We start from the raw sequence: 230,686 nt of genomic DNA, 5'->3' as shown, positions 1-230,686 counted from the left end.
GCATGATCATGAGCAGCGCGCCGACGGCCGGCAGCAGACCGGCCGCACCGAGGACGCGTCCGTTGACCAGCGGCTGTCCGCCGCGCCGCGCGACCCGCCGCTCGACGACCGCGAACAGGGCGAACATCGCCGCGCTCGCGCCGAGCAGCACCCAGCCCCAGAGCGGCCAGCCGAGTTCGTGACCGAGCACCAGCGGGACCACCAGCAGGCCGAGGGCGGCGCCGAGCACCAGCAGTCCGGGCAGGTCGAAGCCGCGCTCCCGGTCGCCGGGCAGGTCGGGCAGCAGCCTGGCCCCGGCGGCGAGCAGCACCAGGCCGATCGGCAGGTTCACCAGGAACACCGGGCGCCAGCCGGAGCCGAACAGGTCCGCGCTGACCAGCAGACCGCCGAGCACCTGGCCGGCGGCGATACCGCCGGCCAGCACGGCCGAGTAGAGCCCGAGCGCCCGGAGCCGGGCCCTGCCGGTGAAGGTCCGCTGGATGATGCTCATCACCTGGGGGACCATCAGGGCCGCCCCGGCGCCCTGGAGCAGCCGGAAGCCGATCAGCCAGCCGGTGGCGGGGGCGAGCCCGCAGGCCAGCGAGGCAGCGGTGAAGACGGCCAGGCCGGACTGGAAGAGCCGGCTGTAGCCGTACCGGGCACCGAGCCGGGCACCGGTGATGAGCAGCACCGCGTAGGCGATGGTGTAGCCGGCCACCACGAACTGGAGGGCCGCGCCGGAGGCGTGCAGGTCGGTGCGTACGGTCGGCACGGCGACATTGACGATGGCGGTGTCGAGCACGGCCATGAACTGGCCGCCGAGGACGAGCGCGAGCAGCAGTCCGGGCCTGGCGACAGGGATCGGGGCAGGGGCGGGGACGGTCCCGGCACCGGCCGCGCCGGTCGGCGCAGCGGTCCGGACCGGGCCGCGTCGGGTCTGGAGATCGGTCATGGATCGAGCCTCGCCGGATCCTGGTACCAGTGGTTAGAGCCTGCGGATCCTGGTACTGGCAGCACCTGTTGCGCCCCACCGGGCTGCGGCACCATGGCGGGTATGACCGTCGTGGACACAGCCGGCACCGTCCCGTCCGCCCCCGCCACCCCCGCCCGACCCGACGGGCGCGACCAGCGTGACGGGCGCGACCGGCGCCGCACCGAGCTGGCCGAGTACCTGCGCGCCTGCCGCGCCCGGGTCTCCCCCGAGGACGTCGGCCTGCCGCCCGGCCTGCGCCGCCGCACGCCCGGGCTGCGCCGCGAGGAGGTCGCCCAGCTCGCCGGTGTCGGGGTGACCTGGTACACCTGGCTCGAGCAGGGGCGTCCGATCAACGCCAGCGCGCAGGTGCTGACGGCGGTGGCCCGGGTGCTGCTGCTGGACGCGACCGGGCGCGAGCACCTGTTCCGGCTGGCCGGGGTGGCGGTCCGCCCGTCGGCGCACCCGGACCCGCCGGTGCTGGACCCGTCGACCCAGGTGATCCTGGACGCGCTGGCGCCGCTGCCGGCCGCCGTCTCCAACAGCCGGTTCGACGTCCTGGCCTGGAACTCCGCCTACGAGGCGCTGTTCGCCACCAGTCGGCCCCGCACGGGCGACGGCTGGTTCAACAGCCTCTGGTGCACGGTCACCAGCCCGGAGTGCTGCAATCCCTTCCTGAACCGGGCCGAGCAGCTGCCGCAGATGGTCGCGGTGCTGCGCGGCGCGTACGGCAAGCACGTCGGGGAGCCGCTCTGGGAGGAGTACGTGCGGTCACTGCTGCGGGCGAGCGCCGAGTTCCGGGAGCTGTGGGCGAGGCAGGAGGTGTCGACGCGGCGGACGGCCCTGAAGGTGTTCCGGCATCCGCAGGTGGGGGTGATGCGGCTGAACGCGACGTACCTGACGATCCCGGGGGTGCCGGAGGCGTACGTGGCGGTCTACACGCCGGAGGGTCCCCAGGACCGGGACCGGGTCGAGCGGCTGTCGACGCTGCCTCCGGGCGGCTGGACCGCCCCGTGCGGCCACCGGTTCACCGGGCCCGTCGGCTGAACCGGGCGCGGTGACTGGACCGGGCCCGTCGGCTGAACCGCACCTGGACCGCCCCCGGGAACGACCGAAGGCCGCCACCCGGGGGTGACGGCCTTCCGTTCGTCTGTGGAGCTACGGGGAATTGAACCCCGGACCTCTTGCATGCCATGCAAGCGCTCTACCAACTGAGCTACAGCCCCGCGACACACAGTGCTCCGAGAGGAAACGATCTCCTGAGGGGACTCCGGGTGCGGAGTGGAGCTACGGGGAATTGAACCCCGGACCTCTTGCATGCCATGCAAGCGCTCTACCAACTGAGCTACAGCCCCTCGTCGTCCGGATCTCCCGCTTCCCTTCCGGGCCGCGTTCCCTCCGTGCGAACGAGGAAAACTCTAACCGGTCGGACCCGGAACTGCGAAATCCGCCCTTCCCGGCTCCGCCCCGCACCCGCTCCGCACCCTCGTTCGCACCCTCACCGGACACACCGCTGCGGACACCAGTGCGGACATCGCCCGGACACCGTCCCGACCGTGCCCGGGCACCACCCGGACACCGTCCGGACGGTGTCCGGACCGCTCAGGTGTCGTCGCCGATGACCGGCTGCGGCAGCGTGCCGGCATTGTGCTCCAGCAGCCGCCAGCCCCGCGCGCCGAGGCCCAGCACGGACCAGCAGCAGTTCGACAGCCCGCCGAAGCACTCCCACAGCTGCGGCTCCAGGCCGAGCATCCGCCCCAGCACGGTGCGGATGGTCCCGCCGTGGCTGACCACCACCAGGGTGCCGTTCTCGGGCAGCTTGCCGACCGCGTCGAGCACCACCGGCACCGCGCGGTCCGCGACCTCGGTCGCGAGCTCGCCGCCGCCGCGCCGGACGGGTTCGCCCTGCGTCCAGGCCGCGAACTCCTCCGGGAACCGCTCGCGGATCTCCGCGTTGGTCAGCCCCTGCCAGGAACCGGCATAGGTCTCGCGCAGGCCCTCGTGGTGCTGCACGTCCAGGCCGGTCACCTCGGCCAGCTCGTCGGCGGTGCGGCGGGCGCGCGAGAGGTCGGAGGAGACCAGCAGGTCCGGACGCAGGCCGGAGAGCAGCCGGGCGGCCCGCCGCGCCTGCAGCACGCCCTCCTCGGTCAGCTCGATGTCCGTGGTGCCCTGGAAGCGCGATTCGAGGTTCCAGGAGGTCTGGCCGTGCCGCCAGAAGACGATGCGCGGACCTCGCGCCTCCCGGCTCAGCTGTAGTCCTCGGCGCCGAAGTCGTCCGCCGGGGCCTGCTCGGCCGGGGCCAGGGCGTTGCCGGCCGCGTCGGTGTGGGCGTCGGGGCGGTTGCGGGAGGCGATGGCGTCCTCCGGCAGCGGCAGCTCGGGGCAGTCCTTCCAGAGGCGGTCCAGCGAGTAGAAGGAGCGCTCCTCGGAGTGCTGGACGTGCACGACGATGTCGAGGTAGTCGAGCAGGACCCAGCGGCCCTCGCGCTCGCCCTCGCGGCGCACCGGCTTGATGTCCAGCTTCTCGCGCAGCTGGTCCTCGATCTCCTCGGCGATCGAACGGACCTGGCGGTCGTTGCTCGCGGAGGCGATCAGGAAGGCGTCGGTGATCGACAGCACCTCGCTGACGTCGAACGCGACGATGTTGTGGGCCAGCTTGTCGGCCGCCGCCTGGGCGGCGACGTTGATGAGTTCCTGGCTGTGCTCAGTGGCGGTCACGATGTACTTCCGGCTCGGCTGCTTGGGGTCGCCCGGCGCGCGGGGCGCGGGGATCGCCTTCCAGGATCTCACGCCGCCCCGGCGGCCCCGGAACGGTTTTCCGGGACCGCCCGGCCGGGGGCCGACGGGGCGCGGGCCGCACAGCCGTGCGGGCGCCCCGTCCGACGGCCGGGGCTACGGTGCCTTCGGCGGCGCGTAGTCCTTGCCGAGCACCACGACCAGGTCGGCGTTCTGGGCGTCGGCGACCTTCTTCACCGCCGTCTCCGGCAGGTTGAGGCTGGTCGCCAGGGACTTCGCGGCGGCCTGCCGGGCGTCGTCGGTGTAGCGGATCTCACTGGTGGCCTGCGGCGCGCTCTTGGCCCCGCCGGGGACGAAGGTGAGGCCCGCGTTGACCACCTGGACCTGGGCGGCGGGCGCCGCCAGGTCGTTGCCGGAGGCGTCCTGGACCGAGACCCGGGCGGGCGCGTCGGCATTGGTCGCGGACTTCACGGTGCCGCCGAGCACGTCCTTGACCTGCTTGCCGGCGGTGGCCTCGTCCAGCGAGCCGTCCGGCTTGACGGTCAGCGTGGCGGTGCCGAACTGCCCGTCCTTCGACTGCTGGGCGAGCTGGGCGAGCACCCCGGCGAGCGCGTCCTCGGGCAGGGAGGGGTCGAGCACCGCGTTCATCCGGTGCACGTCGTCCTTGGCGTCCTTGAACACGACCGGCATCGTGCGCACCACCGCGTCCATCACCTGGCCGAAGCGGGCGAGCTGGGCGTCGCGGCTCTCGCCGGCGTTCTGGAGGGTGGCGTAGCCGACCGCGGCCTTCCCGCCGAGCAGGGTGTTCTTGCCCGCGGCGGCGAGCACCTTGCCGTCGGGCCGGCCGCCCTCGTGGACCTCGGCGTCGGTGTCCACCCGGACACCGCCGAGCTGGGTGACCAGCAGTTCCAGGTAGGGGGTGTCGAGGCGCCAGGTGCCGGCGACGGGGGCGCCGAGCACGGTGGTCAGGCCGTCCCGGGTGCCGGAGGCGCCGAGGGAGTCCATGGCCTGGCCGACGGTGGTGACCGGCGGATCGCCGGGGCCGGGCAGTCGCAGGGTGTCCGGCAGGAGCAGCACGGTGCCCTTCTTGCCGGCGCTGTCGTTGACCAGCAGCGCGCTGGAGACCTTGCCCTGGAGGTCGCGCAGGTGGACGACGTTGACCTGGCGCGGCCCGGCGGCGGCGGTGGCGGAGCCGCCCTTGTCCCGGGTGAACCAGAGGTAGCCGCCGGCTCCGGCGCCGGCCACCGCGGCCACGGCGACGAGGCCGATCAGCCGGTTGCGGAGCCTGCGGCGGCGCTCGGCGCGCACCTCGCTGCGGGACTCGGCGAACTTGAGCCAGTCGATGACGTCCTCGGACTCCGCCTCCTCCTCGTCGACGAAGGTGAACTCGCCGGTGGCGTAGTCGTCCTCGGAGCCGCCCGAGGTCCTGGACCGGGTCGCGCGGGAGCCGCCGACCTGCTCGGACGGCGGTTCGGGGCGGGCGGGGGCGGCCGGCTCGGCGGCCGCGGCGGGCCGCGGCACCCGGCCGCGCGGGGTCACCGGGGCGGCGGGCGCGGTCGCGGCCGGCTCCGGCGCGGCGACGACCGGCATCGCGGCGGTCGTGTACGCCTGCGCCGGGGACTGCGACCGGTCCGGGCCCTGGACCGGGGACTGCGGCTGCGCGGGCGCCTGCGGCTGCTCGTAGGGCTGGTAGCCCTGCTGCTGGTACTGGTCCTGGTAGCCGTAGCCGCCCTGCTGCTGGTACCCCTGGGCGGGCTGCTGCCCGTACTGGCCGGGCTGCTCCGGCGGCTGCTCGTAGCCCTGGCCGTAACCCTGCTGGTAGCCCTGCTGCTGGTACTGGTCCTGGTAGCCGTAGCCGCCCTGCTGCTGGTACCCCTGGGCGGGCTGCTGCCCGTACTGGTCGTACTGCTGGTGCTGCTCGTACTGCCCCGACGGCTCGTAGATCCCGGGCTGCTGCTCGTACTGGTCGTACTGCTGCTGCTCGTAGCCGCCCTGCTGCTGGTACGGCGGGTACTGCCCGGTCGGCCAGTCGTCCGGCTGCCCGGGCTGCTGCCCCTGCGGTCCCCTGCGCTCGCTCATCCGTCGGCCCCTCCGGGATCAGGTCCGGTGCGGCGCGTAGAGCGCCCGCTTGTCGATGTAGCGGACCACGCCGTCCGGGACGAGGTACCAGACCGGCTCGCCCTTGGCGACCCGGTCGCGGCAGTCCGTGGAGGAGATGGCCAGCGCCGGGACCTCGACCAGGGAGACCCCGCCCACCGGAAGCCCGGCGTCCGTCAGAGTGTGCCCCGGCCGGGTGCAGCCGATGAAGTGGGCGAGCGAGAAGAGTTCCTCGGAGTCGCGCCAGGAGAGGATCTGGGCGAGCGCGTCGGCGCCGGTGATGAAGAAGAGGTCGGCGTCCGGGTGCAGCGCCCGCAGGTCGCGCAGGGTGTCGACGGTGTAGGTCGGTCCCTCGCGGTCGATGTCGATCCGGCTGACCGAGAACTGCGGGTTCTCCGCGGTGGCGATGACCGTCATCAGGTAGCGGTCCTCGGCCGGGGTGACCTCGCGGTCGCTCTTCTGCCAGGGCTGCCCGGTCGGGACGAAGATCACCTCGTCCAGGTGGAACGCGCTGGCGACCTCACTGGCCGCGACCAGGTGCCCGTGGTGGATCGGGTCGAAGGTGCCGCCCATGACGCCGAGACGACGCTTCGCCGGCGCCGGTACACCGGGACTCCCGGTCTGCTCTCCCATGGCGCCACACCTTACGCGACGCCCGTTACGGTGCGGGAACGGCCGGGTGCCGGGCGTCCCGGGGGCAGTCGCGCACCCCGGGCCACCGTCGGCCGGCCACCGTCGTTCGGGTCACCGTCGTGCGGGCCGGCACCGCCCGGGTCGGCGCCTCGGCACCGCTCGGGTCGGCGCCGCCCGGGTCAGCGGTCCCGGTTGAAGCGGGTGGTGATGAAGAGCAGCAGCAGAAGGACGAAGAACGCGGCGCCACCCGTGAGGTACGGGTTGAGGCTGTCGTGGTTGCCCCCCTCGCCCTCGCTGGCGAGAAGGTTCAGGACAGGGAGTGCGGCGGCAGTGCTCATGGTCGGCGGGACCTTCTCGGCTCGGATGACGGACAGGGGTGTCGTGCGGGCCGGTGAGAGCCCACCCGTCATCGTACGGGGGGTTACGAGGCAACCGCTCGGCGGCCCACCACGTCTGAACCGGCGTGAGCCCTCGGTCGGCGACGCCCCGCCGCGGGGTCGGTCAGTTGTTGCGGCCGGCCCGCAGCAGGATCCAGGCGAGCAGGCCGACGCCGACGAAGGAGGCGATCAGGATGATCCGCAGGAAGAGCCCGGGGCCGTCCTCCCCGGAGATCGGGGCGGCCAGGCTGACAAGGGCGGCGGTGGACATCGGCGGGCTCCTCGGACTGCTCGGTGCCGCGGCCGGAGGTGGCCCGGCTTTCCCCGGGCATTCAGGGTAAACCGCCCTCACACCGGGGCCGCCCACCGCCCCCGCGGACACCGTCCGCGCCGCACCGACGGCCACCCGGACAGGCTCCCGGGCGGCTCGACCCACCCACCGGGTCGCCGGGACCGGCCCCCCCGGGGGCACCCGGGGCGGCCCCGGACGGGGCTCCCGGCGACACGTAGGGTGGCCGCGGGGACGAGTACGCAACCACGGACGTTGCACAGACAGTCGTTACAGGCGAAGGACCAGCGGGGGCCGGCCGGGTGCCGGGGCCGCCGTCGACAGGAGGTACTCACACCATGACCGACCCGATCGCGAAGACCCCGAGCCGGCGCCGTCAGCGCTTCCCGGAGATCTCCACCCGGGCCTGGGAGCACCCGGCGGACCGTTCCGCGCTCGTCGCGCTGCGCAAGCTCACCGGCTTCGACGACGTCCTGAAGAAGCTCGCCGGCCTGGTCTCCGAGCGCTCGATCCGGCTGATGTTCCTGGCCACCGCCGTGAAGACCTCCGAGCGGCAGTTCCCCGAGCTGCACGGCATGGTGCGCGACGCGGCTTATGTGCTCGACCTCGACAAGGTGCCGGACCTCTACGTCAGCCAGGACCCGACGGTCAACGCGTTCTGCATCGGCATCGACACGCCGGTGATCGTGGTCACCAGCGGCCTGGTCGAGCTGCTGGACGAGGAGGAGCTCCGCTCGGTGATCGGCCACGAGGTCGGTCACGCGATGTCCGGCCACGCGGTCTACCGGACCATGCTGATGATCCTCACCAACATCGCCGCCCGGATCGCCTGGGTGCCGCTCGGCAACCTGGCGATCATGGCGATCGTCACCGCGCTCAAGGAGTGGTTCCGCAAGGCCGAGCTCTCCAGCGACCGGGCCGGCCTGCTCGCCGGACAGGACCTCCAGGCCTCGATGCGGGCGCTGATGAAGCTGGCCGGCGGTCACAACCTGGCCGAGATGAACGTGGACGCCTTCCTGGAGCAGGCCGAGGAGTACGAGAAGGCCGGCGACCTGCGCGACGGCGTGCTCAAGCTGCTGCAGGTGCTGCCGCAGAGCCACCCGTTCGCGGTGGTCCGGGTCGCCCAGCTGAAGAAGTGGGCCGAGAGCGACGACTACCGCTCCATCCTGGCCGGCGCCTACCCGCGCCGCACCGACGACCCGAACACCTCGGTCGGCGACCAGTGGCGGGCGGCGGCCGACCACTACACGACCTCGGTGAAGGAGAGCAAGGACCCGCTGATGGGCCTGATCCGCGATGTCGCGGGCGGTGCGGCGACGGTCGGCGGCAAGCTCCGCGACACGTTCACCGGCGCCCGCGCCGGCGGCAACGGCTCCAGCAACGGCAGCACCAACGGCAGCGGCACCAACGGCAGCGACGGCGGCACCGACGGCGCGTCCGGGACGAACTGAGCCCCGCCCCGCCCCCGCGTCCCGCCCGCGGCGGCCCCCGGTCACCCCGACCGGGGGCCGCCGCGGGTTCCCGGGGCCCCTGAGCCTCCCCGGCCTCCCCGGGCCTCCCGGAAACCGCGCTCAGCCGCCCGCCAGCACCCCGCACACCTGCCAGGCCGGCCGGGCATGGTTGCCCGGGTCCACCGCCGTCGGCCCACTGGGCGGCGCGACGGGATCCGTCCCGGCCAGCACCGGCTGCACCGCCCCGGCCAGCGAACCGTCGCACGGCGTCGGCCCGGCCTGCAGCACCGAGTCGACCAGCCGCAGCTGCGCCGCCGCCAGGTCGATCCGGTCGAACTCGAAGGTCAGCTGCCGCCGCACGGTCTCCAGGGTGACCGGCGCCCCGGCGGGCGCCCCGGCGGCCTTCAGCGCGTAGACGAAGGTGTGGTCGGTGGTGATCCGCAGGGTGCCGCTGTCCGCCTCGTCGATCCGCATCGCCCCCGCCACCTTCACGGTGTCGGCGGCCAGCGCGACCTGCGCCGGGTCGAAGCGGACCAGCCAGCCGGTCAGCGCGTGGTGCCGGTCGTCGGTCGGCTGGAGCACGCTCGCGTCGAACTGGGCCTGCTCACCGGGCGTGACGAAGGCCCGCACCTCCGCGGTCGCCCCCTGCACCAGCACGGCGGGCGACAGCGAGGAGGCCACCAGGTAGCGCTGCACGGTGTCGAGGGCCTTGGTCACCTCGACCCGGGAGAAGTGGCCGCTGGCCGCCCCGGCGGGCGTCCCCAGCCCGACCGCGCCGTCGCTGTACCCCGGTGGCAGGGCCGTGAACGGGTTCGCCGGGTCGGCCACCGGACGGACCGACGAGGCCGGGCTCAGCGCCACCAGGCTCACGGTCAGCTGGCTGCCCTGGGGCCGGGCGGTGGGCCGGGTCGGCGAGGTGACACCGAAGTACACCGCGGCGCCGAAGGCCAGCAGGATCACCAGCAGCAGGGCCAGCGCCTGCCGGGGCACGCTGCCCAGCGGACCCAGCCGGACCTTGGGCCGGGTGGCGCGGGCGAAGGAGCCGGAGAGCCGCTCGCGCGCGGACAGCTCCTGGATCCGGGCAGCCCGGACGAACGATTCGTCGAACACGACGGACCGGTACTCGTCCTCGTTCCCCGAACCACCGTCGGGCGCACCCTCCGGAGGCTCGCGCGGGTCACCCATGACACCAGGGTAAGGCGCACCCCGGCTCCGCCACGAGGGTGCTGCGGCAGATCACCGGAAGCTCTCCGTGACCACCGGCAGCCGCCCCGGGGCGCGCCGGACCGGCCCGCCCGCCGGGCAGTGGCTCAGCCCGCCGGGCCGGTGACCACCAGCGACGGCTCGGCCGGCGGCGGCGCCGGGTCGACCCCGGCGCTGCTGCTGCCGGACCCGGGCCGCTGCGGGGCACCGCCGGCCCCGCCCACGCCCTGGTAGATCGCCGCGACGGCCACCGCGACCAGGCTCACGCCCATGATCACGGCCAGCACCCAGGCCACCGGCCGGTGCCAGCGCTGCTGGGCGACGTACCGGCCGCGGCCGGCGCCGATCGGGTCGAATCCGCCCGGGCGCCAGCGCCGCGAACGCCGTCCGCCGGCCCGGCCGGGGCCGGACCACGGATCGGGATAGAGGTGGTCGTCGTCGAGCCGGCTCGGGTACGGGCGCAGCTCCAGTGGCAGTCCGTCCGGGGCCGGGGGTTCGAAGCCCCAGCCGGGTCCGGCCGCGTCCGGCTCGAGACGGGCCTCGGCGGCGGCGAGCTGCCGCTCCTTGGCCGTCGGCTCGTGCACGGCGGCGGACCGGACGAACGCCTCGTCGAAGACCACGGTGGCGAACTCGTCGTCCGCACCACCGTGGTCGGCACCGTCGGGGTACGGCAAGCCCCCCACATCGTCAGCCACGGATTCAGCGTATTACCGGGCGGGCGATTTGTCTGGGGCTCGGGCCAGTTGGTCCGTCACCCGTGTGACGGCGGCTTCGCCGGGCCCCGGGCGGGGCCGGTTCAGCCGGCGTCGCCGGCGCCTCCCACGGTCTGCGTCGCCTCGCCCCGGACATGGCCGTCACCAGTGACGATGTACTTGGTGCTGGTCAGCTCGGGCAGGCCCATCGGGCCCCGGGCGTGCAGCTTCTGGGTGGAGATGCCGATCTCGGCGCCGAAGCCGAACTCACCGCCGTCGGTGAAGCGGGTCGAGGCGTTGACGGCGACCGTGGTCGAGTCGACGAGCTTGGTGAAGCGGCGGGCCGCGGTCTGCGAGCCGGTGACGATGGCCTCGGTGTGGCCGGAGGTCCAGCGGCGGATGTGCGCCACGGCGGCGTCCAGCGAGGGGACGACGGCGGCCGCGATGTCGTACGACAGGTACTCGGCCTCCCAGTCCTCGTCGGTGGCGGGCAGCACGGTGGCACCGGTGCCCTCCGCGGCCTTGAGCACCGCCTCGTCGCCGTGCACGGTGACCCCGGCCCCGGCGAGCGCGGCGAGCGCGAGCGGCAGGAAGGCGTCGGCGATGTCCTGGTGGACGAGCAGGGTCTCGGCCGAGTTGCAGACGCTGACCCGCTGGGCCTTGGAGTTGAGCAGGATGCCGACGGCCATCGCGAGGTCGGCCTCGGCGTCCACGTAGACGTGGCAGTTGCCGGTGCCGGTCTCGATGACGGGCACGGTGGAGCCCTCGACGACGGTGCGGATCAGCGAGGCGCCCCCGCGCGGGATGAGCACGTCGACCAGGCCGCGGGCGCGCATCAGCTCCTGCACGGAGTCCCGGCTCTCGCCGGGGACGAGCTGGATCGCGTCGGCCGGCAGCCCGGCCCCGGCGACGGCGTCGCGCAGCACGGCGACCAGGGCGGTGTTGGAGCGGTAGGCGGACGCCGAGCCGCGCAGCAGCACGGCGTTGCCGGACTTCAGGCAGAGCGCGGCCGCGTCGGCGGTGACGTTGGGGCGGGCCTCGTAGATGATGCCGACCACACCGAGCGGCACCCGGACCTGACGGACGTCCAGGCCGTTCGGCAGGGTGTAGCCGCGGACGACCTCGCCGACCGGGTCGGGCAGGCCGGCCACGTCGCGGACGTCGGAGGCGATCGCGGCGATCCGCTCCTCGGTGAGGGTGAGCCGGTCGACCACCGACTCGGGGGTGCCGGCCGCGCGGGCCCGCTCGACGTCCTCGGCGTTGGCCGCGGTGATCTCGGCCGCGCGGGCGACCAGGGCGTCGGCGATCGCCCGCAGCGCGGCGTCCTTCGCGGCGCGCGGCAGCGGGGCAAGCGCGGCGGCGGCCTCCCTGGCTCGGCGCGCTACGGCGAGAACGGGGCTGTCGGCGGAGGCGGGGTCGCTGCTCATGCGCCCAGGGTAGTGGAGGCCGGCGCCGCTCCCCCGCCCCATTTCGCCCGGTGAGACGCCGTTCCGGGCCCCTCGGCGCCGGCCTGCCCCGCCCTCGCCCCGCCCCCGGCCCAGCCTCAGCCCCGGCCCCGGCCGCCCGGCCCTCAGTACGGGTGGACGCCGCCCAGCTGCGGGGGCGGACCGGCGAAGCCCTCGGCGACCCGCTTGTGGTAGGTCGCCCGGTCGACCACCTCCAGGCCGACGATCTCCCACGGCGGCAGCTTGGCCGTCGCCTTGTGCTCGCCCCACAGCCGCAGCGCGATCGCCGCCGCGTCGTGCAGGTCCCGGGCCTGCTCCCAGTAGCGGATCTCGGCGTGGTCGGCCGCGTAGCGGGCGGTCAGGAAGAACGAGTGGTCGTGCGCCAGCCGCTCGAGTCCGGTCCGCAGCTCGGTCAGCGGGGTGACCGGCCCGGCCACGCTGAGCACCACGTGCCAGAGCCGGGCCTGGTCGGGCGCGGCGGGCGGTTCGGTCGCGGTGCGCCGCTCCGTCGGGAGCCGGCTCACCGCGCCGGGGCCCTCCGGCGGACCTGCCGGTCCGGCGGGGCCCGGGGCCCCGCCGCCGTCGATGCTGGTCAGCCGTCGGCCCGCGGTTCCTCCGGTCAGCGCTGCCTCGCGCCTGCGTTCCACCGGCGGCCTCCTGTTCGGCGATGTCGTGTCGTCGTGCCCGCCGGCCCCGGCCGACGCGGATCCGACCGCGCCCCTCCTCGCCCGTGGCCGGGCGTGCTCCCCCGCGCGGAGCCGCCCCCGTCCCCGGCCGTCCGGCGGCGGGTCAGCCGCGCAGGACGACCAGGTCGTCGCGGTGGACGACCTCCCGCTCGTAGGCGGCGCCGAACTCCTGGGCCAGGTCCCGGGTGGACCGGCCGAGCAGGCGGGGCAACTCCCTCGCATCAAAGTTGACCAGTCCGCGCGCCACGATGTTGCCGTTTTCGGCAAGAAGGTCCACCGGATCGCCCGCGGCGAACTCGCCGTCGACCTTGGTGACCCCGGCGGGCAGCAGCGAGGCGCCGCCGGAGACCACGGCCTCGACGGCCCCGGCGTCCAGGTGCAGGGTGCCGCGCGGGCTGCTGGCGTGGGCGAGCCAGAGCATCCGGTCGGAGGACCGGCTGCCGGTGCGCAGGAACAGGGTGCCGGTGGGGCGGCCGGCGAGCGCGTCGGCGGCGTGGCTGGCGGCGGTGAGCACGACCGGGATGCCGGCGCCGGTGGCGATCCGGGCGGCCTCGACCTTGGTGACCATGCCGCCGGTGCCGACGCCCGCCTTCCCGGCGCTGCCGATCTCGACGCCGTCGAGGTCGTGCGGGCCGGTGACCCGGGCGATCCGGCTGCTGCCGGGGCGGCCGGGGTCGCCGTCGTAGAGGCCGTCGACGTCGGAGAGCAGGACGAGCAGGTCGGCGCGGACGAGGTGGGCGACGAGCGCGGCCAGCCGGTCGTTGTCGCCGAACTTGATTTCGGCGGTGGCGACGGTGTCGTTCTCGTTGACGACCGGCATCGCGCCCATCGCCAGCAGCTGGTCCAGGGTGCGGTACGCGTTGCGGTAGTGGGCGCGCCGGCTGGCGTCCTCGGCGGTGAGCAGCACCTGGCCGACGCGCAGCCCGTAGCGGGCGAAGGAGGCGGTGTAGCGGGCGATCAGCAGGCCCTGGCCGACGCTGGCGGCGGCCTGCTGGCGGGCGAGGTCCTTGGGCCGCCGCTCCAGTCCGAGCGGGGAGAGGCCGGCGGCGATGGCGCCGGAGGAGACGAGCACCACCTCGGGGGCGTCGGGGCGGGCGCGGACCTTGGCGAGCGCGTCGACGAGGGCGTCCACCCGGTCGGCGTCGATGCCGCCGGCGGCGGTGGTGAGTGAGGAGGAGCCGACCTTGACGACGATGCGCCGGGCGGTCAGCACCTCCGCCCGCAGTTCGTCCTCGCTCATCTCGGGTCTCGCCCTTCCGGTGTGGTGCGTCGTCGGCGCGGGCGCGGGCCCGGCCGTATCCCCCGCAATCTACGCGATGGGGCCGGCCGGCCCGCACCGTGTTCCAGCCGCCGGACGGCGCGCGGGGCGGCGCACGGGACGGGCCCGCTCCGCCCGGCGCGCCGTCAACGCGCGAGCCCCCGCCGCCCGTTGACGGGGCGGCGGGGGCTCGCGGCAGGTCGCTGCGGGGACTCAGTGGTCCTCGTCGTCGCCCTCGATGGCGGCCTGACGGCCGCTGGAGAGCGCCTCGAAGGCGAGGTACTCGGCCTCGGCGGCGTCCCGGTTCTTCTGCTTCTCGCGCCGGCGGTCGACGGCCGGGCGCTGGGTCTCCATGCGGTGGTCCTCGCCGCGGCGGCCGAGCATCTCGGCGCCGGCGGCCATGGTCGGCTCCCAGTCGAAGACGACGGCGTTCTCCTCCTCGCCGATGATGACGGTGTCGCCCTCGTGCGCGCCGACCTTCCACAGCTTGTCCTCGACGCCGAGGCGGGCCAGCCGGTCGGCGAGGTAGCCGACGGCCTCGTCGTTGGAGAAGTCGGTCTGGCGGACCCAGCGCTCCGGCTTGACGCCGCGGATGCGGTAGGCGCCGTCCTCCTCGGTGATGGTGAAGCCCTCGTCGTCGACGGCCGTGGGCCGCAGCACGATCCGGGTGGACTCCTCCAGCGGCTTGGCCGCGCGGGCCTCGCCGACGATCTGCGCCATGGCGAAGCTGAGTTCGCGCAGGCCCTTGCGGGAGGCGGCCGACACCTCGAACACCCGGTAGCCGCGCTCCTCCAGCGAGGCGCGGGTCAGGTCGGCGATGTCCTGGCCGTCCGGTACGTCGATCTTGTTGAGGGCGACCAGCCGCGGGCGGTCGCCGAGGCCGCCGTACTCGGCGAGCTCGGCCTCGATCGTCTCCAGGTCGGTCAGCGGGTCGCGGCCGGGCTCCAGGGTGGCGCAGTCCAGCACGTGGACGAGCACGGAGCAGCGCTCGACGTGGCGCAGGAACTCCAGGCCGAGGCCGCGGCCCTGGCTGGCGCCGGGGATGAGGCCGGGGACGTCGGCGATGGTGTAGACGGTGTCGCCGGCGGTGACCACGCCGAGGTTGGGGATCAGGGTGGTGAAGGGGTAGTCGGCGATCTTCGGCTTCGCGGCGGAGAGCACGGAGATCAGCGAGGACTTGCCGGCGCTCGGGTAGCCGACCAGGGCGACGTCGGCGACGGACTTGAGCTCCATGACGATGTCACGGGCGTCGCCGGGCTCGCCGAGCAGCGCGAAGCCGGGCGCCTTGCGGCGGGCGGAGGCGAGCGCGGCGTTGCCGAGGCCGCCGCGGCCGCCCTGGGCGGCGACGAAGCTGGTGCCGTGGCCGACCAGGTCGGCGAGCACGTTGCCGGCCCGGTCCAGGACGACGGTGCCGTCCGGCACGAAGAGCACGAGGTCCTGGCCGAGGGCACCGGTGCGGTTGCCGCCGGCGCCGGGCTTGCCGTTGGTGGCCTTGCGCTTGGGCGAGTGGTGGTACTCGAGCAGGGTGGTGACCTGCGCGTCGACGGTGAGGACGACACTGCCGCCGTCCCCGCCGTTACCGCCGTCCGGGCCGCCGAGCGGCTTGAACTTCTCGCGGTGCACGGAGGCGCAGCCGTGGCCCCCGTTGCCCGCGGCGACATGAAGTTCGACGCGGTCCACGAAGGTGGTCATGGGTGTGCCTCCACTACGAAGAAGTCGGTGTTCTACCTGCGTAAAGCATGAAGGGTGGACCGGAACATTCCGGCCCACCCTTCATTGTGAGTCTGGTGTGACTCAGGCCTCGACGGCCACGATGTTGACGACCTTGCGGCCGCGGCGGGTGCCGAACTGCACGGCACCGGCGGTCAGCGCGAACAGGGTGTCGTCGCCACCGCGGCCGACACCGGCACCCGGGTGGAAGTGGGTGCCGCGCTGGCGGACGATGATCTCGCCGGCGGAGACGACCTGGCCGCCGAAGCGCTTCACGCCGAGGCGCTGGGCGTTCGAGTCACGGCCGTTACGAGTAGAGCTTGCGCCCTTCTTGTGTGCCATTTTTCGCTATCCCCTTACTTGCTGACCGAGTCGATGCTGGTGATGCGCACCGCGGTGTGCTGCTGGCGGTGACCCTGACGGCGGCGGTAGCCGGTCTTGTTCTTGTAGCGCAGGATGACGATCTTGTCGCCCTTGGTCTGGTCGACCACCTCGGCGTGAGCCTTCACGCCGGCCAGCACCCACGGGTCGGAGGTGACGGCCTCACCGTCGACGACCAGGATGGTGGAGAGCTCCACCGAGTCACCCGGCTTGGCCTCGATACGGTCGATCTCCAGCACGTCGCCGACGGCGACCTTGTGCTGGCGGCCGCCTGCGCGAACGATCGCGTACATGCGGTACCTACTTTCCCAACTCGGTCGGAACTCTCGATGCCAGCCACCTGGGTACGGACACAGGGGCCTCCCCCGTCCCCCCTCGCGGGGAGTCGTCCTCTTGCGAGGACCGGGAGGTGATGTGCTCGGGAGCAAGGCGTAGACACGCCAGTGGTCAAGAATACGGGCCGGTCGCCGCTGGGGCAAACCGGCCCGTACGGGTCCCGGGCGGAGGGTCTCCGCCCGGGACCGGGCCCTACTCGGCCGCCGTATCACCCTCGGCGGCCGCCGCCTTCTTGGCCGCCGCGCTCGTCCGCTTGGTGGCGGTCTTGCGGGCGGTGGTCTTCTTCGCCGCCGTCGTCGTCTTCTTGGCGGCGGCGGTGGTCTTCTTGGCGGCGGTCTTGCGGGCCGCCCGCTTCTTCGGGGCCGGCGCCTCCTCGGCGGGCTCCTCGGTCGCGTCCGGACCGGCCTCGGTCCCGGCGGCCTCGGCGGCCTCCGGGGCCTCGACGGCGGCCGGCTCGGCCACCGCTTCCGCCGGTGCCTCCTCGACCGCGGCCGGCTCGGCCTGCGGCTCCTCGGCCGGGGTCTGCTCCGCCGGGGCCTGGGCCGCCGGGGAGACGGCCGCCAGGGCCGACTCCAGGGCCGCCTCGGCCTTGGCCTGCAGCACCACGATCTCCGCCCCGCCCGGCGCACCGGCCGGAGCCGTCGCCTTGCGGACCGCCCGACGGCGGGGCCGTCCGGCGGGGGCGGCGGCCGGAGCCTCCACCGGGGCCGCGGCGACCGGCTCGGCGGCGGCCTGCTCGGCCACGACCGGCTCGGCCACTGCCTCGGCCTCGGCCTCGACCTCGACCGGAACGTCGATCGCCAGCTGGCCCTCGATCTCCTCGCGGACCGGCACGGACTCGACGATCTCGACGATCTCGAAGTCCTCGGCGGACTCGGCGGACTCCTCGACCGAAGCGGCCTCGACCGCCTGCGAGTCCTCGCCACCGGCACCGCCCTTGCCCCGGCGCCGGCGCTTGCCGCCGCCCGCACCCGCCTCGACGGCGGCCGCGCCGCCACCGGTGTGGCTGTGGGAGTGGACGCTCGGCTGCTCCATGTGCACGATCACACCGCGGCCGTTGCAGTGCACGCAGGGCTCGGAGAAGGACTCCAGCAGACCCTGGCCGACCCGCTTGCGGGTCATCTGGACCAGGCCCAGCGAGGTGACCTCCGCCACCTGGTGCTTGGTCCGGTCCCGGCCCAGGCACTCCAGCAGACGGCGCAGCACCAGGTCGCGGTTGGACTCCAGGACCATGTCGATGAAGTCGATCACGATGATGCCGCCGAGGTCGCGCAGCCGCAGCTGGCGCACGATCTCCTCGGCCGCCTCGATGTTGTTCCGGGTGACCGTCTCCTCCAGGTTGCCGCCCTGGCCGACGAACTTCCCGGTGTTGACGTCGACGACGATCATCGCCTCGGTCCGGTCGATCACCAGCGAGCCGCCGCTGGGCAGCCAGACCTTGCGGTCCAGCGCCTTCATCAGCTGCTCGTCGATCCGGTAGGTGGCGAAGACGTCCACCTCGGAGGTCCACCGCTGGAGCCGCCCGGCGAGGTCCGGGGCCACGTTGGAGACGTAGTCGTGGATGGTGCTCCACGCCTCGGTGCCGGAGACGATGACCTTGGTGAAGTCCTCGTTGAAGATGTCGCGGACGACCCGGACGGTCATGTCCGGCTCGCCGTACAGCAGCGCCGGGGCGTTGCCGGTCGCGGCCTTCTTCCGGATGTCCTCCCACTGCTGCTGGAGGCGCTGGACGTCGCGGGTCAGCTCCTCCTCGGAGGCGCCCTCGGCGGCGGTGCGCACGATGACGCCCGCGTCGTCCGGGACGATCTTCTTGAGGATCTGCTTCAGACGCGCGCGCTCGTTCTCCGGCAGCTTGCGGGAGATGCCGGTCATCGAGCCCTCGGGCACGTAGACCAGGTAGCGGCCGGGCAGCGAGATCTGGCTGGTCAGACGGGCACCCTTGTGGCCGATCGGGTCCTTGGAGACCTGGACCAGCACGGACTGGCCGGACTTCAGCACCGACTCGATCCGGCGCGGGCCGCCGTGGCCGCCCAGCGCGCCGAAGTTGACCTCACCGGCGTACAGGACCGCGTTGCGGCCCTTGCCGATGTCGACGAACGCGGCCTCCATCGACGGCAGCACGTTCTGGACCTTGCCCAGGTAGACGTTGCCGACGTACGAGGTGGCCTGCTCCTTGTTGACGTAGTGCTCGACGAGCACGCCGTCCTCGAGGACGCCGATCTGGGTGCGCTGGCCGTTCTGGCGCACCACCATGACGCGCTCGACCGACTCGCGGCGGGCCAGGAACTCGGCCTCGGTGATGATCGGCACCCGGCGGCGGCCCAGCTCGCGGCCCTCGCGGCGGCGCTGCTTCTTGGCCTCCAGGCGGGTGGAGCCCTTGATGGACTGCACCTCGTCCGGGTCGAAGGACGGCTCGGTGGAACGGCGGCGCGGCTCGCGCACCTTCACCACCGTGCGGACGCCGTCCTCGGTGGTCTCGGCCACCTCGACGGCACCGGCCTCACCGCTGCGGCGGCGACGGCGACGGCGACGGCGCGAGGAGGACAGGCCGGCGGCCAGGTCGTCGTCGTCCTCGTCGTCCTCGTCGGCGGCCGCGACGGCCGGCTCCTCGACGGCGGGCTGCTCGGTCTCGGGGGCCTCGGCCTCGCCCTCCTCGGCCTCACCGCGACGGCGGCGGCGGCCGCCCCGGCGGCGACGGCGCGACGGACGGCCGTCCTCCCACTCGTCCTCGGCCTCGGGGCCGGTGGCGGGGGCGGCGACGGCGGGGGCCTCCGCGGCGGCGGGCGCCTCGGCCACGACGGGGGCCTTGACGGCGGCCGGAGCCTTGGCGGCGGGGGCCTGGGCCTTGGCGGCGGGGGCCTCGGCCGCCCGCTCCGCGGCGGCGCCGCGCTTGCCCCGGGCCGGGGTCTGCACCCGCACCGAGGTGCGGACGCGACGGCGGCGGCCGACACCGCTGTACTCGAACTCCTCCTCCTCGCGCTGCGGCGCGGCCGGGGCGGACTCCGCCTCGACGGCGGCCGGCTGCGCGGCGGCGGGGGCGGACTGGGCGGCGGCGGGGGCGGACTGGGCCGCGGGTGCCGCCGCGGCCGCCGGAGCGGTCGGGGCGACGAAGGGGGCGGGCTCCTGGAAGACCGGGGCCTGGAAGATCGCGGTGGACGGGCGGACCGCGCGGCGGCGGACCCGCTGCGGCGGCTCGGCGGCCTCGACGACCGGCGCCGGGGCGACCGGCTCCTCGACCGGGGCCTCCTCGACGGCGGGCTCCTCGGCGACCGGCTCCTCGGCCTCCTCGGCCACCGGCTCCTCGACCACCACGGGGGCGGCCTCGACCACCCGGCGGCGGCGCGGACGACGGGCCGGGGCGGCCGGCTCCTCCACGACGGCGGGGGCCTCGGCGACCACCGGCTCGGCCGCGGCGACGGGCGCCTCGACCACGGCGGCGGCCTCGGGCTCGGCCTTCTTGCGGGTCCGGCGGGCGCGCACGGGCTTCTCCGCCGGCTCCGTCTCCGTCTTCTCGGCCTTCTCGGCCTTGGACGCCCTGGGGGCCTTCTCCGCCTTCGCGGCGACGACCGGGGCCGGCTCGGCCTCCGGCGCGGTGACCACGATCGAGGAGGCCTCGGGCGCTCCGGCGGGCGCCTCGGCCCGCTTGCGGGTACGGCGGGCCCGGACCGGCTTCTCCGCCGCCGGCTCGGCGGCGGCGGCCTCGGCGACCGGCGCCTCGACCGGCCGGGTGACCTCGGCCTCGGCCGGGACGACCGTCTCGGCGGTCTCGGCGGCGGCGCCCTGCGGCGCTCCGGCCGGGCGGGACACGGCGCGGCGGCGCCGGCGCGGCGGCGCGGCGGACGCGCTGTCGCCGCCGGTCGCGGCGGTGTCGTTCGGTTCCGTTGCCGCAGGCTGCTGCGGATCGGTGTTATCGAGCATGCGGGTGGATCTCCCGTCAGGCCCCCGGGCTCCGCATCCGGCCACGCCACGGCACCGGTGGCCGGCCGGCATCACGACGATGCTCGGCCCGGACCCTCTCACGGTGCCGCCGCGCGGACGCGAGGCCGCACAGGGGCTCGTAGTCTCGCTCGGCGCCCCGCCCTCGGCGGGGTGTCGAAAGTCTTCTGGTCTGACCAGTCTTCTGAGGTTTTCCCAAGCTGCGCCGTCCCCCAACCCCGGGTGGCTCCCGGACGGGGTCCTCGGGCCCACCGACCATCGGGGTCGGCGGGCCGCAAGAGGCCGGCCTGTGCTTCGACGACGCTCGCTCCCCTGGGGAGCAGCGGGGGCCTGGAGGACCAGCGGGCCCAGTGGGGAACTGGACCCGGCCTCCGCCCGCTAGGCGGACGCGGTTGCGCGCGGCTCGCCGGCCGCCAGAGGGCCGGCCTGGGCCGCGGCGCGGTCGAGCGCCAACGGGTCGGTCACCGTGCCGGTCCCCTCGTCGAGCGGCCCCTGCGCCAGCCTGGTCACCTCTGCGGGGACCGGCGGCGCCAGGTCGGCCGTCGCACGGAGACCGGACAACACGTCGTCGGGTCGTACGGCGGGTGTGGCGTGTCGTACTACCAGGCGCAGTATCGCACAGGGACGCCCGGTCCGAACATCGCGGGTCTCCTCGCCCGCCGTGTCCGCACCGCCGTCGACCTGCGACGGGAGGAGCTCAAGAGCCGCCACCGCCCCGCGCGCGTCGAAGACCCGCAGACCGTTCTTGGTGAGGCGTTCGACCTCGACCCGCTCCTCGGCGACGAAGAGGGCGACCGCGCGGGCCGCCTCCTGCGGCTCGACACCGTCGAGCCGCACCCGCCACTCGGAGGCCTCCAGGCGCTCCACGAAGTTGGGCGTCCGCACCTCGACCGCGTCGATCACGTCCAGTCCCTCGGGCAGCGACTCGTCCAGTTGGACGCGCAGCGCCTCCGGGTCCCGGTGGGCCGCGAGGCCGATCTCCAGGTACTCCGCCTCGCTGGCCACACCGGTCGGCGCGGCATTGGCGTAGGACACCTTGGGGTGCGGGGTGAAGCCGGCCGAGTAGGCCATCGGCACCGCCGACCGGCGCAGGGCGCGCTCGAAGGCGCGCTGGAAGTCGCGGTGGCTGGTGAAGCGGAGCCGGCCGCGCTTGGTGTAGCGGAGACGGATCCGCTGCACCGTCGGCGCGGGCGGCGGACCGTCGGGCGTACGGCGTGCCAGGGTCGCTCAGTCCTTCGTCAGTGGTCCCCGTCCGCGGCGGCGGCGATTTCCCGCCACTGTCCGGACTCTTTCACCTCAAAGGGTACGCGCCCCCACCCACCCCTCGCTCCGCGCCCGCCCTCACCGAACGCCGGAAGCCCCCGCCGGACGGATCCGACGGGGGCGTTCTGGGACATGCCGCTACTTGTTCACCACGGTGAGCGGGAGCATCTTCTTGCCGGTGGGGCCGATCTGGATGCTCGTCTGCATCTGGGGGCACACGCCGCAGTCGAAGCACGGGGTCCAGCGGCAGTCGTCGACCTCGACCTCCTCCAGGGCGTCCTGCCAGTCCTCCCAGAGCCAGTCCTTGTCGAGGCCGCTGTCCAGGTGGTCCCAGGGCAGGACCTCCTCGTAGCCGCGCTCGCGGGTGGTGTACCAGTCGACGTCAACGCCGGTGCCGGCCAGGCCCTTCTCGGCGGAGGCCATCCAGCGGTCGTAGGAGAAGTGCTCGCGCCAGCCGTCGAAGCGGCCGCCGTCCTCGTAGACCGCCCGGATGACCGCGCCGACCCGGCGGTCGCCGCGCGAGAGCAGGCCCTCGACGATGCCGGGCTTGCCGTCGTGGTAGCGGTAGCCGATGTTCTTGCCGTACTTGCGGTCGCCGCGGATCGAGTCGCGCAGCTTGGCCAGGCGGGCGTCGGTGGCCTCGGCGGACAGCTGCGGGGCCCACTGGAACGGGGTGTGCGGCTTGGGCACGAAACCGCCGATGGAGACGGTGCAGCGGATGTCGTTCTGGCCGGTGACCTCGCGGCCCTTCTGGATGACGTTCTTCGCCATCTCGCCGATCTGGAGCACGTCCTCGTCGGTCTCGGTGGGCAGGCCGCACATGAAGTACAGCTTCACCTGGCGCCAGCCGTTGCCGTACGCGGTGGCGACGGTGCGGATGAGGTCCTCCTCCGACACCATCTTGTTGATCACCTTGCGCATCCGCTCGCTGCCGCCCTCGGGGGCGAAGGTGAGGCCGGAGCGGCGGCCGTTGCGGCTGAGCTCGTTGGCGAGGTCGATGTTGAAGGCGTCCACGCGGGTGGACGGCAGGGAGAGGCCGATCTTGTCCTCGGCGTAGCGGTCGGCCAGGCCCTTGGCGACGTCCGCGATCTCGGTGTGGTCGGCGGAGGACAGCGACAGCAGGCCGACCTCCTCGAAGCCGGTGGCCTTGAGCCCGCGCTCCACCATCTCGCCGATGCCGGTGATGCTTCGCTCCCGCACGGGGCGCGTGATCATGCCGGCCTGGCAGAAGCGGCAGCCGCGGGTGCAGCCGCGGAAGATCTCCACGGACATCCGCTCGTGCACGGTCTCCGCGAGCGGGACGAGCGGCTGCTTGGGGTAGGGCCACTCGTCGAGGTCCATCACGGTGTGCTTGGAGACCCGCCACGGCACGCCGGGGGCGTTGGGCACGACCCGGCCGATCCGGCCGTCCGGCAGGTACTCGACGTCGTAGAACCGCGGCACGTACACGCCGCCGGTGCGGGCCAGCCGCAGCAGCAGCTCGTCGCGGCCGCCCGGGCGGCCCCCGGCCTTCCACTCCCGGACGATCCTGGTGATGTCGAGCACGGCCTGCTCGCCGTCACCGATCACCGCGCAGTCGATGAAGTCCGCGATCGGCTCGGGGTTGAACGCGGCGTGACCGCCGGCCAGCACCACCGGGTCGTCCTCGGTGCGGTCGCGGGCCTCCAGCGGGATGCCGGCCAGTTCGAGCGCGGCCATCATGTTGGTGTAGCCGAGCTCGGTGGAGAAGGAGAGCCCGAACACGTCGAACGCCTTGACCGGCCGGTGGGCGTCCACGGTGAACTGGGGCACGCCGTGCTCGCGCATCAGCGCCTCGAGGTCCGGCCACACGCTGTAGGTGCGCTCGGCGAGGACGCCCTCCTGCTCGTTGAGCACCTCGTAGAGGATCATGACGCCCTGGTTGGGCAGGCCCACCTCGTAAGCGTCGGGGTACATGAGCGCCCAGCGGACGTCGCAGGCGTCCCAGTCCTTGACGGTCGAGTTGAGCTCGCCGCCGACGTACTGGATCGGCTTCTGGACGTGCGGGAGGAGAGCCTCCAGGCGTGGGAAGACCGATTCGACAGTCATGAGTACCAGGAACCCTTACGACGTTCGGAACCGCCGCGCTCGGCACGGCGACGGCTGGGAGGGGTGACCCTCAAGGGTAGCCGAACCGCCGTGTTCGCCGGGCCCGGGCGCGGTCGCCCCGGGACCGGCCGCGGGCGGCGCGACCGTCCGTGCCGAGGGGTGTACGGACAGGTCCCGGCACGTGAACGCGGCCCCACCGCGGGGCCCCGGCGACTGTTGACACGCTCCGAGGCCGCGTGCGGTACTGGCAAGGCTCCACCGGAAGGTCCTGTGCGCCCCCGGGACAAGGGAGTTGGCCGCGCGCGCACCGGCCGTGCCGGGCGGCCCGGCGCGACGCCGCGCCGGACTCCCGGCCCAGGCCCCCGACCGCGCCGACCCGCCCGCCCCCGAGGACAGGAGAGCCATGACCGACACGGGCCGGCGGACGCGCCGGATCGACAGCCCGTGCAACGAGACCGAGAGCTACCCGACCGTGGCCCGGGCGATCGCCGCGGCCCGCGGGCTGGCCCGCCGCCACCCCGGCCGCTGCCGGGTGCGCGAGGTGGGCCGTTCCCGCGCCGGACGCCCGCTGGTGCTGCTCTCGGTGGACGACGGCGAGCACACCGTCCTGGTGGTCGGCGGCCCGCACCCGAACGAGCCGGTCGGCCTGGCCGCCGCCCTCCGGCTGGCCGAGGAGGCGCTGGCGCAGCCGCCCCGCCCCGGGGTCGGCTGGCACGTCCTGCTCTGTCTGGACCCGGACGGCGCCGCGCTGAACGAGGGCTGGCTGAACGGGCCGCTCACCGCGGCCCGGCACTACGAGCACTTCTTCCGGCCGGCCTTCCACGAGCAGCCCGAGCTGCTGCCGCACCCGGACGGTCCGCTCACCGCGATGCCGGAGAGCCGGGTGCTGACCGGGCTGATCGACGAGCTGCGGCCGGTGCTCCAGTGCTCGCTGCACGGCGTGGACTTCGGCGGCGCCTTCGTGCAGCTCACCCGGCCGCTGCCGGCCCTGGCCGGGCGCTTCGCCCGTTCGGCGGCCCGCGGCGGCATCCCGCTGGACGTCGACTCCTACGACGCGCTCGGCTGGGCCAGCCCGGCCCCCGGCACCTATCTGATGCCGCCGCCGGGCCGGAGCCGGCAGCCGCTGCCGGACCGCCCCGAGCTGTCCACCTGGGCGTACGCGGGGCGCCACGGCGGGACCACGGCCGTGCTGGAGGTCCCGATGTGGGCGGTCGACGCGGTCGGCGACCACCGTCCGGCCCCGGACGTGGCCGCCACCATGGCGGCCTGCGCGGACCGGCTGCGGTCCAGGGCGGCGGAGCTGACCGCCCTGCTGCCGCAGGTGCCGACGCACGCGGGGGTGGCGTACGGGCCGCTGCTGCGCTCGGTCGAGTTCAATCTGGCGGTCTGCCCGCCGGTGGTGGAGGACTGGCTGGCGAACTGGTCGGCGGCCGCGCTGTCGGTGTCCCGGGTGACCACGGCCCGGATCGTCGCCGAGCGGCTGCCGCTGCGGATCGCCGCGATGCTGCTGCGGCTGCTCGCGGACAGCGGCGGTCCGGCGGCGGACGCGGCCCGGGCACGGGCGCGGGGGGTGGCCGCGGCGAGTCTGGAGGGTCTGCAGCGCCTCGGCACCCGGTGGGTCCCGGTCGGGACCCAGGTGGCCCACCAGTCCCGGGCGGTGCTCGCCGCCGCCGACCTGCTGCTGCCGTAGCCACGGCTCGACACCGCCCGACACCGCTCGACACGGCGGAGGGCCGGTCCGGGGGTCCCCGGACCGGCCCTCCGCCGTGCGCGCGACCGCTCAGGCCGCTATCGGCCGTTGACTCTGCACCGCCTGGAGCAGTCCGATCGCCACCCAGGTGGAGAACATCGACGATCCTCCGTAGGAGACGAACGGCAGCGGGATGCCGGCCACCGGCATGATGCCCAGGCACATCCCTATGTTCTCGAAGCCCTGGAAGGCGAACCAGGCGACCACCCCGGCCGCCACGATGGTGCCGTACAGGTCGGTGGCCTGGCGGGCGATCCGGCAGCCCCGCCAGAGCACCACGCCCAGCAGCACGATGATCGCCATCGCCCCGAGGAAGCCCAGCTCCTCCCCGGCGACCGTGAAGACGAAGTCGGTCTGCTGCTCCGGCACGAACTGGCCGGTGGTCTGGGTGCCGTGGAACAGGCCCTTGCCGGTCAGTCCGCCGGAGCCGATCGCGATCCGGGCCTGGGCGGTGTTGTAGCCGACGCCGGACGGGTCGAGCGCCGGGTTGGCGAAGGCCGCGAAGCGGTCGATCTGGTACTTGCTCAGCACGCCGAGCTTCCAGATCGCGACGCAGCCGCCGACGCCGGCCAGGATCAGTCCGAACACCCAGCGGTTGGCCGCGCCGGAGGCGAGCAGGATGCCCAGCACGATGACGGCCATCACCATCACCGAGCCGGCGTCCGGCATCAGCATCACGATCGCCATCGGCAGGGTGGCCCAGACCAGCGCCCGGAACACCGCCTTGTTCGCCGGGAACTCGCGCTCGCCGGCGTCCACCTGGTCGGACATCACCAGGGCCATGGACAGCACGATCGCGAGCTTGGCGAACTCGGCCGGCTGCACGGAGAAGCCGCCGCCCAGCTGGATCCAGGAGTGCTGGCCGTTGATGGTCGAGCCGAGCGGGCTCAGGGTGGCCACCAGCAGCAGGATCACACCGGCGTACAGGAAGGGCACCACGGTGCGGAACCGCCGGCTCCCTATCGTTATCACCACCGCGCACAGCACCGCCCCGACCATGACGTTGGTCAGGTGCCGGAACAGGAAGTACTGCGGGTCGCCGTGGGTGAGGGAGTCGCGTCCCCGGGTGGCCGACCAGACCAGCAGCGAGCTGCCCAGTGACAGCACGGCCGCGGCCAGCAGCAGTATCCAGTCGATCCGCCACAGCGGGGAGTCCTTGGCCAGCGCCTTGGGCACCCCGCCGCGCTGCGGGGCGAGCCGGAGCTGGCGGTAGGAACCGTAGGAGGTCATGCCCGGCCCCTTCCGGTGCTGGAGCGGGTGGGTTCGACGGCGGCCGCGACCGCGGCGGCCACGGGCACCGGGGTGCCGCCGGAGCGGTCCGGGTCCAGGAAGACCCGCGGCGAGCCGCCGGCCACCCCGGGGTCGCCGGCCCCGGTGGCGAAGGACACCGGCTTGATGATCGCGGTGCCGTCCGGGTTGAACTTCGGCAGCTCGGCCTGCGGCTTGGGCAGCAGCGCCTTGCCCTGGTCGATGTTGCCCTTGTCGTCGACGCCGTACAGGGACTGGTAGATCCGCCGGATCGCGTCGCCGGAGCCGCCGGAGCCGGTGCCGCCCTGGCTTATCGTCATCACGACCGCGTAGTCGCGGCTGTAGGTGGTCAGCCACGAGGTGGTCTGCTTGCCCTCGACCTCGGCGGTGCCGGTCTTGGCGTGCAGCTCGATCTTGCCCTGGGGCCAGCCCGCGCCGGTGAACTTCCAGGCGGCGGTGCCGCTGGTGATGACGCCCGCGGTGGCCTGGTCGATGTAGCCGAGCAGCTTCTGGTCGCCGGGCAGCCGGCCGTCCTCGTGCGGGGCGATCTCGCGGACGAGATCCCCGCCCGGGCTTATCACGGCCTTGGCGACCGTGGGCCGGTAGAAGGTGCCGCCGTTGGCGAGCGCCGAGTAGATCCGGGCCATCTGGACCGGGGTGACCAGGGTGTCGCCCTGGCCGATCGCGAAGTTGACGGCGTCACCGGCGCGCATCTGGTAGCCGTCGACGCAGTTCTCCCGGGCGATCTGGTCGGAGAAGGTGTTGCCGCCCTTCTCCGCCTGCTTGCACCAGGCGTCCTTGTTGTTGTCGTAGAAGGACTGCTTCCACTGCCGGTCGGGGACCCGGCCGGGGACCTCGCTGGGCAGGTCGATGCCGGTCTTGGCGCCGAGGCCGAACTGGTGGGCGGTCTTGAAGAACCAGTCGCCCGGGTCCTTCTTCGGCTTGATGCCGCCGTCCTTCATCCACTGGTCGTACGCCAGGCCGTAGAAGACGGTGTCGCAGGAGACCTCCAGCGCGCGCTCCAGGGAGATCGCCCCGAAGCTCTCGCTCTCGAAGTTCTTGAACTCGCGGCCGCCGATGGTCATGGCCTTCGGGCAGTCGTAGCGGCCGTCGAGCGAGTAGCCGGCCTGGACGGCGGCGGTGGTGGAGATGACCTTGAAGGTCGAGCCGGGGGCGGACTGACCCTGTATGGCCCGGTTGAGCAGCGGGAAGTTGGACTCCTTGCTGGTCAGCGCCTGGTAGTCCTTGCCGCTGATGCCGCCCTGCCACAGGTTGGGGTCGTAGGTGGGGGCGCTGGCCATCGCGACGATCCGCCCGGTGTGCACGTCCATCACGACGGCGGCGCCGGAGTCGGCCTCGTAGTTGCGGTTGGTGACCTTGTCGAAGGTCTTGCGGGCGTCGCCCATGGCCTGCGCCAGGTTGTCCTCGACGACCTTCTGCACCTTGGCGTCGATGCTGGTCACCAGGTTGTTGCCGGTCTGCGGGGCGGCCTGGTCGGCGGTGCCGATGACCCGGCCGAGGTTGTCCACCTCGAGCTTGGTGATGCCGGCGGTGCCGCGCAGGTCGCGGTCGTAGACGGACTCCAGGCCGGCCCGGCCGATCTGGTCGGCCGGCAGGTAGCGGTCGAGGCCGGCCTTGTCGGCGGTCTTGGAGACCTCGTCGTCGGTGACCGGCGAGAGGTAGCCGAGCACCTGGGCGAGGTTGGCGCCCTCGGCGCCGGTGTAGTGGCGCACGGCGGTGGGCTGGGCGGTGATCCCGGGGAAGTCCTCGCGGCGTTCCATTATCTGCATCGCCTGCTGGGTGGTCGCCTCCTTGGTGACCGGGATCGGCTGGTAAGGAGAACCGTTCCAGCAGGGCTGCTGCGTCTTGGCGTCGCAGAGCCGGACCTTCTCCTGGACGTCCTTGGCGGGCATCCCGAGCACCTCGGCGAGCCGGGTCAGCACCGCCTTGCCGGCGTCCTTCTGCTGGAGCAGCGAGGTGCGGCTGACCGAGACGACGAGTTTGGTCTCGTTGCCGGCGAGGATGCGGCCGGAGGCGTCCAGGATCTCTCCGCGGACGGCCGGTTCGACGACCTCGCGGATGTGGTTGCCGGTCGCCTTGGCGGTGTAGACGCTGGCGTTGCGGATCTGCAGGTACCAGAGCCGTCCGCCGAGGGTGGCGAGCAGCGAGACCACCAGGATCTGCAGCACCACCAGACGGATCGTCACCCGCCGGGTTCGGCCGGTCTCGGGGATGTTGCTCACGTCTCGTGCGCTCCAAAACTGAACAGGGCGGGCGGGCTTGGTCGGGGCCGGGCTACGGGCGCTTTCCCGCGCCGAGCAGGCGCTTCTTGCGGTAGGCCGGGCCGGCCGTGGCCTCGCGGGTGGTGCGGTAGCGGCTGAGGCTGCCGAGGCCGGGGCCGCCCTCGTCGTCCTCGGCGACCGACAGCGGGTCCTTGCCGAAGCGGCGGGCGACCAGCATCACGGCGGGCACCACGAAGGGTGCGAGGAGCAGGTCGTAGAGCAGGGCGGTGACGACGAGCTGGCCGAGTCCGACGTGCCGGGCGGCGGTGTCGCCGACGAGGGCGCCGACCATCGCGTACAGCAGGGTGGAGGCGATCGCGGCGCCGGCGACCACGAGCAGCGCGCTGGAGACCGAGCGCTGGCGGCCGTGCTCGGGGCGCAGCAGTCCGGCGGCGTAGCCCATCAGGCAGAGCACCAGGGCGTAGCGGCCGATGGCGTGGTCCGAGGGCGGGGCGAGGTCGGCCAGCAGGCCGGCCGCGAAGCCGACCAGGCAGCCGCCGGTGGGTCCGTAGACGAGGGCGAGGCCGACGACCACGAGCAGCAGTATGTCCGGGGTCGCTCCGGGCAGTTGCAGCCGGCCGAAGACGCTGACCTGGAGCAGCAGCCCGAACAGGATCAGGATCGCGGAGACGGGGATGCGGGCGAGGCGCATGGCTCAGTTCCCCCCAGTGGGCTTGGCGGGCGGGGCGGCGGCGGCCGGCGCGGCGGGCACCGCGGGGGCGGCGGGCGCGGCCGGGGCCGCCTGGCCCTGGGCGGCCGGCGCGGGCGGCAGGACGGCGTCGCGCGGGTCGGTGCGGGGCGGGACGACGACGACGCCGACCAGGTCCAGCCGGGTGAACTGGACGAAGGGCTCGACCAGGACGGTCTTGGTGAGCTGTCCGGGGGTGGCCTCGACCTGGACGACCCGGCCGACCGGGACGCCGGGGACGAACGGGCGGCCGCTCTGCGAGCCGAAGGTGACCAGCCGGTCGCCCTCCTTGACCTGGGCCTTGCCGTTGAGCAGGGAGACCTTCATGGCGCTGGTGCCGCCGCCGGCGGCGAAGCCGATCTCCCCGGTGCCCTCCAACCGGGTGCCGGCGGTGAAGCCGGGGTCGGAGGCGAGCAGCACGGTGGCGGTGGTGGGGGCGACGGTGGTGATCCGGCCGACCAGGCCCTGGCCGTTGACGACGGTCATGTCGCGGGTGAGGCCGTCGTCGCTGCCGGCGTCGATGGTGATGGTCCAGGAGAAGCCCTGGGCCGGGCCGATCGCGATGGTCTGGGCGGCCTTGACGGTGTAGCCGCCGGCGCCGGCGGTGCGCAGCAGGTCGTCGAGCTGCTTGGTGCGTGCGCCCGCCATGTCGGAGGAGGCCAGCTTCTGCCGCAGTTCGGTGTTCTCGCGGGCGAGCTGGTCGGTGCGGCCGCTGTTGGAGGCGGCGTCGCGGAAGGCGCGGACGGTGTCGGCGACCGGGTCGACCGCGCTGGCGGCACCGCGTTCGACCGGGCCGAGGACGGTGGCGGCGGCGCGCCGGGCGCCGCCGAGCGGGGAGCTCTCGCCGCCCTTGATGTCGACGGTGATCAGTGCGAACGCGACGGCCACCAGCAGGATGAGCAGCAGCCGGCTCTCTCGTGTGTCCCTCACGGTGCTGGTACTGCCCCTTCGTGCCCCTGGTCCGCCGGCCCGGGCTGTGGACCCGGGCGGGGACCCGTCGGTTCGGCTGGTGTTCCGGTTCTGCTAACGGCGCGGTGCGGCGTCGAGTACCTGCTGGAGTGCCTCGAACTCCTCGACGCACTTGCCGGAGCCGAGCGCGACGGAGTCGAGCGGGTTCTCGGCGATGTGGATCGGCATGCCGGTCTCCCGGCGCAGCCGCTCGTCCAGGCCGCGGAGCAGGGCGCCGCCGCCGGTGAGGACGATGCCCCGGTCCATGACGTCGCCGGCCAGCTCGGGCGGGCACTGGTCGAGGGTGGTCTTGACCGCGTCGATGATCGAGTTGACCGGCTCGTCGATGGCCTCGCGGACCTCGGCGGCGGAGATGACGACGGTCTTGGGCAGGCCGCTGACGAGGTCACGGCCGCGGATCTCGGCGTGCTCGTCCTTCTCGCCCTCCAGGCCGAAGGCGGAGCCGATGCTCATCTTGATCTGCTCGGCGCTGCGCTCGCCCAGGAGCAGCGAGTACTCCTTCTTGATGTGCTGGACGATGGCGTTGTCGAGTTCGTCGCCGGCGACCCGGATGGACTGGGCGGTGACGATGCCGCCGAGCGAGATGACGGCGACCTCGGTGGTGCCGCCGCCGATGTCGACGACCATGTTGCCGGTGGGCTCGTGGACCGGGAGGCCGGCGCCGATCGCGGCGGCCATCGGCTCCTCGATGATGTGCACCTGGCGGCAGCCGGCCTGGAGGGAGGCCTCGATGACCGCGCGGCGCTCGACGCCGGTGATGCCGGAGGGGACGCAGACGACGACCCGGGGGCGGGCGAGGAAGCGGCGGCGGTGCACCTTGAGGATGAAGTAGCGCAGCATCCGCTCGGTGATCTCGAAGTCGGCGATGACGCCGTCCTTGAGCGGGCGGATGGCCACGATGTTGCCGGGGGTGCGCCCGATCATCTTCTTGGCCTCGGAGCCGACGGCGAGGATGCCGCCGGTGTTGGTGTTGACCGCGACGACGGACGGCTCGTTGAGAACGATGCCCTTGCCCCTGACGTACACCAGCGTGTTGGCAGTTCCGAGGTCGATCGCCAGGTCGCGGCCGATGAACGACAGGTTGCTCGCCATGGGGTGTGGGTGCCTTCCCGGGCTCGGAGTCATGTGGGGTGGACGGTGTGCGCCCGCAGACGGGCGGCGACCAGCTGAGCTGCCTTACCGGGCCCTTGAGTCGCGTCCATCGTAGTCACGCCGTTCGGCACGGACGTCGACCCGGGGCACGCCGTCCATTGTCCGGGGCGTGATCGCTTCTCAGGGCATTGGGACGCCGTGTCGGAGGGCCTGGTTCCCTATTTCCCGATAAGAATGCCCCGGCCGGGCCAATGGTCCCGGCCGGGGCGTCCCGAAGGTCCCGGTGCCCGCGCGGTCAGGCGTGGGCGGGGAAGAAGATCTTGATTTCGCGCTCGGCCGACTCGACCGAGTCGGAGGCGTGGATCAGGTTCTCGCGGGTGATGGTCGCGTAGTCGCCGCGGATGGTGCCGGCCCCGGCCTCCAGCGGGTTGGTGGCGCCGGCCAGCATGCGGATGCCGGCGACGACCTCCTCGCCCTCGACGATCAGGGCGATCGACGGGCCGGAGGTCATGAACTCCAGCAGCGGCTCGTAGAACGGGCGGCCGACGTGCTCCGCGTAGTGCTGCTCCAGCGTCGCCCGCTCGAAGGTGCGCAGCTCGGCGGCGGCGAGCCGCCAGCCGGCCTTGCGCTCGATCCGGCTGATGATCTCGCCGGCCAGGCCGCGCTTGACGGCGTCGGGCTTGAGCAGGACGAGAGTGCGCTGGGACACGGGGCGTCTCCTGGGGAAATCGGGTTTCGGCGCGGACACGGGAATCGGCGCACGCACGGATCGGCACGCACGCGGACCGGCACGCACGTGCTGTTCCGCGTGCGCCGTGCGACTACCGCAGAGGTTACCTTGCGTGAGCGAACGCCCAGGACCCGGTCCGGAGGCGTCTCAGGCGGCCGCGGCGGCGGTGCGGGCGGCCTTGATCTCGTCGATCCGCCGGCCGTAGTGCACCGAGCACCACCAGAGGCCGGCGAAGATCACGCCGAGCACGAACATGGTCGGCACCACGAAGCCGCTGGCGATCAGCCCGAGCTGCAGCGCCCAGCCGACGGCCACCGCGCCGGGGCGGGTGATCATGCCGCAGAGCAGCACGCACAGCACCATGGCGATGCCGCTGACCGTCCACAGGGCGCCGTGGGAGACGTCCGTGAGCTGCATCGCGACCAGGGCCGCGAAGAGCACCACGAGGGCCTCGCCGATCAGCGTCGAGGAGCAGAGCGTCCTCATCGTCACTTCCTCCCGAGCAGCAGGCGGGCCTCGCCCACCGTGATGACCGATCCGGTGACCAGCACCCCGGCGCCGCCGAGGTCGCCCTCCTCCTCGGCCAGGGTGACGGCGGCGGCGATGGCGTCGTCGAGCCTGGGCTCGACCTGGACCCGGTCCTCGCCGAAGACCTCGACCGCCAGGGCTGCGAGCTCGTCGACGTCCATGGCGCGGTGGGTGGAGTTCTGGGTGATCACGACCTCGGCGAGGAGCGGCTCGAAGGCCTCCAGCAGGCCGGCCACGTCCTTGTCGCCGCTGGTGCCGATCACGCCGACCAGCCGGGTGAAGCCGAAGGACTCGCCGATGGCGGTGACGGTGGCGCGGGCGCCGTGCGGGTTGTGGGCGGCGTCCAGCAGGATGGTGGGGCTGCGCCGGACGACCTCCAGCCGGCCCGGGGAGCTGACGCCGGAGAAGCCCTGGCGGACCTTGTCGACGTCGAGCTGTCCGCCGCGGGCGCCGCCGACGCCGAAGAACGCCTCGACGGCGGCCAGCGCCAGGGCCGCGTTCTGGGCCTGGTGCTCGCCGTGCAGCGGCAGGAAGACGTCCTCGTACTCCTCGCCGCCGATCCCGCGCAGCGTCACCAGCTGGCCGCCGATCGCGAGTTCGCGGCGGACGACGCCGAATTCCATGCCCTCGCGGGCGACCGTGGCGTCGACCTCGACCGCGCGCCGGAGGATGGTCCGGGCGGCGTCGAGCTGCTGCTGGGCGACGATCGCGACGGCGTCGGACTTGATGATCCCGGACTTCTCGACCGCGATCTCGCCGGTGGTCCCGCCGAGCTTGTCGGTGTGGTCGAGGCCGATCGGGGTGATCACGGCGACCCCGGCGTCGATGACGTTGGTGGCGTCCCAGGAGCCGCCCATGCCGACCTCGACCACGGCGACGTCCACCGGCGCGTCGGCGAAGGCCGCGTAGGCCATGCCGGTGAGCACCTCGAAGAAGGACATCGCGACCGGCTCGCGCTCGTCGACCATCCGCACGTAGGGCTCGATGTCGCGGTAGACCTCGACGAACCGCTCGGGGGTGATCGGGGCGCCGTCCAGGCTGATCCGCTCGGTGACGCTCTCCACGTGCGGGCTGGTGTAGCGGCCGGTGCGCAGCTCGAAGACGCCGAACAGCTGCTCGATCATCCGGGCGGTGGAGGTCTTGCCGTTGGTGCCGGTGATGTGGATGGAGGGGAAGGACCGCTGGGGCTGGCCCAGGATGTCCATCAGCGCCTCGATCCGGTCGAGCGAGGGCTCCAGCTTGTTCTCCGGCCAGCGCTCGGAGAGTTCCACCTCGACCTCGCGCAGGGCGTCGGCGGGGCTGCCGTCGGCGGGGCGGAGGGTGTACGGGTTCGGGTCGGCCTTGTCGCTCACGTCCACAGTCTACGGAGCGCGCGGCGCCGCTCCCGACGGGGTGAGAACCACCACTTTGCCCGAGTTGGCCGTTTTCTGCGTTTACTATCGTTTTGGCGATATCAGACCGCAATGAAGCATTGATTCGCATCCCAGGGAGACAAATCGCCTTTGATCATGAGGAGCACCGCGCCATGCCCGACGCCCTGCGCCAATTCTTCGAGCTGCGCCGGGACGGCTTCGTCCAGCTCGCCGGGCTGATCTCGCTGGCCCTCGTGCTCTACATGGCCCTGGTGTTCGGCCGCTTCCTGGTCTACTGGGCCGGCTCCCGGCACGCCTTCCGGCGCAACCGCCCGGCCCGCCCCGGCGACCCCGCCGCGTTCCAGTGGCACCTGATGGTCCCCTGCCGGGACGAGGAGGCGGTGATCGCCCAGACCCTGGCCGGACTGCGCGCCGTCGCCCCCGCCGCCCACCTCTGGGTGATCGACGACGACAGCGAGGACGCCACCCGCGACCTGGTGCTCGCCGCCGCCGGGCACGACCCCCGGATCCACCTCGTCCAGCGCCGCCGCCCGCACGCCCGGATCGGCAAGGGCGCCGCCCTGAACGCCGCCTACCGGGAGATCTCCGCCTCGCTGCCGCCCGGCACCGACCGCTCCCGGGTCGTCCTCGGCGTCGTCGACGCCGACGGGCAGCTCGACCCCGGCACCCTCGAACAGGTCGGCAACGAGCACGCGATGGGCCGCCCCGACACCGGCGCCGTGCAGATCGGCGTGCGGATGCGCAACGCCGAGGACCCGCGCCCGCTGGCCGGCCGGGGCCGGCTCGCCAACGCCCTCGCCCGCGCCCTGGTCCGGATGCAGGACGTCGAGTTCCAGGCCAACAACGCCGGCATGCAGCTGCTGCGCCGCCGCACCGGCAGCGTCGGCCTCGGCGGCAACGGCCAGTTCGTCCGGCTCACCGCCCTCGACTCGCTCACCGCCGAGGAGGGCCGCGACGGCCGCCCCTGGCCCGAGCGCGCCCTGCTGGAGGACTACGAGTCCGGGCTCGACCTGCGGCTGGCCGGCTGGCGGCTCACCCACGTCACCGAGACCAACGTCTCCCAGGAGGCCCTGGTCTCCTGGCGCCGCTTCCTCACCCAGCGCACCCGCTGGGCCCAGGGCAACATGCAGTGCCTGCGCTACACCGGCCGGGTGCTGCGCTCGCCGCACTACCGGCCCGCCGGCAAGGCCGAGGTGCTGTACACCTTCCTCCAGCCGGTGGTCTGCGTCCTGCTCGTCGTCCTCACCCCGCTGTCGCTCGCCATCACCGGGGCCGGGCTGGTGCTCTTCCCCGAGGAGACCGCCGAGTTCCAGCTGACCTACGGCCCCTGGATGGCGGTCGCCTTCGTGCTCGCCACCCTGCCGATGGTCTTCTGGGGCCCCACCTACCGCCGGCTCGTCCGCCCCGACCGGAGCCGGCTCACCGGCCTGCTCTGGGGCCTGCTGGTCTGGCTCTACGCCTACCACCTGTTCGTGGTCGCCACCCGGGCCGCCGTCCGGATGCTGCTCGGCCGCAACGGCTGGGCCAAGACCCGGCGCAACGCCGAGAAGGTCGCCGTCGGCGCCCCCACCGCCCTGGAGTCCTGACCGAGGGCGCCGCCGACGCCCTCCCTCCCCCGCCGCCCGGCAGCCAGGCAGCCCGCTGCCCCGCACCCAGCCCCGCACCCGCACCCAGCCCCCCGGAGCCGTACCGCCATGAGCCTGTGCCCCGCCCCCCGGTCCGCCGCCCGCCCGCTCGCCCCCGGCAGCGTCGCCGTCGTCCTCGGCACCCGCCCGGAGCTGGTCAAGCTCGCCCCGCTGATCCACGAACTCGGCCCCGCCACCCGACTGGTCCACACCGGCCAGCACTGGGACGAGGCGATGTCCGGCCGCTTCCTGCGCGACCTCGGCCTGCCCCGCCCCGAACTGCTCACCGGTGTCGGCGGCCGCCCCCGGGCCGGCCAGATCGCGCAGTCCCTCGGCCAGCTCGACGCCGCGTTCGCCGAGGACCGCCCGGCCGCCGTGGTCGTCCAGGGCGACACCAACGCCACCCTGGCCGGCGCCCTCGCCGCCAACGCCCGGGAGATCCCGCTCGTCCACGTCGAGGCCGGACTGCGCAGCTTCGACCGGGCGATGCCCGAGGAGCACAACCGGGTGATGGTCGACCACGTCTCCGACCTGCTGTGCGCGGCCACCCCCGACAACGCCGCCAACCTGCGCGCCGAGGCCCTCGACGAGGAGCGGATCGCGCTCACCGGCAACACCGTCGTCGAGGTGGTCCGCCGCTCGCTGCCCGACGCCGGGGAGCGGGCCGGCCTGCTCGCCCGGCACGGCCTCGCCGAGGACGGCTACGTCCTCGCCACCGTGCACCGGCCGGAGAACACCGACACCGCCGAGGCGCTCGGCGCCGTCCTCGCCGAACTCGACCGGATCGCCCGGGCCGGCACACCGGTGCTGTTCCCGATGCACCCCCGCACCCGGGCCGCCGTCGAGCGCTTCGCCCTGGACGGCCTGCTGGCCCGGCTCACGGTGACCGGACCGGTCGGCTACGCCGACTTCCTGGGCCTCGCCCGGCACGCCGCGCTGCTGGTCTCCGACTCCGGCGGGGTGCAGGAGGAGTGCACCGTGCTCGGCCGCCCGCTGCTGGTCGTGCGCCGCTCCACCGAACGGCCCGAGGCCGTCGAGACCGGCTTCGCCGCGCTGGTGGAGCCCGGGGCCGAACTCGGCGCACTCGCCCGCACCTGGCTCGCCGACGCCCCGGAGCGGCTCGCCCGGCTCGCCGGCACCCCCAGCCCTTACGGGGACGGCCTGGCCTCCGCCCGGATCGCCGACCTGACCGCCCGGCTCGCCCACGGGCCCGCCGCACTGCCGCAGGCCGCCTGACCCGCCGGGGCCGCCCGGCCGGAGGCCCTCTTGACAGCGGAATTGGTCTACTCCACCTTGTGAAGGCAAGTCTCCTCCCCCGACAGGGACTTGTGTTGTCGGTAGCTCCCGCACACAGATCCGTCGACACCCGGACAGCCCTCCCCCACGAGGACCGCCGGCCTCCCCCACCGGAGATGGAGCCATGCCACCTGCCTCACACCGGCGCCCGCGCGCCGTCCACTCGCTGCTCGCCGGCGCCACCGCCGTCGCCCTCGGCCTCGGCGGCCTGGTCCTCGCCGGCGGCGCCGGCGCCCAGGCCGCCCCCAGCGACGTCGAACTCGTCACCAACGGCGGCTTCGAGGACGCCAACCGCCTCAACGGCTGGACCTGCGCGGCCGGCGCGCCGGAGACCACCACCGTCCACTCCGGCACCGGCGCGCTGCGCTCCACCCCGAGCGGCAGCGCCACCGGCGAGTGCACCCAGACCGTCACCGTCAGACCCTCCTCGACGTACACGCTGAGCAGCTGGGTCCAGGGCTCGTACGTCTACCTCGGCGCCCGCGGCACCGGCGGCACCGACCCGAGCACCTGGACCCCCGGCGGCACCGGCTGGTCCAGGCTCAGCACCACGTTCACCACCGGGGCCTCGACCACCAGCGTCACCGTCTACCTGCACGGCTGGTACGGGCAGCCGGCCTTCCTGGCCGACGACGTGTCCCTGCTCGGCCCGGGCGACCCCAAGCCCTCCCCGACCGCGACCAGCCCCACCCCGACCGGCACGGCCAGCCCGACGCCGACCGGCACCACCACCCCCTCCCCCACCGCCACCACGCCCCGGCCGCCGACGAAGCACCTGCTCACCGGCTACTGGCAGAACTTCGACAACGGCGCCACCGTGCAGCGGATCAGCGACGTCCCGGCCGCGTACGACATCATCGCGGTCTCCTTCGCCGAGGCCACCGGCACGCCCGGAGGTCTGGGCTTCGCCCTCGACCCGACGCTCTCCTCCCGGCTCGGCGGCTACACCGAGGCGCAGTTCAAGGCCGACATCGCGGCCAAGAAGGCGGCCGGCAAGAAGGTGATCCTGTCGGTCGGCGGCGAGAAGGGCACGGTGTCCGTCAACAGCTCCGCCTCCGCCACCAACTTCGCCAACAGCGCCTGGTCGCTGATGCAGACCTACGGCTTCGACGGCGTCGACATCGACCTGGAGAACGGCGTCAGCTCCACCTGGATGGGCCAGGCCCTGCACACCCTGGCGGCGAAGGCCGGATCCGGCTTCACGCTCACCATGGCGCCGCAGACCATCGACATGCAGTCGACCGGCGCGGAGTACTTCAAGCTGGCGCTGAACGTGAAGGACATCCTCACCATCGTCAATATGCAGTACTACAACTCCGGCGCGATGCTGGGCTGCGACGGGCAGGTCTACTCCCAGGGCACCGTCAACTTCCTGACCGGCCTGGCCTGCATCCAGCTCAAGGGCGGGCTGCGGCCCGACCAGGTCGGACTCGGCGTGCCGGCCTCCACCAGCGCGGCCGGCGGCGGCTACGTCAGCCCGAGCGTGGTCAACAACGCGCTGGACTGCCTGGCCGCCGGCACCAACTGCGGCAGCTTCAAGCCCGACACCAAGTGGCCCGGCATCGGCGGGGCCATGACCTGGTCGACCAACTGGGACGCCAAGGCCGGCGGCGGCATCGCCTCGACCGTCGGCTCGCACCTGCACGCGATGCCGTAACCCGCGCGCGGACCCGCCCCCGACGGGGCCGGAGGCCCGAGCCGGTCAGACCCCGGCCCGGGCCTCCGGCACGCCCGCGGGCACCCCGCCGTGGCGGCGGCGCAGCTCGGCGGTGATCTCGGCCAGCTCGCCGTCCGGCAGCAGCGGCAGCATCATCGCCACGCCCTGGAGCAGCCCGCCGAGCAGGAAGGTGGTGTCGGGGGTGGCCGCGACCAGGTCCCGGACCTCCGTCACCTCGCCGGCCGCGACCGCCTCGATCAGCCGGGCCGCGTCCACGCCGTCCTCGTCGACGAGGACGGCGCCGGTGTCGCGCGGGGCCCGCCGGGCCATCGACCGCAGCACCCGGTCGCCCACCTCGGGCGCGTAGGCCTTGCGGACCGCCTCGGCGGCGATCCAGGTGAGCAGCGTGGTCACCTCGCGCTCGACGTGCTCGTCCAGCAGCCGGTCCAGCGCGTGGTCGAACGCGAGCTGGTTGCCGTGCCGGAAGGCGAGCAGCAGGGTCGCCGCGCGCGCCTTGGCCTCCTCGACCGCCTCGGCAGGCAGCTCGTCGGCCGACACCTCGGTCACCACCACCACGCCCATGCCCTCCCGTCGTCCCTCACTGTCCGGAACTCGAAGCACACCGTACACATCCGACCTGCGAAATTCCGCGAAACCGCGCGGGCAAGACAGGAATCGATTCGGGCGGAATAGGGCCTCACCCGGTCCAGGATGAATATTCGCCGGAAGGGAGCAACGAATTGGGCTATTGGGACTCCCGATCAGCCGACATCCGGAAAAGCGGAGGAGCCGCACCCCGCGTCGGCGGGGTGCGGCTCCTGGTGGACCGGGCGACGGCTCCGGGGAGCCGTCGGCGCGTCAGCCCTGCGGCAGTGCCGCGAGCTGGGCGGTGATCCGGGCGATGTCGGCCTCGGCGGCCTCCTGGCGGGTCCGGATCTTGGCGACCACGTCGTCCGGCGCCTTGGCGAGGAACGCCTCGTTGCCGAGCTTGCCGGCGGTCTGGGCCTTCTCCTTCTCGGCCGCCGCGAGGTCCTTGGCGAGGCGCTTGCGCTCCGCCGCGACGTCGATGGTGCCGGACAGGTCCAGCGCCACCGTGGCACCGGCGACCGGCAACGAGGCGGTGGCCGCGAAGCCGTCCTCCGGCACGGTCAGGCGCAGCAGCGAGCGGATCGCGTCCTCGTGGACGGCCAGCACGGTGCCGTCCAGGTCCAGCCGGGCCGGGACCCGCTGGCCCGGCTTGAGGCCCTGGTCGGTGCGGAACCGGCGCACCTCGGTGACCACCCGCTGCAGGGTGGCGATCTCCGCCTCGGCGCCGGCGTCGCGGAACCCGCTGTCCTGCGGCCAGTCGGCGACGACCAGCGACTCGGCCCCGGTGAGCGTGGTCCACAGCGTCTCGGTGACGAAGGGCACGATCGGGTGGAGCAGCCGCAGCGTGATGTCGAGGACCTCGCCGAGGACCCGGCGCGCGGCGTCGGCCTGCGGGCCGCCCTTGGCCAGGGTGGTCTTGGAGAGCTCCACGTACCAGTCGAAGACCTCGTCCCAGGCGAAGTGGTACAGCGCCTCGGAGAGCTTCGAGAACTGGTAGTCGTCGTACAGCGCGTCCACCTCGGCGACGGTGCTGTTCAGCCGCGACAGGATCCACCGGTCCGCCGCCGTCAGCTCCTCCGCCGCGGGCAGCGGGCCCTCGACGGTGGCGCCGTTCATCAGCGCGAACCGGGTCGCGTTCCAGATCTTGTTGGCGAAGTTGCGGGCCGCCTGGACCCAGTCCTCGCCGATCGGGACGTCGACACCCGGGTTGGCGCCGCGGGCCAGCGTGAACCGCAGCGCGTCCGAGCCGTACTTGTCCATCCAGTCCAGCGGGTTGACCACGTTGCCGAAGGACTTCGACATCTTCTTGCCGTTCTGGTCACGGACCATGCCGTGCAGCGCGATGGTGTGGAACGGCGGGGTGCCGTCCATCGCGTAGAGCCCGAACATCATCATCCGGGCGACCCAGAAGAACAGGATGTCGTAGCCGGTGACCAGGACGGAGTTCGGGTAGAACTTCGCCAGGCTCTCGGTCCGCTCCGGCCAGCCGAGCGTGGAGAACGGCCACAGGCCCGAGGAGAACCAGGTGTCGAGGACGTCGGTGTCCTGGTGCCAGCCCTCGCCGGTCGGCGGCTGCTCGTCCGGGCCAACGCAGACGATCTCGCCGTTCGGGCCGTACCAGACCGGGATCCGGTGGCCCCACCACAGCTGGCGCGAGATGCACCAGTCGTGCAGGTTGTCCACCCAGTCGAAGTAGCGCTTCTCCATCTCCTGCGGGTGGATCTTGACCCGGCCGTCCCGGACCGCGTCGCCGGCCGCCTGGGCCAGCGGGCCGACCTTGACCCACCACTGCATCGACAGCCGCGGCTCGATGGTGGTCTTGCAGCGCGAGCAGTGGCCCACCGAGTGGACGTACGGACGCTTCTCGGCGACGATCCGGCCCTCGGCCCGCAGCGCGGCGACGATCGCCGAGCGGGCCTCCAGCCGGTCCAGGCCCAGGAACGGGCCGTGCGCGGTGATCACCGCGTGCTCGTCCATCACCGCGATGTTCGGCAGGCCGTGGCGCTGGCCGATCTCGAAGTCGTTCGGGTCGTGGGCCGGGGTCACCTTGACGGCGCCGGTGCCGAACTCCGGGTCGACGTGCTCGTCGGCGACGATCGGGATCCGGCGGCCGGTGAGCGGCAGCTCGATCTCGGTGCCGACCAGGTGCCGGTAGCGCTCGTCCTCCGGGTGGACGGCGACCGCGGTGTCACCGAGCATCGTCTCGGCCCGGGTGGTGGCGACGACGATGGAGTCCTCGCCCTCGCCGTAGCGGATCGAGACCAGCTCGCCGTCGTCGTCCTGGTACTCCACCTCGATGTCCGAGATGGCGGTCAGACAGCGCGGGCACCAGTTGATGATGCGCTCGGCCCGGTAGATCAGCTCGTCGTCGAAGAGCTTCTTGAAGATGGTCTGGACGGCCTGCGACAGGCCCTCGTCCATGGTGAAGCGCTCGCGCGACCAGTCGACGCCGTCGCCGAGCCGGCGCATCTGGCCGGAGATCTGGCCGCCGGACTCCGCCTTCCACTTCCAGACCCGCTCGACGAACTCCTCGCGGCCCAGGTCGTGGCGGGACTTGCCCTCCTTGGCCAGCTCGCGCTCGACCACGTTCTGGGTGGCGATGCCGGCGTGGTCCATACCGGGCTGCCACAGCGCCTCGAACCCCTGCATCCGCTTGCGGCGGACCAGGGCGTCGATCAGCGTGTGCTCGAAGGCGTGGCCCAGGTGCAGCGAGCCGGTGACGTTCGGCGGGGGGATGACGATGGTGAACGGGGGCTTGTCGCTCGTGGCGTCGGCGGTGAAGTAACCGCGCTCTACCCAGCGCTCGTACAGCTCGCCCTCTACGTCCGCCGGAGCGTAGGTCGTCGGGAGGGTGGCTGCGTCGTCCCCTGCGGGCGTGCTCGCGGGGCGCTGGTTCGTGGTGTCGGTCACGACGGACAGTTTACGTAACCCGGGAACCCGGTTACGAACGCCTTTCACTCCCCGGACTCCCGGACCGGCCCGGAAGGGCGCGCACGCCAGGGCCCCGGCGCCGCCGCGGGGCGGCACCGGGGCCCTGGTCCCGGCCCGGGTCCGCAGGACGGACCGGCGGGCCGGAGAGGTCTCAGGCGCTCTTGTCGCGCCGCTCCCGCTTGATCATGTCGCGCGGCACCAGGGTCGGGATGGCGTGCTTGGAGACGACGTCCCCGGTCACCACCACACGGGCGACGTCCTGACGCGAGGGGACCTCGTACATCACGGACATCAGCACCTCCTCCATGATGGCCCGCAGACCGCGCGCGCCGGTGCCGCGCAGGATCGCCTGGTCCGCGATGGCCTCCAGCGCGTCCCGGGAGAACTCCAGCTCCACACCGTCGAGTTCGAAGAGCTTGCGGTACTGCTTGACCAGCGCGTTCTTCGGCTCGGTGAGGATCTGCAGCAGCGCCTCGCGGTCGAGGTTGTGCACGCTGGTGATCACCGGGAGACGGCCGATGAACTCGGGGATCATGCCGAACTTGACCAGGTCCTCCGGCATCACCTGACGGAAGTGGTCGCTGGCGTCCTGCTCCCGCTTCGAGCGGATGTTCGCCCCGAAGCCGATGCCCTTGGCGCCCGCGCGGCCCTCGATGATCCGCTCCAGGCCCGCGAACGCGCCACCCACGATGAACAGCACGTTGGTGGTGTCGATCTGGATGAACTCCTGGTGCGGGTGCTTGCGCCCGCCCTGCGGCGGCACCGAGGCGGTGGTGCCCTCCAGGATCTTCAGCAGCGCCTGCTGCACGCCCTCGCCGGAGACGTCCCGGGTGATCGACGGGTTCTCGCTCTTCCGGGCGACCTTGTCGATCTCGTCGATGTAGATGATCCCGGTCTCGGCCTTCTTGACGTCGTAGTCCGCCGCCTGGATCAGCTTGAGCAGGATGTTCTCGACGTCCTCGCCGACGTAGCCGGCCTCCGTCAGCGCGGTGGCGTCCGCGATCGCGAACGGCACGTTCAGCATCCGGGCCAGGGTCTGCGCCAGCAGCGTCTTGCCGGAACCGGTCGGACCGAGCAGCAGGATGTTGGACTTCGCCAGCTCGATGGCGTCCTCGCGGCCGTTCCCGCCGCTGCGCCCGGCCTCACCGGCCTGGACCCGCTTGTAGTGGTTGTAGACCGCCACCGACAGCGCCTTCTTGGCGAGGTCCTGGCCGACCACGTACTGGTCGAGGAACTCGTAGATCTCGCGGGGCTTCGGCAGCTCCTCGAAGCGCACCTCGGAGGTCTCGGCGAGCTCCTCCTCGATGATCTCGTTGCACAGGTCGATGCACTCGTCGCAGATGTACACGCCTGGGCCGGCGATCAGCTTCTTCACCTGCTTCTGCGACTTGCCGCAGAACGAGCACTTGAGCAGGTCGCCACCGTCTCCGATGCGTGCCACGAGGTGCTTCCCCTTCGCCAGGGGCCCCGCGGGGTTTCCGGGGCCTGGTGCTGTGGACCGACGACGCCGACGGCGATCGGTCTCGCTGTCCGACGGTACTCTGCCGAGCCGTCGATTCCGCCCTCTTCGCCGGGTCTGCCCTACGCCCTGGGCGAATTGATACCGAACAGATGCCGTCGGAGCAGTCACCGGTGTGCCGGGGGCGGGGCACGCGAACCGGTCGCGCGCCCCGCCCCCGGCCCCCGCGGCCCGGGAACGGCGCCGCGGGGGGTGCTGGCCTCAGGAGGTCAGCGAGGCCTTGCGGGTCGAGATGACCAGGTCCACCAGACCGTACTCGACGGCCTCCTCGGCGGTGAGGATCTTGTCGCGCTCGATGTCGTCGCGAACCTCCTCGACCGACTTGTTGGAGTGCTTCGACAGCATCTCCTCCAGCTGCTCGCGCATCCGGAAGATCTCCCGGGCCTGGATCTCCAGGTCCGAGACCTGGCCGCGGCCGGTCTCGGTGTAGGGCTGGTGGATCAGGATGCGGGCGTTCGGCAGCGCCATCCGCTTGCCGGGGGTGCCCGCCGCCAGCAGCACGGCCGCCGCCGAGGCCGCCTGGCCCATGCAGACGGTGGTGATGTCGGGCTTGACGTACTGCATGGTGTCGTAGATGGCCGTCAGGGCCGTGAACGAGCCGCCGGGCGAGTTGATGTACATCTGGATCTCGCGGTCCGGGTCCATCGACTCCAGGCACAGCAGCTGCGCCATGATGTCGTTGGCCGAGACGTCGTCCACCTGGGAGCCGAGGAAGATGATGCGCTCCTCAAACAGCTTGGCGTACGGGTCGTACTCGCGGATGCCCTGGGAGGTGCGCTCGACGAAGCGGGGGACGATGTAGCGGCCCTCCGCTCGCATGTCCTCGACGCGGGCCTTGGCGGCCGACAGGCTGGGGATGTTCATGGGTGTTCTGGTCCTCCGGAGCGTTGTGGCTGTGGTCTCGTGGGCCCGGGGCGGGGCTCAGGCGCCGGTGCCGCCGCCGCCGGGGACGTCCGCGGCACTGTGCATGATCGCGTCGATCAGGCCGTACTCCAGGGCCTCCTCCGGGGTGAACCAGCGGTCACGGTCGGAGTCCTGGGTGATCTGCTCGAAGGACTGGCCGCTGTGGAAGGCGATCAGCTCGGACATCCGCTTCTTGGTGCGCAGCAGCTGCTCGGCCTGGATCCGGATGTCCGTGGCCGAACCGCCGAGACCGGCCGACGGCTGGTGCATCAGGATGTTGGCGTTCGGGAGCGAGAAGCGCTTGCCCTTGGCACCCGCGGTCAGCAGGAACTGACCCATCGAGGCCGCCATGCCCATCGCGATCGTGACGACGTCGTTCTTGATGTACTGCATGGTGTCGTAGATCGCCATGCCGGCCGAGATCGAGCCGCCCGGGGAGTTGATGTAGAGGAAGATGTCCTTGTCCGGGTCCGCGGCCAGCAGCAGCAGCTGAGCGGTGATCTTGTTGGCGATGTCGTCGTCGACCTGCTGACCGAGGAAGATGATCCGCTCGTTGAGCAGCCGGTTGTAGACCTGGTCGCCGAGGCCGCCGAGCACGTCACCAGCGGCGGCGTGCGGCGCCATCGGGCCGGGCATCTGCATCTGCGGGTACGTCACTTAGCCACCTGCTCAGTCGATTTGGACGGTCGCTCCACGGCCGTCACGGTGTCGCACAGCTTCCGGGTATCACGTCGTGATTGTTGCTGTCCATGGACCCTAACGCGCAGGCCGGGCCGCAGAATCCCTCACGCAGAACTGTTCGCTGTGAGCGCAGGGTTCGCGGCCGCAACGCAGCGGGCCCGGACGCCGTGCGGCGTCCGGGCCCGCTGTCGCGGCTCGGGTCGAGCGGGGACTACCGGGGCGATCAGGCCTCGGTCTTCTCCTCGGCCTCGGCCTCGGCGGCCGGGGCCTCGACGGTCTCGGCCGACTCGTCGGCCTCGTCGTCGTCGAAGTTGACCTCGTTGCCCTCGGTGTCGACGACCTTGGCGGCCTCGACCACGGTGGCCAGCGCCTTGCCGCGGGCGACCTCGCCGACCAGCAGCGGAACCTGGCCGCCCTGGACGACCTGCTGCGCGAACTGGTCCGGGGTGAGGCCCGAGCCGGCGGCACGACGGATGAGGTGCTCGGTCAGCTCCTCCTGGGAGACGTTGAGCTCCTCGTCGGCGACGATCTGGTCCAGGACGAACTGGGTCTTGATGCCCTTCTTCGCCTGCTCCTCGGTCTCCGCCAGGAACTCCTCCTCCGACTTGCCCTGGGTCTCCAGGTAGCTCGCCAGGGTGAGGCCCATCGGCTCCAGCTGGTGGTGCTCGAGGTTGTGCTTGCGGGTCTCGATCTCGTCCTTGAGGAGCTTCTCCGGGAACTCGATCTCGACCAGGCCGAGCAGCGCGTCCAGCACCTTCTCCTGGGCCTGGGTGGCCTGGTCGTACTCCTTCATGCGCTCGAGGCGCTTGCGGGAGTCGGCCTTCAGGTCCTCCAGGGTGTCGAACTCGCTCGCCAGCTGGGCGAACTCGTCGTCCAGCTCCGGCAGCTCCTTCTCCTGGACCGCGGTGACCTTGACGGTGACCTCAGAGGTCTGGCCGGCCTGGGTGCCGCCCTTGAGCTCGGTGGTGAAGGTCGCGGTGCCACCGGCCTCCAGGCCGACGACGGCCTCGTCGATGCCGTCGATCAGACGGCCCGAGCCGATCTCGTAGCTGACGCCGGACGCGGTGCCGTCCTCCGGCACCTCGCCGTCGACCTTGGCCTCGAGGTCGAGGACCACGGTGTCACCGGCGGCCGCGGCGCGCTCGACGTCCTTGACCGAGGAGAAGCGCTCGCGCAGCTGCTCCAGGGACTTGTCGATGTCCTCGTCCGAGACCACGATCGGGTCGACGGTGACCTCGATGGCCGAGAAGTCCGGGAGGGTGATCTCCGGACGGATGTCCACCTCGGCGGTGAACTTCAGGTCGCCGCCATCGGCGAGCTTCTCGACACCCTCGATGTTGGTGATGTCGGGCTGTCCGAGGACCTCGATCTTGCCCTCGTCGACGGCCTGCGTGTAGAAGCGCGGCAGGGCGTCGTTGACGGCCTCCTCCAGCACGGCACCACGGCCGAAGCGCTGGTCGATGACCCGGTTCGGGATCTTGCCCTTGCGGAAGCCCGGGACCGAGACCTGCTGGTTGATCTTCTTGTACGCCGCGTCGAGGCTGGGCTTGAGCTCCTCGAAGGGCACCTCGACGGTGAGTCGAACCCGGGTCGGGTTCAGAGTCTCGACGGCGCTCTTCACGGTTGGGTCTCCTATGGGGCTTGCGGTCGGGTTGCCTGCGCCCTCCCCGGACGGCCGGCCGGGGCCGGTTCGGTCGAGTCGGGCGAGACGGGCGATGGGCGGTTGGAGCTGCATCTCCCGTGGGGGGTGGACGGTGAGCGTGACTCCTCGCCCTCGTGCGGTCGGCCTGGGTTGACGCCACAGGGACTACCGCCAGCGCCCCATCCTACCGGTACCACGAAAGGCGGACGCCAGGGCGCCGCCGTCACCGCCCCCTCGGGGCCGTTCCGGGGCCTTTCCGGCCTGTTCGCGGGCGATCGGGGAGGCGGCGGCGCCCGGGAGCGGACGCCCGGAGTGTGGCGTGCGGCACTCTTTCCGGCGAACGCCGCGGAACAGCGCGGAACGCCGCGCCGCGGGAGGAGCGGGAGGACGGGAAGGGGCCGGCCCGGGCGCCAACGACAACAGGGCCCCGCCGTGGGCGAGACCCTGCGCACTCAGTCGGGGTGGCCGGATTCGAACCGACGGCCTTCCGCTCCCAAAGCGGACGCGCTACCAAACTGCGCCACACCCCGTGGTGCCGAGAGGAAGCGTACACGCCGGGCCCTGCCCGGTCGGCGAGATATTCCGGGGCTCTCACAGGAATGGGGTGTGCGCGCAGCCGACCGGACCAGGTACGCTGTTCCCGACCTTCCGTCCGGTGACGGCCGGGGGATCGCGCGGGCGTAGCTCAATGGTAGAGCCCTAGTCTTCCAAACTAGTCACGCGAGTTCGATTCTCGTCGCCCGCTCCACAGAACGGCCCCGAGGGATGCTGAGCATCCGTCGGGGCCGTTCGCGTGTCCGGGACCGTGCGCCGGCGCTCCGGCTCCGTGCGGTGCGGGACCGTGCGGTGCGGGACCGGGCGCGACCTCGCGGTGCGGTGCGGCCCGGTGGGGGACGGCGCGGGACGCTCAGAGGCCGAGCCGGGCGGCGCGGGCGGCGGCCCGCTCCAGCAGCCGGTGCACGTCGGACTGGCGGGTGGAGGGCCGGTCGTTGAACTCGTCCGGGGAGCCGACCCGGCGGCCGGTGGCGTGCAGCACCTCCATCAGCTGGACCCGGGCGGTGCGGACGGTGGCCGGGGTGCCGTAGCCGTGCGCGAGCACCGCGGCCTGGGCGCCGAGCAGGCAGACCCGGCCGGCCCCGTCCCACATCGCGCCCTGCAGCCATCCGTGTGCCGTGATGTAGCGGGAGGCGAGGGCGAGGTGCTCGGCGGCGGTCACCGGTACGGGTCGGGCCGGGCGGCGCAGCACCCGGTCGAGCAGGGTGGCGCGGGGCGGGGCGTGGTCGGCGTACCAGGGCCGGAGCACCGAGCCGAACGGGCAGACGTACGACCCGCCGCGCGGCGGGAGGTAGGGCGCCGGGGTGCGCGCCGGGGCGGGCAGCGAGGCCAGGTACGCCTCGATCTCGGCGACCAGGCCGGAGGCGTCCGGGGTGAGCAGCGGTGCCGGCGGGGGTTTCGGGGCGGTGCGGGGCATGCGGCGTTCTCCAGGCGGTGCCAGTGGTGTCCGCTACCCAAAGTGGGGCATCAGTGACATTCCCGCGACCGGAGCGAGCGGTCCCCCGCCGCGGGCACCGCCGGGCCGGTCCGGCCCCGGCCGCGGCGTGCCCGGGCGGTTTCCCGGGGGGCCTCCGGGCCGATAGCCTCGGCGGCGTTCGAGAGCAGTTCGACGGGCAGACGACAGTTCGAGACGATTCGAAGCCCCGAGCCTAGGAGTCCCCGTGCGCCCGCAGGACCGACTGGCCGTCATACAGCGCTGCGTCGTCCGGGAGATGGCACGGCTCGGGCAGGTGTTCACCGCCGACGGGGAGGTGGTGCGCGGTCCCGGCACCACGGCGGTGGCGGTGCGCGAGCACCAGGACGGCGAGGGCCCCGGTCACGTCGACCTCGGCTGGGTGCTGGAGCTGGGCCGTGCGGACGCGCCGGTGGTGTGGGACTGCACGGCGGGCCTCGGCAAGACCGAGGAGGAGAAGCTCGACAACGCGGTGCGGATGTGGGCGACCACCACGGCGAGCGCGCTGGTCGAGCTGCGGGAGGGCCGCGGCGCGCACGGCGACCACGCGGACCACCCCGAACTGCCGGGCTGGCACGCCGTCCAGGGCCCGGCGGCGGTGTTCGGGTTCGGGAACGAGCGGCTGGCCGCCTGGCTGGCCGGGAACCGGGTGGTGCCGGCGCTGGCGCCCGCGCTGCTGGCGGAGCTGTCCGGGCCGGGCGGGCGGCGGCCGCACGGGGTGAAGCTGTTCCTCGGCGGCCGCGCGGGGGACGACGTGGCCGAGGTCCGGGTCGACGGCGAGGTCAGCGAGGCGGCCTCGGCGGCGCTGCGCGCGCTGGACTGGCCGCGCGGCGAACGGCTCTGCTGGGCGCGGCTGTTCGTGCTGCTGACGGCCCACGCGGAGCCGTCGGCCCCGTCGGCGGCCGCCGGTGGGGCCGACCCGGCCCGGCCGGCGGCCGTGGCGGCGGCACGCCCGCAGGGCCTGTTCGCCCGGTGGCGGCAGGCGAGACGCGCGGACCGGTGAACGGTTCGCCGGCCGCGGAGGGCCGGCGGCCGCGGATCAGCTGGCGATGCCGGAGATGGACTTGGCGACCTGGCTCAGGAAGTCCTGGATCGGCTTGGCGGCCGTGCTCTGGTTGAGCATGAAGCCGAACAGGGCGGCCAGGATGAAGTGCCCGGTCTTGAGCTGCTTCTGGCGGATGAAGATGAAGCAGACGATGCCGAACAGGACCAGCGCGGAGACGGAGAGTGCCACCCGGACTCACTTCCTCGTTTCATAGCGGGGCGCCACCGGCTGACGACCCCTGTGAAGCCGGACCCCGGCCTGTCCGACGGTCCCGAGGCGGAACAGCAGTTCGTCCGGCACGTCGAAGCCGGAGGGAGGGCCGCCCGACACGGCCGCACGGTGTCCGTCGTGCCGCATGTGACGCCCCCCATCCCCCGAATCCTGAACAGTCCCGCCCGGACTCAGTGTGGTCGACCATGCCGATTGCGTAAAGGTCTGACTGTCTGTCGAACGCCGACATCCTGCGATGCGAGACGAGTTTCCGCCGACCGGGACGATAGTCGAGACATCCTGACGATTCGTCGGCGGGGTGCCGCTGAGCGGCCGGGAAACGTTCGGCGGACCTGACCGGAACCGGCAGGTCCGCTCCGCCTCCGGAGCGGAGGAATTGGCCGAAGATCAGCTCCGGGGCTTGACAGCAGCTGCCCTTGGCACGTGCCACCGGCCGGGGGGCCGGGGCCGCCGGTCCGGGCCGGGTCCGGTGCGCCGCTCAGTCGCGCCAGAGCAGCAGCACGGCGCGGTCGTCGTTGATGTCCCGGGCCACCGTCTCGATCAGCCGGGACGCCGAGCCGCCGCCGGCTCCCGGCCCGCCGCCCGGCACCAGCCGGTCCGCCTCGCCCATCAGCCGGTCCATGCCCTCGGAGAGGTCCCGGCCGGGCGCCTCCACCATGCCGTCGGTGCACAGCATCAGGACGTCGCCGCGGTTCAGCCGGCCCCGCACGCCCTCGAACTTGGCGCCGTCGTAGATGCCCAGCGCCGGGCCCTCCAGGGCCTCCTTGGTCTCCCAGCGGCCCGCGCCCGCCAGCCGCTGCATCCCGGGCAGGTGCCCGGCCGAGAGCAGTTCGTACTCGCCGGTGTCCAGGTCCAGCACCAGGTGCACGGCCGTCGCGAAGCCCTCCTCCCAGGACTGCCGCAGCAGATAGCCGTTGGCGGCCGGGAGGAAGTCGTGCGCGGGCAGCGAGCCGAGCAGGCCGCCGAACGCGCCGGAGAGCAGCAGCGCCCGGGAGCCCGCGTCCATGCCCTTGCCGGACACGTCCGCGAGGACCACCTCCAGCACCCGCCGGCCCGGGCCGGTGCGGTCGGCGACCACGAAGTCGCCGGAGAAGGACTGCCCGCCGGCCGGGCGCAGCGCCATGTCGGCGTGCCATCCCTCCGGCAGCCGGGGCACCCGGCTCTGCACCCGCAGCCGCTCGCGCAGGTCGAAGAGCATCGTCGAACCGCCCCACCAGGGCACGCCGACCCGGCTGCGGAACTGGGCCAGCAGCAGGCCGCCGACCCCGGCCGCGCCGACCACCAGGGCGGCGCCGGGGGTGACCCCGTAGGTGTAGGCCTCGGGATGGTCGCTGGCGACCCGCTGGCCGGTGTGGATGACCGACTCGGCGGACAGTCCGAGCGCGGCGAGCGCGTACAGCACCACCAGTGAGCCGGGGCGCAGCAGCAGGGCGGCCGCCAGGATCGGCAGGACCAGCGCGGTGGGCGGGGCCCAGGCGGGCCAGCGGACGTTGAGCACGATCAGCAGCGGCACCAGCAGGGACAGCGCGCAGAGCACCGGCCAGTCGGCGGCGCCGCCGCGGAACCAGTCGACGGCGGCGGTGCGCAGCCTTCGGCGGACCCGGCGGAGCCTCTTGCGCAACCGGGCCGTCACGGGGTCGGACGCCGGTGCGGCGCCGGGCCTCGTCGCAGTCGTCTGGGGCGGTGTGCCCGGCGGTCTGCCAGCCATGGGGACCGACCATATCCAGCGCTCCCGGTCGGCGTCGACGGCCGGGGCGGTGGCGGTGTCCGACCGGCGCGGGCCTGTCAGCGGGTTTCGGCCGATTGCGGCGGGCGCCGTCCGGAGCGTCAGGAGGCGTACGGGCGCAGGGCGTACGAACCGCCCGGGCGGCGCACGCGGCCCGCGCGCGGGCGGTCGGACGGGGCGCGCGCCGCGGTACGCGCTGTGGCCGATCACACAGCGATCACACGGTGATCACACAGCTGCCGTCCAGCCGGCGTCCGGCCGGTTCCGGGCGCTCCGCGGGCCCCGCGAGTCCCTGCGGGCGGCCGGTACCGGGCCCGGGAACGCGACGACCGGCCGCGCCGTCGGGGCGCGGCCGGTCGTGGGAGGCCGGTCGTGGGAGGCCGGTGCGGGCGGGAGGGTCAGCCCTCCTGCTGCGGGTGGTGGGCCGGGATCGGCGGGAGCTCGCCGGTGCTCTCGTACACGCTCAGCATGTCGATCCGGCGGGTGTGCCGCTCGTCGCCGCTGTACGGGGTGTTGAGAAAGATCTCGACGAACTTGGTCGCCTCCTCCTCGGTGTGCATCCGGCCGCCGATGGAGATCACGTTGGCGTTGTTGTGCTCGCGGCCGAGGGCGGCGGTCTGCTCGCTCCAGGCCAGCGCCGCACGAACGCCCTTGACCTTGTTGGCGGCGATCGCCTCGCCGTTGCCCGAGCCGCCGATCACGATGCCCAGCGACTGCGGGTCCGAGGCGGTGCGCTCGGCGGCCCGCAGGCAGAACGGCGGATAGTCGTCGAGGGCGTCGTAGATGTGCGGCCCGCAGTCGACCGGCTCGTGGCCGGCCTCCTTCAGCCACTCCACGAGGTGGTTCTTCAGTTCGTATCCGGCATGGTCGGAGCCCAGGTACACGCGCATGCCCATGAGTGTGGCATGCGCCCGGACCCGGGCTCCGCAGGGGGCCGGTGAGCCCCGGTCACGAGTCCCGGCGGCCGAGCAGCTTCCAGGCGAGCGGCAGGGCGCCGGCCGCGAGCGCGGCCTTCAGGGCGTCGCCGACCAGGTACGGGTAGAGGCCGAGCTCGGCGGCGCGGGACAGCGGCACGTCGAGCGCGAACGCCAGGTAGGGCACCCCCACCGCGTAGATGGCGAGGCTGCCGAGGACCACGGCGGCGGCGGTGCGCAGCGGCGAACGGTCGGCGCCGCGCCGGGCCAGGGCGCCGACCAGGCCGGCCGCCAGCACGAAGCCGATCACATAGCCGAACGAGGCCATCGCCCAGCCGGAGGCGGCCTCGGCGAACCACGGCAGGCCGGCCGCGCCGGCCAGCAGGTAGAGGCCGAGCGAGGCGACGCCGCGCCGGGCACCGAGCGCGGTGCCGACCAGCAGGGCGGCGAAGGTCTGGCCGGTCACCGGCACCGGGGAGCCGGGCACGTTCACCGACAGCTGGGCGGCCAGGCCGGTGAGCGCGGCGCCCCCGGCGACCAGGGCGAGGTCCCGGGCCTGGGCGCCGAGCCGGGTGCCGGCGGCGGGCAGCAGGTCGGCCAGGACGGCGCGGCTGGGGACGGGGGTGCTGGCGATGGCCATCGGGCTGCTCCTCGGCACGGTGCGGATCCGGACGGCCGCGGGGGCCGGCGAACGGAGTGAGTGATCACTCCGAACCTACGCGTCGATCACCCGGGGGACCGCCATGGATCCGGACAAACCCCCGGGGCCCCTCCTTGTCGGGTCCCGCCCCCGCCCGCCGCCCGATCCGGCCCGATCCTGGCGCGCTCCTGCCCGTCCGGGCCCGTTGGAGCCCGTTGGAGCCCGTCCGGGCCCGATTTCCGCCACCGAAAGCGATCGGCCGGGCGAGTAGAGTGACCAGGGGGTCCGCATTCTGGGCCCGACTCGGACATTCTTGGCACTGAAGGCCTCGTCCCCGGATATTGGGCAACTCGCACCGCATGTCGAACAGTCTGGATCCCACCCCCATGGCCCCCACCTCCGCGCCCACGGCGCCCGGGACCACCACGCCCGCTCCCCCGGGCGGCGGCCAGCAGCTCTCCCACGGGCTCAAGCAGCGCCACCTCTCGATGATCGCGCTCGGCGGCGTCATCGGCGCCGGCCTCTTCGTCGGCTCCGGCGCGGGCATCGCGGCGGCCGGACCCGCCATCATCCTGGCCTTCGTGCTCTCCGGCCTGCTGGTCATGCTGATCATGCGGATGCTCGGCGAGATGTCTGCGGCCCGCCCCGCCTCCGGCTCCTTCTCCGTGCACGCCGAGAAGGAGATCGGCCCCTGGGCCGGCATCACCGCCGGCTGGATGTACTGGGTGATGCTCTGCTGCGGCGTCGCCGCCGAGGCCACCGCCGCCGGGAAGATCGTCAACGGCTGGGTCCCCGGGGTCTCCGCCTGGGTCTGGGTCGCCCTGTTCATGGTGTTCTTCTGCGCCAGCAACCTCACCGCGGTGAAGAACTTCGGCGAGTTCGAGTTCTGGTTCGCCACCGTCAAGGTCGCCGCGATCGTCGCCTTCCTGGTGCTCGGCGGACTCGGCCTGGCCGGGGTGCTCGGCCCCGGCGCCCCCGGCACCGCCAACCTCACCGGCCAGGGCGGCTTCCTGCCCAACGGCACCAGCGGACTGATCGTCGGCCTGCTCGCCTCCGTGTTCGCCTACGGCGGCCTGGAGACCGTGACCATCGCCGCCGCCGAGTCCGACGACCCGAAGCGCAACGTCGCCAACGCCGTGCGCACCGCGGTCTGGCGGATCGCGATCTTCTACATCGGCTCGATGGCGCTGGTCGTCACGCTGGTCTCCTGGAAGGACCCGGCGGTCGTCTCCGACGGCCCCTACGTCACCGTGCTGCGCCACCTCGGGGTGCCCGGCTCCGGGACGATCATGCAGGTGGTGGTGCTGATCGCGCTGCTGTCCGCGATGAACGCCAACATCTACGGCGCCTCCCGGATGGCGTACTCGCTGGTCGGCCGGGGCCAGGGCCCGCGCTCGCTCGCCAAGGTGAGCTCCGGCGTCCCCCGGCGGGCCGTGCTGGCCTCCTGCCTGTTCGGCTTCGCCGCCGTGCTGGCCTCCAAGTTCTGGCCCGACACCGTCTTCACCTGGCTGATGAACACCACCGGCGTCGCCATCCTGGTGGTCTGGCTGTTCATCTGCGTCGTCCAGCTGCGGATGCGCCGCCGGCTGGAGCGCGAGGCGCCCGAGCTGCTCACGGTGCGGATGTGGGGCTACCCGTACCTGACCTGGGTCGCGATGGCCGCCGTCGTCGGCATCCTGGCGCTGATGACCACCACCGAGGGCAACCGCGAGCAGCTGTACGCCGCCGGCGTGCTGGTCGCGCTGCTGGTCACCGCCGGGCTGGTGAAGCAGCGCCGCGACGCCGCCGCGGCCACCACCACCGGCTGACGGACCGGACGCCGCACGCGGGAGGGGCCCGGAACCAGCTGGTTCCGGGCCCCTCCCGCGTCTGCGACGGCCGTGCGCGACGGCCGCGGCCGTGTGCTGCGTCCGCGGCCGGCGGCCGTGTGCTGCCGCCCTGTGCGGCGGCCGCCCGGGCGGGTCCTACTCGAAGGACGGGCTCGCGGTGCGGGTCCGCTTGAGCTCGTAGAAGCCCGGGGTGGAGGCCACCAGCAGCGTGCCGTCCCACAGCCGGGCCGCGGCCTCGCCGCGCGGGGTCGGGGTCACCACCGGGCCGAAGAACGCGACCCGGTCGCCGTCCGCGCCCTCGACCGCGATCACCGGGGTGCCGACGTCCTCGCCGACCAGGGTGATGCCCTCCTTGTGCGAGAGCCGCAGGGCCTCGTCGTGGGCGTCGGTACCGGCCGCGTCGGCCAGCTCCGCCGGCAGACCGGCCGCGGCCAGCGCCGCCTCGATCGTCTCCCGGTTCTGCGGCAGACCCTGGTTGTGGAAGCGGGTGCCCAGCTCGGTGTACAGCCGGCCCAGCACCTCGTCGCCGTGCTTCTCCGCCGCGGCGATGCACACCCGCACCGCGCCCCAGGCGTTGTCCAGCAGCTCCCGGTAGTTCGCCGGCAGGTCGCGGTGCTCGTTCAGCACCGACAGGCTCATGACGTGCCAGTTCACGTCCACCGGACGGAGCTGCTGGACCTCGATCAGCCAGCGGGAGCTCATCCACGCCCAGGGACAGGCCGGGTCGAACCAGAAGTCGGCGGTCCTGCGCCCGGTGGCGGTGGAACCGGCAGTGGAATCAGCGGCAGTCGTCACGGCTGTCGTCCTTCGAGAGTCGTCCGGGAGTCGTCCGGGAAAGAGCGGCGGGAAAGCGGGCGGGGCCGGGCCGCGCGGACCCGCGCGACCGCCCCGTCACCCCCCAACACCCGGACCCGGCCGGTGATTCCGGACCGCCCCGACGCGATGTGCAATGGTACCGGCGCGGGGGGCGTGAAAGGATGCTCCCGCAGCGTCACAGAGCGCCGCGCCAGTGCACCAGCGAAGACCGCACCACCGTGCGAGCCGGACAAAGGAGTACAGCCGTGCCGGGCAAGAACCTGAGCCGCGACGAAGCCCAGCAGCGGGCCAGCATCCTCACCGTGGACAGCTACCGGGTCCGGCTCGACCTGACCTCGGCCCCCGATCCGGCGGCCGCGACCTTCCGGTCCACCACCACCGTCGCCTTCCGCTGCGCCGAGCCGGGCGCCTCGACCTTCGTCGACCTGCTCGCCCCCGCGGTCCGCGCCGTCACCCTGAACGGCCGCGCCCTCGACCCGGCCACCGCCTACGACGGAGCCCGGGTGCACCTCGACGGCCTGGCCGGCGAGAACGTGCTCACCGTCGAGGCCGACTGCGCCTACAGCCGCACCGGCGAGGGGCTGCACCGCTTCACCGACCCGGTCGACGGCGAGACCTACCTCTACACCCACTACGAGCCGGCCGACGCCCGCCGGGTCTTCGCCACCTTCGAACAGCCCGACCTGAAGGCGCCCTTCACCTTCACCGTCACCGCGCCGGCCGCCTGGGACGTCCGCTCCAACGCCGCGCACGAGGCCGTCGCCGAGGACGGCGACGCCCGCACCTGGGAGTTCGCGCCGACGAAGCCGATCTCCACCTACCTCACCGCCGTCGTGGCCGGCCCGTACCACGTGGTGCGCGACCACTACAGCCGCACCCTCGCCGACGGCACCGTGCTCGACATCCCGCTCGCCGCGCTCTGCCGCAGGTCGCTCGCCCCGTACTTCGACGCCGACGAGATCCTCGGCGTCACCAAGCTGGGACTCGACTTCTTCCACGAGAAGTTCGACTACCCGTACCCCTTCGGCAAGTACGACCAGGCCTTTGTGCCCGAGTACAACATCGGCGCGATGGAGAACCCCGGCTGCGTCACCTTCCGCGAGGAGTTCGTCTTCCGCTCGAAGGTCACCGACGCCGCCTACGAGGCCCGCGCCAACGTCGTCCTGCACGAGATGGCGCACATGTGGTTCGGCGACCTGGTCACCATGCGCTGGTGGGACGACCTGTGGCTGAAGGAGTCCTTCGCCGACTTCATGGGCTCCTACGGGCTGGTCGGCGCCGGCACCCGCTACCAGGCCGCCTGGGTCACCTTCGCCAACCAGCGCAAGGCCTGGGCCTACCGGCAGGACCAGTTCCCCACCACCCACCCGATCACGGCGGACATCCGGGACCTCGAGGACGCCAAGCTCAACTTCGACGGCATCACCTACGCCAAGGGCGCCTCGGTGCTCAAGCAGCTCGTGGCGTACGCCGGCGCCGACGCCTTCTTCGAGGGCGCCCGCCGCTACTTCCGGCGGCACGCCTTCGGCAACACCGAACTCGCCGACCTGCTGGACATCCTGGAGGAGACCAGCGGCCGCGACCTCAAGTCCTGGGCCGCCGCCTGGCTGCAGACCGCAGGCGTCAACACCCTCACCCCCCAGCTCACCGTCGACGCCGAGGGCCGGATCACCGAACTCGCCGTGCTCCAGGACGGCGACGTCCAGCGCCCGCACCGGATCGCCGTCGGCCTCTACGACCGCGACGCCGACGGCGCGCTGGTGCGCACCGAGCGCTTCGAGCTGGACGTCACCGGCGCCCGCACCGTCGTCGACGGCGCCGCCGGCCGGACCCGGCCCGCGCTCGTCCTGCTCAACGACGACGACCTGACGTACTGCAAGATCCGCTTCGACGAGGAGTCGCTGGAGACCCTGCGCGCGGGGCTCGGCGACATCAAGGACGACCTGGCCCGTGCACTCGCCTGGTCCGCCGTCTGGAACCTCACCCGGGACGCCCTGATGCCTGCCCGCGACTACGTCGCGCTGGTCCTGCGGTTCGGCGGCCAGGAGGCCAACATCGGCGTCCTGCAGTCGCTGCACGCCCAGGCCAGGACCGCCGTCGACCTCTACGCCGACCCCGCCTGGCGCGGCGAGGGCGGCCGGCTGCTCGCCGACAGCGCGCTGCGCGAACTGCGCGCCGCCGCGCCCGGCAGCGACCACCAGCTGGCCTGGGCGCGGTTCCTCGCCCAGACCGCCAACGGCTCCGAGCACCTCGGCCTGGTCCGCGGCCTGCTGGCCGGCACCGCCCGGATCGACGGCCTGGAGGTCGACCAGGAGCTGCGCTGGGCGCTGTGGCTGACCCTGGCCGCGGCCGGGCAGGCCGGCGAGGAGGAGCTGGCCGCGGAGTTCGCCGCCGACAACACCGCGAGCGGCCGCCGCCAGCACACCCAGTGCCTGGCCGCCCGGCCGACCCCGGAGGCCAAGGCCGCCGCCTGGTCCGCCGTGATCGACTCCGACGAACTGCCCAACGCGCTGGTCGAGGCCAACATCGCCGGCTTCGCGGTGCCCGCCCACCGCGACCTGACCACCCTCTACGCGGCCCCCTACTTCAAGCTGCTGGAGCGGGTCTGGGCCGAGCGGACCATCGAGATCGCGATGCGGATCGTCGGCGGCTTCTTCCCGCAGGCGCAGGTCGACGAGGCCACGCTGGCCGAGACCGACGTCTGGCTGACCGGCCACCCGGACGCGGCGCCCGCGCTGCGCCGGCTGGTGCTGGAGCGCCGGGACGACCTGGCCCGGGCGCTGCGGGCGCAGGCCTGCGACCGGGGCTGAGAGACCGGCCCGGGGCCGAGAAACGGGACCGGGGCCTAGAAACGGGACCGGGGCCCGCCGCGAGCTGTCGCGGCGGGCCCCGGTCGTACCGGCGCACCGGCGCCGGATCACTTGCCGCGCAGCCCCTTGTCCAGGGCGGCGATCCCGCTGCCCCGCGCGTCGTCGCCGTCCAGCGACCAGACCATCACGCCGCCCAGGTCGTTCCAGCGGGCGTAGCGGGCCTTCTCGGTGAGCACCGCGGCCGAGTCGAAGCTGTAGAAGGTGGTGCCGTCGTACTTCCAGGAAGCGCCGTGGTCGCGGTCCACGTAGGTCCGGCCGGGCAGCGCGTTGATCTCCTTGTAGGAGAGGTCCGGCACCGTACCGGTGGCCTTCTGGTACAGGCCGCCCCGGTTCCCGGCCGGCACACCGGTCCAGCCGTGGCCGTAGAACGGCGCGCCGAGCACGGTCTGCCGCGAGGGCAGGCCGCGCTCGGCGTAGTGGACGACGGCCTTGTCCGCGCTGCGCTGCCGCGCGTCCGGGTCGGTCGGGTCGGCGTAGAGGTTGGCCTGGTGGTTGGCCGGGCCCTTGCCCTCCCAGGGACCGTGCAGGTCGTAGGTCATCAGGTTGAGCCAGTCGACCGACTTCGCGACCTCGGGCAGCTCCAGCCGGTCGGCGACGGTCTCGTTGGCGGCGACCGCGGCGGTCAGCAGGTAGTGCTTGCCCTTGCGGCCGCCCAGGGCGTCCAGCTGCCGTCGGAACTCGGCCACCAGCAGGGTGAAGTTGTGCCCGTCCTCGGGGCGGACCACGTTGCCCGCGTCACCGCCGCCGCCCGGGTACTCCCAGTCGAGGTCGATGCCGTCGAAGACCCCGGCGGCCGCGCCGGGGCCGCCCTCCGGGGAGCCGGCGAGCTGCGGCAGGTCGCCCCTGAGGTAGAGGTCGAGGCAGGAGGAGACGAACTTCCTGCGGGCCTCGTCGGTGGCGGCGGCGTCCGAGAAGTACTTGGACCAGCTCCAGCCGCCCAGCGAGATCACCGTCCTGAGCCGGGGGTTCTTCGCCTTCAGCTTGCGCAGTTGGTTGAAGTGGCCCTTGAGCCGCTGGCCGGGGGCGTCGGCGACGCCGTCCACCGAGTCGGCGGCGGAGAACGCCCGCTGGTAGTCGTTGTGGGCGTCGCCCTGGCCTGCGTCGTTGGTCTCGAAGCAGGTGCCGTCGGCGGAGACGTTGCCGAAGGCGTAGTTGATCACGGTGAGTCGGCCGGCCTGCCCCGTCTCCTGGACGCGCTTCGCGGAGCTGTCCGCGCCCCACTGGGTGAAGTAGCCGACCCGCTGGCCCTCCAGCTTCGGGCCGTGGAGGGCCTCGGCGGCGGTCGCGGTGGCGGTGGTGGTGGTCAGCAGTGCGGCGACGGTGGCGGCGGCGAGCATGGCGGAGGCACGTGTGGGCATACCTGACCTGTCCTCTGAGGCATCGTCAAATGGTCTGGACCAGAATGACAAAGAGGTTTAGTCCATTGCGCCCGGGCCGCACAAGGGGACGGATCCGGACGGTGCAGCATGCAAAAAGACGCGCGCGAAAAGGGCGCACGCAAGAGGGGCCGGGCCGCGCGAACGCGGTCCGGCCCCTCTCAGGGTGTGCGGGTGCTGCCGGGTGGTCAGCCGTTGATCAGGCTGCGCAGCACGTACTGCAGGATGCCGCCGTTGCGGTAGTAGTCCGCCTCACCGGGGGTGTCGATGCGGACGACCGCGTCGAACTCCTTGTCACCGGCGACGACCCGGACGGTCTTCGGGGTGCGGCCCTCGTTGAGCTCGGTCACGCCGGTGAAGGAGAAGGTCTCCTCGCCGGTCAGGTCGAGGGAGTCGGCGTTCTCGCCCTCCGGGAACTGCAGCGGGAGGACGCCCATGCCGATCAGGTTCGAGCGGTGGATGCGCTCGTAGGACTCGGCGATGACGGCCTTGACGCCGAGCAGCGCGGTGCCCTTGGCGGCCCAGTCGCGGGACGAGCCGGAGCCGTACTCCTTGCCGGCCAGGACGACCAGCGGGGTGCCGGCGGCCTGGTAGTTCTGCGAGGCGTCGTAGATGAACGACACCGGCGCGTCGGCCTGGGTGAAGTCGCGGGTGTAGCCGCCCTCGGTGCCCGGCGCGATCTGGTTGCGCAGGCGGATGTTGGCGAAGGTGCCACGGATCATGACCTCGTGGTTCCCGCGGCGCGAGCCGTAGGAGTTGAAGTCGCGCTTCTCGACACCGTTGGCGGTCAGGTACTGCGCCGCCGGGGTGCCCGGCTTGATGTTGCCGGCCGGGGAGATGTGGTCGGTGGTGACCGAGTCGCCCAGCTTGGCCAGGACGCGGGCGCCGGCGATGTCGTTCACCGGGCTCGGGGTCTTGGCCATGCCCTCGAAGTACGGGGGCTTGCGGACGTAGGTGGACTCGGCGTCCCACTCGAAGGTGTTGCCGGTCGGGACCGGGAGCGACTGCCAGCGGTGGTCACCGGCGAAGACATCCTGGTAGCCCTTGTCGAACATGGCCTCGTCGATGGAGCCGGCGACGGTGTCGGCGACCTCCTGCTCGGACGGCCAGATGTCGGCGAGGAAGACGTCGTTGCCGTCGGCGTCCTGACCCAGGGCGTCACGGGTGATGTCGATGTTCATGTTGCCGGCGAGGGCGTAGGCGACCACCAGCGGCGGGGAGGCCAGGTAGTTCATCTTGACGTCCGGGTTGATCCGGCCCTCGAAGTTGCGGTTGCCGGAGAGCACCGAGACGACCGCGAGGTCGGACTCGTTGACGGCGGCCGAGACCTCCTCGGGCAGCGGGCCCGAGTTGCCGATGCAGGTGACGCAGCCGTAGCCGACCAGGTTGAAGCCCAGCTTCTCCATGTACGGGAGCAGGCCGGCCTTCTCGTAGTAGTCCATGACGACCTTGGAGCCCGGCGCCAGGGTGGTCTTGACCCAGGGCTTGACCGTCAGGCCCTTCTCCACGGCCTTCTTCGCCAGCAGGGCGGCGCCCAGCATGACGGAGGGGTTGGAGGTGTTGGTGCAGGAGGTGATCGAGGCGATCACGACCGCGCCGTTGTCGATCTCGTAGGTCGAGCCGTCGGGGGCGGTGACGGCGGTCGGCTTCGAGGCCTCGGCGGAGTAGGTCGGCAGCGCCTCGGCGAACTTCGCGGCGGCCTCGGCCAGGACCACGCGGTCCTGCGGGCGCTTCGGGCCGGAGATCGACGGGACGACGGTGGAGACGTCCAGCTCGAGGTACTCGGAGTAGACCGGCTCGACCGACGGGTCGTGCCAGAGGCCCTGCTCCTTGGCGTACGCCTCGACCAGGGCGAGCTGCTGCGCGTCGCGGCCGGTGAGCTTCAGGTAGTTGATGGTCTCGGCGTCGATCGGGAAGATCGCGCAGGTCGAACCGAACTCCGGCGACATGTTGCCGATGGTGGCGCGGTTGGCCAGCGGGATCGAGCCGATGCCGTCGCCGTAGAACTCGACGAACTTGCCGACCACACCGTGCTTGCGCAGCATCTCGGTGATGGTGAGCACCAGGTCGGTGGCGGTGGTGCCGGCCGGCAGCTCGCCGGTCAGCTTGAAGCCGACGACGCGCGGGATCAGCATGGAGACCGGCTGGCCGAGCATCGCGGCCTCGGCCTCGATGCCGCCGACGCCCCAGCCCAGCACGCCCAGGCCGTTGACCATGGTGGTGTGCGAGTCGGTGCCGACGCAGGTGTCCGGGTAGGCCTGGCCGCCGCGGACCATGACGGTGCGGGCCAGGTGCTCGATGTTCACCTGGTGGACGATGCCGGTGCCCGGCGGGACGACCTTGAACTCGTCGAAGGCGGTCTGGCCCCAGCGCAGGAACTGGTAGCGCTCCTTGTTGCGGCCGTACTCGATCTCGACGTTCTGGACGAAGGCGTCCGGGGTGCCGAACTTGTCCGCGATGACGGAGTGGTCGATGACCAGCTCGGCCGGGGCCAGCGGGTTGATCTTGGCCGGGTCGCCGCCCAGCTCCTTGACGGCCTCACGCATGGTGGCGAGGTCGACCACGCACGGCACGCCGGTGAAGTCCTGCATGATCACGCGGGCCGGCGTGAACTGGATCTCCTGGCTCGGCTGGGCGTCGGCGTCCCAGTTGCCGAGGGCCCGGATGTGGCCGGCGGTGATGTTGGCGCCGTCCTCGGTGCGGAGCAGGTTCTCCAGCAGCACCTTGAGGCTGTAGGGCAGCCGCTCGGACCCCTCGACGGCGGAGAGCTTGAAGATCTCGTACGACTCGTCGCCCACCTGCAGCGAGCTGCGGGCGTCGAAGCTGTTCGCGGACACGACTGACTCCTTCTAGGTGCTTCGTGCGGTATCCGGCCGCCACGGTGGTAAGGTCAGCCTTACTTAGGCTTACCTTGCCCGCACCGCCGGTGAGCGCCTCTCGGCAAGTATCTTGATGTCGAGATATATCTTAAGGCGGAGTTATCTCGATGTCGAGATAAACCATAGTGCATGGCGCCGCGTCCGCCACGTCGGCACCACGTCCAGCCTGCCCCCTCCGCCCGGACGCACGCCACGCGCCCCCGGGTACCACGGGCACGGGAGGCGTGGACCCGCGCCGTGCGCGGTGGTGCGGGTGGCGGCGCGTCCGGCGGTGCGGCGGTGGTGTGCGCGGTGGTGCGGGTGGCGGTGCGAGTACCACCGGGCCTGCCACGGCGCCCGGGCCGCGCCCCGTCCCGAACGCCCCGGTAGCGTGGCCGGTGACCGACACGCCGAACGGGCCGGGGGCCGACAGATGATCGTGGTGGACGCGTCCGCGCTGGTGCTCGCGCTGGCCGACGAGGGAGAGCGCGGCACCGCCGCCCGCGCCGAACTGGCCGCGGACAGGGAGTGGGTCGCGCCCGAGCACGTCGTCGTCGAGGTGATGCAGTCCCTGCGCGGCCTCTACCTGGCCCGCGAACTCGACGCCGAACGGGTCGGCGAACTCGCCGCCGAACTGCCCCGACTGGCGATCCGCAAGGTCCCGGTCGAGCCGCTGCTCGGGCGGATCTGGGAGCTCAAGGACAACCTCACCCCCGACGACGCCGCGTACGTGGCGGTGGCGGAGCTGTTCGGCGCACCACTGGTCACGGCCGACCTGCGGCTGATGCGGGCCAGCGGGCCCCGGTGCGCGATCCGGGGGATCGGCCGGTCCGGCGACTAGCGCGGGCAGGCCGTTCGCGCGGGGCGGGCGCGGTCGGCTGTTCGCGCGGGGCAGGTGGGGCGGGCGGGCGTGTCCGGGGTGCCCGCCGGGCCGTTGAACGGGATGTCAGGTCCGCCGCACCCCGACCAGGGTGTGCGCGCCCCCACCCGAAGAGGTCCGCCGATGTCCGCTCCGCTCGCCGCCGCCCTGCTCCCGCTCGCCCTTCTGGCCCCCGCCGCCTCGCCGGTCGCGGTCACCGAGGCCGACTTCGACCCGGCCACCGCCTTCCTCCCGCCGACCGCGATCAGCCACGCGCCGGACCTGGTGCCGTTCGGCTCGCACGTGCGGGTGATCGTCGACCGCTCGGTGCCCGGCCGCACGATCCTCACCATGAGCGTGTCCGGGGTCGCCGCCGACCACGAGTTCCCGGTGCACCTGCACACCGGCCGCTGCGGGGCCGACCCGGCCGCGTCCGGCCCGCACTACCAGGACGTGGTGGACCCGGTCAGTCCGTCCACCGACCCCGCCTACGCCAACGACCGCAACGAGCTGCGGCTCGCCCTGCACACCGACGAGCGGGGCGACGGCACCGCCGCCACCTCGGTGACCTGGCGGCCCCGGGCGGGCGAGGCCCGCTCCCTGGTCCTGCACGCGGGCACTCCGGCCGGCGCCCACACCGCCGCCGAGCGGGCCGCCTGCGTGAACCTCGAGGGCCTGGACGGCGAGGCGCTGTAGCCGGGGCGCCGGGACCGGGGGCTGCAGCCGGGGCCGTAGCCGGGGCCCGCCCTCGGCAGTCCGGGAGCGGCCCTCGGCCGTCCGGAGGGGGTGCGTCAGCTGCCGAGGGTCGCGACGAGCACGGCCTTGATGGTGTGCAACCGGTTCTCGGCCTGGTCGAAGACCACGGAGTGCGCCGACTCGAACAGTTCGTCGGTGCACTCCAGCTCGGCCATGCCGGTCTCCTCGAACAGCTGCCGGCCGAGCACCGTGCCGAGGTCGTGGAAGGCCGGCAGGCAGTGCAGGAACTTCACCTGCGGATTGCCGGTCGCCCGCACCGTCTCCATCGACACCTGGTACGGCCGGAGCAGCGCGATCCGCTCGGCCCAGACCTCCTTGGGCTCGCCCATGGAGACCCATACGTCCGTGTAGAGGAAGTCGGCGCCGGCGACGCCCTCCGCGACGTCCTCGGTGAGGGTGATCCGGGCCCCGGTGTCCCCGGCCAGCGACTCCGCGGCCTTGCGCACCTCCTCGTCCGGCCACAGCGCGCGCGGCGCGACGATCCGGATGTCCATGCCGAGCAGCGCGCCGGTCACCAGCAGCGAGTTGCCCATGTTCGAACGGGCGTCGCCGAGGTAGGCGAGCGTCACCTCGGTGAGCGGCTTGGCGGTGTGCTCGGTGACCGTGAGCACGTCGGCCAGCATCTGGGTCGGGTGCCACTCGTCGGTGAGGCCGTTCCAGACCGGTACCCCCGCGTTCGCGGCCAGCTCCTCGACCACCTCCTGCCCGTGCCCCCGGTACTCGATGCCGTCGAACATCCGGCCGAGCACCCGGGCGGTGTCCTTGATCGACTCCTTGTGCCCGATCTGCGAACCGGCCGGGTCAAGGTAGGTGGTGGTGGCGCCCTGGTCGTGCGCGGCCACCTCGAAGGCGCAGCGGGTCCGGGTGGAGGTCTTCTCGAAGATCAGCGCGATGTTCTTGCCGCGCAGCCGGGGCTGCTCGGTGCCCGCGTACTTCGCCGCCTTGAGGGTGGCGGCGAGGTCCACCAGGAAGCGGAACTCCTGGGGGCTGAAGTCGAGCTCCTTGAGGAAGTGTCTGTTCCGGAGGTTGTACGCCATGCCGGGCTCCTGTGATGACGGTGACGGTGACGGGCGGGCGAGTGGGAAGCGACAAGTCTATACGATGCTCAGAATTTGTATGCACTCGGTGCTTCTCCCCGCAGCCGCCCGCCGGACGCCTCCTCACGGTCGCGCTCGCGGGTCCACCGGCTCCGACTCCAGGGCGAGGACCGCGAACACCGCCTGGTGCACCCGCCACAGCGGCTCCCCGGCGGCCAGCCGGTCCAGGGCCTCCACACCCAGGGCGTACTCGCGCAGCGCCAGCGAGCGCCGCAGGCCGAGCGCGCCGGCGGAGGACCTGACCGGGCGGTCCGGGTGGCCGGAGCGGTCCGGGTGGCCAGGGCCCTGGATCAGCCTCAGCCACTCGCGGCCCCGGACCCGCACCGCTGGCTGCACCAGCCCGCGCGGACGGCCCTCCCCCGACGCCGTCCGCGTCGGCGGCACCGGCGGACGGACCACGATGCCCGCGCCGCCCGCCGCCGTCAGCTCCTCCCACCAGGCGACGGCGGCGGCCGTGGACGCCTCGTCCCCGGTGTCCACCCAGCGGTGCGCCGCCCGGTGGAGGGCGGGAGCCGGGGCGGTGCCGCCGGTGGCGGTGGTGCGGTCGGCGGGCGCGGTGCGGTCGACGGCGGTGGTGCGGTCGACGGCCGGATCGGCGGGGGCCGTCCGGTCGGCGTCGACCAGGCGGCCGATCCGGGCCAGCTGCTCGTGCTCGGGACCGGTCGCGAGATTCGCCCCCTCGGCGGCCAGCAGCCGGAACGGAGCGAGCAGCGGCCGCCCCGGCGCCGCGGCCGGCCGGGGCACCGCGGCGAAGTCCCGCAGGTCCGCCGCCCGGCCACGCTGCCGGTCGAGCAGCCCGGCGACGTCCAGCCCCCGGGCGGCGGCCCGCTCCAGCGCGGCCAGCACCGGCGGCAGAAAAGCCCCCGCCGACGCCACGACCTCCGCGTTCCGCGTCCGCCGGTCCTCCGCCGAGGACACCGCGGAGGCCGGGCCGGCATCGGCGGCAGATGCCGGCAGCCCCGTCAGGGCGGCCTCCAACAGCAGCCAGCCGCTCCCCAACTCCTCGAAGAGCCCGGCCCGTTCCGCCGCCGCCCGGAGCCGGGCCAGCAGCTCAGCCTCCTCCACCGGGCCCAACAGCGCCCGCCCGGTCCGCGACCAGACCGCCCCCGGCCCCGCCGGGCCGAACCGCCGCGCCAGCGCCGCGTCGTCCCGCGCCACCAGCACCACCGCGCGCGGCCCCGGCATCAGCTCCGCGCACAGCACCCGCCCGACCCCGTCCGCCCGGTACCCGGCGAACGCCTCGTCCGGATGCTCCGCGAAACCCGGCCGGTCCCCGGCCGCCACCGGCGGCACCGACGGAGGCAGGTACACGAGCAGCCGGGGATCGACCGCGGACCGCCCCAGCGTCTCCAGCGCCGCCGCCGCGTTCTCCGGCCGTACCGCCACCGTCCCGTGCAGCGCCGTTTCCACCGTCTGCCGCCCCGCCACGTCCGCCACGTCCAGCGGACGCCCCTCCCGACCGCCCGGCGCACCGCTCAGCAGCGGCCGGACCGGCTCGTACCACCGGCGCTCCGCCTCCACCCGCACCAGCTCGCGCTCCGGGTACCGCAACGCCGTCAGCGCGCCGCCGAACACACAACCGGTGTCCAGGCACACCGTGTTGTGCAGAAAACTCGCCACCGGCAGCGGCGTGTGCCCGTACACCACCAGCGGCCGCCCCCGGTACTCCTCGGCCCAGGCCTGACGCACCGGGAGACCGTAGTCGTCGGTCTCCCCCGTCGTGCCGCCGTACAGCGCGTGCGACCGCACCCGGCCCGAGGAACGGCCGTGGTACCGCTCCGGCAACCCCGCGTGGCACACCACCAGCGCGCCGCCGTCCAGCAGGTAGTGGTCGGCCAGACCCCGCACGAACTCCCGCACCTCGGCCCGGAACTCCGCCGGTTCCGCCCCCAGCTGCTCCATCGACTCCCGCAGCCCGTAGGAGAGGGTCACCCGGTCGCCGTCCAGCGCGCGGGCCACCTTCAGCTCGTGGTTGCCGGACACGCAGAGCGCGTGACCCGCCGCCACCATGCCCATCACCAGGCGCAGCACGCCCGGGGTGTCCGGGCCCCGGTCGACCAGGTCGCCGACGAACACCGCCGTCCGGCCGGCCGGCGGCACCGCGTCCACCGGACGGCCCGCCGCGTCCCGCACCAGCCGGTAGCCGAGCCGGCCCAGCAGCGTCTCCAGTTCGGACCGGCACCCGTGCACATCGCCGACCAGGTCGAAGGGGCCGGTCAGGTGGCGCAGATCGACGCGCCGACGCTCCAGCACCACCTCGGCGGCGGCCACCTCGGCCGCCCCCCGCAGCACGTGCACCCGGCGGAAGCCCTCCTTGGCCAGACCCGGGAGGGAGGCGCGCAGCTCCCGGTGCTGGCGCGGGATCACGAAGGCCGGCAGCTCCCGGTCCGGACGGGTGCGGTTGCGCTCGGCGCACACGCCCAGCGGGACGTCGAGCACGATCGCCTCCGCCCGCGCGTCGTGCTCCCGGGCGACGGCGAGCAGCTGCTTGCGGGCGCCCGCCTGCACATTGGTGGCGTCCACGACGGTCAGCCGGCCGGCCGCCAGGCGCTTGCCGACCAGGAAGTGCAGCAGTTCGAAGGCGTCCGCGGTGACGGACTGGTCGTTCTCGTCGTCGCCCACCAGGGCGCGGCAGGTGTCGGAGGAGACCACCTCGGTCGGGCGGAAGTGTCGGCGGGCGAAGGTCGACTTGCCCGCGGCACTGGTGCCGACCAGGAGGACGAGGGAGCCCTCGGTCAGGGGGAGGACGGGGTGGGGGGCGGGTGCGGGCGTGGGTGTGCTGGGTGCGTCGTCGGGCCGGGTCATCGGGGCCCACCTCCTCCGGGGGCCGGGATACCGCGTTCGAACAGGGCGAGCAGGGGCGGTCGGGGGACCACCGGGAGGGTGACGGTGTAGCCGTACCCGGCGGCCGTCCGCCGCGCCCAGGCGGCGAAGGCCGCGCCGTCGGCACCGGGCGGCGCGGTCGCCACCACGGCCGGGGGACGGGCGGCACCGAACACGGCGTGCTCCAGGTACGCCGGGTGCGCGGCGGGCGTCACCCGGTCCGTCGCCCGGTCCGTCGCCCCGGGCAGGGGCAGGACGGCGGGCGCGGACGTGGACCCGGGCCCGGGATCGGGCTCGGGCCCCGACGCGGGCCCGGACAGCGCTTCGGCCGGGGCCTCGAACACCGTCGCGTCGAACCCCGTCCGACGGGCGTCCCCGTAAACCGGCGCGCCCTGCACCAGCCGGACCCGGGCGCGGCCCGCTCCGCTCCGCAGCTCCCACTCCGGCGCGGGGTCCTCCGTACGCGCCAGCCCCAGCCGGTGGGCGGCCGCAGCCAGGGCCGCCGGCGAGACGTCCACGCCGAGCAGTTCGGTGAAACCGCCGTCCGCGAGCAGCCCCGCGAGCAGATCTCCCTGCCCGCACCCGAGGTGCACCACCCGGCTCGCCCCGACCGCGGCCAGCGCGGCCCGCACGGCCGCCCCGTCGTCCCGGCCGTCGCCGTCCCGGGTCACGGCGTGGCCGTGCCGGGCCAGGCGACGGGCGATCACGGCCCGCTCGGGATGAGCGGCGAGCAGCCCGTCGACATCCGCCCGCTCCGGCGGCACCCAGTGGTGCGCGGCGCCGTCCAGCACCGGCAGCAGCGCCGCCAGCTGCCGCAGCGCCTCGGCCGGCCGGACCGCCGGCGCTGCCAGCCGGAGCCGCAGGTACGGCGAACCGCCGGGGACCGCCGGAGCGTCGTCCAGTGGCAGTTCCGCCGCCTCGACCCGCCAGCCCAGCGGCTCGAACAGCCGTCGCGCCAGCGCGACACCGTCGGCACCGCCCGGGGCGGGCCCCGGCTCCCGGTCGGCGCGGACGACCGGCAGCTCGATCTCCAGCGGCAGCCCCTCGTCCCCGGAGAACTCGGACGCCTCGGACGCCTCGGAGGGCTCGGAGGGCTCGGAGGGCTCGGAGGGCTCGGATCGCGCGGACGCATCGGACGACTGCTCGAGCGGCTGCCGGAACACCGTCCGCAGGACCGCCGCGAACAGCGAGGAGGCCGCGTAGGGGCGGTCTCCGACACGCGCATCGGGCACGGCGGGCGGGCGCTCCTTGCCCCGGCGGCCGCGGGCCGGTGTCTCCGGGCCGGGTTCCACCAGCAGCACGGCGGTGCAGCGCTCCGCGTCGGCCTCGGGGAAGAAGAGGTGCGCCTCACCGAACGCGGTCGCGACCCGGTGCACCGCGTCCGGCCGCCGGTGCAGCAGGCGCGCCAGATCGGTGGCCGGGCGTCCGGCGGGACCGGCGGGACCGGTCGCTCCAGCGGCTCCGGTGGTGGAGATCGACATGAACACCCGTCCGAGTATCGCCCAGCCGCGCCCGCCCGACCGCCGGATTTTCCCCGGTGCGTCGCGTCCCGCCGATCTGTCCGGACGGTGAGCGCGTTCGGCAACGGCCGCCCTGATTCGTTAACGTGCACGATGTGACTGCTGAATCCACCTCCCCCGTGAGCGGCGCCGTTGCCGCAGGTCTGGCCACCATCGCCGCGGACGGCACCGTCCTCGACACCTGGTACCCGGCCCCCGCGCTGACCGCCGCGCCCGGCCCGGCCGGGACCGTCCTCCTGACCGCCGAGCAGGCCGAGGCCGAGCTGGGCTCGGGTGCCGCCGAGGCACTGCGCGCCGACGCCCGCCGCGGTGTCGAGGTGGTCGCCGTGCGCACCGCCATCGCCTCGCTGGACGAGAAGCCGCTCGACGCGCACGACGCCTACCTGCGTCTGCACCTGCTCAGCCACCGCCTGGTCCAGCCGCACGGTCTGAGCCTGGACGGTGTCTTCGGGCTGCTCGCCAACGTGGCGTGGACCAGCATCGGCCCGGTCCCGGTGGACAAGGTCGAGCAGGCCCGGCTGGCCGTGCGCGCCCAGGGCGGGCAGCTCGCCGTCTACGGGATCGACAAGTTCCCGCGGATGACCGACTACGTCGCCCCCTCCGGTGTGCGCATCGCCCACGCGGACCGCGTCCGCCTCGGCGCGCACCTGGCTGTCGGCACCACCGTGATGCACGAGGGCTTCGTCAACTTCAACGCGGGCACGCTGGGCACCTCGATGGTCGAGGGCCGGATCAGTGCCGGCGTCGTGGTCGGCGACCACAGCGACATCGGCGGCGGTGCCTCGATCATGGGCACGCTGTCGGGTGGCGGCAAGCAGGTCGTCTCCGTCGGCGAGCGCTGCCTGCTCGGCGCCAACGCGGGCATCGGCATCTCGCTCGGCAACGACTGCGTCGTCGAGGCCGGCCTCTACGTCACCGCCGGCACCCGGGTGACCACCCCGGACGGCACCGTGGCCAAGGCCGTCGAACTGTCCGGCCAGGACAACCTCCTGTTCCGCCGCAACTCCCAGACCGGCGCCGTCGAGGTCATCGCCCGCTCCGGCTCCTGGGGCGGCCTCAACGCCGACCTCCACGCCCACAACTGACCCCACGCCCCTGAGGGTCCGGCTCCTGGTGCCGGGGCTCCGAGCCATCGCCTCGGAGCCCCGGCACCAGCTGTTCCGGCAGGTATCGCCCGCCGGCGGCCCCGGAGTGGGAAGTCGGCGTGGTCGACTTCCCACTCCGCGCCGCCGGTCGGCCTTCCGGCCGTGACGTCGACCGGGTGCTCGGAGCGCCCGGTCGACGAGGTCAGAGGAGTCGAAGGTTGGTCCTGGGGTGGCCCCCGCGAGCCTCGCGGGGGCCACCCCTCCCCCTCCCCCTCCCCTCCCGATCCCCTGCCCTTTCCCTCGCCCGTCCGCCCGCCACCCGCCACCCGCCACCGTCCGCCTGCCCCGTTCCTCGGTGGCCCGCCGCGGTGGGGCGGGCCACCCGGAGGACGGACGTCCCTCGGCAGCCCCTCCGTGCACCCGGGTGGCCGTAGCCCAGCCCGGTTGGTGGCGGCAAGCCCGGGGTCACCCGGTCGGCTTACCCGTACCGGCGGTTGGACCGCATCGAGTGGTGCCCGGTGACCGCGTGGCGGGGTGTTCGTTGGTTGCAGCGGCGGGGCCGCGTCCGGTCTCCCGCCAACCGCTCCACACCGCACCACCGATCCGAAGAGGTCCGCTCATGTCCGAGCCCTGGTCCGAGGTGTCCGCCGCCTCGCAGTACCCCACCGCCGACGGGGCGGCGGCGCCGGCCGCCCCGAAGAGCCTGTTGGAGCAGATGCAGGAGTTGCTCGCCTCGGTGACCGCGGACCTCGCCGACCTTCAGGCCATCGGTGCCCGTACCACCTCCCCCGTCGCGACCGCTTCCGCCGACGGCGAGGACGGCGGGCTCTCCGCCGCCCGCTGACCCGGCGGGTCGAGCCGGAGCACCAGTAACCGCTCCTCGTGCTCCGTCGCCGGCTCGGGGAGCCGTCGGGCACCGTCCGGCCCGAGCGGCTCCCCGGGCCCGCCCTCCGCCGCCCCGCACCGCTCCACCTCGTACTCCTCGGACCGCTCCCCCGCCATCCGCCCTACGGCGTCGAGCAGTTGGTCGACCAGCTGGGTGCACTCCGCGCCGGCGTCGACCCCGTCGATGCAGGCCCAGTAGAGGCTCTCGGTGTCGGCCCCGCAGGCCAGCACGACCAGCGTCTCCCCCATGTCCCGCAGCAGGCGCCCGAGTTCGTCGAGCATCGGCCCGAACTCCCCGAGCTCGGTGAGCCTCCGGGCCCGGCCTCCCGGCCCGAAGGCGGACGCGGAGGAGGCGCCCTCCTCCGGATGCTCCAGGCAACAGGCCGCGTGGGTGGCGGCCTCGGCCAACAACTGCCCGAGGCCGGAGAGTCCCTCCTCGCCGGACCTGGCGAGCCGGGTGGCCACCGCCTCGGTGAGCAGCGCGGCCTGCCGGGCCTCGGCCAGCACGTCGGACACGTTCCTGGTCTCCGCCAGGGCGTGCCGGGCGGTCTTGATCAGTCGCAGCGCTTCCACGGCCGGACACCCCTTCCGTCGCCCGCGCGGCGCCCTGCCGTGCGGTCACGGTGAGAGGGTGCGACGGGGCGCGGGGGTGGCGCATCGGGACTTCGGAAACCTGTGGACAAGCCCGTGGCTGTGGACAACTTTCGTCCCCCGCGGGGGTTATGAACGACGCTACGGGTTGACTTCCTCGCCCTCGGCGGGGGTGTCGGGGACCGGGAAGCGCAACTCGTTCCGCTCGATCTTGGCCGCCAGGGCCGTCAGCGGATCGACCCCGACCGCCGTGCAGAACTGGAGCAGGTAGGCGAGCACGTCGGCCACCTCGTCGCGCACCCGGTGGGCGCGGTCCGGGTCGGCCATCACGGCGGACGCCTGCTCGGGGGTGAGCCACTGGAAGATCTCCAGCAGTTCGCCGGCCTCCACGGTCAGGGCCGAGGCGAGGTTCTTGGGGGTGTGGAAGGGCTCCCAGCGGCGGGCCGCGGCGAAGTCGGCGAGCCGTTGCCGCAGCTCCTCCAGGGCGGGCCCGGCGGGTTCCGTGTGTCGTTCGTTCACCTGTCCAGGTCTACCGCATCGCCCGCCGTCCGGTCCGCCCCGGGGCCCGACGCACCGCCCTCCGGCGAACCCGAACCCGCTACGGAAACCGCACCCGAACCCGCTACCGGCCCCGACCCCGGCTCCGCCACCGGTCCCGAGGCCGCCGACGCCCCGTCCCGCACCGCCTGGACCGGCACCCGCGCGGTCTCCGTCCGCAGCACCGTGAGCCCCGAGCCCGGATCACGCCGGCACTCCACCACCGCCACCCCGGCCGGAAGTTCGCCCGCCCCGCCCAGCGCGTCCCGGGCCGCCGCCGGCTCCTGGAGCGTGGCGAGCACCCGCAGCTGGTTGCGCCCCGACATGTCGCGGGCGAGCCGCAGCAGCGAGGCGGCCTGGTCGGTGGAGAGCCCGGCCCCGAGGTCCTCGGCCAGCACGGTGAGCTGCCGCTGCGCCCACGGCACCTCGGCGGCCACGTCGAGGTCCAGCACGCCGGCGCCGGTGAGCAGCACCGCGGCGAAGGCGAGGTGGCGGAGCATGCCGTCGGAGGCCTGGTCGGCGCCGGTGCGGCCGAGCACGCCCTCGTCGAACACGGCGAGCACCCGCCGGTCGGCTCCGGTGCCGCGGTGGGCGAGGTCGAGGCCGAGCAGCGGGTGCGGGGCGGCGGACTGGACGACGCGCAGCAGCTGGCCGAACCGGCGGCCGCACTCACTGCCGAGCCGGGCGACGACGGCGGAGATGTTGGCGGCCGAGCTGAGCAGCCTGGCCTCCGGGTGGGGGCGGGCCCAGCCCCGCATCAGGGCGGGCACGGGGCAGACGGGGAAGACCTCGCGCAGCGCGGTCAGCAGTTGTTCGGCGGCCGCGAGGACCTTGCGCTCGCCGGGCGAGGAACCGGCGACGCGCAGCGGGATCTGGGCGGTGACCAGGGTGCCGCTGGGGAAGGGGGCTCGGATGTCGCCCTGCCGGGTGTCGTTGTGCCAGCTGACGTTGACACGGCGGTGGCGCAGGTCCTGTTCACCGGTCTCGACGAGGGTCCGGCCGTCGAGGGTGAGCTGTTCCCTGGCGATCCGGACGGGGCCGTCGGTGCGGATGACGACCTCCAGCGCGATCGGTCCGTCCGGGGAGCGGACGGTGCAGCCGAGGATGACGGCGTTGCGGCCGTGCGGCACGCATCCGGCGAGGCCGCCGCGGACGGGGGCGGCGAGCGGCCCGGTGGTGCCGGGCCTGCCGTCGAGGGAGTCGCCGATCTCCTCGCCGAGGGCGAGCCGGGAGAGGACGGCGAGGGCGTCGAGCGCGTTGGACTTGCCGACGCCGGCCGGGCCGTGCAGCACGGTGAGGGGGGCGAGCGGGAGTGCCGCGCGCCGGTAGGACTTGAAGGAGGTGAGCCGGAGTTCCTCGACGATCGGGCGCCGGGCGGTCGCCGCCGCCGGTCCTGGTTCCGGGGCGCGCTGCTGCGGGTGGGCCGGCCGGGCGGGGCGGGTGGCGTCGCGATTCACCCGTCGGACGTTAGCCGCAGGTCACGCGGCAGAAACGTGCCTGCCCGGCAGATTCATCCCATCGGGGTGACTCCGGCGCAGGGCTGCGGCGCGGGGCCGCGGCGCCGGGCGGCCGGCCCCCGCGCCGGGGGCCGGTCCGCCGGTTCAGCGCCGGTAGGCGGCGACGGTGACGGAGGCCGTCACCTCGACCGGGTCGGGCAGGGCTGCGAGCCGCTCCGCGAGCCGGGCCGGGTCGGTGTGCCAGGCGCTCGGCCCCATGCCCACCACGGTCCGCACGTCCTCGGCGGACAGCCGCACGGTGAACTCGACCTCGCGCCGCCCGGCGGGCGTCAGGTAGGGCCCGAGCTTCTCGTCGATGCGTCGCTGCTTCTCCTCGTCGACGGACAACAGGCCCAGGGTGTTGACGAGTTCGCGCAGGTGCCGGGCGGTGGGCGAGACCAGCAGCAGGGTGCCGCCGGGCCGCAGCACGCGGCGGATCTCGGGTCCGTTGCGCGGGGCGAACACATTGAGGACGAGGTCGGCGGAGGCGTCCAGCAGGGGCAGCGGCCGCCAGGCGTCGCAGACCACGGCGCCGATCCGGGGGTGGGCCCTGGCGGCGCGGCGCAGCGCGTACTTGGAGATGTCGAGGGCGGCACCGGGCCGGCCGGGCAGGGCGTCCAGGACGTGGGCGAGGTAGTGGCCGGTGCCCGCGCCGAGGTCGGCGACCAGCCCACGGGCACCGGCACCGGCACCAGCACCAGCACCAGCACCAGCACCACCGTCAGCGTCACCACCGGCTTCGGCTTCGGCTCCGACTTCGGCTCCGGCGACGGCCGCGACGGCTGCCTCCGTGAGCGCGTCGGCGATCGGCCGGTAGTGGCCGGCGGCGAGGAAGTCGCCCCGGGCGGCGACCATCTCGGCGGTGTCCCCGGTGCCGGTGTGGGCGTCACCGGCGAGCAGGCTGACGTAGCCCTGCTTGGCGAGGTCGTGGCTGTGCCCGCCGGGGCAGCGCAGGGTGCGCCCGTCGAGGGTGAGCGGCCGCGCGCAGTGCGGGCACGCCAGGTAGGGCTCGATGTCCTGCAGCAAGGGTCCGTCTTCTCTCGCGGCCCGGTCGTGTGCTCGGTCGTCTGCTCGGGCCGGGAGTGCCAGCCTAACCAGCGGCGGCGCCCGGCCCCGCATCCGCCGGTGCCGGCGTCGCGGTGCCGGCGCCGTCCGCCCGCTGGCGGGGGACCCCGGACACCGAGCCGGTCGCCGACCCGGCCGCCGAGCCGGTCGCCGACCCCGCCCGGCCGACCCGCAGCGCGAGCGCGGCGAGCGCCTCGGGCGCCCCGGCCTGTCCCCGGATGCCCGGGAAGGCGTTGACGTCGACGACCACCGGTTCGCCCGGCCCGTCCAGCAGGTCGACGCCGTAGACGTCGAGGCCGAACACCTCGCCCGCCCGCAGGGCCACCGCGGCCCGCTCGGCGGACAGCTCGGCGAGCCCGAACCCGCCTTCACCGCCGGGCAGTTCGGCGCGTTCGGGACCGGCGAGCTCGGAGCGGCGGCGGGCGCAGAACAGCTGCCCGGCGACGACCCACAGTTTCTGGTCCCAGCCGGTGCTGGGCAGGTAGGGCTGGGCGACAACGGGTTCGTCCGGCCATTCCTCGGTGAGGGAGCGCAGCCGGGCGCTGTCGTCGACGCGGGCGACGAGGTCGTGGCGGCGGCTGTGCCGGCTCTTGACGACGATCGGCAGGAGGAGCTCCCCCGCCTCGACCGCCGCGAGCAGTTCGGCGGGGTCGGCGGCGGCGCGGGTGGCCGCGAAGGGCAGCCCGGCCTCCCGGGCGAGTTCGGCCATGGCCAGCCGGTCCTGGCAGAGTTCGGTGGCGGCGACCGGGTTGACGACGGGCACGCCGCGCTCCTCCAGCCCCCGGGCGAGGGCGAGTGCCGCCGGGGTGTGCGCCTTGAGCAGGTACACGTCGGCGGGCGGGTGCACCGGCCCGTCCGGACCGGACGTCGGGTCGAGGACCTCGACGCGGTGGCCGCCCGCGGTCAGCAGCGCGGCGGTCGCGGCGAGCACCGGGTGGTCCGGGGCGGAGGTGATCAGACCGACCCTCATATCGCGCCGCCGACCGGCGCGGCCCCGATGCCACCGACACCGACACCACTCACACCGACACCACCCACACCCACACCACCCATGCCGACGCCGACACCGCCGACCGCGACGCCACCGCCCCCGAGTCCGCCCGCGACGCCGGCCCCGACCGCCGCGCCGCCGCCCTGCGCGGGCATCAGGACCGCTCCGGCCCCCAGCCCGACCGCCTCCAGCCCCGAGGCGTCGAGCGCCACCGCAGGGGCCGTGACCGCCGTGCCGGTGCGGGCCAGCCGCAGCACCGCCCGCGCGACCCGCGCGACCGCGTCCGGCACCTGCCGGAAGCTCGGGAAGTCGTTGATGTCGACGACCACCGGACCGTCCGGCCCGAGCAGCACGTCGACGCCGTAGAGGTCGAGCCCGAACACCTCGCCGACCTGCGCGGCGATCCGCGCGACCTCGGCGGGCAGCGGCACCTGCCGCTCCCGCACCCCCTGGTCGGGGTTGAGCGGCGAGCACCGCTCGGTCGCGTACAGCTCGCCGTCGACGCAGTACACCTTTAGGTCGGTGCCGGAGTTGGGCACGTAGGGCTGGGCGATCAGCAGGCCCTCGCCGGCCAGCAGGGGACCGAGTTCGGCGAGGTGCCCGGGGTCGCGGACGAGCCGCACGGCGCGCCCGGAGCTGCCGTCGGCGGGCTTGACGACCAGCGGGTACTCGGCTGCGGGGATCTCGGCGAGCCGTTCCCACCGGGCGGCCGCGTAGGTGACGGGGACGGGCAGCCCCCGGGTGCGGGCGATCACGGAGGCGAGGGCCTTGTCGCGGACGCCGCGGATGGACCGGACGTCGTTGACGGTGGTGAGGCCGACGGCGGCGGCGGCCTCCAGCAGGGTGAGGCCCGGTCCGCCGGAGACGGTCTTGAGCACCCAGGCGTCGTGGCTGCCGGCCCGGACCGCCTCGGAGATCGCCATCAGCGAGTCGCCGGGGCGCACCACGTCCACCCGGTGCCCCCACGCGGTGAGTTGGCGTACGACGTCGAGCGGCATGCCGTCGTGCCGGTAGTGCTCCTCCACCAGAAAGCAGAGCCTCATGAGCCAGTCATCCCCCTCGCTTCGCCCAGCGCGGACGTCCGCCGTTCACGTCCGGCAGAGCTGTAAAAGCCCCAGGATGCCACGCGGCTCCCACACAAGATCGCCCGGCCTGTAAGCGTTCGGCAACAATCGCGGTGAAATGCCCGGGCCGAACGGCCGCCGGGCCGCTCCGCAGGTCACGCCCGCGCGGGGCGGGAGCGGACCCGGCCGGACGGAGCCGGACCCAGGCGGACCCAGGCGGACCGAGCCGGACCCAGGCCGACCGAGCCGGAGCCGGACGGGACCGGGCGGGCCGTCCGGAAATTCCCGGCGGGAACGCGGCGGGCCTGCTTTGATGCACCGCGTGACCTCCCACGATCCCGCAGCCACCGCCCCGGACGCCACCACCGCCACCACCGACCCGAGCGCCCCGAACGCCGGCGCCGAACCGGCGCAGCCCGACCCGGCCCTCCTCGAAGCGATCGAGCGCTACTACGACGCCGTTCCGCGCAGCTCCGCCCGGGTCGAGGACTTCGGCCCGCTCAGCCTGTTCGTCGCGGAAGGCACCGGCTGGCCGTACTACGCCCGGCCGGCGCTGGGCCACGCGGGCCCGGCCGTCACCGCGGAGGACGTCCGCCGGGTACGGGCCCGCCAGCGCGAGCTGGGACTGCCGGAGGCCTTCGAGTGGGTCGCGGAGCACGACCCGCTGCTGCGCGCCGCCGTGGAGGAGGCGGGACTGACCGTGCACGAGCATCCGCTGCTGGTACTCGGCCCGCGGGACGGACATCCGGACGAGCACGGGAGCGGGCGTCCGGAGACCCGCGGGGACGGGCCCGGGGACGTCGCCCGACCGGACGGCGTGTCGGTACGGGTGCTGGCCGCCGACGATCCGGCCCTCGCCGAGGCACTGGCCGTTCCGCACCTGGCCTTCGGCGAGCCGGGCACCGGCGTCGGCAGCGCCGGTCCGGCCGAACTCGCCGTACGGGCCGAGGCATTGAAGGCGGACGGAAGCGCGGAGCGGCTCGCCGGGCGGATCACCGCCGGGAGGACGGCGCTCGCGGCGGCCTTCGGTGACGGCACGGCGCTCTGCGCGGGCCAGCACAACCCGGTCGGCGAGGTCACCGAGGTGGCCGGGGTGGGCACCCTCCCCTCGGCCCGGCGGCGGGGCCTCGCGCAGGCGGTCACCGCGGCCCTGGTCGCGCACGCCCGGGCCGGCGGGGTGCGGACTGTGTTCCTGTCCGCCGCGGACGAGGACGTGGCCCGGATCTACCGCCGGGCGGGTTTCCGCTCCTTCGCGACCGCACTGATCGCCGAACCGGCAGCCGAACCAGCAGCCGAACCGGCAGCCGAGCGGGCAGCCGCCCCGACAGCCGAACCGGAGACCGGGTCCCACTGATCCCCCCGGCCGCCGCTCCCACCCCCGCCGCTCACTCCGCCTCGTCGTCGTCCTCGCCGCTGACCTCCTCGTCCTCGGCCTCGTCCACCACCCAGACGGCCAGCCGGTCCGCCACCCCGGAAACGGTCAGCCGCCCCTCACGGATGGCCCGGGCGAGGCTGCGCACCTCGCGGGCGGTGGTGGCCACCGTGCAGCCGCTGGCCACCAGGTAGGCGTACGCGACGGCGGTGGCGAACAGCTCGTTGGTCTTCTCGAGCGCCGGCACCCGGATCAGCTGGTGCATGAGGGCGGCGGCGCGGTCCTGCGGCTCGGGGTAGACGGCGATGTCGAAGATCTCGGCCTGGTGCCGGGCGACGGCGGCGAGCAGCGATCCGTAGTCGGTGACCTGCGGGTCACCGGGCGTGTACTGCTCGGCGGTCATGAGCAGCCACGAGAGGTCGACCTCCAGTTTCAACGGCGCACGTCCTGGAGGTCGGCCTCGCCCCGCTGCTCGCCGAACTCGGCCAGGAAGGCCGTCTCGTACTCCTTCATGAACTGCGCGGCCGCGTCGACGAAGACCCGGCCCGCCTCGCCCATGTCCTGCTGGACCAGGCGTTCGATGTACTGGTTCATGCTGATCCCCTGCTGCTCCGCCCGCTCCCGGGCCATCTCCGCGGTGGTGGCGTCCACCCGGACGTTCAGCTGCTTCTTACCCATGACTTCAAGCTAGCGCCGAAGTGCTAGCACAACAAGGGCTCGCACATCCGCCGCGCGCCCCACTGGCGCACACCCGCACGCCCCACCGGCACGCCCGCCGTACGCCCCTACCGACTACCCGCTCCCCCGTCGTCCGACGCGCCCGGGCCCGCCGGGAGTGAGACTTGAAGAGTTCTTCACCTTCGGAGACTCTGAAGTGCCCTGAGCATTCCCTGGAGCGGCACCGACCGGTTGTGGAGGCCGGCAATGACAGCCATGTTCGACCAGGAGCTGCGCGAGCAGCTCGACCAGGCCCGCAAGGAACTCGCGGCCGCCCGGGCCGAGGGGGACGCCGACGGCGTCCAGGCGTACGAGGGCCGGATAGCCGGGCTGCTGCGGCTCGCCGCCCAGCACGGCGTCGACCTGCCGCACGACGCCCGGGAAGAGGAGCACAACCTGCCCTGAGCCGCCGCACCGGCCCACGAGACGACGGAGGCGGTACCCGCGCGAACGCCGGGTACCGCCTCCGTCCTGTGCAGTCCGGTGCAGTCCTGTGCCGGACCGCCCTGCCCTTCCTTGCCCGTGCCTCCCGCGGCGCCTACGCGCCCGCGATCGGCTCCAGGATCGCCACGCACTCGAAGTGGTGCGTCATCGGGAACAGGTCGAACGCCCGCAGCGACACCGGACGGTAACCGCCCTCGCGGAAGAACCCGAGGTCCCGGGCCAGCGCCGCCGGGTCGCACGCCACGTACGCGATCCGGCGGGCGCCGAGACCGGCCAGGTGCGCGACGGTCTCCCGCCCGGCCCCCGCGCGCGGCGGGTCGAGCACGACGAGGTCGGTGGCGGTGATGCCGGTGCGCGGCAGCAGCGTCTCCACCCGGTCGCACTCGATCCGGACGTTCTCCAGCGCGGCCAGGTTGTGCCGGGCGTCGGCCACCGCCTGCTTGCCGGACTCGATGCCGAGCACCGCGCCGTCCTCGCCGACCCGGTCGGCCAGCGCGCCCGCGAACAGGCCCACCCCGCAGTACAGGTCCAGCGCGTTCTCGCCCCACTGCGGGTCCAGACCGTCCATGACGGCGTCGACCAGCGTGTCCGGGGCCTCGGGGTGGATCTGCCAGAAGCCGCCGTCGCTGACCCGCCAGGTCCGCCCGGCGGCCCGCTCCCGGACGAAGTTCCGGCCGTGCACCCGGTGGTAGTCGCCCTGCTCGTCGATCCGGCTGATGGAGACCGGCCGGTCCAGCTCGACCAGCGGCAGCTGGGCGCCCGGGGCCGGGGTGAGCACCACCTGGCGATCGGAGGAGCCGGCGGCGGCGATGACCTCGACCGAGGCGACGCCCGGCCAGTCGTGCGCCTCCACACCCAGCTCGGTGACGCCCTCGGCCGCGATCAGGCAGCGGTCGATCGGCTGGATGTCGTGCGAGCGGTGCTTGCGCAGCCCCACCTTGCCGGTGCCCGGGTCGACCGCGTACTGGATCCGGGTGCGCCAGGCCGGCACCTGCCCGGCCGGCAGCTTGTCGCCGACCGGCTCGACACTGCCGTCCCAGCCGGCCTCGGCCGGGGTCAGGCCGGCGAGCTTGGCCAGCTGCTCGGTCAGCACCTGCACCTTGAGCTTGCGCTGGCCACCGGGCGTCACGTGCTGCCAGTCGCAGCCGCCGCACTTGCCGGGCCCGGCGAACGGGCACGGCGGAGCGATCCGCTCCTTGGCGGGCTCCAGCACCTCGACCGCGTCGGCGCGCAGGAACCGCGAGGAGGAGGTGCCCTCGGTGACCTGGGCGATCACCCTCTCGCCCGGCAGCGCGTGCCGGACGAACAGCACCCGGCCCTCGTGCCGCGCCACGCAGTGCCCGCCGCCGTGGGCGACCGGGCCGACCTCGACCTCGTAGCGCTCGCCGACCAGCGGGTCACCGGCGGGCGCCTTGGGCGCGGACTCGGCCCGGGGCGCGCGGACGGTGGAGCGCAGCGCGCGGGGCGGGCGCACGGCCTGCTTGCGCGGGCGCGCGCCGTCCTTCGACCGGTCGCCCGGCTGACCCTGCTGACCCGAACGGTCGGAGCGGTCGGAACGGCCCTCGCGCTCGCCGCGCGGCGCACGCTCGGCCCGCCCGGACTTCTCCGGCCGCCCCGCACCCCCGGACCGCTCGGAGCGTCCGGACTTCTCCGGCCGGTCGGTGCGCTCGGAACGCTCGGAACGCTCGGCCCGCTCCGGGGCACGCTCCTCCGGCGCGAGCGGCGCCGTCCGCGCGGTGAATCCGTCGCGGTCGGTCGCCTCCGGCCGCTGCGGCTTGCCCCAGCGGGGCCGGGCCACCTGCCCGGGCCGGCCGGACGAACCGCCCTTGCGGGCACCCTTGCCGGAGGAGCCGTTGGAACGAGACGGGGTGTTGCGGGTCACTGGGAGGAGTCCTTCTTGCCGCTGTCAGCCGACCCGGCGGGCTTCGCCGAGACTTCCGACTTTACGGCCTTCGGCGCCCGGGGCTCACCTCGTCGCACCGCACCCGGCGCCGACCAGGCCTTCTGCGGCTTGCGCCGCTCGGACGACTCCAGCTGCCACGGCACCGAGGTCACCATCACCCCCGGCTTGAACAGCAGCCGGCCCTTCAGCCGCAGCGCGCTCTGGTTGTGCAGCAGGTGCTCGTACCAGTGGCCGACCACGTACTCCGGGATGTAGACCGAGACCACGTCGCGCGGACTGCTGCGGCGCAGGTTCTTCACGTAGTCCAGCACCGGCGCGGTGATCTCCCGGTACGGCGAGTCCAGGACCTTCAGCGGCACCTCGATGCCGCGCTCGTCCCACTCCGCGCGCAGCGCCGCGGTGTCCGCCGGATCGACGTTCACCGTCACCGCCTCCAGGGTGTGCGCCCGGGCGAGCCGCGCGTACGCCAGCGCGCGCAGCGCCGGCTTGTGCAGCTTGGAGACCAGGACGATGGCGTGCACCCGGGTCGGCAGCACCACGTCGTCCGGCTCCTCGGCGGCGACCAGCTCCGCCGAGACCCGGTCGTAGTGCCGGCGGATCGCCTTCATCATCACGAACAGCACGACCATCGCCGCGATCGCGATCCAGGCGTGGCTGATCTTGGTGGCGAGCACGACGATCAGCACGGCCATGGTCATCACCAGGCCGAAGGTGTTGATCGCCCGGCTGCGCTGCATGTGGCGGCGCTTGGCCGGGTCGGTCTCGGTGCGCAGGTGCCGGGTCCAGTGCCGGATCATGCCGGACTGGCTCATGTTGAACGACACGAAGACGCCGACGATGTAGAGCTGGATCAGCCGGGTCGGGTCCGCGTCGAAGGCGATGATGAACAGGATCGCGGCCAGCGCCAGCAGGATGATGCCGTTGGAGAAGGCCAGCCGGTCACCGCGGGTGTGCAGCTGGCGCGGCAGGTAGCGGTCCTGGGCCAGGATCGAGCCCAGCACCGGGAAGCCGTTGAACGCGGTGTTCGCGGCCAGCACCAGGATCAGGCCGGTCACGGCCGCGACGAAGTAGAAGCCCGGCGTGAAGTTGGAGAACACGGCCTCGCTGATCTGCGCCAGCGCGGTCTTCTGGTGGTAGTCGCCGGGCACGCCGACCAGCTGCTCCGCGGGCTGCTCGGCCATCTGGACGCCGGTCAGCCGGGCCAGCCAGATGATGCCCATGAACATCACGACCGCGATGCTGGCCATCATCAGCAGGGTGGTCGCCGCGTTCTTGCTCTTCGGCTTGCGGAACGCGGGCACGCCGTTGGAGATCGCCTCGACGCCGGTCAGCGCCGCACAGCCCGAGGAGAACGCCTTGAGCAGCAGGAACACCATGGCGAAGCCCGCCAGGGACTCGTTCCCCGGCGTCGCCTGCAGATGGAAGCCGGAGCTCTCGGCGGGCATGTCCTGCCCCAGGCCGAAGTGCCGGACCACCCCGTACACCACCATGCCCAGCACGCCGACCATGAAGGCGTAGGTCGGAACGGCGAAGGCCGAACCGGACTCCCGCACACCGCGCAGGTTCATGCCCATCAGCACGATGACCACGACCACCGACAGGGTCAGCTCGTGACCGCGCAGCGCCGGCACCGCCGACACCACGTTGGCCACGCCCGAGGTCGTGGAGACCGCGACGGTGAGGATGTAGTCGACCATCAGCGCGCTCGCGACCACCAGGCCGGAGTTGGGGCCGTGGTTCACGGTGGCGACCTCGTAGTCGCCGCCGCCGCTCGGGTAGGCATGCACGTTCTGCCGGTAGGAGGCCACCACGGCGAGCATGACGATGGCGACGACGACGCCGATCTGCCACGAGAAGTGGATGGCCGAGGCACCCGCCAGGGAGAGTGTCAGCAGGATCTCCTCGGGCGCGTACGCGACCGAGGAGAGCGCGTCCGAGGCGAAGACGGGCAGCGCGATGCGCTTGGGGAGCAGAGTCTCCCCCAGCTTGTCGCTGCGCAACGCACGCCCGATCAGGATGCGTTTCGGTAGGTCAGTCGGCATAGGCACGTTAAGGAATCGTAGGGGTAGTCGACGCCGGGGTCCGCAGGGCCACCCCCGTCCCGCCCGTCGGGGTGCCCCTTCGTCGCGACTGTGTTCGGTGGACCGGCTAGCGTGTCGGATACGAGCAGGGCGGCAACACTCAGGTTGTCGTACCGAGCCCCACGAGGACGCCCGCCCCGGACACCGGGGCGGGGAAACGGAGATTCAGCGGTGTTTGCGCAGGTCATGGCCCCAACGCGACGGGTGAGGTAGCGCCGGTGCACATCGTCATCATGGGCTGCGGCCGGGTGGGCTCCGCGCTCGCCCGCGCACTGGAGAAACAGGGCCACTCGGTGGCCGTGGTCGACCAGGACCCGACGTCGTTCCGCCGGCTGGGTGCCGGGTTCAACGGGCGCCGGGTGACCGGGGTCGGCTTCGACCAGGACACCCTGAAGGAGGCGGGCATCGAGGAGGCCGGCGCCTTCGCCGCCGTCTCCAGCGGCGACAACTCCAACATCATCGCCGCCCGGGTGGCCCGCGAGAACTTCGGTGTGGAGAACGTCGCGGCCCGGATCTACGACCCCCGTCGCGCCGAGGTCTACCAGCGCCTGGGCATCCCGACCGTCGCCACCGTCCGCTGGACGGCCGACCAGATGCTGCGCCGGCTGCTGCCGAGCGGCGCCGAGCCGCTCTGGCAGGACCCGAGCGGCGCCGTCCAGCTCGCCGAGGTCGCCTACGCCCCGGAGTGGGTCGGCCGCCGGGTGAGCGAGCTGGAGGAGTCCTCCGGCACCCGGGTCGCGTTCCTCACCCGGCTCGGCGAGGGCGTGCTGCCCTCGCCCCAGATGGTGGTCCAGGAGGGCGACCTGGTGCACGTGATGCTGCGCCGCGCCGACCTGACGACGGTCGAGGCCGCGTTCGCGCGGGGCCCGGAGAAGGAGGGCCACTGATGCGAGTCGCCATTGCCGGAGCCGGCGCCGTCGGCCGCTCGATCGCGGGCGAGCTGCTGGAGAACGGCCACGAGGTCCTGCTGATCGACAAGAACCCGAACTCCATCTCGGTGGAGCGGGTCCCCATGGCGGAGTGGCTGCTGGCCGACGCCTGCGAGATCACCTCGCTCGACGAGGCGGCACTGCAGCGCTGCCACGTGGTGATCGCCGCGACCGGCGACGACAAGGTCAACCTGGTCGTCTCGCTGCTCGCGAAGACCGAGTACGGGGTGCCCCGGGTGGTCGCCCGGGTGAACAACCCGAAGAACGAGTGGCTCTTCAACGAGTCCTGGGGCGTGGACGTCGCCGTCTCCACCCCGCGCCTGATGTCCGCCCTGGTCGAGGAGGCCGTCAGCGTCGGCGACCTGGTCCGGCTGATGCGCTTCAGCCAGGGCAACGCCAACCTCGTCGAACTGACCCTCGCCTCCGACACCGAGCTGGTCGGCACCCGGGTCGGCGACGTGGCCTGGCCGCAGGACACAGCCCTGGTGACGATCATCCGCGAGGGCCGGGTCCTGGTGCCGGGCAAGGACGACACCCTGGAGGGCGGCGACGAGCTGCTCTTCGTGGCGGCCCAGGAACGCGAGGAGGAGCTGGAGGACCTGCTCTCCAGCGCCCCGGGCACCCAGTAGCGGCAACGCCGTACGGCACGCGGGGCCCGCACTCGTGAAGAGTGCGGGCCCCGCGTGCCGTACCGGTACCGGTCCGGTCAGTTCCCCCGGGCCGGACCGCCGGCGGAGTGCTCGTGGTCGGACCGCGCCTGCCCCTCCTCCGGCTCCTCGTCCAGCTGCGCCTTGATCGGCGGCGGCGCCTTCAGCAGGATCTGCCAGGTCACGTACATCGCCAGCAGCAGCGGCGGAATGCCCAGGGCGACCTTGAGCCAGCCCAGCAGGTTGACGTTGTGGGTGAAGTACAGCGGGAAGAGGATCAGCGGCTTGATGCCCATGATCACCACCCAGGCCCAGGTGGCCTTGGTGTAGGCGGCCAGCCGGCCCGGGTTCTCCTTGCGCCAGGTGAACATCTCGCCGGTCACCGGGCCCAGCATGATGCCGATCAGCGGCCACCGGACCAGCGCCGACACGGCCAGGCCCACGCAGTAGCCGACGTTCCAGAGCAGGCCGGGCAGGTAGAAGTTCTCCGCCTTGCCGGTCTTCATCGAGATCCAGGCACCGATCGCGACGCCGAACACCCCGCTGAAGGCGTGCTGGACGGTCTCCCGCTTCAGCAGCCGCGCGACCACGAACAGCGCGCTCAGGGCCAGCGCCGCCCAGGCGGCCGCCGGCACCTTGTGGGTGATGTTGTACGTGACGATGAAGACCAGACCGGGCAGGGTCATGTCGATCATGCCCCGGACCCCGCCGAACGCCTTCATCACGGTGTCGGCGGCCTCCCGCGAGGCCTGCGCCTGCCGGGCGGCCTCCTCGGCGTCGGCCTCCACCAGACCGAGCTGGGCGGCGGAATCCCCGCCGGACTGCTTGCTCACGCTCATTCGCTCCCGTGTCCGACCGGACGCAGCTCGTAGCGGGGGTTGAACAGCACCCGCCGACCGCGCGCATGACTGATCCGGCCGCTGGCGACCAGACGGCGCCCCGGCTCGATGCCCATGATGGAGCGGCGACCGAGCCACACCACGTCCAGCGCCTCGGTACCGTCGAAGAGCTCCGCCTCCAGGGCCGGCACACCGGCCCTCGGGCGCAGCGTCACGGTGCGCAGGGTGCCCGCGACGGTGACCAGTTCCCGGTCCCCGCAGCTGGCGATCGGGGTACAGCCCGACTCCGCCGCGATCTCCTGCCGCAGCTCCTCGGCCTGGAGCTCCTCCGCGGAGGAGGTCAGCCGGCTGAGCATGCGGCGGAAGCGCCCCTGTGGCTGGCCGCTGCTGTTGTCACCACTCATGCCGGAAGGGTACCGGTTCCGGGGCCCCCGGCGGCAGGCCGCGCAGGACGCCCGGGAGCCTCCCGGGCCTCCTCCTGACGTCCCGCGGCGGCCGTCGCGCGCTCCCGGACGGCCGCCCGCTCACGCCTCGAAGCGGTAGCCCATCCCCGGCTCGGTGATGAAGTGGCGCGGGTGGGAGGGGTCCCGTTCGAGCTTGCGCCGCAGCTGGGCGAGGTACACCCGCAGATAGTTCGTCTCGGTGCGGTAGGCCGGTCCCCACACCTCCTGGAGCAGCTGGGTCTGGCTGACCAGGCGGCCCGCGTTGCGGACCAGGACCTCCAGCAGATGCCACTCGGTCGGGGTAAGGCGGATGTCGCCGCCGTCCCGGTTCACCTTCTTCGCCGCCAGGTCGACGGTGAAGCTCTCGGTGACCACCACCGAGTCGTCCTCCCCCGCGACCGGCTCGGCCCGGCGGACGGCGGCGCGCATCCGGGCGAGCAGTTCGTCCATGCCGAAGGGCTTGGTGACGTAGTCGTCGGCGCCCGCGTCCAGGGCCTCGACCTTCTCGTCGGAGGCGTGCCGGGCCGAGAGCACGATGATCGGCACCCGGGTCCAGCCGCGCAGGCCCCTGATCACCTCGACCCCGTCCATGTCGGGCAGGCCGAGGTCGAGGACGACGACGTCGGGGTGGCGGGCGGCGGCGAGCTCCAGGGCGCTCGCGCCGTCGTGCGCCGCGTCGACCTCGTACTTGCGGGCCTTGAGGTTGATCACCAGCGCGCGGACGATCTGCGGTTCGTCGTCCACGACGAGGACCCGGGTCATGCAGGCTCCGCCTTTCGGGGCTGTCGGATCGGGAGGTGGTCGTCGGGCGACCGGTCGTGCGGGGCCCGGCCTTCGGGCGGCCGTGCGGCCGCGGCCCGGCTCTCGGGCGAACGGTGGCCGGGCGAACGGTCGCCGGGCGGGCAGTCGTACGGGGGGAGCCGTCCGGCCCCGGGCGCTCCCGGGGCGGCGCCGGTCATGCGGGAGCCGCGGGAAGCCCGGGCCCCGGCGGGTCCCCCGGTCCGGGCACCCGCTCGGCGGCCGGCAGGGTGACCACCATGGTCAGCCCGCCGCCCGGAGTGTCCTCGGCCGTCACGGAGCCGTCCATCGCCTCGACGAAGCCCCGCGCCACCGCGAGCCCGAGCCCCACCCCGGCCCCGCGCGGCGCGTCGCCGTAGCGCTGGAAGGGCGCGAAGATCCGCTCCTTGGCGTCCTCCGGCACTCCCGGGCCCCGGTCCACGATCCGCAGCTCGACCCGGCCCGGCTCCCCCGGCGGCCGCAGCGCACCGGCCTTGACCAGCACCTTCACCCCCTCCGGGCTGTACTTCACGGCGTTCTCGATCAGATTGGCGAGCGAGCGTTCCAGCAGCCCGCCGTCCGCCCGGATCATCGGCAGGGACTCCGGCACGTCCAGCCGGACGGCTCCCGGCGGGACACCGCCCAGTGCGAACGGCACCACCTCGTCCAGATCCGTCTCCTGGATCAGCGGGGTGACCGTACCGGTCTGCAGCCGGCTCATGTCGAGCAGATTGTTGATCAGGTGGTCGAGCCGGTCCGCGCCCTCCTCGATCCCGGCCAGCAGCTCCGCCTCGTCCGCCTCGTCCCACTCCACGTCCGCCGAGCGGAGCGAACTCACCGAGGCCTTGATCCCGGCCAGCGGGGTCCGCAGATCGTGCGAGACCGCCGCCAGCAGCGCGGTCCGGATCCGGTTGCCCTCCGCCTCGCGGCGCGCGGCCGCCGCCTCCCCCGCCAGCCGCCGGCGCTCCAGCACCACGGCGGCCTGGGCCGCGAACGCGCCGAGCAGCCGCCGGTCCTCACCCGGCAGCACCCGGCCCCGCAGCGCCAGGGCCAGGTTCTCCCCGACCGGCACGTCGACGTCGGCCGTCTCCGGCCGCTGCGGCGGGCGCGGGCCCGCCGTCGCCACCGGGTGCCACGCCCCGAGCGGGTCGGACCGCTCCAGCAGCGCCGCCGATTCCTGCTGGAAGGTCTCCCGGACCTGCTCCATCAGCGCGGTCAGCACCCCGTCCCCGCTGGGCGCCCCGCGCAGCACCGTGCCCGCCAGCGCGCTGAGCGTCTGCGCCTCGGCCTGGCTGCGGGCCGCCTGATGGGTCCGCCGGGCCGCCAGGTCGACCACCGAGGCCACGGCGATGCCGACGGCGGTGAATATCGCCACCGCCAGGATGTTCTGCGGCTCGTCGATCGTGAAGGTGTGTATCGGTGGAGCGAAGTAGTAGTTCAGCGCCGAGGAACTGACCAGCGCCGAGGCCATCGCCGGGTACAGGCCGCCCACCAGCGCCGCGCACACCGTCAGCGACAGGAACAGCAGCATGTCCGTGGTCAGGCCGAGACCGTCCACGTTGATCAGCAGCAGCGCCAGCAGCGGCGGCCCCGCCACCCCGATCAGCCAGCCCGCGACCGTCCGCGTCCGGCCGAGGTCGGTCACCCGGCGGACCGGGATCCGCCCCCGGCCCTTCGCCTCGTGCTCGTGCGTGACGATGTGCACGTCGATGTCGCCCGACTCCCGGGTCACCGTGCCGCTCACACCGGGGCCGTAGACGTACTGCCAGGCCGGGCGGCGGCTGGTGCCCAGCACGATCTGGGTCGCGTTCACCCCGCGGGCGAACTCCAGCAGTCCGGCGGCCGGATCGTCCCCCAGCACCGCGTGGTACGAACCGCCCAGGCTCTCCACCAGCGCCCGCTGCTCGATCAGCGCCTGCGAGGACCCCGAGCCGGAACCGGCGAGCCCGTCCGAGCGGGAGATGTGCACGGCCAGCAGCTCACCGCCCGATCCGCGGGCCGCGATCCGGGCCGCCCGGCGGATCAGCGTGGCACCCTCCGGACCGCCCGTCAGACCGACCACGATCCGCTCGCGCGCCTGCCAGGTGCCCTTGATCCCCTGTTCGGCCCGGTACTTCTGCAGGTACTCGTCGACCCGGTCGGCCGTCCACAGCAGCGCCAGCTCCCGCAGCGCCGTCAGGTTCCCCGGCCGGAAGTAGTTGGCGAGCGCCGCGTCGACCTTCTCCGGCGCGTACACGTTGCCGTGCGCGAGCCGGCGCCGGAGCGCCTGCGGCGACATGTCGACCAGCTCGATCTGGTCCGCCCGGCGCACCGCCTCGTCCGGCACGGTCTCCCGCTGCCGCACTCCGGTGATGCCCTCGACCACGTCCCCGAGCGACTCCAGGTGCTGGATGTTCACCGTCGAGATGACATCGATCCCGGCCGCGAGCAGTTCCTCGACGTCCTGCCAGCGCTTCTCGTTCCGGCACCCCGGCACATTGGTGTGTGCCAGCTCGTCCACCAGAGCCACCTGCGGCCGGCGCGCCAGCAGCGCGTCCAGGTCCAGCTCCGTGAAGACGGCCCCGCGGTGCGTCAGCTCCCGCCGCGGCACCAGCTCGAGGCCCTCCGCCTGGGCCGCCGTGTGCCGGCGCCCGTGGTCCTCGACGAACGCGACCACGACGTCCGTGCCGCGCTCCAGCCGCCGGTGCGCCTCCGCGAGCATGGCGTACGTCTTGCCGACCCCGGGGGCCGCCCCGAGGTAGATCCGTAGCCTGCCGCGTCCCATGTGCACCATTCTTGATCCGACCGAAGCTGGCGGCCATCCCGGACACCAGTTCCCTTCGCCTTCGAGACTACGGCGAAGACGTCGCTTTGCCAGCGATCCGGGCCTTGAGCTGGGAGTTTTAGCGCCATTTTGATGGGCTGCGGAGGGTGCCGCGCCCGGCCGGGGCGGCTCGGGGCCTGCCGTGCCGGCGAATTCACGGCTTTCTCCGCAGAATTCGGGCACAACGCAAAGAACCCCCGCCGGTTTCCCGACGGGGGTTCTTCACAAAGATTGTTCGGCGGCGTCCTACTCTCCCACAGGGTCCCCCCTGCAGTACCATCGGCGCTGTGAGGCTTAGCTTCCGGGTTCGGAATGTAACCGGGCGTTTCCCTCACGCTATGACCACCGAAACACTATGAAACTGTCAACCGCACCCACGACAGGCCATGTCATGGGGGTCGTTGTTTCAGAACAACACAGTGGACGCGAGCAACTGAGGACAAGCCCTCGGCCTATTAGTACCGGTCAACTCCACCCCTCACAGGGCTTCCATATCCGGCCTATCAACCCAGTCGTCTACTGGGAGCCTTACCCTCTCAAGGAGGTGGGAGTGCTCATCTCGAAGCAGGCTTCCCGCTTAGATGCTTTCAGCGGTTATCCCTCCCGAACGTAGCCAACCAGCCATGCCCTTGGCAGGACAACTGGCACACCAGAGGTTCGTCCGTCCCGGTCCTCTCGTACTAGGGACAGCCCTTCTCAACACTCCTACGCGCACAGCGGATAGGGACCGAACTGTCTCACGACGTTCTAAACCCAGCTCGCGTACCGCTTTAATGGGCGAACAGCCCAACCCTTGGGACCTACTCCAGCCCCAGGATGCGACGAGCCGACATCGAGGTGCCAAACCATCCCGTCGATATGGACTCTTGGGGAAGATCAGCCTGTTATCCCCGGGGTACCTTTTATCCGTTGAGCGACGGCGCTTCCACAAGCCACCGCCGGATCACTAGTCCCGACTTTCGTCCCTGCTCGACCCGTCAGTCTCACAGTCAAGCTCCCTTGTGCACTTACACTCAACACCTGATTGCCAACCAGGCTGAGGGAACCTTTGGGCGCCTCCGTTACTCTTTAGGAGGCAACCGCCCCAGTTAAACTACCCACCAGACACTGTCCCTGATCCGGATCACGGACCCAGGTTAGACATCCAGCACGACCAGAGTGGTATTTCAACGACGACTCCACCATGACTGGCGTCACGGCTTCAAAGTCTCCCACCTATCCTACACAAGCCGAACCGAACACCAATATCAAGCTATAGTAAAGGTCCCGGGGTCTTTCCGTCCTGCTGCGCGAAACGAGCATCTTTACTCGTAATGCAATTTCACCGGGCCTATGGTTGAGACAGTCGAGAAGTCGTTACGCCATTCGTGCAGGTCGGAACTTACCCGACAAGGAATTTCGCTACCTTAGGATGGTTATAGTTACCACCGCCGTTTACTGGCGCTTAAGTTCTCAGCTTCGCCCCGACGAATCAGAGCTAACCGGTCCCCTTAACGTTCCAGCACCGGGCAGGCGTCAGTCCGTATACATCGCCTTACGGCTTCGCACGGACCTGTGTTTTTAGTAAACAGTCGCTTCTCGCTGGTCTCTGCGGCCACCCCCAGCTCTGGCAGCAAGTGCCGTCACCAGGAATGGCCCCCCTTCTCCCGAAGTTACGGGGGCATTTTGCCGAGTTCCTTAACCATAGTTCACCCGAACGCCTCGGTATTCTCTACCTGACCACCTGAGTCGGTTTGGGGTACGGGCCGCCATGAAACTCGCTAGAGGCTTTTCTCGACAGCATAGGATCATCCACTTCACCACAATCGGCTCGGCATCAGGTCTCAGCCTCAATGAGTGACGGATTTGCCTATCACTCGGCCTACACCCTTACCCCGGGACAACCACCGCCCGGGCTGGACTACCTTCCTGCGTCACCCCATCGCTCACCTAATACCCCGTTGGGCCGCCGGCTCCACCACGTCCCATTGTCCGAAGACTCCGGGCCGGCTTCACGGGCTTAGCATCAGAGGGTTCAGCGTTGGCGCTTCAAAGCGGGTACGGGAATATCAACCCGTTGTCCATCGACTACGCCTGTCGGCCTCGCCTTAGGTCCCGACTTACCCTGGGCAGATCAGCTTGACCCAGGAACCCTTGGTCAATCGGCGCAAGAGTTTCCCACTCTTGTATCGCTACTCATGCCTGCATTCTCACTCGTATACCGTCCACGACTGGTTTCCACCGCCGCTTCACCCGGCACACGACGCTCCCCTACCCATCACAGCAGGCGTTGGCCCTTCATGCTGCAATGACACGACTTCGGTGATGTGCTTGAGCCCCGCTACATTGTCGGCGCGGAATCACTTGACCAGTGAGCTATTACGCACTCTTTCAAGGGTGGCTGCTTCTAAGCCAACCTCCTGGTTGTCTCTGCGACTCCACATCCTTTCCCACTTAGCACACGCTTAGGGACCTTAGTCGGTGTTCTGGGCTGTTTCCCTCTCGACCATGGAGCTTATCCCCCACAGTCTCACTGCCACGCTCTCACTTACCGGCATTCGGAGTTTGGCTAAGGTCAGTAACCCGGTGAGGCCCATCGCCTATCCAGTGCTCTACCTCCGGCAAGAAACACGTGACGCTGCACCTAAATGCATTTCGGGGAGAACCAGCTATCACGGAGTTTGATTGGCCTTTCACCCCTAACCACAGGTCATCCCCCAGGTTTTCAACCCTGGTGGGTTCGGTCCTCCACGAAGTCTTACCTCCGCTTCAACCTGCCCATGGCTAGATCACTCCGCTTCGGGTCTTGGGCATGCAACTGTATCGCCCTGTTCGGACTCGCTTTCGCTACGGCTACCCCACACGGGTTAACCTCGCTACACACCGCAAACTCGCAGGCTCATTCTTCAAAAGGCACGCAGTCACGAGACACACAGCAAGCTGCATGTCCGACGCTCCCACGGCTTGTAGGCACACGGTTTCAGGTACTATTTCACTCCGCTCCCGCGGTACTTTTCACCATTCCCTCACGGTACTATCCGCTATCGGTCACCAGGGAATATTTAGGCTTAGCGGGTGGTCCCGCCAGATTCACACGGGATTTCTCGGGCCCCGTGCTACTTGGGAGTTTCTCAAACGAGCCGTACAGATTTCGCCTACGGGGGTCTTACCCTCTACGCCGGACCTTTCGCATGTCCTTCGACTATCCATACGGTTTCTGACTCGCCGACCGGCCGGCAGACCGGTCAAGAAAAATCCCACGACCCCGTGATGGCAACCCCTGCCGGGTCTCACACCATCACGGTTTAGCCTCATCCGGTTTCGCTCGCCACTACTCCCGGAATCACGGTTGTTTTCTCTTCCTGCGGGTACTGAGATGTTTCACTTCCCCGCGTTCCCTCCACATACCCTATGTGTTCAGGTATGGGTGACAGCCCATGACGACTGCCGGGTTTCCCCATTCGGAAACCCCCGGATCAAAGCCTGGTTGACGGCTCCCCGGGGACTATCGTGGCCTCCCACGTCCTTCATCGGTTCCTGGTGCCAAGGCATCCACCGTGCGCCCTTAAAAACTTGGCCACAGATGCTCGCGTCCACTGTGCAGTTCTCAAACAACGACCAGACCCTCATACCCGACAACCCGCAAGCAGGCTGCCGCACATGAGACCGGCATCTCTGAAGCAACAGCCTTACGGCCGTTCCCTCAGGACCCAACAACGTGCCCGACACCCAGAATCGATCAACCGCGTTCCACGCCGAAGCAGTACTTGCAGAAGCCGATCCAGTGTGCCGAATAGTCAACGTTCCACCCATGAGCGACCGTGCAGAACATTCGCCTGCAAGCGGCACATTGCTCCTTAGAAAGGAGGTGATCCAGCCGCACCTTCCGGTACGGCTACCTTGTTACGACTTCGTCCCAATCGCTGGTCCCACCTTCGACGGCTCCTCCCCTTACGGGTTAGGCCACCGGCTTCGGGTGTTACCGACTTTCGTGACGTGACGGGCGGTGTGTACAAGGCCCGGGAACGTATTCACCGCAGCATGCTGATCTGCGATTACTAGCAACTCCAACTTCATGGGGTCGAGTTGCAGACCCCAATCCGAACTGAGGCCGGCTTTTTGGGATTCGCTCCGCCTCGCGGCATCGCAGCCCTTTGTACCGACCATTGTAGCACGTGTGCAGCCCAAGACATAAGGGGCATGATGATTTGACGTCGTCCCCACCTTCCTCCGAGTTGACCCCGGCAGTCTCCTGTGAGTCCCCATCACCCCGAAAGGCATGCTGGCAACACAGAACAAGGGTTGCGCTCGTTGCGGGACTTAACCCAACATCTCACGACACGAGCTGACGACAACCATGCACCACCTGTATACCGACCACAAGGGGGCGCCCATCTCTGGACGTTTCCGGCATATGTCAAGCCTTGGTAAGGTTCTTCGCGTTGCGTCGAATTAAGCCACATGCTCCGCTGCTTGTGCGGGCCCCCGTCAATTCCTTTGAGTTTTAGCCTTGCGGCCGTACTCCCCAGGCGGGGAACTTAATGCGTTAGCTGCGGCACCGACGACGTGGAATGTCGCCAACACCTAGTTCCCAACGTTTACGGCGTGGACTACCAGGGTATCTAATCCTGTTCGCTCCCCACGCTTTCGCTCCTCAGCGTCAGTAATGGCCCAGAGATCCGCCTTCGCCACCGGTGTTCCTCCTGATATCTGCGCATTTCACCGCTACACCAGGAATTCCGATCTCCCCTACCACACTCCAGCCTGCCCGTATCGAATGCAGACCCGGGGTTGAGCCCCGGGCTTTCACATCCGACGCGACAGGCCGCCTACGAGCTCTTTACGCCCAATAATTCCGGACAACGCTCGCACCCTACGTATTACCGCGGCTGCTGGCACGTAGTTAGCCGGTGCTTCTTCTGCAGGTACCGTCACTTGCGCTTCTTCCCTGCTGAAAGAGGTTTACAACCCGAAGGCCGTCGTCCCTCACGCGGCGTCGCTGCATCAGGCTTTCGCCCATTGTGCAATATTCCCCACTGCTGCCTCCCGTAGGAGTCTGGGCCGTGTCTCAGTCCCAGTGTGGCCGGTCGCCCTCTCAGGCCGGCTACCCGTCGTCGCCTTGGTAGGCCATTACCCCACCAACAAGCTGATAGGCCGCGGGCTCATCCTGCACCGCCGGAGCTTTACACCCAGGACCATGCGGTCCCGGGTCATATCCGGTATTAGACCCCGTTTCCAGGGCTTGTCCCAGAGTGCAGGGCAGATTGCCCACGTGTTACTCACCCGTTCGCCACTGATCCACCCCGAAAGGCTTCACCGTTCGACTTGCATGTGTTAAGCACGCCGCCAGCGTTCGTCCTGAGCCAGGATCAAACTCTCCGTGAATGATTACCCGTAATCGGGTCAGCACTCGCGTCGAGCGGCACGGCAACCACCGGAATAGGGCGGCCCCGCGCACTGCGTCCTCGCTAGTGTTTACTTCAAAAGGAATCTCCAACCCCAGGAAACCCTGAGGCCGGGGATGTCAACATATCTGGCGTTGACTTTTGGCACGCTGTTGAGTTCTCAAGGAACGGACACTTCCTTCAGGCGGCTTTCACACCGGCCCTCCGGGCGCTTCGTTCTTTCGTGTTCCCAGCTTATCAGATGTTTTCCGTGCCGTTCCCGGCGCTTCCTTCACCCAACTCGCTGGTGTCTTCTGCGGCTTGACGCCCCGTCCGACGTTTCAAACTCTAGCCGATCCCCGCTCCGAAAAGCGAATCCGGCCGCAATCCCCGAAAACAGGCACACCGAATAGACCCTGAGCCGGAACGTATCGAAAGAAATAACGACACGCCTCGGCCCGAAACGGGAAGAGGTGGTGTTTCAGAGGATTGGCCGCCCCGGGACCGTCCGCGCCGATGCGTGTCCGGTGCTCCCAGCCGAGCGACTACAGAACACTACGCCCATTCGGAGGCAAAGGCAAACAGTCCGTGCGAACGATGCGGGTGCAGACGGCACGGCCGGCCTTCACGTACTCGCCGTTGGGGTGGTCGTTGCCGGTGACCCAGCGGCGGGCGGTGGCCTCGTCGCGGCCGCCGGCGCGGTGGCGGTCGAGGAGACGGGCCTCGCGGACCGCGTCGTCGGCCTCGACGTACCAGAGCTCGCGCAGCAGCCGGCGGGCCTCCGGCCAGGGGCGGTCGGCGGAGGCGAGGTAGTTGCCCTCGGTCACGACCAGGCGGGCCCGCGGGTGGACGACGTGGCGGGCGGCCACCGGTTCGTCGAGGCCCCGGTCGAAGTCGGGGGCGTAGATGTCCTGGAACCGCTCGGTGGCGACCCGGCGCAGCAGGGCGACGTAACCGTGCGCGTCGAAGGTGGCGGGTGCGCCCTTGCGGTGGCCGAGGCCGAGGCGGTCGAGCTGGACGGCGGAGAGGTGGAAGCCGTCGAGGGGGAGGTAGGCGGCACTGCCCGGGCCCTCGCGGCGCTCGACCTCGGCGACGAGGTGCCGGGCCAGGGTGGACTTGCCGGCCGCGGGCGGGCCGGCGAGTCCGAGGATGGTGCGGGCCTCGCTTCCGGGGCCTCGCAGCAGGCCGAGGGCGAGGGCCGTCAGGTCGTCGGCGCCGGGGGTGTCCCCCGTGCGGTCCCCGGTGGTGCGGTCCGCGTTCATGGGCGAACCCTACTCAGCGGACCTGTCCCGGCGGACCGGCCCCGGCTGGGCGGGGGCGGCGAGGGCGGGCAGGTCCAGGGTGAGGGTGCCGGCGTGGGCGTCGAGCAGGGCCGGGACGCCGAGCGGGACGGTGAGGGTGGACGGGCAGTGGCCGAAGCCGAGCTCCCAGACGACGGGGACGCCGAGCGGTCCCAGCCGGTCGAGCATGACGTCCCGGACCCGGTCGAGCGGACCGCAGCCCTCCCAGGAGCCGAGGGCGATCCCGGTGACGCCGTCGAAGGCCCCGGAGCGCAGGAACTGCGTCAGGAGGCGGTCGAGCTGGTACGGGTGCTCGTTGACGTCCTCGAGGATCAGGATGCTGCCGGCGTAGGAGGGGCGGGCCGCGGGGGTGCCGCGCTCGGCGGCGAGGACGTGGGTGCAGCCGCCCGCGGTGACGCCGCGGGCCCGGCCGGGGACGAGGGTGGTGGCGGTGGGCGAGGTGATGACGGTGGTCGCGGCGGGGTCGAAGAGGGTGCTGCGCAGGTGTTCGGCGGTGCGCGCGTCGCCGATGAAGCCGGCGGTGGCGCTCATCGGTCCGTAGAGGGTGGCGAGGCCGAGGCGCTGGGCGAAGGCCTCGTGCAGGGAGGAGACGTCGCTGAAGCCGATAAGGATCTTGGGCGGGACGGCGCGCATGGCGTCCCAGTCGAGGAGGTCGACCATGCGGTGGACGCCGTAGCCGCCGCGGGCACAGATGACGGCGTCGACGGTGGGGTCGAGCCAGGCGGCCTGGAGGTCGGCGGCGCGGTCGGCGTCGGTGCCCGCGAGGTGGCCGAGGACGGGGTGGGTGTCGAGGACGTGCGGGGCGACGGTGACGCGCAGCCCCCAGGAGCGGAGGACGGCGGTGCCCGCGTCGAGCCGCTGCGGGTCGATGGGGCCGCTGGTGGCGACCACGGCGATGTGGTCCCCGGGGCGGAGGTGCGGCGGGCGGGTCAGCCCTCGGCCGGGGGTGGTCGGGTGCTGGTCCATGGCCGGGTTCCTTCCGGGTCGGGGTGTTCGCGGGGCGCGGTGTTCGCGGGGCGCGGTGTTCGCGGGACGGCTGCTCCCGGGACGGGTGCTCCCGGGGCCGGCGCGGGACCGGCCCCGAGAGGTTATGCCCCTGCCGCGGTCACAGCGATCCCATGACGGCCCGCACTTCGGTGAGGGTGGCGTCGGCGATCGAGTTGGCGCGTTCGGAGCCGGTGCGCAGGACCTGGCGGATGTGGCCCCGGTCGGCGGCGAGTTCGGCGCGGCGGGCGCGGATCGGGCGGAGGTGTTCGTTCACGGCCTCGGTGACCGTGCGCTTGAGGGCGGCCGCGCCGCCGTCGCCGATCTCCTCGGCGAGGTCCTCGGGGGCGCGGTCCTGGCAGAGGCCGGCGAGCAGGAGGAGGTTGGCGACCTCGGGGCGGCCGACGGGGTCGTAGGTGATCCGGCGGTCGGCGTCGGTCTTCGCGCCCTTGAGCAGGCGGGCGGTGGTGTCCTCGTCGGCGGCGAGCGGGACGGAGTTGCCGCGGCTCTTGCTCATCTTGCCGCCGTCGGTGCCGAGGAGCAGCGGTGCGGCGGAGAGCAGGGCGCGGGGGCGGGGGAAGACGGGGGTGCCGTCGGGGTGCGGGTAGCGCTCGTCGAAGCGGCGGGCGACGGTGCGGGCGACTTCGAGGTGCGGCAGCTGGTCCTTGCCGACGGGGACGAGGTCGGCCTTGCAGAAGAGGATGTCGGCGGCCTGGTGGACGGGGTAGGTGAGCATCAGTCCGTTCACACCGGCCTGGCTGGAGTGGGCGATCTCGTCCTTGACGGTGGGGTTGCGGTGGAGTTCGGCGACGCTGACCAGGCTGAGGAAGGGCAGGAGCAGCTGGTTGAGGGCGGGAACGGAGCTGTGGGTGAAGATCGTGGCGCGGTCGGCGTCGATTCCGGTGGCGAGGTAGTCGACGACGAGGTTCTCGGTGTGTTCGGCGAGGCGGTCGGCGAGGTCCCGGTCGGTGATGACCTGGTAGTCGGGGATGACGAGGAACATCTCGACGCCGAGGCGCTGGAGGTGGACCCGGTTGCGCAGGCTGCCGAAGTAGTGGCCCAGGTGGAGCGGGCCGGTGGGGCGGTCGCCGGTGAGGACGCGGTGGGCGGCCGGGTCGGCGCGGACGCCCTCGTCGAGCTCGGCGAGCCCGGCCAGGTCGGCGGGGTCGTTCGGGTCGTTCGGGGCGGTCGGGGCGGTCGTGGTGTTCGCGGTGGCCAGGGTGGTCACGGGGCTTCTCCTCGGTACGGCGGTGGTCGCGGCCGTCCGGGGCTCGGGGCCCGTCCCGTCGGAGAAACGCAGCAGGGCCGTCCATCCCGGACGGCCCTGGTCAGGCGTGGCTGGTGGCCGTCCTAGGACGGCCACCAGTCGAGACCTGCGAAGCGCTTCATGGGTTCGAGGGTAGCGGTCACCGGGGCCGGTCCGCCGCCGGATTACGGCTTCCGTGCCACGGCGTTCCGCGATGCTCCGTCGCCCGTCAGTCCTCGACGACGAGGGCGGGGGTGTCCTGGCGGAGGGTCTCGCCGCGGAAGAACGCGGGCCGGTAGACGCTGTACACGAACATGAGCACCGCGCCGAGCAGCAGGATCCCGACGCCGATGACGAACACCGAGCCGATGCCGAGGACGGCGCCGCTGCCGTACTCCGGGTCCCAGGCGTCGGTGAGGGTCTGCAGGAAGACCCCGCTCAGCAGCAGGCCGCCGAGCAGCGGGGCGAGGCCCTTGAGCACGAGGTCGCGCAGGCTGTTGCGGAGCGAGTGGCGGAAGTACCAGACGCAGGCGAAGGCGGTCAGCGCGTAGTAGAAGCAGATCATCAGGCCGAGGGCCAGGATGGTGTCCTGGACGACGTTCTCGCTGATGACGCTCATGCCGACGTAGAACACGGCGGTGGCGGCACCGGCGGCGAGGGTGGCGAAGCCGGGGGTGCGGTGGCGCGGGTGGACGGTGCCGAAGCGGGGCGGCACCGCCCGGTAGGCGCTCATCGCGAGCAGGGTCCGGGCGACCGGGATGAAGGTGGTCTGCAGGCTGGCGGCGGCGCTGGCGACGACGGCCAGGAAGAGCAGGATGCTCCACGGCGAGCCGAGGACCGGCCGGGCCAGGGCGGAGAAGACGTTGTCGGCGGTGTCCGGGTTGCCGAGGCCGTTGCCGGTGCTGCCGACGCCGGCGAACATCTGGGCGGCGACGGCGACCAGCAGGTAGGAGCCGACCAGGGTGACCATCGAGATCATCGCGGCCCGGCCCGGGGTCTTGGCGCTGCCGCTGGTCTCCTCGTTCATGGTGAGGCAGGTGTCCCAGCCCCAGTACATGAAGATCGAGAGCGAGAGGCCGGCGGTGAAGGCGCTGAACGAGCCCACCTCGAGCGGGTTGAGCCAGGAGGCGGAGAAGCCGATGGAGTCGGGCAGGTCCCCGGTGGCGGCCTTGCCGATGGCGATGCCCGCGAACAGCAGCAGGACGGCGAGCTGGAGCCCGACCAGGCTGTACTGGAACCACTTGGTGGCCGTCATGCCGCGGTAGCTCATCGCGGTGGCGGCGGCGATCAGGACGACGACGGTGGCCAGATGGACGGCCTTGTTGTCGTTGAGGTCGGCGACGGCTCCGCTGCCGGTCATCTCGCCGAGCATGAGGTACAGGAAGTCGGTGGCCACCCCGGCGAGGTTGGACAGCACGATGATGGTGGCGACCGTCAGGCCCCAGCCTGCCATCCAGCCGACGCGGGGGCCGAAGGCCTTGACCGTCCAGGTGAAGGACGTGCCGCAGTCCGGGAAGTCCTTGTTCAGTTCCTTGTACGCGAACGCGACGAGCAGCATCGGCAGGAAGCCGGCCAGGAAGACCGCGGGCATCTGGACACCGACGGCGGTGACCGTCGGTCCCAGGGTGGCGGTCAGGCAGTAGACCGGGGCGACCGTGGAGACGCCCAGGACCACGCTGCTCAGCAGGCCGACGGAGTTTCCCCGTAGACCCTTGTCCCCCGCTGCCCCCGTCGCCCCCGCCACCCCCGTGTCGGGGGCTCCACCACTGGCACCACTGACCGGGGCACCCTGCGGAGCGGCGGGCGCCGTTGCCCGGCCGCTGCTTCCGTGCTCTGAGAGCTGCTGATCAAACACCTGCGCACCCTAGGTGCGGGTACCGAAGGTTGAGTAGGCCAACCCTTGGTGATTTGAACCACTCCCTTCGATTCGCCCGAGCAAAGCTGAGCGTTGGCCGATGATGCATGGGCCATAAGGGCGTGTACCTTTATTTCAAAGGGCTGTGACGGAATCGATTCGCCCGCCGTGTCACGTTTTGAGACGTTTTGACATCGACCCCGCGGGCCCGACGGGCGCGGCGCGGGACCCTTCGGTGACGTCGGATAGGTTTGCCTTGCCTAACCGACATTCCACCCCCGAAGGAGCGCCGCGTGTCCCCCACCCCCGGCCACCCGACCACCCCCCGCCCCGGCCGACGGGCCCTGCTCACCGCGGCACTCACCGGCGGCGCCGTGCTCGGCCTCGGCGGACTCCTCACCGCCTGCGGCAGCTCGGACGGCTCCGGCGGGTCGACCGGACCGGGTGGCTCCGGCGGCACGGCGAAGCCCTCCGGCGGTTCCTCGCCGGACCAGAAGTCCGTCAAGCAGGGCGGCGACGACTACGCCACCGTGATCGAGAAGATGAAGGGCTTCGGCACCGACGCCGCCCCCGGCGTCTACCCGCGGACGATCCGGCACGCGCTGGGCGAGACCGTCGTCCCGGCGAAGCCGACCCGGGTCGTCGTCCTCGACACCGGCGAGCTCGACAACGTCGTCTCGCTCGGCATCCAGCCGGTCGGCGTGGTCCACACCGACGGCTCCAAGACCATGCCGTCCTACCTCAAGGACAGGGCCGGCAACCCCGCCGCCGTCGGCACCATCAACAGCCTCAACCTGGAAGCCATCGCCGCGCTCAAGCCCGACCTGATCCTCGGCAGCCAGCTGCGCGCCCAGGACCAGTACCAGCAGCTCTCCAAGATCGCGCCGACCGTCTTCTCGCTGCGCCCCGGCTACCCGTGGAAGCAGAACTTCGTGCTCAACGCGAGCCCGTTCGGCCTGGAGGCGGAGGCCAGGGCCCAGCTGGACGCCTACCAGGCGGCGGCATCGGCGATCGGTGCCGCGCTCGGCGACAAGCGGCCCACCATCACGCCGCTGCGCTTCATGCCCGGCAAGACCCGGCTGTACGCGGAGCTGTCCTTCATCGGCACCGTCCTCACCGACGTCCGGCTGCCACAGCCCGCGATCGAGCAGGTCAAGGAGCTCGCGGTGGAGATCGGCCCCGAGCAGATCGACAAGGCGGACGCCGACTGGATCTTCTACGGGGTCTACGGCACCCCCAGCTCCACCAACCAGGACGCGGTGCTCGGCGGGGCGCTCTGGAAGACCCTCGGCGCGGTCAAGTCCGGTCAGGCGCGGCCGGTCCCGGACGAGACCTGGTTCCTCGGGCTCGGCGTGGCCGCCGCCAACGTCGTCCTGTCCGACCTGAAGGGCTTCGTGGCGCCCGGCGCCTGACCGGCTCCCTCCCGGGGGGGAGGGCCGGGGCCGGGGGTCGGGGCCCCGGGGGCCGGTGAGGCCCGTACGGGGAGCGGCCGGGCCCCGGCAGCCGGGTCGGGAACCGGGGAGCCCGATGGGACGTCAGGCTGTTGTGCAGGTGGGACCGGTGGTACGAGGGGGACTCGTGGGGCATGACGGTGTTGTGGGGCGCAGGGGGCGGAAACCCGCTTGGAGCACGTCGCCCGGTACGGAAGGATCGACGGGACCGTACCCCGAAGGGCCCGTGCCAATGACCACGCTCGACCGGACCGCCGCCGACCGGACGCCGTCCGCCCCACCCGTTCCCCCGGCGATCGACGCCGCCCCGGTGAACGGGGTGGCCCGCTGCTGCTCGGTCACGGCGGCGGTCGCCGACGGCCGGACGGGCGGTGCGACCGGCGTTCTGACGGGCGGCTCCGTGCCGCGGCCGCGCGGCGGCGAAGCCGACGGCGGGTCCGGGTCCTCCGGCTGGTCCGTGACCGCCGAGACGGGCGGAGCCGGCGGGTCGGGCAGGAGCGGCGGGTCGAACGGTTCGGGCGGTTCGGGCGAGGCGGGTGAGGCGTTCCCCGGGCTCCGGCAGCCGGCGGCCGTCCAGGAGTCGACGGTCCCGGTACTGCGGGCGTCCCAGGAGGAGTCGCGCGCCGCCTTCGGTCGACGGCCGTCACCGTCGCGCCGCCTCCGCCTGCTGCATCCGGGGACGGCCGCCGCCCCCGTCCGGCCGGACGGCGCACGCACCGCTCCGGGGCCGGTCACCGGTACGCCGGTCGTCCCCGGACCGCGCTCCGACGGCGACCGGGACGCCTCCTGGCCGGGGTCGGCAGCCGAGCCCCCGCTGGGCGTGCTGATCGGTGGCACCTCCCAGCTGCCGGAGGCCGGTGGACGCCCGGGCCGCGCCGAGGAGCGGCCCGCCGCCCGGATGACCGCCGAGATCCTCCGGCTCGGCCGGGGGACCTGTCTGGTCGTGCTGCCCGCCTGGCGGCCCGCGATCGCCGTCTCGGTACCGATCGAGCAGTTGCTGAGCGCCACCGGCCTCACCCGGGAACAGCTCGCGGAGGCCCGGCTCTCCGTCGTGATCAACCCCGGTGCCCTGCACGACCGGGAGCTGGAGCTCCGGGACTGGCAGGTCGGCCCGCCCGGGCGGCCGGGCCGACGCGGCCGGCGCCGCCCGCTCCAGGCGTTCGGGGCCGACGGGAGTACCGCTCAGGAGCGGACGGATCCGCCGTTCGGGATGTAGCCGAGATCGACGGGCCGGGGTTCGCGCCGCTCGGTGAGCCAGCCCTCGCGGACCTCGGCCAGCAGCTCCGGCAGCCGGGGCGGCCAGAGGGCGTCCGCGTTCTCGTCCGCGAGGTCCGCCGGGGTCCACCAGCGCCAGTCGAGGATCCGGTCGGCGGCGTGCACCGCGCTGACGTCGCCGACCGGGCCCCGGTGCGGACCGTCGGTGAGGTAGATGTGCTCGTGCTGGCGGACCGGCGTGCCGTGCCAGGTGAAGTCGTGCTCCCAGGTGCATAGCAGCGGGCCCGGTTCGAGGTCCGACCAGCCGGTCTCCTCCCACAGCTCGCGGCGTGCCCCGGCCCACGGCGTCTCGTCGGCCTCGATGCCGCCGCCCGGCATGGTCCAGTGCACGCCGACCTCGCTGTTGTCCGAACGCAGGAGGAAGACGGAACCGTGCTCGTCCAGGACGACCGTCCTGGCGGCCCGGCGTGGGGTCCTTCGCGCGTTTCGCCACAGGTTTCGCATCGGGTCACTCTGCCAGCGGTGCGCTCCGGCCGTCGAACGGATTCCGCCGGCCTTCCGGCCCGCGGGCGCGACGGCCCTGCCGGTCGGCGCGACGGGCCCTGCCGGTCGGCGCAACGAGCCCGACCGGTCGGCGCAACGAGCCCGACCGGGCCGGTCAGGGCTTGTGGCGTCGGGGTTTTGACGGCTCGACGGGCTGCCCCTGGCCGTACCCTGACGCCCATGCCCGCACCCGCGTTCCTCCTCCCCTCCCATCCGCTGGACCCGCGCCGGATCGATCCCCAGTTCGTCCGGGAGGCCCGGCTGCTGCGGGACCTGGGTGGCGAGCACCACCTCGTCGACCACGACGCGCTGCTCGCCGGCGACGCCCGCGCGGCCGTCGACCGGGTGCCGGCGGGCCGTGGACCGTTCTGGTACCGGGGGTGGATGCTCCCCTCGGACCGCTACGCGGCCTTCGCCGCCGCCCTGGCCGAACGCGGCGGGCATCTGCTGACCAGCCCGCCCGGGTACGCGTCGGCGCACGAACTGCCGGGCTGGTACGGGGTGTTCGAGGGGGCGACGCCGCAGAGCGTCTGGCTGCCGTTGGCGGGGGCCGGCAGCGGGGCCGGGAGCAGTGGTGGGGCCGGGAGCAGTGGTGGGGACGGCGGCGGTGGGGACGGGGCCGGGATCGCGCCGCCCGGTCCGGAGCGGTTGGCCACGGCCGTCGCCGAGCTCGGCGGGCGGGGACCGGCGATCGTCAAGGACTACGTGAAGTCCCGCAAGGACGAGTGGGGCGAGGCCTGCTTCGTCCCGGAGCTGGCGGACCTGCCGGCCGTGGCCCGGGTGGTCGCCCGGTTCGTGGAACGGCAGGGCTCCTACCTGGCCGGGGGTGTGGTGCTGCGGCGGTTCGAGGAGTTCACCCGGGTGGTGTGGGACGCCGAGGGGACGCCGTCCGGCGGGACCGGACGGGAGCGGGCCCGGGACCCCGGGCTGCCGGACGACGGCCGGGGCGGGCGGCGGCGGGCCGTGGAGTCCCGGGTGTGGTGGCTGGACGGCGAGCCGGTGCTGGTCGGACCGCATCCGGACCTGCCCGGCTGCCCGGCCGCCCCCGACCTCTCCGGGGTGCGGCCGCCGGTGCGGACGCTCGGCTGCCGGTTCGTCACCACCGACCTGGCCGAGCGGGCGGACGGCTCCGGCTGGCGGGTGGTCGAGGTCGGTGACGGGCAGGTGAGCGAACTGCCCCGGGGGATCGATCCGTCGAGGCTGCTGATCGCACTGCTCGCGGCGTGAACGACCGGGGCAGCAGACCCCGGCGGGCGCGGCGCGGGTTGTCCTGAGGACGCCCGCGCCGCCCCGGCCGCCGACGGTCCGGCGCTCGAGCCCCGGCGGTCACGGTCCGGCCATCACGATCCGGCGGTCACGATCCGGCGATCGCGTCCGGGACCGGGGCGGACGGCGTCCCGGACCGGTGGTGACCCTCCGCCACGAACGCCTGCCAGAGCCGGGTGTACGCCCCGCCCCGCGCCAGCAGTTCCTTGTGCGTGCCGTCCTCGACCACCCGGCCGTGGTCCAGCACGACCACCCGGTCCGCACGCTCGGCCGTGGTCAGCCGGTGCGCGATGACCAGGGTGGTGCGTCCGCCGCTGAGCCGGTCCGCGGCACGGTTGACCGCCGCCTCGGTGGCCAGGTCGAGCGCCGCGGTGGCCTCGTCCAGCAGCAGGACGTCCGGATCGACCAGTTCGGCCCGGGCCAGCGCGATCAGCTGACGCTGACCCGCCGAGAGGTTCCGCCCCCGGCCGGCGACCTCGTGCTCGTAGCCGCCGGACAGCCGGAGGATCATGTCGTGCGCGCCGACGGCGCGGGCCGCCGCCTCCACCTCGGCCGGGGAGGCCCCCGGCCGGCCGTACGCGATGGCCTCGCGCACCGTCCCGGCGAACAGGTAGGCCTCCTGCGGCACCACCCCGAGCCGGTGCCGGTACTGGGCGAGGTCGTAGCGGGTCAGGTCGACGCCGTCGACCCGGACGGTGCCGGACGTCGCGTCGTAGAACCGGGCGACCAGCTTGACCAGGGTCGACTTGCCCGCCCCCGTCTCGCCGACCAGCGCCACCGTCTGCCCGGCCGGGATCCGCAGGCTGATGTCGGTGAGGACGTCCGGGGCGCCGTCCGCGCCGCCGTTGTAGGCGAAGCCGACCCGGTCGAACTCGATCTCGCCGTGGAGCCCGGCCGGGACGGGCACCGGGTCGGCCGCCTGCGCGGTGCTGGTCGGGGTGCGCAGCAGCTCGCGGATCCGGCCGAGGCCGACCGCCGCCTGCTGGTAGCCGTCGAACACCTGGGAGAGCTGGTTGACCGGCGCGAAGAACAGGTCGATGTAGAGCAGGTAGGCGACCAGCGCGCCGACGGTGAGCGTCCCGGCGTCCACCCGCGACGCACCCATGATCAGCACCAGCGCGGCGGCCACGCTGGAGAGGAACTGCACGAACGGGAAGTACAGCGAGATGTAGAGCTGGGCCCGGACCCTGGCGTCCCGGTAGGCGATGCCCCGGGCGACGAAGCGGTCCGTGTTGGCGTCCAGCCGGCGGAACGCCTGGACGATCCGCATGCCGGCCACGTTCTCCTGGAGGTCCGCGTTGACCGTGCTGATGAGGTCCCGGGAGATCTCGTACTGGGCCTTGGACTTCCGGCGGAACACCAGGGTCGCGACCGCGAGCAGCGGCAGCACCGCGAAGACCGCCAGGGCGAGTCCGGCGTCGATCACCAGCAGGGCGGCGAAGATGCCGAGGAAGGTCAGCAGGCTGACCACCGCCGTGACCACACCGGTCTGCAGGAACGAGGTGAGCGAGTCCAGGTCGGTGGTCATCCGGGTCATGATCCGGCCGGACAGTTCACGTTCGTAGTAGTCGAGGCCGAGCCGGTTGAGGTGGGCGAAGATCTTGAGCCGGAGCGAGTAGAGCACCCGCTCGCCGGTGCGGCCGCTGACCCGGTTCTCGGCGCCCTGCACCAGCCAGTCCAGCAGGACGATCACCAGGGCGGCGAGCGAGGCGGCGACGACTCCGGTCATGACGCCCTTGCTGACGCCGTCGTCGATGCCGTGCCGGATCAGGATCGGCAGGACCAGGCCGGCGCCCGCGTCCAGGGCCACCAGGAGCAGCGCCAGGGTGAGCGGGACCCGGAAGGGGCGCAGCAGGCGGCGGAGACTGAAGTCGGGGTCGCCCCGCTCGGCCTCGGCGCGGGGGATCGCCGGATGGTCGGTGGCCGGTGGGAGGGCGGCGACCCGAGCGAGCAGCTCGGGTGCGGCGGTGCGGGCGGCCTTGGCCAGGGCCGGGGTGGGCATGGCCGGGATGGGAATGGCGGGGGTGGGGGTGCTCGCGCCGGTGACGTCGGTGTCGGCGGCGTCGGCGTCGGCATTGGCATTGGCATCGGCGGTGGTGCCGGTGTCCTGGGTGGACTCCGTACCGGTGGCCGTGGGCGGCTCGGTCGCTCCGGGTGCCGCCGGGGGTGCGGCGGGGGTGGTCCGGCCGGCCTCGGGGTCGGTGATCAGGGCCCGGTAGCGGGGACATCGGGCCTCGAGTTCCTCGTGGGTGCCGATGTCGAGCAGGCGGCCGTGGTCCAGGACGGCGATCCGGTCGGCCAGTTGGAGGGTGGAGCGGCGGTGCGCGATCAGCAGGGTGGTGCGGCCGGCCATCACCGAGCGCAGCGCGTCGTGGATCTCGGCCTCGATCTGCGGGTCCACGGCCGAGGTGGCGTCGTCGAGCAGCAGGATCCGGGGGTCGGTGAGGATCGCCCGGGCCAGGGCGATGCGCTGGCGCTGGCCTCCGGACAGGGTGAGGCCCTGCTCGCCGACCTTCGTCGCGTAGCCGTCGGGCAGCGCCCGGACGAACTCGTCGGCCTGGGCGGCGCGGGCGGCCGCGACGATCTGCTCGTCGGTGGCGTCCGGGCGGCCGTAGGCGATGTTGGTGCGGACGGTCTCGGAGAAGAGGAAGCTCTCCTCGGGCACGATGCCGACGGCCGACCGGACCGAGTCGAGGGTCAGGTCGCGCAGGTCGTGGCCGTAGAGGCGGACGGCGCCGTCCGCCGGGTCGTAGAAGCGGGGGACCAGCTGCGCGACGGTGGACTTGCCCGAACCGGAGGAGCCGACCAGGGCGAGGGTCTCGCCGGGGGCGAGGCGGAGGCTGAGTCCGTGCAGGACCGGGGCCGGGTGCTCGGGGTCGTAGCGGAACTCGACCCGGTCGAACTCCAGCGCCACCTCGGTGGTGAGCGGGCCGACCACGCGCGGACCGGTGGTCGGACCTGCGTCCGGGGTGGTCCGGGGTACGGGGGCGCCGGCGTTCGGGGTGGTCTCGGGCACGGGGGCGCCGGCGTCCGGGGTGGCGTCGGGCACGGGGGCGCCGGCCGCCGGGGTGGTCTCGGGCAGGGCGGCGCCGGCGTCCGGGCCGGCGGCCAGGTCGAGGACGACCGCGTCCGGGCGTTCCCGGACCAGCGGCCGCTCGTCGATCAGCTGGAGCACGCGTTCGACACCGGCCCGGGCCTGCTGGCCGACCGTGATGACCATGGTCATCATCCGGACCGGGCCGGTCATCTGCGCGACGTAGGTGGAGAAGGCGACGAAGGTGCCGAGCGAGACCCGGCCCTCGACCGCCAGCCAGCCGCCGAAGGCCAGTACCGCCACCTGGGCGAGCGCCGGGACGGCCTGCATGGCGGGGTTGTAGCGACTGTTGAGCCGGATCGAGCGCAGTCGGGCGGCGAAGAGACTGCGCGAGGCCGTCTCCAGCTTGTCCAGCTCCTGCGCCTCCTGCCCGAAGCCCTTGACCACCCGCACGCCGCCGATCGCCTCGTCGACCACTCCGGCGACGGCCGCGGCCTCCTGCTGGGCGGCCCAGGTGGAGGGGAACAGCCGCTTGCGGCTGAGCGTCGAGACCCACCACAGCACCGGGGCCATCACCAGCGCGACCAGGGTGAGCGGCGGCGAGAGCCAGACCATCACGCCGAGCGACATGACGAACATGAGCAGGTAGCCGGTCATCATCGGCAGCATCGAGAGCAGCCCGTTGACCAGTTGGAGGTCGGAGGTGGCGCGGCCGACCACCTGTCCGGTGTCGAGCCGGTCCTGGCGGTGGCCGTCGAGTCTGCCGAGCGAATGGAAGAGGTCGGCGCGCAGGTCGTGCTGGACGTCCACGGCCAGCTGCCCGCCGTAGTAGCGGCGGACCTGGGTGCAGCCGAACACGACGGCGGCGGCCAGCAGCAGGACCACGGCCCACGGGGCGAGCGGCCGGGAGTGCGCGGTGATGACGTCGTCGATGATCAGCTTGGTGACCAGGGGCACCAGGGCGGTGACGGCCATGCCGAGCAGCGAGGCGCCGAAGGCGAGCAGCACGCTGCGCCGGGAGCGCCAGCAGTAGCCGAGCAGCCGTCGGAGCCAGCCCGCGGTGTCGGGGCCGTCGGCGCCGACCGGCGTGCCGGAGTCGTCGGGGGCGGTCGTGGACGGTCCGGGCGTCCGGTCCGGTCGGTCAGGCCCGTCCCCGGGCTTGTCCGCCGAGGTGCCCGCGTCGCTCTTGGCGCCGTCCGCGCCCGCAGCGCCGGCTCGGGTGCTGCTCGGAGAAAGCTCCACCGTAGATCCGTGAGTCTCAGGCATATTTAGGGATGCTAACCATTCCGTCGGGTGACCGCCATGGATTTTTCAGGCCAGGACGTGCCGGGGGCCCCGGCCCGACGGACGGGGCAACAGCCCGCAGCCTGCGGTGATTCCCGCCGGACCGGACCGGCGCTCGTTACCAGGGTCGCCGACGGAGCGGGAACCGCCCACCGCCCACCGACGCAGGGGGCGGACCTCCCTTGGTCCTAGGTCGGGCGCCCGACCCGGTCTGCCCCGAACGGAGCAACGGCCCTGCGGGAGCGGCGGGCCTGCGGGGACGGCGGGCCCGCGGGGACGGTGCGGGCCCGCGGGTCAGGCCCGCGCGGTGTCGGAGGCGGCGATGTCGGAAGGGGCGGCGTCGGAAGCGGCAGTGCCGGAGGTCGCGGTGTCGGTAGCACGGGCGTCAGCCCCGGCGGCGACGGAGGCGGCGGCCGCCGAGAACGCGCCGTGGGCGAGGTCGTGCAGCAGTGCGGCCATCGCGTCGCGGGTGAGCCCGGCCCGCTCGTCGCCCTGGGCGGGATTCGGGCCGTGACTGTGCGGGGTCGAGTTGATGAGCCCGAAGACGGCGTGCACCGCCGCCCGGGCGACCGGCTCGGCGGTCGGGGCGGCGAGCGGCGGAAAGGCCTGGCGGACCACCTCCACCCAGAGCTCCACGTAGGCGCGCTGGAGCCGGCGGACGGTCCTGCGGTCCTCGTCACGGAGGTTGAGCAGTTCGCGGTCGTGCAGCGTGATCAGGTCGCGGTCGTCGAGCGCGAAGTCGACGTGGCCGCCGATCAGCGCGTCCAGCGCGGCGGCCGGGCCCTCGCTGCCGCCCGCACGGCGGCGCCCCTCCTCCAGCAGCCGCTCGCTGATGCCGACCAGCAGGTCGGCGAGCATCGCGTCCTTGCCGGCGAAGTGCCGGTAGAGGCCGGGGCCGCTGATGCCGACGGCCTTGCCGATCTCGTCGACGCCCACGCCGAGGAAGCCCCGGGCCGCGAAGAGTCGGGCGGCCTCCCTGCGGATCTGGTCGCGGCGTGCGAGCCCGGAGGCGGATGGGACGTTCGGCATGCCGACCATCGTAGACAGTCGCGTTATCGGTGGTTAACCTGGGCGACGGAAGTTAACGTTCATTAACGTGTGGGGGTCGCGGGCTCACCGGCCCTGTCGGCCCACCTGCCGCCGAGGGCAAGGGAGCTCTTGGGATGGTCATCTCCACTGTCGGCGCACCCACCGGCATCAATGGCAGCGCGGCGGCCGGTACCCCGGCGGGCGGCGCGGCCCACGGCCGCGGCGCACCCGGTGCGGCCGCGCCGGCACCCCGGCTCGACACGGCCGCCGACCCCGGGTCCGAGGCGTTCCGGACGAACACCGCCGCCCACCGGGCCCTGGTCGCCGAACTCCGCGAGAAGCTCGGCACGGCCGCGCTCGGGGGCGGTGCCAGAGCCCGCGACCGGCACACCGCGCGCGGCAAGCTGCTCCCCCGCGACCGGGTGGACACCCTGCTCGACCCGGCCTCCCCCTTCCTCGAACTGGCCCCGCTGGCAGCCGACGGGATGTACGACGGCGCCGCCCCGGCCGCCGGGGTGATCGCCGGCATCGGCCGGGTCGCCGGGCGCGAGGTGGTGGTGGTCGCCAACGACGCCACCGTCAAGGGCGGCACCTACTACCCGATGACGGTCAAGAAGCACCTGCGCGCCCAGGAAGTGGCGCTGGAGAACCGGCTCCCCTGCGTCTACCTGGTCGACTCCGGCGGTGCCTTCCTCCCGATGCAGGACGAGGTCTTCCCGGACCGCGACCACTTCGGCCGGATCTTCTACAACCAGGCGCGCCTCTCCGCCGCGGGCATCCCGCAGATCGCCGCCGTGCTGGGCTCCTGCACGGCCGGCGGCGCGTACGTCCCGGCGATGAGCGACCAGGCCGTCATCGTCCGCAACCAGGGCACCATCTTCCTCGGCGGACCGCCGCTGGTGAAGGCGGCGACCGGCGAGGTGGTGACCGCCGAGGAGCTGGGCGGCGGCGACCTGCACTCCCGGACCTCCGGTGTCACGGACCACCTGGCCGAGGACGACGCCCACGCGCTGTCCATCGTCCGCACCATCGTCGCCGGGCTCGGCCCGCGCACCGCCCGCCCGTGGCCGCTCACCCCGGCCGAGCCGCCGGCCGTCGACCCGGCCGGCCTGTACGGGGCCGTCCCGGTCGACCCGCGCACGCCGTACGACGTGCGCGAGGTGATCGCCCGACTGGTCGACGGCAGCCGGTTCGCCGAGTTCAAGGCCGAGTACGGCGCGACCCTGGTGACCGGCTTCGCCCGGATCCACGGCCACCCGGTCGGCATCGTCGCCAACAACGGCGTGCTGTTCGCCGAGTCCGCCCTCAAGGGCGCCCACTTCATCGAGCTGTGCGACCAGCGCGGCATCCCCCTCCTCTTCCTGCAGAACATCACCGGCTTCATGGTCGGGCGGCAGTACGAGGCGGGCGGCATCGCCAAGCACGGCGCCAAGATGGTCAACGCCGTCGCCTGCACCCGCGTCCCGAAGCTGACGGTGGTCATCGGCGGCTCCTACGGGGCCGGCAACTACTCGATGTGCGGCCGGGCCTACTCACCCCGCTTCCTGTGGATGTGGCCGAACGCCAAGATCTCGGTGATGGGCGGCGAGCAGGCCGCCTCCGTGCTGGCCACCGTCCGCCGCGACCAGTTGGAGGCCCACGGCGAGGAGTGGGCCACCGAGGCGGAGGAGGAGTTCAAGCGCCCCGTCCGCGAGCAGTACGAGCGCCAGGGCAACGCCTACTACGCCACCGCCCGGCTCTGGGACGACGGCGTGATCGACCCGATGGACACCCGGACCGTGCTCGGCCTCGCCCTCACCGCATGTGCCAACGCCCCGCTCCCGGAGCCCGGCCCCTTCGGCGTCTTCCGCATGTAGCGCTCCTCCAGGGGCGGCGGCCCACCCGCTCCGCCGCCCTCCCCGGTGCCCGGCACCCACCCGGTGCCCGCCACCTCCTTCGTACGGCCCCCTCGACCCGGAGGAACGCCTCCCATGTTCGACACAGTCCTGGTCGCCAACCGCGGCGAGATCGCCGTCCGGGTGATCCGCACCCTGCGGCGGCTCGGCGTGCGCTCGGTCGCCGTGTTCAGCGACGCCGACGCCGACGCGCCGCACGTCCGCGAGGCCGACGTCGCGGTCCGGCTCGGCCCGGCCGACCGCAGCGACAGCTCCGCCGCCGAGACCTACCTGCGGACCGACCAGATCCTCGCCGCCGCCCGCCGGACCGGCGCCCAGGCCGTCCACCCCGGCTACGGCTTCCTCGCCGAGAACGCCTCCTTCGCGCGTGCCTGCGCCGACGCCGGCCTCGTCTTCATCGGTCCTCCTCCCGCCGCGGTCGAGCTGATGGGTGACAAGATCAACGCCAAGGAGGCCGTGCGGTCCGCCGGCGTGCCGGTGGTCCCGGGCAGCCGGGCCACCGCGCCCACCGACGAGGACCTCGTCGCGGCGGCCGCCGACATCGGCTACCCCGTCCTGCTCAAGCCCTCCGCCGGCGGCGGCGGCAAGGGCATGCGCCTGGTCCGCGACCCGGCCGAGCTGCCGACCGAGATCGCCGCCGCCCGGCGCGTCGCCCGCACCGCCTTCGGTGACGACACCCTGCTGCTGGAACGCTGGATCGACCGGCCGCGCCACATCGAGGTGCAGGTACTGGCCGACGCCCACGGCAGCACCGTCCACCTCGGCGAGCGCGAGTGCAGCCTGCAGCGCCGCCACCAGAAGCTGATCGAAGAGGCTCCCTCCGTCCTGCTCAATGCCGAGACCCGCGCCGCCATGGGCGCCGCGGCCGTCCGGGCCGCCGAGTCCTGCGGTTACACCGGAGCCGGCACCGTGGAGTTCATCGTCCCCGGCATCGACCCGGACTCCCCCACCGCCACGGAGGGGGTGCGGGACTTCTTCTTCATGGAGATGAACACCCGTCTCCAGGTGGAACACCCCGTCACCGAACTCGCCGTCGCGGTGGCCGGATCGGGGCGGCTCGACCTGGTCGAGTGGCAGCTGCGGGTCGCCGCCGGTGAACCCCTCGCCTTCGCCCAGTCCGACATCTCCTTCCAGGGCCACGCCATCGAGGCCCGGATCTGCGCCGAGGACCCGGAACGGGACTTCCTGCCCACCGGCGGACGCATCCTGCTCCTCGACGAACCCCGGGGCGAGGGCATCCGAGTGGACTCCGGGGTCGCCCCCGGGACCGTGATCACCAGCTCCTACGACCCCATGCTCGCCAAGGTCATCGCCTACGGGCCCGACCGTCCGACCGCGCTGCGGCGCCTGCGCGCCGCACTCGCGGACACCCGGATCCTCGGCGTCACCACCAACACCGGCTTCCTGCGACGGCTCCTCGCACACCCCGAGGTCACCGCAGGACGACTCGACACCGGCCTGGTCGAGCAGACGGCGCAGCGGGAGCCCGGGCTGCTCGCCTCCCCGTACTCCCCGGCCACCGCGGCCGCGACCCCGGCGACGACGCCCGGGACCTCGGCGACGGCCCCCGGCACCTCCGACCCCCTGCCGACGGAGGAACCGACCCCGGCCCACCTCCTCTACTACGCGGCCGCGCTCGCGCGGCACCTGGACCTCACCCCCGCCGCCGACCCCGACGGCTGGACCGACCCGTTCTCCCTTCCCTCCGGCTGGCGCCTCGGCGGCGCCCCCGCCTGGACCACCCACCGGCTCCGCGTCCCCGGCCAGGACCCGGTGTCGGTGAGCGTCCGCCCGATCACTGCGAGCAACGTAGCCGAGGCCACTGACAATCCGTCCGGGACCGCCGCCGAGGTCGAGATCCGGCTCGGCTCCGGACCGGTCCACCGCGCCCGGGCCGACCGCTCCGACGACCGCCTCCGGCTCACCGTCGACGGCCTGCGGACGGGCTTCGCCCTCGCCGAGGACCGGACCGCCGCGACCGTCGGCCCGGTGACCTGGCTGGGCGTCGACGGCGACGCCTGGCCGGTGCACGGCCACGACCCGGTCGGCGAGGGCGCCGCCGACGGCGCCGCCCACCACGGCGCCCTGACCGCGCCGATGCCGGGCACCGTGACGGTCGTCAAGACCACCGCCGGGGAGTCGGTCCGCAAGGGCCAGCCCCTGCTCGTCCTGGAGGCCATGAAGATGGAGCACGTGATCTCGGCCCCGCACGACGGCACGGTCAGCGAGCTCCGGGCCACCGCCGGCGCCACCGTGGCGATGGAGGAACTGCTGGTCGTCGTGACCCCCGCCGAGGCCGCGTCCGGCCCGGCGGCCGACGGGCCCGTCCCGGCGGTGCGGTCGTGACCGCCGCCGCGCCGAGAGGCGCCGGCCCCGCTGACGGCCCCACGACCGACCCCGCGCGCGAACCCGACGCCCTCGACCTGGGGCTGCCCGCCCCGGTCCGCGCCCCCGGCCTGCCCGAGGAGGTGCGGATCCACGAGGTCGGTCCGCGCGACGGGCTGCAGAACGAGAGCGCCCTCGTCCCGGTCGAGGTCAAGGCCGAGTTCATCGACCGGCTGGCCGCCGCCGGGCTGCGCACCGTCGAGGCCACCAGTTTCGTCCACCCGAAATGGGTGCCCCAGCTCGCCGACGCCGAGGAGCTGATGCCCCGGCTGGCCGGCCTCCCGGACCGCCGGCCCGGGCTGCGGCTGCCGGTGCTGGTGCCCAACGAGCGCGGGCTCGACCGCGCGCTGGCCCACCACGCCACCGACGTCGCGGTGTTCGCCAGCGCCACCGAGACCTTCGCCCGACGCAACCTCAACCGCTCGGCGGACGAGGCGATGGCGATGTTCCGCCCCGTGGTGGAACGGGCCTCGGCCGCCGGGGTCCCGGTCCGCGGCTACCTCTCGATGTGCTTCGGCGACCCCTGGGAGGGACCGGTCCCGGTCGCCCAGGTGGTCCGGTCCGGTCTGCGGCTGCTGGAACTGGGCTGCGCCGAGCTGAGCCTCGGCGACACCATCGGCGTGGCCACCCCGGGCCAGGTCACCGACCTGCTCGACGGGTTCGCGGCGGCGGGCGTCCCCGTCGACCGGCTGGCGGTGCACTTCCACGACACCTACGGCCAGGCGCTCAGCAACACGCTGACCGCGCTGCGCGCCGGGGTCACCGCCGTGGACGCGTCCGCCGGCGGACTGGGCGGCTGCCCCTACGCCAAGAGCGCCACCGGCAACCTGGCCACCGAGGACCTGGTGTGGATGCTGCACGGCCTCGGCATCCGGACCGGCGTCGACCTGCGCGCCCTGATCGCCACCAGCGGCTGGATGGCCCGCCGCCTCGGCCGCCCGAGCCCGTCCCGCACGGTCCAGGCCCTGCTCGGCTCCACCGGGGCCGGGGCCCCGGACTGACCCAGGACCGACCCCGCACCGACCGTCCCGCCCGTCGGCCGGGCGACTGCCCGCCCGGCCGGCACCCCCGCGGACCCGGCCCTTCGACCGCCGGCCGGTCCGCCCCCGTCCGTCCGCTCTTCGCACCGACCGCCGTCCGTCACACCCGCACGGACGGCGGTCGCCCCGACCACGCCCGCGCCCACCCCGGCGGGGCCCCAGGAGGATCACCATGCTCGACCACCGGTTGAACACCGAGTACGAGGAACTGCGGCGCACCGTGGCCAAATTCGCCCAGGACGTGGTCGCGCCGAAGATCGGCGAGTACTACGAGCAGGGCGAGTTCCCCTACGAGATCGTGCGGGAGATGGGGCGGATGGGCCTGTTCGGCCTGCCGTTCCCGGAGGAGTACGGCGGCATGGGCGGCGACTACTTCGCGCTCTGCCTGGTGCTGGAGGAGCTGGCCCGGGTCGACTCCTCGGTCGCGATCACCCTGGAGGCGGCGGTCTCGCTCGGCGCGATGCCGATCCACCGCTTCGGCACGGAGGAGCAGAAGCGGGAGTGGCTGCCCCGGCTGACCTCCGGCGAGCTGCTCGGCGCGTTCGGCCTGACCGAGCCCGAGGGCGGCTCCGACGCCGGGGCGACCCGCACCACCGCCCGCTACGACGAGGCCACCGACGAGTGGGTGATCAACGGCACCAAGTGCTTCATCACCAACTCCGGCACCGACATCACGGGTCTGGTCACCGTCACCGCGCTCACCGAACCGCTCGCTCGTTCGAGTGAAGAGGGCGAATTCTCCTCGCCCCGGCGCGAAATCTCCTCCATCATCGTGCCCACGGGGACCCCCGGGTTCCAGGTGTCGAAGAAGTACTCGAAGGTCGGATGGAACGCATCCGACACCCGCGAACTGTCCTTTACCGACTGCCGCGTTCCCGCGGCCAACCTGCTGGGCGAGCGAGGTCGCGGCTACGCCCAGTTCCTGCGGATCCTCGACGAGGGCCGCATCGCGATCGCCGCCCTGGCCACCGGCCTGGCCCAGGGCTGCGTCGACCAGTCCGTCCTCTACGCCGGTACCCGCCGCGCCTTCGGCCGGCCGATCGGCGCCAACCAGGCCATCCAGTTCAAGCTCGCCGACATGGAGATGCGCGCCCACACCTCCCGCCTCGCCTGGCGGGACGCCGCATCCCGGCTGCTGCACTCGGAACCGTTCAAGAAGGAGGCCGCGATCGCCAAGCTGTACTCGTCGGAGGCCGCCGTCGACAACGCCCGCGAGGCGACCCAGATCCACGGCGGGTACGGCTTCATGAACGAGTTCCCCGTCGCCCGCTTCTGGCGGGACTGCAAGATCCTGGAGATCGGCGAGGGCACCTCGGAGGTGCAGCGCATGCTCATCGCACGCGAGCTCGGCGTCTCCTGAGGCTGCGACAGGTCTCTTGTCCCGCCCTCCGCGTCGCCCGTCGAGGGCGACGCGGAGGGCGGGCGACACGGCGGTGAGGCGCTCAGCGGAGCACCCCGAAAGAGGAAGGAGCAATGACGGGCCCACCCGAGTCGATCTGGCCGTACCGGGTCAGTGCGAGTTCGAACGCCGTCGGCGCGACCCCGACGGCACCGTCGAACGAGCCGCCGAGCTGGAACACCACACTGACCGCGAAAGCCACCGAGGCCCCCACGAACACCATCAGCACCAGGTTGCGGCCGCTGGCGGTCAACGCGATCACCGGCGGCGTCGCCGGACGTCCGTCAGACCTCTCAACACATCTGCCTTTGCCGCGAGTTCGGACGGATCCTGGCTCCGCACCGCGTCCACCGAGGTCCTGATCCGGTCCGCCGCCACCCATGCCTCGGCACTGCCGTGGCCCCGACCCATCTGCGCCCACTCTCCCCCGATCTCTCCCCCGATCACTTGCCTGGTGCGGTCCCGCACCCGCTGCTGGACGACCGGCCGCTCCGGCTCGGGCAGCAACCGCGCCGCCCAGTTCACCTCGGTAAGGGCACGGGACTCCTCGTGGGTGTGCCGGCGGGCCGTGTTGAGCTGCTGCCAGGCCCCGGCGACGGCGAAGCCGGTGAAGAGCGCGAAGAAACCGAGCACCGCCGCGCCCGGTCCGCCCACGTCCCACGCCGCGGCCACCCGCGACGTCGCGGTCCGGCAGCAACACCTCGGAGCTCAGGGGATCACGATCACCGGGCGGTTGGCGCGGCGGGCGAGACGGCCGGAGACCGAGCCGAAGATCTTGCCGAGCAGGCCGTGGGTGGTGCCGACCACGATCGCGTCGGCGGCGAACTCCCGGCCGACCTCCTCGATCTCGTGGCAGATGTCGCCGCCCCGCTCGACCAGGATCCAGGGCACTCCGGAGAGGAAGTCCGCGCAGGCGAGTTCCAGGCCGAGCACCTCCGTCCGGTGGTCGGGGAGGTCCACGAAGACCGGCGGTTCGCACCCGGCCCACACCGTGGCGGGCAGCCGGTTGGCGACGTGCACGATCACCAGCCCGCACTGGGAGCGGCGGGCCATGCCCACCGCGTAGGCGAGGGCGCGCTCACTGGACAGCGATCCGTCGAAGCCCACCACCACACCGTGCTGGAAGGCGGGGTCACAGGACTTGGCGGGCGCTTCCCGGACGGCCGCCTCGCCGGCCGCGCCGGGCGGGCCGGCGATGTCCGGGCGGTCGGCGCCCGGTCCCGGCCGGCCGGTCACCGCGGGCTCCTGGGGGCCGGAACGCCGAGCGTCCCGCCGCTGGCGGGAGCCGGAACCGGAACGACCGCGGCGCGCGAGATTGCGAAGGGGTCGGAAACCACCGCTCCGGGCGTCCGCGCCCGGTTCCCCCGGTCGGGAGTGCTCAGAACCAGCCATGGCACAGGGCTCTTCGAAGGAGATGGGCCTACAGGAGAGGACAACGCTGCCCGAGCGGCAGGCCCGCCCACGGGAAGTCGTCGGTCTGCACCGAGCACCACCGTTTGTGACCTGTTCCTTTCAGAGTACGTCGGGCGGGGCGTACCGCCCAGCCACGCGGCCTCGGGGCGACACTCTTCCCGCGAACGAGGGATGCGCGTGCCGACGGCCGTGCGCCCCTTGTCCGAGCGCGAGAACGCCCCTCCGGCGAAGGAGGTTCCCTGGAGCTTGACTGAGCGGACCGGGTGGCGCAACAGGACTCCGGGACACCGTGACCGGACTGTCATGGATCGATGACGATCCGTCGCGGGCCCGTCACCGGGCAGTGAGACGGCTGGGATCGCCGCCCATCCGTGGGGCCGTGCGGAGCCGAACGGTCCCGGCACCCCGTTTCAGCCAATACGTACGGGTTCGCGACGGCGCCCGGCATTTGCCAGATGCATAGGCGCACCCGCTGGCACCATGCTCGACATGCCCCTGCTCCTGCTCGACCTCGACAACACGCTGCTCCCCAGGGACGCCGCATTCCGGGCCTGGGCTCAGGATTTCCTGCTCGAACGGGCCCTGCCGCCCACCGACGTCGAGTGGCTCGCCACCATCGACGGCGGCGGCTACGTGCCGCGCAGCACCGTACTGTCCGCCGCCCGCCGCCGCTACGGCCTGGACGAGTCGCTCGACCGGCTGCTCGCGCACTACCGGCGCGGTATCAACGCCCACATCCACTGCCCGGCGCGCAACCTCGACGCGTTGCGGGCCGCGCGCGCCGCCGGGTGGACGCTGGGCATCGTCAGCAACGGCAACACCGGGGCCCAGCTGGAGAAGATCCGGCGGACCGGCCTCGGACCGATGGTCGACGGCTGGGTGATCTCCGAGGAGGCCGACTGCCTCAAGCCGGACCCGTTGATCTTCGAGATCGCGGCGCAGCGGTGCGGCATCGCACCGACCGGGGACTGGGCCACGCACACCTGGATGGTCGGGGACCACGCCCCCGCCGACATCGCCGGCGCCGAGCTGGCCGGGCTGCGGAGCGTCTGGCTGCACCACGGCCGCCCCTGGGCCGAGCCCGGCTACCGTCCCACGCTCAAGGCGGCCGGTCTGCCGGAGGCCGTCGGACAGGTGCTGGCCGCCCGCGGTGCCCCGTCGCCCCGGCCGGCGGTTCGGGCCGGGGCCACCAGGTCGACCGGGGCCCGGCGCGGGGCGGTCGCGAGTGGGGCACTCGCGGGCGGTGCTCTCGCCACCGGGGCACTCGCCACCGGGACGGTCGCGGGCCGACCGGTCGTGCACGGAGTCGTCGCAAGCGGAGTCGCGCGCGGAGTCGTCGCGAGCGGGGCGCGGGGCGGAGCACCGGTGGAACCGGGACCGACGGCGCAGATCGGCGCGCACCACGGCGTGCAGTCCTTGCCGTCCGCCCCGGACGACGGGCATGCGCCTTCTGTCGCGCACACCGACGCCGATGCCCCGGCCGCCGCGGCGGCCGGATCCGCTGTCCGAAACCGGTCCGGCGGGTTTGCCCGGCAGCCCGACGGCCACTCCGGAGCGACGCCGCCGCCGGTCCCGCTCCCCGGCCGACCGTCGTCTCCGCCGGCTCCGGACGCCCCGATGCCGAGTCCGGCCCGCGCCGGGTAGCGCATCACGGGTCCCGGCGGCCCCCGGAGCCCATCAACCGTTCGAGCTCCCGACCGGACCCGCCGCCGGTCCACCGTCACCCGCCGGCCCGGGGGCGGCTCATCTCACCCTCAGTCAGCAGTTCGATCCGGAAGCGGTCGGGGGCCCGGCGCCGGGCCCGGGGGTCGCACCGGCGCCGGCCGGCCCGGTCGGCGCCGGCAGGCGGGGCGGGGCCCGGCCGGACCAGGTCCGCCGAGCGCCTTCCGACTGGAGGATCGGCACCGTCAGTTCCGGTTTCTGTACGGCCTGTTCGTGCACGGGCGGGACGATCCGAAGCCGACCCCGGCCGCACGCCGGCCCCCGCCCGGCCGTCACGGCCGGTCCGACGACCGCACGGGGCCGCCGCTGTTGGCCGGTTCGAGCCGGCGGCGATCTCCGCGGAAGCTCGGTGACGCGACGTCACCGGTTCCCGTTTCCCGGCCCGGGCACTGGCCGGATGAAGCCTGGGAGGCGCATGCTCCGGGGCTGTGCGCCCCTCATGTGCACCGCCTATTTTCGGTCAATCTCGCCCGAGTCCCCTGCCCTTGGGCAAATCCGCAGCCCAGGCGCACCGGCCGGGTACGTCGGAGCCGGACGCCCCAGGACCCGTCCCGCGACAACCAGCCACCGTTGCACCGACCCTCTTCCCAGAAGGGTCGACGGGTGCCACGCTTCGTGATCGAATGCATCACGCCAAATTGCCATGTCGACATAGCGTCGGATGGTGAACTTGTCACAACGGCAACGGTCCACCCGATAGATTCGATCTTGGCCAGCAGTGCCGCACCACCACACCACACCACCGAGGGGGCTTGAGCGCCTTGAGCAGGGTGAGCAGGAGCGACGCGGGTCCTGACAGCGGCCAGCCCGTGGCCGGCATCGTGGGTCGTTCCACGAGAGGCACCGGCTCCCAGGCCTCCACCGCCAACACCCGTCACTCCGGCACCGCCTCGTACCCCTCCTATTCCACTGCGGTCCCGACAGCCCCTGGCGCACCATCCGCACCAGGCGCACCGTCCGGTCCGGGCACACCGTCGGGCACGGGTTCCCCGTCCTTCCCGGTCACCCCGGAGCACGGCGGACGCCCCGTCGGTCGATCCGGCGTCAGCCACGGGGGCGGGTACGGAGCGGGTCCGGACGGCCGGGCCGGGGCGTCGGTTACCGGCCATTCCGGAAGTCACCAGGGCGGGCACCAGAACGGGCACCAGAGCAGCCACCAGAACGTCGGCGGCCACCCCGGCAACGGATACGGCCCCACCGGACCGGACGCCGGCTACGCGACCTTCGCCGCGACGGGCGCACCCGGCCAGGGCCTCGGCGCGGTCCCCCACGGCATGGTCGGCGCGGCCGCCGCCGCCGGGCTCCCCGCCGGTCCGCTCGGGCTCGGCGCCGCGGGACACGGCGCCGGCGGTCACGGCCCCGGCGGTCACGGGGGCACCGCGGCCGGTCTCAACGGCTCCTCGACGCCGGCGATGGCCTCCTCCCCGCGCAAGCTGTCCGGCCGTCGCCGCCGGGAGACCGTCGCCGTCCTGATCTTCGGCGGCGCACCGATCTTCGAGAGCTCGATCCCGCTCTCGGTCTTCGGCGTCGACCGCCAGGACGCCGGGGTGCCCCGGTACCGGCTGCTGGTCTGCGCCGGCGAGGAGGGCCCGCTCGCCACCACCGGCGGCCTCACCCTCTCGGCCCCCTACGGGCTGGAGGCGCTCGCCCGGGCGGGCACGATCGTGGTGCCGGCCTGGCGCTCGATCTCCCAGCCGCCGCCGGTCGAGGCGATCACCGCGCTGCGCAAGGCCCACCACGAGGGCGCGCGGATCATCGGCCTGTGCACCGGCGCGTTCGTCCTGGCCGCCGCCGGCCTGCTGGACGGCCGCCCGGCGACCACGCACTGGATGTACGCGCCGACCCTGGCCAAGCGCTACCCGCGGGTCCACGTGGACCCGCGCGAACTGTTCGTCGACGACGGCGACGTGCTGACCTCGGCCGGCACGGCCGCCGGGATCGACCTCTGCCTGCACGTGGTGCGCAGCGACCACGGCGCCGAGGCGGCCAACGCGCTCGCCCGCCGCCTGGTGGTGCCGAGCCGGCGCAGCGGCGGAGGACAGGCCCAGTACATCGATCAGTCTTTACCTGAGGAGATCGGCAACGACCCGCTGGCCGAGGTGGTCACCTGGGCGCTGGAGAACCTCAACCAGCAGTTCGACGTCGAGGTGCTGGCGGCCCGCGCCTACATGAGCCGACGCACCTTCGACCGCCGGTTCCGGACGCTGACCGGCAGCGCCCCGCTGCAGTGGCTGATCACCCAGCGGGTGCTGCAGGCGCAGCGGCTGCTGGAGACCTCGGAGCTGTCGGTGGACGATGTCGCGCGCCGGTGCGGCTTCCGCTCGCCGGTGGCGCTGCGCGGGCACTTCCGCCGTCAGCTCGGGGTCTCGCCGGCCGCGTACCGGACCAGCTACCGGGCCCGCCGGCCCGGCTCGTCGGCCCAGGTCCCGGCCGTGCCGGCGGGCGGTGACCTCCGGCCCACCGGTGCGATCGCCTCGGCGGCCGCCCTCGGCGGGACGGTGCCCGGCCAGCACGGCGCGCTCGGCGGGCATCCGACGCTCGGCGGCCACGGGCTGCCGGGCGGGCACGGTGCCGCGCCGGCCCCGGGCTTCCCGGGCGGGTCGGGCGGGTCGGGCGGCGCCGCGCACCCGGGCCAGCACGGGCAGCCGTCCGGCCAGGGCGTCCACGCGCGGGCCGGGCAGCCGTACCCGCACCAGGCGGCCGGACACCAGGCGCACCCCGGGCAGCCGGGGGCCGGGCGCGGTCCGGCGCGGCCGCCGATCGTCCCGGCCCAGCCGGGTCCCGGCGCGGGCCGGCCGCCCCGGACGGCGGAGCACGCCGCCGCCGAGGACGGGCTCCCGCAGCCGGGGGCGCGCGGTCAGGGCCAGGGGCACCGGAGTACGGCCGACCGGCCGCAGGACGAGTCCCCGGCGGGTGGCTCCGGCCGGGCGCACGGCGCACCCGGCGGGCGTCTGCCGGCCGCTGCCCCGGGCGCGACGGCGGAGGCCCGGGCCCGGCAGGCCCGGGCGGGTCAGCTGCGCCCGCAGGTCGGCCGGAGCACCTCGGCCGAGACCAGGGAGCCCCGAGAGGCGCGTCCCGCCCGGGACGGCCGACCGGTGCACCCGGGCGGCCACCCCGGCCGGGACCCGAGGGACGCCCGGGACGCCCGCGAGGTGCGGGAGGCGGACGGCCGCACGCCGGACGAGCACGGTTCCGAGGGTTACGCCCCGGCGCCCCGCTCGGCTCCATCGGTGCCCGCGGCGCGTGATCGCGCCGTAGGGTGAGTGGCGTGAATGACCGTTTGGTATGGATCGACTGTGAAATGACAGGCCTCGACCTCGACCGGGACGCCCTGGTCGAGGTCGCGGCGCTGGTGACGGACTCCGAGCTGAACATCCTCGGCGAGGGTGTGGACGTCATCGTCCGCCCGCCGGCGGAGGCGCTGGCGAACATGCCGGACGTGGTGCGGGCGATGCACACCTCGTCCGGGCTGCTGGACGAGCTGGAGCACGGCGTCACCCTGGCGGAGGCGGAGGCGCTGGTGCTCGCCTATGTGCGCGAGCACGCGCCGGAGGCCGGGCGCACGCCGCTGTGCGGGAACTCGGTGGCCACCGACCGGGGCTTCCTGAGCCGGGACATGCCGGCCCTGGAGGGGCACCTGCACTACCGGATCGTGGACGTCTCCTCGATCAAGGAGCTGGCCCGCCGCTGGTACCCGAAGGCGTACTACAACAGCCCGCAGAAGGGCGGGAACCACCGCGCGCTCGCCGACATCCGCGAGAGCATCGACGAACTGCGCTACTACCGCGAGGCGGTGTTCGTCGCCCAGCCCGGCCCGGACACCGACACCGCGCGCGCGATCGCCGAGAAGTTCCAGCCCCCGGCGGGCTGACCCACCGGCCGCGGCCCGTCCCGGTCGGACGTCCGGACACCCGGAGGTCCGACCGGAGCGGGCGAGCGGAAACCCTGGCGCGAGCACCCTTCCGGATCCTGTAGAGTTCTTCTTGTCGGAGCGGGAACGCCGAAAAGCGCGAACGGTCCGGACTGATGGTGGGTGTAGCTCAGTTGGTAGAGCACCTGGTTGTGGTCCAGGTGGCCGCGGGTTCGAGTCCCGTCACTCACCCCATGACCCCGGGGGTCGGTTTCGTCAAGAGACCGGCCCCCGGGGCTTTTTCGCGTTCCCTCACATCCACGGCGAGGCCGGGGGCTGTGCGACGCGGACCGCACCGTGGCCCGCGTCTCATCTTTTTCCCCGGTCACAGGCCTGCCGCCGAAAGCTACCGGCTAGTAACGTTGCCGCCATGACGACACCTTCGATCGGCCAGCTGCTCGACTCCACCGTGCCGATGGCGCGGACCCTCAAGCTGGAGTACCTGGAGACCTCCCCCGAGCGTGCCGTGCTCCGGCTGCCGGACCAGCCCGAGTACCACAACCACGTGGGCGGCCCGCACGCCGGCGCGATGTTCACCCTCGCCGAGTCGGCCAGCGGCTGCATCGTCCTGGCCGCGTTCGGCGACCAGCTCTCGCGCGCGGTGCCGCTCGCGGTGAGCGCCGAGATCGCCTACAAGAAGCTCGCCATGGGCGTCGTCACGGCCACCGCGGTGCTCGGCCGGCCCGCCGCCGAGATCGTCGCCGAGCTGGACAAGGGCGAGCGCCCCGAGTTCCCGGTGACCGTCGAGATCACCCGCGCCGACGGCGCCGTGACCGGCGTCATGACGGTGATCTGGACGCTGCGTCCGAACTCCTGAGCACCGGCACCACCTGACCGCCGGGCCGGGAACGGGCCCGGCGGACACCGGAGGCGAGCACGGCGGACGCACCGCACGGGCGGGGGCGGCGCGGATCGCGATGACCGTCCGTGACGGTGCGGCCGTGACCTCACGGCCCGTCCGCTCGTTGTCGATCCACGTGCGAGCCAATCACGCGACCAGTGGCCCGGAACCCGCCCGACGGCCCGTCGGCGGCCGGTGGCGGTCGGCCGGGTGGCGTACGGCCGGTCTGCGGACGGCCCGGGGGTGGTTGCCGGGCCCCCGGGCCGTGGCGGCCGGCGGGGCCCTGCTCGCGCAGCTCTGGGGGTTCGGCGCCCCCGGCGCCTGTGCGGTCGGCACCGAGGCGCTCCCGGAACCCGCCAGCCGGACCGTCGGCCGGACGCTGTCCGGCGGCGGGACACCGGCCGCAGGAGCGTCGGCCGGACCGTCGACCGAGCACCCGGGCGGAGTCCGGGGCGGTGGCTCCGCGGACGGCGGTACGCCCGGCACCGCGCCCGGTCCGGGGCCGACGCCCGCTCCCAGGCTCCCGTCCGGCTCACCCGGCCCCTCCCCCGCTCCCGGCCCGGATCCCGGGCCGGCCCTGCCGGGACAGGACCCGACCGCCGGACTGATCGACCGGATCACCGGCCCGGCTCCCACGGACGCGTCCGGGGCGGACGGCACGAGCACCGGCCTCACCACCGGCGGCGCCGTACCCGAACTGGACGGCGCGACAGCCGTCGTCGGCAGCGCGCTCCAGGACCGGATCCGGGCCGGCGGGCTCCCGCTGCCGGGGCAACGGGCGGCCGTGCCGGACGCGTTCGCGATCGCCTCCGGACTGCTCGGCACGGTGCCCGCCCAGGCCCGCCCGGCCGAGGCGCGCGCGACCCGCGGCGAGGCGGCCGACGGTCCGGCCGACGGCTCCGCCCGGACCGGCGGGAGCGCCGGAACCGGGCGGTCCGACGGCGACCAGCGCCACCCCGCCGCCCCGCCCCCGGCTCCCGCCCCGTCGGACCGGCCCCAGTACCCCGCCCCCGGGCATCCGGGCAGCACCGGTACCGGCGGCACCCCGGCGGCCGGACCCGCACCCGGTCGGCCCGCCGGCGGCACCCCGGCGTTGGCCGAGGCCGCCCCGGCCACCCCTCGGGCCACCACCACGACGGCCGTGGTCACCGTCGCACACGATGCCGCGGGCACCGCGACCGCCGTCCTGGCCCCGATCGCGGCCGGGCTGGCCCTGACCGCCGCCGCGATGTACAAGCACCGGGGCCTGCCGAAGGGGCACTGAGCACGGCCGCCGGGGCCAGGACCGGGGCCGGGGCCAGGACTGCAGGACGCCCCGCGCCCCGAGCACCGCCCCCCGGCCCGTGCCGGTCAGCGCCCGGGGGCCGCTCCGGTCAAGTGCAGGGTGAGGACCGGCAGTTCCCGGCCCGGGATGGAGCCGGACGCGACGGTACCGGTACGGACCGCACCCACGGCCAGGTAGAACGGCTCGGCGTTCGGGTCGGACTCGACGACGATCCGACTGAAGCCCAGGGCAGCGGCCTCCGCGCACAGGTGCTCCACCAGTCGGCGGCCGATCCCCCGGCCGACGGCGTCCGGTTCGACGAAGAGCATGTCCATCTCACCCTCCGGCGGCACCCCGGTGAGGGTGACGAAACCCAGCACCCGGCCGTCGTCCTCGGCGACGGTTGTGCGGTCGGCCTCGATCTGCCCGGGATCCAGGGTGAGTTCGGCCCGGCAGGCTTCCATGAAGGCGGCGTCGTAGCCGAGATGGGCCTTGGATCGCAGGGCCAGCGCACTGAGTGCCGCCGCCTCGCTCGGTCGGGCCGGTCGGATCGGCATGACGTGCGCCCCTCCTGGTCGGGTCGGCGCGACCGGGTCCGCGCCGCGCCGGTCCCATTCTCGGCGGCCCGACGGCGCGACGGCCAATTGGGCGTCAGGCCAACTGTGCGCCAAGCCAATTGGACATCGGACCAACTGTGCGGAACAGCCAATTGGGCATCAGGCCAATTGAACGTCAGCCAAATTGGCCGTCCGACCAATAAAGCGTCGCGCGGCCAGAAGCCGGGCCGGACCGCCGGCCTCGCCCCGGCCCGACCCAACCCGGCCCGGCCCGGCCCGGCCGAACAGGAGGGCGGCAACAACCCGTCCGGCAACGCCGCCGCGCCCTACCGGAAGACACCCGGAGGCGGAGCCGGGGACGGAGCGGCGGCAGCGTCCGTCACCGGAGCCGCCCCGGCGGCGAAGTCGGCCAGGGCACGGCCGTGCTCGACCCGGCCGATGGCCGCGTCGGAGGCCACCCGGCGGGTGAGGTCGGCCAGCGGGAGCGGGGTGTGCGCGGCGGCCAGGATCAGATTGCCGAACCGCTTGCCCCGCAGCACCGCCGGGTCGGCGACCAGGCAGAGTTCGGGGAAGACGGCACCCAGGGTGGCCACCTGGGAACGGGCGAACGCCAGCGTCGAGCCGTCGGCGATGTTGACGGCGTACCAGCCGCCGGGGGCCAGGGCGCGCGCGGCCAGCGTCGTGAACTCGACGGTGGTGCAGTGGGCGGGCACCCGGGCGCCGGAGAAGACGTCGGCGATCACCAGGTCCACGCCGCCCTCTGGGGTGCGCTCCAGCACGGCGCGGGCGTCGGCGCCGCGCACCTTGACCTGCCAGCCGCGCTCCAGCGGGAGTTCGGTGCGGACCAGGTCGGTGAGCGCGGTGTCGATCTCCGCGACCTGCTGGCGCGAGCGCGGTCGGGTGGCGGCGACGTAGCGGGCCAGGGTGAGGGCGCCGCCGCCGAGATGGAGGACGGTGAGCGGACGGCCGGGCGGGGCGACCAGGTCGACCAGGTGGCCGAGCCGGCGCTGGTACTCGAAGCCCAGGTGGGTCGGGTCGGCGAGGTCCACCAGCGACTGCGGCGCGCCGTCGACCAGCAGGGACCAGGCGGCGGGGCGGTCACGGTCGGGACGGAGCTCGGCGAAGCCGGAGTCGACGGCACGGGTGAGCGGCCCCTGCGCGTGGGTGCGGCCCCCGGGGCCGGTGGCGGCCGGGTCGTCCGCGGCGGCGGTGCGGCCCCGCTCCGTGGTGCGGCCGGCTCGGTTGCTTCGTCCCATACCGGCCATTATCGCCGCCCCTCGGCACGGTCGGCAGCGACCCCGGCGCCGACGGCAGCGCCCCGGCAAGGGTCGGCATCACCCCAGGAACGGTCGGCAACGCCCCCGGAACGATCGGCAACAGCTTCAGAACGGGCAGCGAGCGGCCCGGAACCCGGAACGGACGACGGCGGCCTCAGAACGGCCCGAGGCCGCCCGCGGTGAGGGTGCAGGCGGCCTCGCAGAGCGCCGAGCGGAGGACCCAGGCGTCGGTGGGACGGGCGGCGCAGTCGGCGCCGGCCGGGGGCATCACCCAGCGCGGGTCCGTGGCGGGCGGCAGCTGGGCACCCGCGGTACAGGAGCTGCCGGGAAGGTGCCAGGTCGCCGAGGTCCCGGCCGGGACGAGGAAGGAGACCGTGGCGCCGTTGCGGCTCTGCAGGACGGCACCGCAGGCCCGCCGCAGGCGCAGGATGTCGACCGCCTCCAGCCCGTGCCGCAGGGCGACGGTCACGGTGTCGTGGGCGGCGGCCGGGACGCGGTCCCGGTCGCCGGCCGGACGGCGGGAGGGGCCGCCGCCGGACAGCGGCCGGGCGGAGCCGCGGTCGTCGGCGGACTCGGGCAGCAGGGCGGGGGCGGCGGCGGCCGGCATTCCTCCGGCGACCAGGCGGCGGTACTGCGGTACTCCAGTGGCCGGCATCGGCCCTCCTGTCACCTCGTCGGGGGTGGAAGCCGCGCCGCCCGGCATGGGGGGTGCCGCTGGGGCTGCCACCGGGGGGTGCGGCAGGGACGGCGGACGGGGCTTCCACGTAACAGCACAACGCCGGGCGGGCCCCGGAGGCCACGGGGCGCCCTACAGCAAGGCATGGCATTTCATGGCGGATCCCGGCAACTATGCCCGGTTTGCCCGCAATTGGTGGCACATCATCCCCCAACGCACTGTGGCCGAGCGGTGACTCCGGGTACTGTCGTGCCGCGCCCGGCAGTCCGTCGGGCCACCGACAACGCCCCGGCGGACCCGTTCGCGGCCGGGCGCCCCGCGCCCCACCGCCGCCCGACCCCGCACCACCACCCCGCACCACCACGGAGCGCACCATGGCAGCCACCCCACCGGCCGAGCCGAACCGCCCGTCGCCCAACACCGTGATGCGCGCCCTGCGCGGCGACCGCTCACCGGGCGAGTTCGCCATGACGGTGCGCCGGGCGGCCCGGGAGATCGGCGAGCACGTCTCCTGCGACGCGCGGTACGTCGGACGGGTCGAGTCCGGCGAGATCCGCTGCCCCAACTACGCGTACGAGCGGGTGTTCCGGCACATGTGGCCGGAACGGTCGCTCGCCGAACTGGGCTTCGCCCCCCGTACCGCCGTCCGGCGCCGCTCGACGGACGGCGGCACGGGGGGCGGGGGCGACGGCCGCTCCCGGCCCGACGGCACGACCGCCCCCGAACGGGAACCCGGGCCGGACCCCGGACACCGCCCGGGCCGGTCCGCCGCACCGGACGGCGGACCGCCACCGCTCCTCCACCCCCCGTTCCCGCCCCTGCCCGCCCCCCGCTCTCCGCTCTCCACCCGACTCCCGTACGCTGCCTGGCCGTACGCGGAACCGCCCGCACCGGAAGGGCCCCCGGTACCGCGGTCCGCGACGGCGCCCGGGGGGTCCGCCGAACCGCACCATCCCGACGAGGAGAACGACGACGTGCGTCGCCGTACGTTCCTGGCCGGCGGCCCCGCCGCGCTGGCCACCGTGATCGGCATCGACCGGCCCGCCCCGGCCGCCGCAGCCGCCGCGGCCGATGCCCCCCGCACGGCGGGCGGCCACCCGGTCCCGGGCCCCCGCCCCGGCGACGGCGTCGTCCCCGCCGATCGCGTCGCCCCCGGCAACGGCTTCGTGCCCGGCCGGCCCCGAGCCGTCCCGCCGCCCCGCAAGGTAGGCACGGCCGAGGTGCTGGGCGTCGAACAGGCCGTCCGGGACATCCGGTTGGCCGACGACGCGCACGGCGCCGACGCGCTGTTCGAGCAGGCGGGCCGCTCACTGCGGGCCGCCTACGTCCTGCTCGACGCGTGCGAGTACTCCACCGAGACCGAGCGCAGGCTCCAGGCCGGCGCCGGTGAACTGGCCGTCTCGGTCGGCTGGTTGGCCCACGACTCGAACCGGCTCGCGGACGCCCGCTCGTACTACGCCGAGGCGCTGGCCACCGCGCGGATGGCCGGGGACGCCGCGCTGGAGGCGCACGTCTTCTGCAACAGCGCCTTCCTCGCCCGCGACGCCGGCCGGCCCCGGGAGGCGCTGCGCGCGGCCCAGGCCGGGCAGTCCGCCGCCCGGGAGCTCGGCTCGGACCGGCTGCTCGCCCTGCTCGCGATGCGCGAGGCCGGCGGCTGGGCGCTGCTGCAGGACCGCGCCGCCTGCGAGCGGGCGGTCACCCGGGCCTGCCGGCACTTCGACCGGGGCCCGTCCGGGACCGACCCGGAGTGGATGTCCTTCTTCGGCGAGGCCGAACTCGCCGGGCTGCAGGCCCAGTGCTGGTCCGCCCTCGGGGACTGGGAGCGGGCGAGCGAGCGGGCCGGGCTGGCCATAGCGCTCCAGCAGCCGCACTTCGTCCGCAACCGGGTGCTGTACACCGCCGAACTCGCCCACGACCGGCTCGGCCGCGGTGATCTGGCGGGCGCGGCCGAGCACGGCTCGGCCGCCGTGGCACTGTTCGACGACGTGCGCTCGGCGCGGATCCGCTCGATGCTCGCGGACACCGCGCAGCGGCTGCGGCAGCACCGGCGGGTGCCGGAGGTCGGGCGCTTCCTGGACGCGTACGGCGCGGCGACGGCGGCCGCCTGACACCCGGCCCGCCCCCCGCGCCCCGGCCCGGCCCGGCCCGCCGTCCGCCACCCCCGCGGACCGGAGCGACGCACCAGAACGACGGACCAGCACGACGGACCTGAGCGAGGACCGGGACGACGGACCGGGACGACGGACCGCCCGGGCCGCTGCCCGGGATCAGGACCCGTGCGTGAGGGTCTCCAGGTGGCCCTGGTCGTTCCAGAGCTCGACCGCCGGGGCTCCGTACTCCCAGGAGAGGATGCAGAGCGCGGCCGTGCCGAGCTTGAACCGCTGGGCGAACTCGGGCGGCAGGCCCAGCCAGCGGGCGGTCAGGATGCGCAGCAGGTGACCGTGGGCGAAGAGCACCACGTCGCGGTCGGCGCAGTGCATGACGGTGGTGTCCGGCTCCGGCACGCCGTGCTCGTCGTTGAGGTCGGCGAGCAGGGCGTCGACCCGGGCGGCGACGTCGGAGAGCTTCTCGCCGCCGGGGACGCCGTCGCGCCAGATCAGCCAGCCGGGGTGGTCGGCGGCGCGGATGTCGGCGCCGGTGCGGCCCTCGTAGCTGCCGTAGTCCCACTCCATGAGCTCGGGGCGTTCGACCGCCCGGTCGCCGAGTCCGGCCAGCGCGCAGGTCTCCTTGGCGCGGTCGAGCGGACTGGTGAACACGAGGGCGTCGGGCAGGCCGTTCCAGGGCGCCGCGGCGAGGCGGACGCCGAGCGCCCTGGCCATGGCGCGGCCCTCCTCGGTGAGCGGGATGTCGGTGCGACCGGTGTGGCGGCCGGTCGCCGACCATTCGGTCTCACCGTGGCGGACCAGCAGGATTCGGGCGGGCATGGCAGGCTCCTCGCGATCGGGGCGGGTGTCGACGTCGGCCTCGCCATCGAGCACCGGCTTCCATGATCCCCCACCGGCGGGACGCCCACGATCCCGGCCTCCGGCTCCCGCGCCGTCGGGTCCGGCGCCGGGTCCGGCAGCGGACCCGACGGCCGCCCGTCGGCCGCCCGACAACCGCCCGACAACCGCCCGACGACCGCTCCTCCGTCGCCCGACGGCCGCCCGTTCGCCCCCCTGGTGACCGCCCCTCCGTCCCCCCGGTGCCCGCCCGTTCGTCACCAACGGCCGGTTCCGGCCGGATTGTCGGAGCCGGATGCGACACTGGGCCGCACCATGAACGTCTCGACGAACGCCCCGCTCCGCGGGCCGGCGGAGCCGCTCGCCCAGCGGCTCGCCGAGCTGCGCGGACCGGCGCCGCAGCGCAGTCTGAACGCCCGCGCCCTCGCCGCCCTGGCCGCCAATCCCGGGTGCCACCGCCGCGCCGTACTGGACGCGGCCGGGGTGGACAAGACGGCGCTGGCCGCCCGTCTCGGCCGCCCCGCCCCCTTCGGCCGGTCTCCGCTCGCACTGGCGCGCGGCGTCGTGTTCGAGGCCCGGCTGAAGGAGAACGGCTACGCGGCGCTGCTGGAGCCGCTGCGCCGCCGGCTCGGGCCGGCCGGAGAGGACGGCCCGCTGCTCGTGCCGGACCTGCTGCGCTCCTCCGGTCCGGCCGTGCGGGCCGACCGGACGGCGGCGGCACTGGCGGAGGCGGCCGCCGAGGAGCACGCCTGGACACTCCTGGACCATCCGCTGCTGCGGCTGGACGTGGCCGGCTCGACCGCCTACCTGGAGCCGGACGCCGTCGTGGTGCACGGCGGCCGCTGCACCGTGGTCGAGATCAAGTCCTTCCCGGTGCTGGACGGCACCGCCGACCCGGGCAAGGTGGGCGCCGCCGCCCGGCAGGCGGCGGTCTACGTGCTGGCGCTCCAGGAGGCCGCGGCGGCACTGGCGGGGCGGACGGTGGATCCCGACCCCTACGCCGAGCAGCGGCTGCCGGGCAGCCCCCGGACGACCGTACTGCTCGTCTGCCCGGAGGACTTCGGCAGCCGGCCGACCGCCGTGCCGGTGGACGTCCGCCGCGAGCTGGCGACCACCCGCCGCCAGCTGAGCCGGATGACCGGCATCGAGCGGCTGCTGGCGGTGCTGCCGCCGGGGGCGGACTTCGACCTCTCCCCCGACGCGGACGGCGCCCCCGTCCGCTCCGCCGAGGAGCTGGAGAAGACGGTCGGGACGGTCCCGGCCGCGTACAGCCCGGACTGCCTGTCGACCTGCGAACTCGGCTTCCACTGCCGGGCCCAGGCCCGCTGCGGCGACCGGGTCGAGCAGCTCGGCCGGGGTGTCCGGGGGGAGCTGGGCAGCATCCGCACGGTGGGCGAGGCCCTGGCGGTGGCCCGGACCGGGCCCGTCGGCGACGGCGGCCGCCCCGGCGGCGAGCACGACGACAGCGACCACGACGACAACCAGGACAACGAGGACCGCCGCAACGAGGACAGCGACGACGGCAGCGACGACGGCAGCGGCGCCGACGAGGCCGCGGCCCGGCTGGCGTACGCCGCCGCCCTGCGCGCCGAGGCGCTCGGCCGCCCCCACCCGGCCGGCCCGGAGGGCGGGCGATGAGCCTGCTGACCACCCTGGCCCGGCTGGAGGCCGTCCGCGGCGGCCGGGCCGAGCCGCTGGCCACCGTCCGCCACCGGCACCTGTCGGAGCGCCCGATGGTGCTCGTCCCGCTGACCTCCGCCGGTGAGGACGGCGCCCCGCTGGCCGTGCTGCTCGGCACCGACCGGGACGCGCCGGCGCTGCACATCGTGCCGCAGCCGCTCAACCGCACGCTGCGCTCCGAGTTCCTGGCCGACCTGGCCGCCGACCTGCTGCCCTACCTGGAGTCCTTCGGCGACGAGGTCGAGCTGATCGAGGGCTCCGAGAAGGACCCGGAGACCGGTGAGAAGTCCCCGGTGGTCCGCGAGCTGTGCGCGGACGCCCCGCAGCTGGTCGTGCCGAACACCGGCGGTGTGCGCCACCTGGCGCTGCTCGGCCGCTCGACCCGGTTCCGCCACACCGCCGAGGACGAGGACCCGGGCCCGTTCCCGGCCCCGGCCCGGGTGCCGCTGCTCGGCCGCTGGCTGACCCACTTGGCCGAGCGTTCGGCCGTGCCCGGGTCCAGCCTGCTGCTGCCGATGACCGGGCTGCTCGCGCGGCACTGGGCCACCGGCCAGAGCCACCTCGAGGACCAGCACCTGGCCGCCCTGCTGGCCTGGCACGCCCCGCCCGAGGGGCAGACCGGCGCGGAGGCGGCCGAACGGGCCGAGACCGAGCGCAACGCCGAGGGCCGGCTGGTCCGCCCGCCGGCCGGTCCGACCACCGACCCGGTGTTCGACACCAAGGTGCTCGCCCCGGCGATCGCCCGCTACGACGCGGCCGCGACGGCCCTGCGCGAGGCCGAGGGCCCCGGCGGCGGGGACGTCGCGGCGGCCGCGGAGGCCGTCCGGGTCTCCGTCGACCGGCTGCGCGCCGTGCTGCGCGCGGAACTGCTGCCCGCCTGGCACGACGTCTGGCACGGCCTGGACCTGCTGCGGGCGCTGCCCCCGGCCGGCCACCTGGCCGAGCGCTGGACCGGCGACCGCTGGTCGTACACCGGCCACCGGGACCGGCTGGCGGCCGGGGAGCCCCCGCAGCCCCGGGTCGACGACGCCGTGACGGCCGCCCGCAAGCTCGCCCAGCGCGAGCGCGAGCAGACCCGGCTGGACGTCCAGGAGGCGCTGGACGACCCGCTGGCGATGGCCGAGCACCGGCTCTCCGGGGAGGCGTTCAGCGGAGTGGTGACCGAGGTGGTGCCGGACTACGACACCACCGGCCGCTCCCCCAAGCCGCGCCCGCTGGTGACGGTGCGCACCGGCGACCGCCCGCACGCCGACGCGGGCCGGGAGGTGCACCGGGTCCGGGCCGCGCCGGGTCCCGAGGCGGGGCCGGCGCCCGCTGCGCAGAAGGCGGTGATCGCCGCCGTCGACCCGGAGGCGGGCACCGTCACCGTGCGGGTGCTGTCCGGCATGGGGCGGAAGAAGGAGCCCGAGCCGGGGAGCCTGCCCGAGCCGGGCGAGCGGGTGACCTTCACCCTGTTCGAGCTGACGGTCCGGCAGGCCGCGCCGCTGCCCGATCCGGACGACACCCCGTGGACGCACGGCGGCCCGCCCGGGGCCGTCGTCACCGTGCTGCCGGCCGGCGCCGGCACCGACCCCGCCGCCGGCGCCGACAGCGGCGCCGCCGAGGACTGGGAGTGATCCGGCCGATGAGCAGCACCGAGCAGTCCTCCCGACCGTCCGACCCCGGCGACCCGGTCCCCGGCGCGGCCGCCGCCGACCTCGCCGACCCGGCCGATCTCGCCGACCCGACCCCCGGCGCGGCCGCCGACGCCGCGGTGGCCCGGATCCTGGAGGCGACCGTCCGCCCGGCCGTCGGCGCGCCGCGCGGCGTCGTCGTGGACTCGCCGCCCGGGGCCGGAAAGTCGACCCTGGTGGTGCGCGCCGCCCGGGAGCTGGTGGCCGCCGGGGAGCGGCTGATGATCGTCGCCCAGACCAACGGCCAGGTGGACGACCTGGTCGACCGGCTGGCCGCCAAGGCCCCCGACCTGACGATCGGCCGGCTGCACGCGGCGGACGCCCGCCCGGGCCCCGAGGTGCTGCGCCACGCCAACGTGACGCCCTCGGACAAGGTCGCCGAGCTCGCCGAACTGGACGTGGTGATCTCCACCTCGGCCAAGTGGCAGTGGGTGCGGGCCGAGCAGCCGTGGCGGCACGCGATCGTCGACGAGGCGTACCAGATGCGCTCGGACGCGCTGCTGGCCGTGGCCCGGCTGTTCGAGCGGGCGCTGTTCGTCGGCGACCCGGGCCAGCTGGACCCGTTCACGGTGGTCGGCACCGAGCAGTGGGCGGGCCTGTCCTACGACCCCTCGGGCAGCGCGGTGGTCACCCTGCTCGCGCACAACCCGCAGATCCGGCCGCACCGGCTGCCGGTGTCCTGGCGGCTGCCGGCCAGCGCGGCGCCGCTGATCTCCGGCGCGTTCTACCCGTTCACACCGTTCCGGTCGGGCACCGGGCCCGGGGACCGGCGGCTGACCGCGGCGGTGCGGCCGGACGGTTCGGCCCTGGACGCGGCGATCGACCGGGCGGCCGAGCACGGCTGGGCCCTGCTGGAGCTGCCCGCCCGGCACACCGTGCGCACCGATCCGCAGGCGGTCGCGGCGGTCGCGGCGACGGTGCGGCGGCTGCTGGACCGGGGGCTGACCGCCCACTCCGAGCAGGGGTCGGCACCGCTCACGGCGGACCGGGTCGCGGTCGGCACGGCCCACCGGGACCAGGCGGCGGCCGTCCGGGCGGCGCTGGTCAAGGTCGGGGTGCCGGTGGACGGGGCGGCCGGCCCGGCGGTGACGGTGGACACCGCGAACCGGTTGCAGGGCCGGGAGTACGACGTCACGGTGGTGCTGCACCCGCTCTCCGGGAGGCCGGACGCGACGGCGTTCCATCTGGAGACCGGCCGGCTGTGCGTGCTCGCCTCCCGGCACCGGCACGCCTGCATCGTGGTGGCCCGGGCCGGGATCGCGGAGCTGCTGGACGAGCATCCGGCCACCGAACCGGTGCAGTTGGGTGTTCCGGTCGCCTTCCCCGACGGCTGGGAGGCCAATCACCGGGTGCTGCACCACCTGTCCGGGCACCGGGTGCGGCTGGGACGCTCCTGAGGCGCGGCGGCCCGGCCCGTCCGGCGCCGCCGAAGGGGTGCGGCCGGGGTGCGGCCAGGGTGCGGGCGGTCCTCGCCGAGGCACGGTGTGCCGACGACGGGCTGCCGTCGGGCCCGCTGCGGGCCTACTGCGCGCCCGCTGCGGGCCGACGGCGGCCGCACGGTGGACGCACGCCCCCGGCGCGTCCGACGGGAATAGCGCCCGGACGCGCACCGTTCCGTTACCGGCCGCCGGCGCGAGACAATGGACGACGGCCACGACCGGGCGGCGCCCGTCCCGAGCAGCCGTCGCCCGCCCCCATCGAGCACCCGGAGGTGTCCGTCCATGCCCGACTCCCAGGCGCAGGCGTCCGACCCGAGCGGCCCCGCCGCGGCGGCCGGTCCCGGTGCGGGCGCCGGTGCGGCGCCCGGCCGGCGGCAGCGTCCGGTGCAGCTGCTGTTCGAGCCGCAGGCCGACGAACCGGAGCCGGAACGGTTCTTCGACCTGGAGTCGATCGACGACCCGGCCGAGCTGCTGCGCCGCTCCACCGAGCTGGCCCTGGCCTTCCGGGCCGCCGCCGAGCGGGCGACCGACTTCCAGGCGGTCGCGGCCGCGCAGCTGGCGGATCCGCGCCGCTTCGACGCGCTGCCCGAGGCCGAGATCGCGTCCCGGGCCGACTGGACCCCGGACTACGCGGCCAAGATGATCGAGTACGGCCGCAGCCTGCTCCGGCCCAGGCGGCACGAGGACTGACCCGACCCGGGCGACCACGAGGACCGACCCGGCCCGGGAGGCCACGCGGGCACCCGGTCCCGGCGGCCGTCCGCTCCCGCACCGCCGCAGTCGGCGTCCGACGCCCCTGGCATATGCCGGAGGAAGCGGAAGGGTACGCCCGTGCCCGCCCCGCTGTCCGGCGAACCGGAGTTTCCCTCCCGGCCACGGACCGGACACCCCAGGCTGCTGTCCGTGGACATCTGGACCTATCAGTCGGTGGAGTACGTGACCGTGGCCGGGGAGGCCTGGCTCGCCTCCGCCAGCGAGTACCCCCGCAGCATGCGCGCCCTCTGGGAGTCCCGGCCGTGGGCGCCCTCGGTACTGCCCTGCGGCCGGGCCTTCGACGTGATCAGCATGCCGTCGCTGTTCGGCCGCCGGGTGCTGGACGAGCTGTGGGCGTCCGGTCCCGGCTGCGGGCCCGTGGCGGTCTTCCGGGGGCGGACCCTGCTGTTCGTGCAGCCCGGCGCGGCCCCCCGGCTGCGCCGCCTGCTGGCCTGGGAGGAGTGGGCCCGGGACGTGCCGCCGCTGCTCTGCCACGGCAAGGGCGACACCGTGACCGTGCCGCCGGTGCAGCGGATGCTGAACAGCCCGGACTCGCCCGGTCTGGGGGCCGGGCGGTGGATCGTCGCCCCGGAGAGCCGGGAGCCCTGGCTGCCGGGCGCCTCCGTCGTCCTCTGGGCCTGCGTCCGGGCGGCCCGCGAGCCGGTCGGCGCGGTCTGACCGTCGACGCCGGCCCGGACCCCGGGAGAACGGCCCGGAACGCAACGGCCCGGACCACAACGGCCCGGAACACGCGACCCGGAACACGCGACCCGGAACACGGCCCGCAACGGCCGCCCGGGAGGTGCGGGTATTCGATTTTGGCCGGACCGCGCCCCGCTGCTAGAGTCCTCTCTGTCAGCAGGCGCCGCTAGCTCAGTTGGTTAGAGCAGCTGACTCTTAATCAGCGGGTCCGGGGTTCGAGTCCCTGGCGGCGCACAGACAGCCGAAGGCCCCCTCGCAGCAGCGAGGGGGCCTTCGGCGTTCCCGCGCACTCCTCGGGACGTCGCCGGACGGCGACCGGGCCGCCGCCCGCCGGAGCGGACGACGGCCCGGGAGATCCGGCCGCGGGAGTCGGCTCAGCGGCCGCGCAGCTCCCGGTAGCGGGCCACCAGCGCGGCGGTGGAGCTGTCCAGCCGCTCCGCGCCCTCACCGGTCAGCAGCACCGGCTCGATCCGCTTGGCGAGCACCTTCCCCAGCTCGACGCCCCACTGGTCGAAGGAGTCGATGTTCCAGATCGCGCCCTGCACGAACACCTTGTGCTCGTAGAGGGCGACCAGCTGGCCGAGCACCGAAGGGGTCAGTGCGCGGGCCAGCACCGTGGTGGTCGGGTGGTTGCCCCGGAAGGTCTTGTGCGGGACCAGCTCGGCCGGCACGCCCTCGGCGGCGACCTCCTCCGGCGTCTTCCCGAAGGCCAGCGCCTGGGTCTGGGCGAAGAAGTTGGCGAGCAGCAGGTCGTGCTGGGCGACCAGGCCCGGCAGCAGGTCGGCGACCGGCTCGGCGAAGCCGATGAAGTCCGCCGGGATCACCTTGGTGCCCTGGTGCAGCAGCTGGTAGTAGGCGTGCTGGCCGTTGGTGCCGGGGGTGCCCCAGACCACCGGGCCGGTCTGCCAGCTCACCGGCTTGCCGTCGCGGTCCACCGACTTGCCGTTGGACTCCATGTCGAGCTGCTGGAGGTAGGCGGTGAACTTCGACAGGTAGTGCGAGTACGGCAGCACCGCGTGCGCCTGGGCGTCGAAGAAGGCGCCGTACCAGACCCCGAGCAGACCGAGCAGCAGCGGGACGTTCTCCTCCGGCGGGGCGGTGCGGAAGTGCTCGTCGACCAGGTGGAAGCCGTCGAGCATCTCCCGGAACGCGTCCGGGCCGATGGCGATCATCAGCGAGAGGCCGATCGCCGAGTCGTAGGAGTAGCGGCCGCCGACCCAGTCCCAGAACTCGAACATGTTGGCGGTGTCGATGCCGAAGTCCGCGACGCCCTCGGCGTTGGTGGAGAGCGCGACGAAGTGCTTGGCGACCGCTTCGGTTCCGGCGCCCAGCTCGGCGAGCAGCCAGTTCCTGGCCGAGACCGCGTTGGTGATGGTCTCGATGGTGGTGAAGGTCTTGGACGCGACGACGAACAGCGTCTCGGCGGCGTCCAGGTCGCGAACGGCCTCGTGCAGGTCGGCGCCGTCGACGTTGGAGACGAAGCGGACGTCGAGGTCGCGCCGGCTGAAGGAGCGCAGCACCTCGTGGGCCATCGCCGGGCCGAGGTCGGAGCCGCCGATGCCGATGTTGACGACGGCGCGGATCCGCTTCCCGGTGTGGCCGCGCCACTCGCCGCCGCGGACCTGCTCGGCGAAGGCGGCCATCTTGTCCAGCACCGCGTGCACGGCGGGGACGACGTTCTCGCCGTCGACCTCGATCACGGCGTCGCGCGGGGCGCGCAGCGCGGTGTGCAGGACGGCGCGGTCCTCAGTGGTATTGATCCGGTCGCCGCGGAACATCGCGTCCCGCAGGGCGGCGACACCGGTGGCCGAGGCGAGTTCGCGCAGCAGCGCCAGCGTCTCGTCGGTGACGAGCTGCTTGGCGTAGTCGACGTGCAGGTCGCCGACCTGGAGGGTGTAGCGGCGGCCGCGCTCCGGGTCGGCGGCGAACAGCTCGCGCAGGTGCGTGTCGCCGAACTCCTCCCGGTGCTTGGCGAGGGCGGCCCACTCCGGGGTGCGATCCAGCGGGGTACGGGCGTCGGCGCGGGTCTCCGACATCGGTGGCTCCTCGTTTCCTCGGGTGCGGATACCGGCAGGACCGGGCGGGAGGGTTGTCGCGCGGCCGTGCGAGTCCTGGGGGGTGCGCCGACTCCGTTGACGGCCTTGCCCGGGATCAGCCTATGCAACGCCGGGGGCCCCGGCGCACATTCCGTTCGTCGGCGTCCGGTCGGGGTTCCCGCTGTTCGGGCGGGCTTCGCGGGGTGTCCGTCCGGCCGTCACGGCCCGTCCGTCCGACCCGCCGTGGGGTCGCCCGGACGGACGGCTCGTGAGGACGCCCGGACGGACGGCTCGTGAGGCCACGCGGACGGACGGGCCGTGAAGACGCGCGGACAGATCCGCCGCGGGCCTCCCGTACGGACGGGTCGTCACTTCCGTTCGGACCGCAGGTCGAGGCCGCGCAGCACCCGGTCGACGAGTTCCGGGTCGGCGCCGGGCTCGGCGCGGGCGACCAGCATCTCGCGCCGGGAGGCGGCGATCATCTCCTGTTCGACGCTGTGCGCCGCGCGCCACTGGGCGAGCCGCAGCTTGGCCTCGCTGGCCTCCTCCTCGGCGTAGTTCTCGGGGCAGAGCCGGGCCAGCCGGTCGTGCTGACGGTCCCGCAGGCGGTCGGCGACCTCGGCGGGCAGCTTGTCGGCCTCCTCCAGTTCGCCGAGCCGGCGCAGTCCGGCCTTGGCCGCCCGCCACCACAGCAGCCGGACCTCCTGCTCGTGCCGGTCGTGGTCGATGTCGAGGTGCAGCCGTTTGGCCATCCAGGGCAGGGTGAGGCCCTGGACCAGCAGGGTGAAGAGCACCACGCTGAAGGCGATGAAGACCAGTCGGCCGCGCTCCGGGAAGGGCTCGCCGGTGTCGACGGTGAGCGGGATCGCGAGGGCCAGCGCGACGGTGGCGACCCCGCGCATCCCGGACCACCAGAGCACCACGCTCTCCTGCCAGCTGATCGGGGTGTCCTCCTCGGAGTCGGCCCGCAGCCGCCGGGAGAGCCAGCCGGCCGGGAGCAGCCAGAGCAGCCGGACCACCACCACGACGGCGATCACCACGGCGGCGTCGCCGAGCATGCCGGTCCAGCCGGATCCGGCCTCCTTGAGCACGGTGGCGAGTTCGAGGCCGATCAGGCCGAAGGCGAAGCCGGTGATGAGGATCTCGACGATCTCCCAGAAGGCGTTGCCGACCAGCCGGTAGGCGACGGCGTCGGCGTCGGCGGCCCGTTCGGCGAGGTAGAGGCCGCAGACGACGACGGCGAGCACGCCGGAGCCGTGGATCTCCTCGGCCAGACTGTAGGCGGCGAAGGGCACCAGCAGGTTCAGCGCGACCTGCTGGGTGGGGTCCTCCAGGTAGGAGGCGAGCTTGGTGTTGGCCCAGCCGAGGGCGACGCCGATGACGACCGCGAGCACGGCCGAGAGCACGAAGCGCAGCACGGCGTCACCGCCGGAGAAGTCGCCGCCGACCACGGCGTCGATGGCGAGCGAGTAGACGACGATCGCGGTGACGTCGTTGAACAGGCCCTCGCTCTCCAGGATGGCGACCAGCCGGCGGGGCAGTCCGACGCTGCCGGCCACCGCGACGGCGGCGACCGGGTCGGGCGGGGAGACCAGGGCGCCGACCGCGATCGCGGCGGCGATCGGCAGGCCGGGCAGCAGCCAGTGCACGGTGCCGGCGACGACCACGGTGGTGACCACGACCAGGGCGACGGCGAGCAGCAGGATGGAGCGGATGTTGGCCTTGAAGTAGCGGACCGAGGAGCGCCGGGCGACAGCGAAGATCAGCGGCGGCAGGACCAGCGGCAGGATCAGCTCGGGTTCGATCGCGATGTCCGGGATCTGCGGGATCAGCGCCATGGCGATGCCGAGCAGGGTCATCAGGACCGGCTGCGGCACCCCGGTCCGGCGGGCCAGCGGCATGGTCACCACGGAGGCGAGCAGCACCAGGAAGAGCAGGGGCAGCTGGCCCACGGGGAGGTCCTCTCGACGGCGGGCGGGTGGTCGGACGCGGATGCGGACGGAGATGCGGGGGTGCGGGCCCGGGTATGGCCCGGGCCGCCGTCGAGGATAAATCTGACAATGATCTCAACTCGGACGACACGCCGGAGAGGGCTTGACCTCAAGCGCGCTTCAGATTCGAGGATCGGACCGCACCCGACAGCCCGTGACAGGAGCGCCCGGCATGAAGGCAGTGACCGTCCCCCGGTTCGGCGGCCCCGAGGAACTGCGGGTGACCGCCGTGCCCGACCCCACCCCCGGCCCGGGCCAGGTCCGGGTCCGGGTCTACGCCGCCGGGGTGCAGCCGGTGGACCTCGCGATCCGGGAGGGCCGGGCGCCGTACGGCGTCGAACTCGTCCCCGGGCTGATCCCGGGCAACGAGTTCGCCGGGGTGGTCGACGCGCTCGGCCCGGACGTCGACGCCTGGACGGTCGGTGACGAGGTGCTGGGCTTCCGGGTGCTCGGCTGCGCCGCCGAGCTGGTCCTCGCCGACGCGGAGCGGCTGGTGCGCAAGCCGGCCGGGATGCCGTGGGAGCACGCCGGGGCGCTGTCCGCCTCCGGGCAGACCGCGCACGTCGCCCTCGAGGTGCTGAAGGTCGGCGCGGGCGACACCCTGCTCGTCCACGCCGCCGCGGGCGGGGTCGGCACGGTCGCCGTCCAGCTGGCCGCGGCCCGGGGCGCCACCGTGGTCGGCACCGCGAGCGAGCGCAACCACGAGCATCTGCGGGCGCTCGGCGCGATCCCGGTCGGCTACGGCGAGGGGCTGGTCGAGCGGGTCAGGGCGGCGGCGCCGCAGGGGGTGGACGCGGCCTTCGACGCGGCCGGGCGCGGGGCGCTGGAGGCCTCGGTGGAGCTGGTCGGCGACCGGTCCAGGATCGGCACCGTGGTCGACTACCAGGCGGCCGCGCGGCTGGGCGCCGTCGGCATCAGGGGCGAGCGGACGGCGGCGCGGCTGGCCGAGCTGGTCGGACTCTGGGAGACGGGCGGGCTGCGGCTGGAGATCGCCGAGACCTTCCCGCTGGAGCGCGCGGCCGACGCCCACCGACTGGTGGGCGCCGGTCACGTCCGGGGGAAGGTCGTCCTCGTCCCCTGAGGGAGCACCGGGCCGGGGTCGGCCCCCGCGCCCCGGCCGGGCACCGGGCCGCCGCGGGGCCGCGGGCGCCCGGGGCACGACGGTCCGGACCGCGGAGGGGGCGGTCCGGGCCGATTGTGTGTTTCCGCCGCTGACCAGGTAATGTCTTCCGGGTCAGCAGGCGCCGCTAGCTCAGTTGGTTAGAGCAGCTGACTCTTAATCAGCGGGTCCGGGGTTCGAGTCCCTGGCGGCGCACCGACGGTCGAAGGCCCCCTCGCAGCAGCGAGGGGGCCTTCGGCGTTCCGCCCCGGTCGCCGGCCCCCGATCGGGGCCGGCGACCGGGGCCGGCGACCGGGGGCCGGTCAGTGCGGGATCGCGGCGATCAGCTCGGAGGCGCCCTGCCGCTTGAGGGCCAGGGCGGTCGCGGTGCCGAGGTCCTCCGGGCTCAGCGAGCCCGCCCACTCGTGGGCGTCCAGGACCTGCTTGCCGTCCGGGGTGAAGACCCGCCCCCGCAGTGAGAGCCGCCCGTCCTCCTCGGCCTTGGCCCAGCCGGCGATCGGCGAGTTGCAGTGCCCCTGGAGCACGTGCAGGAACATCCGCTCGGCGCTCGCCTCGCGCCAGGTCGCGTGGTCGCCGAGGCCGGACACGGCGTCGATGGTGGCGGTGTCGTCGGCGCGGCACTGCAGGGCGAGGATCCCGGCGCCGATCGGCGGGCACATCACCTCGACCGGCAGCACCTCGCTGATCCGCGCCGTCTCGCCGATCCGCTCCAGCCCGGACAGCGCGAGCAGCAGGGCGTCCGCCTCCCCGGCCGCCAGCTTCGCCAGCCGGCTGTTGGCGTTGCCGCGGATCGGCACGTACTCCAGGTGCGGGTGGGAGGCCGAGAGCTGGGCCTGCCGGCGGACCGAGGAGGTGCCGATCCGGGTGCCGGGCGGCAGCTCGTCCAGGGTCAGTCCGCCGGGGTGGACCAGCGCGTCCCGGATGTCGTCGCGGCGCAGGTGGGCCGCGAACACGGTGCCGGCCGGCAGCGGGCGGTCGGCCGGCACGTCCTTGAGGCAGTGGACGGCGAGGTCGGCCTCACCGGCGAGCAGCGCCGCGTCCACCTCCTTGGTGAAGGCGCCCTTGCCGCCGAGCGCGGCCAGGTCGCCCGTCCAGCGGTCGCCGGAGGTGGTCACCGGGACCACCTCGGTGCGCACCCCCGGATGCAGGGCGGCGAGCTCGGCCCTGACCCGCTCGACCTGGGCGAGCGCCATCGGCGAGGAGCGGGAGACGATCCGGATCAACTCTGCGGTGGTCATTGCTGGATGATAGGTCGTCAGCGCGCCGTACCCGGAATCGGGTCACCCGGCCGGCGGTGCCGCCGGAACCCGGCCGGTGCGGGCGGGCGCGGGCAGTGCCGGCAGCCGGGCGATCAGGTGCTCGGCCACCACCAGGTTGATCAGCCAGCAGGTCCAGGCCGCGGTCGCGTACGCCTGCTCGAACGGGACGCCCGCGAGGTCCATCACCGGCAGCCAGACCCGCAGGGTCGCGGCGGCCATGATCAGCGCGAAGGAACGGATCGCCCAGGCGGCGTGCCGGCGGGTGTCGCGCCGCCGGGCGGCCCGCCAGGCCAGGGCCGAGGAGATCAGCAGCAGGAGGGCCAGCCCGGTGAAGCCGATCGGCGCGACCGGGCCGACCAGTCCTCTCGGCGCCATCAGCAGGCCGCCGACACCGGCGGCCAGGACGGCGAGCAGGTAGAGCCGGCCGGTCAGCCGGTGCAGCCCCGGGCGGCGGGTGCGCAGCCGGGGCAGGAACTGCCAGGGGCCCAGCAGGATCGCCACGACGCCGCCGCCCACGTGCAGCACGAGCGAGCCCCGGTGGGCCAGGTAGACGGCGCGCTGCTGGTCGAGGAAGACCTCCGGATCGAGGGTCAGGTAGCGGGCGGTGAACAGGGCGGTGAGGAAGGCGAAGAAGGTGACCGTCCACCAGCCCGCCCGGGCCCGGCCGGGGCGGGCCGCCCGGCGGGCGGCGGCGGAAGCGCCGGTCGTGCTGGGGTGCGGGGCGGTCGTGGTCGCCGTGGGGTGCGGGGCGGTCGTGGTCGCGGTGGAGTGCGGGGCGGCGGTCGGGACGCGGGGATCCGGAACGTTCATGGCCCGGACGCTACGGAGCGGGGCCGGTCGGCCGCGTCCGCCCGCCGGGGTCCGGCGGGCTGCTCCCGACGGACGGTCCGGCACCCCCGGAGGGGGCTGCGGGCCGGGGTTCACCCCCGGTCGGGCGGGGTCCGGAATACCCCACTGGAGCGATGCGCCGGGCGGGCGGCCGCCGCTACCGTACGGCCCGGCGCCCGCACCACCGCGCGGCGGCCACTCCCCCCGAACCGGAGCCGCCATGAGCCCGCCGCCGCACCCCCGGGCGATCCGGACCGCACCGGTCCCCCGGGCCGTTCCGGCCCCTCCCGCCACCGACGTCCCCGGCGCGCCCGGCATGTTCGACGTACCCGGTGCAGCCGCCGTCCCCGGCGTACCCGCCGTACCCGCCATACCCGGCGTACCCGCCGTACCCCGGCCCCGGGCGGCCGGAGCCGCCGCGGCCCGGTTCCTCCGCGCGGTCCGGGCGGTGCCGGCCGGGCACTGGGACCTCGCGCTGGCCGGCGGGTTCCTGCTGCTGATGGCCGTCGAACGGACCGGCTCCGCGGACCGCCTGCACGGCGGCCTGCCGCTGGCGCTGGCCCTGAGCACGGCGGTGGCCGCCCCGCTGGCGGTCCGGCGGACCAGGCCGCTGGCCGGCTACCTGGTCGGCGCGGCCGCGCTCTCGCTGGAGGCGCTGTTCGTGCTGCCCGGCACCGTCTCCCCGTACGCGGACCTGGTCGGCCTCTACTCGCTCGGCCTGTACGCGCCCCGGCGGCGGGCCTGGTTCGGGCCGTTCGCCGCCCTGCTCGGCATGGCCGCCTACTTCGCCGACCTCGGGCACGACTACCCGGTCATCCCGGCCGGGGTGCTCTTCCTCTGGCTGCTCGGCTGGGCGGTCGGCTACGGCACCGCGCGGCGGGCCGAGGAACGGGAGGCCGCCCGGTGGCGGCTGCGCCGGGAGGTGGTCGCCGAGGAGCGCGCCCGGCTGGCCCGCGAGCTGCACGACTCCGTCGGCCACACCCTGAACGTGGTGCTGGTCCAGGCCGGGGCCGCCCGTCGGCTGCTCGACCGCGATCCCGAACGCACCCGGGAACTGCTCTCCGGGATGGAGCACACCGGGCGGGACGCGCTCGACGACCTCGACCGGGTGCTCGGCCTGCTGCGGCGCGGCGGCGACGGCGAGTACGGCGACGACGGCGAGGGGGCGGCCCCGCAGCCGGGGCTCGCCGACCTGGAGCGGCTGGCCGGGCGGCTCGGCCAGGCCGGACCGAGGGTGCGGGTGCGGATCGACCCGGCGGCCCGGCGGGTGCCGCGCAGCCTGGACGTGTCGGCCTACCGGATCGTCCAGGAGGCGCTCACCAACACCGTCAAGCACGCCGGTGCCCGGACCGTCGAGGTCACCGTCCGCTGCGCCGGCGGGCGGCTCGCCGTCGAGGTGCGCGACGACGGCCGGGGCGCCCCGGCCGGGTACACGCCCGGCCGGGGGCTGCTGGGCGTGGCCGAGCGGGTGTCGATGCTCGGCGGCCGGGTCGAGCACGGGCCGATCGGCGCCGAGGGCCCGGGCGGACCCGCCGGATCCGACGGTCCCGACAGACCGGGCGGACCCGGGGGGCCCGACAGACCGGGCGGACCCGGGGGGCCCGGCGGCCCCGGCGGGTTCCGGCTGCGCGCCGAACTGCCGCTCCCGTGAGCGCCGCCGACGGGCCGGGCGGGCCCTGGGAGCCCGGCGGCCCCAAGGTGCGGGTCGTGGTCGCGGACGACGACGCGCTGCTGCGGGCCGGGGTCTCGCTGGTGCTGGAGACGGACGACCGGATCGAGGTGGTCGGCCAGGCCGCCGACGGGCTGGCCGCCGTCGCCCTCTGCCGGACGCTGCTGCCGGACGTGGTGCTGATGGACGTCCGGATGCCCGGGGTCGACGGGGTGGAGGCGACCCGCCGGATCGTCGCCGCCGGCCTCCCCACCCGGGTGCTGGTGCTGACCACCTTCCACCACGACGACTACGTGTGGGGCGCGCTGCGCGCCGGGGCGGCCGGCTTCCTGCTGAAGCGGGCCTCGGCCGAGCGGCTCGTCGACGCGGTGCACACACTGGCCGCGGGCGAGTCCGTGCTCGACCCGGCGGTCACCCGGGACCTGGTCGCCCAGGTGGTCGGCTCCGGTGGCGGCCGGCCGCCGCCGGAGCCGGAGGACACCCGGCTCGCCCAGCTGACGGCGCGGGAGCGGGAGGTCCTGCGGCTGGCCGCCGAGGGGCGTTCGAACCAGGAGATCGCGGCGCTGCTGGTGCTCGCCGAGTCGACGGTGAAGACCCATATGAAGCGGATCCTGGCGAAGATCGACGCCCGGGACCGCGCGCAGGCGGTGGCCATCTCCTACCGCGGCGGCCTGATGCCGCACCGGGGCCCGGCGGGCGGCTTCTAGCGGCTGTCCGGCCGAAGGGCGACAGGGGCCGGGCGGCGCCGGTCAGGCCGCGGGCCCCGGACGGCGGGCCGGGAAGCCGTGGGTGCGGGCGGCGAGCACGATCGCGAGCACGGCCAGCAGCAGGAGCAGCACCGCCCACGGGAGGGAGCCCGCGCCGAGCCGGTCCAGCAGCAGGCCGCCGGCCACGCCCCCGCCGGCCATCGCCGCGTTCCACAGGGTGACCAGCATCGTCTGCGCGGCGTCCGCCTGCTCGCCGCCCGCGTCGCCGACGGCGGTCTGCAGCAGGGTGGGCAGACCGCCCCAGCCGAGTCCCCACAGCGCGGCGGCCGCGTACACGGCGAAGGTGCTGCCGGCGGCCAGGCCGAGCACGGCGGCCGCGGCGGCGATCAGCAGCGCGCCGCCGACGGTGAGCGCGCGCAGCCGGCGCTGGATGTGCGCGCCGGTGAACCAGATGCTCAGCAGCGAGGCCGCGCCGAAGGCGAGCAGCACCGCGTCGGTGGCGCCGCCCATGCCGCGCCGGTCGAGGAAGGGCGCGATGTAGGTGTAGAGGACGGTGTGGGCGAGGACGAGGACGACGGTCACGGCGAGCACCGGGCCCACCCCGGGGACGGCGAGGGAGCGCAGCACCGGGGTCCGTTCGCCGCGGGCCCGGCCGGGCGCCTCGGGGACGGCCACGGCGATCCAGCCGGTCACCCCGACCGCGACCGCGGTCATCAGCAGGAACGGCACCCACCAGCCGAGCGCGTCGCCGAGGAAGGTCCCGGCGGGCACACCCAGCGACAGGGCGACCGGCAGCCCGGCCATCGCGACGGCGATCGCCCGGCCCTGGAGCGCGGGCGGTGCGAGCAGGCGGGCGTACCCGGCGAGCAGGGCCCAGGCGAGACCGGCGGCGACCCCGGCGAGGAAGCGGGCGGCCATGGTGAGCGGGTAGCTGCCGGACAGCGCGGTGACGGTGTTGGCGGCGGCGAAGCCGACCATGGCGGTGAGCAGCAGGCGTCGGCGGCCCCAGCCGGCGGTGGCCGCGGTGAGCGGGACGGCGGTGAGGGCGGTGCCGACGGCGTAGACGGTGACGGCCTGGCCCATGGCGGACTCGCCGACGCCGAGGTCGGCGCTCATCGCGGGCAGCACGCCGGCCGGCAGGGTCTCGGTGAGGGCGGTGACGAAGACGGCGGTGGCGAGGGCCAGCAGGGCGGGCAGGGGCAGCGTCGCCGGGGCCGGGGCGGTGGGTGCGGTGGCGGGCGGGGTGGTGGCTGGGGCGGTCCGGACGGTCGTCCGTGGCGTGGTCGGCATGCCGGTTATGCTCGAACCCTCACATTGATGTGAGGGTCAACGCGACCGGCTGTGAGGTGGGGCACATGCGGATCGGCGAGCTGTCCGAGCGGACCGGGGCGTCCCGGCGGCTGCTGCGGTACTACGAGGAGCAGGGGCTGATCGTGGCCGGGCGCTGCGCCAACGGCTACCGCTCCTACGACGGGGCGACGGTGGACCGGGTGCTGCAGGTCCGGGGGCTGCTGGACGCGGGGCTGCCGACCCGGATCATCAAACAGATCCTGCCCTGTCTCGACAAGCCCCGCACCATCCACTTCGAGCACGCCACCCCGGAGATGATCGCCACCCTGGAGCGGGAGCTGGCCGGGATGAGCGAGCGGATCTCCTGTCTGACCCGCAACCGGGACGCGATCGCGGAGTACCTGGAGGCGGTCCGGGTGGACCGCTGAGCGGCGGGTGCGTCCGACCCACCGCCGCCCAGCGGTCGGCTCTCGTGCTTCAGCCTTCGCCCGGGGGCGGGTCGGCCGTCAGCGGCGGAAGTAGGAGTCGAAGTTCTTCGAGAACTCCCGGCCGCCGAACTGGTCCCAGTTGATGGACCAGGTCATCAGACCGCGCAGGCCGGGCTGGGCGCCCGCCCTGGGCACGTAGCTCCCGCAGTTGGCGAGCTTGGTGAGGCAGTCCAGCGCCTTGTTGACCTCGGCCGGGGCGACGTAGCCGTTGCCCGCGTTGGTGGTGGCCGGCATGCCGATGGCGACCTTGGAGGCGGGCAGCGGCGGGAACACGTTGTTGGTGTTGCCCGCCACCGGGAAGCCCTTGAGCAGCAGGTCGGTCATCGCGACGTGGAAGTCGGCGCCGCCCATCGAGTGGTACTGGTTGTCCAGGCCCATGATGGAGCCGGAGTTGTAGTCCTGGACGTGCAGCAGGGTCAGGTCGTCGCGCAGGGCGTGGATGACCGGCAGGTAGGCGCCGGCCCGCGGATCCTGGCCGCCCCAGGGGCCGGAACCGTAGTACTGGTAGCCGAGTTGGACGAAGAAGGTCTCCGGCGCCATGGTCAGCACGAAGTTCGGGCCGTACTTGGCCTTGAGCGTGCGGATCGCCGAGATCAGGTTGACGATCACCGGGCTGGTCGGGTTCTTGAAGTCGGTGTCGCCGGTCTGGAGCGACAGCGAGTGGCCCTCGAAGTCGATGTCCAGGCCGTCCAGGCCCCACTTGTCGATGATCGCCGAGACCGAGCTGACGAACGCGTCGCGGGCGGCGGTGGTGGTGAGCTGCACCTGGCCGTTCTGGCCGCCGATCGAGATCAGCACCTTCTTGCCCTTGGCGCGCTTGGCCGCGATGGCGGCCTTGAAGTCGGCGTCGGACTCGACGGTCGGGCACTCGGTGGCCGGGCAGCGGTTGAACCTGATGTCGCCCGAGGTGACGGAGGTCGGCTCGCCGAAGGAGAGGTTGATGAAGTCCCACGAGTCCGGGACGTCGGCCACCCGGGTGTAACCGGCACCGTTGGCGAAGCTCGCGTGCAGGTAGCCGACCAGGGCCTTGGAGCCGGGCGGCGGGGAGGTCGGGGTGCCGGTGGGCGTGACGGTCGGGGTCACCGTGGGGGTGACCGTCGGCGTCACGGTCGGCGTCACCGTGGGGGTGACGGTCGGGGTGACGGTGGGCGTCGCGGTCGGGCTGGGGGCACCGGGGCCGTCCAGCGAGACGTCGTCCGCGTAGTAGGTGCCCTGGCCGTACCAGCCGTGGGTGTAGACGGTGGCGCTGGTCTGGGTGGCGCCGGTGGTGAAGGCGACACTCAGCTTCTGGTACGCGCCGCCGGTGCCGGGCGTCCAGGTCGAGGTGCCGCCGTCCACGCCGAGGTAGACGTACGAGCCCTTGACGTAGGCGCTGAGCGTGTAGGCGGTGTTCGGCGCGACGGTGACGGTCTGCGCGCAGCGGGCGCTGTCGCCCGCCGAGGCGGCCCCGGCGAGGGCGTAACTCCCGCCGTGGGACTGGCCGGTGACGACGCTGCCGGTGCCGCCGGAGCAGCTCCAGGGACCGAGGGCACCGCTCTCGAAGCCGCCGTTGACCAGGAACTCCCCGGCCGAGGCGCTGGGCGCGAGGCCCAGGGTGAGGCCGACCATGGTGGCGGCGGCGACGGCCGAGGCGGTGCCGGCGGCCAGCAGGGCGCGCGGCCGGCGGCGGCCGGACGCGGGCAGGGTGACGGTTGATCTGCGCATGTGGGGGACTCCTCGCGGAGGCGCGGGTGTGGGGGTGTCCGGGGCATGCCCGAGCGCGCACCGGTGGTGGGGGAACGGTGCGGCCGAGCAGGAGAGTTGGACTAGACCACTGAAGTGGATCCGGCCGTACGGTGTCAATGGTCCAGACCGGTTCGGACCCCGGGAGCGGCAGGTCGGGGGCGGTCCGAGGTCGGTCCCGGGGGCGGTCCCGGGGCGGGGAGCGGCAGGCCGGGAAGGGTTCCGAAAATCCGGAATCCCTTGCTCCGGTTGCCGGGCGTGATCTCCGGCCGAAGCATGGAAGGGTGACGTCGCCCGGCTACCTCCGCCACCCCCACCTGCGCGGGGGCCTGCTGGCGTTCACCGCCGAGGACGACGTCTGGATCGCCCCGCTCGACCCCGGCGCCGACGGCACCGTCACCGGCACCGGCCGGGCCTGGCGGATCAGCTGCGACCGCACCCGGGTCAGCCACCCCAGGCTCTCCCCCGACGGCCGCACCCTCGCCTGGACCGGCTGGCTGAGCCTCGCCCCCGAGGTGTGGACCGCCCCCGTCGACGGCGGCGAGGCCCGCCGGCTCAGCCACTGGGGCAGCCAGGACACCCGGCTGCGCGGCTGGCTGCCCGACGGCGAACTGCTCGCCGTCACCTCCTACCACGAGCCCTTCGGCCACTACACCTGGGCGCACGCCCTTCCCCCCGACGGCGGCCCCGCCCGGCGGATGCCCTGGGGACCGGTCGGCGACGCCCAGGTCGGCCCCGCCCACACCGTCCTGCTCACCGGCGCCGCCCCGCACGAACCCGCCGCCTGGAAGCGCTACCGGGGCGGCGCCACCGGCCGGCTCTGGGTCGACGGCGAGCGGATCCTCGCCGACCTCCCCGGCCACCTCGCCTGCCCGATGCCGGTCACCGCCGCCGACGGCGACCGGATCGCCTTCCTCTCCGACCACGAGGGCATCGGCAACCTCTACTCCTGCCGCCCCGACGGCAGCGGACTGCGCCGGCACACCGACCACGCCTCCTACTACGCCCGCGAGGCCGCCACCGACGGCACCCGGATCGTCTACCAGCACGCCGGCGACCTCTGGCTGCTGGACGGCCTCGACGCTCCCGCCCCGCGCCGGCTGCGGATCCCGCTCGGCGGCGCCCGGGCCGGTCGCCGCCCCTACCGGGTCACCGCCGCCTCCCACGTCAAGGACCTCGCCTGCGACCGCACCGGCCGGGCCGGCGTGATCACCGTGCGCGGCAGCCAGTACTGGCTCACCCACCGCGAGGGACCGGCCCGGGCGCTCGCCGACACCCCCGGCGTCCGCACCCGGCTGCCGGTCGTGCTCGCCGGCACCGGCGAGGCCGCCTGGATCACCGACGCCGAGGGCGAGGACGCCGTCGAGATCGTGCCGCTGCCCGGGCACGAGCAGGCGCCCTCCCAGCACGGCCACCGGGTGCTCGCCGCCGGGCGGCTCGGCCGCGTCCTGGAACTCACCGCCGCCCCCGACGGCGCCCTGCTCGCCGCCACCTCCTCCGACGGACGGCTGCTGCTGGTCACCGCCCTGGACGGCACCGTCCGGGAACTCGCCGCCTCCGGCCACGGCCCGGTCACCAGCGCCCGCTTCTCCCCCGACTCGCGGTGGATCGCCTGGTCCCAGCCGGCCGCCGGCCGCTCACTGCGCCGGATCCGGCTCACCCGCACCGACACCCCGGCGCCGGTCGTCGACGTCACCGACGGCCGGTTCGAGGACGAGCAGCCGGCCTTCACCCGGGACGGCCGCTACCTGGCCTTCCTCTCCTGGCGCGGCTTCGACCCCGTGCACGACGTGCACACCGGTGACCTCTCCTTCCCGCTCGGCTGCCGCCCCTACCTCGTCCCGCTCGCCGCCGGCACCCCGTCCCCGTTCGCCGCGCCCGACGAGGACCCCGCCCCGCACGGCGACGGCGGCGGCGACGGCACCGTGCACGTCGACCCCGAGGGCATCGGCGGACGGCTGATCCAGTTCCCCGTCCTGGCCGGCAAGTACTCCGCCACCGACTCCGTCCGGGGCGGCCTGGTCTGGCTGCGCTGGCCGATCTCCGGCACCCTCGGCCAGACCTTCACCAACCCCGACGACACCTCCGGCCGCCCCTCCCTCGAGTACTACGACCTGGCCCGCGGCAGCCGCTCCACCCTCGCCGACCGGCTCGACGGCTTCGCCGTCTCCGGCGACGGCGGCTCGGTCGCCGTCTACTCGGCCGGAACCCTGCGGATCGTCCCGGTCGCCGCGCCCTCCGGAGCCACCACCGTCGACCTGCGGCGGATCACCCACACCGTGCACCCGGCCGAGGAGTGGCGGCAGTCCTACGCCGAGGCCGCGCGGATCGTCCGGGACCAGTTCTGGGACGAGGGGATGTGCGGACTGGACTGGCCCGCCCTGGTCGCCCAGTACGAACCGCTGCTGGAACGGATCGCCGGCCCGGACGACTTCGCCGACCTGCTGCGCGAACTCCTCGGCGAGCTCGGCACCTCGCACGCCTACGTCACTCCCTCCCGGCGCGGCGAGGGCCCCTCCCTCGCCCAGCAGCCGGTGGGCCTGCTCGGCGCCAACGCCCGCCGCTCCCCCGACGGGCACTGGCTGGTCGACCGGATCCTGCCCGGCGAGTCCTCCGACCCGCGCGCCCGCGCCCCGCTCGCCACCCACGGCGTGCACGACGGCGACGAACTGCTCGCCGTCGCCGGGCGGCCCGTCGACCCGGTGCGCGGACCGCTGCCGCTGCTCGCCGGCACCGGCGGGACCAGCGTCGAACTCACCCTGCGCCGGGGCGGCCCCGACGGCACCCGGCGCCGGATCACCGTCACCCCGCTCACCGACGAACGGCCCATCCGCTACCAGGACTGGGTGGTCAAACGGCGCGCCCTGGTACGGGAGTTCAGCGACGGCCGGTGCGGCTACCTGCACATCCCGGACCTCGGCGGCTCCGGCTGGGCCCAGTTCAACCGGGACGTGCGGCGGGAGATGGACAAGCCCGCGCTGGTCCTTGACGTGCGCGGCAACGCCGGCGGCAACGTCTCCGAACTCGTCCTGGAGAAACTCACCCGCCGCGTGCTGGCCTGGGACTTCAGCCGCGGCCGGGAACCCGTCCGGTGGCCGCGCGACGCGCCGCGCGGGCCGGTGGTGGCACTCGCCGACGAGGCCACCAGCTCGGACGGGGACGTCGTCATCGCCGCGATCCGGCTGCTCGGACTCGGACCGGTGGTCGGCAACCGCACCTGGGGCGGCGTGGTCGGCATGACCGGACGCCACCTGCTCGGCGACGGGACGCAGATCTCGGTGCCGAAGAACGCCTCGTGGTTCACCGGCGGGCTCGGCTGGTCGATCGAGAACCGGGGCGTCGAACCCGACGTGCACGTGATCCGCGCGCCCAGGGACTGGGCCGCCGGGCGGTACCCGGAGCTCGTCACGGCGGTGCGGCTGGCACTGGAACTGCTGGAGGACGCCCCGGCCGCGGTGCCGCCGCCGGGAGACACACCGCGGCCGGACCTGCGGCGGCCGCCGCTGCCGCCCCGGGAGCGGTGAGCGGCGGCCGGGCGAACCCGAGTGTCAGCCCCAGGGGTCGCCCTCGGCGGTCATGTCCTGGCGGGCCCGCTCCTCCGCCTCCCGCTCGCCGATCGCGGCCGACTCCCGGGCCTCGCGCGCCTTCTCCGTCTCGGAGCCGAACGCGTCGGCCGCCTCGTCGTGCGCGAGCGCGGCCCGCTGGGCGGCGTCGTTCATCGCGGTGCCGTCCTGCTCGGCGCCCCCGCCGAGCGAGGACCTGGCCTCCTCGGCGGAGTGCTGCGCCTTGTGGCGGAACCTGTCGAAGATGCCCATGACTCCTCCTCCGGGCGAATTCCGGTTTGCCCCCACTCTCACACCGCAGTGCCGGGCCCGCACCCGCTGGCATTGAGCCCTTGGTCCCTGGTGGTGGGCGCCGAAAGGCCGTGGCCGGGGAGGCGCGGCGGGCGCAGGGTGGGAGGCGTCAGCCGGTCCCGCCCACCCCAGGAGCCCGCCGTGACCGTCGCCGCTCACCCCCGTGTCCCCCGTCCGAGTGAGGACCCGCACGGCGGGCCGCGCCGGCTGGTCGGTTCCCTGGCCGCGCTCGGCGGGCGGCATCCCGGCGCCCACGACCTGCTGCTGATGCAGTGCACCGGCTCGCTGCTGCCCGTCGGCGGCGGCGAACTCCCCGCCTGGGCCCGCTGGGTCCTGCGCGCGCACCCCTGGGTGACGGTCGCCCGGGCCCCCTCCGCGGCGGGATCGCCCGCGGACACGCCTTATCCCGTGCGCTGCACCCGGGACGCCTCGGCCGGCGCCGAGACCTGGATCCCGGTCACGGTGCGCGGCCCGGACTGCGGGCAGCGGCTCGACGCCCTGGCCCCCTGGGCGGCGGTCGCCCGCACCCTGCGCCCGGAGCAGCTGCCGGAGCGGCTGGGCCTGCTGCCTCCCGCGCGGACCGCCGCGATCCCGGCCCTGGCGGTGCTGCCCGCCGCCGGGGAACTGGTCGCGGACCACCGGCTGGCCTGGGGTCCGATCGGCGCGATCGCCTACGAGCTGGCCACCGGCGAACCGGTCGCCGGACCGCTCAGCCCACTGCGCCTGGTGCTGCGCGCCCCGCAACCGGTCAGCCGCCGCGACGCCCTGCAGTTGCGGCGGGCGCTGAGCCGCCTGCGGGTCCCGCTCCAGGCCGAACTGGAGACCCGCCACGGCGCGGTGCAGCTGGCCGAGTACGCGGCCTCGCCGCTCACGGTGACCCTGCTCACCCCGCACGGCCCCCGGGAGGTCCACGACCCGTGGTTCCCCCGGGAGTTGTAGACCCCGGGCCCGGCCGCCGCACCCAGCGGCCGAGGACGACCAACGGCTCCTCGAACGGCTGCCGGGCGAGGTAGGCGGCCGACCAGGCGACCGACCTGCCAGTCCATGAGGACGACGTCGTGGCCGGTGGTGAGACCACGCTCACGGCCTACCATCAACTCCAGGCCCTCGCCCTCTCGCAGGCCGAGTCCGTGGCCCTGATCAATCGGACGAGAGAGGAATTGCCGTGACCGCAGAGCCTCAGTGGTTCACATCGTCCTACAGCAGCAATGGTGGCGACTGCATCGAGGTCGCGCGGAACCTGGTCGCCTCCGGCGTCGTACCAGTGCGCGACAGCAAAGACGCCGCCGGGCCCGTACTCGGCTTCCCGATCGAGGCCTGGCAGTCGTTCGTTTCCGCCGTCCGGGCCGGGGAGTTCGGGACGGTCTGACGTTGGGGCCCGCCACCCGACGCATCGGGTGGCGGGCCTCCGTTCACGCCTCAGCCGCTGACGCTGTTGGTGCCGGTCTCCAGGTGGCCGGTGAAGCGCTGGGACCAGGTGGAGTCCACGTTCACCGTCACGGTGAAGTCGTACCAACCACCGTTGTAGGCAACGGCGTTGAAGTAGTCCGTCACGCTGCCGCCGGCCGGGACCTGGTACGTCCAGGGGCCGTCGGTGCGGTAGTTGGTCGAGGTGATGGTGAAGGTCATCGCCGTGGTGCCGGTGTTGGCGAGCTTGAAGTACACCGCCGGCTTGCCGGTGCCGGGCTCGACCGCGTACGAGCACGTCACGGCCGCGTTCTTGCCCGCCTTGTTGGCGTCGCCCTTGAAGCGGCGCAGGAAGCGGTTGGGGCCGACCACGCTCAGGTCGTAGGGGCCGCCGCCGAAGCCGGTGCCGCAGTTGAAGAAGTCACTCTGGTTGCCGCCGGGGTCGACGGTGTACTGCCAGGGGCCGCCGCTGCGGTAGGCGTTGGCGTACGCGGAGAAGTGGGCGGACTTCGTCGCCACCGCACCCTCGTTGACCATCTTCAGCCAGACCTTGATCGCACCCGCCGAGCCGTACTCCAGGTGGTCCAGGTTGGCGTTCGGCTGGACCGGCACCGCGCGGGCCTGCCGGGTGCCGGACTCCTGGGTGGGGAGCTTGTTGTCGATCGGGGCCGGGTTGGGCAGCGGGCCGCAGCTGGACATGCCGACCACGGCGCCGGCCGTGTCGGGCAGCCCGGGCAGCCCGTAGACGGGGTTGGCGAAGTCGAACAGGCCGGTCAGGTCGCCGCAGACCCGGCGGCGCCAGTCGCTGATGTTGACGCAGTTGGCGGGCTTGCCGATGGCGGCGGTCCACTTCTCCAGGAAGCGCAGCACCGAGGTGTGGTCGAACACCTCGGAGGAGACCCAGCCGCCGCGGGTCCACGGGGAGATCGCGATCATCGGGACCCGGAAGCCGAGGCCGATGTTGGTGCCGCCGTAGAACTCGCCCGGGGTGCCGGCCGGGGCGGCGGGCGGCGGGACGTGGTCGAAGAACCCGTCGTTCTCGTCGTAGTTGAGGAAGAGGACGCTGGAGTTGAAGACGTCCGCGTTGGCGTTGAGCGCGTCGATCACCCGGTGGACGAAGTGCGCACCGTCGGCCGGGGTGGCGTAGGGGTGCTCGGAGACCTCCTGGTTGGGGACGATCCAGGAGACCTGCGGGAGGGTGCCGGCCTGCACGTCGGCCTTGATCGCGGCGACGATGTCGTCCGGGGTCTTCCCGGTGACCTTGGGGACGGAGCCCATGCCCTTGACGGCGAGCGGGCTGCCGGCCGGCGCGTTGGCGAACTGGGTGAAGTAGGCGAGGGCGTTGTCGCCGTAGTTGTCGGCGGCGTTCTGGTAGACCTTCCAGCTGACGCCGGCGTTCTCCAGCGCCTCGGCGTAGGTCTGCCAGCGCAGCCCCTTCTCGTCGCCGCCGTCGTAGGCCGGGCCGCCCGCCGCGCCGGTCGGGTCGATCTGGCCGGACCAGTGGTAGGTGCGGTTGGGGCCGGTGGCGCTCAGCGTCGAGCAGAAGTAGGCGTCGCAGACGGTCCAGTTCTCGGCGAGCGCGTAGTGGAACGGGATGTCCTGGCGGGTGAGGAAGCCGAGCGGGCGGTTGTTGCCCTTGGCCGCCACCCAGGAGTCCATCCTGCCGCCGTTCCAGGCCCGGTGCTGGTCGCCCCAGCCGTGGGCGAGGTCGCCGTTGCACTGGGCGAGGCGCTCCGGGTCGGCGCCGCCGGCCGGCTTGGTGAGGCTGAACTGCCACGGGTACTGGCGGCCCAGGCCGTTGGGCTGGTTGAAGACGGAGTAGCCGCCGGCGATCTGGATGGCGGAGCGGTCGGCGAAGCCGCGGACGCCGCGCAGCATGCCGAAGTAGTGGTCGAAGCTGCGGTTCTCCTGCATCAGGATCACGATGTGCTTCGCGTCGGCGAGGGTGCCGGTCTGCGACAGCGCGGCCGACGGGGCAGCGGCGGGCACTTCCCCCGGCGTCCCGGCGGCGGGGGCGGCCCCGGCGCCGGTAGTGCCGGCACCGGCCGCGGCGAGGCCCGCGGCGGCGGCACCGGACAGGGTTACGAACTTCCTACGACTCAACTCGGACATCAGTCCGGCCCGTCCCTTCACTGGCGAGGTTGTGCACACAACTCGGGCCCACTCGATCGCGCAGCATCTTCCACCCGCCCGGAACGGCCCGGCCAGAGGTCGGAGGCAGGTTTGTCGGACTGTTCCCCCGGCCGTCACCGAACGACCGGGAGCTGAACGCCGGTGCGGCCCCACCCACACCCCATCATCATTTGAACATGTTCAAATGGCGTGCCACACTGGCCCGACCATCAACCGTGGGGGGATTCCATGCAGATGACACGCCTGGCGGCCGGGGCCACGTCCGTCGTGCTGGCCGTCGCCGCGCTGACCGCCTGCGCCGCCCGGCCCGGCGACGGCGCGGACCCGGCCGCCGCGCCGGAACCCGCCGCCACCGGCGCGGCCGGAGAACTCGCGGCAACGGCCGAGGTGATGGGCAGGGCCGGCAACAGCCGGATCCGGTTCCACGTGGCGGCCGAGGGCCTGTCGACCACCGGGAGCGGGTACGCGCAGTGGAACGGGCGCCCCGCCCTCCAGTACTTCGACGGCAAGCAGGGAACCACCCGCATCGTCGGCGGCGACCTCTACTACTCGTTCACGGCCGACGCGGCCGGGCAGTGGAGCGTCCTGCCCCGGGAGGAGGGGAGCCCGCCCCCGATGCACCTCTCCACCCTCGCGATGGAGCACGTCGCCGATCCGGTGGCGGAGCTGCGTCGCGCCGCCCGCCGGGCAGACGTCACCGACCGCGGCACCGAGAGCGTGGCCGGCGCCCCCGCACAGCACTTCCGCAGTTCCTCGCCGCTCCTCCCCCGGAGCGGCGGGGCCGGACACGGCCTCTTCGACGGGTTCGCCGACTACCGGCCGCCGCTCGGCGCGACCTGCACGGCGGACTTCTGGATCAACGAGCGGCACGAACTCGTCCGGCTCACCCTCACCCTCTCCGCCGACGAGAAGAGGCAGGAGATCGAGGCCGACTACAGCGAGCCGGGCAGCGCCCCGGAGATCGCCGCGCCGGCCTCTGCCACCCCGATGCTCTGAGCGGCCGACCGGTCCGGCTCTGCCTGCGGCTCAGTCGTCCTTGACCGTGATGCCCAGGGCCTGGGCGAACTGCGGTGCCAGTTCGAGGAGCTGGGTGGAGCCGATCAGAGCGCCGCGCAGGCCCAGATGGCCGTCGGGAAGGTCGAGCGAGACCGCCCCGCGCAGGTCGACGCCGCTCAGGGTGGCGCCGCGCAGCCGGACCTCCTCCAGGGTGGAGCCGGGGAAGGACACCCCGGTGAGCTTGGCGTCGCCGAAGTCGACGTCGCGCAGCAGGCAGTCCTCGAACACGACGTCGCGCAGGACGGCGGCGCGCAGGTTGACCGCCTCCAGCTTGCAGCCGCGCAGCACCACCCGGCGCAGCGCGGCGCCGTGGGCGGCGATGCCGGCCAGGACGCCGCCGGTGACGGCGCTGTCCTGCCACTCGCTGTCGACGAGGTCGCACGCCACCCAGCGGCTCGCCTGCGACCAGACCTCGTTGAACCGGGCCTGGCGGAGCTTGACGCCGCTCAGGGCGACGCCGGTCAGGGCGCACTCCAGGAAGGTCGCGCCGGCGGCCGACTGGTCGGTGTACTCGCCGCCGTCGAAGTGGACGGTGTCGTAGCGGTCGTCGCCGCGCAGCGGCCCGCGGTGCGGGACCAGGTGGTCCGCGTACGGCAGGTCCTCCAGGCGGTCGGGGACGTGCTGGGGCTTGGACGGCGGCATGGCGGCGGCACCTCGTGGTCGGCGGCGGACTGGTCCTCGTCCGCATGCTCGCACGGGGCACCGACAGTGCCGGGGTGCACGGCCGTCCCGGGAGCGGGCGGCGCGAGCGGGCACGGCGGTGGCACGGTGGGGCGCCCACCGCCGGCCCTGCTCAGGTGCGCCTCGAAGGGCGGGAACGCACGTGGGGCGGCCCGGTCGCCGGGGTTCCGGCGACCGGGCCGTCCACTGCCGTGCGGGAGGAGGATCAGCCGGCCAGGCCGTTCCGCCACAGGGTGTTGACCCGGCTGCGCTCGGCGCTGTTCGGGTTCGGGTTGGTGCAGGAGGTGCCGGGGCCGCCGCCGGACATCAGCTCGCTGCACGGGCCCGAGTAGTGGTCCGGCAGGCCGAGCACGTGGCCGGTCTCGTGCGCGACGACGCGCAGCGAGCTGTACTGGCGGTTCTGCGCGTAGTCGAGGAAGACGTAGCCGCGGCCGTGGCCGTCGGTGCTCGCGTAGGAGCCGCGCGAGTCGTTGCCCTCGTAGTAGCGGAAGTCGGCGGCCGAGCCGGAACGCAGCTGGACGTTGGTGACCGAGCTGTTCCAGATCTGCGCGCTCTGGGCTATCTGGTTGCGGAAGGTGGGCGCGCTGCTGGCGTCGTAGGTCACGGTGACGGCGAGCAGGAACGGGTTGGCGGCCTGCTTGGCCCGGGCGGACGCCATGACGGCCTCGAAGAACGCCTTGTTGTTGGCGTCCTCGGTGGGCGAGCCGGCGTAGGCGGAACCGGAGGCGGTGTAGCCCTGGGTCGGCGCGGCGGCGGCGGTGGTGGTCGGCAGGACGGCCAGACCGGCGGCGAGCGCCAGTCCGACGGCGGCGGAAAACGTGCGCGTGACACGGTTCATGTGGGGGCTCCCGTTCAAGGACCGAGGGATTTGGGGGTACTGCGGGGTACTGCTGGTTACTTCGGGTGGGGGTACCGCGGTGGTGCGGGCGCGCCGGACCGGCCGGAGGGGCGGCCGGGCGGCGTGCGTCGGGGGGCCGCCCGCCGGACGGGCGGGCCGCGAGTGGTCGACCGGCGGGCCCGCGGCCGGCGGGCACCGGCAGGTCAGCGGGTCGGCAGGTCAGCAGGTCAGCGGGTCAGGAAGCCAGCGGGTCAGCAGACCGGCGTCAGCCCGCCAGGCCGTTGCGCCAGAGGGAGTTGACCCGGCTGCGCTCGGCGCTGTTCGGGTACGCGTTGGTGCAGGACGGGCCGGGGCCGCCACCGGACATCAGCTCGCTGCACGGGCCCGAGTAGTGGTCCGGCAGGCCCAGCACGTGGCCGGTCTCGTGCGCGACCACCCGCACCGAGGAGTACTCCTCGTTCTGGGCGTAGTCGAGGAAGATGTAGCCCCGGCCGTGGCCGTCGGTGCTCGCGTACGAGCCGTTGTCCGGGTCGTCGCCCTCGTAGTAGGCGAAGTCGGCGCCGGAGCCCTGCTGGAGCCGGACGTTGGTGACCGAGCCGTTCCAGATCTGCGCGCTGCGGGCTATCTCCGACGCGAAGGAGGGCGCGCTGCTCGCGTCGTACGTCACCGTGACGGTCCGCAGGTACGGGGTGGCGGCCTGCTTGGCCCGCGCGGACTTCATGACGGCCTCGTAGAACGCCCGGTCGTCCGCCTTGCCGCTGCTCTTCGCGGCGGCGCCCGGGGTGTACCCGTGGGCGGCGGCCGGACCGGGAGCGGTCACCGGGGCGGCGGTGGCGGCGGCGGGCAGGGCGGCCGTTCCGAGGGCGAGGGCGATTCCGAGCGCGAGGGAGAGCGTTCGCGGCACGCGGTTCATGTGGGGGCTCCGATTCGCGAGTGCGCCGCGGACGGTGGGGGCCGGACCGCGGGCATCGGATGAATGCTTGCTGCCCACAGAGCTTCGGCCAGGCCGGCGGCCCGGCGGATGATGTCAACCGGCGATAGCCCGAACCAATCACCCGCGCCCGCCGGGCACCGCTTCGGGAGATCGCCGGAAGATCGCCCGGAAGATCGCCCGGGAGTCGGCCGGGTGTCGCCCGGGGGTCGTCCAGGAGTCGTCCGGGAACCGCCCGCGCGGTCCGGCGCCCGCGCCCCTGCCGACCCGACAGCCTGTCATGTCCCTGGCGTCATCCCGTTTTGGCCGTTACGCTCCCCTGTGTGGAGCTCGACGTGAGACATCTACGGGTGCTGTGCGCGATCGCCGACACCGGAAGCCTCCGCAAGGCCGCGCTGCAGCTCGGGATGACCCAGCCGTCGCTCACCACCCAGCTGCACCGCATCGAACGGGCTGTCGGCGGAACGCTGTTCACCCGGGAGCAGACCGGCAGCCGGCCGACCGCGCTCGGCCACTCCGTGCTGTCCAGAGCCAGACCGGTGATCGCCGAGATGGCCGCGCTGGTCGCCGCCGCACGCCAGGAGGCCAGGGAGGCCGCCGGCGGCGAGCGGGCCCGCCGGCTGCGCATCGGCAGCGTCGGCAGCCGGGCCGTGGCCGCGTGGCTGCGCCGGGTGCACGAGCGGCTGCCGGAGACCGACACCACGATCCAGATCGACATCTCCGCCAACGCTCTGCTCCGGATGATCGCCGCCGACCAGCTGGACGTGGCCTTCGTGCACGAGAGCGAGGGCTTCCCGGTGCGGCTGCCGCCGGACGCCGAGCACCGGGTGCTGCTCGCCCGCGAGCCGCAGTTCGTCGCGCTCACCTCCGGGCACCCGGCGGCCGCGCGGCAGGTCGTCCGGCTGGCCGAACTCGCCGATGACACCTGGATGGTGGACCCGACCGCCGACCACGAGTACGCCGCCATGCGCCGGGTCTTCCGCGCCGCCGGGCTCAATCCGCGCGTGGTCCAGGTCCGGGACAACGCCACCGCCGCCGAGCTGGTCGCCTCCGGCGAGGCGGTCCGCCCCTGCCAGCCGACCTCACTGCCCGGACCGGGCACCGTCGTCCGGCGGCTGCACGGCGACCCGCTGACCGTACGGCTGCTGCTGGTCTGGCGGCCGCGCGCGCTCGGCCGGCCGGCCCGCGAGGCGCTCTACGAGGAGTTGCGGGCGGCCTATCTGGACCTCGCCCAGGCCAGCCCCGCCTACCGGGCCTGGCTGTCCGGGCACGGCGAGATCCTGCACGGCCTGCTGGGACCGTCGACGGCCGACCCGCCGCACGCGGACGGCCCGGCCGCGGCGGGCGTCGGCGCCGGATCGGGCACCGCCACCGGATCGGCCCTCGCCGCAGGATCGGGCACCGCCGCCGGATCCGCCCTCGCCGCCGCGGCGGACGTCGTCACCGGCGCCGTCGTGGCCGGGCGGGGCAACGGGACCAGGCCCACCCCCGCGAACAGGTCGAACGGCGGCGCCACCGTCCCGGCCGGCCCGGCCGCGCTCGCTCAGCGCTCCCTGGCGTGCAGCACCACCCCGGTCGCCACCGTCAACGCCGTCACCAGGCCCGCCACCAGGACCCCGGAGCCGCCCGCCGCCGTACAGGCGAGCACCGCCACCGAGGCCGCCGGCAGCAGCAGCATCTGAGCCGCGCCGGTCTTGCTGTGCCGGGAGTGCAGCGCCCACACGGTGAGGAGGTAGAGCGCGGTCGGCACGGTCACCGTCGCGGTGGCCGCCGTCTCGGACACGTGCGCCTTGTGCACGGCCGATTCGACCGCCACCTCCAGCCCGGAGCCGATCGCCGCCGCCGCCCCGAAGACCAGGTAGTGGCCGTACCCCCACAGGAAGGCCTGCCGGTTGGAGCGGAGGTGGTCGTGGACCGGCCGGGCGAAGTAGATCCACCAGGCCGAGAAGCAGATCAGCAGACCGCCGCCCGCGACCGGCAGCAGTCGCCCCAGCCCCTCGTGCTCGTCCACCGCGGACTGCACCGCCACGGTCGCCGCCGCCACCGTCTCACCGAGCACGATCAGGGTGAACAGGCCGTACCGCTCGGCGATGTGGTGCGGGTGCCAGGTGGTCTGCATCCGCAGCTCGGCGACCACCGGCACGGACAGCTCGGCCAGGATCCCGATCGGGATCACCACCGCCCGGACGTCGTCCGGCAGCACCAGCACCACGGCCCAGCCGATCTGGCAGAGGGTGATCCCGGCGGCGTAGCGCAGCGCCACCCCCCGGGCCGGCCCCTCCTCGGAGGCGGCCGCGCGCAGCCACTGGGTGACCATGGCCAGCCGCATCACCACGTAGCCGACCACGGACAGCACGATGTCCTGGTCCGCGAAGAGCCGCGGCACCCCGGCGGCGAGGATCAGCACGCCGGCGATCTGGACCAGGGTGGTGACCCGGTACGGCACGTCGTCGCAGTCGTAGGCGGAGGCGAACCAGGTGAAGTTCATCCAGGCCCACCAGATGGCGAAGAACGCGAAGAAGTACCCGCTCAGTCCGTCGCCCCAGTGGCCCTCGGCGAGGTCGTGGGCCAGCTCCCGGCCGGCCTGGCCGACGGCGACCACGAAGCAGAGGTCGAAGAAGAGCTCCAGCGGGGTGGCGACCCGGTGCGGCTCGTCCCGGCTGCGCGGGACCATCCGGCGCACCGGGCGCGGGTCGCCGTGGTGCGGGCCGGCGTGGTGCGGTGGGGGGACTGCGGCGGACTCGCTGCTCATCGACGGTTCTCCGGGCTCCGGACGGGCGGGCTGACCCGCCGCATCCTGGCAGCGCGCAGCGTCCCGCGCACGCACCGCCGCCCGCTCCGGCGCGGTCGGCGGAGCACTCCGATTGCCCCGCAACAGCCCGATTTGCCCTGTCGTCAGCGAGAGTTGACGCCTCGGTGCGCGAACCGGGTGACAGCACGGCGGGTTTCCGGGCGCGCCCCGCGCGGTAGGGCGCGAGGGCCGGGACGGCCCCGCTAGATTCGTCCCGGTTCGAAGCGAACGGGGTCCGGGGACGGACCCCACGACACGGGCGGCCTGCGGGCATCGCGGAAGGTCAAGGCGGGTGGCAGGACAGTGGGGGCGGCAGTGCCGGTCCCTCCGTGTCCGTACCACCGGCCTCGTGATCACCGCGCTGCTCGCCAGCGCCTGCCGTGCGCTCGCCGGCCTCCGCCGCGCGCCCGCCCCTGCTGCGGCCGCGCCCCCGACGACCGCCCCGCCCCCGGCGGCTACTTCTCCCAGCCGACCTTGGTGTAGTCCGTGCTCGCCAGACCGAAGGCGCCGTAGTTGGCGAGCCCCTTGCGGGCCGCCACCACGGTCGGCCGCTGGTACAGCTCGAAGGTGTGGCCGAGCTCCCAGATCTTGGCGTCGGCCTGGTTGTAGAGCTTCGCGGCCTCCACCGGGTCGATCGTGCCGGCCGCCTTCTTCAGCAGCCCGTCGATCTCCTCGGTGCCGAGCTTGGAGTAGTTGCCGAACACGTTGTCGCCCTGCGGCAGCCGGAAGTTGGTCAGGCTGCTGGAGAGCGGGAACGAGTCGGTGTTGCGCCAGCTGGCGATGTCCCACTTGCCGGGGTTGACGTACTTGGTGAAGAAGTCGTTGGCCGCGACCTTGTCGACCTCCACCTTGACCCCGGCCTGCAGCCACATCGCCTGGGCGGCGGTGGCGAGGTCGACCTGGGCCTGCGGGGTGGACTCGTTGAGCACCCAGTGCAGGGTCAGCGACTGGCCGTCCTTGGTGCGCGGCTGCCCGCTGCCGGCCTCCTTCCAGCCCGCCTCGTCCAGCAGCTTCTTCGCCGCCGGGACGTCGAACTTCGCCCACTCGCCGGAGTTGTCCTGGTAGCCCGCCTGATTGGGCATGAAGATGTGGTTGCCGAGCGGCTTGAACTCCACCGGCACACCGTTGTTGGCGATCTTGATGAGCGCGTTGCGGTCCAGCGCCTTGCCGAGCGCCTGACGCACCTTCTGATCCGCCAGCGCGCCGCCGCCGCCGAAGGAGATGTGCACCTCGTCCCAGGGGCTGGCCGAGCGGATCACCGCGTCCTTGGCGTCCTTGAGCTGCCCGTACGCGGTGGCGGTGCCGGCCGTGGCGTAGTCGATCTCGTTGTTGAGGAAGGCCTGGGTGGTCGCGGACTGCGACATCACCCGGAAGACGATCCGCTCGGCCTTGGGCTTGGCGCCCCACCAGTTCGGGTCCGGGACGAGAGTGAGGGTCTGCGCGGTCTTGTCGGCCGAGCCGATCTTCAGCGCGCCGGCGGTGATCGGGACCTTCTCCACCCAGCCCTTGTTGAAGTCGTCGGCGGTGGCGATCCCGGCGGCCGGGATCAGCGGGCGGAAGAGGTTCTGCCAGTCCGCGTACGTCTCCGAGAAGGTCACCTTGACCTCGGCCGGGTCGGCGCCCTGCTCGACGCCGGAGATCAGCTCGTAGCCGGCCGAGTCGGCGATGTTGTAGCCGTCCTTCTTGCCGTTGCTGGCCTCCCAGTCGGCCTTGAAGTCGAGGTAGCTCAGCGGCTTGCCGTCCGACCACTTGGCCTTCGGGTTCAGCTTGTAGGTGACCACCTGCGGCGAGGTCGAGGTGACCTTGGCCTCCACCAGGTAGTCGGCGTTCGCCTTGAAGGTGCCGGTCTCGTCGGTGCTGAAGAGGTCCGGCTCGACGGTGCGCATGATCTCGACCGCGTCGCCGTACCGCCCGTCCACCTGGAACGGGTTCCACTGGGTGATCCACTGGTAGAGCGGGAAGCGGACCTCGCCGCCGTCGCGGATCTGGTCCACCGTCTTGGCGTTGATGTCGATGGACCCCTGCCCCGGCGCCGCGCTCTTCACCGCCGTGTCCGCCGAGCCGCCTCCGCCGGAGCTGCACGCGGTGGCCGCGAGGGCGACGGCGAGAGCGAGGACGGCGGCGCGGCCGAGTCGGCGTCCAGGCATGGCGGAAGCGTGCATGAGGGTTCCCCCCGTGAGGTCCGGCGAGCGGTGAGAGATGAGCGTCGCGAGGTGTGGCGAGGCTTGAGCGTGGGCAGCCAAGTCGGTGCCGGGGACCGAACGTAACAGCCGATCAGGACGAGTACCAGGGGGCGTGGTGGACACCTGATCCAAACGAAACGGGGCGCAACACGACCGCAATACCGCGGCCGCGCGCCGGTGCCAGACTCTGACCTGCGAGCTTTCCTGAGCACGGTCAAGAGCCCCGCCCGGGGGCCCCGCACACCCACCGCCCACCCGCCGAGCGCCCACCACCCCCGGGCACCCCCGCTCCCCCACCCCCGACCCGAAGGCCACCCTCCGATGCCCACCAGACGCGTCGGCCCCGCCCCCACCCCGGGCGGCCGTTGATGCTCCGTTACCTGACCAAGCGGTTCGCCTACTACGCCGTCCTGCTGGTCGCCGCCGTCTTCCTGGCGTACGCGCTGGCCGGCGCCGCGCTGCAGCCGCGCGTCTACTTCGAGGCGAAGGTGCCGCGCCCGGCCGCCGCCTCGGTCGAGCGCCAGCTCACCGACCTCAACCTCAACGACCGCACCCCGGTCGTCGAACGGTTCGGGCACTGGGCGGGCGACCTGCTGCTGCACGGCGACCTCGGCCGCACCATCCACGACACCCCGGTGATGGACGACTTCCGCCGCCGGGTCTGGGTCTCGCTGCGGCTGCTGCTGATCGGCAGCCTGCTCGGCATGGTGCTCGGCGTCGCCGCCGGGGCGTGGAGCGCCGTGCGCCAGTACCGGATCTCCGACCGGCTGCTCACCGTGTTCTCCTTCGTCCTGCTCTCCACCCCGGTGTTCCTGGTCGCCCTCTTCCTCAAGAACGGCGCCATCGCCGCCAAGGACGCCGTCGGCCACGAGGTCGTCCCCTTCACCGGGTACGAGACCCCCGGCCTCGGCGGCGGACTCGGCGCCCACCTCGCCGACTGGGCGCTGCACCTGCTGCTGCCGACCCTCTCGCTGGCGCTCGGCGGCCTCGCCACCTACAGCCGCTACCAGCGCGGCACCATGCTCGACGTGCTCGGCTCCGACTACCTGCGCACCGCCGAGGCCAAGGGCCTCACCCGGGGCCGCGCCCTGATCAAGCACGGACTGCGGACGGCGGTGATCCCGATGTCGACGATGTTCGCGTACAGCTTCCTCGGCATCTTCACCGGCGCGGCGTTCACCGAGACCATCTTCGGCTGGCACGGCATGGGCGAATGGTTCATCCAGTCCGTCAACGAGCAGGACGTCAACGCGGTCGTCGCGGTCAACCTGTTCGCCGCGGTCGTGGTGCTCGCCTCCGGCTTCCTCGCCGACACCCTGCACGCCGCCCTCGACCCGCGCGTGCGGTCCTGAACCGAGGAGAGCCTTCTTGACCGCCGTCATCGCGGAGTCCGCCGGCCCCGCCGAACCCTCCGGACCCGGCTCCCCCGCTGCTCCCCCCGCTCCCGCGCCGACCGGCCGGGGGCGGATCGTGCTCGCCCGGCTGCTCGCCGCCCGCTGGGCGGTGGCCGGTGCGGTCGTCGTCCTGCTGCTCTTCCTGCTCGCCTTCGGCGGCGAGTTGGTCACCCCCTGGGACTACGCCACCCCCGACTACGGCGCGCTGCGCCAACCGCCCTCGGGCACCCACTGGTTCGGCACCAACGGGGTCGGCCAGGACGTCTTCGCGCAGACGGTCCGCGGACTGCAGAAGTCGCTGGTCATCGGCCTGCTGGTGGCGCTCTTCTCGACCGTGCTGGCCTCCCTGGTCGGCGCCTGCGCCGGCTACTTCGGCGGCTGGACCGACCGGCTGCTGATGTTCCTGGTCGACCTCATGCTGGTCTTTCCCGCGTTCCTGGTCATCACGATCGTCTCACCCCGGCTGAAGGGCGCCGGCTGGCTCGCCTTCGTGCTGCTGCTCGCCCTGTTCAACTGGATGATCACCGCCCGGGTGGTCCGCTCGATGACCATCTCGCTGCGGGAGCGGGAGTTCGTACGCGCCGCGCAGTTCATGGGCGTCCGTCCGCTGCGGATCATCCTCCGGCACATCCTGCCGAACGTCGCCTCCTTCCTCATCATCGATGCCACGATCGCGGTCGGCGGCGCCGTGATGAGCGAGACCGCGCTGTCCTACTTCGGCTTCGGCGTCAAGGCACCGGACGTCTCGCTCGGGACCCTGCTCGCCGCCGGTACCAGCGAGGCCCCGGTCTTCCCCTGGCTGTTCTACTTCGCGGCCGGGCTGCTGGTGCTCTTCGTCCTGGCCGTCAACCTGATCGGCGACGGCCTGCGGGACGCGCTCGACCCCACCTCCGACGCCGCCCGGCGGCCCCGCCGCTCCCGGACCGGCGCCCGTGCCCGCGCCCGCAGCGAGAAGAAGAGGACCAGCGCGTGACCGCCCCCGCCACGACCACCGCCACGACCACCGGGGCCCCGCTGCTGCGCGTCCGCGACCTGCGGGTCGACTTCACCGGCCCGCGCGGCTCCGCCCCCGTCCCCGCCGTGCGCGGTGTCGACCTCACCCTGCACCGGGGCGAGACCCTCGGCATCGTCGGCGAGTCCGGCTCCGGAAAGTCCGTCACCGCGCTGGCCGTACTGGGCCTGCTGCCCGGCACCGCCCGGGTCCGGGGCTCGGTCCGGCTGGACGACCGCGAGCTGATCGGCCTGCCCGGACGCGAACTGGCCGCCGTCCGCGGCCGACGGATCGCCATGGTCTTCCAGGACCCGCTCTCCGCCTTCACCCCCGTCTACCGGATCGGCGACCAGCTCGTCGAGGCACTGCGGATCCACCGGCCCGGCCTCGACCGCTCCGCCGCCCGCAAGCGGGCCGCCGAACTGCTCGACCTGGTCGGCATCCCGGCCCCCGGCCGCGCCCTCGACAGCTTCCCGCACGAGTTCTCGGGCGGCATGCGGCAGCGCGCCATGATCGCCATGGCCGTCGCCAACGACCCCGACGTGCTGCTCGCCGACGAACCCACCACCGCCCTGGACGTCACCATCCAGGCGCAGGTGCTCGACGTGCTGCGCACCGCCCGCCGGGAGACCGGCGCCGCGCTCGTCCTGGTCAGCCACGACCTCGGGGTGATCGCCGGGATGGCCGACCGGGTCGCGGTGATGTACGCGGGCCGGGTGGTCGAAACGGCGGGCGTGGACGAGCTGTTCGCCGCGCCGCGCCACCCCTACACGCTGGGCCTGGTCGGGGCCGTGCCCCGGCTGGACGGGAAGCGCGGACCGCTGGTGCCGATACCCGGCACGCCCGCGCCGATGGCCGAACTGCCGCCGGGCTGCCCGTTCGCCGCCCGCTGCCCCCTGGTCGAGGACCGCTGCCGCACGGCCGAACCGCCGCTGACCGGCGACGCGGCGTCAGGCTCGGCCACGGGCACGGGCACGGGCACGGTCACCGGCAACCCGGCCGGCCACCTGGCGGCCTGCGTCCGGGCCGGTGAGCTGGCCGAACGGCGGCCCTCGCCCACCGAGGTCTACCCCGTGCCCGCGCTCCCCGCCGCGTCGGCCGCCGCACCGGTCCCCCGGGAGCAGCGCCCGCCGGTGCTGGAGGTCGAGGGGCTCACCAAGACCTTCCCGCTGCTCAAGGGCACCGTGTTCAAGCGCCGGATCGGCTCGGTGCACGCGGTGGACGGCGTCGAGCTGTCGATCAGGGAGGGCGAGACCCTCGGCCTGGTCGGCGAGTCCGGTTCCGGCAAGTCCACCACCCTGTTCGAGCTGCTGCGCCTCGCCGCCCCCGAGTCCGGACGGATCGAGCTGCTCGGCCGGGACACCGCCGCGCTCTCCCGCTCCGAGGCCCACCGGATGCGGTCCGATCTGCAGATCGTCTTCCAGGACCCGATGGCCAGCCTGGACCCCCGGATGCCGGTCGGCGACATCGTCGCCGAACCCCTGCGCGCCCAGCGGGCCGCCAAGGACGAGATCACCCGCCGGGTGCCCGAACTGCTCCGTCAGGTCGGCCTCGACCCGGCCCACGCCGTCCGCTACCCGCACCAGTTCTCCGGCGGGCAGCGGCAGCGGATCTCGATCGCCCGCGCGCTGGCCGTCCGCCCCCGGCTGCTGGTCCTGGACGAGCCGGTCTCCGCGCTGGACGTCTCGATCCAGGCCGGGGTGCTCAACCTGCTCCAGTCCCTCAAGGCGGAGCTCGGCCTCTCCTATCTCTTCGTCTCGCACGACCTCTCGGTGATCCGGCACCTCGCCGACCGGGTGAGCGTGATGTACCTGGGGCGGACGGTCGAGCAGGGAGAGGTGTCCGCCGTCTTCGACCGTCCGCTGCACCCCTACACCCGGGCACTGCTCTCGGCCGTCCCGCTGCCGGACCCGGCCGCCGAGCGGACCAGGACCCGGATCCTGCTGGCCGGCGACCCGCCCTCCCCCACCGTCCGGCACACCGGCTGCCCCTTCCGCGCCCGCTGCCCGGTGTACGCGGGACTCGACGCGGGCGCGCGCGGCCGCTGCGAGACCGAGGCGCCACCGCTCACCGCCGCCGGCCCGCTGCCGGGGGCAACGGGCGGACCGGCTCCCGACCACCGGGCCGCCTGCCACTTCCCGGAGCGGTGACGGAACGTCCACCCCGAGGGGGCGACGGGACGTCCGCCCCGGAGCGGTGACAGGGCGTCCGCCGTTCGGAGGCGAACGGCGGACGCCCGCCTCGCGGCCTCCCGGGAGCCGTGCGACAACTGCTGCTATGACCTGGTCCAACCTGACGATCATGTTCGGCACCCTCGCCCGGCTGCCGGCCACCCACTGACGGCGACCGCCGCCACGGTGAGTGACCACCCTGTCGCGATTCGGCGGATCGGCCCGATTGCGTGTAATGTCTTCCAGGTCAGCAGGCGCCGCTAGCTCAGTTGGTTAGAGCAGCTGACTCTTAATCAGCGGGTCCGGGGTTCGAGTCCCTGGCGGCGCACAGACGGTCGAAGGCCCCCTCGCAGCAGCGAGGGGGCCTTCGGCGTTCCCGGCCGCCTCCGGACCGTTCCGCCCCGTTCCCCGGAAGGCCCGGAAACGGCGGTGCGCCGACGGATAGCGTGGGTACCCGTCCTCGCACCGGAGGTGCCGCCCGCCGTGACTCCGCTCGGTCCGCCCGACCCGCCCGCCGCTTCCGGCCGGCGCCCGCTCGTACTCGCGGAGGAACTGGTCCTGCTCTGCACCGACCCGGACAGCGGCACCCTGCGGGTCTCCCGGGCCGGCTTCCAGCGGGCGGTCGCGGCCGCCGTGCTGGCCGAGCTGCTGCTGACCGGCGGCCTCGCGGTCGACGACCGCCGGATCACCGCGTTCCGCCCGGTCGGAGCGGGCGACGAGGTCACCGCCGGGGTGCTCGCCCGGCTGGAGCGGACCGGCAAGGGGCGTCGGCCCGGGCTGGACCGGGCCATCCGCCAGGTGCCCCGGGTGCCCGCGGTGCAGTCCTTCCGGGAGCGGCTGGTCGCGAGCGGGCACCTGACCCTCGAACACCGCCGGATCCTCCTGCTGCTGCCGTACCGCGCCTGGCCGCCGGTGCGCCCCACCGTCGGCGCCGAGATCGCCGAACGGATCACCGCCGCCCTGCGGGCTCCTTCCGGTCCGGGGGCCGGCTCCCCGGGAACCGTGCGGGACCAGTACCTGGCCGGACTGCTCTGGGCCGCGCAGCTGGACCGCCGGCTCTTCCCCGGCCGCGAGCACTCCGAGCTGCGGAAGTCCTTCCGGACGGTCGCCCGGGAGCAGCCGATCGCCCAGGCCCTGCGCCGGGTGGTCGGGTCGGACAACGCCGGCGGCGGCTGAGCGGCGGGAGGCGGACGCGGGGCCCGGTCGGCTTCAGCCCGGCCCGCGCGAGGTGTCCAGGACCGCCGAGGCCACCGCGTCCGGCCGGTCGAACATCAGCAGGTGCCCGGCCGGGGCGGTGCGCCGGTACTCCGCGCCCAGGAGTTCGGCGAGCCCCCGCTGGGCAGTCAGCCACTCCTCGGTCCGGGCGCCGCTCAGTCCGTCGTCGGCGGCGAGCACGGTCACCGGCAGGCCGGCCGGCAGTGGCGCGGTACGGCGCAGCGCGGCCAGTTCGGCGGCCATGTCCAGGTAGTGGGTGTTCTCCCGGAGCAGCGCCCGCAGCGACCGTCCGGTGCGGTAGCAGCGCCGGACCAGCGGCGCCGGGGCGAGGTCCTCGCGCCGCACCGTGGTGGCCCGGGCGACCGTGCGGCGCACGGTGGGCCCGAGCAGGTAGGGCACGGCGACGGCGGTGGCGGCCGCCGCGGTGGCGCGCGCCGCGAGGTCCCGCAGACCGGGGGCCGGGCGCGGCCGGGGATCGGGTTCGACACTGCCGTCCAGCAGGACCAGTCCGGCCGTCCGCGCGGGGTGCAGCCGGGCGAACGCCTCGGCGTGGAAGCCGGCCAGTGAGTGCCCGGCCACCGTGCAGCGCCCGGTCAGGCCCAGCGCGTCGAGGACGGCCCGGATCCGGTGCGCCTCCCCGGCGGCGGTCGGGACGGGCCGACCGGCCGGTTCCGGGGCGCTCAGACCGTAGCCGGGCCGGTCGAAGCGGACGACGGTGCGGTACGGGGTGAGGAAGGGGACCACGAGGTCCCAGTCGAACCAGCTGCTGCCGAGCCCGCCGGTGAGCACGCACACCGGCCCCAGGCCCTCGACCCGGACGTGCAGCGGGATGCCGTCGATCCGGACGAAGGCGGCCGGCGCCGGAGCGGACCGGGGGGCCGGCGGGCCCGCACCGCCGTCGGGACCCTCACGACCGCCCGGGCCGTCCGGGCCGTTCGGGTCCCCGGGGCCGCCGGCTCCGTTCGCGGTCGGGCCGCGAGCGCCGGTCATACCGGATCCCGTCGTTCGGTCCGGGAGGGTGCGGCCGCCGAGGCCCCGCCGGCGGCACCGGCAGCGCCGGTGCGGTCCGGCAGGCCGACGGCCGCCGCGAGCAGCGCGAGCCAGAGGGCGACCAGCAGCACCTGGAGCCGCTGGCCGGCGCCCAGCGCCCAGGTGCCGTGACCCGCCTCGAAGGCGGCGATCGCGCCCAGGCTCCAGCCGGTGGCGAGCACCTCGGCGCCCAGCAGCCACGGCCCGTACCGGCGCACCGGCGGCCAGCAGCCGTAGCGCCGGGCGGCGACGGTGAGCGCGGCCAGCCCGCCGAGCGCGCCGAGCATGGCCAGGCTGCTGGTCACGGCGTGCGCGGTGTGGGTGGCGGGGACGAGGCCCGCGGTCTCGCGGGCGGCGCACATCTCGTCGCTGGTGGGCGCGCAGCTCAGCGGCAGCCGGGAGTCGGCGGCGGTGGCCGCGCCGAACAGGGCGAGCGCGGCCCAGCCGCCCGCCGCCCAGGGCCGACGGCCGGGGCTCCCCCCGGCGGCCGGGGGTGCCGGGCGGCGGAGCCCGCGGACGGCGAGCGCGAGCAGGGCCGCCGCCAGCACCGCGAGTCCGGCCACCAGGTCGGTGGCCCGGAAGAGGCCGCCCAGCGGCTGGTCCTCGGCGGCGAGCTCGCTGATGTACGCCTGGACCGGGTCGAGCCCGGTACTGAGCACCACCTCCAGGACCCAGGCGGTGTACGCCACCGCGCTGAGCAGCAGCAGTGCGGCGACGGCCCGGACGGCGGCCTCCGGCCGGGCCGCGGCGGCGGTCGGAACGGACGTCGGGTTCGGCGTCGGGGCAGGAGTGCGCCGAGCGTTCCGGCGACCGGGGTGGGAGCTGGGCACAAATCCACCCTAGCCGTCGGCAAACTCCACCCCAACCGGGCGGAAACGGACAGACTGCGCCCGGTGACGTCCGGGTGGTTCGAGGCACCTTCGGAAGCGTGTATTGTTTTCCACGTCAGCAGGCGCCGCTAGCTCAGTTGGTTAGAGCAGCTGACTCTTAATCAGCGGGTCCGGGGTTCGAGTCCCTGGCGGCGCACCGACACCGGGGAGCCTCTCGTACACACGAGGGGCTCTCCGGCTTTTCGCTGCCCATTGACGTCCGATTTGTGTGTGATGTCGGTCTCGCTTCCCGTTGCGGTGGAGCCAACCGGCACCTTCGGCGCGTTCTGGGCTGTACACCGGAAAAGGGGCAAAGGCCCCCGACCGTCGACGGACCCGTCCGCGCGGGCCGGCCCTACGTGCCGCTGCCCCGCCCGGTGCACCCTCCCCGTCGCCCGCCCGCAGGAAAGGCCGCCGCTTTGTCCCGTAACGCCCCGAGCGGCGCGCCGCGCATCCGGAAGACCAAGGTCCGACGGCCCAGGCGCACCGGCTGGCGCCGGCTGATACCGACCTGGCGCCTGACCCTGGTGGGCCTGGTGGCCTCGGTCCTGCTCGGGGTCGGCCTGTTCGCCCTCGGCATCGCGCTGGTGAAGGTCCCGGACGCGCACGCGGCCGCGACCACCCAGAGCAACACCTGGCTCTACCAGGACGGCTCGGTGCTCGCCCGGACCGGCCAGACCAACCGGCAGAACGTCCCGCTGGACAAGGTCTCCCCCGCCGCGCAGCACGCGACCCTGGCCGCCGAGGACCGCAACTTCTACCACGAGGGCGCCGTCAACGTGCCCGGCATGGTCCGCGCCGCCGTCAACACCGCCAAGGGCGAGGGCACCCAGGGCGGCTCCACGATCACCCAGCAGTACGTGAAGAACACGTACCTGAACCAGCAGCAGTCGGTCACCCGCAAGGTGAAGGAACTCTTCATAGCGATCAAGGTGGACGCCACCGAGACCAAGGACGAGATCCTCTCCAGCTACCTCAACACCTCGTACTACGGGCGCGGTGCCTACGGCGTCCAGGCCGCCGCCCAGCAGTACTTCGGCGTCGACGCCGCGCAGCTCGACGCCGCCCAGGGCGCCTACCTGGCCACCCTGCTGAACGCCCCCAGCGCGTACGACGTCGCCACCGCCACCCCGGCGGGCAAGCAGAACGCGGTCAACCGCTGGAACTACGTGCTCGACGGCATGGTGAAGGAGGGCTGGCTGTCCGCCGAGGAGCGGGCCGCCACCGCCTTCCCCGAGGTCAAGGACCCGCAGGCGCAGCTCGGGCTGTCCGGCCAGGCCGGCTACCTGGTCAACGCCGCGACCGAGTACCTCACCACCAACCAGATCATCGGGGAGTCGGAGCTGGCCAAGGGCGGCTACACGATCAGGCTGACCGTCGACCCGACCCGCCAGCAGGCACTCCAGGACTCGGTGCAGGCCCAGCTGCACGACACCCTCAACCCGGACAAGCGGAAGAAGGACGCCGCCGTCCAGGCCGGCGCGGCCTCGGTGGACCCGAAGACCGGGGCCGTGGTGGCCCTGTACGGCGGGGTCGACTACACCAAGCACTACATCGACAACGCGACCAGGCGGGACTACCAGTCGGGCTCGACCTTCAAGGCGATCGCCCTGGCGGCGGCACTGGAGAACAACGCCAAGACCCAGTCCGGCCAGACCGTCACCCCGCGCACCGTCTACGACGGCACCAGCGAGCGCAAGGTCCGCGGCGGCAAGGGCCCCGCGTACGCGCCGCCGAACGAGGGCGACAAGAGCTACGGCCAGATCACCCTCCAGCAGGCCACCGACTGGTCGGTGAACTCCGCCTTCGCCCAGCTCGCCCAGGACACCGGGCTGGCGAAGGTGCGGGACACCGCGATCGCGCTCGGCCTGCCCAGCAACACCCCGTCCCTGGACGCGGTGGGCTCCATCCCGCTGGGCACCTCGACCCCCAGCGTGCTCGACATGGCCGGCGTGTACGCCACGCTGGACAACGGCGGCAAGCAGATCACCCCGTGGCTGGTGCAGTCGGTGGACCGCGAGGGCGAGCCGGTCGCACTGCCCGCCCACAAGACCACCCAGGCGGTCGGCGAGCAGACCGCGCGCCAGGTCACCTCGATGCTCCAGGGCGTGATCGCCGACCAGGGCGGCACCGGCTGGCGGGCGAAGGCGCTGGGCCGTCCGGCGGCGGGCAAGACCGGCACCACCGACGAGCACAAGGCGGTCTGGTTCGTCGGGTACACCCCGGAGCTGGTCACCTCGGTCGCGCTGTTCGGCCAGGACCCGGGCACCGGCGCCCAGGTCAGCCTGAGCGGCACCGGCGGGCTCGACGGCGCGGCGGGCGGCCAGTACCCCGCGCAGATCTGGACCGCCTACATGAAGGCGGCGCTCAAGGGCCAGCCGGTCGCCGACTTCCCCGCGCCCGCGGGTGCCGACGACTCGGGGCGCGGCGGCTGGGGCTCCTCCGGGGCCGGCGCCTCGCCCAGCCCCTCGGGCGGCGCGAGCTCCGCGCCGGCCGCCCCGGACGCGTCGGCGACGCCCTCCGGCGAGCCCTCGCCGCAGGCCGGCCAGGGCGGAACCGGCGGCTCCGGCGGAACGGGCGGGTCCGGCGGGTCGGGCGCCGGGTCGGAGCCCACCACCGCGCCGTCCGGCGGACCGACCACGGCTCCGCAGCCGAGCGGCGGCACCGGCGGCACGACCACCGTTCCGACCCAGCCGACGACGCCGCAGCCGACCGGCAGGCCGACCAGGACCCCGGCGCCGACCACCGCGCCCACCACGGCACCGACCACCGGCCCGACCACGGCACCGCAGCCGACCGGCGGCACCGGGGCGGACGTGGTCGCCGGGGCCGGCGCCGGCAGCTCCGGCCAGTAGCTCCGGCGAGTGGCTCCGGACGGTGTCACCGGCCGGCGACCCGGGGGCGACTCCGCGGGCACTCCGGCCGGTGACTCCGTTCCGCAGCGGAAGCTCACCCCGGGTGACGTGCAGGACCGAATAACGAAATGACCCCTTACCGAGATTGCGGTCCTACTGTCACAATTCGTCGGTGCACAGCTCGAAGCCCCCGCTCGGCCGCTCCTCCGGCCGGACCCTCGGTCTCACCCTCGCCCTCGTCTCCGCGATCGCCTTCGGCGGCTCCGGCACCGCGGCCAAGCCTCTGATCGAGGCCGGGCTGTCGCCGCTGCACGTGGTCTGGCTCCGGGTGACCGGCGCCGCCGTGGTCCTGCTGCCGCTGGCCTACCGCCACCGCGACGCCGTGCTGCGGCGGCCCGGCCTGCTGATCGGCTTCGGCCTGCTGGCCGTCGCGGGCGTACAGGCCTGCTACTTCGCGGCCATCTCGCGGATCCCGGTCGGCGTCGCCCTCCTGATCGAGTACCTCGGCCCGCCGCTGCTCATCGGCTACGTCCGGTTCGTCCAGCGCCGGCCGATCAGCCGGGGCGCGGCGATCGGCGCCGGCGTCGCGGTCGCCGGACTCGCCTGCGTGGTCGAGGTGTGGAACGGGCTGAGCTTCGACCTGCTCGGCGTGCTGTTCGCCCTCGGCGCCGCCTGCTGCCAGGTCGGCTACTTCGTGCTCGCCGACGCCGGCAGCCGGGGCGACCGCCCCGTCGACCCGATCGCCGTCAGCGCGTACGGCCTGCTGATCGGCTCGGTCGTGCTCACCGCCTTCACCCGCCCCTGGCAGGCGGACTGGAGCAAGCTCGGCGGGGACGTGGTGATGAACGGGCACACCCTGCCCGCGCTGCTCCCGGCCGCCTGGATGGTCCTGGTCGCGACCGTGCTCGCCTATCTGACCGGCGTCGTCGCCGTCCGCCACCTGTCGCCGCCGGTCGCCGGTGTGGTGGCCAACCTCGAGGCGGTGGTGGCGACCGTGCTGGCCTGGGTCCTGCTCGGCGAGCACCTCGGCCTGCCGCAGGTGACCGGCGGCCTGCTGGTGCTGGCCGGCGCCTTCGCGGCCCAGGCGAGCAAGCCCGCCGCCGTGGAGATCGCGGGAACGGCGGAGACGTCCGGCAAGGGCGGCGAGGACGTGGACCGCGCTGCGGTCCCGGCGGGCGCGACCGCGCTCGGCGAGCGGCTCGCGCGGGCCGCCGGGGCCGGGACGGGCAAGGCCCTGGAGAAGGAGCGGTAGCCAGGGGAGCCTTGGGCACCCGTACAGGGCCGGGGCCCGGGCACTCCCGGTCGGATCAGCGGCCGACCCAGCCGAACCAGTCGAGGTGACCGAGCGGCCACACCACGGCCGACACCGGACCGACCACGTTGTCCACCGGCACCGCGCCCCCGCCCGGGCCCCGCTGGTGGTACCGGGAGTCGGCGGAGTCGCTGCGGTGGTCGCCCTCGACCCAGACGTGGCCCTGCGGCACCGTCACCGGACCGAAGTCCAGACCGGCGCAGGAGTCGTCCCCGGGGTGGAGATACGGCTCGTCGACCTGGGCACCGTCGACCGTCAGCGTGGTGCCCGAGCACTGCACGGTCTGCCCGCCCGTCGCGATCACCCGCTTGACCAGGTAGTTGTCGTCCTTCGGCGGCACCAGGCCGACGAAGGAGAGCGCCGAGCCCAGCGCGTCGGTCAGCGGATTCCCGTCGCTCGCCTGCGGCGGCAGCCAGCCCCCCGGGTCCTTGAACACCACGGGCTGGCCCGGCTCGGGCTTCCAGCCGGTCAGCGGGGCGAGCTTGTTGACGCCGACCCGGTCACCGATCCGCAGGGTGTTCTCCATCGAACCGGAGGGGATGGTGAACACCTGGAACAGACAGGTCTTGATCAGCAGCGCGACCACCAGGCCCACCGCCGCCATGGCCGGGATCTCGATCCACCACGGGCGCGGCCGGCGCCCCCGCCGGCCGTTCTTCGGCGACCTGCTCCGGCGCCCCTCCGCCGCCCGGCGGGCCCGCCGGGCCTCGGCCCGGCCCCCGACCGGGGCACCCGGGGCGGCGGCCCCGGCCCCGGCATCGCCGCCGTGCGTGTCCGGCAGGTTCACCGCCATCGTCGCTGCTCCACTCTCCGGCTGCGGGGGAACCCGCACGCTACGCCAATCGGGGATCCAGGCGAAATCGGGCTTTTACCCGTGCCCGACATCCCCGTGCCCGACATCCCCGGGCCGGCGGCGACGGCGACTCCGCCCCACGGCTGCGGCGGCTCCGGCCCGCAGCGCCGACGGCCCCGGCGCACGGCTCCGCCCCACGGCTGAGGCGGCTCCGGCTCCCGGTCGGCGGAGCGGGCCGCGAGGGCCGTCAGACCGCGTCGTTCCCGCCGGTCACGGCGTCGCTCGCGATGGCCTCGTGGTGGCGGATGACCTCGGCGATGATGAAGTTGAGGAACTTCTCGGCGAACACCGGGTCCAGGTGCGCGCCGGCGGCCAGCTCGCGCAGGCGCTTGATCTGGGCGCGCTCGCGGGCCGGATCGGCCGGGGGGAGCTTGTGCTCGGCCTTGAGCCGGCCGACCCGTTGGGTCGCCTTGAAGCGCTCGGCCAGCATGTGGACCACCGCGGCGTCGATGTTGTCGATGCTCTCGCGCAGGCTGGTCAGCTCGGCCCGCACGGCGTCGTCGACCCCCTCGGGCAGTCCGGCGTCGGGGGTCGTGGGGTGGTCCGTCATCGGGCAGGCTCCGCGGCTCTCTCGGTCTTGCGCCCGGCCGTCCGGCGGCCGGGCCCGGGCCCGGGCAAATCTAACAGGGCGCCCGACGTCGGCCCGCACCATTTGGCCGATCGGTCCACGATATGGACGGCACACGGACCGACCGCCGGACGCCGCCCCGAGCTGCCCCGGCCCGCCCGCCCGGGGCCGGGCCCGGGCGGACGGGCGAGGGATTTTCGGACTCGACGGGCCGGGGCGCTACTTGTGGCAGGCCCCGGACCTGCACGTAGGCTGGGGCGCGGCAGGACCGGACGTGACGAACCAGCAGTTCCTCATTTTTCGACGGAGGTACCGATCGTGGCAACCACTCGCACCGCCCGCACCGCTTGGGAAGGCAACCTGCTCGACGGCAAGGGCCAGGTGGCGTTCGCGTCGTCCGGCATCGGCGAGTTCCCGGTGTCCTGGCCGGCCCGCGCCGAGGCCCCGAACGGCCTGACCAGCCCGGAGGAGCTCATCGCCGCCGCGCACTCCGCCTGCTACTCGATGGCGCTGTCGCACGGCCTGGCGGGCGCGGGCACCCCGCCCACCAAGCTCGACACCCAGGCCGACGTGACCTTCCAGCCGGGCACCGGCATCACCGGCATCCACCTCACCGTGGTCGGCGAGGTGCCCGGGCTGGACGAGGCCGGCTTCCTGGCCGCGGCCGAGGACGCCAAGGCGAACTGCCCGGTGAGCCAGGCCCTGACCGGCACCACCATCACGCTGTCGGCCTCGCTGGCCGGCTGACCGTCCGGTTCTCCCGCTCCTCCCGCTCCTCGGCCCCGGTGGGGCGCGCGTTCGGCGCTCCGCCGGGGCCCGGGGGCGCATTGCTGGAGCACGCGCCCTCGGTGCACATCATGTGATGTGTACCGGGGGCGTCCGCATGTATCGCCGCACTTGCCCCCAAAGCCGACGAATCACCCTGGCGGCGGTCACCGCGCGTTGCCGCCGCGTCCTATGATCGGCCGCAGCACCCTGTTCTCACGGTTCCTCAGGCGGGCTTCGGCCCGGCCCGCTCCGTCCCGAGCGTTCCGCCGCGCCGCCCGCCCCCAGGAGCCCCGGCAGGGTGCGGAGCCGGCCGCCGCAGTCGGGTGACCGGCCGGACCAGCGTCAAGCGTCAGCAGCGGACGGGAGCATGCCGTGCCGGGCCAGAACGAGGGGGCCGACGCTCACCACCCCGGCGTGCGGCACGGGGAGCCACGGGCGCAGCACCGCCTCGCACCGCCCGCCGCCCGCCCCGTCGGCGGCGGCGTCACCAACGGCACCAACGGCACCGTCGCGGGCGCCACCGCCGGCACCACCCAGGCCGTCCTGGACGCCGTGACCGGCGACGCCCCGCTCTGCCCGACCTGCTCGCGGCCGCTCTCCGACGACACCCACCGGACGGCGGACGGCGACCCCGGCACCGGGACCCCGGAGCCGGGAGCAGCCACCGCCGAGGACGGGAACCCGCTGCCGACCGACCTGCGGGTGAGCGAGGCCCGGCTGCGGGCCGCCTTCTGGGACGCCGGCATCGGCATGGCCCTGATCGACCCCGAGGACCGGATCATCGAGGTCAATCCCGCCTTCGCCGCGCTCACCGGCCGCACCGTCGGCGAACTGGCGCAGACCCACATCCACGAGATCGTCGACCCCGAGGGCATGCCGCACCGGCTCTTCCCGGCCCTCGTCCACGGCGAGCGCGACCGGCTCCGGATCGAGAAGCAGCTCAAGCACCGCGAGGGCCGGACGGTCTGGAGCAAGGTGACCGTCTCGCTGATCCGGGACGCCGCGGGCGGGCCGCTCTACACGCTCGCCCTGGTCGAGGACATCACCGAGCAGCGCCGGCTCGGCGACCGGCTGGAGTACCAGGCCCTGCACGATCCGCTGACCCGCCTGCCCAACCGGACGTACTTCTTCGAACGCCTCGACGCCGCCTGCCTCACCGCCGACCGGTCGACGGGGCCGCTGCCGGCTCCCCCGCCCCCGGCCGCCGCGGAGGGGGACGGGGACGGGACGGACGGCCCCCGGGTCGGTGTCTGCTACCTGGACCTCGACGGGTTCGCCGCGATCAACGAGACGCTCGGCCACCACATCGGCGACCAACTGCTGATCGCCGTGGCCACCCGGCTGCGGCGCGGCTTCTCCGCGCACGGCACCCGGATGGTGGCGCGGATGGGCGGCGACGAGTTCGCCGTCCTGGTGACCGACAGCCGCGGCAGCGACCAGCTGACCGACCTGGCCGCCCGGATCCTCGAAGCCCTGGAACGGCCCTTCGACGTGGCCGGCCACCGCCTGGTGGTCACCGCCAGTGTCGGCGTCGTCGAGCGCTCCGTGCAGGAGACCACCCCCACCGACCTGGTCAAGGACGCCGACGCCACCCTGTACTGGTCCAAGGCCGACGGCCGGGCCCGGTGGACCCTCTACGACCCCGACCGGGGCGCCCACCAGCTGACCCGCCAGCTGCTCGCGACCGCGCTGCGCCCGGCGCTGGAGCGCGGCGAGTTCACCATCGAGTACCAGCCGCTGGTCGGCCTCGCCGACGGTGCCGTGCACGGCGCCGAGGCCCTGGTCAGATGGCGCCACCCCCGCTACGGCACGCTCTCGCCGGACCGCTTCATCCCGCTCGCCGAGGAGTCCGGGGCGATCGTGCCGCTCGGCAAGTGGGTGCTGGAGGAGTCCTGCCGCCAGGCCCGGCGCTGGCTCACCGAGTTCCCGGAGACCGAGACCTTCGTGAGCGTCAATCTGGCCGCCCGCCAGATCTGGGACTCCGACGTGGTCGCCGACGTCGCCCAGGCCCTCGAACGCACCGGGCTGCCGGCCCGGCTGCTGCAGCTGGAGATCACCGAGAGCGCGCTGCTCGGCCCCGGCGGCCGCCCGCTCCAGGCGCTCCAGGCGCTCGCCGACATGGGCGTCCGGATCGCGATCGACGACTTCGGGACGGGCTACTCGAACCTCGCCTACCTCTCCCGGCTCCCGGTGCACGTACTGAAGCTGGACGGCACCTTCATCGAGGGCTTCCGCGACCCCTCCCCGACCGGCTCCCGGGCGGAACTCCCCGGTTCCGGCGCGCGGCGGAGCGACGCGGACGAGCAGATCGTCGGCGCGATGGTGCAGCTCGCCCACACCCTCGGCCTGACCGTGACGGCCGAGGGCATCGAGAGTGCCGCCCAGGCCGAACGGCTGCGGCTCACCGGCTGCGACACCGCCCAGGGCTGGTACTTCGCCCGCCCCGGCGAGGCGGAACTCGTCGCGGCCATACTCCGCGACAACCGGGACGGACGGGCCGCCCGGGCCCGGCGCGACGACCGCGAGAACCGGGGCGGGCGGGACGGCGGGGGCGCCCACCGGTCGGTCGGGGCAGGCCCGGACGGCCGGGAGGCGCCGGCGGCCCGGGTGGCCCGGGGCTGACTCCGGTCAGCCGGCCGAGGCCCGGGCGCCGGTCAGGCCGTAGGCCTCGGCGATCAGCCCGTAGGAGCGCAGCCGCGCCTCGTGACCGTGGATGTGCGAGGTCACCATCAGCTCCTCCACCCCGGTCCGCTTGCGCAGCGCCTCGAGCCCGTCGGCCACCTCGCCCGGCGAGCCCAGCACGACATTGCCGAGCCACTCGTCGACGAAGTCCGCCTCCGCCGGGCTGTACGGGTAGGACTCGGCCTCCTCCGGGGTGGGGATGGGGCCCGGGTTGCCGCGGCGCAGCCGGAGCATGCCGAGGGCCGCCGAGCGGGCGAGGCGGCGGGCGGTGTCCCGGTCGTCGGCCGCGACCGCGCCCACCCCGATCAGCGCGTACGGCTCGTCGAGCACGGCGGAGGGGCGGAACTCCGAGCGGTAGAGGTCGAGGGCCGGGAGGGTGTTGACGCTGCTGAAGTGGTGCGCGAAGGCGAACGGCAGCCCCAGCCGGCCGGCCAGCTGGGCGCTGAAGCCGGAGGAACCGAGCAGCCAGATCGGCGGCCGCCCCTCGCCCTTCGGGACGGCGGTCAGCCGGGAGTAGGCGTGCTCGGCCGGGAAGCTGCCGTCGAGGAAGTGGGTCAGCTCCGCGAGCTGGCGGGGGAAGTCGTCGGCACCCTCGCCGAGGCCCCGGCGCAGCGCCCGGGCGGTGGCGGCGTCGGTGCCGGGGGCGCGGCCGAGGCCGAGGTCGATCCGACCCGGGTGGAGGGCTTCGAGCAGGCCGAACTGCTCGGCGATCGCCAGCGGGGCGTGGTTGGGCAGCATCACGCCGCCCGAACCGAGCCGCAGGGTGGTGGTGTGGGCGCCGAGGTGGGCCAGCAGGACGGCCGGGGTGGAGCTGGCGACACCGGGCATGCCGTGGTGCTCGGCCACCCAGAAGCGGTGGTAGCCCCACTCCTCGGCGCTGCGGGCCAGGGTGGTGGTCGCGGCGAGTGCCTGCGCCGGTGTGTGGCCGACCCCGACGGTGGCCAGGTCGAGAATCGACAGCGGGGCGGGCGCCGTTCCCCGGGCCGTGCCGCGGACCGCGTCCGGGACGGGCGCCGCGCTCCCGTCCTCCCGCTGCTCCGCCCGCCTGTCCTCGGTCGTCATACCGTCCGTCCTCCTGGCCGTGGTCGTTCCGTCCGCCGGTGCGGTGCACCGGTGCCGGCCACCGGGTCGGCCGGTGCCGGCGCCGGTGCCGACAGTGGTCAACCCCGGCGGCGGTCCCCCTTGTTCCCCGCCCCGGATCCGGCCGGGCCCCCGGCGACCCGTTCGCGAACGCCAGTCCCGTCCGCCGCAGGAGGTCCCCGGGGACCCGGCCCCGGTTGACGCAGAGCCAGCGGACGAACACCCGTGGCGACTTCACGCCAGCGCGGGAAGTCGCCAGCCCGAGGGCTCGCGGGCGGTGTCCGGCGTCCGGCAGGCTTGGTTCCCGGCGGATCACCCAACCGGATCCGCACTCACCAGCAAGATCGTCGGGCTGGACCAGCGCCGACCGATCCCCGCGAGCCCCTGGAGCGGCACCCCGCCCCGGGGGCTCGTGCCATTGCGGAACCGCGCCGCCCCGAACCCTCGTCGCTCAGGACCCTCGTCACCCCGGACCCTCGTCACCCCGGACCGGCCCGGGCGGGTTCGGGCCTGTGAGGCCCGACACCTGTGAGCCGCCGCACAACCGGGGTGCTTCATGGCATGAAAAGTCGAGACGCTAGCGTTGTCCCTTGCAACCACTGCTCCCCCGGGCAGCCTGGCGGGAGGAAGCTCATGGACATCGCGACACTGGCCGGATCCTCGTGGATCTGCGCCCTGGCGCTCTGCGCCGTGCTCGGCGACGCCTTCCTCCCCTTCATCCCGAGCGGGACGCTCGTCATACTCGCCGTGCTCAAGACTGCGCAGATAGACGGCGCGCCCGTACTGCTCGGGCTGGGCGTGGCCACCGCCTCCTTCCTCGGCGATCTGCTGCTGCTCCAGCTGGCCCGGCGCGGCGCGCCCATGGTCAACCGGCGGCTCGAGCACCGGCCGAAACTCGCGGCGAGCGTGACCCGGGTCCAGCAGGCGCTGGACGGGCGCACCACCCGGGCGGCGGCCGTCATGGTCGTGGTCGCCCGGTTCGTTCCCGCCGGGCGGACCGTCCTCGATCTGGCCATCGGCCACTCCCCCGCGCACCCCCATCGCTTCCTGCGCTGGTCGGCGCTGGCGGCGATGATCTGGGCGGCCTACATCGTGACCCTGGGCTGGCTCAACAGCCACTGGTTCGACACCGCCTGGCTGAGCCTCGCGGTCTCCTGCACCGCGGCCACCGCGGTGAGCACCGCCATCGCCCGCATCGTGCGCCGCAACCGCCGGCTCTCGCTGGGCTGACGCCGCGACGGCACGCCCCTCGAATCGGGCGAAGCGTCACAGGACGGCAACAGAAGACATTTCTTCGCATCCCGTACGGGCGTACCGAGCGTGTTCATGTTCGGCGACCCCCCGGGCTCCTTGGTGACCCGTGTGTTCGCATGCAATCCCAACGACGGATAATCACTCAATTGTCCTAATTGACTGATACGGGCGCGGCCACGGCCACCACCCGGTCCGGACGAACCCAGGGGAGACGATGGGCAGCATCTCGCGCAGGACCGTGCTCACAGCCACCGCCGCGACCGCGGCCCTCGGAGCGGTGACGGCCTGCTCCGGGGGCGGCTCGGGTTCGGCCTCCGCCTCCGGCTCCGGTTCGGGCCCCGCCCCGGCCCCCACCACCGGCGGCGCGAGCACCGGAACCGGCGCCACCCCGAGCGGCACCCCGACCAAGGGCAAGCCGATCGGCGACGGCTCGACCTCCGACACCGGCCCCCAGCCGAACCAGCCCAAGCCGGAGAAGCTCAAGCCCGGCGAGCGCCCGCCGCAGTTCGTGGTGTTCTCCTGGGACGGCGCCGGAGCGACCGAGGACGGCCAGTTCCCCCGGTTCCTCAAGCTCGCCGAGGAGCACAAGGCCGCGATGACCTTCTTCCTCTCCGGCATATACACCCTGCCCAAGGGCAGGTCCGAGCTGTACCACCCGCCGCTGCACTCGGTCGGCGCCTCCGACATCCCCTACCTGTCGGACGGCGCGGTCAAGAACACGATCAAGCTCGTCAGCCAGGCCTGGCTGGCCGGCCACGAGATAGGCACCCACTTCAACGGCCACTTCTGCTCGACCCGGCCGGACGGCAACGGCGTCAACAAGTGGTCCCCCGACGACTGGAAGAGCGAGATAGACCAGGCCGTCGGCTTCGTCACCCAGTGGCGGACCAACACCGGCTTCACCGACGTCGACCCGCTGCCCTTCGACTACAAGAAGGAACTGATCGGCGGCCGCACCCCGTGCCTGGAGGGGCAGAAGGCCCTGCTGCCGACGGCCGCCGCCCTCGGCTGGAAGTACGACGCCAGCTCCTCGGGCGGCCAGCAGATCTGGCCCCAGAAGGTGCAGGACGGCAAGGTCTGGGACCTCCCGCTGCAGAGCATCCCGTTCCCCGGGCACACCTTCCAGGTGCTCTCGATGGACTACAACATCCTGGCCAACCAGTCGAAGGTCACCAACGGGGACCCGGCCAAGTTCAACGACTGGCGCACCCAGGCCAGGGACTCCTACCTGGCCGGCTTCGACCGCGCCTACAACGGCAACCGCGCGCCGTTCTTCATCGGCAACCACTTCGAGCAGTGGAACGGCGGCATCTACATGGACGCCGTCGAGGAGACCCTCAAGACGATCGCGGGCAAGCCCGAGGTCCGGCTGGTCTCGTTCAAGCAGCTGGTCGAGTGGCTGGAGGTCCAGGACCAGTCCACCCTGCGCAAGCTGCGCACCCTCAACGTGGGGCAGGCGCCGGCCGGCGGCTGGGAGTCCTTCCTCGGCACGGCCGGCTAGGGGTTGTCTGACAATTCCCGCCGCGCGGACGTCCGGCCGCCGCCTACCCCGTGGCGGCGGCCGTCGCCAGGCCGAGCGCGTACGGGAGCCAGAACTCGCCCGCCCGGGGCTCGCCCCGGGCGCACTCGCCGTCCGACTCGCCCGGGTTCTTGATCCAGAGGAAGGCGTCGACCCCGGGCTGCCCGGTCTCCGTGGTGGGCGGCGTGCCGAGCGCGCGGCCGGGCGGGTTGCACCACGCCTCCGCACTCAGCGGGCCGTTGCCGTTGCGGCTGGTGTCGACGACGAAGTGCTTGCCGTCCAGCAGGGCGGACAGCTGGGCCCCGTACGCGGTGGCGCGGTCGGTGGCGTAGAAGTTGGAGACGTTCAGCGCGAAGCCGTCGGCCGCCGCGACCCCGGACTTGCGCAGGGCCCCGGCCAGGGCCGCCTGGTCCTGCACCCAGCCGGGGTTGCCCGCGTCCAGGTAGACCCGCACCTGCGGACGCTTCTTCAACTCCTGGACGGCGAAGGCCAGCAGGCCGTAGCGCTCGGCGGCGGCATCGCCCTTGACCCCGCAGGCGTCCAGGGTGTGCGCGACCGCGTCGGGCTCCAGCACCACCCAGGCCCGGCGGTCACCGAGCGCCTCCGCGATCCCGGTGACCCAGTCCCGGTACGCGGCCGCGTCGGTGGCTCCGCCGGCCGAGTAGAGACCGCAGTCCCGGTGCGGGATGTCGTACGCGACGAAGACCGGTGTCCGGTCGGCCTCGGCCGCGCGCCGGCTCACCTGCTCGGCGGTGCCCCGGGCGGCCCCGTCGGTCAGCCACTGCGAGGAGGGCCGGGCGGCGATCCGCAGCAGGGTGTCCGCCTCCGTCGTCCGGCCCTGGCCGCGCAGCGCGGTCACCTGCTGGGCGGCGGCGGTCCGGTCGGAGACGTAGAAGGTCTGGCCGGGGAGCTGCGGCGGGGCGCCGGGTGCCGGCCCCCCGGGCGCGACCGGCGCGGGCACCTCGGGTGTCGCGGGCACCGTGGCCGGCGCTCCCGCTCCTGTCGGACTCCCCCCGGCGCCGCAGCCCACGGCCCCCGCCACGAGCCCCAGCAGGACCGCCCCCACGGCCGCCCGGAATCCAGCCCCTCGCCCGACTCGGCGCACGTACCGCCCCTCCCAGCCCCGGTCCGGTGACCAGGTCGTCCGGCCCCAGCTTCGCACACCGGGCACCGCCCGCCGTCCACCGGAAGGTGAACGGCGGGCGGCCGGAGGCGAGGAGACGACCCATCAGCAGCGGGCCGGCCGGAACGCCTCCGCGGGGCCCTACTCAGGCCTGCTTGAGGTCCGGGATCCGCCAGTCGATCGGGTCGACCCCGAAGCCCTCCAGCGCGGTGTTGATCTGCGAGAACGGGCGGCTGCCGAAGAACAGCTTGGCGGACAGCGGCGACGGGTGCGCGCCCTGGACCACCACGTGCTTCCCGGTGTCGATCAGCGGGAGCTTCTTCTTGGCGTAGTTGCCCCAGAGCACGAAGACCACCGGCTCCTCGCGCTCGCTGACCGCCTTGATCACCGCGTCGGTGAACTTCTCCCAACCCTTGGCCTTGTGCGAATTGGCCTCGTGCGCCCGGACCGTGAGCACCGCGTTGAGCAGCAGCACGCCCTGCTCGGCCCAGTGCATCAGGTAGCCGTTGTCCGGCGCCGGAACGCCGAGGTCGGCGTCCAGCTCCTTGAAGATGTTGCGCAGCGAGGGCGGCGTCCTGGTGCCGGGCAGCACCGAGAAGCTCATCCCGTGGGCCTGGCCGTCGTCGTGGTACGGGTCCTGGCCGAGCACGAGCACCCGGACCTTCTCGTACGGCGTGGCCTCCAGTGCGGAGAACTCCTGCCCGCTCGGCGGGAAGACCTGGTGCTCCGCGCGCTGGGCCGCCACGAAGGCCGCCAGCTCGGCGAAGTACGGCTTCTCCGTCTCGGCGCCCAGCACCTCCCGCCAGGACTCCGGCAGCTCCAGACCGGCTCCCGATTCCGCCCCGCCCACGTTCGCCTCGACCGTGTCCGTCACGACGACATCTACCTCCCACCGGACGGCCGCTCACCGCGGCACCGCCCCGACCTGCGGGCATATCGCGCCCCTCGCGCCGTACGCCCTCTTTCACCCCGAACGCTACACAGGCCCACCGACAACCGGGTCCCCGACCGCTTCGCCGGAGGGCTTCCGGGCCCTTTCCGCGGCACCTTCCGCGGCCGGTTCCGCGCCCGGTTCAGCGCCCCGTTCGCCGACCGCCTCCGCCGCCGCGGCCCGGGCCACCAGGACGTGCTCGACCACGTTCAGCGTCACCAGCACCACCGCGAGCGCCACCAGCGCGGCGAGCGCGGGCCAGCGCACCATGGCCGGGGCGAGCGCCAGCACCACGGCCGCCGCCACGACCCGGGTGGTCGCCACCGAGCGGAACATCATCCACCGGGTGTAGCCGAAGGTCAGCAGGTAGAGCCCGCAGCCCCCGTACAGCAGGCCCACCGACCCCGCCCCGAGCGCCCGGCGGGGATCCGCGACCGTCTCGCCGATGCCCACCGCCACCGCGATCACCGCGGCCGCCAGCGCCAGGTGCCCGTACTGGAAGACCCGGCGGACCATGTCCCGGCGCGAGTCGGCGACGGTGACGGCGTGCCGCATGGCGTCGGCCGCGAACACGAAGTACTGCCACCAGAGCCCGGCCGAGATGGTGAACGCGGCCGTGACCGCGACGAGTTCGGCCGCGTCCAGCCGCACCGCCGCCGCGCTCGCGCCGATCCCGACGATCGACTCGCCGAGCGCGACCAGCAGGAACAGGGCGAACCGCTCCGGCATGTGCGAGGGGTGGTAGGCGACCTTCGCCAGCTTGTTGCGGAACACCACCGGCCCGGCCAGGTCGCAGAGCGCCGCCAGCCCCCAGAGCAGGACCCGCGGCCCCTCCGGCAGCAGCCCGCCCGCCACCAGCAGCGGCCCGCTGACCAGCACCCCGACCCCGTACGGCCCGCGCCAGACCCCCGGGATCCGGGCCAGCAGGAGCAGCAGCACCACCCGGGCCGCCCAGTACCCGGCACCGAGCAACACGCCCCGGTTCCCGTACGCGCCGGGCACCGCGAGCGCCATGACCAGGCCGGTGAACCCGACCGCCAGGATGCCCAGCCGGTCGCGCGGGGTGTCCACGTCGCGGATGTTGGCCTGCACGGTGGTGCCGACCCAGCACCAGTAGACCGGGACGAACACCACCAGCGCCTGCACGATCCCGAGCGGGTCGTGGTGGTGGTGCAGCAGTCCGGAGACCTGGGTGATCGCGAAGACGAAGATCAGGTCGAAGTACAGCTCGGCCCAGGTGACCCGCTTCTCCGGCAGTTCCCCGGCCCGCTGTTCGTCCGCCCGTTCCCCCTCCGGCCGTTCCCCCTCCGCCCGGCTCTCCTCCGGCTCCTTCGCGCCCGGCCGTCTCCCCTCCGACCGCTCCCCCGTCCGGACCGCCGATTCCTCGGCCCCCGCCGGAAGCTCCCCCGTGGTGCTCATCCGCCCCTCCTCGGTGCACACAGCGAACGGGCCCGCCCAGGACATCGACCGATGCGGGGCCCGCGACAGCAGTGCAGAGGCTAGACCAGCCCGCGCCGGCCCACCGCCCCGGTCCACCGGTCGTCGGGCCCTAGGGGCAGCGGCCCGGGACGACTAGGCTGATCGTCGTTGGGGCAGCCATTGGCGCCCGGCCGGCCGCTGGTGTCCGGTCCGGTGCGATTTTCGAACCATCGCAAGACCTAGGAGACACCACCGTGGCAGACCGCAAGCCCATCGACACCTGGCTGACCGACATGGACGGGGTCCTCATCCACGAGGGCGTGCCGATCCCCGGCGCCGATGCCTTCATCAAGCGGCTGCGTGAGTCCGGCAAGCCGTTCCTGGTGCTCACCAACAACTCCATCTACACCCAGCGCGACCTGCACGCCCGGCTCTCCCGGATGGGCCTGGACGTCCCCGCCGAGCACATCTGGACCTCCGCGCTGGCCACCGCGAAGTTCCTCTCCGACCAGCGCCCGAACGGCACCGCGTACGTGATCGGCGAGGCCGGACTGACCACCGCGCTGCACGACGTCGGCTACGTGCTCACCGACACCGACCCCGACTTCGTCGTCCTCGGCGAGACCCGGACGTACTCCTTCGAGGCCATGACCAAGGCCGTCCGCCTGATCAACGACGGCGCCCGGTTCATCGCCACCAACCCGGACGAGACCGGCCCGTCGGCCGAGGGCGCGCTCCCCGCCACCGGCTCGGTCGCCGCCCTCATCACCAAGGCCACCGGTGTGGAGCCCTACTTCGTCGGGAAGCCCAACCCGCTGATGATGCGCGCCGGCCTGAACGCCATCGGCGCCCACTCCGAGCGGAGCGCGATGATCGGCGACCGGATGGACACCGACATCGTCTCGGGCATGGAGGCCGGCATGTCGACCTTCCTGGTGCTCACCGGCCTCACCCTGGCCAGTGAGGTGGAGCGCTTCCCGTACCGGCCGACCCAGGTGGTCGACTCGATCGCGGACCTGGTCGACCTGATCTGACGGCCGGTCAACGGCCTTCGCCACCAGGGAACCCCGAGGGCCCTCCCGCGCCGAGCGCGGGAGGGCCCTCGCCGCGGCGGCGGCCGGCCGGACCGGGCCGGCCGCCCCTCAAGGGCTCCTTAAGCCGCCCCTAACCGCACCGATGCCCCCTCGACGGCGTGGCCGGCCCGGTTAACGTGAGCGCCACGCCGGGTCCCCCGCACCGGCCCCGGCGGCCACCACCGTCGGTCTCCACAAGGGTCTGCCGCCGCCGCGCCCCCCACCGCGGCGGCGGCAACACCCCCGCCCGTCGGCCCACCGTTCGCCCGTCGGTCTCCCGCGCCGGACCGGACGCTCCGGGTCCGGCGCCGAAACCGGGGCCGACCGGGCACACCGTGGTTGAGTAGGGCGCATGACCACCTCCGCGCGCCCCGCCGCCCCCGGAGCTCCCGGCTCCCGCCCGCCCTTCCGCGTCGGTCTGATCGGCTACGGCCTGGCCGGCTCCGCCTTCCACGCGCCCCTGATCGCCACCACCCCCGGACTCCGGCTCGCCGCGGTGGTCACCGCCAACCCCGACCGCCGCGCCCAGCTCCGGCAGGAGCACCCGGACGCCCACGCCGTCGACACCCCCGAGCAGTTGCTCGCCGACCCCGACGCGCTCGACCTGGTCGTCATCGCCTCCCCCAACCGCACCCACGCCCCGCTCGCCCGCGCCGCGCTGCGGGCCGGGCTCGCCACCGTCGTCGACAAGCCGCTCGCCGCCACGGCCGCCGAGGCGCGCGAGCTCTGCGAACTCGCCGGATCGACCGGCACCCTGCTCACCGTCTTCCAGAACCGCCGCTGGGACGGCGACTTCCTCACCGCCGCCCGCCTCGTCCGCGAGGGCGCGCTCGGCCGGGTGCACCGCTTCGAGTCCCGCTTCGAGCGGTTCCGGCCCAAGCCCAAGCCCGGCTGGCGCGAACTCGCCGACCCGGCCGAGGTCGGCGGCACCCTCTACGACCTCGGCAGCCACCTCGTCGACCAGGCGCTCACCCTCTTCGGGCCGGTCGACACGGTGTACGCGGAGATCGACGTGCGGCGCGACGGCGCGGTGGTCGACGACGACGCCTTCCTCGCCCTCACCCACGCCAACGGCACCCGCTCCCACCTGTGGACCAGCGCGATCACCCCGCTCGTCGGCCCCCGACTGCGGGTCCTCGGCGACGCCGCCGGATACGTCAAGCCCGGCATGGACCCCCAGGAGGCGGCCCTCCGGACCGGCCTGCGCCCGGACGGCACCCTGCCCTGGGGCGCCGACGACCCCGCCCAGTACGGCACCCTCGGCACCGACGGGTCCACCACCCCGCTGCCCACCGACCCCGGCGACTACCCCGCCTTCTACGCGGGCGTCGCCGCCGCCCTGGACGACCCCGGCACCCCGCCCCCGGTCGACCCGCGCGACGCCGTCGCCACCCTGACCGTCCTGGAGGCCGCCCGCGCCTCGGCCGCCACCGGGACCACCGTGCGGCTCGAAAACGTTCCCGCCTGAGCCCGCTCGGCCGCCCGCGCCCCCGCATCGGGTGCGGGCAGCCGGTCGCGGCCGGCCGATGGGGCGGGCCGACGGGGCGGCTCAGATCCCGATGACCTCGACCGCCGAGCCCAGCCCCTTGAAGTCCGAGATGTTGCGCGTGTACAGCGGCAGCCCGTGCGCGGAGGCGATCGCGGCGATCATCAGATCGATCCGCCGCGGGCGCGGCTGCCGGCCGGCCGCGATCGTCAGCGTCACCAGGGTCCCGTAGCGGGCGGCGGCGGCCCCGTCGAAGGGCAGCGGCTCGAAGTCCGCCATCGCCGCACCCAGCACCTCCAGCCGGGCCGCCCGGCTCACCGGGTCACGGGCCATCGACACGCCCTGCTGCAGCTCCGCGAAGGTGATCGCGGTCAGCTCCGGCACCGCCGGCAGGTCCGCCGGACTCAGCAGTGCCAGGTCGATGTAGACACACGTGTCCAGCACCCCGGCGGGCCGCCGCCGGGGCGCCCGCCGCCGCTCAGCCACGCGGCCGCTCGAACGGGTCGCCGTCCTCGTCCCCGACCAGTTCCTCCGGCCCGAAGTACTCCTCGGACTCCTTGCGCATCTGCTGGTAGTCCACCCGCGGCAGCTTCACGTGCCGCGCCACCAGTTCCTCGGCCGTGAGCCGCCGGCGCCCCGCCACCGGCCGCAGCTCCGCGACCTCGACCCCGTTCCTGGTGATGTGGAAGATCTCCCCCGCCTCCACCGCGTCCATCACCGCGGCGGAGTTGTTCCGGAACTCCCGCTGGGTAATCGTCTTCATGCTCTCCAAGGTAGCCCCGCGTAGCACCCGCGGCTACACCTCGCGCACGGATCCGCCGGAAAACCGCCGGCCCGGACCGGCCACCGCGTTACCGTACGGAGACGACCAATCACGCCGGGGGGCAACGACCATGGCCGACAGCACCGAGGCGCGGCGGAATCCGTGGCTGTACGGCCAGGACGGCCCGCCACCCGGCCCGCTCCGGCCGGCCGCCGGACCGGGCCCCTGGGCCGCCGGCCCCTCCGCCGGCGCCCCCGTCCACGTCGAACCCGCCGCGCTCCACCGGGCCGCCGAGGTCTCCCGGCGCCTCCAGGGCGAACTGCGGCAGGCCGTCGGCCACGCCGCACCGGACACCGGCGCTGCCGCCCAGGCCCTCGGCGCGCACGGCTTCGGCTCGGGTGCGGCGCTCGGCCAGGTCCTCACCTGGTGGACGGCCCGCTGGAACAGCCTCGACACCCGGCTCGGCCTGACCGCCGACCGCCTGGAGGCCACCGGCGCCGCCTACCGGTCGACGGAGACCTCCGCCGCCATCGCGTTCAAGGCCCCGTGAGCCGGCCGTGGTGACCTTCGCGCAGCTGCGGGACGCCTCCTTCGACACCCTGTCCAAGGCCGGGGACACCTGGAACGGGATCGCCGGGCACTCCGAACAGCTCGCCGGCCAGGTGCGGTCCGGCGTCCTGCAACCGCTCACCGGGGCCGCCCCGGGCCCCCTGGCGGCCGCAGGTGCCCGGGCCTGGAGCGGCGTCGCCGCCGACGAGGCCACCCGGGAGATCGGCCTGGTCGCCGACGAGCTGACCGCCTTCCACTACGAGGCCCTCGCCGTCACCGCCGCCCTGCGCCGCGCCGGGTCCGCGTTCACCCGGGCCCAGCAGGACCTGCGGCGCGCCGTCGGCGACGCCGAGGCCCTCGGCGCCACCGTGACCGCCGACGGCACCGTCACCCTGCCCCCGCTGCCGCCCGAGGACCGCAACGACCCGGACGCGATCGCGTACCGGCGGCGCAGGTGGGACGAGGTGCAGCAGCACGTCGAGACGATGCGGAGGGCGGTCGCGGCCGCCACCGAGGCCGACACGGCGGCCGCGACCGCCCTCCGCGCCCTCGACCCCGCCGAGGTCGACCCGGCCACCCGCCCGGGGGCGGTGGCGGAGGCGAGCGGCGACCTCGTCCGGGCCGCGGGGATGCCGAGCGGCCCGAAGGCCCTGCGGCTCTGGTGGGGCGCACTGGACCCGAGCGTCCGCGCGGGACTCCTGGCGGCGGACGGGGAGAGACTGGTCGCGGCAGGTGTCCTGGGCCCGGTCGAGTACGAGTGGCACGCCCCGGACGACGGCGCCGGGCCCTTCGCCCAGCGTCCCCCGGGCCCGGGGGACTACGCGAAAGGGATCATGGCAGAGCACCTGCTGGTGGGTGGCGGGACGTTCGCCGGGTTCACCGATGCCGCGCGTCACATGCAGCACTATTTGGAGGCGACCGGCGAGCCGCTGAACGTCGATGTGGACCGGTTCCTCCGCGACGACGGGACGTTGCGCGGCCTGGTCGCGGAGCAGATCAGCAAGCACCAGGAGGAGTGGCGGCAGACAGCACTCGATGCCTACGCCCAGTCGGGCGGGGCGCCGGTGGCAGTACCCGTCGAGGCCGTCCGACACCGCACCAGCGACCCGGCCTCCCAGAGGAACTGGTACCTGGCCATCGGCAGCCACGCCTTCGCCACCTCCGGCGTGGTGACCGTTCGCCCCGGAGCCGACGGAAAACCACGGGTGTCGATGCAGTACCAGGTCAGCGTCTGGGACCGCTACAACTGGGATCCCGGCAAGAGCACACCCATCGCCGGTACCAACATCAAGGACAGTGACTTGGCCGACCTCCATCAGACCGGTCTGGCGAAGGAATTCGACCTGACCGGCCGGAGCACGCCCGTGACCGTACTCCTTCCCGACCCGGCACCCGGCCCGCAGAACGTCGGCGAGCACGGTTCCGGATGGGAGGGCGGTCGTGTCGATCCTGGGAGGGAGACCCGGTGAGTTCCACTACGCGTCCGGCACCGGTGGCACCTCGCTCTCGGCGGAAGCTGCTGGTCGCTGTACTCGCGGCGGTCCTCCTGCTCCTCGCCGCCGGGGTGGGCGGGCTCTACTGGGTGGACTACGACCTCCGTCATCCGAAACCGGACAGCGGACGACCGGGAGCCTGGATGACCATGGACGCCGCAGAGGTGTCCCTCTTCACCCGGGTGGCGATTCCGACGGGAGCCGACGATGTCCGGTGGGGCTACCGCGAGGGGTTCCAGGACGACTTCGCCGTGCTTGCGTTCCGGCTGTCCCAGGCCGGGCTGGAGGAGTTCCGGCGCCCCCTGCCCGTCACCGAGTGGGCCGAGCGCACGTACATCGAGAGCGTCGACCTCGACGGCTTCCAGCACATCGGTGCCCCCGACCCGTCGAACGCCTCCCCGCTGACCTGCGGGGGCTTCTTGTCACCGGGCCAAGCCAAGAACGTCGCCACCCGGATCTGCGTCGCGTCACGGCCGGACGGGACGGGTCAGGTATGGGTCAGCGCCTTCCACACCCCCTGAACTGCTCTCCGCTCGCCCCCGCCGTCTGGCATCATCGTCCACAAGTACTCGTCCGGAGCGCAGAGGAGGCAGGAACGTGACGCTGGTCGCGATGCTGCTCGGGCTGCTCCGGGTACTGAGTGGCGAGTGGCTCGCCGAGGGCGGCGGGTCGCTGGCGCAGGTGGCGGCCGCGGCTGCCGTGGTGCTGGTGACCGGGGCGGTCGCGGGGGCGCTGGTCGTCGCGCGGCTGCTCGGGGCGCGGGCGCCGGCGAGTGTACGGGCCGGGGTGCTGCGCAGGCGCGCGTTCCGGACGGCCTTCCTCCCGCAGCGTGATCCGGACGCCCGGGGCCGACAGCGCCCGAGGGCCCCTGGAGCGGTCCCGGCGGCCGCGTAGCACCGGGGAATCCTTCTTCACCACCGGCCCGTCGCGGCCGTCCTCCGTCGATCACTCGTACCCCGAGACCCCCGGAGGGCTCGCTCCACCATGTCCGTTTTCGCAGTCCTCGACCCGGCCGTCGGCCTGGCCCACGATGTCGTCGCCGCGTTCGCGCAGGTCGTCCCGACCGCGCTCGCGATCGTTCTGTTCACCGTCTGCGTCCGGCTGGCGCTGCACCCGCTGGCGCGGGCGGCGGCCCGCGGCGAGAAGGCCCGGGCCCGGCTGGCGCCGCGGATCGCCGAGTTGAACCGCAAGCACAAGGGCCGCCCGGAGAAGCTCCAGGCGTCGCTCGCCGAGCTGTACCGGGAGGAGAAGGCCTCGCCGTTCGCGGGCTGCCTGCCGATGCTGGTGCAGATCCCGTTCTTCTCGGTGATGTACCGGCTGTTCACGACCCCGAACGACCTGCTCGGCCACACCCTGTTCGGTGCCCCGCTGGGTCTGCACGTGGGGTCGGCGCACGGTGCGGGCGAGTGGGCGGTGTTCGCGGTGCTGTACGCGGGGCTGGCGGCGCTGGGCTACGTCAACTTCCGCCGGGCCCGCCGGGCCCAGGCCAAGCAGGCGGCCCAGGCGCCGCAGGGGTCGGCTGCACCGGCGCAGCCGGGGCTGGCGTTCCTGCCGTACCTGTCCTTCGGCACCGTGCTGTTCGCCGCCCTCGTCCCGCTGGCGGCCGCGGTCTACCTGCTGACCACCAGCACCTGGACGGCGGCCGAGCGGGCCTGGCTGCACCGGGACGGCGCGCCGGAGTCCGCGATTCCGGCACTGGCCTGACCCGGTCGCCCCGAGCCGGTTGCCCCGGGCCGCCGGGCCGGAGCCGCCGGCCCGAGGCCGGGTCCGCCGGTCCGCCCGGCCTGCTCTAGCCTGTGTGATCGTTTCGGCCCGTCGGCCGGAACGATCACGCAGATGGACCAGGTGAGGGGAAGGGTGGCGTCATGGCGGTCGCTGCGCCGGCGTTGGCGGAGTTGCGGGAGGTCTGTCAGCCGCGGGCGAAGCTGGCGAGCCGCAACGGGGAGCACTGGGCGGGCCGGATCTACATGCGCGCCGTGTCGTTGCGGGTCACCCGGCAGCTGGTGCGGACCTCGGTCGCGCCGAACACCCTGACCTGGCTGATGGTGGTCTGCGGGGTCGCAGCAGGGGCGGCGCTGCTGGTTCCCGGACCGGTGGGCGCGGTGCTCGCGGCCCTGCTGATGCAGGGCTTCCTGCTGTTCGACTGCGTCGACGGCGAGGTGGCCCGCTGGAAGCGGCAGTTCAGCACGGCCGGGGTGTACGTGGACCGGCTCGGCGCCTATCTGGCGGACGCGGCGCTGATGGTCGGCGCGGGTGTCCGGGCGGCCCGGGACGGGTCGGAGCTGTGGGTGTCGGTGGGCCTGGCGGCGGCGCTCGGCGTGGTGCTGCTGAAGGCGTCGACCGATCTGGTGGACGTGGCGCGGGCGCGCAGCGGACTCGCTCCGGCGGACGAGGAGTCGACGCAGCCGCGGTCGCAGGGCATCGCGACCGCGCGCCGGCTGGCGTCGGTGTTCAAGATCCACCGGGTGACCAACGGCATCGAAGCCTCGCTGGTGCTGCTGGCGGCGGCGGTGGCGGACGTGGCGGCCGGCGGCATCGGCCCGACCCGGGCGGTGGTGGCCGGTATCGCGGTGATCACCTGGGGGATGGTGGTGGCGCACCTGGCGTCGATCCTCTCCTCCTCCCGGCTGCGGTAGGGCCCTCCCGGCGGGGTGGTCGGCGCACTCCCCGGGGGTGGGGCGGTGCCCTCGGGAGGGCGACGCGGTGCCGGTGCGCCGGTTGCGAAGGTGGCTCCAGGGGCCCGGAGGTCGGGCCCGGGAAGGGAGCACCGTGAACATCGTCCGGAACGCCCGCGGGACCGGCGGGGGCCGCCGGGTCGGGTCGAGGCGGGTAGCCGCCGCGCTGGCGGGGGCGGTTCTCGCCGCGCTCGCACCGGTCGCCGCGATGCCAGCCGCCTCGGCGGTACCGGCCGCGTCGGCGGTACCGGCCGCGGCCGGCCCGGGCGCGGAGCTGCGGGCGCTCGTCGAGCGCGGCGGCTCGACGGCCGCGCTCGGCGAGCTGCGCGAGAACGGCCGCCGGGTCTGGCGCGAGGCCGCGGGCGTCACCGACCTGGAGTCGAAGCGCCCGGCGCGCGCCGACGGCCGGTTCCGGATCGGCAGCGTGACGAAGACCTTCGTGTCGACGGTCGTCCTCCAGCTCGTCGACGAGGGACGGCTGCGGCTGGACGACCCGGTCGAGCGCCACCTGCCGGGCGTCGTCCCCGACGGAGGCGCGATCAGCGTCCGCCAACTGCTGAACCACACCAGCGGCCTGTACGACTACCTGGACGACCCCCGCTACTTCTTCCACGACGACGCGTCGCTGCGGACCTTCCTCGCCGAGGGCCGCTGGGCGGACCACCCGCCGGCCGAGCTGATCGGGGTGGGCGTGCGCGGCACGCCGTACTTCCCGCCGGGGCAGGGCTGGCACTACTCGAACACCAATTACGTCCTGCTCGGCGAGGTGGTCCGCGAGGTCACCGGGCGCAGCTGGCAGAGCGAGGTGGAACGGCGGATCGTCCGGCCGCTGCACCTGGACGACACCGTCTTCCCCCGCTCCTCCCCGGACGTCCCGGGGCCGCACGCGCACGGGTACGCCCGGCTGCCGGAGGGGCCGGCGGACATCACGCTGATCAACCCGACCGTCGGCGGCGCGGCCGGCAACGGCATCTCCACCGCCGCCGACCTCGGCCGCTTCCACGCCGCCCTGTTCGGCGGCAGGCTGCTGTCGGCGGCGCGGCTGGAGGAGATGACGACGGCCGTCCCGGCGCCGATGATCGGCGCGCACTACGGGCTGGGCCTGATCCGCTACGACCTGCCGTGCGGCGCGGTCTGGGGACACACCGGCGGGGTCCCCGGGTACAGCACCGTGCTGCTCGGACCGGCCGACGGCACCCGGCAGTTCGCGCTCTCCTTCAACGCCCTGGCGGGCGCCGAGACCGATGCGACCGACGCCGCGGTGCACGCCTTCGTCGAGCGCGCGGCGTGCGGCCCGAAGGCGTCGGTACCGAGCGCCTCGACGGTGAACCCGGCGCTGCGGGAACTTCGTTGAAACGCACCGGGGCGGCCGGCTGTCAACCCCGCCGATGGCGATCGCCCGACCCCCGACCCCCGCCGTTCGACCGGGGCGCCCGCTACCCCCGTCGGACGGACGGGGACGACCGAGGCCGGTCCGCAGGATGACGCGGCCCGGCCGGGGCAACTGCGAGCCTGGAGCCGGAGGGCCCGAGGTCCGGGCCGGAGGGATTGATGATGACGTTCGGTCAGAACGCTTACCCGACAAGCAAGTTGAGTGGACGCGGTCGAATCGGCCGGAAGTTGGCCGCCGTCGCCCTGGCGGCCGCCGCCGTCGGTGCGCTCGCCCCGGCCGCGGTGGCGGCACCCGCCCCGGCCGGGGCCGATGCCCGCCGGGGCGGGGTGGACGCGCGGGCCGAACTGCGGGCGTTCGTCGCGGACGGCGCCTCGACGGCCGCGTTCGCCGAGGTCCGGGAGAACGGCCGACGGGTCTGGCGCGACGCCGTGGGCACGTCCGACCTGGCCACCGGGCAGCCGGTCAGGGCGGCCGGACGGTTCCGGATCGGCAGCGTCACCAAGGCGTTCGTGTCGACGGTCGTGCTGCAGCTGGTCGGGGAGGGCCGGCTGCGGCTGGACGACCCGGTCGAGAAGCACCTGCCGGGCCTCGTCCCCAACGGCGGCGCGATCAGCGTCCGCCAGCTGCTCAACCACTCCAGCGGCCTGTACGACTACCTGGAGGACCCGCAGTTCTTCTTCCAGGACGAGGCGAGCCTGCGCGACTACGCCCTCGGGAACCGCCGCTGGCAGGACTACCGGCCCGAGCAACTGGTCGCGATCGGCGTCGCGCACGCGCCGTACTTCGCCCCCGGCCAGGGCTGGAAGTACTCGAACACCAACTACATCCTGGCCGGCCTGCTGATCGACAAGCTCACGGGCCACAGCTGGCAGAGCGAGGTGGAACGGCGGATCGTCCGGCCGCTGCACCTGGACGACACCGTGTTCCCCGGCTCGGAGACCGGGCTGCGCGGCCCGCACGTCCGCGCCTACGCCAAGCTGGCGGAGGGGCCGGCGGACATCACCAGGCTCAACACGACCGTCGGCGGCGCGGCCGGCAACGGCATCTCCACCACCGCCGACCTCGACCGCTTCCACGCCGCCCTGTTCGGCGGCAAGCTGCTGCGGCCCGCCGAACAGGCCGCGCTCACCACCACGGTGCCGACCGGCTCGGGCCACAGCTTCTACGGGCTCGGCGTGGCCCAGGCCGACTTCGGCTGCGGCCCGCTGTGGGGCCACGACGGGGGCCTGCCGGGCTGGGGGACGCTGCTGTTCGGCACGGCGGACGGGAAGCGGCAGGTCGCGCTGTCGTACAACCCCTACGAGGGCACCGACCAGTCCGGGCTGGACGCGGCGGTCGTCGGACTCGCGGTGAAGACGCTGTGCGGCCCGACGGCACCGGCGGGCGCGGCCGCCGCGGCGGCGGAGGCGCTGTCGGCCCTGCGGGGCGCCACCCGCTGAGACCCGGCCGTCGGGCGGTCCGGCGAGCGAAAAGCAGTTGCCCCGCCGGGCCGGACGGCGGTCGGATGGTGCCCCATGAACAGCGACACCGTGGACCTGCACCCCGGCCAGCACCCCATCGACGAGGACCTCGTCCGGCGCCTGGTCGCCGGCCGGTTCCCGCACTGGGCCGGGCTGCCGGTCACCCGTTTCCCCTCCGGCGGCACCGTCAACGCCATGTACCGGCTGGGCGAGGCGATGGTGGTCCGGCTGCCGCTGGTGGACTGGGGGGCGCCCGACCTGGTGATGGAGCAGGAGTGGCTGCCGAGGCTGGCACCGCTCCTGCCCGTCGCCGTCCCCGAGGTGCTCGGCGCGGGCGGGCCCGCCGAGGGGTACCCGTGGCCGTGGTCGGTCTACCGCTGGCAGGAGGGCACCCACCCCCGGCCGGGCGCGCTGCGCGATCCGGTCCGGCTGGCCGAGGACCTCGCCGGGTTCGTCACGGCGATGCGGGCACTCACCCTGCCGGACGCCCCGCCCGCCTACCGGGGCGGGCCGATCGACCTGCTCGACGAGGAGACCCGGGCCGCGATCGAGGAACTGCGGGCCCTCCCGGAGGAGGGCGTCGACTGCCCGGCCGTGACCGCCCTCTGGGAGGACGCGCTGGCGGCACCGGCCTGGGACGGGCGGACGGTGTGGCTGCACTCCGACCTGATGCCGGGCAACCTGCTGGTGGACGACGCCGGGCGGCTGAGCGCGGTGATCGACTTCGGCTGCGCGGGCACGGGCGATCCCTCCTGCGACCTGATGCCGGCCTGGAACCTGCTGCCGGCCGGGGCACGGGCGGTCTACCGCGCCGCGCTCGACGTGGACGACGCCACCTGGCGGCGCGGCCGGGGGCGGGCGCTGGCACTGGCACTGAACGCCCTGCCGTACTACCGGGAGACCAACCCGTCGATGGCGGAGAACGCCCGGCATGTGATCCGCGAGGTGGTCGCGGAGGCGTGAACGGCCGTCATCCCCGGACCAGGGTCCACTGCTCCTGGTTCAGGCCGGACCAGAGGGTGTGCTCACTGCCTTTCACTGCCTCGGTCGAGAATGTCAGGGCGCATCTCCCGGGCTGATCGGACATCGGAAGGAACGTGAGCACGACCGCAGGGGCGGCGTACTTCGGGGCTCTCGACGTGCCTAAGGACGCCAACAGCACGAGGTGAACGGGCCGGCCTGCGCTCCGGGGAGGACTCCGCTCCCGCCGATCGGCAGATGGACGGGGGCGGTGCGCCCTGGGGACGATGAGGTGCGCCCGACCTGGCCGACCGGGCAGCCGGCCAGGCCGGGCGCGCGGGCTCGCGAACACCCGACCGGCTACTCGGGTATGCGCCGGTCGCCCTCACGGTGGCGGTCGTGGAGAAGGTCCGACCGGACCCGGCAGACTGCGCCGACGACGGCCGCGGCGATGACGAGGATCAGCAGTCCGATCATGGTCACGCGGCGTGGTCGAGCTCGAACCAGACCAGCTTGCCGCGCTTCTGGATCTCGGAGCCCCAACGGTGGGTGAGGCCCTGGACGAGCTGGAGGCCCCGGCCGGATTCGGCGAAGCCGGCGAGCGTGCGGCACTCGGGGAGGTCGGAGGAGTCGTCGCCGACGGACACCCGGAGCGTCCGGCCGAGGATGAGGACGAGCACGACGGGCGCGGCCGTACCGCCGTGGCGCCAGGCGTTGACGATCAGTTCGGCGAGGGCGAGTTCGGCATCGGCGATGACCTCGGAGTGGAACCCCGTGCGGACCATGGCGGACCGGAGGGCCTCGCGGGCGACGGTGAGGGAGGGGGTGTTGCGGTTACACATGGGGACTCCCAGCGGTGCAGGTGGAGGCGCACCGGACGGAGGCATGAGGGTGCCAACTGCCGTGTTCCGGGAAGCTGATGACACTCCATCCGGTGAGCGGTGCATCACAGACTGTAGGGCAATGGCTAGCAAATTTGCCAGCCGATCAAAGAAGATGTGCCTACATTGAGGTTGGACTGGCACAGTCAGACAGGTGGATGCTTGGCGCATGCCACCTACCCCAACTGCCCGTCGCAAGCGGGTCGGCATCGAGCTTCGCAAGATGCGCGAGGCTGCCGGCCGCACAGCAGGAGACGCCTCCGCAGTTCTCGGCGTGGATCGAAGCAAGGTCACGCTGATCGAACAAGGCAACTACCCGATCAGCGCCGAGCGAGTCATCACCCTCGCCGACGAGTACGAGGAAGGTGACGCCGAGTACGTCGATGCGGTCGCCGCGATGGCCTCCGACAGGTCGAAGGGCTGGTGGGAGGAACGCAGAGGGCTGGTACCTGCCGGAATACTGGAAATCTCCGAGTTGGAGCACTACGCACACGGCCTCGTGACCTACCAGATCTGCCATGTCCCCGGACTGATGCAGACCGAGGACACCGCAAGGGAGATATTCCGTGAGGTCTATCCACCACTGCGCCCGCTGAGTGTGGAAGCACGGGTGGAGAATCGCGTTCGTCGGTCCAAGATCCTGTCCCACAGCGATCGGACTTACGAGGCGATCGTGCACGAGAGCGCGCTACGGATGGAGTTCGGCGGCACAGGTGTCGCCCGCGCCCAGCTCAAACACATGCTGACCCTCACCGAGCAGCCCAACATCACCTTGCGGGTTCTGGAGTTCCGGTCAGGAGGCTTCAAGGGTGCCGGCCACGCCGTCATGTATGCGCGTGGCCCCGTGCCTCGCCTCGATACGGTCCAGCTGGACTCCGTAGGATCGCCAATGTTTCTGACCGAGGTGACCCAGCTCGAGAACTACCGGCACATCATCGGCGCCATGCGAGACCGCGCACTCGGCCCGACCGAGTCCCGTGATTTCATCTCCGGCATCCTGAAGGACAAGTGAGGAACCCATGGAAGAACTCCTGTGGCAGCGGCCGAGCCTCTGCGGTGACGGCAACAACTGCCCCGAGGTGGCCATCACCGCCGACGGCGTCCACCTCCGGAGCAGCCTCCGCCCCACCGAGGTGACCCGGCTGACCCCCGCCGAGTGGCGCGACCTCGTCGCCGGGATCCGCAACGGCGAGTTCGACGCCTGACCCGCTCCTTCCGGGCCGGCGCCCCGCCCCGGGGCGCCGGCCGTCCCGACGTCCGTGGAACCCCATCCACTCTGCGGACACTGGATCTGCGTCGTGTGATTTCATCTCCGACATCCTGAAGGAGCAGTGAGGGACCCGTGGAAGAACTCCTGTGGCAGCGGCCGAGCCTCTGCGGTGACGGCAACAACTGCCCCGAGGTGGCCATCACCGCCGACACCGTCCACCTCCGCAGCAGCCTCCGCCCCACCGAGGTGACCCGGCTGACCCTCCCCGAGTGGCGCGACCTCCTCACCGCGATCCACGACGGCGAGTTCGACGCCTGACCCTCCCCCAAGTACCGGTCTCCTCAATTTCCCCGAAATTCCCTGGAACCCCCTCCGCCCTGCGGACACCAGATCTGCGTGGAGTCCTCCTTGTCCAGTAAGCAGACGCAGGCCGGCGAGCGCCAAGTGTTCGCCGAGCTCTACGATCAGCACGCTCGCACGGTCTTCGCGCACGCGTACAGATCCACCGGGGACCGCGACCTCGCGGACGACGTCGTCTCGCTGACCTTCCTCGAAGCCTGGCGGCTCCGCCGGAAGCTCCGCGACGAGGTCCTGCACCCCCGGGCCTGGCTGCTGGCCATCGCCACCAACGTGCTCCGCAACACCGCCCGCACCGCGCGCCGGCACCGGGACGCGATGTCCCGCCTCCCCCGCCGCGACCCGATCCCCGACTTCGCCGACGAGGTGGTCGGCCGGATCACCGACGCGAACACGGCTGCGGCCGCCGTCCGCGCGCTGGACCAACTGGGCGGTCCCGAGCGCGAGGTCTTCACGCTCGTCGTCTGGTCGGGCCTCGGTTACGCGGAGGCTGCCCGGGCGCTGGGCATACCCGTCGGCACCGTCCGCTCCCGGCTCTCCCGGGTCCGGGACAAGCTCCGCCGGATCGTCGACGCCGAGGATCCCCCCGCTCCACGGGTCCCCTCCGCCCCGTCGGCGCCCGCCGGTCTCGCCATCAGTCATCAGTCCGTGGGCCACCACCAGGAAAGGCGGCCATGACCAACCCACGCACCGACCACACCGAGTGGGACGAGCACTGCGAACGCCGTGAACTGGCCCGGCTGCTCCCCCCGCCGCCCCACTTGGAACCCTCGCTCTCCCAACTGGCCGACCGGCGCGACTTCCTGCTCACCGAGTTCGCCCGGCCGCGCCCGTTCTCCGGCCTCACCGCCCGGTGGCGGGGCCTGGTCCTGGTCACCGCCGTCGCCACCGCCGCGGCCATCACGGCGATGACCCTCGCCCCCGGTTCCTCCTCCGAGGATCCGGCGCCGCCCGCCACCGCCGCCTCCGTGGAGTTGCTCGACCGGATCGCCAGGGTCGCCTACACCCAGCCGCAGCCCTCGGCCCAGGACAGCCAGTACACCTACATCAGGACCGTCGGCCACACCACCGCGCTGGCGGAGTCCGCCGACGGCTCGATGCAGCGCAGCACCACCACGACCAACACCGAGCGGTGGACGGCGGTGAACGGCGCCCGCCCGGGCCTCCAGCGGCGGGACGGCGGTGAGCAGCAGCTTCCCGCGCCGGACCCGGTCTCCCTGAACGCGCCCAGCTACCGGATGCTGGCCGGCCTGCCGAGCGAGCCCGAGGCACTGTCCAAACTCATCTACGCCGACGCCGGGTACAACCACGGCGCCGGATCCGCTTCGACCACCGGTTCCGACCAGGAGGCCTTCGTCACCATCGGCGACCTGCTGTGCAACGCGGTCGCGCCGCCCGCCGTCTCCGCCGCGCTGTACCGGGCGGCGAGCCGGATCCCGGGGGTGACGACCGTCGACGACGCGGTCGACGCGGTCGGCCGCCACGGGGTGGCCGTCGCCCGGGTACACGACGGCACCCGGTTCGAGTGGATCTTCGACCAGCGGACGATGCGGCTGCTGGGCAAGCGCGCGGTGCTCGTGAAGGACGGTCCGTGGGGCCGGGCCGGGGACGAGGTGAACTCCGTCGCGCTGGTCGCGCAGGGCATCGTGGGCGCTCCTGGAGAGGGGGTCGCGGTCGCGACCGCAGAATCAAGCCAATGACCGAATTCGGTCAGCCATTGTCCGGTCCTCGTCGGAACTATTGTGCGAACGCCGGATCCGGCGTTGGGTCGTGGCAGCACTGTCCTGCCACGACTCACCAAGGGAGAAGCTGACCGTGCGTTCCTTCCGCACGCTCGCCGTCGTCACCGCTGCCGCCGGCGCGCTCGCGCTCGCGGCCCCGGCGGCCATGGCGACGCCCGCGCCGTCCGCTCCGACGGCCCCGTCCGCCGACGCCCCGCAGTCCGCCGGCCCGGCGAAGGCAACGCCGTCCACGCCGGTGATCGCCACCTACCGCGGCAAGAAGATCGACCTGGCCAAGGGCTGGGCGGGCGCCAGCGTCTGCACCGAGGTGAAGGGCGGTGCGGTGTACTGCCACGACAGTGTCGCCGAGGCCGACCAGGCGCTCACCACCCTGGACCCGGCGGCGGCCCGGTCCGTCCAGACGGCCAAGGCCGCCGGTGCCGCGGCCCCCGCCGCCGGCGGCCAGGTGGCGCAGTCCACCGCGGACTGCCCGTCCGGCTGGGCCTGCCTCTGGGAGGACATCAACTTCTCCGGTCTGCTGCTGCGCTGGTCGGAGCCCGGCACCAAGTACCTCTCCGACTGGTCCTTCCGCGACCGGGCGAGCTCCGCCTGCGTGTTCCGCAACGGCGGGGACCTGACGCTCTACGACGACCGCACCCTGCAGCCGGACCCGTCGGTCTACCTGTGGAACGGCAACTGCTACAACCTCACCGGTCTCAGCTACCCCTACGGCGGCAGCTGGAACGACAAGGCCGACTACATCGTGCTCTGAGGCACCCGGTGCACCGAAGTGCTCCCGGCGTGCTCCCGGCGTGCCGAGGTACGCCGAAGGCCGGCCCCCCGTGACGGGGTGCCGGCCTTTCGCGTGCCGCGTATCGGTCAGACCGCCAGCTCCGCCACGTCCTCCTTGGCCGTCCCGGGCACCTCGGGCACCTCGGCGGTGGCGCCCGGCTTCCGGTTCCGCAGCACCAGCGCCGCCACCAGGGCCGCCGCCAGGACACCCGCCGCGCTCACCATGAGCGTGGTCGACATCGCCGAGGTGAACGCCTCCCGGGCGGCGTGCACCGCGGCGGGGTCGCCCTCGGCCTCGGCCAGCGCGCCGACGATCGACTGCTTGGCCTGCTCGGAGGAGCCGGCCGGCATCCTGTCGGCGTAACCGCTGGCCAGCAGGGACCCGAGGATCGCGATGCCGAGCGCGGTGCCCGCCTGCTGGATGGTGTCGTTCAGCGCCGAGCCGACACCGGCCTTCTCGGCCGGGATCTCGCTCATCAGCGCGCCGACCGCGGCCGGCATCGCGAGACCGGCACCCAGGCCGAGCAGGGCCAGGGCCACCGCCGGAACGGTGAAGCCGGTGTCCGCGTCGACCGTGCTGAGCAGGACGAACGAGCCGGCCATCAGGCCCATGCCGACCAGGACCAGCGGCCGGTGACCGGTCTTCGCGCTCAGCCCGGCGCCGGCGCCGTTGCCGATCAGCGCGGCGACCGCCATCGGCACGAAGGCCGTGCCCGCCTTGACCGGCGAGTAGTCCAGCACGAACTGCAGGTACTGGGTGAGGACCAGCAGCAGGCCGCCGTTGCCGATCTGGACCAGGGTCAGCGAGAGCGAACCGCCGCTGAAGTTGCGCTTCTTGAAGAGTGCCAGCGGGACCATCGGCTCCGCGACCTTGTTCTCCCAGACCACGAAGCCGCCGAGGGCGCCGACCGCGACCAGCAGGGAGACCAGCGAGGCACCGCCGAACGCGCCGTGCTTCGGGATCTCGATGATCCACCAGATCAGCGCCGTCATGCCGACCGCCGAGAGCACCGCGCCCAGCGGGTCCGGCTTCTGCCAGGGCCCCTTGGACTCGGGCATCAGGAGCAGCGCGGCCGTGATCGCCACGACCACCACCGGCACGTTGATGAAGAAGATCGAGTGCCAGGAGAAGTGGTCGATCAGCACGCCGCCCAGCACCGGGCTGCCGACCAGGCCGAGCATCGAGACCGAGCCCCAGGCCGCCATGGCCTTGCCCCGCTCGTCCTCGTCGAAGACGGTGATGAGGATCGACAGCGTCGAGGGCATGATCAGCGCGCCGCCCACGCCCATCGCCACCCGGCTGGCGATGACCTCACCGGGGTTGGTGCAGAGCGTCGCCGCCAGCGAGGCCGCGCCGAAGAGCAGCAGGCCGACGATCATCACCTTGCGGCGGCCGAACCGGTCACCGAGGCTTCCCGAGGTCAGCAGCAGGCCGGCGAAGACCAGGATGTAGGAGTCGAGGATCCACTGCGTGTCCTGCGCGGTGGCCTTGAGGTCCTCGGTCATCGACGGCACCGCCACGGTGAGCGCCATGCTGTCGACCACCAGGACGAGCGTGCTGAGGCACAGCACGAGCAGGATCCACCAGCGCCGTGGGTTACGGCCTTCCATGTCTTTTCCCCTCCGAAGTACGCCCGATGCGTACGATGTACCGTCGATGCGAACACTGTACGCACGCTGGAACAGTGTGCGCAACCCTGATTCCTGTACGCTTGATGCGAACGGTGTACGCAGGGATTTCCGTGACCGAATCCGTGACTGAATCCGTGACCGATTCCGAGGAGGACCAGCCGGTGGCCGCCAAGGCGACGAACCCGATCCCGTCCGTGTGGGCCCGGCGGCAGCGGGAGCCCGAACAGCCCGTGCTCAGCCGGGAGGCGATCGTCCGCGAAGCGATCGCGATGCTCGACGCCGACGGGGTCGAGGCGCTCTCCATGCGCAAGCTCGGGGCCCGGCTCAACGCCGGCGCCACCTCGCTCTACCGGCACGTGGCGACCAAGGACGAGCTGATCGAGCTCGCGGTGGACGAGGTCTTCGGCGAGATCCCCGTCCCCGACCCCGGCACCGCCGACTGGCGCGCCGACGTCATCACGACCTGCGGGGCCTTCCGCGCCACCACCCTGCGCCACTGCTGGCTGGGCTCCGTCATCGGCCAGGCCGGCCTGGTCTACCTGGGCCCCAACCTGGCGCGGGTGTCCGAGCGGATGGCCGCGCTGTTCTCGGCCGCCGGCTTCCCGGAGCCCTCCCGGGCGATCGACACCGTGCTCTCCTTCGTCCTGGGGATGAGCACCACGGAGGCCGCCTTCCTCACCACCGTGGCCCGGAGCGGCCGGACCGAGTCCGAGTTCGTCGCCGGCCTGATGCCCACCGCCCAGGAGGCGGTGGCCGGGCACGAGTTCCTCGCCGACGCCTTCGCCCAGGCCGCGGCCGGCGCCGTCGAGAACCCCGCCCTCGTGCGCGACCAGAAGTTCGACTACGGCCTGGAGGTCATCCTCGACGGCCTGGCGCTGCGCCTGCCGCGCTGATCCCCCGTCGGGCAGCGGACGGGCGGGCCTCCGGTCCACGGGCCCGGACTCCCCGTCCCGCCGCCCTCCGTCCCGCCGGAGCCCGCGGCCGCCCCCCGTCCGGGCGGCCGCGGGCGGTCCCGAGGACGCGCCCTAGGCGCGCCGGATCACGATGTCCCCGACCTGGGTGCGGGCCTTGACCTGGACGGTCTCCCCGCCCCCGGTGGGCGCGCCCGAGGAGTCCAGCGCGTTCCGGACCGAGCCGACCCCGGTGTGCACGTCCAGCCAGGCGGCGGTGCCCTCGGCGATGCCGACCTCGACGGTGCCGACGGCGGTCTCCAGCGCGGCGCGACCCCGGACGAGTTCGCCGATCCGCAGACTGCCGTTGGCGGACCGGAGGTCGGCCCCGGCCAGCGCGGTGCCGACGGTGACGGCGCCGTTGGCCGCCACGGCCCGCAGATCTCCGCCGACCTCCCCGACGACGGTCTCGCCGTTGAGGTTGTCGACCTTCAGCGCACCCCCGACGGTGCCGATCTCTATCCGGCCGGAGGCCGCCACCTCGGCGTTCCCGTCGGCCCGCCCCAGCCGGACCTCGCCGAGCTCGTTCCTCAGCTCGGCGGCCGCCGCCTCCTCGACCCGGATCCGGCCGACCGAGGTCCTGATCCGGCAGTCGCCGTAGACGCCCTCCAGCGAGAAGTCGCCCATCGGCGCGTCGGCGTCCACCGAGGAGCCGACCGGGATCTCGACGGTGATGTCGACCGATCCGGTCCTCCCGAAGATCCCGCGCTTCTTCGGGACCTTGACGAGCAGCGCGCCGTCGGCGCAGGAGACCGTGGCCTGCTCGGCCAGCCGGACGTCCAGCGCGGCGCCGGGGTCGGTCGGGCGGACCTCGACCAGGGTGTCGGTGCGCTTGGCGGCCGTGATCCGGACCGCGCCGATGTCGAACCGCAGGGTGGCGCGGATCGGGCCCGGGGTGTCGAAAGAAGGCATGGCTGTTCCGTCCTCGTGGCTCTGTGCTGCGTTTCCGCAGGTAAAAGGGGTTACTGACGGATGTTCGAGAGGTGGGGCCGACTGCCGACGGAGCCGGTGGTCAGCGGACCCAGCCCGTGAAGCCCTGACCGACCCCGCGGCCGGCCCTCGGCCCGGGCCCGGCGGGCGCGGCCGGCTCCAGCGCGGCGGCGACGGCCCGGACCAGCCAGGCGTTGACGGAGAGGCCCTCCTGTCCGGCGGCCTCCTCGACCCGGGCCTTGAGGTGACCGGGCAGCCGGAAGTTGATCCGGGCGGTGGTGCCGTCCTCGCCCTCCCCGCCCGCACCGGGCGGCGCCACCGGTGGCACCATCGGCGGCGCCACCGGGCCGGGCCCGGCCGGCCCCGCCTCGTGGAACGGCCCCGGCCCGTGGAACGAGTCGGCGCCCGGCGGCACGGTGACCACGAACTCCGGGTCGAGCCCGCGCAGCCGGACGTCCACCGATCCGGGGGCCAGCTCCCTGGTCACCTCCCCCATCGCGGCAGAGAGGGCGTTCAGCAGCGTGAGCCGGGCGGCCGACTCCAGCGGCAGGGTCAGGCGCTCGGCCAGAGCGCGCGCTTCGTCCCCGCCCGCACCCGCGGCCACCGCGAGCTCGTGCCGGAGGTTGTCGACGTACGGCGTGAGGTCCATGCCAGAAGAATGGCACACCCGTGGCGCCATGTCGAGCGATTTGGCGCCACGACGTGGCGCCACTCGAACGAGTGAATGGCGCCACGCCCGGCCGGCGACCCGCACCGGAAACGCCGAAGGCCCCGCCGGCAACCGCCGACGGGGCCCCGCAGCCACGGGAGCCGCAGCTCAGACCTGGCGCCACCGGGCCAGGTGGGCGTCGATCTCCCCGGCCAGCCGGGCCTTGCCGGTGGCATCCAGGAAGGACGCGTCCACCGCGTTCTTCGCCAGCGCGGCCACCCCGGCCTCGTCCAGACCGAGCAGTCGCGCCGCGACCGCGTACTCGGTGTTGAGGTCGGTGCCGAACATCGGCGGGTCGTCGCTGTTGACGGTCACCAGCAGTCCGGCGTCGACCATCCGCTTGATCGGGTGGTCCTCGATCCGCTCCACCGCCCGGGTGGCGATGTTGGACGTGGGGCAGACCTCCAGCGGGATCCGGTGCTCGCCCAGGTGGTCCAGCAGCGCCGGGTCCGCGACCGCCTGGGTGCCGTGGCCGATCCGCTCGGCACCGAGCACCCGCAGCGCGTCCCAAACCGTCTCCGGCCCGGTGGTCTCCCCCGCGTGCGGGACGCTGCGCAGGCCGGCCGCCCGGGCCCGGTCGAAGTAGGGCTTGAACTGCGGGCGCGGGACGCCGATCTCCGGGCCGCCGAGGCCGAAGCTGACCAGGCCCTCGGGCGCCAGGTCGACGGCGAGCCGGGCGGTCTCCTCCGCGGCCGCGAGACCGGCCTCGCCGGGGATGTCGAAGCACCAGCGGAGCACCACCCCGAGCTCCTTCTCGGCGCGGTGGCGGGCGTCCTCGATGGCCTCCATGAAGGCGACGTCGGGGATGCCCCGGCTGACCGAGGAGTACGGGGTGACGGTCAGCTCGGCGTAGCGGATGTTCTGCCGCGCCATGTCCTCGGCCACGCCGTAGGTGAGGGCGCGGACGTCCTCGGCGTCCCGGACCAGGTCCACGACGCTCAGGTAGACCTCGATGAAGTGCGCGAAGTCGGTGAAGGTGAAGTACTCGGCGAGGGCCGCCGGGTCGAGGGGCACCTTGGTCCGGGACCGGTGCCGGGCGGCCAGTTCGGCCACCACCCGGGGCGAGGCCGATCCGACGTGGTGGACGTGCAGTTCCGCCTTCGGCATCGCGGCGATGAACGCCTCGATGGAGCGGTCCGCGGACTCCGCGGGGGTGCTGCTGGGGGTTCCGATCCGACTTCCGTCCGGCTGGACCACGGTGGTGCCCTTTCTTCCTCTGCCTCGACGAGCCGCCGCGCCGCGCGCACTTCTACGCGCGTACGAGGTGGTGCTGGCAAGGATAGAGGCGGGCGGTGCGGCGGGGACGGCGGGCACACCCCCGTGCCGCCCGCCGTCCCCGCCGTCCCGCCCGCCACCGCGTCTCGCTCCGCGGGCGGATCTGCGCCCCGGTGGGCCGCCGTGCCGCGGAACCTGCTGGCACCACTGTGGCGCACGCCGCCGGGACCGCCGGACCGTTTTCGGCCGTCCCACCGCGTCCCCGGCCACCGGTGGCGGTATTTCCGCAGGTCAGAGCCCCGATAGGAGTGGTGTCTCAAGCTTCGGTTGGAGACACCGGCGCTGTCTCAGCCGCCGAACGCGACCGCCACCGAGTGGATCAGCAGCCCGGCCAGCGCACCGACCACGGTGCCGTTGATCCGGATGAACTGGAGGTCCCGGCCGACGTTGGCCTCGATCTTGCGCGAGGCGTCGTCCGCGTCCCAGCCCGCCACCGTCTCGGAGATCAGCGAGGTGATCTCGGTGCGGTAGGTGCTGACCAGGTACTGGGCGGCGTCCTGCAGCCAGCCGTCCGCCTTGGCCTGGAGCCTGGGATCGGTGGCCAGGCGCGCACCGAAGGTCCGCACGCCCTCGCGGATGCGCCGGCGCAGCTCGCTGTCCTCGTCCTCGGCGGCGTTCAGCACCAGCGAGCGGACGGCCGCCCAGGTGGAGGCGATCAGCTCCTGCACCTCGGGCCGGGCGAGCAGCTCGCCCTTGGCCCGCTCGACCCGGGCGATGGTCTCCGGGTCGGTCTGCAGCTCGGTGGCGAAGTCGGCGAGGAAGTTGTCGATCGCGCCGCGCGCCGGGTGCTCCTGGTCGTCCCTGATGTCGGTGACGAACCGCATCAGCTCCTTGTAGACGCGCTCGCCGACCTGGTGGTCGAGGAACTTCGGGGTCCAGCCGGGGGTCTTCTGGGTGACCCGCTGGACCACCTCGGCGTGGTTCTCGGCCAGCCAGTCGTGCGCCCGGACCGCTACCAGGTCGACCACCCCGTGGTGGCCGCCGTCCGCGACCACCTTGCCGAGCATCCGGCCGGCCGGCTCGGCGACCGAGGTGGCGGCGGCCCGCCGGGTCACCGCCTCGGCGACGACCGCCTGCACGTCGTCGTCGCGGAGCACCGCCAGCACGCCGCGCAGCGCCGCCGAGGCCTCCTTGGTGACCCGTTCGGCGCTGCCGGGCGCGGCCAGCCACTCGCCCAGCCGGCGGGCGATGCCGAGCGCGGCGAGCCGTTCGCGCACCACCTGGCCGGAGAGGAAGTTCTCGCCGACGAAGTCGCCCAGCGACCGGCCGAAGGAGTCCTTCTTGGTCGGGATGATGGCGGTGTGCGGGATGGGCAGGCCGAAGGGGCGCCGGAACAGCGCGGTCACCGCGAACCAGTCGGCCAGCGCGCCGACCATGCCGGCCTCGGCGGCGGCCGCCAGGTAGCCGGCCCAGGCGCCCGCGCCGGCCGCCTTCGCCCAGGTGGCCAGGGCGAACACCAGGGTCGCGAGGGCCAGCAGGCCGGTCGCGATGGCCTTCATCCGGCGGACGCCGCGTCTCTTCTCCTCGTCGGCCGCGGTGAACCGCATCCCGGGGCCGGTCCCGCTCAAGGCTTCGTCGCTCACCCCGCCAGTCTGCCCGTTGCCCGGCGCGAACGGACGGCGCGTCCGGTGGTCGCGCGCCGGTCGACCGCCACGCCCGCCCGCGCGGGGCGGTACGGCCGGACGGGAGCCGGACCTCAGGCGCCCCCGAGCACGATCCGGCGCACCCCCGGCACGCCCGCCCAGCGCTCGGGATCGGTGCACCGCCGACCGTCCAGCAGCACCCTGACGCCCGGCAGGTCGGCCGGGGCCAGGTCCCGGTACTCCGGGTGGTCCGCCTGCAGCACCGCCGCCGCCACCGGCTCGCCCCCGTACGGGGGCAGTCCCAGCGCCGTCAGTTCCTCCGCCGGGTACAGCGGGTCGGCCACGTACGGCCGGGCACCCGCCGCCCGCACCGCCTCCACCAGCGGGAACACCCCGGAGTAGGCGGTCTCCTTGACCCCGCCCCGGTACGCGGCGCCGAGCACCAGCACGCCCTTCCCGGCGATCCCGCCCTCCAGCGCGCCGTCCAGCACCCCGACCGCGTAGGCCGGCATCTCCAGGTTGGCCGCCCGGGCCGCGCGGACCACCGTCGCCGAGGGGTCGTTCCACAGGTAGAGCCGCGGGTAGACCGGGATGCAGTGCCCGCCGACCGCCACGCCCGGCCGGTGCAGATGGCTGAACGGCTGCGAGTTGCAGGCGTCGGCGACGGCGGCGAAGTCCACCCCGATCCGGTCCGCGTACCGGGCGAACTGATTGGCCAGCGCGATGTTGACGTCCCGGTAGGTGGTCTCGGCGAGCTTGGCGAACTCCGCCGCCTCGGCGGACTCCAGCTCCCACACCCCGTTCGGCCGGCCCCGCGCCGCCAGTTCGGGGCGCGGGTCGAAGTCCAGCACCGCCCGGTAGAACTCGGCGCCGCGCCGGGTGGCGGCCGGGTCGGTGCCGCCCACCAGCTTGGGGTACCGGCGCAGGTCGGCGAAGACCCGGCCGGTGCGGACCCGCTCAGGACTGAAGACCAGCGCGAAGTCCCGGCCCGGGGTCAGTCCGGAGCCCGCCGCCAGGCGGGGCGCCCACCGGCCCCGGGTGACACCCACCGGCAGGGTGGTCTCGTAGCTGACCAGCGTGCCCCGGCGCAGCCCGGCCGCGACCGCGTCGGTCGCGGCGTCGAGCAGGGTGAAGTCGGGCGTACCGTCGGCGGCGGTGACCAGCGGCACGACCAGGACGACCGCCTCGGCTCCGGCGACGGCGGCCGAGGTGTCGGTGGTGGCGCGCAGCCGGCCCTCGGCGACCACCCGCTTGAGCGCCTCGTCCAGTCCGGCCTCGCGGGGGAACGGCGGCCGGCCCTGGTTGACCGCCTCGACCACCGGCGGCGCGACGTCGGCACCGGTCACCCGGTGGCCCTTGGCGGCGAACTGGACCGCGAGCGGCAGTCCGAGCTTGCCCAGGCCCACCACACAGATGTCGAGCGGGATCATCGCCGTCCCCCGTTCCGGCCGTCGGCGGCCACCGCGTCGGCGAGCCGGCGCCAGGCCGGGTAGCCGCGCAGCCGGCGGCGCACCTGGGCGGGCACCGCGCCGCGCCAGAGCTGCTGCACCAGCGTGGGCGGCCTCGGCCCGGTCTCCCCGCCCGCCTCCGGGTCCACCGGCGCCGGCGCCGCCGGCCCCTCCTCGCCGAGCAGGAACAGCTCGTCCGCGAGCGCCGCCGCGCCGTCCCGGAACACCGGGTAGGCCGCGTACCGCCGCCGGACCCCGTCCGGCCCGGTCTCGGACACCTCCGGCGGTGCGCCGTGCTCCGCCTCGTACGCGATCAGCTCGCGCAGTTCCGCGTACCGGCCGGTGGCGGCCAGCTCCAGCCTGACCCGGTCGGGCACCGCGAGCCGGTGGTACACCTCGCGGGCGCCGAACTGCCGGACGAGTTCGCCGACGCCTTCGCAGACCTGGTCCCGCAGCCCGGCGTCGAGGGCGAGCAGGCCCTCCTGGAGCAGCTGCGGCACCTCCCAGCCGAAGTGCCGCGCCCTGATCGCGTCCAGCTGGGCGCCGGGCGCGGCCAGTTCGGCGGCCACCCACTGCACGGCCGCGACCCCGCGGACCCGGTCCAGCGCGCCGGCCCGCTGGGTGACGTTGCCCCGGTCCTCGCGCAGCACCAGGAAGTAGTGGTCGTAGTCGGCGAGGACGGAGATCCGGCGGGCCCGCAGGCAGGCGGCGAGGGTGAAGGGCTGGTCGGAGTAGACCTTCAGCTCCTCCTTGCGCGCCAGGTTGTGCCGCCTGATCAGGTCGAGCCGGAACAGCTTGGTGTCGGCGAGCGCCCAGGCCAGCGCGGAGTCCTCGAAGCCGACCGAGGCGGCGGTGGCGTCGAAGATGCCCTGCGGCACCAGCCGGCCGTTCACCCCGACCTGCTTGGGGATCAGGACGTCCGACCCCCACGCGTCCGCGGAGTCGACCATCCGTGCCAGGGCCTCGTCGCCGAGCCAGTCGTCGGCGCCGAGGAAGAGCACGTAGCGGCCGCGGGCGAGCGCCAGCCCGCGGTTGGTCGGCGCGGCCGGGCCGCCGGAGTTGGCCTGGTGGACGACCTGGAACAGCCCGGGGTGCCGGGCCGCGTAGCCGTCGAGCAGGTCGCCGCCGCCGTCCGTGGAGCCGTCGTCGACCGCGACCACCTCCATGCGCGCGTGCCCGATGGTCTGCCGGACCAGGGAGTCCAGACAGGCGGTCAGGTACGGCATGGTGTTGTAGACCGCGATCACCACGGTCACGTCGGGTACGGTCATCGGGCGCTGCCCTCCGGTGCGCGGGTCGCCGAGCGGTCGCCGCCCGGCGGCGCGCCGTCCGCGGAACGGAGCGGGCGGCACGGCGCCGGGCGATGCAAGGTCAACTCGGCGGCACGCCGCGGGGTCACGTCCACCACTCGCACGAGCGAGGCGGGCCGAACGCCCGGCCGGGCGGCGAACGCCCGGCCGGACGACGGTCCGGCCCCTCCGCACGGCAGGTCGCCCGGCCGGGCGGCGGGGCCCGGAGCCAGGCGGCCCCTCAGCCGATCGCGACCTCGGCGTACATCCGGGCGATCACGTCCTCGATCGCCGGCTCCCGCACCGACAGGTCGACCAGCGGGTAGCGGGCGGCGACGGCCGCCACCACCGGGGCCGCGCTCTCCTGCGCCGGGAAGGCCAGCCACTGGCGCGGGCCCTCCACCCGGACCACCCGGGCGCCGGGCACCTCGATCGGCGGGTGGCTCCCGGCCAGGTCGACGACCAGGGTCCGCTCGCTGTCGCCCGCCGCGTGCAGGGCCTCGAGACCGCCGTCGTGGACCACCCGGCCGTGGTCGATCACCATGACCCGGTCGCACAGCTGCTCGATGTCGGTGAGGTCGTGGGTGGTGAGCAGCACCGTGGTGCCGAGGTCGCGGTTGACCTCGCGCAGGAACTCCCGCACCTTGGCCTTGCTGACCACGTCCAGGCCGATGGTCGGCTCGTCGAGGTACAGCACCCGCGGGTCGTGCAGCAGCGCGGCGGCGAGGTCGCCGCGCATCCGCTGGCCGAGCGAGAGCTGGCGGACGGGTGTGTCGAGCAGCGCGCCGAGGTCGAGCAGTTCGACGCAGCGGTCCAGGTTGGCGCGATATCGGTGCTCGGGGATCCGGTAGAGCCGGCGGGCCAGTTCGTAGGAGTCGCGCAGCGGGAGGTCCCACCAGAGTGTGGTGCGCTGACCGAAGACGACGCCGATCCGGCGGGCCAGGGCGACCCGTTCCCGGGCCGGGTCGACACCGGCGACGCGCAGCCGTCCGGCGGTGGGGACGAGGATGCCGGTCAGCATCTTGACGGTGGTGGACTTGCCGGCGCCGTTCGGGCCGATGTAGCCGACGCACTCGCCGGCCTCGACGGTGAAGCTCAGCCCGTCGACGGCGCGCACCTCGCGCTTCTGCCGCCGCAGCCGGCCGGCCCTGGTGCGCACGGTGAAGGTGCGGCGGACGTCCTCGAGTTCGATCAGTGCCATGGTGTTTCCTCAGGTGTCGGGGGTGGGGGACCGGGCGCCGGGTCAGCCGCCGGCGCCGCGGTAGGCGCGCAGCCCGGCGCGCCAGGCCAGGCCGGCGGCGGTCAGGGCGAGCACGGCCGCGAGCGGGGAGGCGTACTGGAAGGCGGTGGGCAGGCCGAGCGGATCGGGCCGGTCGAGGATCCGCAGCGCCGGCAGCCAGTTGACGAAGGCCAGCGGGATGCCGAACACGGTGCCGGCGACGAGCTCCTTGGCGAAGACCGTCGGCGGGTACTGCAGCACGGTGGCGCCGCCGTAGGTGAAGGAGTTCTGGAGCTCCTTGGCCTCGCCCCACCAGAACTGGAGGCTGGCGAAGCCGATGAACACCGCGGCGAAGATCAGCGTGCCGCAGACCACCAGGACCGGCAGCAGCAGTACCCGGTCCCAGGTCCAGTGGACGTCCAGCACGGTCAGCGACCAGATCAGCACGCCCACCGCCTGGACGGGCCGGCCGAGCCGGCGCAGCGAGAACCGCTCGGCGCACAGCTGGGCGAGCGCGGGCGCGGGCCGGACCAGCATGATGTCCAGCGTGCCGGTGCGGATCCGCTCGCCCAGGGCGTCGATCGAGCCGACGAAGAGGTTCGCCAGGCCGAGGGCCAGCGCCGAGGTGCCGTAGAGGAAGCCGAGTTCGGGCAGGGTCCAGCCGCCGAGGGTGTCGGTGTGGCGGAACATCAGGACGACCACGACGAAGTCGAGGAAGGTCACCACGACGTTGGCGCAGAGCATCATCACGAACGACGCCCGGTAGGACATGATCGCCCTGGTCCACATCGCGGCGGCGAGCCACCAGGAGCGCACCGCCCAGGCCGTCCGGGTCGCGGCGGACTCGCGGGTGACGGCGGGGAGCGGTGCCCGGGTCACGAGGGCCTGGTCAGCCACCCTGGACCACCACCTTGCGGGTCGCCAGCAGCTGAACCAGCCGGCCGGCCGCGAGCAGCACGACGGCCCAGCCGAGCTGGAAGCCGAGCGCGCCGAGCAGGCCGGGGCCGGTGGCGCGCTCCAGGAAGACGTCGGTGGGCACCTTCACCAGCGCCGCCCAGGGCAGCAGCGGGGCGAGGTCGCCGAGCAGGCCGGGGAAGAGCGCGAGCGGCAGCAGCATCCCGGAGAAGAACATCGACACCACCAGGGTCACCGAGCGCACCCCCTCGGAGTCCTGCAGCCAGAAGCCGGTGAGCGAGACGAGGAAGCGCACCCCGAAGCTGACCACCACCGCGAGCAGGGTGGCGAGCAGGAAGAACACCCAGGTCAGCGGGTTCTCGGGGAGCCGGACCCGGAAGACCAGGGAGCCGACCAGCATCGGTGGCACACCCCGGGCGAGCAGGTGGAAGGCGGCCCGGCCGAGGTCGGTGGCCAGCCACCAGCCCTGGAAGTCCACCGGGCGGTAGAGGTCGACGGCGATGTCGCCGCTGCGGAAGCGCTCCTGGACGTCGTCCTGGAAGCCGCCGCCCATGACGGCGACGGTGACCAGCAGGCCCTGGCTGACCCAGATGTAGGTGACGGCGGTGACCTCGTCGTAGCCGCCGAGTCCGGGGCGGGAGTGCCAGAGGGCGAGGAAGGTGGAGGCGAGGATGAAGCCGAAGACGGTGTTGGTGAAGGCCCCGGCGAGGCTGGCAGCCCGGTAGGTGGAGAAGCGCCGGAACGCGCCCCGGACGACGGCCGCGTAGAGGCCCAGGGCCGCGGGGAGGTCCGCCGCGGCCCTGCCCGGGGCGGCGACCGGGCGCGGCGGACACGGGGGCGCGGAGGTGTTGCCGACGGGATCAGGAGGATGGAGCCCAGCGTTCTGCATATTGTCTCCTTATCGACAAAGAGCGGCGCAGGGAGACCCCTGGCCGCGAGGACGCATGCCGGACCGGCCCCGACCACCGCACCCGGGGGGTACCGGGCCTGGCGGGCGGAGCTGCGACGGACCGGAGTCCGAAGTGGCCGCGCTATGTCGTTAGCACCTTTCACCGTAGCGCCGGACAGTCCGGTGCGCACCCGGTTTTCCCCCGGCCGCCCGGCCCCGCCCCACCACCTGATCGACGGTCAAATAGCACATAATCTCGGCATGACCTTGAGCACCGGCCGCCGTGCCAGAAGGGACGCCCGCCGCGAGGCGCGCCGCGCCCTGCCGCTGCTGCGGCGGCTGCTGCCCACCTGGCGGATCTGCCTCGGCACCGTGTTCGGCGCCCTGCTGATCGCCGTCGGCGCCTTCGCCGTGCTCTACGTCATCGTCCCGCTGCCCGACCCCAACGCCCAGGCCGTCGCCCAGAGCAACATCTACCTCTACGCCGACGGCGTCACCGAGATCGCCCGCACCGGGACCGTCAACCGCACCGACGTCGGCATCGAGAAGATCCCCGTCAGCACCCGGCAGGCCGTCGTCTCCGCCGAGGACCGCACCTTCTACCAGAACCGCGGCATCGACCTGAAGGGCATGGTCCGGGCCGGCTGGAACACCCTGACCGGCCAGGGCATGCAGGGCGGCTCCACCATCACCCAGCAGTACGTCAAGAACTACTACCTCACCCAGAGCCGGACCATCGAACGCAAGGGCCGCGAACTCCTTATCGCCCTCAAGGTCGACCAGCAGCGCGACAAGAACGAGATCCTCGCCGGCTACCTCAACACCAGCTACTTCGGCCGCGGCGCCTACGGCATCCAGAGCGCCGCCCGCGCCTACTACGGCACCGACGTCTCCGAACTCACCCTCGCGCAGAGCGCCTACCTCGCCGCCCTGCTCCAGGCCCCCAGCGCCTACGACGTGAAGACCGCCACCCCCGCCAACCGCGAACGCGCCCTCGCCCGCTGGCAGTACACCCTCGACGGCATGGTCCAGCTCGGCTTCATCAGCGCCACCGAACGCGCCGACACCGCCTTCCCCGACCCGATCGACCCGCAGCCCGCCACCGGCCTGGCCGGCCAGGCCGGCTACCTGGTCGGCGTCGCCGACGACTACCTGGTCACCAACCGCATCCTCGACTCCGCCACCCTCAAGGCCGGCGGCTGGCGCATCACCACCACCTTCGACCAGGACAAGCAGGACGCCTTCGCCCGCGCCGTCCACGAGGAACTCACCACCGAACTCGACCCCGCCGCCCGGCCCGCCACCGACACCGACGTCCGCGTCGCCGGCGCCTCCGTCGAACCCGCCACCGGCCGCGTCGTCGCCGTCTACGGCGGCCCCGACTACGCCAGACAGCCCTACAACGACGCACTGCGCCAGGACAACCAGATCGGCTCCACCTTCAAACCGATCGACCTCGCCGCCGGCCTCGCCTCCCACCGCGGCAGCAGCTCCGACGGCCTCCCGATCAGCACCGAGACCCACTACGACGGCACCAGCGAACGCCCCGTCACCGACGGCCCCACCCCGTACGCGCCGCCCAACGAGGACGACATCGACTACGGCTCCATCACCCTGCGCCAGGCCATGGTCAAGTCCGTCAACTCGGTGTACGCGCAGGAGGGGGTGGACGCCGGCCTCGCCCACGTCCGGGAGACCGCCGTCCGGCTCGGCATCCCCGCCGACGTGCCCGGCATGGACCCGGCCAACACCTCGATGACCCTCGGCACCGCCACCCCCAGCGCCCTCGACCTGGCCGGCGTCTACGCCGCCCTGGCCAACCACGGCGAGGCACACCGCCCCTGGTCGGTCGCCGCGCTGGAACGGGTCAACCCCGGCCCCGGGCAACTCGACGTACCGGACCTGCCCGACCGGCCCGCCACCACCGCCCTCGACCGCGGCACCGCCGACGCCGTCACCGACGTCCTGCGCGACGTCATCGGCCCACACGGCACCGGCGCCGCCGCCCTCGACCTCGGACGCCCCGCCGCCGGAAAGACCGGCACCACCGACGCCAACCTCTCCGCCTGGTTCGCCGGCTACACCCCCGAACTCGCCACCACCGTCGGACTCTTCCGGGAGAACCCGAAGACCCACGCCAAGGAACCGCTGGCCGGCACCGCCGGCTACGCCCGGATCAACGGCGGCGCCTTCCCCACCCGGATCTGGACCAGCTACATGGGCGACGCCCTGGACGGCACCGCCGTCGGGTCCTTCGACCTCCAGCCCACCGAGGCCGTCAAGTGGCCCGTCGTCGCCGCCCCGAGCACCACCCCGAGCACCACCGCGCCGGCCTCGGCCTCCCCGACCGCCACCCCCGCCCCGTCACCCCCGGCCGGAGGCGCCGGAGGCACCGGAGGCGCGCCGGTCCCCGCCGCCCCGGCCCCGACCGCCCCCCGCCGGCCCACCGCCACCAACGGCCCCGGCGCCACCGCACCGGACCCGGTCATCACCCTCGTCACGCCCGAACCCCCCACCCTGGTGCCGCCCACCCGGCCCGAACCCACCCGGACCCAGCCCTCCCCACCGCCGGACCCACCGCCACCCGCCCCACCACCCAACCGGGCACCACCTCCCCCACCGGAGCCCCGGAACCCACCCGCTCCCCCGCACCGCCGCCCACCGGCGCCACCAAACCCCCCAGCACCAGCAGGCCCCCGGCCACCGCCGACCCGGCCGGCCCGCCGCCCGCCTGAACCGACCCCGCCCGCAGCTCCCCCCGGCTCCCACCGGCTCGGACTCAGGCCACCAGCTCCCGCTCCAACGGCGTCCGGAACCTCGGCGTCACCCGCACCTCCCCCAACCAGCCCACCAACCGCTCCGCCTCCACCCCGACCGCCGCCACCGCCTCCGCCCCCACGTCCCCGAACAGCCGCCACACCACCTCACCGTCCGCCCGCTGCGCCCAGCCGCCGACCACCCGGCCGCACCACCACACCGTCGGCCCGGCGTTCCCCGCCCGGTCGAACAGGGCCGGCACGTCCTCCGGCCGCAGGTACCAGTCCCGCCCCCGCCAGCCCATCACCGCCGGATCCAGCCCCGGCAACAACGCCGCCCACGGCTCCGGCTCCGCCACCTCCCCCTCGTCCCCCGGCAGCACCAGCCCCACCGCGCCGCCCGCCGCACCGCCGGCCGCACCCCCCGGCAGCGCCACCTCCACCGCCCCCACGTCGGCCAGCGCCCGCCGGACGTCCCCCAGCGTCCAGCCCGTCCACCACTTCACGTCCTCGACCGTCCCCGGCCCGTACCGCGCCAGCCAGCGCCGCACCACCTCCGCCTTCGCCTCCCGCGCCGGCACCTCCGGCCACTGCTCCACCGGCGCCCACGGATAGCTGCTGCTCAACCACGACCCGCGCGGCCGCGACCGCCGCACATGCCCGTCCGAGGCCAGCAGCCGCAACAACCGGCTCCCCACACTCTGCTTCGCCTCGTACGGCTTGCCCGCCGCCATCAGCATGGTCTCCCGCAGCGCCGGCACCTCCGCGCCCAGCTCCGCCGTGGTCGCCTCCCCGCGCGCCGCGAGCACCGCCAGCACCGCCCGCTCGGTCTCCGCCAACCGCGCCTCGCTCCACCCCTCCGCGAACTCCCCCAGGTGCTTCAGCAGCGTCGCCCGCTCCTTCACCGCGATCGGCCGGGCCGCCCCCGCGCTCACGTACGGCGCGAACTCCTCGGTCACCGCGAACAGCGTCCGCCGCATCGACAGCAGCTTCACCAGCGAGACGTCCTCGTACAGCGCCCGCTCCACCTCCGCCGCCGACGGCTCCCGCAACCGCGCGCACGCCGACAGGTACACCGTCGCCGGATCGGAGGCGTGCAGGCCGACGACCGCGTCCGCCGCCCCCTCCACCCGCGCGACCCGCGCGGACGGCGCCAGCAGCAGCCGCCGCCCCAGCCGCGCCCGCCGCTGCCCGTCACCGATCCGCACCGGCCCACCACTCGTCATGCGCGGATCCTACGACCCGTCACCGACACTCCCCGGCAACGGATCCGACCGGCGCGAAGTGGTCTTGACCGCACACCGCCGACCCGCGCGACACTGGGACCGCCCTGAGCGTCCGCCGTCGCCACCGGCCGCGAGGCCACCACCGAGGAGTACTCGTGAACCGTCCCTCCGCGCTACGGCTGCGCGCCGCCGCAGCCCTCGTCGCCCCCGCCCTGCTGCTCGGCGGAGCCGGCACGGCCCTGGCCGCCCCGGCCGCGACGGCCCCGGCCGCGACCGCCCCCGCCCGGACCACCGCCGCGTTCGAGACGGCGGTCTTCGTCGGCACCGCCTGGAGCTCCACCCCCGACGGCGCGATCTACAGCGCCTCCGAGGCGGCCTACCGGAAGGCCGTCGCGGCCTTCTGGTGGCGCAACGAATGCGTCGTCGGCGACACCAGCCTCACCCGGGACCTCGGCTTCTTCCAGGGCACGGCCAACCTGTACTGCCGGCGCTGACCGGCCGCCGTCCCGCCGCGGCGCGCCCCGGTGGGACGGCACCCCGCGGCCGCGGCCGGGCTCAGGTGTTCGGCGACAGGACGAAGAGCGGGAACACCCGGCGCTGCGGCACCTCGCCGATCTCCTCCATCGCCGCCCGGATCTCCCGCAGATGGCCGACCGTCAGCTGCAACGGCACCTCGTGCGGCTGAAAGGTGTACCGGATCGGGTAGTCCACCCCCGGATCCGTACTCATCTCGACGTGGCAGCCCAGCACATGGCCGACCCGCCGCCCCTCGCAGAACTCCACCAGCCGCCCGATCGAGCGCCCGAACGCCGCCCAGTCCTGGATGTAGAGCCGGCCGGGGTAGACCGTGTCACCGGTGAGCAGGAACCCGGTCCACGCGTCGAAGAACGTCACCGCCGCCTCGTGGTGCCCCGGGGTCGCCAGACACTCCAGCACCCGGCCGCCGAGATCGACCCGCGCCACCGCGTCCGGGTCCGCGTCGAAGCCGAGGAACGCCCACGCGCTCGCCCTGTCCGCCCCCACCAGCCGGGTGTCCGGACGCCCCTCGAACTGCCCGTCCCCCGCCACGTGGTCCCCGTGCGCGTGGGTGTGCAGCACCAGCAGCTCGTACCCGTCCCGCGGGTTGCGCTCCAGCCACTCGCCGAGGAGGCCGTCGACGGTCTCCCGCAGCGGGAAGAACTCCGCCGACGCGGTCGCCCCGGTGTCGATCAGCACCGCCCGCTCGTTGCCGAACAGCAGGAACAGGAACGGCGCCTCGTAGTTGACCGCCATGTTCTGCCGCAGGATCACGGTGTGCTCGTCGTACCGGTGGACCTGGATGTCCGGATCGGTGTTGTGCTTCGCCGACTCCGAACCGTGGATCCACCGCACCCCGTCCAGCCCCCGCACCCCCGCGGCGGTCCCGCCGAAGTCGATCGAAGAGCCGTTCCCGCCCATGGCCGTCCCCCTTGCTCCGTCTTGCTCCGCGCACGCCGCCACCTGCGGCCCGTCCCGCTCGGGGACGCTACCACCGCGCCGCGACGCCCCCGGGGCCCGGGGAAACGGCGGCGGGCCGCCGCGCCCACGGCACGGCGGCCCGCCGGGGACCCGCGGTCAGCGGCTCACAGGTACAGCCCGGTCGACCCCTCGGTGTCGCCGAAGCGCATCGCCGCCACGGCGTGCAGATCACGCTCCCGCAGCAGCACGTAGGTGGCGCCGCGGACCTCGACCTCCAGCTTGTCCTCCGGGTCGTAGAGCACCCGGTCACCGGGCTCCACGGAGCGCACGCTCTGGCCGACGGCGACCGCCTCGGCCCAGGCGCAGCGCTTGGAGATCTCGGCCGTGGCCGGGATGAGGATGCCGCCGGTGGAGCGGCGCTCGCCCTCCCCGGCCTCGGTCCGCACCAGCACGCGGTCGTGCAGCATCTTGATCGGCAGCTTCTCGCCCAACCGGTCGTGGCGCCGCTCGTCGGCCTCGGCGGGGAGGGACTGCTGGGTGGGTTCGTCGTTCGTGCTCACGACCCCGAAGGTACCGCCCCCGGGCGTGGCGCGTGACGCCAGCCCGGGCCGCGGACGGCCGGGCCGGGGGCGGCACGTGCGGCCGGGCGCCCCGACGGACGGGCCCGACGTCGTCCGGGCCCGGACGACGTCGGGCCGGGCACCAGGTGCCCGGCCCAGGACGTGCCGCCGCGGATCAGCCCTTGCGGCGCTTGCGCGCGGAGGCGACCAGCAGCACCAGACCGACACCGACCAGCGCGGCCGGGACGATCCGCTCCTTGCGCGGCTGCCCCTTCTCGTCCACGAACTGCGCCCGGGCCTGCTCGACCAGCCCGCTCGCGGCCACGTACGCCCGGCCCGCCTTCTCCTCGACCGTGGCCACGGCCTTCGCCTTGACCTGGGCGGAGATGGTGGTCGGATGCACCCGCACGGCGAGCTCGTCCAGGGTCGCCGCCAGCTGGGTGCGGGTACGGGTGATGTCCGCCTCGATCTGGGCGGTCGTCCGCGCCGACTTGTCCGTAGTGCTCGCCTCGCCCACTCGGGCCACCCCATTCACTGATGTTGTCCTGTGCGACTGACCCAGTGTGTCAGCTGCCACCCGGGCCCGCGCGGCCCCACCCACCATCAGGGGTAAGTTTGCCGTGGTACGACTGCCCGCCCAGCACCAGGAGAAACCCCGTGAGTGAGCGTCTCCAGCCCGGTGACACCGCGCCCGCCTTCACCCTGCCCGACGCCGACGGCAACGACGTGTCCCTGGCCGGCCACCTCGGCCGCAAGGTGATCGTCTACTTCTACCCGGCCGCGCTCACCCCCGGCTGCACCAAGCAGGCCTGCGACTTCACCGACAACCTCGAGGTCTTCGCCGGCGCCGGCTACGACGTCATCGGCATCTCGCCGGACAAGCCGGAGAAGCTCGGCAAGTTCCGCGAGGCCGAGGACCTCAAGGTCACCCTGCTCTCCGACCCGGAGAAGAAGGTGCTGGAGGCCTACGGCGCGTTCGGCGAGAAGAAGCTCTACGGCAAGACCGTCACCGGCGTGATCCGGTCGACCGTGGTCGTGGACGAGCAGGGCAAGGTCGAGCACGCGCTGTACAACGTGAAGGCGACCGGCCACGTGGCCAAGCTGCTGCGCGACCTCAAGGTCAAGGCGGCCTGACCCGGGGCCTCCCCCGGCCCGGCCCGGACCTGACCCGGGGCTTCCCCCGGACGACGCAGCGGTGGCGGCGCACCCCCCGACCGGGTGCACCGCCACCGCCGTCTCTCACCTCAGGCGACCGCTGTCATCAGCAGGCGCCGAGGTCGCTCCAGACACCCCAGGCGCCGCTGGCGCTCGGGTCGTCGCCCTTGGTCCACCACTTGTTCTGGTAGTAGTGGCCCTTCCAGGAGACCTTGGTCGTGGTGGCGTAGGTGGTGCCCGCGTCCCAGCTCGGCGCACCCGCGCAACCGGCCGGCGGCGTCGTCGGCGGAGTGGTCGGCGGGGTCGTGGGAGGCGTGGTCGGCGGGGTGGTCGGAGGCGTGGTCGGCGGCGTCGTGGGAGGCGTCGTCGGCGGGGTCGTGGGAGGCGTGGTCGGCGGAGTGGTCGGAGGCGTCGTACCGCCGTCCACCGCGCCGCGGGTCAGGTCGCCCTTGAGCCCGTACAGCGTGCCGGCCACGTTGACCGTCCAGTTGGACGGCGTCGACACCGGCAGGTAGTAGACGAAGTCCAGGTCGACCGAGGCCCCCGGGGCCAGCGACTGCCAGCCCGGCAGCTTGACCGACACCCGGTTGTAGTTGCCCTTCAGACCGCCCACGTTCGGACCGGTGTGGTCCTGCTTGATCACCGTCAGACCGAAGCCGGACTGGTCCTTGGCGTTGCCCGGGGCCGAGTTGCCGTAGTCGAACTGGAACTCGGTGCCGCCCGGCAGGGTCAGCGTCGAGTTGTTGACGATGTGGATCTTCGGGTTGATCGGGTAGTTCGAGTCACCCAGCGCGAAGTTGGTGAACGACACGTCGACCGGCAGCGTCTGCTGCGGCAGCGCCGTCGTCGAACGGATCGCCCCGTACGGCGAGGCCGCCTTGAACTTGTCGTACATCAGCGAGGTCAGGGTGCTGCCGGGCACGTACTGGCCCTTGCCGCCGTTCGCGGCCGCGTCCCACTTGTAGTCGCCCGCGAGCTCCCAGATCATCGCGCCACCGGCGCCCTGGTTGACGATGTAGTCGGCCTTGGCACCGACCGACTGCTCGTCCTCGGTCGACAGGAAGACCTTCTTGGTGTCGTTCCACAGCCACGGCGCCACCAGGGTGGAGCTGTAGTTGCGCACGTAGCTGCCCTGCAGCGCGGTGTCCTTGACCCCGTACTTGGACAGGTAGTCGGGCAGGACGCCCTTCTCGAGGTTCTTCGCGTGCCACATCGGGTTCGACCCGGCCGGGGACTCCTTGCCCGCGTCGTCCTTGTCGTTCCAGATGTTGTCGATACCGACCGCGCCGTCACCGCAGGAGGTCAGGCCGGCCCCGACCGGGCAGGTCGTCGCCGCGGCGGTGCCCCAGAGGCCGTTGGTGCCGCCCTGGACGTTCTTGAAGCCGCGGGTGTAGTACGGCAGGCCGACATTGACCCGGCCGCCCGGCATCGAACCGCGGAAGTAGTGGTACGACCAGTCCGCGTTGAGGTACCCGATCCCGCCGTACTGGCCGGTGCCGTAGACGTTGGCCGCCGCCAGCTCGCCGTCCTTGCCGTCGTCGAACAGCGAGGCGTTCGGGCCGACGTACTTGTTCCAGGCGCCGTGCAGGTCGTACGACATGATGTTGACGTAGTCCAGGTACTTCGCGACCTGGAAGGTCTCCATGCCGCGCAGCAGGTAGCCGGACGACGGGGCCGCGACCGACAGCAGGTAGTGCTTGCCGTCGGCGGCACCCGCCCGGTCCAGCTGCTCGCGCAGGGTCTTCATCAGGGCGGCGTACCCCTTGGCCAGCGAACCCCGCTTGCTGTTGGCGAGCTGCCAGTCCAGCGGGTTGCCGGCGTCCTTCATCGAGGTCGGGTACTCGTAGTCGATGTCGACGCCGTTGAACCCGTACTTCTTGATGAAGTCGACGGACGACGCGGCGAAGGCGTCGATGCCCGCCTGGTTGACGCTGCCGTCCGGGTTGACGGTCATCGAGTAGAAGCCACCGGTGTTGACGCGCTTGCCGTCGTCACCGAAGTAGCCGCCCGTCTCCGTCCAACCGCCCACCGAGATGAGGGTCTTGACGTTCGGGTACTGCTTCTTGTACTTGGTCAGCAGGTTGAAGTGCCCCTTGTAGGGCAGCGACGGGTCGAGCTCCGCACCGGGCACGCCGGGGAACGAGATGCCGGTGGCCTCGTTCTTGTCGTTGTCGGTGCCGACGGACAGCTTGTTGTCC

General features: G+C 73.6%; 183 protein-coding genes, 9 tRNA genes, 3 rRNA genes and 4 pseudogenes (2 of these 199 cut by a window edge). 82 read left to right on the top strand and 117 right to left on the bottom strand.

Annotated features, from left to right (window positions below):
* On the bottom strand, positions 1–931 hold the 5' portion of the coding sequence (locus tag BLU95_RS25870; protein WP_093862081.1) for an MFS transporter. The gene continues 626 nt to the left of window position 1, outside the view; the window shows 931 of its 1,557 coding nt (coding positions 1–931); it begins with the start codon at positions 929–931; the stop codon falls past the left edge of the window.
* Positions 932–1,033: 102 nt separating this feature from the next.
* On the opposite strand from BLU95_RS25870, the gene BLU95_RS25865 reads away from it, so the two are divergent.
* A complete protein-coding gene (locus BLU95_RS25865; RefSeq protein ID WP_093862080.1) occupies positions 1,034–1,996 on the top strand; it encodes a helix-turn-helix transcriptional regulator in 963 nt (320 codons plus the stop codon).
* Between the two features lie 106 nt (positions 1,997–2,102).
* On the opposite strand, the gene BLU95_RS25860 is transcribed toward BLU95_RS25865, so the two are convergent.
* From BLU95_RS25860 to BLU95_RS43060, 8 genes are all read right to left on the bottom strand, one after another.
* Positions 2,103–2,175: transfer RNA gene (locus BLU95_RS25860), tRNA-Ala, on the bottom strand.
* 56 nt (positions 2,176–2,231) lie between these two features.
* Positions 2,232–2,304, bottom strand: a tRNA-Ala gene (locus tag BLU95_RS25855).
* Positions 2,305–2,551: 247 nt separating this feature from the next.
* The gene (locus BLU95_RS25850) at positions 2,552–3,199 is read right to left on the bottom strand and encodes a histidine phosphatase family protein (RefSeq protein ID WP_093862079.1); all 648 of its coding nucleotides are present in this window, start codon (positions 3,197–3,199) and stop codon (positions 2,552–2,554) included.
* Positions 3,196–3,666 carry a ribosome silencing factor gene (rsfS, locus tag BLU95_RS25845; protein ID WP_030397436.1) on the bottom strand — a complete coding sequence of 157 codons (471 nt, stop codon included), beginning with the start codon at positions 3,664–3,666 and terminating at the stop codon, positions 3,196–3,198. The genes BLU95_RS25850 and rsfS overlap by 4 nt, the downstream gene beginning before the upstream one ends.
* 174 nt (positions 3,667–3,840) lie before the next feature.
* Positions 3,841–5,763, bottom strand: coding sequence for an LCP family protein (locus tag BLU95_RS25840; protein ID WP_093862078.1), 1,923 nt, complete (start codon positions 5,761–5,763; stop codon positions 3,841–3,843).
* Between the two features lie 18 nt (positions 5,764–5,781).
* Entirely contained in the window at positions 5,782–6,414 is a 633-nt protein-coding gene (gene nadD / locus BLU95_RS25835; protein WP_093862077.1) for a nicotinate-nucleotide adenylyltransferase, read from the bottom strand.
* A gap of 179 nt (positions 6,415–6,593) precedes the next feature.
* The gene (locus BLU95_RS43065; protein ID WP_173862125.1) at positions 6,594–6,752 is read right to left on the bottom strand and encodes a hypothetical protein; all 159 of its coding nucleotides are present in this window, start codon (positions 6,750–6,752) and stop codon (positions 6,594–6,596) included.
* A 163-nt stretch (positions 6,753–6,915) separates the two neighbouring features.
* On the bottom strand, positions 6,916–7,062 hold the full coding sequence (locus tag BLU95_RS43060; protein WP_173862123.1) for a hypothetical protein: 147 nt from the start codon (positions 7,060–7,062) through the stop codon (positions 6,916–6,918).
* A 356-nt stretch (positions 7,063–7,418) separates the two neighbouring features.
* On the opposite strand from BLU95_RS43060, the gene BLU95_RS25830 reads away from it, so the two are divergent.
* Positions 7,419–8,531 carry a M48 family metallopeptidase gene (locus BLU95_RS25830; RefSeq protein ID WP_093862076.1) on the top strand — a complete coding sequence of 371 codons (1,113 nt, stop codon included), beginning with the start codon at positions 7,419–7,421 and terminating at the stop codon, positions 8,529–8,531.
* 120 nt (positions 8,532–8,651) lie between these two features.
* Here BLU95_RS25830 and BLU95_RS25825 read toward each other — a convergent pair whose 3' ends face one another.
* The 11 genes from BLU95_RS25825 to BLU95_RS25775 all read right to left on the bottom strand — a co-directional run bounded on the left by BLU95_RS25825 (position 8,652) and on the right by BLU95_RS25775 (position 23,508).
* The gene (locus tag BLU95_RS25825; RefSeq protein WP_093862075.1) at positions 8,652–9,716 is read right to left on the bottom strand and encodes an SCO2583 family membrane protein; all 1,065 of its coding nucleotides are present in this window, start codon (positions 9,714–9,716) and stop codon (positions 8,652–8,654) included.
* Positions 9,717–9,841: 125 nt separating this feature from the next.
* Positions 9,842–10,429 (bottom strand): SCO2584 family spore wall biosynthesis protein, encoded by a 588-nt coding sequence (locus tag BLU95_RS25820; protein ID WP_159424996.1) that lies wholly within the window; start codon positions 10,427–10,429, stop codon positions 9,842–9,844.
* A gap of 101 nt (positions 10,430–10,530) precedes the next feature.
* Positions 10,531–11,853: a glutamate-5-semialdehyde dehydrogenase gene (locus BLU95_RS25815; protein WP_093862073.1), complete on the bottom strand. Its 1,323-nt coding sequence runs from the start codon at positions 11,851–11,853 to the stop codon at positions 10,531–10,533.
* 143 nt (positions 11,854–11,996) lie between these two features.
* On the bottom strand, positions 11,997–12,518 hold the full coding sequence (locus BLU95_RS25810; protein WP_093862072.1) for a DUF8830 family protein: 522 nt from the start codon (positions 12,516–12,518) through the stop codon (positions 11,997–11,999).
* 142 nt (positions 12,519–12,660) lie between these two features.
* Entirely contained in the window at positions 12,661–13,797 is a 1,137-nt protein-coding gene (proB, locus tag BLU95_RS25805) for a glutamate 5-kinase (RefSeq protein ID WP_093862071.1), read from the bottom strand.
* Positions 13,798–14,028: 231 nt separating this feature from the next.
* Positions 14,029–15,507, bottom strand: coding sequence for a GTPase ObgE (gene obgE, locus BLU95_RS25800; RefSeq protein WP_093862070.1), 1,479 nt, complete (start codon positions 15,505–15,507; stop codon positions 14,029–14,031).
* Positions 15,508–15,609: 102 nt separating this feature from the next.
* The gene (gene rpmA / locus BLU95_RS25795; RefSeq protein WP_030397425.1) at positions 15,610–15,867 is read right to left on the bottom strand and encodes a 50S ribosomal protein L27; all 258 of its coding nucleotides are present in this window, start codon (positions 15,865–15,867) and stop codon (positions 15,610–15,612) included.
* Positions 15,868–15,881: 14 nt separating this feature from the next.
* Positions 15,882–16,199 carry a 50S ribosomal protein L21 gene (gene rplU, locus BLU95_RS25790; protein ID WP_030397424.1) on the bottom strand — a complete coding sequence of 106 codons (318 nt, stop codon included), beginning with the start codon at positions 16,197–16,199 and terminating at the stop codon, positions 15,882–15,884.
* 235 nt (positions 16,200–16,434) lie between these two features.
* Positions 16,435–20,160, bottom strand: coding sequence for an Rne/Rng family ribonuclease (locus tag BLU95_RS25785; RefSeq protein ID WP_093862069.1), 3,726 nt, complete (start codon positions 20,158–20,160; stop codon positions 16,435–16,437).
* Between the two features lie 396 nt (positions 20,161–20,556).
* A complete protein-coding gene (locus BLU95_RS25780) occupies positions 20,557–21,357 on the bottom strand; it encodes a TIGR03936 family radical SAM-associated protein (protein ID WP_093862068.1) in 801 nt (266 codons plus the stop codon).
* A 222-nt stretch (positions 21,358–21,579) separates the two neighbouring features.
* A complete protein-coding gene (locus tag BLU95_RS25775; RefSeq protein ID WP_093862067.1) occupies positions 21,580–23,508 on the bottom strand; it encodes a TIGR03960 family B12-binding radical SAM protein in 1,929 nt (642 codons plus the stop codon).
* 403 nt (positions 23,509–23,911) lie between these two features.
* Here BLU95_RS25775 and BLU95_RS45230 point away from each other — a divergent pair, with 403 nt between their 5' ends.
* Positions 23,912–25,198, top strand: coding sequence for a M14 family zinc carboxypeptidase (locus BLU95_RS45230; protein WP_093862066.1), 1,287 nt, complete (start codon positions 23,912–23,914; stop codon positions 25,196–25,198).
* Between the two features lie 90 nt (positions 25,199–25,288).
* Here BLU95_RS45230 and rodA read toward each other — a convergent pair whose 3' ends face one another.
* The 8 genes from rodA to folC all read right to left on the bottom strand — a co-directional run bounded on the left by rodA (position 25,289) and on the right by folC (position 34,147).
* Entirely contained in the window at positions 25,289–26,488 is a 1,200-nt protein-coding gene (rodA, locus tag BLU95_RS25765) for a rod shape-determining protein RodA (protein WP_093862065.1), read from the bottom strand.
* A complete protein-coding gene (gene mrdA, locus BLU95_RS25760) occupies positions 26,485–28,749 on the bottom strand; it encodes a penicillin-binding protein 2 (RefSeq protein WP_093862064.1) in 2,265 nt (754 codons plus the stop codon). Before mrdA ends, rodA begins: the two co-directional genes overlap by 4 nt.
* A gap of 52 nt (positions 28,750–28,801) precedes the next feature.
* A complete protein-coding gene (gene mreD / locus BLU95_RS25755; RefSeq protein ID WP_093862063.1) occupies positions 28,802–29,440 on the bottom strand; it encodes a rod shape-determining protein MreD in 639 nt (212 codons plus the stop codon).
* Between the two features lie 3 nt (positions 29,441–29,443).
* A complete protein-coding gene (mreC, locus tag BLU95_RS25750) occupies positions 29,444–30,406 on the bottom strand; it encodes a rod shape-determining protein MreC (protein ID WP_093862062.1) in 963 nt (320 codons plus the stop codon).
* A 93-nt stretch (positions 30,407–30,499) separates the two neighbouring features.
* Positions 30,500–31,525 carry a rod shape-determining protein gene (locus tag BLU95_RS25745; protein WP_030309693.1) on the bottom strand — a complete coding sequence of 342 codons (1,026 nt, stop codon included), beginning with the start codon at positions 31,523–31,525 and terminating at the stop codon, positions 30,500–30,502.
* Positions 31,526–31,832: 307 nt separating this feature from the next.
* Complete coding sequence (gene ndk / locus BLU95_RS25740; protein WP_030397400.1) at positions 31,833–32,246, bottom strand: nucleoside-diphosphate kinase; 414 nt, start codon at positions 32,244–32,246, stop codon at positions 31,833–31,835.
* 168 nt (positions 32,247–32,414) lie between these two features.
* Positions 32,415–32,753 (bottom strand): DUF4233 domain-containing protein, encoded by a 339-nt coding sequence (locus BLU95_RS25735; RefSeq protein ID WP_030397399.1) that lies wholly within the window; start codon positions 32,751–32,753, stop codon positions 32,415–32,417.
* Positions 32,754–32,755: 2 nt separating this feature from the next.
* The gene (gene folC, locus BLU95_RS25730; protein WP_093865129.1) at positions 32,756–34,147 is read right to left on the bottom strand and encodes a bifunctional tetrahydrofolate synthase/dihydrofolate synthase; all 1,392 of its coding nucleotides are present in this window, start codon (positions 34,145–34,147) and stop codon (positions 32,756–32,758) included.
* Positions 34,148–34,410: 263 nt separating this feature from the next.
* Here folC and BLU95_RS25725 point away from each other — a divergent pair, with 263 nt between their 5' ends.
* The 3 genes from BLU95_RS25725 to BLU95_RS25715 all read left to right on the top strand — a co-directional run bounded on the left by BLU95_RS25725 (position 34,411) and on the right by BLU95_RS25715 (position 38,746).
* Positions 34,411–35,754, top strand: a complete 1,344-nt coding sequence (locus tag BLU95_RS25725) for an XrtP-associated glycosyltransferase (protein WP_093865128.1) — start codon at positions 34,411–34,413, stop codon at positions 35,752–35,754.
* Between the two features lie 108 nt (positions 35,755–35,862).
* Complete coding sequence (gene wecB / locus BLU95_RS25720) at positions 35,863–37,029, top strand: non-hydrolyzing UDP-N-acetylglucosamine 2-epimerase (protein WP_093862061.1); 1,167 nt, start codon at positions 35,863–35,865, stop codon at positions 37,027–37,029.
* A 184-nt stretch (positions 37,030–37,213) separates the two neighbouring features.
* Positions 37,214–38,746, top strand: a complete 1,533-nt coding sequence (locus tag BLU95_RS25715; protein ID WP_093862060.1) for a chitinase — start codon at positions 37,214–37,216, stop codon at positions 38,744–38,746.
* A 45-nt stretch (positions 38,747–38,791) separates the two neighbouring features.
* Here the strand turns inward: BLU95_RS25715 and BLU95_RS25710 are convergent, their stop codons facing one another.
* From BLU95_RS25710 to BLU95_RS25680, 7 genes are all read right to left on the bottom strand, one after another.
* A complete protein-coding gene (locus tag BLU95_RS25710; protein ID WP_159424995.1) occupies positions 38,792–39,367 on the bottom strand; it encodes a hypothetical protein in 576 nt (191 codons plus the stop codon).
* Between the two features lie 237 nt (positions 39,368–39,604).
* Entirely contained in the window at positions 39,605–42,244 is a 2,640-nt protein-coding gene (locus tag BLU95_RS25705) for a valine--tRNA ligase (RefSeq protein ID WP_093862058.1), read from the bottom strand.
* Between the two features lie 172 nt (positions 42,245–42,416).
* Positions 42,417–43,706, bottom strand: coding sequence for an ATP-dependent Clp protease ATP-binding subunit ClpX (gene clpX, locus BLU95_RS25700; RefSeq protein WP_030397392.1), 1,290 nt, complete (start codon positions 43,704–43,706; stop codon positions 42,417–42,419).
* A gap of 279 nt (positions 43,707–43,985) precedes the next feature.
* The gene (locus tag BLU95_RS25695; RefSeq protein WP_045941984.1) at positions 43,986–44,648 is read right to left on the bottom strand and encodes an ATP-dependent Clp protease proteolytic subunit; all 663 of its coding nucleotides are present in this window, start codon (positions 44,646–44,648) and stop codon (positions 43,986–43,988) included.
* Between the two features lie 57 nt (positions 44,649–44,705).
* Positions 44,706–45,323, bottom strand: a complete 618-nt coding sequence (locus BLU95_RS25690; RefSeq protein WP_376096046.1) for an ATP-dependent Clp protease proteolytic subunit — start codon at positions 45,321–45,323, stop codon at positions 44,706–44,708.
* A gap of 268 nt (positions 45,324–45,591) precedes the next feature.
* Positions 45,592–46,989, bottom strand: a complete 1,398-nt coding sequence (gene tig / locus BLU95_RS25685) for a trigger factor (protein ID WP_093862057.1) — start codon at positions 46,987–46,989, stop codon at positions 45,592–45,594.
* 477 nt (positions 46,990–47,466) lie between these two features.
* A tRNA-Pro gene (locus BLU95_RS25680) sits at positions 47,467–47,540 on the bottom strand.
* Positions 47,541–47,684: 144 nt separating this feature from the next.
* Between BLU95_RS25680 and BLU95_RS25675 the strand changes: the two genes are divergently transcribed.
* Positions 47,685–47,758: transfer RNA gene (locus BLU95_RS25675), tRNA-Gly, on the top strand.
* 159 nt (positions 47,759–47,917) lie between these two features.
* Here BLU95_RS25675 and BLU95_RS25670 read toward each other — a convergent pair.
* Positions 47,918–48,481: a DUF6197 family protein gene (locus tag BLU95_RS25670; protein ID WP_093862056.1), complete on the bottom strand. Its 564-nt coding sequence runs from the start codon at positions 48,479–48,481 to the stop codon at positions 47,918–47,920.
* Between the two features lie 244 nt (positions 48,482–48,725).
* Between BLU95_RS25670 and BLU95_RS25665 the strand changes: the two genes are divergently transcribed.
* Positions 48,726–49,520 (top strand): DUF6348 family protein, encoded by a 795-nt coding sequence (locus tag BLU95_RS25665; RefSeq protein WP_093862055.1) that lies wholly within the window; start codon positions 48,726–48,728, stop codon positions 49,518–49,520.
* 36 nt (positions 49,521–49,556) lie between these two features.
* Here BLU95_RS25665 and BLU95_RS25660 read toward each other — a convergent pair whose 3' ends face one another.
* The 4 genes from BLU95_RS25660 to BLU95_RS25645 form a co-directional block, all read right to left on the bottom strand.
* The gene (locus BLU95_RS25660; RefSeq protein WP_030397386.1) at positions 49,557–49,751 is read right to left on the bottom strand and encodes a hypothetical protein; all 195 of its coding nucleotides are present in this window, start codon (positions 49,749–49,751) and stop codon (positions 49,557–49,559) included.
* A 520-nt stretch (positions 49,752–50,271) separates the two neighbouring features.
* Positions 50,272–51,414 carry a PP2C family protein-serine/threonine phosphatase gene (locus BLU95_RS25655; RefSeq protein ID WP_093865126.1) on the bottom strand — a complete coding sequence of 381 codons (1,143 nt, stop codon included), beginning with the start codon at positions 51,412–51,414 and terminating at the stop codon, positions 50,272–50,274.
* Between the two features lie 503 nt (positions 51,415–51,917).
* Positions 51,918–52,409 carry a ribose-5-phosphate isomerase gene (locus BLU95_RS25650; protein ID WP_093865125.1) on the bottom strand — a complete coding sequence of 164 codons (492 nt, stop codon included), beginning with the start codon at positions 52,407–52,409 and terminating at the stop codon, positions 51,918–51,920.
* Positions 52,410–52,467: 58 nt separating this feature from the next.
* On the bottom strand, positions 52,468–53,073 hold the full coding sequence (locus BLU95_RS25645) for a biotin transporter BioY (RefSeq protein WP_093862054.1): 606 nt from the start codon (positions 53,071–53,073) through the stop codon (positions 52,468–52,470).
* A 386-nt stretch (positions 53,074–53,459) separates the two neighbouring features.
* Between BLU95_RS25645 and BLU95_RS25640 the strand changes: the two genes are divergently transcribed.
* The gene (locus BLU95_RS25640; protein ID WP_093862053.1) at positions 53,460–54,881 is read left to right on the top strand and encodes an amino acid permease; all 1,422 of its coding nucleotides are present in this window, start codon (positions 53,460–53,462) and stop codon (positions 54,879–54,881) included.
* 156 nt (positions 54,882–55,037) lie between these two features.
* Here BLU95_RS25640 and BLU95_RS25635 read toward each other — a convergent pair whose 3' ends face one another.
* On the bottom strand, positions 55,038–55,697 hold the full coding sequence (locus BLU95_RS25635) for a DsbA family protein (protein WP_093862052.1): 660 nt from the start codon (positions 55,695–55,697) through the stop codon (positions 55,038–55,040).
* Positions 55,698–55,963: 266 nt separating this feature from the next.
* Between BLU95_RS25635 and pepN the strand changes: the two genes are divergently transcribed.
* Positions 55,964–58,528 (top strand): aminopeptidase N, encoded by a 2,565-nt coding sequence (gene pepN, locus BLU95_RS25630; RefSeq protein WP_093862051.1) that lies wholly within the window; start codon positions 55,964–55,966, stop codon positions 58,526–58,528.
* Positions 58,529–58,635: 107 nt separating this feature from the next.
* Here the strand turns inward: pepN and BLU95_RS25625 are convergent, their stop codons facing one another.
* The gene (locus BLU95_RS25625; RefSeq protein WP_093862050.1) at positions 58,636–59,946 is read right to left on the bottom strand and encodes a glycoside hydrolase family 18 protein; all 1,311 of its coding nucleotides are present in this window, start codon (positions 59,944–59,946) and stop codon (positions 58,636–58,638) included.
* Positions 59,947–60,152: 206 nt separating this feature from the next.
* Positions 60,153–62,801 carry an aconitate hydratase AcnA gene (acnA, locus tag BLU95_RS25620; RefSeq protein ID WP_093862049.1) on the bottom strand — a complete coding sequence of 883 codons (2,649 nt, stop codon included), beginning with the start codon at positions 62,799–62,801 and terminating at the stop codon, positions 60,153–60,155.
* A gap of 412 nt (positions 62,802–63,213) precedes the next feature.
* Between acnA and BLU95_RS25615 the strand changes: the two genes are divergently transcribed.
* Both BLU95_RS25615 and BLU95_RS25610 read left to right on the top strand, forming a co-directional pair.
* Positions 63,214–63,663, top strand: coding sequence for a type II toxin-antitoxin system VapC family toxin (locus BLU95_RS25615; protein WP_197698618.1), 450 nt, complete (start codon positions 63,214–63,216; stop codon positions 63,661–63,663).
* A gap of 162 nt (positions 63,664–63,825) precedes the next feature.
* Entirely contained in the window at positions 63,826–64,377 is a 552-nt protein-coding gene (locus BLU95_RS25610) for a hypothetical protein (protein ID WP_093862047.1), read from the top strand.
* 95 nt (positions 64,378–64,472) lie between these two features.
* On the opposite strand, the gene argF is transcribed toward BLU95_RS25610, so the two are convergent.
* The 3 genes from argF to BLU95_RS25595 form a co-directional block, all read right to left on the bottom strand.
* Positions 64,473–65,474, bottom strand: a complete 1,002-nt coding sequence (gene argF / locus BLU95_RS25605) for an ornithine carbamoyltransferase (protein WP_093862046.1) — start codon at positions 65,472–65,474, stop codon at positions 64,473–64,475.
* A gap of 123 nt (positions 65,475–65,597) precedes the next feature.
* Positions 65,598–68,339 carry a polynucleotide kinase-phosphatase gene (locus tag BLU95_RS25600; protein WP_093862045.1) on the bottom strand — a complete coding sequence of 914 codons (2,742 nt, stop codon included), beginning with the start codon at positions 68,337–68,339 and terminating at the stop codon, positions 65,598–65,600.
* A complete protein-coding gene (locus BLU95_RS25595) occupies positions 68,336–69,838 on the bottom strand; it encodes a hypothetical protein (protein ID WP_093862044.1) in 1,503 nt (500 codons plus the stop codon). Before BLU95_RS25595 ends, BLU95_RS25600 begins: the two co-directional genes overlap by 4 nt.
* A gap of 134 nt (positions 69,839–69,972) precedes the next feature.
* On the opposite strand from BLU95_RS25595, the gene dapD reads away from it, so the two are divergent.
* Together dapD and BLU95_RS42455 are read left to right on the top strand one after the other, a co-directional pair.
* The gene (gene dapD / locus BLU95_RS25590; RefSeq protein ID WP_093862043.1) at positions 69,973–70,962 is read left to right on the top strand and encodes a 2,3,4,5-tetrahydropyridine-2,6-dicarboxylate N-succinyltransferase; all 990 of its coding nucleotides are present in this window, start codon (positions 69,973–69,975) and stop codon (positions 70,960–70,962) included.
* 619 nt (positions 70,963–71,581) lie between these two features.
* Positions 71,582–71,806 (top strand): hypothetical protein, encoded by a 225-nt coding sequence (locus BLU95_RS42455; protein ID WP_159424994.1) that lies wholly within the window; start codon positions 71,582–71,584, stop codon positions 71,804–71,806.
* Here BLU95_RS42455 and BLU95_RS42450 read toward each other — a convergent pair.
* The 6 genes from BLU95_RS42450 to BLU95_RS25560 all read right to left on the bottom strand — a co-directional run bounded on the left by BLU95_RS42450 (position 71,722) and on the right by BLU95_RS25560 (position 77,570).
* Complete coding sequence (locus tag BLU95_RS42450; RefSeq protein WP_093862042.1) at positions 71,722–72,420, bottom strand: DUF6099 family protein; 699 nt, start codon at positions 72,418–72,420, stop codon at positions 71,722–71,724. The genes BLU95_RS42455 and BLU95_RS42450 overlap by 85 nt on opposite strands.
* A gap of 159 nt (positions 72,421–72,579) precedes the next feature.
* Entirely contained in the window at positions 72,580–72,957 is a 378-nt protein-coding gene (locus tag BLU95_RS25580; protein ID WP_173862117.1) for a nucleotide pyrophosphohydrolase, read from the bottom strand.
* Complete coding sequence (locus BLU95_RS25575; protein WP_093862041.1) at positions 72,954–74,432, bottom strand: AAA family ATPase; 1,479 nt, start codon at positions 74,430–74,432, stop codon at positions 72,954–72,956. The genes BLU95_RS25580 and BLU95_RS25575 overlap by 4 nt, the downstream gene beginning before the upstream one ends.
* A gap of 144 nt (positions 74,433–74,576) precedes the next feature.
* Positions 74,577–75,497 (bottom strand): putative RNA methyltransferase, encoded by a 921-nt coding sequence (locus BLU95_RS25570; protein WP_093862040.1) that lies wholly within the window; start codon positions 75,495–75,497, stop codon positions 74,577–74,579.
* A gap of 64 nt (positions 75,498–75,561) precedes the next feature.
* A complete protein-coding gene (locus BLU95_RS25565; protein WP_093862039.1) occupies positions 75,562–76,506 on the bottom strand; it encodes an ATP-grasp domain-containing protein in 945 nt (314 codons plus the stop codon).
* Entirely contained in the window at positions 76,503–77,570 is a 1,068-nt protein-coding gene (locus BLU95_RS25560) for an ATP-grasp domain-containing protein (protein WP_093862038.1), read from the bottom strand. The genes BLU95_RS25565 and BLU95_RS25560 overlap by 4 nt, the downstream gene beginning before the upstream one ends.
* Before the next feature lie 334 nt (positions 77,571–77,904).
* Here BLU95_RS25560 and BLU95_RS25555 point away from each other — a divergent pair, with 334 nt between their 5' ends.
* A complete protein-coding gene (locus tag BLU95_RS25555) occupies positions 77,905–78,945 on the top strand; it encodes a GNAT family N-acetyltransferase (protein ID WP_093862037.1) in 1,041 nt (346 codons plus the stop codon).
* Positions 78,946–78,976: 31 nt separating this feature from the next.
* Here BLU95_RS25555 and BLU95_RS25550 read toward each other — a convergent pair whose 3' ends face one another.
* A complete protein-coding gene (locus BLU95_RS25550; RefSeq protein ID WP_093862036.1) occupies positions 78,977–79,399 on the bottom strand; it encodes a fic family toxin-antitoxin system, toxin component in 423 nt (140 codons plus the stop codon).
* On the bottom strand, positions 79,396–79,641 hold the full coding sequence (locus BLU95_RS25545) for a toxin-antitoxin system HicB family antitoxin (protein WP_030397363.1): 246 nt from the start codon (positions 79,639–79,641) through the stop codon (positions 79,396–79,398). The genes BLU95_RS25550 and BLU95_RS25545 overlap by 4 nt, the downstream gene beginning before the upstream one ends.
* A 246-nt stretch (positions 79,642–79,887) precedes the next feature.
* Here BLU95_RS25545 and BLU95_RS25540 point away from each other — a divergent pair, with 246 nt between their 5' ends.
* Positions 79,888–80,085, top strand: a complete 198-nt coding sequence (locus BLU95_RS25540; protein ID WP_149030414.1) for a hypothetical protein — start codon at positions 79,888–79,890, stop codon at positions 80,083–80,085.
* A 133-nt stretch (positions 80,086–80,218) separates the two neighbouring features.
* Here the strand turns inward: BLU95_RS25540 and BLU95_RS25535 are convergent, their stop codons facing one another.
* Positions 80,219–81,517: a class I SAM-dependent RNA methyltransferase gene (locus BLU95_RS25535; protein ID WP_231978843.1), complete on the bottom strand. Its 1,299-nt coding sequence runs from the start codon at positions 81,515–81,517 to the stop codon at positions 80,219–80,221.
* Between the two features lie 485 nt (positions 81,518–82,002).
* On the bottom strand, positions 82,003–84,075 hold the full coding sequence (locus BLU95_RS25530) for an APC family permease (protein ID WP_093862035.1): 2,073 nt from the start codon (positions 84,073–84,075) through the stop codon (positions 82,003–82,005).
* A 251-nt stretch (positions 84,076–84,326) separates the two neighbouring features.
* Here BLU95_RS25530 and BLU95_RS25525 point away from each other — a divergent pair, with 251 nt between their 5' ends.
* Both BLU95_RS25525 and BLU95_RS25520 read left to right on the top strand, forming a co-directional pair.
* A complete protein-coding gene (locus BLU95_RS25525; protein ID WP_093862034.1) occupies positions 84,327–84,995 on the top strand; it encodes a potassium channel family protein in 669 nt (222 codons plus the stop codon).
* Complete coding sequence (locus tag BLU95_RS25520; protein WP_093862033.1) at positions 84,995–85,666, top strand: potassium channel family protein; 672 nt, start codon at positions 84,995–84,997, stop codon at positions 85,664–85,666. The genes BLU95_RS25525 and BLU95_RS25520 overlap by 1 nt, the downstream gene beginning before the upstream one ends.
* Positions 85,667–85,743: 77 nt before the next feature.
* Here BLU95_RS25520 and BLU95_RS25515 read toward each other — a convergent pair whose 3' ends face one another.
* The 11 genes from BLU95_RS25515 to BLU95_RS25460 all read right to left on the bottom strand — a co-directional run bounded on the left by BLU95_RS25515 (position 85,744) and on the right by BLU95_RS25460 (position 101,184).
* Entirely contained in the window at positions 85,744–86,517 is a 774-nt protein-coding gene (locus tag BLU95_RS25515; protein WP_231977782.1) for a DUF3159 domain-containing protein, read from the bottom strand.
* A 2-nt stretch (positions 86,518–86,519) separates the two neighbouring features.
* A complete protein-coding gene (locus BLU95_RS25510; RefSeq protein ID WP_030397356.1) occupies positions 86,520–86,927 on the bottom strand; it encodes an OB-fold nucleic acid binding domain-containing protein in 408 nt (135 codons plus the stop codon).
* Between the two features lie 120 nt (positions 86,928–87,047).
* On the bottom strand, positions 87,048–87,728 hold the full coding sequence (locus BLU95_RS25505) for a response regulator (RefSeq protein WP_030397355.1): 681 nt from the start codon (positions 87,726–87,728) through the stop codon (positions 87,048–87,050).
* A gap of 193 nt (positions 87,729–87,921) precedes the next feature.
* On the bottom strand, positions 87,922–90,507 hold the full coding sequence (locus BLU95_RS25500) for a DUF4118 domain-containing protein (protein WP_093865122.1): 2,586 nt from the start codon (positions 90,505–90,507) through the stop codon (positions 87,922–87,924).
* 272 nt (positions 90,508–90,779) lie between these two features.
* A 5S ribosomal RNA gene (rrf, locus tag BLU95_RS25495) occupies positions 90,780–90,896 on the bottom strand.
* A gap of 85 nt (positions 90,897–90,981) precedes the next feature.
* Positions 90,982–94,104 (bottom strand): 23S ribosomal RNA (locus BLU95_RS25490).
* A gap of 282 nt (positions 94,105–94,386) precedes the next feature.
* A 16S ribosomal RNA gene (locus tag BLU95_RS25485) occupies positions 94,387–95,910 on the bottom strand.
* Together the 16S, 23S and 5S rRNA genes form the textbook arrangement of a ribosomal RNA operon.
* A 544-nt stretch (positions 95,911–96,454) precedes the next feature.
* A complete protein-coding gene (locus tag BLU95_RS25475; RefSeq protein ID WP_093862030.1) occupies positions 96,455–97,171 on the bottom strand; it encodes a nucleoside/nucleotide kinase family protein in 717 nt (238 codons plus the stop codon).
* A gap of 9 nt (positions 97,172–97,180) precedes the next feature.
* On the bottom strand, positions 97,181–98,176 hold the full coding sequence (locus BLU95_RS25470; protein WP_093862029.1) for a S66 peptidase family protein: 996 nt from the start codon (positions 98,174–98,176) through the stop codon (positions 97,181–97,183).
* A gap of 139 nt (positions 98,177–98,315) precedes the next feature.
* Positions 98,316–99,350 (bottom strand): tryptophan--tRNA ligase, encoded by a 1,035-nt coding sequence (gene trpS, locus BLU95_RS25465; protein WP_231978842.1) that lies wholly within the window; start codon positions 99,348–99,350, stop codon positions 98,316–98,318.
* Between the two features lie 319 nt (positions 99,351–99,669).
* The gene (locus tag BLU95_RS25460) at positions 99,670–101,184 is read right to left on the bottom strand and encodes an APC family permease (RefSeq protein ID WP_093862027.1); all 1,515 of its coding nucleotides are present in this window, start codon (positions 101,182–101,184) and stop codon (positions 99,670–99,672) included.
* A 404-nt stretch (positions 101,185–101,588) separates the two neighbouring features.
* Between BLU95_RS25460 and BLU95_RS25455 the strand changes: the two genes are divergently transcribed.
* A complete protein-coding gene (locus tag BLU95_RS25455; protein WP_231977781.1) occupies positions 101,589–102,707 on the top strand; it encodes an ABC transporter substrate-binding protein in 1,119 nt (372 codons plus the stop codon).
* Positions 102,708–102,978: 271 nt separating this feature from the next.
* Positions 102,979–103,962 (top strand): hypothetical protein, encoded by a 984-nt coding sequence (locus BLU95_RS25450; RefSeq protein WP_093862026.1) that lies wholly within the window; start codon positions 102,979–102,981, stop codon positions 103,960–103,962.
* On the opposite strand, the gene BLU95_RS25445 is transcribed toward BLU95_RS25450, so the two are convergent.
* Positions 103,929–104,465, bottom strand: a complete 537-nt coding sequence (locus tag BLU95_RS25445) for an NUDIX hydrolase (RefSeq protein WP_030394120.1) — start codon at positions 104,463–104,465, stop codon at positions 103,929–103,931. The genes BLU95_RS25450 and BLU95_RS25445 overlap by 34 nt on opposite strands.
* A gap of 219 nt (positions 104,466–104,684) precedes the next feature.
* Here BLU95_RS25445 and BLU95_RS25440 point away from each other — a divergent pair, with 219 nt between their 5' ends.
* Positions 104,685–105,731: an ATP-grasp domain-containing protein gene (locus BLU95_RS25440; protein ID WP_093862024.1), complete on the top strand. Its 1,047-nt coding sequence runs from the start codon at positions 104,685–104,687 to the stop codon at positions 105,729–105,731.
* A 127-nt stretch (positions 105,732–105,858) separates the two neighbouring features.
* On the opposite strand, the gene BLU95_RS25435 is transcribed toward BLU95_RS25440, so the two are convergent.
* On the bottom strand, positions 105,859–109,845 hold the full coding sequence (locus BLU95_RS25435) for an ABC transporter ATP-binding protein (protein WP_093865120.1): 3,987 nt from the start codon (positions 109,843–109,845) through the stop codon (positions 105,859–105,861).
* Between the two features lie 537 nt (positions 109,846–110,382).
* On the bottom strand, positions 110,383–111,117 hold the full coding sequence (locus tag BLU95_RS25430; RefSeq protein ID WP_093865119.1) for an SACE_7040 family transcriptional regulator: 735 nt from the start codon (positions 111,115–111,117) through the stop codon (positions 110,383–110,385).
* 134 nt (positions 111,118–111,251) lie between these two features.
* Between BLU95_RS25430 and BLU95_RS25425 the strand changes: the two genes are divergently transcribed.
* The 4 genes from BLU95_RS25425 (at position 111,252) to BLU95_RS25410 (ending at position 117,797) form a co-directional block, all read left to right on the top strand.
* Positions 111,252–112,973: a carboxyl transferase domain-containing protein gene (locus BLU95_RS25425; protein ID WP_231977780.1), complete on the top strand. Its 1,722-nt coding sequence runs from the start codon at positions 111,252–111,254 to the stop codon at positions 112,971–112,973.
* 114 nt (positions 112,974–113,087) lie between these two features.
* On the top strand, positions 113,088–115,358 hold the full coding sequence (locus BLU95_RS25420) for an acetyl/propionyl/methylcrotonyl-CoA carboxylase subunit alpha (protein WP_093862023.1): 2,271 nt from the start codon (positions 113,088–113,090) through the stop codon (positions 115,356–115,358).
* A 77-nt stretch (positions 115,359–115,435) separates the two neighbouring features.
* The gene (locus tag BLU95_RS25415) at positions 115,436–116,398 is read left to right on the top strand and encodes a hydroxymethylglutaryl-CoA lyase (RefSeq protein ID WP_093865117.1); all 963 of its coding nucleotides are present in this window, start codon (positions 115,436–115,438) and stop codon (positions 116,396–116,398) included.
* A gap of 211 nt (positions 116,399–116,609) precedes the next feature.
* The gene (locus tag BLU95_RS25410) at positions 116,610–117,797 is read left to right on the top strand and encodes an acyl-CoA dehydrogenase family protein (RefSeq protein ID WP_093862022.1); all 1,188 of its coding nucleotides are present in this window, start codon (positions 116,610–116,612) and stop codon (positions 117,795–117,797) included.
* An 82-nt stretch (positions 117,798–117,879) separates the two neighbouring features.
* Here BLU95_RS25410 and BLU95_RS25405 read toward each other — a convergent pair whose 3' ends face one another.
* The 3 genes from BLU95_RS25405 to BLU95_RS25395 are packed head-to-tail and all read right to left on the bottom strand — an operon-like array spanning position 117,880 to position 119,033.
* A complete protein-coding gene (locus BLU95_RS25405) occupies positions 117,880–118,089 on the bottom strand; it encodes a hypothetical protein (protein WP_159424993.1) in 210 nt (69 codons plus the stop codon).
* A 5-nt stretch (positions 118,090–118,094) separates the two neighbouring features.
* Positions 118,095–118,490, bottom strand: coding sequence for a bestrophin-like domain (locus BLU95_RS25400; protein ID WP_159424992.1), 396 nt, complete (start codon positions 118,488–118,490; stop codon positions 118,095–118,097).
* Positions 118,491–118,544: 54 nt separating this feature from the next.
* Positions 118,545–119,033, bottom strand: coding sequence for a universal stress protein (locus BLU95_RS25395; protein ID WP_093865116.1), 489 nt, complete (start codon positions 119,031–119,033; stop codon positions 118,545–118,547).
* Positions 119,034–119,738: 705 nt separating this feature from the next.
* Between BLU95_RS25395 and BLU95_RS25390 the strand changes: the two genes are divergently transcribed.
* The 6 genes and pseudogenes from BLU95_RS25390 (at position 119,739) to BLU95_RS25365 (ending at position 126,986) form a co-directional block, all read left to right on the top strand.
* Positions 119,739–120,893, top strand: coding sequence for an HAD family hydrolase (locus BLU95_RS25390; RefSeq protein WP_093865115.1), 1,155 nt, complete (start codon positions 119,739–119,741; stop codon positions 120,891–120,893).
* Positions 120,894–122,383: 1,490 nt separating this feature from the next.
* Positions 122,384–123,376: pseudogene (locus BLU95_RS25385) on the top strand (helix-turn-helix domain-containing protein); the annotation flags it as partial.
* A gap of 863 nt (positions 123,377–124,239) precedes the next feature.
* Entirely contained in the window at positions 124,240–124,842 is a 603-nt protein-coding gene (gene orn, locus BLU95_RS25380; RefSeq protein WP_078880011.1) for an oligoribonuclease, read from the top strand.
* A 158-nt stretch (positions 124,843–125,000) separates the two neighbouring features.
* Positions 125,001–125,076 (top strand) — tRNA-His (locus BLU95_RS25375).
* Positions 125,077–125,251: 175 nt separating this feature from the next.
* On the top strand, positions 125,252–125,698 hold the full coding sequence (locus BLU95_RS25370) for a DUF4442 domain-containing protein (protein ID WP_030394133.1): 447 nt from the start codon (positions 125,252–125,254) through the stop codon (positions 125,696–125,698).
* 271 nt (positions 125,699–125,969) lie between these two features.
* Positions 125,970–126,986, top strand: coding sequence for a hypothetical protein (locus BLU95_RS25365; protein ID WP_159424991.1), 1,017 nt, complete (start codon positions 125,970–125,972; stop codon positions 126,984–126,986).
* 86 nt (positions 126,987–127,072) lie between these two features.
* Here the strand turns inward: BLU95_RS25365 and BLU95_RS25360 are convergent, their stop codons facing one another.
* The 3 genes from BLU95_RS25360 to BLU95_RS44350 all read right to left on the bottom strand — a co-directional run bounded on the left by BLU95_RS25360 (position 127,073) and on the right by BLU95_RS44350 (position 129,475).
* A complete protein-coding gene (locus tag BLU95_RS25360) occupies positions 127,073–127,543 on the bottom strand; it encodes a GNAT family N-acetyltransferase (protein ID WP_093862018.1) in 471 nt (156 codons plus the stop codon).
* A gap of 326 nt (positions 127,544–127,869) precedes the next feature.
* Positions 127,870–128,799, bottom strand: coding sequence for a spermidine synthase (locus tag BLU95_RS25355; RefSeq protein WP_502689743.1), 930 nt, complete (start codon positions 128,797–128,799; stop codon positions 127,870–127,872).
* 175 nt (positions 128,800–128,974) lie between these two features.
* Positions 128,975–129,475 carry a hypothetical protein gene (locus BLU95_RS44350; protein WP_231977779.1) on the bottom strand — a complete coding sequence of 167 codons (501 nt, stop codon included), beginning with the start codon at positions 129,473–129,475 and terminating at the stop codon, positions 128,975–128,977.
* Positions 129,476–129,870: 395 nt separating this feature from the next.
* Between BLU95_RS44350 and BLU95_RS44345 the strand changes: the two genes are divergently transcribed.
* Complete coding sequence (locus tag BLU95_RS44345; protein ID WP_231977778.1) at positions 129,871–131,604, top strand: NsdA family TPR-like regulatory protein; 1,734 nt, start codon at positions 129,871–129,873, stop codon at positions 131,602–131,604.
* Positions 131,605–131,763: 159 nt separating this feature from the next.
* Here the strand turns inward: BLU95_RS44345 and BLU95_RS25335 are convergent, their stop codons facing one another.
* Positions 131,764–132,420 carry a histidine phosphatase family protein gene (locus BLU95_RS25335; RefSeq protein ID WP_093862016.1) on the bottom strand — a complete coding sequence of 219 codons (657 nt, stop codon included), beginning with the start codon at positions 132,418–132,420 and terminating at the stop codon, positions 131,764–131,766.
* Positions 132,421–132,753: 333 nt separating this feature from the next.
* On the opposite strand from BLU95_RS25335, the gene BLU95_RS25330 reads away from it, so the two are divergent.
* The 6 genes from BLU95_RS25330 to BLU95_RS25305 all read left to right on the top strand — a co-directional run bounded on the left by BLU95_RS25330 (position 132,754) and on the right by BLU95_RS25305 (position 138,919).
* Positions 132,754–134,076: a hypothetical protein gene (locus BLU95_RS25330; RefSeq protein ID WP_093862015.1), complete on the top strand. Its 1,323-nt coding sequence runs from the start codon at positions 132,754–132,756 to the stop codon at positions 134,074–134,076.
* Complete coding sequence (locus BLU95_RS25325) at positions 134,073–135,734, top strand: hypothetical protein (protein ID WP_231977777.1); 1,662 nt, start codon at positions 134,073–134,075, stop codon at positions 135,732–135,734. The genes BLU95_RS25330 and BLU95_RS25325 overlap by 4 nt, the downstream gene beginning before the upstream one ends.
* Positions 135,735–135,742: 8 nt before the next feature.
* Positions 135,743–137,188: an AAA family ATPase gene (locus tag BLU95_RS25320; protein WP_093865113.1), complete on the top strand. Its 1,446-nt coding sequence runs from the start codon at positions 135,743–135,745 to the stop codon at positions 137,186–137,188.
* Between the two features lie 324 nt (positions 137,189–137,512).
* Complete coding sequence (locus BLU95_RS25315) at positions 137,513–137,920, top strand: DUF8844 domain-containing protein (RefSeq protein WP_231977776.1); 408 nt, start codon at positions 137,513–137,515, stop codon at positions 137,918–137,920.
* Positions 137,921–138,133: 213 nt separating this feature from the next.
* Positions 138,134–138,661: a bifunctional DNA primase/polymerase gene (locus BLU95_RS25310; RefSeq protein ID WP_231977775.1), complete on the top strand. Its 528-nt coding sequence runs from the start codon at positions 138,134–138,136 to the stop codon at positions 138,659–138,661.
* Between the two features lie 184 nt (positions 138,662–138,845).
* Positions 138,846–138,919, top strand: a tRNA-Lys gene (locus tag BLU95_RS25305).
* 140 nt (positions 138,920–139,059) lie between these two features.
* Here BLU95_RS25305 and pgi read toward each other — a convergent pair.
* Positions 139,060–140,721: a glucose-6-phosphate isomerase gene (gene pgi, locus BLU95_RS25300; protein ID WP_093862013.1), complete on the bottom strand. Its 1,662-nt coding sequence runs from the start codon at positions 140,719–140,721 to the stop codon at positions 139,060–139,062.
* 368 nt (positions 140,722–141,089) lie between these two features.
* The gene (locus BLU95_RS25295) at positions 141,090–142,673 is read right to left on the bottom strand and encodes a Na+/H+ antiporter (protein ID WP_173862115.1); all 1,584 of its coding nucleotides are present in this window, start codon (positions 142,671–142,673) and stop codon (positions 141,090–141,092) included.
* A gap of 211 nt (positions 142,674–142,884) precedes the next feature.
* Between BLU95_RS25295 and BLU95_RS25290 the strand changes: the two genes are divergently transcribed.
* On the top strand, positions 142,885–143,793 hold the full coding sequence (locus BLU95_RS25290) for an NADP-dependent oxidoreductase (protein ID WP_093862012.1): 909 nt from the start codon (positions 142,885–142,887) through the stop codon (positions 143,791–143,793).
* 160 nt (positions 143,794–143,953) lie between these two features.
* Positions 143,954–144,027 (top strand) — tRNA-Lys (locus BLU95_RS25285).
* A 107-nt stretch (positions 144,028–144,134) separates the two neighbouring features.
* On the opposite strand, the gene hemC is transcribed toward BLU95_RS25285, so the two are convergent.
* Both hemC and BLU95_RS25275 read right to left on the bottom strand, forming a co-directional pair.
* Positions 144,135–145,070 (bottom strand): hydroxymethylbilane synthase, encoded by a 936-nt coding sequence (gene hemC, locus BLU95_RS25280; RefSeq protein WP_093862011.1) that lies wholly within the window; start codon positions 145,068–145,070, stop codon positions 144,135–144,137.
* Between the two features lie 42 nt (positions 145,071–145,112).
* Entirely contained in the window at positions 145,113–145,901 is a 789-nt protein-coding gene (locus tag BLU95_RS25275; RefSeq protein WP_093862010.1) for a DUF2306 domain-containing protein, read from the bottom strand.
* A 238-nt stretch (positions 145,902–146,139) separates the two neighbouring features.
* On the opposite strand from BLU95_RS25275, the gene BLU95_RS25270 reads away from it, so the two are divergent.
* Together BLU95_RS25270 and BLU95_RS25265 are read left to right on the top strand one after the other, a co-directional pair.
* Entirely contained in the window at positions 146,140–147,570 is a 1,431-nt protein-coding gene (locus tag BLU95_RS25270) for a sensor histidine kinase (protein ID WP_093862009.1), read from the top strand.
* Complete coding sequence (locus BLU95_RS25265; RefSeq protein ID WP_231977774.1) at positions 147,567–148,295, top strand: response regulator; 729 nt, start codon at positions 147,567–147,569, stop codon at positions 148,293–148,295. Before BLU95_RS25270 ends, BLU95_RS25265 begins: the two co-directional genes overlap by 4 nt.
* Positions 148,296–148,337: 42 nt before the next feature.
* Here the strand turns inward: BLU95_RS25265 and BLU95_RS25260 are convergent, their stop codons facing one another.
* The gene (locus tag BLU95_RS25260) at positions 148,338–149,585 is read right to left on the bottom strand and encodes an MFS transporter (protein WP_093862008.1); all 1,248 of its coding nucleotides are present in this window, start codon (positions 149,583–149,585) and stop codon (positions 148,338–148,340) included.
* Between the two features lie 65 nt (positions 149,586–149,650).
* Here BLU95_RS25260 and BLU95_RS25255 point away from each other — a divergent pair, with 65 nt between their 5' ends.
* Entirely contained in the window at positions 149,651–150,013 is a 363-nt protein-coding gene (locus BLU95_RS25255) for a MerR family transcriptional regulator (RefSeq protein ID WP_093862007.1), read from the top strand.
* Between the two features lie 78 nt (positions 150,014–150,091).
* Here BLU95_RS25255 and BLU95_RS25250 read toward each other — a convergent pair whose 3' ends face one another.
* Positions 150,092–151,777, bottom strand: a complete 1,686-nt coding sequence (locus BLU95_RS25250; protein ID WP_093862006.1) for a chitinase — start codon at positions 151,775–151,777, stop codon at positions 150,092–150,094.
* Between the two features lie 302 nt (positions 151,778–152,079).
* On the opposite strand from BLU95_RS25250, the gene BLU95_RS25245 reads away from it, so the two are divergent.
* A complete protein-coding gene (locus tag BLU95_RS25245; RefSeq protein WP_231977773.1) occupies positions 152,080–155,319 on the top strand; it encodes a S41 family peptidase in 3,240 nt (1,079 codons plus the stop codon).
* A gap of 24 nt (positions 155,320–155,343) precedes the next feature.
* Here the strand turns inward: BLU95_RS25245 and BLU95_RS25240 are convergent, their stop codons facing one another.
* The gene (locus BLU95_RS25240; RefSeq protein ID WP_093862004.1) at positions 155,344–155,610 is read right to left on the bottom strand and encodes a hypothetical protein; all 267 of its coding nucleotides are present in this window, start codon (positions 155,608–155,610) and stop codon (positions 155,344–155,346) included.
* Positions 155,611–155,790: 180 nt separating this feature from the next.
* On the opposite strand from BLU95_RS25240, the gene BLU95_RS25235 reads away from it, so the two are divergent.
* From BLU95_RS25235 to BLU95_RS25230, 3 genes and pseudogenes are all read left to right on the top strand, one after another.
* Entirely contained in the window at positions 155,791–156,588 is a 798-nt protein-coding gene (locus tag BLU95_RS25235) for a phosphoribosyl-dephospho-CoA transferase MdcG domain-containing protein (RefSeq protein ID WP_093862003.1), read from the top strand.
* Positions 156,589–156,728: 140 nt separating this feature from the next.
* Positions 156,729–156,818: pseudogene (locus tag BLU95_RS45610) on the top strand (DNA-binding protein); the annotation flags it as partial.
* The gene (locus tag BLU95_RS25230; RefSeq protein WP_093862002.1) at positions 156,815–157,018 is read left to right on the top strand and encodes a DUF397 domain-containing protein; all 204 of its coding nucleotides are present in this window, start codon (positions 156,815–156,817) and stop codon (positions 157,016–157,018) included. The pseudogene BLU95_RS45610 and the gene BLU95_RS25230, both read left to right, overlap by 4 nt.
* Positions 157,019–157,068: 50 nt before the next feature.
* On the opposite strand, the gene BLU95_RS25225 is transcribed toward BLU95_RS25230, so the two are convergent.
* Positions 157,069–159,168, bottom strand: a complete 2,100-nt coding sequence (locus BLU95_RS25225) for a phosphocholine-specific phospholipase C (RefSeq protein WP_093862001.1) — start codon at positions 159,166–159,168, stop codon at positions 157,069–157,071.
* Between the two features lie 249 nt (positions 159,169–159,417).
* On the opposite strand from BLU95_RS25225, the gene BLU95_RS25220 reads away from it, so the two are divergent.
* Positions 159,418–160,185, top strand: a complete 768-nt coding sequence (locus BLU95_RS25220) for a hypothetical protein (RefSeq protein WP_093862000.1) — start codon at positions 159,418–159,420, stop codon at positions 160,183–160,185.
* 30 nt (positions 160,186–160,215) lie between these two features.
* Here BLU95_RS25220 and BLU95_RS25215 read toward each other — a convergent pair whose 3' ends face one another.
* The 3 genes from BLU95_RS25215 to snpA (BLU95_RS25205) all read right to left on the bottom strand — a co-directional run bounded on the left by BLU95_RS25215 (position 160,216) and on the right by snpA (BLU95_RS25205) (position 162,677).
* Complete coding sequence (locus BLU95_RS25215) at positions 160,216–160,887, bottom strand: pentapeptide repeat-containing protein (protein WP_093861999.1); 672 nt, start codon at positions 160,885–160,887, stop codon at positions 160,216–160,218.
* A gap of 244 nt (positions 160,888–161,131) precedes the next feature.
* On the bottom strand, positions 161,132–161,764 hold the full coding sequence (snpA, locus tag BLU95_RS25210) for a snapalysin (protein ID WP_093861998.1): 633 nt from the start codon (positions 161,762–161,764) through the stop codon (positions 161,132–161,134).
* A 265-nt stretch (positions 161,765–162,029) separates the two neighbouring features.
* On the bottom strand, positions 162,030–162,677 hold the full coding sequence (snpA, locus tag BLU95_RS25205) for a snapalysin (protein WP_093861997.1): 648 nt from the start codon (positions 162,675–162,677) through the stop codon (positions 162,030–162,032).
* A gap of 353 nt (positions 162,678–163,030) precedes the next feature.
* On the opposite strand from snpA (BLU95_RS25205), the pseudogene BLU95_RS25200 reads away from it, so the two are divergent.
* A pseudogene (locus tag BLU95_RS25200) lies at positions 163,031–163,969 on the top strand (LysR family transcriptional regulator); the annotation flags it as partial.
* A gap of 269 nt (positions 163,970–164,238) precedes the next feature.
* Here the strand turns inward: BLU95_RS25200 and BLU95_RS25195 are convergent.
* Together BLU95_RS25195 and BLU95_RS25190 are read right to left on the bottom strand one after the other, a co-directional pair.
* On the bottom strand, positions 164,239–165,447 hold the full coding sequence (locus BLU95_RS25195; RefSeq protein WP_093861996.1) for a low temperature requirement protein A: 1,209 nt from the start codon (positions 165,445–165,447) through the stop codon (positions 164,239–164,241).
* Between the two features lie 494 nt (positions 165,448–165,941).
* On the bottom strand, positions 165,942–167,633 hold the full coding sequence (locus BLU95_RS25190) for an ABC transporter family substrate-binding protein (protein WP_231977772.1): 1,692 nt from the start codon (positions 167,631–167,633) through the stop codon (positions 165,942–165,944).
* A 404-nt stretch (positions 167,634–168,037) separates the two neighbouring features.
* On the opposite strand from BLU95_RS25190, the gene BLU95_RS25185 reads away from it, so the two are divergent.
* The 5 genes from BLU95_RS25185 (at position 168,038) to BLU95_RS25165 (ending at position 173,401) form a co-directional block, all read left to right on the top strand.
* A complete protein-coding gene (locus BLU95_RS25185; protein ID WP_093861994.1) occupies positions 168,038–169,021 on the top strand; it encodes an ABC transporter permease in 984 nt (327 codons plus the stop codon).
* 16 nt (positions 169,022–169,037) lie between these two features.
* Positions 169,038–170,036, top strand: coding sequence for an ABC transporter permease (locus tag BLU95_RS25180; RefSeq protein ID WP_502689742.1), 999 nt, complete (start codon positions 169,038–169,040; stop codon positions 170,034–170,036).
* Positions 170,033–172,204 (top strand): dipeptide ABC transporter ATP-binding protein, encoded by a 2,172-nt coding sequence (locus BLU95_RS25175; RefSeq protein WP_093861993.1) that lies wholly within the window; start codon positions 170,033–170,035, stop codon positions 172,202–172,204. Before BLU95_RS25180 ends, BLU95_RS25175 begins: the two co-directional genes overlap by 4 nt.
* Before the next feature lie 275 nt (positions 172,205–172,479).
* Positions 172,480–172,553, top strand: a tRNA-Lys gene (locus tag BLU95_RS25170).
* A gap of 155 nt (positions 172,554–172,708) precedes the next feature.
* A complete protein-coding gene (locus BLU95_RS25165) occupies positions 172,709–173,401 on the top strand; it encodes a GOLPH3/VPS74 family protein (protein WP_159424990.1) in 693 nt (230 codons plus the stop codon).
* A gap of 33 nt (positions 173,402–173,434) precedes the next feature.
* Here the strand turns inward: BLU95_RS25165 and BLU95_RS25160 are convergent, their stop codons facing one another.
* Together BLU95_RS25160 and BLU95_RS25155 are read right to left on the bottom strand one after the other, a co-directional pair.
* The gene (locus tag BLU95_RS25160) at positions 173,435–174,430 is read right to left on the bottom strand and encodes an alpha/beta fold hydrolase (protein ID WP_093861991.1); all 996 of its coding nucleotides are present in this window, start codon (positions 174,428–174,430) and stop codon (positions 173,435–173,437) included.
* Entirely contained in the window at positions 174,427–175,176 is a 750-nt protein-coding gene (locus BLU95_RS25155; RefSeq protein ID WP_093865108.1) for a DUF998 domain-containing protein, read from the bottom strand. Before BLU95_RS25155 ends, BLU95_RS25160 begins: the two co-directional genes overlap by 4 nt.
* A 245-nt stretch (positions 175,177–175,421) precedes the next feature.
* Here BLU95_RS25155 and BLU95_RS25150 point away from each other — a divergent pair.
* From BLU95_RS25150 to BLU95_RS25140, 3 genes are all read left to right on the top strand, one after another.
* Positions 175,422–175,495: transfer RNA gene (locus BLU95_RS25150), tRNA-Lys, on the top strand.
* Positions 175,496–175,757: 262 nt separating this feature from the next.
* Positions 175,758–178,193 (top strand): transglycosylase domain-containing protein, encoded by a 2,436-nt coding sequence (locus BLU95_RS45225; RefSeq protein WP_093861990.1) that lies wholly within the window; start codon positions 175,758–175,760, stop codon positions 178,191–178,193.
* 172 nt (positions 178,194–178,365) lie between these two features.
* Complete coding sequence (locus tag BLU95_RS25140; RefSeq protein ID WP_093861989.1) at positions 178,366–179,445, top strand: EamA family transporter; 1,080 nt, start codon at positions 178,366–178,368, stop codon at positions 179,443–179,445.
* Positions 179,446–179,500: 55 nt separating this feature from the next.
* Here the strand turns inward: BLU95_RS25140 and lepB are convergent, their stop codons facing one another.
* Together lepB and BLU95_RS25130 are read right to left on the bottom strand one after the other, a co-directional pair.
* Positions 179,501–180,298, bottom strand: coding sequence for a signal peptidase I (gene lepB / locus BLU95_RS25135; RefSeq protein WP_093861988.1), 798 nt, complete (start codon positions 180,296–180,298; stop codon positions 179,501–179,503).
* Between the two features lie 247 nt (positions 180,299–180,545).
* Positions 180,546–180,908 carry a chorismate mutase gene (locus BLU95_RS25130; RefSeq protein ID WP_093861987.1) on the bottom strand — a complete coding sequence of 121 codons (363 nt, stop codon included), beginning with the start codon at positions 180,906–180,908 and terminating at the stop codon, positions 180,546–180,548.
* A gap of 336 nt (positions 180,909–181,244) precedes the next feature.
* Here BLU95_RS25130 and BLU95_RS25125 point away from each other — a divergent pair, with 336 nt between their 5' ends.
* Together BLU95_RS25125 and BLU95_RS25120 are read left to right on the top strand one after the other, a co-directional pair.
* Positions 181,245–181,673, top strand: a complete 429-nt coding sequence (locus tag BLU95_RS25125; RefSeq protein WP_093861986.1) for an OsmC family protein — start codon at positions 181,245–181,247, stop codon at positions 181,671–181,673.
* Between the two features lie 393 nt (positions 181,674–182,066).
* Complete coding sequence (locus BLU95_RS25120) at positions 182,067–184,316, top strand: putative bifunctional diguanylate cyclase/phosphodiesterase (protein ID WP_231977771.1); 2,250 nt, start codon at positions 182,067–182,069, stop codon at positions 184,314–184,316.
* A gap of 6 nt (positions 184,317–184,322) precedes the next feature.
* Here the strand turns inward: BLU95_RS25120 and BLU95_RS25115 are convergent, their stop codons facing one another.
* Positions 184,323–185,438 (bottom strand): LLM class flavin-dependent oxidoreductase, encoded by a 1,116-nt coding sequence (locus BLU95_RS25115; RefSeq protein WP_093861985.1) that lies wholly within the window; start codon positions 185,436–185,438, stop codon positions 184,323–184,325.
* A gap of 651 nt (positions 185,439–186,089) precedes the next feature.
* Between BLU95_RS25115 and BLU95_RS25110 the strand changes: the two genes are divergently transcribed.
* The gene (locus tag BLU95_RS25110) at positions 186,090–186,686 is read left to right on the top strand and encodes a DedA family protein (protein ID WP_093861984.1); all 597 of its coding nucleotides are present in this window, start codon (positions 186,090–186,092) and stop codon (positions 186,684–186,686) included.
* 238 nt (positions 186,687–186,924) lie between these two features.
* On the top strand, positions 186,925–188,211 hold the full coding sequence (locus BLU95_RS25105; RefSeq protein ID WP_093861983.1) for a polysaccharide deacetylase family protein: 1,287 nt from the start codon (positions 186,925–186,927) through the stop codon (positions 188,209–188,211).
* Between the two features lie 43 nt (positions 188,212–188,254).
* On the opposite strand, the gene BLU95_RS25100 is transcribed toward BLU95_RS25105, so the two are convergent.
* The 3 genes from BLU95_RS25100 to BLU95_RS25090 all read right to left on the bottom strand — a co-directional run bounded on the left by BLU95_RS25100 (position 188,255) and on the right by BLU95_RS25090 (position 191,702).
* Positions 188,255–189,208, bottom strand: a complete 954-nt coding sequence (locus BLU95_RS25100) for a glycoside hydrolase family 6 protein (protein WP_231977770.1) — start codon at positions 189,206–189,208, stop codon at positions 188,255–188,257.
* 289 nt (positions 189,209–189,497) lie between these two features.
* Positions 189,498–190,226, bottom strand: a complete 729-nt coding sequence (locus tag BLU95_RS25095) for a uracil-DNA glycosylase (protein ID WP_231977769.1) — start codon at positions 190,224–190,226, stop codon at positions 189,498–189,500.
* 102 nt (positions 190,227–190,328) lie between these two features.
* The gene (locus tag BLU95_RS25090; RefSeq protein ID WP_093861981.1) at positions 190,329–191,702 is read right to left on the bottom strand and encodes a low temperature requirement protein A; all 1,374 of its coding nucleotides are present in this window, start codon (positions 191,700–191,702) and stop codon (positions 190,329–190,331) included.
* Between the two features lie 254 nt (positions 191,703–191,956).
* On the opposite strand from BLU95_RS25090, the gene BLU95_RS25085 reads away from it, so the two are divergent.
* Both BLU95_RS25085 and BLU95_RS25080 read left to right on the top strand, forming a co-directional pair.
* On the top strand, positions 191,957–192,736 hold the full coding sequence (locus tag BLU95_RS25085; RefSeq protein ID WP_030394186.1) for an HAD-IIA family hydrolase: 780 nt from the start codon (positions 191,957–191,959) through the stop codon (positions 192,734–192,736).
* A 391-nt stretch (positions 192,737–193,127) separates the two neighbouring features.
* Positions 193,128–194,243, top strand: coding sequence for a Gfo/Idh/MocA family oxidoreductase (locus BLU95_RS25080; RefSeq protein ID WP_093861980.1), 1,116 nt, complete (start codon positions 193,128–193,130; stop codon positions 194,241–194,243).
* Between the two features lie 81 nt (positions 194,244–194,324).
* On the opposite strand, the gene BLU95_RS25075 is transcribed toward BLU95_RS25080, so the two are convergent.
* Both BLU95_RS25075 and BLU95_RS25070 read right to left on the bottom strand, forming a co-directional pair.
* Positions 194,325–194,747, bottom strand: a complete 423-nt coding sequence (locus BLU95_RS25075) for a type II toxin-antitoxin system VapC family toxin (protein ID WP_037779991.1) — start codon at positions 194,745–194,747, stop codon at positions 194,325–194,327.
* Entirely contained in the window at positions 194,740–195,024 is a 285-nt protein-coding gene (locus tag BLU95_RS25070; RefSeq protein ID WP_030394189.1) for a type II toxin-antitoxin system Phd/YefM family antitoxin, read from the bottom strand. Before BLU95_RS25070 ends, BLU95_RS25075 begins: the two co-directional genes overlap by 8 nt.
* Positions 195,025–195,154: 130 nt before the next feature.
* Here BLU95_RS25070 and BLU95_RS25065 point away from each other — a divergent pair, with 130 nt between their 5' ends.
* The 9 genes from BLU95_RS25065 (at position 195,155) to BLU95_RS25025 (ending at position 203,557) form a co-directional block, all read left to right on the top strand.
* Positions 195,155–195,574 (top strand): hypothetical protein, encoded by a 420-nt coding sequence (locus BLU95_RS25065; protein WP_093861979.1) that lies wholly within the window; start codon positions 195,155–195,157, stop codon positions 195,572–195,574.
* Between the two features lie 7 nt (positions 195,575–195,581).
* Positions 195,582–197,042: a hypothetical protein gene (locus BLU95_RS25060; RefSeq protein WP_093861978.1), complete on the top strand. Its 1,461-nt coding sequence runs from the start codon at positions 195,582–195,584 to the stop codon at positions 197,040–197,042.
* 23 nt (positions 197,043–197,065) lie between these two features.
* Positions 197,066–197,587, top strand: coding sequence for a hypothetical protein (locus BLU95_RS25055; protein ID WP_159424989.1), 522 nt, complete (start codon positions 197,066–197,068; stop codon positions 197,585–197,587).
* Positions 197,588–197,663: 76 nt separating this feature from the next.
* Positions 197,664–197,960, top strand: a complete 297-nt coding sequence (locus BLU95_RS25050) for a DUF6412 domain-containing protein (protein WP_231977768.1) — start codon at positions 197,664–197,666, stop codon at positions 197,958–197,960.
* Positions 197,961–198,050: 90 nt separating this feature from the next.
* Complete coding sequence (locus BLU95_RS25045) at positions 198,051–198,770, top strand: YidC/Oxa1 family membrane protein insertase (protein ID WP_093861976.1); 720 nt, start codon at positions 198,051–198,053, stop codon at positions 198,768–198,770.
* A gap of 161 nt (positions 198,771–198,931) precedes the next feature.
* Entirely contained in the window at positions 198,932–199,702 is a 771-nt protein-coding gene (locus BLU95_RS25040) for a CDP-alcohol phosphatidyltransferase family protein (protein WP_093861975.1), read from the top strand.
* Between the two features lie 133 nt (positions 199,703–199,835).
* Positions 199,836–201,095, top strand: a complete 1,260-nt coding sequence (locus BLU95_RS25035; RefSeq protein WP_093861974.1) for a serine hydrolase domain-containing protein — start codon at positions 199,836–199,838, stop codon at positions 201,093–201,095.
* A 266-nt stretch (positions 201,096–201,361) separates the two neighbouring features.
* Positions 201,362–202,573: a serine hydrolase domain-containing protein gene (locus BLU95_RS25030; protein ID WP_159424988.1), complete on the top strand. Its 1,212-nt coding sequence runs from the start codon at positions 201,362–201,364 to the stop codon at positions 202,571–202,573.
* Between the two features lie 75 nt (positions 202,574–202,648).
* Positions 202,649–203,557 carry an aminoglycoside phosphotransferase family protein gene (locus BLU95_RS25025; RefSeq protein WP_093861972.1) on the top strand — a complete coding sequence of 303 codons (909 nt, stop codon included), beginning with the start codon at positions 202,649–202,651 and terminating at the stop codon, positions 203,555–203,557.
* 357 nt (positions 203,558–203,914) lie between these two features.
* Here the strand turns inward: BLU95_RS25025 and BLU95_RS45220 are convergent, their stop codons facing one another.
* Both BLU95_RS45220 and BLU95_RS44335 read right to left on the bottom strand, forming a co-directional pair.
* Positions 203,915–204,037, bottom strand: a complete 123-nt coding sequence (locus BLU95_RS45220; RefSeq protein ID WP_286158583.1) for a hypothetical protein — start codon at positions 204,035–204,037, stop codon at positions 203,915–203,917.
* A complete protein-coding gene (locus BLU95_RS44335; RefSeq protein ID WP_159424987.1) occupies positions 204,034–204,396 on the bottom strand; it encodes an ATP-binding protein in 363 nt (120 codons plus the stop codon). Before BLU95_RS44335 ends, BLU95_RS45220 begins: the two co-directional genes overlap by 4 nt.
* Positions 204,397–204,604: 208 nt before the next feature.
* Between BLU95_RS44335 and BLU95_RS25010 the strand changes: the two genes are divergently transcribed.
* The 6 genes from BLU95_RS25010 (at position 204,605) to BLU95_RS24985 (ending at position 208,495) form a co-directional block, all read left to right on the top strand.
* Positions 204,605–205,447, top strand: coding sequence for a helix-turn-helix domain-containing protein (locus BLU95_RS25010; RefSeq protein ID WP_093861969.1), 843 nt, complete (start codon positions 204,605–204,607; stop codon positions 205,445–205,447).
* A 7-nt stretch (positions 205,448–205,454) separates the two neighbouring features.
* Positions 205,455–205,640 (top strand): DUF397 domain-containing protein, encoded by a 186-nt coding sequence (locus BLU95_RS25005; protein ID WP_093861968.1) that lies wholly within the window; start codon positions 205,455–205,457, stop codon positions 205,638–205,640.
* Between the two features lie 137 nt (positions 205,641–205,777).
* Positions 205,778–205,963: a DUF397 domain-containing protein gene (locus BLU95_RS25000; RefSeq protein ID WP_093861967.1), complete on the top strand. Its 186-nt coding sequence runs from the start codon at positions 205,778–205,780 to the stop codon at positions 205,961–205,963.
* A 90-nt stretch (positions 205,964–206,053) separates the two neighbouring features.
* A complete protein-coding gene (locus BLU95_RS24995) occupies positions 206,054–206,680 on the top strand; it encodes an RNA polymerase sigma factor (RefSeq protein WP_231977767.1) in 627 nt (208 codons plus the stop codon).
* Positions 206,677–207,702 carry a CU044_5270 family protein gene (locus BLU95_RS24990; RefSeq protein WP_093861965.1) on the top strand — a complete coding sequence of 342 codons (1,026 nt, stop codon included), beginning with the start codon at positions 206,677–206,679 and terminating at the stop codon, positions 207,700–207,702. Before BLU95_RS24995 ends, BLU95_RS24990 begins: the two co-directional genes overlap by 4 nt.
* A 115-nt stretch (positions 207,703–207,817) precedes the next feature.
* Entirely contained in the window at positions 207,818–208,495 is a 678-nt protein-coding gene (locus tag BLU95_RS24985; protein ID WP_093861964.1) for a peptidase inhibitor family I36 protein, read from the top strand.
* A gap of 107 nt (positions 208,496–208,602) precedes the next feature.
* Here BLU95_RS24985 and BLU95_RS24980 read toward each other — a convergent pair whose 3' ends face one another.
* Positions 208,603–210,126, bottom strand: coding sequence for an MFS transporter (locus tag BLU95_RS24980; protein WP_093861963.1), 1,524 nt, complete (start codon positions 210,124–210,126; stop codon positions 208,603–208,605).
* 155 nt (positions 210,127–210,281) lie between these two features.
* Between BLU95_RS24980 and BLU95_RS24975 the strand changes: the two genes are divergently transcribed.
* Positions 210,282–211,040, top strand: a complete 759-nt coding sequence (locus BLU95_RS24975; RefSeq protein ID WP_400752910.1) for a TetR/AcrR family transcriptional regulator — start codon at positions 210,282–210,284, stop codon at positions 211,038–211,040.
* Positions 211,041–211,172: 132 nt separating this feature from the next.
* Here the strand turns inward: BLU95_RS24975 and BLU95_RS24970 are convergent, their stop codons facing one another.
* From BLU95_RS24970 to BLU95_RS24930, 9 genes are all read right to left on the bottom strand, one after another.
* Positions 211,173–212,009: a DUF4097 family beta strand repeat-containing protein gene (locus BLU95_RS24970; RefSeq protein ID WP_093861961.1), complete on the bottom strand. Its 837-nt coding sequence runs from the start codon at positions 212,007–212,009 to the stop codon at positions 211,173–211,175.
* A 100-nt stretch (positions 212,010–212,109) separates the two neighbouring features.
* Positions 212,110–212,676 carry a toxin-antitoxin system HicB family antitoxin gene (locus tag BLU95_RS24965; protein ID WP_093861960.1) on the bottom strand — a complete coding sequence of 189 codons (567 nt, stop codon included), beginning with the start codon at positions 212,674–212,676 and terminating at the stop codon, positions 212,110–212,112.
* 168 nt (positions 212,677–212,844) lie between these two features.
* Positions 212,845–213,909 carry an adenosine deaminase gene (locus BLU95_RS24960; protein ID WP_286158656.1) on the bottom strand — a complete coding sequence of 355 codons (1,065 nt, stop codon included), beginning with the start codon at positions 213,907–213,909 and terminating at the stop codon, positions 212,845–212,847.
* 389 nt (positions 213,910–214,298) lie between these two features.
* Positions 214,299–215,558, bottom strand: a complete 1,260-nt coding sequence (locus tag BLU95_RS24955) for a DUF445 domain-containing protein (protein WP_093861959.1) — start codon at positions 215,556–215,558, stop codon at positions 214,299–214,301.
* A gap of 149 nt (positions 215,559–215,707) precedes the next feature.
* Entirely contained in the window at positions 215,708–217,024 is a 1,317-nt protein-coding gene (locus BLU95_RS24950) for a nucleotide sugar dehydrogenase (RefSeq protein ID WP_093861958.1), read from the bottom strand.
* Positions 217,021–218,313, bottom strand: coding sequence for a glycosyltransferase family 2 protein (locus BLU95_RS24945; protein WP_093861957.1), 1,293 nt, complete (start codon positions 218,311–218,313; stop codon positions 217,021–217,023). The genes BLU95_RS24950 and BLU95_RS24945 overlap by 4 nt, the downstream gene beginning before the upstream one ends.
* A gap of 259 nt (positions 218,314–218,572) precedes the next feature.
* Entirely contained in the window at positions 218,573–219,532 is a 960-nt protein-coding gene (locus BLU95_RS24940) for an ABC transporter ATP-binding protein (protein WP_093861956.1), read from the bottom strand.
* A gap of 42 nt (positions 219,533–219,574) precedes the next feature.
* A complete protein-coding gene (locus tag BLU95_RS24935; protein WP_353653508.1) occupies positions 219,575–220,447 on the bottom strand; it encodes an ABC transporter permease in 873 nt (290 codons plus the stop codon).
* The gene (locus tag BLU95_RS24930) at positions 220,440–221,240 is read right to left on the bottom strand and encodes an ABC transporter permease (protein ID WP_093865102.1); all 801 of its coding nucleotides are present in this window, start codon (positions 221,238–221,240) and stop codon (positions 220,440–220,442) included. The genes BLU95_RS24935 and BLU95_RS24930 overlap by 8 nt, the downstream gene beginning before the upstream one ends.
* Positions 221,241–221,333: 93 nt before the next feature.
* Here BLU95_RS24930 and BLU95_RS45605 point away from each other — a divergent pair.
* Positions 221,334–223,385: pseudogene (locus tag BLU95_RS45605) on the top strand (transglycosylase domain-containing protein); the annotation flags it as partial.
* Between the two features lie 748 nt (positions 223,386–224,133).
* On the opposite strand, the gene BLU95_RS24915 reads toward BLU95_RS45605, so the two are convergent.
* A complete protein-coding gene (locus BLU95_RS24915) occupies positions 224,134–225,336 on the bottom strand; it encodes a winged helix DNA-binding domain-containing protein (protein WP_093861955.1) in 1,203 nt (400 codons plus the stop codon).
* 155 nt (positions 225,337–225,491) lie between these two features.
* On the opposite strand from BLU95_RS24915, the gene BLU95_RS24910 reads away from it, so the two are divergent.
* A complete protein-coding gene (locus BLU95_RS24910) occupies positions 225,492–225,830 on the top strand; it encodes a hypothetical protein (RefSeq protein ID WP_093861954.1) in 339 nt (112 codons plus the stop codon).
* A gap of 61 nt (positions 225,831–225,891) precedes the next feature.
* Here the strand turns inward: BLU95_RS24910 and BLU95_RS24905 are convergent, their stop codons facing one another.
* The 3 genes from BLU95_RS24905 to BLU95_RS24895 form a co-directional block, all read right to left on the bottom strand.
* Positions 225,892–226,773, bottom strand: coding sequence for an MBL fold metallo-hydrolase (locus tag BLU95_RS24905; protein ID WP_093861953.1), 882 nt, complete (start codon positions 226,771–226,773; stop codon positions 225,892–225,894).
* Between the two features lie 164 nt (positions 226,774–226,937).
* Positions 226,938–227,240, bottom strand: coding sequence for a GroES family chaperonin (locus BLU95_RS24900; RefSeq protein ID WP_045944516.1), 303 nt, complete (start codon positions 227,238–227,240; stop codon positions 226,938–226,940).
* Between the two features lie 268 nt (positions 227,241–227,508).
* Positions 227,509–227,850 carry a DUF3618 domain-containing protein gene (locus BLU95_RS24895; protein ID WP_231977765.1) on the bottom strand — a complete coding sequence of 114 codons (342 nt, stop codon included), beginning with the start codon at positions 227,848–227,850 and terminating at the stop codon, positions 227,509–227,511.
* A 140-nt stretch (positions 227,851–227,990) separates the two neighbouring features.
* Here BLU95_RS24895 and bcp point away from each other — a divergent pair, with 140 nt between their 5' ends.
* Positions 227,991–228,467, top strand: coding sequence for a thioredoxin-dependent thiol peroxidase (gene bcp / locus BLU95_RS24890; protein ID WP_093861951.1), 477 nt, complete (start codon positions 227,991–227,993; stop codon positions 228,465–228,467).
* Positions 228,468–228,594: 127 nt separating this feature from the next.
* On the opposite strand, the gene BLU95_RS24885 is transcribed toward bcp, so the two are convergent.
* Positions 228,595–230,686, bottom strand: the 3' portion of a protein-coding gene (locus tag BLU95_RS24885; protein WP_231978837.1) for a chitinase C-terminal domain-containing protein. It continues 296 nt past the right edge of the window; the window shows 2,092 of its 2,388 coding nt (coding positions 297–2,388); its start codon lies off the right edge, out of view; its stop codon occupies positions 228,595–228,597.

Source organism: Streptomyces sp. TLI_053 (assembly GCF_900105395.1).
Lineage (GTDB): Bacteria > Actinomycetota > Actinomycetes > Streptomycetales > Streptomycetaceae > Kitasatospora.
This window is presented reverse-complemented; position numbering and strand designations above follow the sequence as displayed.

What these genes read in the sequence shown, in the direction of transcription:
- BLU95_RS25865 (WP_093862080.1), top strand. Translation starts at nt 1,034, where the DNA reads ATGACCGTCGTGGACACAGCCGGCACCGTCCCGTCCGCCCCCGCCACC.
- BLU95_RS25840 (WP_093862078.1), bottom strand. Translation starts at nt 5,763, where the DNA reads ATGAGCGAGCGCAGGGGACCGCAGGGGCAGCAGCCCGGGCAGCCGGAC.
- nadD (WP_093862077.1), bottom strand. Translation starts at nt 6,414, where the DNA reads ATGGGAGAGCAGACCGGGAGTCCCGGTGTACCGGCGCCGGCGAAGCGT.
- BLU95_RS43065 (WP_173862125.1), bottom strand. Translation starts at nt 6,752, where the DNA reads ATGAGCACTGCCGCCGCACTCCCTGTCCTGAACCTTCTCGCCAGCGAG.
- BLU95_RS43060 (WP_173862123.1), bottom strand. Translation starts at nt 7,062, where the DNA reads ATGTCCACCGCCGCCCTTGTCAGCCTGGCCGCCCCGATCTCCGGGGAG.
- BLU95_RS25830 (WP_093862076.1), top strand. Translation starts at nt 7,419, where the DNA reads ATGACCGACCCGATCGCGAAGACCCCGAGCCGGCGCCGTCAGCGCTTC.
- BLU95_RS25825 (WP_093862075.1), bottom strand. Translation starts at nt 9,716, where the DNA reads ATGGGTGACCCGCGCGAGCCTCCGGAGGGTGCGCCCGACGGTGGTTCG.
- BLU95_RS25815 (WP_093862073.1), bottom strand. Translation starts at nt 11,853, where the DNA reads ATGAGCAGCGACCCCGCCTCCGCCGACAGCCCCGTTCTCGCCGTAGCG.
- proB (WP_093862071.1), bottom strand. Translation starts at nt 13,797, where the DNA reads ATGAGCGAGGACGAACTGCGGGCGGAGGTGCTGACCGCCCGGCGCATC.
- obgE (WP_093862070.1), bottom strand. Translation starts at nt 15,507, where the DNA reads ATGACCACCTTCGTGGACCGCGTCGAACTTCATGTCGCCGCGGGCAAC.
- rpmA (WP_030397425.1), bottom strand. Translation starts at nt 15,867, where the DNA reads ATGGCACACAAGAAGGGCGCAAGCTCTACTCGTAACGGCCGTGACTCG.
- rplU (WP_030397424.1), bottom strand. Translation starts at nt 16,199, where the DNA reads ATGTACGCGATCGTTCGCGCAGGCGGCCGCCAGCACAAGGTCGCCGTC.
- BLU95_RS25785 (WP_093862069.1), bottom strand. Translation starts at nt 20,160, where the DNA reads ATGCTCGATAACACCGATCCGCAGCAGCCTGCGGCAACGGAACCGAAC.
- BLU95_RS25775 (WP_093862067.1), bottom strand. Translation starts at nt 23,508, where the DNA reads ATGACTGTCGAATCGGTCTTCCCACGCCTGGAGGCTCTCCTCCCGCAC.
- BLU95_RS45230 (WP_093862066.1), top strand. Translation starts at nt 23,912, where the DNA reads ATGACCGACACGGGCCGGCGGACGCGCCGGATCGACAGCCCGTGCAAC.
- rodA (WP_093862065.1), bottom strand. Translation starts at nt 26,488, where the DNA reads ATGACCTCCTACGGTTCCTACCGCCAGCTCCGGCTCGCCCCGCAGCGC.
- mreD (WP_093862063.1), bottom strand. Translation starts at nt 29,440, where the DNA reads ATGCGCCTCGCCCGCATCCCCGTCTCCGCGATCCTGATCCTGTTCGGG.
- BLU95_RS25735 (WP_030397399.1), bottom strand. Translation starts at nt 32,753, where the DNA reads ATGAGGACGCTCTGCTCCTCGACGCTGATCGGCGAGGCCCTCGTGGTG.
- BLU95_RS25725 (WP_093865128.1), top strand. Translation starts at nt 34,411, where the DNA reads ATGGCCCTGGTGTTCGGCCGCTTCCTGGTCTACTGGGCCGGCTCCCGG.
- wecB (WP_093862061.1), top strand. Translation starts at nt 35,863, where the DNA reads ATGAGCCTGTGCCCCGCCCCCCGGTCCGCCGCCCGCCCGCTCGCCCCC.
- BLU95_RS25715 (WP_093862060.1), top strand. Translation starts at nt 37,214, where the DNA reads ATGCCACCTGCCTCACACCGGCGCCCGCGCGCCGTCCACTCGCTGCTC.
- BLU95_RS25695 (WP_045941984.1), bottom strand. Translation starts at nt 44,648, where the DNA reads ATGAACATCCCCAGCCTGTCGGCCGCCAAGGCCCGCGTCGAGGACATG.
- BLU95_RS25690 (WP_376096046.1), bottom strand. Translation starts at nt 45,323, where the DNA reads ATGCCCGGCCCGATGGCGCCGCACGCCGCCGCTGGTGACGTGCTCGGC.
- BLU95_RS25670 (WP_093862056.1), bottom strand. Translation starts at nt 48,481, where the DNA reads ATGCCCCGCACCGCCCCGAAACCCCCGCCGGCACCGCTGCTCACCCCG.
- BLU95_RS25650 (WP_093865125.1), bottom strand. Translation starts at nt 52,409, where the DNA reads ATGCGCGTGTACCTGGGCTCCGACCATGCCGGATACGAACTGAAGAAC.
- BLU95_RS25645 (WP_093862054.1), bottom strand. Translation starts at nt 53,073, where the DNA reads ATGGCCATCGCCAGCACCCCCGTCCCCAGCCGCGCCGTCCTGGCCGAC.
- BLU95_RS25640 (WP_093862053.1), top strand. Translation starts at nt 53,460, where the DNA reads ATGGCCCCCACCTCCGCGCCCACGGCGCCCGGGACCACCACGCCCGCT.
- BLU95_RS25625 (WP_093862050.1), bottom strand. Translation starts at nt 59,946, where the DNA reads ATGCCCACACGTGCCTCCGCCATGCTCGCCGCCGCCACCGTCGCCGCA.
- BLU95_RS25610 (WP_093862047.1), top strand. Translation starts at nt 63,826, where the DNA reads ATGTCCGCTCCGCTCGCCGCCGCCCTGCTCCCGCTCGCCCTTCTGGCC.
- argF (WP_093862046.1), bottom strand. Translation starts at nt 65,474, where the DNA reads ATGGCGTACAACCTCCGGAACAGACACTTCCTCAAGGAGCTCGACTTC.
- BLU95_RS25600 (WP_093862045.1), bottom strand. Translation starts at nt 68,339, where the DNA reads ATGACCCGGCCCGACGACGCACCCAGCACACCCACGCCCGCACCCGCC.
- BLU95_RS25595 (WP_093862044.1), bottom strand. Translation starts at nt 69,838, where the DNA reads ATGTCGATCTCCACCACCGGAGCCGCTGGAGCGACCGGTCCCGCCGGT.
- BLU95_RS42455 (WP_159424994.1), top strand. Translation starts at nt 71,582, where the DNA reads ATGTCCGAGCCCTGGTCCGAGGTGTCCGCCGCCTCGCAGTACCCCACC.
- BLU95_RS25565 (WP_093862039.1), bottom strand. Translation starts at nt 76,506, where the DNA reads ATGAGGGTCGGTCTGATCACCTCCGCCCCGGACCACCCGGTGCTCGCC.
- BLU95_RS25560 (WP_093862038.1), bottom strand. Translation starts at nt 77,570, where the DNA reads ATGAGGCTCTGCTTTCTGGTGGAGGAGCACTACCGGCACGACGGCATG.
- BLU95_RS25555 (WP_093862037.1), top strand. Translation starts at nt 77,905, where the DNA reads ATGCACCGCGTGACCTCCCACGATCCCGCAGCCACCGCCCCGGACGCC.
- BLU95_RS25545 (WP_030397363.1), bottom strand. Translation starts at nt 79,641, where the DNA reads ATGGGTAAGAAGCAGCTGAACGTCCGGGTGGACGCCACCACCGCGGAG.
- BLU95_RS25540 (WP_149030414.1), top strand. Translation starts at nt 79,888, where the DNA reads ATGACAGCCATGTTCGACCAGGAGCTGCGCGAGCAGCTCGACCAGGCC.
- BLU95_RS25520 (WP_093862033.1), top strand. Translation starts at nt 84,995, where the DNA reads ATGCGAGTCGCCATTGCCGGAGCCGGCGCCGTCGGCCGCTCGATCGCG.
- BLU95_RS25510 (WP_030397356.1), bottom strand. Translation starts at nt 86,927, where the DNA reads ATGAGTGGTGACAACAGCAGCGGCCAGCCACAGGGGCGCTTCCGCCGC.
- BLU95_RS25505 (WP_030397355.1), bottom strand. Translation starts at nt 87,728, where the DNA reads ATGACCCGGGTCCTCGTCGTGGACGACGAACCGCAGATCGTCCGCGCG.
- BLU95_RS25500 (WP_093865122.1), bottom strand. Translation starts at nt 90,507, where the DNA reads ATGGGACGCGGCAGGCTACGGATCTACCTCGGGGCGGCCCCCGGGGTC.
- BLU95_RS25475 (WP_093862030.1), bottom strand. Translation starts at nt 97,171, where the DNA reads ATGAACGCGGACCGCACCACCGGGGACCGCACGGGGGACACCCCCGGC.
- BLU95_RS25470 (WP_093862029.1), bottom strand. Translation starts at nt 98,176, where the DNA reads ATGGACCAGCACCCGACCACCCCCGGCCGAGGGCTGACCCGCCCGCCG.
- BLU95_RS25450 (WP_093862026.1), top strand. Translation starts at nt 102,979, where the DNA reads ATGACCACGCTCGACCGGACCGCCGCCGACCGGACGCCGTCCGCCCCA.
- BLU95_RS25445 (WP_030394120.1), bottom strand. Translation starts at nt 104,465, where the DNA reads ATGCGAAACCTGTGGCGAAACGCGCGAAGGACCCCACGCCGGGCCGCC.
- BLU95_RS25440 (WP_093862024.1), top strand. Translation starts at nt 104,685, where the DNA reads ATGCCCGCACCCGCGTTCCTCCTCCCCTCCCATCCGCTGGACCCGCGC.
- BLU95_RS25430 (WP_093865119.1), bottom strand. Translation starts at nt 111,117, where the DNA reads ATGCCGAACGTCCCATCCGCCTCCGGGCTCGCACGCCGCGACCAGATC.
- BLU95_RS25425 (WP_231977780.1), top strand. Translation starts at nt 111,252, where the DNA reads ATGGTCATCTCCACTGTCGGCGCACCCACCGGCATCAATGGCAGCGCG.
- BLU95_RS25420 (WP_093862023.1), top strand. Translation starts at nt 113,088, where the DNA reads ATGTTCGACACAGTCCTGGTCGCCAACCGCGGCGAGATCGCCGTCCGG.
- BLU95_RS25410 (WP_093862022.1), top strand. Translation starts at nt 116,610, where the DNA reads ATGCTCGACCACCGGTTGAACACCGAGTACGAGGAACTGCGGCGCACC.
- BLU95_RS25390 (WP_093865115.1), top strand. Translation starts at nt 119,739, where the DNA reads ATGCCCCTGCTCCTGCTCGACCTCGACAACACGCTGCTCCCCAGGGAC.
- BLU95_RS25370 (WP_030394133.1), top strand. Translation starts at nt 125,252, where the DNA reads ATGACGACACCTTCGATCGGCCAGCTGCTCGACTCCACCGTGCCGATG.
- BLU95_RS25360 (WP_093862018.1), bottom strand. Translation starts at nt 127,543, where the DNA reads ATGCCGATCCGACCGGCCCGACCGAGCGAGGCGGCGGCACTCAGTGCG.
- BLU95_RS25355 (WP_502689743.1), bottom strand. Translation starts at nt 128,799, where the DNA reads ATGGGACGAAGCAACCGAGCCGGCCGCACCACGGAGCGGGGCCGCACC.
- BLU95_RS44350 (WP_231977779.1), bottom strand. Translation starts at nt 129,475, where the DNA reads ATGCCGGCCACTGGAGTACCGCAGTACCGCCGCCTGGTCGCCGGAGGA.
- BLU95_RS44345 (WP_231977778.1), top strand. Translation starts at nt 129,871, where the DNA reads ATGGCAGCCACCCCACCGGCCGAGCCGAACCGCCCGTCGCCCAACACC.
- BLU95_RS25335 (WP_093862016.1), bottom strand. Translation starts at nt 132,420, where the DNA reads ATGCCCGCCCGAATCCTGCTGGTCCGCCACGGTGAGACCGAATGGTCG.
- BLU95_RS25330 (WP_093862015.1), top strand. Translation starts at nt 132,754, where the DNA reads ATGAACGTCTCGACGAACGCCCCGCTCCGCGGGCCGGCGGAGCCGCTC.
- BLU95_RS25325 (WP_231977777.1), top strand. Translation starts at nt 134,073, where the DNA reads ATGAGCCTGCTGACCACCCTGGCCCGGCTGGAGGCCGTCCGCGGCGGC.
- BLU95_RS25320 (WP_093865113.1), top strand. Translation starts at nt 135,743, where the DNA reads ATGAGCAGCACCGAGCAGTCCTCCCGACCGTCCGACCCCGGCGACCCG.
- BLU95_RS25315 (WP_231977776.1), top strand. Translation starts at nt 137,513, where the DNA reads ATGCCCGACTCCCAGGCGCAGGCGTCCGACCCGAGCGGCCCCGCCGCG.
- pgi (WP_093862013.1), bottom strand. Translation starts at nt 140,721, where the DNA reads ATGTCGGAGACCCGCGCCGACGCCCGTACCCCGCTGGATCGCACCCCG.
- BLU95_RS25290 (WP_093862012.1), top strand. Translation starts at nt 142,885, where the DNA reads ATGAAGGCAGTGACCGTCCCCCGGTTCGGCGGCCCCGAGGAACTGCGG.
- hemC (WP_093862011.1), bottom strand. Translation starts at nt 145,070, where the DNA reads ATGACCACCGCAGAGTTGATCCGGATCGTCTCCCGCTCCTCGCCGATG.
- BLU95_RS25275 (WP_093862010.1), bottom strand. Translation starts at nt 145,901, where the DNA reads ATGAACGTTCCGGATCCCCGCGTCCCGACCGCCGCCCCGCACTCCACC.
- BLU95_RS25270 (WP_093862009.1), top strand. Translation starts at nt 146,140, where the DNA reads ATGAGCCCGCCGCCGCACCCCCGGGCGATCCGGACCGCACCGGTCCCC.
- BLU95_RS25260 (WP_093862008.1), bottom strand. Translation starts at nt 149,585, where the DNA reads ATGCCGACCACGCCACGGACGACCGTCCGGACCGCCCCAGCCACCACC.
- BLU95_RS25255 (WP_093862007.1), top strand. Translation starts at nt 149,651, where the DNA reads ATGCGGATCGGCGAGCTGTCCGAGCGGACCGGGGCGTCCCGGCGGCTG.
- BLU95_RS25250 (WP_093862006.1), bottom strand. Translation starts at nt 151,777, where the DNA reads ATGCGCAGATCAACCGTCACCCTGCCCGCGTCCGGCCGCCGCCGGCCG.
- BLU95_RS25240 (WP_093862004.1), bottom strand. Translation starts at nt 155,610, where the DNA reads ATGGGCATCTTCGACAGGTTCCGCCACAAGGCGCAGCACTCCGCCGAG.
- BLU95_RS25225 (WP_093862001.1), bottom strand. Translation starts at nt 159,168, where the DNA reads ATGTCCGAGTTGAGTCGTAGGAAGTTCGTAACCCTGTCCGGTGCCGCC.
- BLU95_RS25220 (WP_093862000.1), top strand. Translation starts at nt 159,418, where the DNA reads ATGCAGATGACACGCCTGGCGGCCGGGGCCACGTCCGTCGTGCTGGCC.
- BLU95_RS25215 (WP_093861999.1), bottom strand. Translation starts at nt 160,887, where the DNA reads ATGCCGCCGTCCAAGCCCCAGCACGTCCCCGACCGCCTGGAGGACCTG.
- snpA (WP_093861998.1), bottom strand. Translation starts at nt 161,764, where the DNA reads ATGAACCGTGTCACGCGCACGTTTTCCGCCGCCGTCGGACTGGCGCTC.
- snpA (WP_093861997.1), bottom strand. Translation starts at nt 162,677, where the DNA reads ATGAACCGCGTGCCGCGAACGCTCTCCCTCGCGCTCGGAATCGCCCTC.
- BLU95_RS25195 (WP_093861996.1), bottom strand. Translation starts at nt 165,447, where the DNA reads ATGAGCAGCGAGTCCGCCGCAGTCCCCCCACCGCACCACGCCGGCCCG.
- BLU95_RS25190 (WP_231977772.1), bottom strand. Translation starts at nt 167,633, where the DNA reads ATGCCTGGACGCCGACTCGGCCGCGCCGCCGTCCTCGCTCTCGCCGTC.
- BLU95_RS25185 (WP_093861994.1), top strand. Translation starts at nt 168,038, where the DNA reads ATGCTCCGTTACCTGACCAAGCGGTTCGCCTACTACGCCGTCCTGCTG.
- BLU95_RS25160 (WP_093861991.1), bottom strand. Translation starts at nt 174,430, where the DNA reads ATGACCGGCGCTCGCGGCCCGACCGCGAACGGAGCCGGCGGCCCCGGG.
- lepB (WP_093861988.1), bottom strand. Translation starts at nt 180,298, where the DNA reads ATGGCGGTGAACCTGCCGGACACGCACGGCGGCGATGCCGGGGCCGGG.
- BLU95_RS25130 (WP_093861987.1), bottom strand. Translation starts at nt 180,908, where the DNA reads ATGACGGACCACCCCACGACCCCCGACGCCGGACTGCCCGAGGGGGTC.
- BLU95_RS25115 (WP_093861985.1), bottom strand. Translation starts at nt 185,438, where the DNA reads ATGACGACCGAGGACAGGCGGGCGGAGCAGCGGGAGGACGGGAGCGCG.
- BLU95_RS25110 (WP_093861984.1), top strand. Translation starts at nt 186,090, where the DNA reads ATGGACATCGCGACACTGGCCGGATCCTCGTGGATCTGCGCCCTGGCG.
- BLU95_RS25105 (WP_093861983.1), top strand. Translation starts at nt 186,925, where the DNA reads ATGGGCAGCATCTCGCGCAGGACCGTGCTCACAGCCACCGCCGCGACC.
- BLU95_RS25090 (WP_093861981.1), bottom strand. Translation starts at nt 191,702, where the DNA reads ATGAGCACCACGGGGGAGCTTCCGGCGGGGGCCGAGGAATCGGCGGTC.
- BLU95_RS25080 (WP_093861980.1), top strand. Translation starts at nt 193,128, where the DNA reads ATGACCACCTCCGCGCGCCCCGCCGCCCCCGGAGCTCCCGGCTCCCGC.
- BLU95_RS25070 (WP_030394189.1), bottom strand. Translation starts at nt 195,024, where the DNA reads ATGAAGACGATTACCCAGCGGGAGTTCCGGAACAACTCCGCCGCGGTG.
- BLU95_RS25065 (WP_093861979.1), top strand. Translation starts at nt 195,155, where the DNA reads ATGGCCGACAGCACCGAGGCGCGGCGGAATCCGTGGCTGTACGGCCAG.
- BLU95_RS25045 (WP_093861976.1), top strand. Translation starts at nt 198,051, where the DNA reads ATGTCCGTTTTCGCAGTCCTCGACCCGGCCGTCGGCCTGGCCCACGAT.
- BLU95_RS25040 (WP_093861975.1), top strand. Translation starts at nt 198,932, where the DNA reads ATGGCGGTCGCTGCGCCGGCGTTGGCGGAGTTGCGGGAGGTCTGTCAG.
- BLU95_RS25025 (WP_093861972.1), top strand. Translation starts at nt 202,649, where the DNA reads ATGAACAGCGACACCGTGGACCTGCACCCCGGCCAGCACCCCATCGAC.
- BLU95_RS44335 (WP_159424987.1), bottom strand. Translation starts at nt 204,396, where the DNA reads ATGTGTAACCGCAACACCCCCTCCCTCACCGTCGCCCGCGAGGCCCTC.
- BLU95_RS25010 (WP_093861969.1), top strand. Translation starts at nt 204,605, where the DNA reads ATGCCACCTACCCCAACTGCCCGTCGCAAGCGGGTCGGCATCGAGCTT.
- BLU95_RS25005 (WP_093861968.1), top strand. Translation starts at nt 205,455, where the DNA reads ATGGAAGAACTCCTGTGGCAGCGGCCGAGCCTCTGCGGTGACGGCAAC.
- BLU95_RS24990 (WP_093861965.1), top strand. Translation starts at nt 206,677, where the DNA reads ATGACCAACCCACGCACCGACCACACCGAGTGGGACGAGCACTGCGAA.
- BLU95_RS24980 (WP_093861963.1), bottom strand. Translation starts at nt 210,126, where the DNA reads ATGGAAGGCCGTAACCCACGGCGCTGGTGGATCCTGCTCGTGCTGTGC.
- BLU95_RS24970 (WP_093861961.1), bottom strand. Translation starts at nt 212,009, where the DNA reads ATGCCTTCTTTCGACACCCCGGGCCCGATCCGCGCCACCCTGCGGTTC.
- BLU95_RS24965 (WP_093861960.1), bottom strand. Translation starts at nt 212,676, where the DNA reads ATGGACCTCACGCCGTACGTCGACAACCTCCGGCACGAGCTCGCGGTG.
- BLU95_RS24955 (WP_093861959.1), bottom strand. Translation starts at nt 215,558, where the DNA reads ATGCGGTTCACCGCGGCCGACGAGGAGAAGAGACGCGGCGTCCGCCGG.
- BLU95_RS24950 (WP_093861958.1), bottom strand. Translation starts at nt 217,024, where the DNA reads ATGATCCCGCTCGACATCTGTGTGGTGGGCCTGGGCAAGCTCGGACTG.
- BLU95_RS24945 (WP_093861957.1), bottom strand. Translation starts at nt 218,313, where the DNA reads ATGACCGTACCCGACGTGACCGTGGTGATCGCGGTCTACAACACCATG.
- BLU95_RS24940 (WP_093861956.1), bottom strand. Translation starts at nt 219,532, where the DNA reads ATGGCACTGATCGAACTCGAGGACGTCCGCCGCACCTTCACCGTGCGC.
- BLU95_RS24915 (WP_093861955.1), bottom strand. Translation starts at nt 225,336, where the DNA reads ATGACGAGTGGTGGGCCGGTGCGGATCGGTGACGGGCAGCGGCGGGCG.
- BLU95_RS24905 (WP_093861953.1), bottom strand. Translation starts at nt 226,773, where the DNA reads ATGGGCGGGAACGGCTCTTCGATCGACTTCGGCGGGACCGCCGCGGGG.
- BLU95_RS24900 (WP_045944516.1), bottom strand. Translation starts at nt 227,240, where the DNA reads ATGCTGCACGACCGCGTGCTGGTGCGGACCGAGGCCGGGGAGGGCGAG.